The sequence below is a fragment of the Streptomyces sp. NPDC044044 genome (assembly GCF_056434405.1).
Genome location: NZ_JBWKFG010000005.1, coordinates 407838 through 638523, shown reverse-complemented (window position 1 = coordinate 638523; position 230686 = coordinate 407838). Strand labels below are relative to the sequence as shown.

Here is a 230686-nt window from a genome sequence, read left to right as displayed (position 1 = left end):
GGCACCAGGTCCTCCTCCAGGTCGAACTGCCCCTCGCGCTCCCCCTGATCATGACCGGGCTCCGGCTCGCGCTCATCCAGGTCGTCGCGACCGCCACCATCGCCGCGTACGTCTCCTTCGGCGGGCTCGGCAGGTACGTCTTCGACGGGCTCGCCCAGCGCGACCTCGTGCAGGTGCTCGGCGGTGCCGTGCTCGTGGCGCTCGTCGCCGTCGTACTCGATCTCGCGCTCTCCGGACTGCAGCGCGCCCTCTTCCGCCACCGCCCCGCCAAGTCGGCCTAGGAGCACACCAGATGGCCCCCATGAACCGCAGGAATCTCCTCGGCGGACTCTTCGCCGCCGCGTCCGTCCCCGCGCTCGCCGCCTGCAGCGGCGGCATCACCTCCCTCGACGGGGGAGGATCCGGCGGTGGCGGCGGTGGCTCCAGCAAGAACGGCGTCACCATCGGCACCGCCAACTTCACCGAGAACCAGGTGCTCGGATACCTCTACGCCGCCGCGCTCGAAGCGGAGGGCGTGAAGACCACGGTCCGCCCCAACCTCGGCACCCGCGAGATCCTCATCCCCGCCCTCAAGGGCGGCGACATCGACCTCCTGCCCGAGTACCAGGGCGCCCTCCTGCACTACCTCGACACCAAGGCGAAGGCCACGGAGGAGGGCGAGATGCAGAACGCACTCGCCATGGCCCTGCCGCGCGGCCTGCAGATCCTCCCCTACGGCAAGGCCGAGGACTCCGACGCCTTCGTCGTCACCCGCGAGACCGCCGAGAAGTACCGCCTCAAGTCCCTCGCGGACCTGGCCGAGCACAACGGCAAGCTCGTCATCGGCGCCGCGCCCGAGGTCAAGAAGCGCACGGTCGGCTCCGTGGGCCTCAAGGACGTCTACGGGGTCGAGTTCAAGGAGTTCAAGTCACTCGACTCCTCGGGCCCGCTGGTGAAGGGCGCCCTGAAGAAGGGCGACGTCGACGTCGCGAACCTCTTCACCACCGACACCGACATCATCGCCGAGAAGTGGGTCGTGCTCACCGACCCCAAGAACCTGATCCCCGGCCAGCACGTCGTCCCGCTCATCGCCGACCGCAAGGCCGACTCGACGGTCCGGGCAGCGCTCGGCCGCCTCGGCAACGCGCTGACCACCAAGGACCTCACCGAGCTCAACCGCCTGGTGGACAAGGACAAGAAGGACCCGGAGGACGTCGCGAACGACTGGGCGGCGCGACACGGGATCGCCAAGAAGTAGCGGGATCACCCAGAAGCAGCCGACCGCAACAAGTAACCGACACAAGGCAGTTCGTACAGCAGCAGGGAGTTCACCGGATCATGGCAGACACTCTCGTGGAGCGGCGCTCCATCGACGTCGTCCCCGACGACGAACGGCACGGCACGGCGTTCAGCCAGTTCACCCTCTGGCTCGGCGCCAACCTGCAGATCACCGCGGTCGTCACGGGCGCGCTCGCCGTCGTCTTCGGCGGCGACGTGGTGTGGTCGGTGATCGGCCTGCTGCTCGGCAACCTGCTCGGCGGCGCGGTCATGGCCCTGCACTCGGCGCAGGGCCCGAAGCTGGGCCTGCCCCAGATGATCCAGTCCCGCGCCCAGTTCGGGGTGCGCGGCGCGGTCGTGCCGCTCCTGCTCGTCATCCTCATGTACGTCGGCTTCTTCGCCAGCGGCAGCGTGCTCGCCGGACAGGCCACGGCCCAGCTCACGCACACGAACGACACCACCGGCATCATCATCTTCGCGGTGATCACCGCGGTGGTGGCGGCGGTCGGCTACCGCGTGATCCACGTCCTGGGCCGGGTGGCGAGCGTGATCTGCGCGCTCGCCTTCATCTACCTGGGCATCCGGCTCCTGGACCGCGTGGACATATCGGCGCTGCTCGGCGACGCGCACTTCGACCTGCCGATGTTCCTGCTCGCGGTCTCCCTCTCGGCGTCCTGGCAGCTCGCCTTCGGCCCGTACGTCGCGGACTACTCGCGCTATCTGCCGCGTACGACATCGGGGCGGGCCACGTTCTGGTGGACCCTGTCCGGCTCCGCGCTCGGCTCGCAGTGGTCGATGACGTTCGGCGTGCTCGTGGCGGCGAGCGCGGGCGACGCGTTCCTCACCAACCAGGTCGGATACGTGGTCGGCCTGGGCGGCGCGGGCCTGATCGCGTCGTTCCTCTACTTCGTGATCGCGCTGGGCAAGCTGACGATCAACGTGCTCAACACCTACGGCGGCTTCATGTCGATGGTGACCAGCATCAGCGGATTCCGCGGCCAGAAGACGCTCTCGCCGCGCGGCAGGGCGGCGTACATCGCACTGATCATGGTGGCGGGCACGGTGGTGGCGCTGCTCGGCAAGGACAGCTTCCTGACGTCCTTCAAGGACTTCCTGCTGTTCCTGCTGACGTTCTTCACGCCGTGGTCGGCGATCAACCTGGTCGACTACTACCTGATCTCCAAGGAGCGCTACGACATCCCGGCGCTCTCCGACCCCCACGGCCGCTACGGAGCCTGGCGCTGGGACGCGCTGACGGTCTACGGAGTGGGACTCCTCGCCCAGCTCCCCTTCCTGGTGACGCACTTCTACACCGGCCCGCTGGTGGATCCGCTGGGCGGCGCCGACATCTCGTGGATCGTGGGTCTGGTGGTCCCCGCGGCCCTGTACTGGCTCCTCGCCCGCCGCGACACGTCGCACATCCCGACGGACCGAGAAAGGGGGGATAGCCCCACTGTCACGCCCGCGTCGGCTGCGTAACGTAAAAGACTATGGAAGCCCGTGACGCCGAACTCAAAAAAGAACTCGACGCCACTCTGCACGCCCGCAGAGAGCTAGGCGAAGAGTATGAGTCCGCGCTGGTCGACTCTTTCCTCGGGAAGGTCGAGCAGCGCCTGGACGGCACCATCGACCGGCGGATGCGCCGGCACATGGCCGAGCAGCAGATGGTCGTCGCCCGCGGCTCCCGCGCACCGAACGGCGCCGTGGACTCCTGGGGCGAGCGCTTCGGCTTCGGCATCGTCTCGCTGATCCTCGCGATCCCGCTCTCGGCGATCGGCGTGGTCAACGCCGACCTGCCCGGCCTCTTCGTCACCTGGGGCGGCATCGTCGGCGTGAACGCGGTGCATTCGATGCGGGGCATGAACTTCGGGCGCGGCCGCAGGGACCGCGAGCGGAAGTCGGAGTGGGACGACTGAGGTTGCGCCCCCCGGGTTCCTGACGGCCGGGGTTCTGCTGTGAGCAGGACCGGTGGCGCGGCCCCCGCCCGCGGCGGACCGTGCCTTCATGACCACCTCCGTCGCACACCTCAGTGACCTGCACCTCACCACCGGCCCGCCGGCCGCCGAACCGGCGGCCGGACTGCGCCGCGCGCTCGCCCGTGTCCTCGCCCTGGAACCCCGGCCCACCTGCGTGGTGCTCACCGGCGACCTGACGGAGCACGGCCACCCCGACGAGTACGCGCAGCTGCGCGAACTCATCGCGGGCTTCCCGCTGCCCCTGCACTTGAACGTCCCCGGCGCCGGACACGGCCACCTGGGCGAGGCTCAACTCACGTGGCTGGACGAACAGTTGACGGCCCGCCCCGAGATCCCCGCCCTGGTCTGCGTGCATCACCCGCCGACGGCCGTCGGCATCCCGTTCCTGGACGGCATGCGCCTGACGGACGGCGAGGCCCTGGCGGAGGTGGTGGCCCGCCACCCCCACGTGGTCCGGGTCCTCGCGGGCCACGTCCACCGTCCGATCACCGGCGGCTACGCGTCCACGACCCTGTCGACCGCCCCGTCGACGTACCTCCAGAGCGCCCTCGCGCTGAGCACGGACGACGCCATGGGCTACGCACCCGAGCCGACGGCCTTCCAGCTCCACCTGCGGACGACCACGGGCGGCTGGGTCACGCACACGGTGGCGGTGAGCCATGCGGCGGCGAAGATCCAGGGGTACTGAAGCCCGCACCGAGCCCACACCGGAGCCCGCGCCGACGGTCATCCCCCGTGGTTATGGCGACAGGTATTGGACGCCGGTGGCGCGCTCCCCGGAACCTGAACGAAGGCCAGTCCAATACCGCTCAGAAGACGGGACCCCATGAAGATCGTCGTCATCGGTGCAAGCGGCACCATCGGATCCGCGCTCGCCGACACCCTTGAGGCAGGCGGCAGCCACGAAGTCGTCCGGGCCTCGCGGAGCGGTCCGGTCATGGTGGATCTGGCGCGGCCGGAGTCGATCGACGGGATGTTCGACGCGGTCGGAGCCGTCGACGCGGTGGTCGCGGTCGCCGGGAGCGGGCGGATCGCGCGGATCGACGCCTCGTCCGACGACGACTACTTCCGGGGCCTCGAAGGCAAGATGCTGGGCCAGATCCACCTCACCCGCCGCGCGGCGCACCGCATCGCCGACGGCGGCTCGCTCACCCTCACCAACGGCATCTCGACGTTCTCCGAGCCCGGCCTCTCGTTCGCCGCCCTGGTCAACGGAGGCCTCGGCCACTTCGTGCCGACCGCGGCGGCCGAGATGCCACGCGGGATCCGGCTGAACTCCGTCAGCCCGGGATGGGTCGCGGAGACCCTGGAGAAGATGGGGCGCGACGGGGCGCAGGGGACGCCGGTGGCCGAGGTGGTCCGCGCGTACGTCGAGCTGATCGAGGGGACGGGGCAGGGCCTGGTGGTGGAACCCGCGGTGGCCGCGCTGAATTGACGGGGCTGACGGGAGCTGACGGGGGCTGACGGGGCATCACGCCGCCGGACGTACGCGGATGCCCGGATGCCCGGCCCAAGTACCGGCGTACGTATACGAATTTCGTGCGCGGGGACCGCCGCACCCCCGGTTTCCCAGGGGGCGGGACGACGGCGGTCCCCGCGCGGGACGCGTGCCGGGTCAGGACCGGGCCTCACGTCCAGGCGTTCAGAGGTCCGGGAGCCGCTCCGGAGTTCCTGTACGCCGACAACAACCAATGTGCCGGAGCCATGTTAAGCGGGTGCTGCGCGGACGTGACGCGCTCGTACCACTTCCGCGAAGTTCGCCCCACGGCTCACGACACACGGCACCGGACACGGCACCGGCGACCCGGCGGCTACTGCCCCTGCTGCTCCGCGAGGAAGGCCAGCAGGTCCTGACGGCTCACCACACCGGTCGGCTTGCCCTCGACCAGGACGATCGCCGCGTCGGCCCCGCCGAGCACCGACATCAGGTCGGCGACCGGCTCACCGGAGCCGACCTGCGGCAGCGGGTCCGACATGTGCTTCTCCAGCGGGTCGGAGAGCGAGGCGCGCTGCGTGAACAGGGCGTCCAGGAGCTCGCGTTCGACGACGGAGCCGATGACCTCGGCCGCCATCACGTCCGGGTGGCCCGCGCCCGGCTTCACGATGGGCATCTGCGAGACGCCGTACTCACGCAGTACGTCGATGGCCTCGCCGACCGTCTCCTCCGGGTGCATGTGGACGAGTGAGGGCAGCTCGCCACCCTCCTTGCGGCGCAGTACGTCGCCGACGCGAGGCGCGTCGCCGGCCTGCTCGAGGAACCCGTAGTCGTTCATCCATTCATCGCTGAAGATCTTGCTCATGTAGCCGCGGCCGGAGTCGGGCAGGAGCACGACCACGACGTCGTCGGGACCGAGCCGCTCGGCGACCCGCAGCGCGGCGACGACGGCCATCCCGCAGGAGCCGCCGACGAGCAGCCCCTCCTCCTTGGCCAGGCGCCGCGTCATCTGGAAGGAGTCCTTGTCGGACACCGCGATGATCTCGTCGGTCACGTTCCTGTCGTACGCCGTCGGCCAGAAGTCCTCACCGACGCCCTCGACGAGGTAGGGCCGCCCGGAGCCGCCGGAGTACACGGACCCCTCGGGGTCGGCGCCGACCACGGTGACCGCGCCCTTCGAGATCTCCTTGAGGTACCCACCGGTCCCGGAGATGGTGCCGCCGGTCCCGATGCCGGTCACAAAGTGGGTGATCTTCCCCTCCGTCTGCTCCCACAGCTCAGGGCCGGTGGAGTGGTAGTGGGAGAGGGGGTTGTTCGGGTTGCTGTACTGGTCGGGCTTCCAGGCACCGGGGGTCTCGCGCACGAGGCGGTCGGAGACGTTGTAGTACGAGTCCGGGTGCTCGGGATCGACGGCGGTGGGGCAGACGACGACGTCGGCGCCGTAGGCCCGCAGCACGTTGATCTTGTCCAGGGAAACCTTGTCCGGGCAGACAAAAATGCACTTGTAGCCCTTCTGCTGGGCCACGATGGCGAGCCCGACCCCGGTGTTTCCGGACGTCGGCTCGACAATCGTGCCGCCGGGCTTGAGCTCCCCGCTCTGCTCGGCCGCCTCGATCATGCGCAGCGCGATGCGGTCCTTCACGGAACCACCGGGGTTGAAGTACTCGACCTTGGCCAGGACGGTTGCCTGAATGCCCGTGGTCACGTTGTTGAGCCTCACCAGCGGGGTGTTGCCGACGAGACTGATCATCGAGTCGTGGAATTGCACCGTTGTCTCCGGGCTGCGATGTAGTGCGACGAATGGGTGCCGTCAGCGTCTCAGATGAGCCGAGGTTTTCCCCGGTGAGGCCGGTTTTCGTCCCCGTCCCGGAAGAAATAGGAGGAAAAAAGATCTCGGTCCCGCCCCACCGGGCCGTGCGGCCGCCCCGGCGATCCCGGCGGTCCCGGCGCGCCCCGGCGGCCTCACGTCCGAATATCGGACGTATGTACCCAGTGGGCACGCACCCGGAAAAGTCACTCCCAGTCAGCCGTTCACCTCCACCCGCGATTGGCCGACCGTCCTTACGGGGCAATGAGTTGATGTAGGGCGGTATGGCTACGAGGAGGTGGCTGCAGGGCATGTCGAGGGCGAGGGTGGCGCGGCGGATTGCCGCGGGCGCGGCTTACGGCGGCGGAGGTATCGGGCTGGTCGGGGCGGCGACCGTGGGAGTGGTCCTCGCCGAGGTGCAGCTGGCGAAGCGGTCCGTCGGGAACAGCGGGGAGCATCCGGCTCCGCCGCGGGCGGACGGACGCTACGGCTGGGGGTTCGCGGACGGGCCGGAGGGCGCGGAGCCCTTGCGGTTCGCGATGCTCGGCGATTCGACCGCCGCGGGTCAGGGGGTGCACCGGGCCCGGCAGACTCCCGCCGCGCTGCTCGCGGCGGGGCTCGCCGCGGTGGCCGAGCGGCCGGTGGAGCTGCGGAACGTGGCGCTTCCCGGCGCCCAGTCGGACGACCTGGACCGCCAGGTCACGCTGATCCTCTCCGATCCCTCGTCCTGGGTTCCTGACGTCTGCGTCGTGATGATCGGCGCGAACGACGTGACGCACCGGATGCCCGCGACGCGCTCCGTGCGCCATCTGTCGGCGGCGGTACGCAGGCTGCGTACGGCCGGGGCCGAGGTGGTGGTCGGGACCTGTCCCGACCTGGGGACGGTCGAGAACGTCTATCAGCCGTTGCGGTGGATGGCGCGGCGGGTGTCGCGGCAGCTGGCCGCCGCGCAGACGATCGGCGTGGTCGAGCAGGGCGGGCGGACGGTGTCGCTCGGGGACCTGCTGGGCCCCGAGTTCCTGGCGAACCCGCGGGAGCTGTTCGGTCCCGACAACTACCACCCCTCCGCGGAGGGGTACGCGACCGCGGCGATGGCGGTGCTGCCGACGCTGTGCGCCGCGCTGGGGCTGTGGCCGGAGGAGGAGCGCCCCGATGTGTCGCGGCGCGAAGGATTCCTGCCGGTGGCCCGTGCGGCCGCGCAGGCCGCGTCGGAGGGCGGCACGGAGGTGGCCGCGGCCATGCCCACCGGGCCCCGCGGCCCCTGGGCCCTCCTCAAGCGCCGCCGCCGCCGACGCATCCACCACGCTCCGGACCCTTCACCTCTGCCGCAGTAGCCCTGCGGGGGGGGGCGGCGATGGTCCGGCGATGCTGCCGGGGCGGGCCTGCGGGGCGCGGCGATGCTGCCGGGGCGGCGGGCGTGCAGGGCGCGGCAGTGCTGCCGGGGCGGGCCTGCCGGGGCGGCGGGCGTGCGGGGCGCTCGCCGTGCCAGTGGGTGTCTGCGGGTCGCCACACACTGGCCCGCCGCTGGCGCGGCGGATGTCTCCCTCCCACCCACCCGATTGCCCCGGAGCGGGATCGTGAGCGCGTTCGCCCAGGGGGCGTGCGGGGCGCTCGGTCGGATGGGAAAGCCGCCGGGCAAACGGGTGGGTGGGTGGGGAGGATCCGCCGCGAAGCGGCGGGCTAGGAGCCCCCCCCCAGCGGACAGGGCAAAACCGTGGAAGCCACCGGGCGAACGGGTGGGTGGGTGGGGAAGATCCGCCGCGAAGCGGCGGGCTCGGAGCCCCCCCCCAGCCAGCGGACAGGGAAAAACCGTGGAAGCCGCCGGGCGAACGGGTGGGCGGGTGGGCGAGATCCGCCGCGCAGCGGCGGGACAGGAGCCCCAGCGCCGGGTGAACGGGTGGGTGGGAGGGGAGCGCAGCGGCGGGACAGGAGCCCCCGGGGCAGAAGCCCGGGGCCCACACACCTCACCCCGCGGCGCGAACCGCCCCCCCCAAGGCGCCCACGCCAGAACTGAGCAAGCGCTTAGAAAAATGCGTCCCGCATCACAGTCCCCGCCCGATGACTGATCGCGATACGTGCAGGTAACTTCCCAAGGAGTCCTGCCCCCTCGTCACAGGAGCCCGTGATGCCCGAAGCCGTGATCGTCTCCGCCGCCCGCACCCCGATCGGCCGCGCCTTCAAGGGCTCCCTGAAGGATCTGCGCCCCGACGACCTGACCGCCACGATCATCGAGGCCGCCCTCGCCAAGGTCCCGGAGCTCGACCCGAAGCTCATCGACGACCTGATGCTCGGCTGTGGTCTGCCGGGCGGCGAGCAGGGGCACAACCTCGGCCGCATCGTCGCCGTACAGATGGGCATGGACCACCTGCCGGGCTGCACCATCACCCGGTACTGCTCCTCCTCCCTGCAGACCTCCCGCATGGCCCTGCACGCCATCAAGGCCGGTGAGGGCGACGTCTTCATCTCCGCCGGTGTGGAGATGGTGTCCCGCAGCGTGAAGGGGTCCAGCGACGGGCTTCCCGACACCCACAACCCCCTCTTCGCCGACGCCGAGGCCCGCACCGAGGCCGTATCCAAGAGCGAGGGCTCGAACTGGCACGACCCGCGTGAGGACGGCCTGATCCCGGACGCGTACATCGCGATGGGGCAGACCGCCGAGAACCTGGCCCGCGCCAAGGGCGTCACCCGTCAGGACATGGACGAGTTCGGCGTCCGGTCGCAGAACCTCGCCGAGGAAGCCCTCAAGAACGGCTTCTGGGAGCGCGAGATCACCCCCGTCACCACCCCCGACGGCACGGTCGTCAGCAAGGACGACGGCCCCCGCGCCGGCGTCACCCTCGAAGGCGTCCAGGGCCTCAAGCCCGTCTTCCGCCCCGACGGCCTCGTCACGGCGGGCAACTGCTGCCCGCTCAACGACGGCGCCGCCGCCCTCGTGATCATGAGTGACACCAAGGCCCGCGAGCTCGGCCTGACCCCGCTGGCCCGCATCGTCTCCACCGGCGTCACCGGCCTCTCCCCCGAGATCATGGGCCTTGGCCCGGTCGAGGCGTCGAAGCAGGCCCTCTCCCGCGCCGGTCTCACCGTCGACGACATCGACCTGTTCGAGATCAACGAGGCCTTCGCCGCCCAGGTGATCCCCTCCTACCGCGACCTGAACATCCCGATCGACAAGCTGAACGTCAACGGCGGCGCCATCGCCGTCGGCCACCCCTTCGGCATGACGGGCGCCCGCATCACCGGCACGCTCATCAACTCCCTCCAGTTCCACGACAAGCAGTTCGGTCTGGAGACCATGTGCGTCGGCGGCGGACAGGGCATGGCGATGGTCATCGAGCGCCTCAGCTGACCCCCCGGCCCCCTGCGGAACCCCCGCCTCTCCATTGATTCGTGACTCAATCTCCCCCAGGATGTGACCTATCTCCTGGGGGAGATGCATATGCCCAGGTCAGAGCACATCTGTGGATAAACACCGGGCCGAAAGACCTGTCCAATTCGTGACGTAATGCACTGACAGGTGGATCGTGCAGGCTTCAAGCTGATGTAGGAAGTCGGGGGTCGACTTGAAACCGGGAGTACGTCAGTGAGCGCTTTGCCTCTTGCCTTGCTGCTCTCCACGGCCGCTGCCACGGCCGTGAGTGCCGCCGCCCTGCACGCCGTGCACGGGCTTCGGAAGCAGCTCGCAGAAATTACCGCCCTGCGGACCGAGCTGGCCCAGAGCCAGTCGGCGACCGCCCACGCCGCGGTGCCCGCCGCCCGCACCACTCCGGACACCGACGAGATACGCACGGCCGTCGCCGAGGCACTCGCCGAGGAACGGGAGCGCGAGCTGGCCGAGGCGCGGGCCTTCTGGGCCGCCCAGGAAGCCCGTGACGCCTCGGACGCGCCCTCGCTCCTGAGCGGCCTGCCGGGCCTCTCCGACATGGCCGACGAGCTGTTCCTGCCCCGCCAGGCGGACTTCTCGGGCCTGGAGCAGGACAGCCTGGAGCCGGTCATCGAGCCGTACGGCGATCCGTCCGACGAGTTCGCCGGCGACTCCCCGGAGCTGGCCGCGGCCCGCCGCCGCCACCCCTCGCACCCGGATTTCGTCCCGGTGCAGTCTCCCGTCAACGGCGACCACGAGCGCACTGTCGCCTGTCTTGAGGAACTGGCCGACGCCCGCACGGCGCTCGCCGACGTCCGCCCCGGCCCGCTGGGCACGCTGGACGTCTACGTCTTCGCCGACGGCACGACGCTCTGCATGACCCCGGGCCACCGCGAGACCGCGGAGCTCCTGTCCGACGCCCTGCGCGACGGCCGCACCCCGGTCCTGCTCGGCGGCTCCGGAGTCTCCGGCGCCTACGCCCTGACCTTCGAGTGCGGCACCGAGAACGTCTACATCCTGGCGGACCGCGTCATCGCCTCCGTCTGACCGAAGCGGCCCCGGCGCACGCCGGGGTCACACGTCACACCCCGGCGCGCTTCTGCGCCTTCTCCACGAGTGTCAGCGCCTCGGCCAACTGGCCGGAATCCTCGAGCACAAGGGCCAAATCCCGCCCCGCGACCGTGATTTGGTCGGCCGCCGCGAACATACCGGCGTCCGGCATCTCCCGCGGCTCCGCGTCAGGTACCTCTATCCGCTGCGTCCACGCCGCCAGTTCCCTGGCCAGAGCGAGCGCCTCGGTCGCCGCCCCCCGCTGCAGGCGGCTCTGCGGGGCGGCCCGCAATCGGTCGGCGAATTGGTCCACTGCGGCCGTCAAAGGCGTCGTATCAAGCACCCGGCGACCTTATGCGCCTGGGCGGGACTGTTGCCAACGTCCCAACGCTCAGGCACGGTGGCGTGAAGGACGGAACACATCGCGACGCGTCCGGAGGCGCCGATGTCCCAAGTCTTCTCCGAGGAGACCCACCGCAATCTGATCGCCCGCATCCCCCACTGCACCGGTCGTGAGATCTCCGACTGGCTTCGCGCCGTAGACGAAGGCCCTTCGCTCTTCCGCTTCGAAGAGAAGGTCAGCTGGCTCCGCGCGGAACACAATCTGGCGTACGGGCACGCCAAGGCAATCATTCACGAGTACGACTTGCGGCGGGCCGCGCGCAAGCTGCTCTGACTCCCCTGTCCCCCTCGTCCCTCACCCTCATCCCTCACTCACACCTACACACGGCGAAGGGCCCCGCGGAACGCATGTTCCGCGGGGCCCTCCGGTGCGTCAGGCGCGTCAGTCGTTGCCCTGCAGGATGGCGATCAGGCGCAGGAACTCGAGGTAGATCCAGACGAGCGTCATCGTCAGACCGAACGCCGCGAGCCAGGCCTCTTCCTTCGGCGCTCCGTACGCGATGCCGTCCTCGACCTGCTTGAAGTCAAGGGCCAGGAAGCACGCACCGAGCAGGATGCCGACGATGCCGAACACGATGCCGAGGCCACCGCTGCGGAAGCCGAGGCCGTCACCGCCGCCGAAGACCGCGAACAGCAGGTTCACGGCGGTCAGCAGCAGGAAGCCCATCGCCGCGGCCATCACGAAGCCGTAGAAGCGACGGTTGACGCGGATCCAGCCCGCCTTGTAGGCGACGAGGACACCGACGAAGACCGCCATCGTGCCGATCACCGCCTGCATGGCCGCGCCGTCCGCGATGCGGTTGTCGACGACGCTGGAGACGACGCCGAGGAAGACACCTTCCAGGGCGGCGTACGTCAGGATCAGCGCGGGCGATGCCTTGCGCTTGAACGCCTGCACCAGGCCGAGCACCATCGCGATGAGGCCTGCGCCGATCGCGATGCCGTACGACTTGCTGATGTTGGCGTCGTCCACCGGCAGCAGCGCCCAGGCGAGCGCGGCCGTGACCAGGAGCGTGCCGAGTGTGGTGGCCGTGCGCATGACGACGTCGTCCATCGTCATGCGGCCTGCGGTGGTTACGGGCGCCTGGGGGGCGCCGTGCTGCAGGTCCTGCTGGGCGTACGGGTTCGTCGCGTACGGATTGGCCGGGGCCTGCTGGCCCGCGGTCGCGTACGGGTTGCCCTGCTGGGTCTGTGTCCCGCCCGCGGGTCCCCCGGCCTGCGGCTGCGTGCCGAAGCCCGCGTAGCCGTTGTCGCGGCTGAACCCCCGTCGCGAGAAGACCGGGTTACTGCTCCTCATTTCACTCCTCCATGGCCACCGGGCGTGGCTTTGGCTCAAGAGTAATGCGTAGGCAAAAGGAAGACCCTAGTGCTTGGGGAGGATCTTTCCCTCCTTGTGACCAAGAACGACGGGCCCGGTGCTCTCTGTTCCCGGTGAGACGGTGGATACACCCTCGTCGGCCGGGGTTCGGCGGCTGCGCCGGACGAGTGGCACCAGCGAGATCGCGACGGCTCCGAGCACGGCGGCCACGGCGAACGTGGTGAATCCGAGTGACGCGTTTCCGCCGGAGACGACGGCGCCTCCCAGCCACGGCCCGACGACCGCGCCGGTGCGCCCGACGCCGGTGATCCAGCCGAGGCCCGTGGCACGTTGGGCCGGGGTGTAGACGGAAGGGGCGGAGGCGTAGACCATCACCTGCGCCGAGAAGAGCCAGATGCCGGTGACGAAGACGATCACGTACGCGACAGCGAGCGGCAGCTCGGCCTTGAGCAGGAAGGCGCCGCAGGCGGTGAGCAGGAACCAGATCGCGGAGATCCGCACGGCGCCGAACTTGTCGGCGGCCCGCCCGGCGACCAGCATGCCGACGATGCCGCCCGCGTTGATCACCATGAGGAAGGTGACGGAGGAGGAGAGCGAGTAGCCGGAGGCGCGCATCAGCTCGGGGAGCCAGGTGGAGACCCCGTAGACGAGCAGAAGACCGGCGAAGGACGCGAGCCACAGGAGCGGGGTCGCCAGGCGTTGGCCCGGCGTGAAGAGCGAGGCGACGGCGGCGAAGCGGCCCTTGGCGCCCGCCTCGGGGGCTTCGGCGAGCGTCGGGGACGGCAGCGCGAACCGGGCGGCGACGGCCTCGGCCTCGCTCGCGCGGCCCTTGGCGAGGAGCACGCCGGGCGATTCGGGCAGCCACTTCAGTACGAGGGGGATGGCGACGACGGCGGGGATCACGCCGGCCCAGAAGACGACACGCCAGCCGTGGTCGGGCCCGAGCCAGAGTCCCAGGCCCGTGGCCGCCATGCCGCCCGCGTGGTACGAGGTCATCATCAGGCCGGTGGCGAGCGCGGCCCTGCGGGGCGGCGCGAACTCGGCGACGATCGCGAGGCTGATCGGCATCAGGCCGCCGAGCCCGAGCCCGGCGATGAACCGTCCGCCGCCGAAGACGGCGGCGCTGGGCGCGAGCGCGCAGACCGCGGAGCCGAGGGAGAAGAGCGCGACGCTCCCCGTCACCATCGGTTTGCGGCCGACCCAGTCGGTGAGCGTGCCGCAGCCGAGGGCGCCGATGAGCATGCCGAAGGTGGTCCAGGAGCCGATGGTGCCCGCGGTCGACGCGGTGAAGCCGAAGCCCTTGTCGTCGATGAGGTGCGGCATCACGGCGCCGTAGATGTTGACGTCCATGCCGTCGAAGAAGACGACGAGCCAGCACAGGGCTATGACGGGGGCGACGGATCTGAAGGTCCGCTGGGGCGCGGCGCCTTGGGGAGCGGTCACGGAGCTCTCACTTCTTTGTGGAGTGGGGACTTTCCGGGGGACGGGGACGGGGACGGGGGCGCGGCGGGCTCAGTCGAGGGGGAAGCCCGTGTAGCTCTCGGCCAGGTCGGTCTCGGCCGAGCGTGCGGTGGTGATGCGGTCCAGCTGGGCGAGCTGGATGCGGTCGTCGAAGGGGGTGGCTTCGGGGGCGCGGTGCAGCATCGTGGTCATCGCGTACGAGAAGCGTTCGGCCTGCCAGACGCGGCGCAGGCAGGTCGCCGAGTACGCCTCCAGGCGGGCGTCGGAGCCGGTCTCGCGGTACTCGACGAGCGCGCGGGCGAAGGTGACGACGTCGCCGACGGCGAGGTTGAGGCCCTTGGCTCCGGTGGGCGGGACGATGTGGGCGGCGTCCCCGGCGAGGAAGACGCGTCCGTGCCGCATGGGTTCGTGGACGTGGCTGCGCATGGGGGAGACGGACTTGGAGGTGATGGGTCCGCGCTTCAGGGTCCAGGCGGGGTCGTGCGTCTCCAGGCGGCGGTCGAGTTCGTCCCAGATCTCCTCGTCGCCCCAGTCGGCGGCGTCCGTGCCCGCGGGGACCTGGAGGTAGGCGCGGGTGACGGTGGGCGAGCGCATGGACAGGAGCGCGAAGCCGCGGTCGTGGCGGGCGTAGACGAGCTCGTCGTGCGAGGGCGGCACGTCGGCGAGGATGCCGAGCCAGCCGAAGGGGTACGTCCGCTCGAAGACCCGTGAGACATCGGCGGGCACGGCCTTGCGGGCCACGCCCCAGAAGCCGTCGCAGCCCACCACGTAGTCGCATTCGAGGACGTCCTCGCGGCCCTGGTGGCGGAAGCGGACGCGCGGGTTCTGCGTCTGGGCCCCCTCGACGGCGAGCGCCTCGGCCTCGAAGAGCAGCGGGCCGCCCGCGGCGAGCTGGAGGGCTATGAGGTCCTTGCAGACCTCGGTCTGGGCGTAGACCATCACGGACCGGCCGCCGGTCAGGGCGGGGAAGTCGACGCGGTGCCTGCGGCGGTCGAAGCGAAGCTCGATGCCGTCGTGTCCGATGCCCTCGCGGTCCATGCGGGCGGCGGCGCCCGCCTCGCGCAGGACGTCGACGGTGCCCTGTTCCAGGATCCCGGCGCGCTGGCGCTGCTCGACGTAGGCGCGGTCCCTGGTCTCCAGGACGACGGAATCGATGCCGGCGTTGTGCAGCAGGCGGGCGAGGAGCAGGCCCGCCGGTCCGGCTCCGATGATTCCGACGGTGGTGCGCATCGGCCGACCCCTCCACTTGTTCGTCTGGTGAACTTTCGTTCATAATGTGCTGACGGGAGTCTCCGACCGGACCCAGCGGCTGTCAACGGTTGCGGGGCATCCACTTTCGGGGCGCCCGTTCTCCACCCGTGCGAGGAGCCGCGCCATGCCAGAAGAGTCCGTACGCCCCCTGGAGCGCGGCCTCGCGGTCCTTCGCGCCCTCGCGGTCGCCGACCAGGCCAGGGCGGGCGACCTCGTCCGCGCCACCGGCCTGGCCCGCTCGACGGTGGACCGGGTCGTGGCGACCCTGGCCCGCATCGGCTACGTACGCGAGCAGGGCCAGGAACTCCATCTCACGCCCCGCCTGATGGAGCTCGGCAACGCCTACCTCGCGGCGAGCGGGCTCAGCGGCGAGGTCGCGGCGCGCACCGCACGGCTCGCGGACGATCTCGACGAGTCGGTGTCCCTCGCGGTGCCCGACGGCGACGGCGTCCGTTTCGTGACGCAGGCCGCGCGGCGCCGCGCCATGTCGGTGGCCTTCCGCATCGGCGATCTGCTCCCCGCCGAACGGTGCGCGCCGGGCGCGCTGTTCGCCGCCGAGTGGGACGAGGCGGCGTGGGCGGCATGGCGGGCACGGGTGGCCGCCGACCCCGCGGGACGCGCCTTCCCCGCGCTGCCGCCGGGTCCCGCGTCCACGCCCCCGGACCTCGCGGACCGCGTGGAGCGCTCGCGCGTGACGGGCTGGGCCCTGGACGACCAGTTGATCGAGCCGGGCCTGATCGCGACGGCGGTCCCGGTGCGCGACGCGACGGGCCGCGCGCGGTACGCCCTGTCCGCGGTGAGCCACACCAGCAGGCACACGGCGCGGGGCCTGGCGGAGCTGGTGCTGCCGCGACTGCGCGCGGAGGCGGCGCTCCTGGAGTCCCTGCCGACCGCCCAAGCCACGCACGGCGAGAGCGAATTGACGAATGTTCAGGAAACTGGCACGGCGGACGCCAAGGCCGAACTGGGCCCCGGCTTCCTCCAGTCGCTCGCCCGCGGCCTCACCGTCCTGCGCGCCTTGGGCCGGGCCCGCGGCGACGGCCTCCCGCTCACCGCGATCGCCGCGGCCACGGGCCTGCCACGGGCCACCGCACGCCGCTGCCTGCACACCCTGGAGACCGAGGGGTACGCGGCGCACGACGGCCGCCTCTACCGCCCGCTCCCCCGCATCATGGAGCTCGGCTACGCCCGCCTCTCCCGCCTCGGCTTCGCCGACATCGCCGAGCCGCACCTGCGCCAACTGACGGGCCGCGTCCACCAGTCGGCCTCGGTGACGGTGCTCGACGGCACGGACATCCTGTACGTGGCGCGGGCCGCGACGGTCCGCGTCATGAGCGTCCACATCACGCTCGGCACGCGCTTCCCCGCCTACCCCACGGCCATGGGCCGCGTCCTGCTCGCCGGACTGCCGGAACAGGAGCGCGCACGCCTCCTGGAGGCGGCCCCGCCCAAGCCCCTGACCCGGCGCACCGTCACCGACCCGGCCGGCCTGCACCGCATCCTCGACCGGGCCGCCGCCGACGGCTACGCCACCGCGGACGAGGAGCTGGAGGAGGGCCTGCGCTCGGTCGCCGTACCGCTCAAGGACGCCGAGGGGCGCGTGGTCGCCGCCCTGAACGTGGCCCAGCACGCGGGCACCGCCCCGCTGGAGGAGACCATCGGGGCGCTGCTTCCCGCGCTGCGCGAGACGGCGGCGGCGATCGAGGCGGACCTGCACACGGCGGCCCGCTTCAACGGCGTACTGATGCCGTAGCGGCAGACCGCCGACGGCTTGGTGGAGGTGCCCGGAGCCGGACTTGAACCGGCACGCCCGCTAGGGGCAGCGAGGTTTAAGCTCGCCGTGTCTGCATTCCACCATCCGGGCAGGCCATGGGCTCCGCATCAAGTGATTCGACCCTATCGGGAGGCGTCCCCCGAACAGCGGAACAACAGCCCGATGTTGTCTTATTTTATTGACGTCTGAGGGTGCATCAGCCACCGGTACAGCCCATAGGTACATGCCGCAGGCCCTTCCACCGCTGTGCGGCCTCCGGGACGGAATGACGGAATTTAGCCGCTTCCGGAACGTTGGCGGGTCACCGGCAGGTGCTACCCGCGTCAGGGGCCGAGGTCATCCCCAGGTATGACACGAGCGCCTCGAGTCCGACTGGAGAGGGCCCTCGGAACCGGAACAGCGGCTGACTACACGGCGCCGATCGGCAAGCACGATGGAGTACGTCCCCACTCGTCGTCCCGACAGGAGCACCGCCCCGTGACCACCACCCCCTTCGCCGCCCGCACCACCGCAGTGGCCGCGCGCGCCACGGACCTCTCCAAGGTGTACGGCCAGGGCGAGACCCAGGTGGTCGCCCTGGACCATGTCTCCGTCGACTTCCGGCAGGGCGAGTTCACCGCGATCATGGGCCCGTCGGGCTCCGGCAAGTCGACCCTGATGCACTGCGTCGCGGGGCTCGACAGCTTCAGCGGCGGCTCCGTGCGGATCGGCGAGACCGAGCTGTCCACCCTCAAGGACAAGCAGCTCACCAAGCTCCGCCGGGACAAGATCGGCTTCATCTTCCAGGCCTTCAACCTCCTTCCGACGCTGACGGCCCTGGAGAACATCACGCTGCCGATGGACATCGCGGGCCGCAAGCCCGACAAGCAGTGGCTGGAGCAGGTCATCTCCATGGTCGGCCTGGCCGGGCGGCTCAGCCACCGGCCCACCGAGCTCTCCGGCGGCCAGCAGCAGCGCGTCGCCGTGGCCCGCGCGCTCGCCTCGCAGCCCGACATCATCTTCGGTGACGAGCCGACCGGAAACCTGGACTCGCGCTCGGGCGCCGAGGTCCTCGGCTTCCTGCGCAACTCCGTGCGCGAGCTGGGCCAGACCGTCGTGATGGTCACCCACGACCCGGTGGCCGCGGCGTACGCGGACCGCGTGATCTTCCTGGCCGACGGGCGGATCGTCGACGAGATGCACGGGCCGACGGCCGATGGGGTGCTTGACCGGATGAAGCACTTTGACGCGAAGGGCCGGACCAGCTGACGCCGTGCGACGTCCGTAGGCGCTGCCTGCGGGTACGTCGTGGCTGGTCGCGCTGTTCCCCGCGCCCCTTCGGGGCGCCCCCTTCGGGGCCCACCCTCTCTTTCACCAGGACTTGACTCCCATGTTCCGTACCGCCCTGCGCAACGTGCTCGCGCACAAGGCCAGGCTGTTGATGACCGTGCTCGCCGTCATGCTCGGCGTCGCCTTCGTCTCCGGCACCCTGGTCTTCACCGACACCTTCGGCAATGCCTACAAGAACAAGTCGGCGAAGAGCTTCGACCACGTCTCCGTCGCCATCCAGCAGTTCGGCGGCGCCAAGGACGAGACCAAGCAGAAGCCGCGCCTGACCGACTCCCTCCTGAAGAAGGCGGGCAGCCTGCCCGGCGCCGACTCCGCGATCGCCGGTGTCTCCGGCTTCACCGCGCTCGCCGACAAGGACGGCAAGCTGGTGGGCGGCGAGTGGGGCACCTCCGGCGCCAACTACTTCCCGGGCAAGGACGGCAAGGACCCGCGCTACGACTTCACCAAGGGCGCCGCCCCGAAGTCCGCCGGTGACATCGCCCTGGACTCCCGGACCGCCGAGCGCACCGGCTACAAGATCGGCGACACCGTCCGCTACTCCACCGATGGACCGGTGAAGAAGGCGAAGATCAGCGGCGTCTTCGACACCGAGGACGGCAGCGTCCTGGCGGGCGGCAGCCTGGTGGTGTTCGACAACGACACCGCGCGCACGGTCCTCGGCAAGACCGAGTACGACGAGATCGACGTGAAGGCCGCAGCAGGCACCTCCGAGACGGCGCTGAAGAGCTCGGTCGACAAGATCCTGCCGAAGGACACGGACGCCGTCACCGGCGCCGAGCTCAAGTCCGACCAGGACCGCATGATCGAGCAGCAGACCAGCTCGATGAGCCAGGTCCTGCTGATCTTCGCCGGCATCGCGCTCTTCGTCGGCATCTTCATCATCGCCAACACCTTCACCATGCTGGTCGCCCAGCGCACCAAGGAACTGGCCCTGATGCGCGCCGTCGGCGCGTCCCGCCGCCAGGTGACGCGCTCCGTGCTCATCGAGGCGTTCCTGGTGGGCCTGGTGGCCGCCGTGACCGGCTTCGCGCTCGGCATCGGCGTGGCCGTCGGCCTGGAGTCCCTGATGAACTCCGCGGGCGCCTCACTGCCCGACGGGCCGCTCGTCATCGCCCCGCTCACGATCGTCGTCGCCCTGATCATCGGCGTGGTCGTGACCATGCTGGCCGCCTGGCTGCCCGGCCGCCGCGCCGCGCGGATCCCGCCGGTCGCCGCGATGAACAGCGTCCACGCGACGCCGACCACGCGTGGCCTGGTCGTCCGCAACACCATCGGCTCGGTCATCGTCGCCATCGGCACGGTCATGATGTTCATGGACGACAACTACGTGATGGCCGGGGGCGCCGCGACCATCCTCGTCGGCGTCATCGTCCTCACGCCGCTCCTGTCGCGCCCCTTCATCGCCGCCTCGGCCCCGCTCCTGAAGCCGTTCGGCGTCCCGGGCAAGCTGTCCCGGCTCAACTCGGTGCGCAACCCGCGCCGCACGGCGTCCACCGCGGCGGCCCTGATGATCGGCCTGACCCTCATCACGGCGATGACGGTGGTCGCGACCTCCATGAGCAGCGCCATCAACAAGATGGCCGCGGACTCCCTGAAGGCCGACTACACCGTCTCCATGGCGAACTACGAGCCGCTGACCCCCGAGGTCCGCGAGAAGCTGGACAAGCTCCCCGACGTCGAGGCGAGCAGCCCGCTGCGCACGGCCTACGGCGAGCTCGACGGCTCGTACGGCCAGGTCACCGGCGTCGACGAGAAGGACTTCGGCAAGTTGGCGAGCCTGGACTTCACCAGCGGCTCGCTCGCGGGTCTGAAGGGCGACTCCACGCTGGTGGACAAGGAGACCGCGGACAAGAAGGGTCTCAAGACCGGCGACACCGTCCCGGTGACGTTCGACGACGACAAGACGGTCAAGCTGAGGATCGCGGGCATCTACGAGCAGAACGAGATGATCGACGGTCTGTTCACGCCGCTCTCCGTGGTCGACGCGCACATGTCCAAGATCACCGACCAGCAGGTCCTGGTGAAGATGGCGGGCGGCACCTCCGACAAGGCCGAGGACTCCATCGTCAAGGCGCTCGGCGACAACCCCGCCCTGAAGATCCAGGACAAGGACGCGATCAGCAACGAGATCGGTGGCGCGATCAACATGATGCTGAACATGCTCTACGGCCTCCTGGCGATGGCCATCCTGATCGCGGTGCTCGGCGTCATCAACACCTTGGCCATGTCGGTCTTCGAGCGGAAGCACGAGATCGGCATGTTGCGGGCCATCGGCCTCGACCGCGCGAAGGTCAAGCAGATGGTGCGCCTGGAGGCGGTCATCATCTCCCTGTTCGGCGCGGTGCTCGGCATCGGCCTCGGCCTCTTCATGGGCTGGGTCGCGGGCAACAGCATCTCCGGCACGGTGAAGACGTACTCCATGGAGATCCCGCTCGGCCGTATCGCGATCTTCCTCTGCATCGCGGGCCTCGTCGGTGTCCTCGCGGCGATGTGGCCGGCCCGCAGCGCGGCCAAGCTGAACCCGCTGATGGCGATCAAGGCCGAGTAGCACCGGCCGGTACGTGAACGAGTGGGGCCCCGGGCGATCGCCGCCCGGGGCCCCACGCACGTACCGCCTCGTACTGTCTCGTGCCGCCTCGTACCCGCCTAGTTCCAGTCGCGGGCCCGCAGCGGCATCCCCGAGGCGCCCACCTCGGACGTCTTCACCGCGAGGACCTGGTTGACGCCGATGTGGTTGTGCTCGAAGGCGAGCGCGGACGCCGCCATGTAGAGGCGCCAGATACGGGCGCGGCCCGGTGACGTGAGCCGCTGGCCCTCCTTCCAGTGGGCCTCCAGGTTGGCGACCCAGCGGCGCAGCGTGAGGGCGTAGTGCTCGCGGATCGCCTCGACGTCGCGCACCTCGAACCCGGCGCGCTCCAGGAGCCCGACGGTGGATCCCAGGGGGGCGAGCTCGCCGCCGGGGAAGACATAGGCGTCGATGAAGTCGTCCACCGTGTACGCCGACTCGTCGGCCTGCGGCCGGCGCGCGATCTGGTGGTTGAGCAGCCGACCGCCGGGTTCGAGAAGGGCGTGCAAGTCGTGTGCGTACTCCAAGTACCGCTCGGCGCCGACGTGTTCGGCCATACCGATGGAGGAGATCGCGTCGTACGGACCGTCGCGCACGTCGCGGTAGTCCTGGACGCGGATCTCGATCCGGTCGGTCAGGCCCTCCTCCGCGATGCGTTTCCTGCCGTACGCTGCCTGCTCCTGGGAGAGCGTGACGCCGACGACGGTGACGCCGTGCTCACGCGCCGCGTGGATGGCCATGGAGCCCCAGCCACAGCCGACGTCGAGCAGCCGCATGCCGGGCTTCAGGCCGAGCTTGCGGGAGATGAGCTCCAGCTTGTCGCGCTGGGCGATTTCGAGGGTGGAGGCTGTCTCTTCACCGGCCCCCCAGTAGGCGCACGAATAGACCATCGAGGGGCCGAGCACCAGCTCGTAGAAGTCGTTGCCCACGTCGTAGTGGTGGCTGATGGCCTGCCGGTCGCTGCCCTTGGTGTGCAGGTGGAGGGTGCGCCTCCTGCGCATCTCCTCCTGCGGCGGGGGCGGCGGCAGGAAGGGCGCGGCGAGGCCGATCAGGGAGCGGGCGGCGGCGCGGAACTCCGGGTCGCGCAGGGACTCCCTGAGGGTCCGTGCGTCCTCGTCGCGCTGCCAGATGAAACCGGCGAGCCGGTCGAGCGCGGCGTACAGATCGCCCTCGACGTCCAGGTCCCCGGCCACCCAGGCGCGGGCGAGCCCCAGCTCGCCGGGCTTCCACATGAGGCGGCGCAGGGCGCGGCGGTTGCGCACGACGAGGGTGGGGGCGCCCGGCGGGCCTGCTTCGGAACCATCCCAGGCACGAATGCGTACGGGGAGCGGGGCCCCCAGCAATTGTTCGGCAAGGCTCTTCAGCCGCAGTGCGGCGTCCGGCATGGTGCACACCTCCGTGATTCGGGATATCCCGGATAGGTTCAACACCACGTAAACACCAACCGGGCGCTCCCGCAGTCCCGTTGCCGCGTCACGGATCGGCAAAATACATGTAACTAACACGCATAAAGGGCCGGAAAACCCGAAGGGGCCGCCCGCACCACGGATGGCGGGCGGCCCCTTCGGGGCTGTTCAGCGACCGGAGGTCAGGAGGCCTTGGCCTTCTCCTCGGACCCGGCGGCGACCGGCTCGGCCTTGGCCACGGCGGGCTTCGGCGCGGGCTTGGCGGCCTCGTAGAACTCCTCGCGCGGCGTCTCCATGGCGCCCAGCGAGACGACCTCACGCTTGAGGAAGACCGCGAGCGTCCAGTCGGCGAAGACACGGATCTTGCGGTTGAACGTCGGCATCGCCATGCCGTGGTACGCGCGGTGCATGTACCAGGCCAGACGGCCCTTGAGCTTGATCTTCACCTTGCCCATGACGATCATCGCGACGCCCTTGTGCAGGCCCAGACCGGCGACCGCACCCTTGTTGGCGTGGCTGTACTCCTTCTGCGGGAAGCCCCGCATGCCGGAGATCACGTTGTCGCCGAGAACCTTGGCCTGACGCAGCGCGTGCTGGGCGTTCGGCGGGCACCAGGCGTTCTCGTTGCCCGCCTTGCGGCCGACCATGTCCGGCACCTGGGCGTTGTCGCCCGCGGCCCAGATGTAGTCGGTGCCCTGGACCTGGAGGGTCGTCTGGGTGTCCACGTGGCCACGCGGGCCGAGCGGCAGACCGAAGCGGGCGAGCGCCGGGTTCGGCTTCACACCGGCGGTCCACACGATGGTGCTGGAGTCGACCTCGAGGCCGTTGTTGAGCACCACGTGGCCGTCCACGCAGGAGTCCATGCCGGTCTTGAGGTAGACCTCGACACCGCGGCCCTCGAGGTGCTCCTTGCCGTACTGGCCGAGCTTCGGGCCGACCTCGGGGAGGATCTTGTCCGCGACGTCGACGAGCACGAAGCGCATGTCCTCGCGCTTCACGTTGTTGTAGTACTTGGCCGCGTCGCGTGCCATGTCCTCGACCTCACCGATGGTCTCCGCACCCGCGAAGCCACCGCCGACGAAGACGAAGGTCAGCGCCTTGCGGCGGACGTCTTCGTCCGTCGTGGAGTCAGCCTTGTCCAGCTGCTCCAGGACGTGGTTGCGCAGGCCGATGGCCTCCTCGATGCCCTTCATGCCGATGCCCTGCTCGGCGAGGCCGGGGATCGGGAAGGTGCGGGAGACCGCGCCCATCGCGATGACCAGGTAGTCGAAAGGCAGCTCGTACGCCTCGCCCACGAGGGGGGCGATCGTCGCGACCTTGCGGTCCTGATCGATGGTGGTGACCCGGCCGGTCAGAACTTCCGCCTTGGGCAGCACGCGTCGCAGCGGGACGACGACGTGCCGAGGCGAAATGCTGCCGGCTGCGGCTTCGGGGAGGAAGGGCTGGTAGGTCATGTACGACCGGGGGTCGACGACCGTGACGGTCGCCTCTCCGTAGCGCATCTTCTTGAGGATGCGCCGAGCTGCGTACAGGCCTACGTACCCACCGCCTACTACGAGGATCCTGGGACGCTCCGTGGTGCTCATGCCATCGAGTATCCACCTGCCCGACGGGGGTCGCTCGTGCGCCCCTTCACAAGCATGGGTAGGCCCTCTGCTACACTTCGCCGCCCACGTGACGCAGGCCATAGAGCCCCAGGGGAACCACGGGATACCCCGAGACGTTGTGCACCCCTTGTGAGCTGCCGCTCTGGCCCTCCGGACCCAGTGGACCACTCGCCCGGCCCACGCCCCGGACACACTCACGAACCTTCACCATCGTGGGTCGCGAGGCCCTCTGGGGTCACTTTTAGGGGTCCGGAAGCCCTGAACATCGTCCAACCGAGCCGATTTCCTTGTGAAGAACTTCACGAAGTTTCCCGACGACATGTCGCCGCCGGGCCCTTCCAGCCCCTCATCGGCCGCTCAGACGCTACAGGACGCGCTCAGGCGATCGACCAGCCGATGCCGTCGAGGATGTCGTGCTCGCTGACGACGACCTCCCGGGCCCCGGTCCGATCCATGATCGACAGGAGGACGAGGGCGCCCGAGACGATGACGTCCACGCGCCCCGGATGCATCACCGGGTTCGCTGCGCGCTCGTCGTGCGTGGCCCGGCTCAGGTGTCCCACGATCTCGCTGACCCGCTCGTACGGGACACGGGAGTGGTGGATCGCCGCGGAGTCGTACGCGTCGAGGCCGAGCGCGATGGCGGACACGGTGGTCACCGAGCCCGCGAGGCCCACCAGGGTCCGCGCCTCGCGGATCGGCACCGTCTCCTCCGCGAGGTCGAGCGCGGCCTCGATGTCGGCGCGTACGGCGGCCAGTTCGGCGGGCGCGGGCGGGTCGGTGCGGATGTGCCGCTCCGTGAGGCGCACGCAGCCGATGTCGACGGAGCGGGCGGCACGGACGTGGTCCTCGCCGACGACGAACTCCGTGGAGCCGCCGCCGATGTCCACGACGAGGTAGGGCTTGGCGAGGTGGTCGCTTCCCGCCAGCTCCTTCGTCGCGCCCGTGAAGGAGAACTCGGCCTCCTGGTCACCGCTGATGACCTCCGGCTCGACGCCGAGGATGTCCAGGACGCCGCGTACGAACTCGTCGCGGTTCTCGGCGTCGCGGGATGCGGAGGTCGCCACGAAGCGCAGGCGCTCCGCGCCGTGGGCCTTGATGACCTCGGCGTACTCGCGGCAGGCCGCGAAGGTGCGCTCCAGGGCCTCCGGAGCCAGACGGCCCGTCTTGTCGACGCCTTGCCCGAGCCGGACGATAGTCATCCTGCGGTCCAGGTCGATCAGTTCGCCGGTCTGCGGGTCCGCGTCCGCCACGAGCAGGCGGATCGAGTTCGTGCCGCAGTCGATGGCTGCCACGCGGGTCATGCGCGCTCCCCTGCCGCGGGCTCACCCTCCGGAAGGGACACGCAGGCCCCCTTGCGCCACCACTCCGGGAGCATCGCGATCGCCTCGTCGCCCAGGGGGTTCACGCCGGGGCCCGCGGCCAGCGAGTGGCCGACCAGGACGTGCAGGCACTTCACGCGGTCCGGCATGCCGCCCGCGCTCGGGAAGCCCTCAAGGACGTCGATCGCGTCGCGGCGCGCGATGTAGTCCTCGTGCGCGGCGCGGTAGGCCGCGGCCAGCTCGGGGTCCGTCTTCAGGCGCTCCGACATCTCCTTCATGACGCCGTTGGCCTCAAGGGTGCCGATCGCGGAAGCGGCCCGCGGGCACGTCAGGTAGTACGTCGTCGGGAACGGCGTCCCGTCCGGAAGGCGCGGCGCTGTCTCGACGACGTCCGGCTGCCCGCACGGGCAGCGGTGGGCGATGGCCCGCAGGCCGCGCGGCGGACGGCCGAGCTGCTGCTTGAAGGCCTCGACGTCGGCGTCGGTGGGCTCGGTGCGCGGGGTGGTCGGCGGGGGCGTTTCCATGCCTGTCTTTCGATCGGTTCCGTAGAAGTTCTGTGGGGCTCGGACTCGGACGTCAGAGATTTGGACGGCTCAGTCGTCGTCCGGTGAGTCGTCGTCCGGGCGGTCGGCCTTGTCGACGCCGTCCCAGACGTTCGAGTACCAGGGCCTGGCGGCCGCCCCCTGGTCGGTGTGCTGCTTCTTCGCCGCCTCGGGGTCGACCACCGTGAAGCCGGTCTCGCCCGGCATCACGTAGTGCAGCCGGTCCCGGACGCGCTGCTCCGCGTACTCGTCGTCCCGCCAGCGGGCCTTCTCGTCCCGCAGCTTCTCGACGTTCTCGCGGCGCTCGGCCTGCTCCTTGCGCTGATCGGCGATCTCCGCGCGCTGGGAGACGTACTGCCTTATCGGGTAGGCGAGCGCGACGACCAGCGAGCAGAGCACGAGCGCCAGGAGCGCGGCGCGTCCCGTGAGCCGGGAGCGGCGGGCCTGACGCTTGGTCTGGGAGCGGTAGACGCGCTCCGCGGTCTGTTCGCCGAGCAGCCGCAGCCTGGTCGCGGTGGAGAACCGGTCCCGGTCCTTCACGGCCATGTCCCCGCCTCCCGTTCACACGCGCGTACGTCCCCGCACACGGTACGGGACCGAGTACGGGGACGTACGTAACTACAGCGTGGCTACGGCTCAGCCCTTGAAGCGCGGGAAGGCGCTGCGACCGGCGTAGACGGCCGCGTCGTCGAGGATCTCCTCGATGCGGAGCAGCTGGTTGTACTTGGCGACACGCTCGGAGCGGGCCGGGGCGCCGGTCTTGATCTGGCCGCAGTTGGTGGCGACGGCGAGGTCGGCGATGGTGACGTCCTCGGTCTCACCGGAGCGGTGCGACATCATGCACTTGAAGCCGCTGCGCTGGGCCATCTCGACCGCGTCGAGCGTCTCGGTCAGCGAACCGATCTGGTTGACCTTCACCAGAAGGGCGTTGGCCGACTTCTCCTCGATGCCACGGGCCAGGCGCTCCGGGTTGGTGACGAACAGGTCGTCACCCACGAGCTGGACCTTCTCGCCGAGCTTCTCGGTGATGACGTTCCAGCCGGCCCAGTCGTCCTCGAACAGCGGGTCCTCGATGGAGACGAGCGGGTACGAGGCGACGAGCTCCTCGTAGTACTCGGTCATCTCGGCGGCCGAGCGGGACTTGCCCTCGAACTCGTACTTGCCGTCCTTGTAGAACTCGGACGCGGCGACGTCGAGCGCGAGCGCGACCTGCTCGCCGGGGACGTAACCGGCCTGCTTGATGGCCTCGAGGATGAGGTCGAGCGCGGCGCGGTTGGAGTCCAGGTTCGGGGCGAAGCCGCCCTCGTCGCCCAGGCCGGTGGAGAGGCCCTTGTCCTTCAGGACCTTCTTCAGCGTGTGGTAGACCTCGGTGCCCCAGCGCAGGGCCTCGGAGAACGACTCGGCGCCGATCGGCGCGATCATGAACTCCTGGATGTCGACGTTCGAGTCGGCGTGCGACCCGCCGTTCAGGATGTTCATCATCGGAACGGGCAGCAGGTGCGCGTTCGGGCCGCCGAGGTAGCGGAAGAGCGGGAGGTCGGAGGCCTCCGACGCGGCGTGCGCGACGGCGAGCGAGACGCCGAGGATGGCGTTGGCGCCGAGCGAGCCCTTGTTGTCGGTGGCGTCGAGGTCGAACATCGCCTGGTCGATCAGGCGCTGCTCGGTCGCGTCGTACCCGACGAGCTCCGGGCCGATCTGCTCGATGACGGCGAGGACGGCCTTCTCCACGCCCTTGCCCTGGTAACGGTTGGGGTCACCGTCACGGAGTTCGATGGCCTCGAAAGCACCGGTGGAAGCACCGGACGGAACGGCGGCACGACCCGTGCTGCCGTCGTCGAGGCCGACCTCGACCTCGACCGTGGGGTTGCCTCGGGAGTCCAGGATTTCCCGGGCTACGACGACGTCGATGGACGGCACGAGCATCTCCTTCTGGGATGTGACGCGGGTACGCGGGGCGTTGGCCTCGCGGACACGAGCCTAACCGGCTCCCGGGCAACAGCCAGCCGAGCGACCGTCCTGTGGACAAACCGAGAGCAAAAAGTTTCCGAACGGAACAAAGCGGTGCGGACAAAAAGAACCCCGCCCCGGTGCGTACGGGGGATACGCGCACCGGGACGGGGTGGACCCGTGCCCCGAAGGGGCGCGGGGAACTGCGCGAGCAACGACGACGCGCCTGCAGAGAAGCAAGCCCCGCGAGGCGCCCCGCCAGAACTAGCTGAGGTGCAGCTGCTGGCCCGGGTAGATCATGTCGGCGTTGTCGATGATGTCGCCGTTGAGCTTGTACACCTTGTGCCAGCCGCCCTTGACGTCCTTCGCCTCGGCGATCTTGGAGAGGGTGTCACCCTTCTTGACCTTGTACTCGCCGTCGCCCTTCTTGACCGTCTTGCCGGTCGGGGTCTCGACGGTCTTCTTGGACTCGGTCTTCGGGGCCGGGGCCTCGGCCTTCGGAGCGGCCTGCTGCGGCTGCTCGGTCTGGGTGCTGGGCTGGCTCTTCGGCTGCTCCTGGGTCTGCTGCGGGGCGCTCTCCTGCGCACCGCCACCCTCGTTGGACGCACCCGAGAGGCCGACGCCGCAGCTCGGCCAGGCACCCTTGCCCTGGCCCGCGAGGACCTTCTCGCCTATCTCGATCTGCTGGGCCTTGGAGGCCTTGTCGGCGGTGGGCGCGTACTTCGTGCCGCCGTACGCGGCCCAGGTGGAGGACGAGAACTGCAGTCCGCCCGTGTAGCCGTTGCCGGTGTTGATGGACCAGTTGCCGCCGGACTCGCACTGGGCGACGGCGTCCCACTCGGAGTTGGTCGCGGCGGAGGCCGAGCCGGCCGCCATCAGCGGGGCGGCGACCGCTACACCGGTGACGCCGGCGAGCGTGGCGACACGGGTGGCCTTGGACGGGCGGCGGTGCTTGCCCTTGCTGGAAAACAGCATGAGTGATCCCCTCACCGACGCCTGCGAGGTGAGCTGTCGGGTTCGGGCCGATGAAGTTGCCCGGCCGCGCTTCCTGAGCGCGGCTTAACCCCTAGCCGTTCCCGTCCGTCTCTCCGCATCGCTCTCGCGATGCTGAACGGCCGGGCCCGGCGGAAACCTTGGTTCCCCCGCTCCTGCCTACGGCGCTTGCGCGACGACTGTTCCCGAACGGCCGTTGGCAGGACTCGGCGTACCGACCGGCGGGGCCCGCTGTGGCGAGCGGTCACGACCGTAGACATGCGATCGGCCGAAACTCAAAGACGATCAGGGCTTCTGAGACCCATCTCTCACTTGCGCCAATTGGGACATCAAGCGCAAAGCGACTCGCCAACTACCCCTACTTTTCGCCCAAATCGAGGCTCTGACCGGGAAGGATGAGATCGGGGTCGGAGCCGACCGACTTCTCGTTCTCCTCGTACAGCTCGGCCCACCCGCCCTTCACGTCGAGGTCGTCCGCGATGCCCCAGAGGCTGTCTCCGGACCGGACCGTGTACGTCCCGTCGGAGCCGTCCTTCTGACGCTCGTCGCCACGGGACGCGTGCCGGCCCGAACCCTCGCGAGCGGTGCCGTCGGAGGCCTTGTCGTCCGCGCTGCCGCCGCGGTGACGGCCTTCGCCCCCACCGGCCGGGGACGTGGGGGCGGGCGAAGCCTCGTCGTTCTGCCCGGACTTGCCCGAGTCGCCGGACTCATCCGTCTCACCCGACTTGCCCGGCTCACCCGACTCGTCGTGATTCTTGTCTCGCGCCTCGTCGTCGGCGCCGGGCTTCTCGGAAGGCTTCTCCGAGGGCTTGTCCGAAGACTTGGCGCTGTCCGAGGAGTCGGCCGACTCGCTCGGCGACGCACTCGACTCGCCCGACTCGCCCGACTCACCGTCACCGGGCTCGGTCGACTCCGACGGCTCGTCCGACGGCACCGTGGTGATCGGGGCGCCGGGGTCGACGTCGGCGGCGGCGCCGTCCTGGGTGAGACCGGCGATCGGCGCGCAGCTGGGCCAGGCGCTGGTCCCCTGGTCGTCGAGGACCTTCTCGGCGACGGAGATCTGCTGCGAACGGCTGGCCTGATCGGCGCTCGGCGCGAAGTCGAGGCCGCCGTAGTCCTCCCAGACCTGCTGCGAGAACTGGAGCCCTCCGTAGTAGCCGTTGCCGGCGTCCGCGCTCCAGGAGCCGCCGCTCTCGCACTCCGCGAGCTTGTCCCACGTGGCGGTGTCCGCCGCGCTCGCACTGGTGGCGCCGAGCAGCGGGATGGCGATGGCCGATCCTGCGACTCCTGCCGCGACGATCAGGGCCGGGGCCTGGCGGGGGCGTCGGTGACGACCATTGCCGGAGAGCATGCGGTTGCCTTTCGCGTGACTGGAGCGACGACTGCGACACGGGATGCCGAGTCGTCGGTGAACGTAGCGGCAGTCGAACGCTTGTCACAAGTCGATGCAGCGGAGATCACGTGAAAGTCACAGTCTTGACGGTCCGTCAGCTAAACGTCGTTTCCGGGGTCGAATCTTTGCTCTGCTGTGCGGGTGTGAACTCCACGGGCAGCGTGCGGAGTCCGCGCATGATGAGCCCGCCGCGCCATCTCAAATCACCAGGTTCCGCCGCGAGTCGCAGGTCAGGGAGGCGCCGCAGAAGAGTCGCGAGGGCGGCCTGCCCTTCGAGCCGGGCGAGCGGTGCGCCGAGACAGTAATGAATGCCATGGCCGTAGCCGAGGTGTTGGTTGTCGCGGCGGGAGAGGTCGAGCGTGTCCGGCCGGTCGAAGCGTTCGGGGTCACGATCGGCGGCGGCGAGGACGACGAGGACGGGGTCGCCTGCGGCGATCTCCTCGCCTCCGATGGTCAGCGGCTCGGTGGCGAACCGCCACGTGGCGAGTTCGACGGGACCGTCGAAGCGGAGGAGTTCCTCAAGGCCGGTCTCCAGGAGGCCGGTGTCGCCGTCCCTGAGGGAGTTCTGGAGCCGCTCACGCTGCTCGGGGTGGGTGAGGAGGGCGTAGGTGCCGTTGCCGATGAGATTGACGGTGGTCTCGAACCCGGCGAAGAGAAGGATGAAGGCCATCGCGGCGGCCTCGTTCTCGGTGAGGTGCTCGCCGTGGTCCGAGGCGCGGATGAGTCCGGAGATGAGGTCGTCTCCGGGTTCGAGGCGCTTGCGGTGGATCAGCTCGGCGAGGTAACCGCGCATCTTCTTCACGGACCGGGCGACCCCGCCCCTGGGCCCTCCGCCGTGGCGGATCATCATCCCCGCCCAGTCACGGAAGTCGTCCTGGTCCTCGCGGGGCACGCCGAGCAGGTCGCAGATCGCGTAGATGGGGAGCGGGAAGGCGAAGTCGTGGATGAGGTCGGCTTCCCCCTTCTCCGCGAACTGGTCGATGAGCCGGTCGGTCAACTCCTGCACGCGGGGCGCGAATTCGGCGATACGGCGGGGCGTGAAGGCCTTGGAGACGAGGCGGCGCAGGCGGGTGTGGTCCGGCGGGTCGATGTTGAGCAGGTGCGTCATCAGGTTCGCGCTGCGTTCGCCCGGGATGCCGGTCTTGCTCTTCGCGTGCGCGGGCTCGCCGTGATGGGCGGGGTTCTTGCTGAGCCGCTGGTCGGCGAGCGCCTGCTTGGCGTCGACGTACCGGGTGACCAGCCAGGCCTCCACGCCACTGGGCAGCCGGGTCTTGCGCACGGGGGCGTGCTCGCGGAGCCAGGCGTAGGCGGGGTAGGGGTCGGTGGCGAACTCCCACGAGAAGAGTTCTGGCCCCTGGGCCTCGGGCGGGGTGGCCCCTGCGGGGTCTGGCCCCTGGGCCTCGGGCGGGGTTGCCCCCGCGGGGCAGGCTGTGGGGGGTCCCTCTGCGGGGGTGGGCGGCTGGTCTTGCATGGGTTGACCGTATCCGGGGTCGGCGGGCTTCTTCCCCCGGGCCCGGACGGCATCAGGCCGCTCCGAAGCCTTGCGTGCCCTCATCACCGGCTCCGCCGAGTTCGTCCTCAAACGCCGGACGGGCTGAAATACCTGAAGCCCCCGGCTAAGCCCCAGAGCCCTCCGCCGCCAGCACCGCATCCCGATAAGCCCGCGCCGCGCCCCGCAGCGCCGCCTCCGGGTCGGTCCCCTCTGTCTCCGCGCGCAGGGCCAGCGCGAGGAGTTCGTAGCCGATTCCCTCACCCGCGGGCAGGGGCACCTCAAGGCCCGCCGTCCGTACCCGGGAAGCCAGCTTTGCCGCCAGGGCCAGGCTCGGTTGGCCCAGGGGGATTCCCTCTGTCAGGGAGGAGCGCTGCTTCTCCTCCGCCTTGGTGCGCAGCCAGTGCGCCTTCACGTCCTCGGGAGTGTCCGCCGAGTCGTCGCCGAAGACGTGCGGGTGGCGGTGGATCAGCTTCTCGACGATCGTGCCCGCCACGTCGTCCACGGAGAAGGGGGACTCCTCGTCGTCCTCGGCGATCCGCGCGTGGAAGACCACCTGGAGCAGGACGTCGCCCAGCTCCTCACGGAGCTCCTCCCTGTCGCCCTCCTCGATCGCCTCGACCAGTTCGTACGCCTCCTCGATCGCGTACTTCGCCAGGCCCTTGTGCGTCTGCTGCGATGACCAGGGGCACTCGCCCCGGATCTGGTCCATGACCTGGACCAGGTCAAGGAGCCGCGCGCCCGGCAGGTCGTACGAAGCGGGGAGCAGTTCCAGGTCCGGCATCGACACGCGGCCCGAGCCCGCGAGCCTCGCCAGGCCGTCCGTCAGGGCGCGGTCGCCCTCGGCCGTGGCGATGACCAGGACCGTGCGGTCGCCCGCGCACGCCGCCACCAGTTCCTGGGCCGTGGGCGACGCCTGGTCCACGCGCACACCGGCCTCGCGCAGATACGGCAGCTGGGGGTGCGTGGCGTCGGCGCACAGGACTTCGTCGGCCCCGTGCAGGGCCTGCCACGCGGGCCAGGAGAGCAGGCCGGGGGCCACCCGGTGGCTGGTGGTGAGGAGGATGACGCGGCCGGGGGCGTCGGCCGGGGGCGTGGTTTCGTTCACCCGTCGAACGTAACCCACAGCGCTGACAGCCCTCTCCCTGCTCCTGTTCGGGCTCCCCTACGCCTGCTTGGGCTGCGCGGCGCCGTCCCCGGACACCTCACGCACCCACGGCGTCTTCGAGTCCGCGCGCTTGCTCTTGTCCACGTCCCACGTGCCGTACCGCGGGTTCAGGTCGACGTCCAGCTTCTTGGAGGCCTTGGAGAGTGCCTTCCAGAAGATGGCCTGGCCCTCCGGGGCGTTCATGTCCGCGCCGAGGACCTTCGCCAGCTTCTGGGCCTCGATCTCCGTACGGAGGCTGTCCTCCAGGCGGGAGGGGGCGACGCTGTACTGCTGCAGCCAGCCCTGTTCGAGGGCCTTCTTGCCGCCCGCCTGCTGTTCGAGGCCCGCTCTCATCGTCTGGATGTCGCGGCGCGACACCTCGACCCCCGCGTCCGTCGCGGCCTGGTGGAGGACCTTGTCCAGGACCATCGTGTGCAGCGTGCTGCGGGTGAGGCCGCCGGTCTTGGCGATGGCCTGCTCGTACTGCTGCTCGTCCGGGATCGCGGCGCGCTGCGCGTCCCGCACCTCGTTCACCCGGCCCTCGAGCTGCGAGACCGTGATCCGGTCGTTCCCCACGACGGCCGCGGCGCCCGGGTGGGCTTCGGCGCCGCAGGCGGTCAGGAGGGGGGCCGCGGCGATCGCGGCGGCGGAGAGGGTGAGCGCGGTGCGACGGCGGCGGTGCAAGTGAGCCTCCCGGTCGAGAGATTGTGCGGCGGTGCACAAAGTCTTGCGGTGATCGATGTTAGGCAGTGGCCGGTCTCTCGGCCACCCATTCGACCAACGATTCGGGTGGAGTTGGGGCACCCTTGGCCCTCACTAACCGCGCACTTGTCCTAGCCACTGCAACGTACGCCGGATCTCGGCCGGGAACGGGTGCCCCACGCCGTGCATCCGCTCGGCGTCCATGAGCAGCCGCGCCAGCGTGTCGTGCGCCGCCGCGCGGTCGCCGAGCGCGAGGAGCAAGTGGCCGATGCGGCGGCGGATTTCGAGGGGGCGTTCGCGGTCGTCGGAGGCGTAGCGGTTTTCGTAGTACGGCAGGAGTGCTCGGTACTCCGCGAGGGCCGCCGCCGGTTCGCCGAGCTGTTCCAGGCACTGCGCGGCCTCGTAGCGGAACTGGAGGGAGTGCGGGTCGGCCTGGCCGGACTCGGCCGCGCGCTCGTCGGCGAGGCGGCGCAGTTCGGGCAGGGCGCGGCGGTACTGGCCGTCGTCCATGAGCGTCGCCGCGTACTGCTTGCGCAGGGAGCGGACCACCGGGGAGTGCTCGCCGTGCTTGGCGGCGGCCGCGGGCAGGATCGAGCCGAGGATGTCCACGGCCTGGGTGATGCGGCCCTCGCCCAGGAGCCGCTTGACCTCGTCGACCGCGCGGACGACGTCCGTCTGGCTGCCGGGGCCGCCGGGCACCTGGCCCTTGTCGGGCCTGTCCGGCTGGATGGCGGGGGTCGGCGCCGGTGTCGCCGCGCGGTCGGGCCACGGCGCGTGCGGGCGCAGGAAGGGGCGGGTGGGGTCGAGCGGGCCGCCGGTGGGGATGCCGCGCGCGGGGAGGAGAGGGGCCAGTTCCTCGTAGACCTCCTGGGCGCTCGCGTGCCGGTGCTGGGGGTCCTTGGCGAGGAGCCTGAGCACCAGGGCTTCGAGGGCCTCGGGGACCTCGGCGCGCAGGCGGCGGACCGGGAGCGGCGGTTCGTAGAGGTGGCGGTGCAGGACGCCGAGCGCGGTGGAGCCGGAGAACGGCACGTCTCCGCTGAGGAGTTCGTGGAGGAGGACACCCAGGGCGTAGAGGTCGGTGTACGGGCCTACCGCGCCGCCCATCGCCTGCTCGGGCGCCATGTAGGCGGGGCTGCCGATGGGTGAACCGGTGTGCGTGAGGCGGGTGGTGTCGGTGTCCATGACCGAGGCGATGCCCAGGTCGAGGATGGAGACCGTGCCGTCCTGCTTGACCATCACGTTCCGCGGCTTGAGGTCGCGGTGCACGATCGGCACGGCGTGCACCGCGGAGAGCACGGCGCACAGCTGCGCGGCGATCGCGACGGCCCACTGCCAGGGGTAGGGGTCGTGCTCGGCGAGGTGGTCGCCGAGGTCCGCCCCGTCGACGTACTGCATGACGAGGTAGAGGTCCTCGCCCTCCGTGCCCGCGTCGTGGACGGTGACGAGGCCCGGGTGGTCGACCTGTGCGGTGACGCGGCACTCGCGCACGAAGCGGCGGCGCAGCTCCTCGGCCTCGGCGCCCGCGACCCGGTCGGGGCGCAGGAGCTTGACCGCGACGCGGCGGTCGAGGCGCTGATCGTACGCCGTCCAGACCTGGCCCATGCCGCCCTGGCCGATGAGCGTGGAGAGTTCGTAGCGCCCGGCGACCACACGGCCGCCCGTCCCCGGTGACACGGTCAGTTGCCGCCTTCCTGCTTGCGCAGGTAGTCACTGAGCTCGTCGAGCTCTGCCTGTACTTGGTGGATGCGGGCCGGTGCGGGGCGCGTGGGCGGGGGCGGCGTCTGCTGGACGGGCGGCTGGTGCAGCTGCGTGGGCTGGAGGTGGACGGGGGCGGGTCCCTGCTGCTGGGGATAGCCGTAGGTGGGCTGCGGACCTGCGTAGCCCGTGTACTGCGGCTGCCGGAAGCGGCTGAAGTGCCGTATGTCCGCGAACAGGTAGTAGGCGATGGCCGCCACCAGCGTGCTCAGGAGGACCACCATGCCCGCGTTGCCGGGCCCCTGGAACTCGTCCTCGCCCGGGTCGATGCCGACGAGCACGAGCGCCGTCACGTCGAGCGCGGTCACGAGCCCGAACAGGACCCAGTCGTACGACTTGCGCGTCACGATCGCGAGCCGCAGCATCGGCGCCCAGGCGAGCAGGCCGCACGTCACGACGGCGAGCACCACGAACATCACGCGCAGCGTCACATGCGTGCCGCCGGAGGTCGGCGGCGGTTGCTGCGGCGCGTAGCCGTGGCCGTGCATGGCTGCTCCTGGTGCCTGATGCGGCCGCGCGTTCGCCTGGGGGGAACGCGCGGCCGAGGGTCGACATACGAACGAGTGCGGATTCGAGCGTATAGGCCGACAAGGAGAAGCGGTCCCGGGTTGTACCGAACCGTTGCCGTACTGGTCACGTCCTGATCGCGGCCCCCGGTGGAACCCGGTCGTGTCACTCCGGCGGAAGCGTGCCGTCCGTCAGTCCGTCGTGCAGTCCGCGCACCAACTGCTCGCCCAGCCTGCCCGCGAGACGCAGCGTGTCCTCGAAGGCGGCGAGCGCGCGGAACCGCTCTCCGTAGCCGCGCTGTCCCTCCAGGGGCAGCCGCGGCAGACGGATGCGGCGGACGTCGAGCCGGGCGGCGGTGGACGCGTAGCTGCTCGCCTGGCGGTTGTTGGCGGTGCCGCGCAGGAACCCGGCGAGGAACCACGGGTCCAGGGCGGCCGGATCGGGGCGCAGGAGGGTGAGTCCCCGGCCGAGCGCGGCGCCCGCCGTGGCCTCGTCGATGACGCGGGCGGCACTTCCGCCGCCGGAGAGCGGGACGACGACGTCGCCGGGCCGGGTCACCACTGAGTCCGCCGTTTCGCCGACGGCACTCTCCTGGGGCGCGGCCGACTCCTGCAGCGGGTCGACCGAGCCGGAGGGCGCCGTTCCGGCCAGCACGTCGTGCTCGGTGAGGAGTCGTGTGACGCCGGGCGCCGCGGCGCCGGACACCGGAGCCGTCCGCAGCGACAGCGCACCCGCGCGGGCGAGTTCACCCACCGTGGTCACCGGCCAGTGGGCCGCGTCGCCCTCCTTGATGAGCGGCGGCACGAGGTCGGCCGTCCGGCGCACGGCGTCCCCGAGCCGTTCACGCACGGCCGCGAGCTCCGCCGCCCCGCCGCCCGTGGCCGGTGGCGGAAGGCGTCTGGCCGGGGCCAGGTCGACCTCGTCGTCGAGGAGTTCGAGCACCGGCACGCAGCGCGCGAGCCCCGGCTGTCCGTCGGCCGTGCCGTGCCGGTCGAAGCGCCGCCAGACATCCACCACGGCGTCCTGCACGGGGCGCCACGCCTGCCGGTCCCTGCCGTCGGCCGCGGCGAGCCCCGCCGTCTCGACCAGGAGCAGCTCGGGCGAGGCCTGCGCGCCGGGCACCGGCCTCTTCAGGACCCATACGTGCAGCGGGATGTTGTACGGGGGCGCGGCGCCCGCGGGCAGCGCGATCACGGCACGCAGGGCGCCGCGGCGCAGCAGATCGGCACGGACCCGGCGCCCCGAGCGGCGGGACGCGGCGGCCGGCGGCATCAGCAGAACGGCGGTGCCGCCGTCCCTGAGCCGGGCCAGCGCGTGCTGGACCCAGGCGAGTTCGGACTCCGTACGGGCCGGGAAGCCGTACTCCCAGCGGGGGTCGTAGGCGAGTTCGTCGTGCCCCCAGTTGCGTTCATTGAACGGCGGGTGGCAGAGCACGGCGTCGGCCCGCGTCTCCCCGAAGGCATCCGCGCGCAGGGTGTCGGCGGCGGCGGCGCGCACGGTGGCGTCGGAGTGCAGGGCCAGGCGAAGGGCCGTGAGGGCGGCGAGTTCGGGGGCGCTGTCCTGGCCGTGGAGGCGCTGGTCGGGGCGCGGGGTGACGGCGCGCAGCAGGGCGCCGGTGCCGCAGGCCGGGTCGAGCACGGTCGGCGCGGGCCCGGCGAGCGCGGCCATCAGGTCGGCGGGTCCTGCCGGAGTGAGCGTGTACTGCCGGGGGTTGGCGTCGATGTGCCGACCGATCAGGAACTCGTACGTCTGCCGGGCGCCCAGCTCGGACGCGAGCTCGGCCACGCCGCGCAGGAGGGGGACGGAGGGCAGGAGCTGCCCGGCGTCCGGGACGGGCACGGCCTGCCGCGCTCCACCCGCTCCCCCGCCGAACCGCGGGGCGACCACGTCGTCGAGGGCCGCCGGGAGCAGCTCGGCCATCCGCTCGTCCGACACCGCGCTGATCGTGAGCCAGTCCGGGTGCCGGTCGCGTACGAGGAGCAGGGCGCAGCCCGCGTGCAGGAGGGCGGTGACCGGGCCCGCGGGGTGGCCGGCGAGGTGCTGCCAGACGCGCTCCTTGAGCGGTACTTCGCCCAGCTTTCCCAGCTTGCCCTGGGCGCGCAGCCACTCCTCGACCTCCGCGAGCGCGAAGGAGGGGCTGGTCTCGGTGCCGCCGACGGGCTTGGGGAAGTCGGGGTGGCGGCGGCGCCAGTTGCTGACGGCCGCCCGGCCGACGCCGGCGAGCCGGGCGATCCCGGCGGCGGTCACCTCTGTCGCGTTGTCCCGCACCGACTGGCTCCCCTCGGTCCCGCTGCCCCCACCGCGAACGTGCCCACCGCGGCGCTGTGGCGCCGATCATACCCATCCACGCACAACCACCCCCTTCACGGGTGTTAACCCTACGGCCAACACGGCTCGTGTTGACTCGGTTCACAGCCTCTGCTGAGATATCGGCAGCACTTCCAAGTTCCCGTGGGGGGATCTTCATGCGACGTACCACTCTTGCCGCTGTCTGCCTGGCCGCTTCGGCGGCCGTCGGCCTGAGCGCCTGCGGCACCGAATCCGCCGGCTCCGGCGGGTCGGGCACCGCCAAGGAGAAGACAGCGAACAAGGCACCGAAGAAAGAGGCGGGACCGTTCCCCGGCCTGTCCGGGCCCGACATCGTCGACAAGGCCGTGAAGGCGACGACCGACGCCTCGTCCCTCAAGGTGAAGGGCCGCGTCCCGGACGAGGCAGGCACCATCGAGCTGGACATGGCCTTCGACACCAAGGGCCGGTGCGCGGGCACGATGGGGATGGGCGGGGAGGGTTCGCTCGACCTCATCACGACCGCGAGCACGGTCTACATGAAGTACGACGAGGAGTTCCTGCGCGCCCAGGGCAAGGGCGAGCCCGCGGCCGACACCCAGGCCGCCGTGGACATGCTCGCGGGCAAGTGGGTCAAGACGGCCGCGACCGGGGCCGACGCGAAGGACATCGCCTCGTTCTGCGACCTGGACGTCCTGCTCGGCGAGTTCAAGGACGTCAACTCCGCCGCCCGCAGGGGGAAGCCGGCCACCGTCGACGGCACACCGGCCCTTACGCTCACCGAGAGCGACGGCGCCGACCGGTACACCCTCTACGTCGCCACGGAGGGCGAGCCGTATCTGCTGAAGGTCGTGAACGAGACCGCGAAGACCCCGGAGACCCTGGCGTTCAGCGACTTCGACAAGCCGGTCGACGCGACGCCGCCCACCGGCGACGTCGTGGACATCGACAAGCTCGCGGGCTGAACCGCCGGACCGCACGCGGCGTGCGGCACGGGCTCACAGCACGTGCCGCACCCACACGTTCGGCTCCACGTACACCGCGTAGCCCCGCTCCGGCTCGCAGTGCACCGGCACCAGCGCCCCCGGCACCTCGACGGGACCCGCCGTGTCGAACGGGAGGCCCGTCCACGCCCGCCACTGCGCGGTGGATCCGGACACCGTCATCGATGCGTGCGCCACCTTCGCGATGGTGCCGCCCGCACGCACGTGCACCCGCAGCCACGGGTCGGCGGGAAGACCGTCGTCCCGCTTGCGCTGTGCGTACGTGTCGATCAGCGCGGCCGGTTCGAGGTGCTTGGCGTTCGGGCGCACCGGAGCGACGACTTCCGCGAAGCCACGCGCGCGTGCGTTCTCGCGCATCGCGGCGAGCATCCGCCCGGACACTCCCTGCCCGAGGAAGGACTTCTCCACGGTGATCTCGATCGCGCTCACCGTGTCGGGCTTCCTGCCGTGCCGCAGGTCCGAGAACGCCCACAGCATGACCTGGTCCCAGCCGCCGTCCGGCAGCTCACCGCGCCCGTCGGCGTGCAGCGCGAACGGCACGCTGAACGCCTTGGCGACGACCGTGCCCCGCTCGTCCGTGGCGACCAGGACGTAATCGGCGAACTCCTTGACGATCCGCCCGATCAGCGACCACGCGATGGGGTCGTTGCCGATGAACTCCGGCCAGGTGTCGTCCATCGCCCAGAGCGGCCCGGCGAGTTCGGGCCGCTCGGCCAGCGTCGTGATCTTCAGGTCCATGTCCGGGACGCTAGCGGGCCGGGCCCCGCCTGTTAAGCCATTTTTCGCACGCACGAGCGCATAGGCGTACGACCACGTGCGTACGAGCGCGTGGCGGGCGCACGAACGTGGACGGCCGGTCAGCGCGCGTGGAACCGTCCGGGCGCCGCCGTCGGGCCGCCCCCGGTCGGCAGCTTCTCCTGCGGGCAGCCCGTCAGGACCCGCTTCATGGCGTCCCGCTCGGCGCCCGTCACCCACACCCCGTACTTCTTCTTCACCGCCACCTGCCGGGCCACGTAAGCGCACCGGTAGCCCTTGTCCGGCGGCAGCCAGGTGGCCGTGTCGCCGTCGCCCTTGCCGCGGTTGGGGCCCGCGTCGACCGCGAGCAGATTGAGCGGGTCGTTGGCGAAGGCGATGCGCTTGCTCGGCTCCCACTTGCCTGCGCCCTTCTGCCAGGCGTCCGAGAGAGCCACGAGGTGGTCGATGTCGACCTGGCTGCGGCCGCGCACGAACGAGACGTCCTTGCCGGTGTAGGGGTCGGGCGAGAGCGACCCGGAGGCCACTTCGCAGTCCCCGTCGCGGTACTTCACGTCCTCCAGGTCGCGCTTGAGGATGTCGTCGCGGGTGCCGCAGCCGTTCGAGTCCGTGTCGGCCCAGGGGCTGCCGAACCGGTCGCGGTCGTAACCCGTCTTGGGCGCGCGGCCCTTGACGGTGAGCGCGTCGACGGCGGCCAGCGCGGGTCCCGCCTTGGCGTCGGGCCCGGAGGAACCGCTGTCCTCCTCCTGCGGCGTGCAGCCGGTGACGGATCCTGTGACGAGGAGCGCGAGCAGCAGCGCGGCCCGGACTCCGCCGGTACGACGGTTCACTGGACGGCCACCTCTGCCCCGAGTGCGAGCGCGCCGGGCGTCACGACGTCCGCGTACACGCCGATGCACCTGCCGCGCGACGCGGTGAGCGTCTTCAGGATGCGGCTGTCCGCCGGAAGGCCGCGCTGGGCCTGGTTGGTCATGACGCAGCGACCGATGCGCTCGGTGACGCGAAGGCGCACGCCGCCGTCGAAGGCGATCTCCCGTCCGACCCAGTCCTCCTCGATCCACGGCTCGTCGGTCCCGATCACGATGTTCTTGCGCAGTCGGCGTACGTCGACGGGGTCGCGGTCGCCGAGCAGCTCGCCGAGCGCGCGCAGCGACGCGGTGCCGACGAGGGAGACGGCGCCCACGTCCTGATGGCTCGCCTCACCCTCGCGCACCAACTCCGCATCCCCGCCGAAGAGTTCACCGATGCGGGGATCGCCGGGCCGCAGCGTCTCGCCCTCCGGCGTGGTGACGACCGGCCCCTCGGCGTCGTACACGGCGGTGTACTCCAGCATCCCCGGCGTCCGCCGGAACCGGCGGTGGTTCTTGCCGCTCCCCAGCTTCCCGTCCTCGTACCGCAGGGCCCACAGCCGGTCACCGGCCACGCCGCGCTCGTCGACGACGAGCCGCTCGTGCTCCTGGCCCAGCATCGACTTCACCGGAAAACAGACGAGCCCCACAACGGCCCCATGCCCCACGGCACTTCCCCTCCCCTGGCTCACACGCTTCCGAGTCTCCTCGTCACCGTACCGAGCGACTGGTTTAGACCATAACGTCCCCCGCATTACCTCCGGCGTAATCGACCCGCCCTCGACCCTGCGGCAACATCGACGACACCCGCAGGAACACCGACCGAGGAGCCCCGATGACCACCGAAGACGCCACCCGCGCCGCCGTCCAGGCCTTCCTGAACCACCGGCTGACGGGCGACACCGAGGCCCTCACCGCCCTCTTCGCCGACGAGGTCGACTGGCTGCTCGCCGAGAACCCGGGCGTGCCGTGGATCCGGCCGCGGTCAACCGCCGCCGAGTGCGCGGCCCAGGCGGACGAACTGGCCGCGCACACCGTCCCGGAGAAGGCCGGCGCCACCGTCGACACGATCCTCGTCGACGGCACGGACGCGGTGATCCTCGGCCGCCTCTGGGGCACCGTGCGCGACACCGGCAAGTCCTTCGACGGGCCCTTCGCGCTGCGCCTGACGGTCGAGGACGGCCGGGTCACGCGCCACCACCTCTACGAGAACAGCCGCTCCATCGCCGACGCCTGCGCCTCCTGAGGCAGCCGCCCGCTACGACCCCAGGATCGTCGTGAGGAACTCCCCTACCCAGCCGAGCAGTTCCCGCCCGATCAACGGCTTTCCGCCGACCTTCGCCGTCTTCGGGCGCGGGACGAGGATCTGGTGGGCGTTCTCCTTGATGACCGTGCCGGGGTAGAGCCGCTTGAGCCTGAGCTCCTGCGACTCCCGCAGCTCCACCGGCGCGAACCGGATGTTGTTGCCCTGCAGCACGATCTCGCCGACCTCGCACGCGCGGGCCAGCATGCGCAGGCCCGCCACCAGGAGGAGGTTCTCCACGGGCTCGGGCAACTTGCCGTAGCGGTCGGTGAGTTCCTCACGCACCGCCTTGACGTCCTGCTCGCTGCTCGCGGAGGCGATCGAGCGGTAGGCCGCGAGGCGAAGGCGCTCGCCGGGGGCGTAGTCGTGCGGGACGTGCGCGTCGACCGGCAGCTCGACCTTGACCTCCAGCGGCGGCTCCTCCTCCACGCCGCCCTCCAGGGACGCGCGGTAGTCGGCCACCGCCTCGCCCACCATGCGTACGTAGAGGTCGAAACCGACGCCCGCGATGTGGCCGGACTGCTCGCCGCCCAGGAGGTTGCCCGCGCCGCGGATCTCCAGGTCCTTCATGGCCACGTACATGCCCGCGCCCATCTCCGTGTGCTGCGCGATGGTCGCCAGACGCTCGTGGGCGGTCTCCGTCAGGGGCTTCTCCGGCGGGTAGAGGAAGTACGAGTAGCCGCGCTCGCGGCCTCGGCCCACGCGGCCGCGCAGCTGGTGGAGCTGCGAGAGGCCGAAGTTGTCGCCGCGCTCGACGATCAGCGTGTTGGCGTTGGAGATGTCGATGCCCGACTCGACGATCGTCGTGGAGACGAGCACGTCGAACTTCTTCTCCCAGAAGTCCACCACCACTTGTTCCAGGGCCTGTTCGGACATCTGGCCGTGCGCGGTGGCGATGCGGGCCTCGGGCACGATGTCGCGCAGGCGGGCCGCCGCCCGGTCGATGGACTCGACGCGGTTGTGGATGTAGAAGACCTGGCCCTCGCGCAGCAGTTCGCGGCGGATGGCCGCGCCGATCTGCTTCTCCTCGTAGGGCCCGACGAAGGTCAGGACCGGGTGGCGCTCCTCGGGGGGCGTGGTGATCGTCGACATCTCGCGGATGCCGGTCACGGCCATTTCGAGCGTACGGGGAATGGGGGTGGCCGACATGGTCAGGACATCGACGTTGGCCCGCAGCTTCTTCAGCTGCTCCTTGTGCTCGACGCCGAAGCGCTGCTCCTCGTCGACGATGACCAGGCCCAGGTCCTTGAACTTCGTCTCGGAGGAGAAGAGGCGGTGCGTGCCGATCACGATGTCGACCGAGCCGTCGCGCAGGCCCTCCAGGGTCGCCTTGGACTCCGTCTCCGTCTGGAAGCGGCTCAACGCCCTTACCTTGACGGGGAATTGGGAGTAGCGCTCGGAGAACGTGCCGAAGTGCTGCTGCACCAGGAGCGTGGTCGGGACGAGGACGGCGACCTGCTTGCCGTCCTGGACCGCCTTGAAGGCGGCACGGACCGCGATCTCCGTCTTGCCGTAGCCGACGTCGCCACAGATCAGGCGGTCCATCGGGACCGTCTTCTCCATGTCGTCCTTCACCTCGGCGATGGTGGTCAGCTGGTCGGGCGTCTCCACGTACGGGAAGGCGTCCTCCAGCTCACGCTGCCAGGGGGTGTCGGGGGCGAAGGCGTGGCCGGGGGCCGCCATGCGGGCGCTGTAGAGCTTGATGAGGTCGGCGGCGATCTCCTTGACCGCCTTCTTCGCGCGCGCCTTCGTCTTGGTCCAGTCGGCGCCGCCCAGGCGGTGCAGGGTGGGGGCCTCGCCGCCGACGTACTTGGTGATCTGCTCCAGCTGGTCGGTGGGGATGTAGAGGCGGTCGCCGGGCTGGCCGCGCTTGGCGGGGGCGTACTCCACGACCAGGTACTCACGGGTGGCGCCCTGGACGGTGCGCTGCACCATCTCGATGTAGCGGCCGACGCCGTGCTGCTCGTGGACGATGTAGTCGCCGGTCTCCAGGGTCAGCGGGTCGATCGTCTTCCTGCGGCGCGCGGGCATCCGCTGGCCGTCCTTGCCGGCCGCCTTCTGGCCGGAGAGGTCGGTCTCGGTGAGGACCGCGAGCTTGAGGGCCGGGTCCAGGAAGCCGAAGTCGATCGAGCCGCAGGAGACGTGCACGACGGAGGGCGTGAGCTCGCTGAGGTCGGCGTCGAGGCGGGCCGCGATGCCCTCGCCGCCCAGGACCTCGACGGTGCGGGCGGCGGGGCCGTGGCCCTCCGTCACGTACACGGTGCGCCAGCCGTCGGCGAGCCAGCCCTTGGTGTCGGCGAGCGCCTTCGCGGTGTCACCCCGGTAGGTCTCGGTGGCGTGCATGCCGAGCTTGAGGGTGTCCTCGTCCAGGTCCTCGTCGGCGGCGAAGGGCGACACCGACCACCACATCATGCCCAGGTCACGGGCGTGGTCACGGACGTCCGCGATGCCCCAGAGCGAGGCCGCGCCCACATCGATGGGAGCCTCGCCGCCACCGGCCGTCGCTGCCCAGGACGCCTGCAGGAACTCCTGCGAGGTCGCCACCAGGTCGGCCGCGCGGGTGCGCACGCGCTCGGGGTCGCAGACCACGGCCATGCTCTGCGCGGGCAGGACGTCGAGCAGCAGCTCCATGTCGTCGACCAGGACCGGCGCGAGGGACTCCATGCCCTCGACGGCGATGCCCTCGGCGATCTTGCCGAGCAGTTCGCCCAGCTCGGGGTGGGCCTCGGCCAGGGCGGCGGCCCTTTCGCGCACGTCGTCCGTGAGGAGCAGCTCGCGGCAGGGCGGCGCCCACAGGCCGTGCGCGGCGACCTCCAGGGAGCGCTGGTCGGCGACCTTGAAGTAGCGGATCTCCTCGACGTCGTCGCCCCAGAACTCGACGCGCAGGGGGTGTTCCTCGGTCGGCGGGAAGACGTCCAGGATGCCGCCGCGCACGGCGAACTCGCCGCGCTTCTCGACCAGCTCCACACGGGAGTACGCGGCTGCCGCGAGGGCCTCCACCGTCTCGTTCAGGTCCGTGGACCCGCCCGTGCGCAGCGCCACGGGCTCCAGGTCTCCCAGGCCCTTGACCTGCGGCTGGAGGACCGAGCGCACGGGGGCGACGATGACGGACACGCGGCCCGTCTCGGGGTCGTCGGGGCGCGGGTGCGCCAGGCGGCGCAGGACCGCGAGGCGGCGGCCGACGGTGTCGGAGCGGGGCGAGAGGCGCTCGTGCGGGAGCGTCTCCCAGGAGGGGTACTCGACGACTCCGTCCGGCGGCAGGATCGTGCGCAGGGCCGCCGCCAGGTCCTCGGCCTCGCGGCCGGTGGCCGTCACGGCCAGGACGGTGCGGTTCGTCTCGCGGGCGAGGGCCGCGATGGCGAAGGGGCGCGCGGCGGGCGGGCCGACCAGGTCCACGTGGGTGCGGTTGCCGTCGGTGGCGGCTTTGACCGCTTCGGCGAGTGCGGAGTCCTTGACGACAGCGTCGAGCAGACCGTGCAGGCTCATGTGGGCTTTCGCTTTCCGTCCAGGTGCCAGGGCCCGCGGGGGGCAACGCGAACCGCCCGGCACGTCGTACGGGCCGGGGGTCTCCAGCGTACGACTCCGGAGTGACAGGCGCTGGCCGTCCGAGGCCGGGTGGCAAGATCCGGCCCGTGCGGCCCCGGGGACAGCAGCCTGTCCCGGGGACAGCAGCCGGCCCCGGCGGGCGCTCGTCGCACCCGCCGGGGCCGTCTCCCACACCCCCGTGGCGGGAGCTATTCGGTGGCGATGGCGTTGAGGACGTTCATCCGGCCCGCCCTGAAAGCGGGCACGAGCGCCGCGAACAGGCCCACGAACGCCGAGCCGATGAAGACGGTGATGATCGTCGGCCAGGGGATCTCAAGGACCTTCAGGCCCTCCAGGGCGAGCAGCTTCTGGGCCGTCGCTCCCCAGCCCATGCCGAGCCCGAGGCCCAGCAGCGCTCCGAAGAGGGCGATGACCACCGACTCCAGGCGGATCATGCGGCGCAGCTGGCGGCGCGAGAGGCCGATCGCCCGCATCAGGCCGATCTCGCGGGTCCGCTCGACCACCGAGAGGGCGAGGGTGTTCACGACACCCAGGATCGCGACGATGATCGCGAGACCGAGCAGGCCGTAGACCATGTTCAGCATCTGGCCGACCTGGTCCTTCAGCGTCTGCTTGAAGTCGGTCTGGTCCATGACCTTGTACTGCGGGTAGTCGGCCATGGCCGCCTTCAGCGACTTGTACGCCGCGTCCTGCTGGCCCTTGTCCGCCTTGGCGAACATGATCTCGTTCGGTGGCATCCGGTCGGCGGGCACGTACTTCGCCGCGGTCGAGATGTTCACGTACATCGCGCCGGAGTCGATCGAGGTCCCGCTCGCCGTGATGGCGCGGACCGTCATCTCGCCGGTCCTGCCGTACTCGAAGTCGACCTTCACCTTGTCTCCCACGGAGATGCCGTGGTCCTTGGCGAAGTCCTCGCCGACCGACATCGAGTCCGGCTTGTAGGCGTCGGCGAGCCTGCCCGCGACGGTCTCGCTGCGCAGGTCCTCGGCGTACGTCGCGTCGGCGGCGCTCAGGCCGACCTTCTTCGCGGTCTTGCCGTCCGGGGCGGTCAGGTCCGCCTTGATGTCCTTGTACTGGGTGATGTGGGCGACGTGGTCGGCCTTCTCCAGGGACTTCGCGGCCTTCGGGGTGATGGCCTGATTGTTGTTGGACTGGATGATGAAGTCCGCGCCGACCGACTTGTCGAGCTCGTCCGTGGCCGACGCGACCATCGAGGAGCCGACCACGGAGAGGCACGCGACCAGGGCGAGGCCGATCATCAGGGCCGCGCCGGTGGCGCCGGTGCGGCGCGGGTTGCGCAGGGCGTTGCGCTCGGCCATCCGCCCGACGGGGCCGAACATCCTCAGGAGTACGGCGCTGATGACGCGGACCACGCCGTTGGCGAGGACCGGGCCGATGACGACGAAGCCGATGAGCGTGAGGACCACACCGCCGCCGAGGAAGAGCGAGCCCTCGCTCGCCTTGTCCGCCTGGGAGGCGGTGTAGAGGCCGAAGCCGCCTGCGCCGGTGAGGACCAGGCCGATGACGGCGCGCAGGACGCTCGCCCTCCCGTCGGCCGGTGTTCCCGCGTCGCGCAGCGCGGCCATCGGGGAGACCTTGGCGGCGCGCCGCGCGGGGAGGTAGGCGGCAAGGACGGTGACGACGATGCCGAGGACCATGCCCACCATGGGGGTCGTCCACTTCACCGTGAGGTCCTGCGTGGACAGTTCCATGCCCATGCCGGACATGAGCTGCATCAGGCCGACGGCGAGTCCGACGCCCGCGCCGACACCGAGGACCGAGCCGATGACGCCGAGCAGCAGCGCCTCGACGAGCACGGAGCGGTTGACCTGCTTGCGGCTCGACCCGATGGCGCGCATCAGGCCGATCTCGCGGGTGCGCTGGGCGACCAGCATCGAGAAGGTGTTGATGATGAGGAAGATGCCGACGAGGAAGGCGATTCCGGCGAAGCCGAGCATCGCGTACTTCATGACGTCCAGGAAGCCGCTGACGCTCTTGCGGCCGTCGTCCGAGGTCTCCTTCTGCGTCTTGACCTTGTACGCGGAGGCGTCCGCGCCCATCGTCTCGGTGACGTTCCGCTTGAGCACCGTGTCGCTGACACCGGCGGCGGCGCTCACGTTGACGTGCGTGAACCTGCCGGTGGTGCCGAGGAGTTCGCGCTGTGCGGTGGCGGTGTCGAAGTAGACGATCGCGGCGCCGGGGTTGGTCACCTTGAAGGTGGCGATGCCGGAGATCTTCGCGGTGTGGTCACCGGCGACGGCGATCGTGCGCAGCTCGTCACCGATCTTGAGGTGGTGCTTGTCCGCGGTGTCGGAGTCGATCATCACGTCGGTGGGTCCGCGCGGGGCGTGCCCGGAGGTGATATCCATCGAACGCAGGTCGTTGTGCGTCCAGTTGCCGGCGATGGTCGGGCCGCCGCCGGTGGGACCGACGTTCTCCTTCTCGGAGTTGACGACGGTGACGGCGGTGCTGCTGACCGCGCCCTCCGCGGACTTCACGCCGTCGGCCTTCTTCGCCTGGCCGACGACCGATGCGGGTATCGACTCGGGCCTGCCGCTCTCGGGGGTCTCCCCCGAGTCCTTCGCCGCCTTGTTCGTGACGGTGACATCGGCGGACGTCGCGGCGAAGAGCTTGTCGAACGTCGTGTTCATCGTGTCGGAGAAGACGAGCGTGCCGCAGACGAACGCCACCGACAGGACCACGGCCACGGCGGAGAGCGCCATGCGGCCCTTGTGCGCGAAGAAGTTGCGCATCGAGGTCTTGAGGACGGTCATGACGTACGCCCCCGCGCGTCGAAGTCCTTCATGCGGTCGAGGACGGTCTCGGCGGTCGGCGCGTACATCTCGTCGACGATCCGGCCGTCCGCGAGGTACAGCACCCGGTCCGCGTACGAGGCCGCCACCGGGTCGTGCGTGACCATCACGATGGTCTGGCCCAGCTCGGTCACCGACTTGCGCAGGAAGCCCAACACCTCGGCGCCCGCACGGGAGTCGAGGTTTCCGGTCGGCTCGTCACCGAAGATGATCTCGGGGCGCGCGGCCAGGGCGCGGGCCACGGCGACGCGCTGCTGCTGGCCGCCGGAGAGCTCGGTCGGGCGGTGCTTGAGGCGGCCCGCGAGACCGACGGTCTCCACGACCTGGTCGAGCCAGCCGCGGTCGGGCTTGCGGCCCGCGATGTCCATCGGGAGCGTGATGTTCTCGATGGCGTTCAGCGTCGGCAGGAGGTTGAACGCCTGGAAGATGAAGCCGATCCGGTCCCGGCGCAGCTGCGTGAGCTTCTTGTCCTTCAGGCCGGTGATCTCGGTCTCGTCGAGGTAGATCTGCCCGGAGGACACGGTGTCGAGGCCCGCGAGGCAGTGCATCAGGGTCGACTTGCCGGAGCCGGAGGGACCCATGATCGCGGTGAACTGCCCGCGGGCGATGTCCACATCGATCTCGTCGAGCGCCACGACCCGGGTCTCCCCGGTCCCGTACGCCTTCACGACCTGGCGCGCCCGTGCCGCCACGGCCGTACGCCCTCCAGTGCCCCCGTGCCTGGGAATGGTTACAGCCGATGTCACGGTAAGTCTCCTAAGTCGGTTACGCGGCGGGTCAGGTGTGTTCGCTACGCATAAAGAGTCTGGTCGTCCGAGGGCCCTGGCGCGCTGGTGCCCAGCGCAGTCTTTTGCGGGGGAAAACCCCACCCCCGAAGGTGTGGCTGGTCGGCCCCGGGGCTTCCTTGTTCGGATCCAAGGCCTGCCCCCCGGTCCGATCCGGGGCCTTCCCCGGTCCGTTCCGGGGCCTCCCCCGCTCCGACCCCCGTCGGCATAAAGCCAATCTAAGAAGCGGCCTGGGCCTTCTCATCCTCCAGCAGTACGAACGGCCCCCGGTCCGTAGTACGGAGGAACCCCTAGGGGATCTCCACCCGCCGGTGGAGCCCTTCTCGGGGTCGCTCCACCCTCCTGCCGAGCGGACACCGACCCACCTGGCCCGATGGTCTCCACCCCTGCCCCGGAGGCGCACCGGGTGAGAAGGTGGCCCGGAGCAAGTAGATGCAGGGGGAAGGAATCTCGGTGGGCACAGCCGGAGCGAGCGGCACGGCAGGTTCGGGCACGGACGGCATACGTTCGGGCACGGACGACAGACGCCGGCGCGGACCCGTCGTCGCCGCGCTCATGCTCGCCATGGCACTCGCTGCCCTGGACTCCACGATCGTCTCGACCGCCATCCCCCAGATCGTCGGCGACCTCGGTGGCTTCTCCGTCTTCTCCTGGCTCTTCTCCGGCTATCTGCTCGCCGTCACCGTCACCCTGCCCATCTACGGCAAGCTCTCCGACACCTTCGGCCGCAAGCCCGTCCTCATCGCGGGCAGCATCCTCTTCCTGATCGGCTCGGCCCTGTGCGCCGTGGCCTGGAACATGGGTGCCCTCATCGCCTTCCGCGTCGTCCAGGGCCTGGGCGGCGGCGCGCTCCAGGGAACGGTCCAGACACTCGCCGCCGACCTCTACCCCCTCAAGGAACGCCCCAAGATCCAGGCGAAGTTGTCCACCGTGTGGGCCGCCTCCTCCATCGCGGGACCCGCGCTCGGCGGCCTGATCGCCGCGTACGCGGACTGGCGCTGGATCTTCCTGATCAATCTGCCGATCGGGGCGGTGGCCCTCTGGCTGATCGTGCGCCACCTGCACGAGCCGGAGCGCGAGGCGACCGCGCGAGGGCGCACCGACTGGGCGGGCGCGCTCGCCGTCTTCGCCTGCGGCGGCGTCCTGCTCACCGCGCTCGTGCAGGGCGGCGTCGCCTGGGGCTGGCTCTCCGCGCCCTCGCTCGCGCTGTTCGCGGGCGGGCTGCTGCTCGCGGCGGCCGTGGTGGTCATCGAGCGGCGCGCGGCGGAGCCGATCATCCCCGGCTGGGTCTGGCGCAGGCGCACCATCGCGGCGGTCAACCTCGCCCTCGGCGCGCTCGGCCTCCTGATGGTCGCGCCCACCATCTTCCTGCCGACGTACGCCCAGTCCGTGCTCGGCCTCGCGCCGATCGCCGCCGGGTTCGTGCTCTCCGTGATGACGCTCAGCTGGCCGGTCTCCGCCGCCCTGAGCCAGCACGTCTACCGCAGGCTGGGCTTCCGCGACACGGCACTCATCGGCATCGGCGGGGCCGCGCTCTTCCTCTTCGCGTTCCCCTTCCTGCCCTACCCGGGGCAGGCCTGGCAGCCGGCCCTGATCATGCTGCTGCTCGGCGCGGCGCTGGGCCTGTTCCAACTGCCGCTGATCGTCGGCGTGCAGTCCACCGTCGGCTGGTCCGAACGCGGCACGGCCACGGCGTCCATCCTCTTCTGCCGCCAGATAGGCCAGACCCTGGGCGCCGCACTCTTCGGCGCGATCGCCAACGGAGTCCTCACGTCGCGGCTCGGCGGCGCGGGCTCCCTGGACTCGGTGGCCCACGCCCTGGAGGACCCGGGCTCGATCGCCGACCCCGAACGACTGCGCAGGGCCGTCGACTCGGCGGTCGACACGGTGTACGTCGGGGCGGGGTGCGCGGCGCTGCTCGCACTCCTCGTTCTGGTGTTCGTCGCCCCGCGGCGCTTTCCGGTAATCGGGGCCAAGGCCCCGGAAAACGGCGAGGTGGGAGCCCTGGAGAGCTCGGACGACACCGAATCGATCGCGCGCGAGAGCCACCTGAACAGGCCCGCCGAATAGACCGACCAACCAGTATGTGCAAAACCCTTCGCGGCTCTACTACTTACAAGTAACGTGCTCGATTCTCACCTCTCGCTCCCTGCGGTCCCGCACCGGACCGACGCCGCGCAAGGAGAACCGGGATGTCCTACCCTCACCAGCCCCACCACCCTCACAACCCACATCACCCGCAACACCCGCAACACCCGCAAGGTCCGTATCACCCGCAAGGCCCGCAACACCCGCAACACCCGCAAGGTCCGTATCACCCGCAAGGCCCGCAACACCCCCAACACCCCGAAGCCGCCTACCAACCCCACCTCCCCCCACACGACTCCTCCCCCTCCTACCCCACCTATCCCTGGCAGCCCGTCGCACCACCGCCTCCCCCACCACCCCCAAGGCTCCCCCGCCACCCCGCACTCGGCCGCCACAGCGACCTGCGCCACCTGCGCAGCGCCTACCGCTGGCAGCGCCGTGTCGCCACCCTCACGGCGCTGGGCTACTTCACGCTCTTCCTGATCCTCTCCGCCGTCGCCCCGTCCCTGATGACGGACACGGTCTCCGGCGGGCTCTCCACCGGGCTGCTGCTCGGCCTGTGCCAGGTGCCCGTCACCCTGATCGCCATAGCGCTGTACGAGTCCACGGCCCGCCGCAGGGTCGACCCGCTGGCCGAACGGCTGCGCAAACTGGCGGAGTTGGAGGCCAACCGATGAACTCCGACACCGGCATCATTCCGACTGCCGACATCACCCTGGCCACCGACATCACGCTGGCCACCGACTCGGCCCAGGCCATGTCCCTGGTGGCGTTCACCGCCGTCGTCACCCTCACGCTGCTCCTGTGCGTGATGACGGGACCCGACCGCGACAACCTCGGCGAGTTCTACGCGGGTTACGGCACCCTCTCGCCGATGCGCAACGGCCTGGCCATCGCGGGCGACTACATCTCGGCCGCGACCGTGCTCGGCACGGGCGGAGTGATCGCGCTCCTCGGGTACGACGGGGTCGTCCTCGCCCTGAGCACGGCCCTTTCCCTGATGCTGCTGATGTTCCTGCTCGCCGAACCCCTGCGCAACGCGGGCCAGTTCACCATGGGCGACGTACTGGCCCGCCGGATGCCGGGCCGCGCCGTACGCATCACCGCGTGCGCGGCGACCCTGGCCGCGCTGATCCCCCTCATGCTGGTGCAGCTGGCGGGCGCGGGCGACCTGCTCTCCTTCATCCTCGGGTTCTCCGGCGAGGGCGTGAAGACCGGATGCGTCGTCGCACTCGGCGCACTCATGATCAGCTACGCGGCGATCGGCGGCATGAAGGGCACCGCCCTCATCCAGATCCTGAAGATCGTGATGCTGCTCGGCTCCGGAGTGGTCATCGCCGCCCTGATCCTGCGCCGCTTCGACTGGGACCCGGGCGCGCTGCTCGCCGCCGCCGAGAAGGGCAGCGGGGTCGGCCCGGCGTTCCTCCAGTCCGGCTTGCAGTTCCAGGGTGGCCCCAACCCCCGTCTAGACATGATCAGTTCGGAACTTACGGTGGTACTCGGCGGTGCCTGTCTGCCGCACGTCACGATGCGCATGTACACGGCGCGCAGTGCGCGTGAGGTGCGCCGCTCGATGTCCTGGGCGGTGTCGTCGGTGGCGCTCTTCGTCCTCATCATCGCGGTCGTCGGCTTCGGCGCGACGGCGATGATCGGCCGGGCGGCGATCGCGAAGGCGGATCCGCAGGGCAACACGGCCTACCTCCTGGGCTCCAAGGCGGTGTTCGGCGCGAACGCGTCGACAGTGGAGACCCTCATCTTCACGACGGTCACCACAGCGATCTTCCTGACGCTGCTCGCCTCGGTCGCCGGAATGATCCTGGCCTGCGCCAACTCCCTGGCGCACGACGTCTTCGCGCATCTGCGCACGCAGCTCACCCCGCGCAGGGAGATGACGCTGGCCCGCGTCTCCGCGCTCGCCATAGGGGGCGTGGCGATCGTCCTCGCGGTGATGGTCCAGCACCACAATCTGCAGCCGCTGGTGACGCTGTCGTTCTGCCTGGGCGCGTCCGCGCTCGCCCCGGCGCTCGTCTACAGCCTCTTCTGGCGCCGCTACACCCGCAGGGGCCTGCTCTGGACCCTGATCGGCGGCACCCTCGGCTCCATCATCCTCATGACGGGCACCAACCTGGTCTCGGGCGCCCCCACTTCGGCGTTCCCGAACCACGACTTCAACTGGTTCCCCTTCACGACGACAGGCCTGGCGTCCATCCCCCTCGGCTTCTTCCTGGGCTGGCTGGGCACGGTGTCATCGGGCCGAAGGGAGTCGGAGGAGCAGCGGGGCCGGTACGAGGCGGTGGAGGGCTGGATCCTGGCAGGGGTGACGAGGAGGTAGGCCATCGGAGAGGGAACACGACGCGGGACAACCGACGCCCCCACCCCGCCCGAGGGCACACGAAGCGGGACAATCGACGCCCCACTCCACCCGAGGGAACTCGACGCGGGGCATTCGGCTGGGTGGGCGGGAAAGATCCGCCGCGAAGCGGCGGCCTGGAACCAGCCCGCCCAGAGCTAGGGCGCACCCTCAGCAGCAGCCCGCCCGGTAAGCGCAGCGAGACTGCTCCGCACATGCTCCATGTGCGCCCGCACCTCGTCCCACTCCTCACCGTGCTCCCGCAGCAGCCGCTCGGTCTCCCGGGCGACCCCTTCCTCCCGCACCCCCGCGGCTGCGACAAGTTCCGCACCCCGCGCCTCGGCGTCCTCCTGACCGTGGCGCGCGGACTCCTCCGCCTCGGCGAAGGCCCGCTTCGCCTCGGACAGGCGGGCCTCGGCGGCGGCCACGAGCGAAGCCTCGTGCGCCTCCGCCTCGGCCTCCCGCAGGGCGATCTCCCGCTCGGCGGCCTCCCAGCGCTCGGCCTGCTCCTTCTCCTGCTCCTCCAGGAGCGCGGCACTGCGCTCCCGCATCTCCCGCAGCGCGGCGAGGGCCTCGCCGCGCCACTCCTTCACGTCACGGCGGGCCGAGATCCGCGATTCGTCCGCGGTGGCGCGGCAGGCGAGCAGCCGCTGCCGGGCCCGTTCGTCGGCCTCGCCGAGGATCTCGTCGGCGTACGCACGGGCGGCCCCACGGACCCCGCGCGCCTCCTCTTCGGCCGACTCCGTCACGCGCTGCACGTCGGCATCGGCCGCCGTCCGCACGGCCGCGGCCTCCGCCTCGCTCAGGGCGAGGATGTTCCGCGCGCGCTCGCCCAGCGTCTCGTACGTCTGAGGAGCGAGGTGTGCCACCACGTCCCGCAGCCGTTCCGCCTCCGCCTCCATCTCCTTGGCGAGGACGGTGAGCCGGGCGGCACGTTCCCACGCGCCGTCGCGGTCCTGGGACAGATCGAGGGCGTACGCGTCCACCTGCTCGGGACGGTAGCCACGTCCGCGCACGGCGACGAAGCCGTGCTCCGAGGCCGTTGCACCGCTGCTCATCCTTGAATCCCTCCTCCGACGCACCACGCGCGTATTACGCGATTGGCGCACATCTTGATGGATCAAGCGGAAGTGCTCATAACGCGACACTCCGCTCATCTCATCCGCTCAAGGATGCGCTATTCCTGCCGGAAGTCGGAATCAGGAGGGCTCGGCTCCTCCACGGCGCGGGGGCGCGGCCCTGCTCACCGCCCCCAAGCCCGCCGCTTCGCGACGGATGTCTCCCGCCCACCCACCCCGGGGTGCTCGGGTGGGTGGGCGGGAAAGATCCGCCGCGAAGCGGCGGCACAAACAGCCGCCGCACAAACGGCGGCGGTACAAACAACGGCGGCACAGAAGAACGCACGAGGCGCCCGACCCCGCCCAGGGGGTCAAGCGCCTCGCACACCTACGTTGCCCCGCCCAGGGGCGAGATCAGAGCAAACCGTCCCACATCTGCTCAAGAAGCACCGACCACCAGCTCTCCGGCGAAGCCAACGCCGCCGGATCAAGGGCGGCAAGCTGCCCCTGGAAGTCGACGGTCCAGCGCCCCGCCTGCTCCTGGTTCAACCCGTACCGCAGCCGCCACATGCGCCCGAGCAGAGCCAGGCACCGCGCGAACTCGGGAAGCCCCGTGTTCACGAACTGCGGCGGCACGGGAGCTCCGCCGGGACCGGCCTCCACCGGCACGGCGACGATGTTCGCCGTGCCGTACTGGACACAGATCGCGCGGCCGAAGTCGCTGCCCATCACGAGGTACGAACCGGCGTCCGACGCCGGCTGCACCCCGCGCTCCTGCGCCGTCTCGGCGAGCGTGGGCACCGGCCGTCCCGGCTGGGCCTGCGCCCAGAAGAACGGGCCGAAGTCGACGGGCAGCCCCGCCACGACGAGCGTGTGCGCCACGAGGTCCGGCACGCCCTGCCGGGAGACCGCCCGCTGGTCGAAGCGGAAGATGCCGGGCCCGAAAGCGCCCATCAGCTCCTGCGCCACGCCCTCCGGCGGGATCGGCGGCGCGGGCTGCACCTGCGGCAGCGGCGCGCGCACCGGCGCGGGGCGCGCCGGACCGTCCGCGACCTGGTGCAACTCGGCCTGGTGCGCGATGAGCTGCTGCATGCCGCCCTGCCGGGACGCGTGGTCCCTGCCGTACGGGGCGATGCTCGTGATCCGCGCCTGCGGCCAGGTCTCACGGATCATCCGGGCGCAGTACGCACCGGGCAGCTCGCAGGACTCAAGCTCGGTGTGGAGTTCGAGCACCTGCTGCGGCGGCACGTTCATGCCGCGCAGCTCATGCAGGATCTGCCACTCCGGGTGCGGAGTGCCGGGCGCCGAGCGGCGGATGAGCTGCTGCTCGGAGCCGTCCTGCGCGCGGTAGCGGAGTACGGCCTGGTAGCCGGGGCCGACGGTCGGCTGACCGGTGGGCGGCTGCGGGTAGCCGTAGGGCTGACCGGGAGCGGGCTGGTGCTGGCCCGGCGCGGGAGGCGGCATGCCAGGGACACCCGGAGCACCGGGAGCACCGGGAGCACCCGGCGGCAGAGGCGCACCGGGGCCACCGACAGCGGGCCCGGCCAGCATGGTCGCGGCGTGGTGGACGCCACCACCGGGAGCACCGGGAGCGCCGGGACCACCAGGGGCGCCGGGAGCACCAGGAGGCTGCGGCGCACCAGGAACACCGGGCGGACCGGGAGGCTGCGGGGCACCAGGAGCACCGGGAGCGCCCGGAGCACCCGGCGGCTTGATCCCACCGGGTCCACCCAGGCTCGGGTCGGCAAGCATCGTCGCCGCATGGTGCACGCCACCGGGAGGCGTACCCGGAGCACCGGGCGGACCAGGAGGCTGCGGCGCACCAGGAGCACCCGGAGCACCCGGCGGCTTGATCCCACCAGGGCCACCCATGCTCGGGTCGGCCAGCATCGTCGCCGCGTGGTGGACACCCCCACCGGGGGGCGGGGTGCTGCCAGGAGCGTTCGGTGCCGCGGGGGGCTGCGGCGCGTCCGGAGCCGCAGGCGGCTGAGGTCCGTCGGGGCCGAGCGCGGAGACGAGCTGCGTCGGGACGTAACCGCCCGCAGGCGTGCCCGGAGCACCGGGACCGGACGGCGGCGGCGTACTCCCAGGAGCCACACCGGGAGCCGCACCGGGAGTCCCCGGGGCGCTGGGCGGAGGCGGCGTGCTCGCACCGCTCCCACGGGCACCGCGCGGCGGCTGCGCCTTGCTGGTCGCGGCGTCGGCGATGTCCCCGGCGCCGGGCGGCACGGAGTGCTGAGCCGCGGCGGGCGCGGGCCCTTGCGGGTAGCCGTACGCGGACGGGTCGGGAACACCGGCACCCGGAGGCGGCGGCATGTTCACCGCGGCACCGGCGGGCGGCGGAGGCAGGTTCGGGCCCGGAGCCGCCGTGCCCGGGGCAGGCGGCGCCTGCGCACCGGGGCCCTGCGGATAGCCGTACGCGGACGCGTCCGGAACACCGGCACCAGCACCGGAACCAGCACCCGGAGGCGGCGGCAGATTCGGGCCGTCGAGCGCGGGCGCGACCGTCGTCGACGGAAGGCTGCTTCCGCCGTGCATCAGCGCGGTCTTGGCCTCCGGCGGCACACCGGGCGGCGGAGTGTCGTCATCGTCACCGCCGACCAGCGGCGGCGCGAACACCGTCGCGGGCGCGGGCACCGAACGGTCGTCGTCGCCGGAATCCGCGTTCGTGTCCGTCCCGGCCCACGGGGTGGCCCCCGCGGGCGGACCCGATCCCCCGGCAGCGGGCCACGGCGTACCGCCACCGGGCGCTTCGGGAGCCGCCGATGCGGCGGGTGCCGCGGGTGCCACAGGTGCGGAAGGCCCGGACGGTGCGGACGGGGAAGGCGAGGCGGACGAACCGGATGAGCCGGACGAGGCGGACGCACTCGCCGACTCCGCCCTGCGATCCGGAATGCCCAGCTTGTCCGCCGCCTCCTGGAGCCACTCCGGAGGGCTCAACAGGAACGACGTCTGATTCAGGTCAACTCGCTCCGGCGGGGCCGGAGTCGCGTCTTCCGGTGCCGCGTCCGGGACGCCGTACTCCTCTTCGTACCGGCGGATCACCTCACCGACCGGCAGACCCGGCCAGAGCGAGGCATCGCCGCTGTCGCGCGCGATGACGAGCCGCTGACTGCCGCCGTCGGACACCGGACCGTTCTCACGGTCCTCCGCCCACACGACGAAGCCGAGCTCGAACTCCCGCACCCGCACCTCGCGATGCTGGTATCCGGGCACATCGCCGTTGATCCACTCCTCGGCGCGCTCCTGCGCCTGCGCGAAGGTCACCATCGACAAGTCACTCCCCCACCGGGACGGCGCGCGCGAAGCCGCCGTCCACCATCAGGTTCGCCACGGTCTCCAGCTCCGGCGGATTCCCCGCCAGCCGGGACAAGAACGCGTCGAAGTCGTCACCGCACGGCAGCAACAGCCGCTGCACCCGCTCGGCGGGCTGCCAGCCGTCCGTCTCCGAGACGTCCCGTGCGTCGTCGTACGCGCAGAACCACACCGAACCGATCCGGTCACCCTTGACCTTCACGGCGAGAATGCCGCCCTGCACGAAACCAACTCCCAAATAGTCCTTGGTGAGATGGTCGCGCAGGCACTTGTTCACGTACACCAGGTCGTTGACCGCGGCCTCGTCCCGCACCGTGAAGAACGGCTGGTCGATCAGGAGACCGAGCTCCGCGTCGAGCGCCGTGCCGACCGGCGCGCAGCCGCCCGCCGCCTTCAGGAAGGAACGGTAGGCGCCGGGCAGCCGGTAGCCCAGCTCCTCCTCGACGCCGAGGATCTCCTGCTCGGTCACCGCGACCGACGACTTCGGCAGCGCGAGATGCGCGGGACGGGTCTCCTGGAGCGGGCGCGTGCCCCGCTTGTTCTGGTCCACCGGCGTCGTGGCGAGCCCGCCGTGGTGCCGCAGGAGCGCCTTCACCTCCACCGGGACCAACTCAAGGCGCCGGCCGCCCGGCACGTGGTGCCAGGTCCAGCCGTGCGGGGTCGCCACCGGCGGAATCGTGTCCCACAGGTCGTGGTCCGCCGCGGCCATCGCCGCGTTCGCGGAGACGTAGTCCGTCAGACGCAGCTCGTCGACGCCGAAACCCTCCGGGGGCTCGGCGATCTCGGCGGCCGCGCGCGCGTAGGCCGAGAAGTCCGGATAGCCGTGCTCGTCCACGCGCACACCCCTGGGATGGCGCGTGGCCCGGACCGGATCCGGGAAGTGCACGACCTGCCCGGCGTAGGCCGCGTTCGGCGGCGCGGCTTGCTGCCCCAGCCGACCTGTCGTCATGGCGGTTGCCCCCTGCGGCACTGTTAATGGCTCTGCGGATCACTGTGCGTGGATTCGCTGTGCATGGATTCGCTGTGCGTGGATTGTGCGTACTTCGTCCTGCGTTCCGCAGACTGCGGATGTCGACAGCCTATGCGTTAGGACGACACCGGTCACCGGGCCTCCGGTTCCATGACCAGCAGCCACCGAACCGTCACCGTGCGACGAAAGCCGGGCGTGTCGCGGTGCCCCAGCTTCCGCACCACCCGCCCCATTTGGCAGGCTGTCCCCGCAACGCGGGGGCGTGGCACACGCGGTCACACCGCGAGTTGCGGGGAGGGAAGCACCACCATGCACACGGCACAGACCGGTACGGCCGGCCACACAGCGGCCACGACAGCGCCTTCGGCGAGCGCCGGGAACCCCGCCGACGCGGGGGACCCACGCGTCGGCTGGAGCAGCACATCCGCGCACGCGCCCACGCTGCGCCAGCGCCGCGACGGCATACTTCCCACCGTCGCCGCCGCACTCTCCGTCCGCGGCGCGACCCTCACCTGCACCGCGGGCCGCGGCGAGGAACCTCCCGCTCTGCACCCACTCGTACAGGACTTCCTCGACACCCTCACAAGCGGCCAGCGCGAACGCTTCACCGGGCGGTGCGCCGAAGCCATCCTCATCTCGCGCCACCTCACGGCCGCCGACAAGAGCCGCTCCAAACGGGCCGCACGAAAACCCATGACCAACGGCGAGGCCCGCAAGGCCCTCAAGCACGCCAAGCTCACCACCCGCCGCATCCGCGAGGACGGCGACCCCCTGCACGGCGGCTTCGCCCGCCCCTGCCGCTCCTGCACCGCCCTCACCTCGCACTTCGGCGTACGGATCGTGGACCCGACGACACAGGAATCCTGACCCCACCACCGAGCCGCGAACCGCAACGAGGGCCACCCATGCACACGGAACAGCACACCGAGAACCCCGCACCCCAGTCCGCCGCGTCGCCCCGCTTCCCCGTCCCCGTCGACGCCGCCCTGCGCGCCGCGGGCTGGACCCCCGGACGCTGGGACATAAAGCAGGCCGAGATCTGGGCCGACGTCCTGCGCCGCCACACCTCACCGGCAGGACACCAGCACGCCGTCTTCCCCGCCGCCGTCGAGGCCTGGGCCGAATTCGGCGGACTGCACATCACCCCGCAGGGCCCCGGCCGCCACCTGGCGCCCGCCGCCGTGCACCTCGATCCCCTGTACGGACTCCACCTGGCCCGCACCCTCGGCGACCTGGGCCGCGCCCTCGACACCGAGGTCTGCCCCATAGGAGAGGAGACGGAGACCCAGGCCCTCCTCGCCATCGACGCGGAAGGCCGCGTCTACAGCCTCGACCACAGCGGCGACTGGTACCTGGGCTCCCACATCGACGAGGCCCTCGCCACCCTGGCATCGGGCACCCGGCCGGAACGCCTCAAGGCGGGCTGAGACAAACCCGCGGCGCACACCGACGGCAGGGCGGCCTAGGCGGCCGCCGGCAGCACCGCGGACACCCGGAAACCACCCGCGTCCGTCGGACCCGACACGAAGACACCGCCCAACGCGGTCACCCGCTCCTTCATGCCCACCAGGCCATTGCCGCCGCTGGGCAGCCGGGCGTCCCCGGGGCCCGCCTCGGGCGGCGGCTCGTTCTCCACCTGCATCGCGATCTCCGCACCGCGGTGCGCGAGCCGGACGTACGTCTTGGCGCCCGCCGCGTGCTTGTGGACGTTCGTCAACGCCTCCTGGACCACCCGGTACGCGGTCTGCTCCACGTCCGCCGCATAGGCGCGCGACTCACCCTCCACGGAGAGATCCACCGCCATCCCGGCCGCCCGGGACTGCCCCACCAGCTCCTCGATCTCCTCCAGGCACGGCCCGTCCTCGTCCACCGCACGCGAGGCGGCGGCCGCGGCGGCGAACCCCACGGCGGCCAACGGCACCACATCGGACTCCGACCCGTGCCGACCCCCCACCGCGGGCCTGCTCTCCCCGGTCCGCAGCACACCGAGCATCTCGCGCAGCTCCGTCAGCGCCTGCCGCCCCATGTCACCGACCAGAGCGGCGTTCTTGACGGCCTTCTCCGGATCCTTCCGGGCCACGGCCTGCAACGCGGCAGCATGCACCACCATCAGACTCACCCGGTGCGCGACGACGTCATGCATCTCCCGCGCGATCCGGGTCCGCTCCTCGTTACGCGCCCACTCGGCCCGCTCCTCGGCCCGCTCGGCCAGGAGCTGCAACTCCCGCTCCAGGCTGTCGGCACGCTCCCGCAGACTCTCCATGAGCCGCCGCCGCGCACCGACGTACAACCCCAGCAGGATCGGCGGAGCGGTCACCCCGATCGAGGTGGTGATCGCGATGAACGGTATGAACCCCTCCGCGAAGCCCAGCTCCCCGCTCTCCATGTCCTGCCGCGTCCGGACCAGCGTCACGATGAGCGTCCCGACCAACGACATCCCGGCCAGCGACCCGATGATCCGCCGGGGCAACTCGGACGCCGCGAGCGTGTAGAGCCCGACGATCGTCAGGACGACCCCCATCTGCGCGGGCGTGATCGCGATGGAAATGAGCACCACCGCGATCGGCCACCGCCGCCGCAACACGAGCGAGGCCCCCGCAAGCACCCCGAACGCGACCCCCACCCCCGTGGGCACTCCCGTGTCCCCCGCGAACGTGATCCCCTCGGCCCCGCACTCCGCGGCCGAGGCCAACGCAAGCCCCACATCCAGCACGGCGCTGCGCCGCCGCTCCCACCACCACGGCCCGTTCACGGCCGCGCTGTGGCTATCCCCCGTCGTGGTCATGCCTTCCAGCCTACGGGCGACAAGCCCTCCTTTTCCGGCGAGTTTCCGGCTCAGTGATCGAACGCACGCACTGTTCGACACGAAGCGAAACCAGCCGTTTTCCCTCGAACTGGCGAACCGCTCCCCGTTCCCTGCCGGACGTCCGCATTCCGGACGACGCTCACCCCATGACGGAAATCACGAGCCACCAGAGCAAGCGGACCAAGCATCCAAGGGCGAAGGACGACCTACGGGAACGAGCGCGCGAGCTGCGCCGCCAGGGTCGGACATACAGCGAGATCCAGGCCGAGCTGAGCTGCTCGAAGAGTTCGGTCTCCCTGTGGGTACGGGATCTGCCGCACCCGGAACCCAAGTGCACGCCCGAGGAGCAGCGAGCACGCATGAACGCCGGGCTCGCACGGCTGCGAGCCGACCAGGACCGCGAACGTCGGGCGACGAAGCAGGCGGCAGCGGCAGCGATCGGCAAGCTGTCGGACCGCGAGCTGCTCATCGCCGGCGTCACCCTCTACTGGGCCGAAGGAGCCAAGGACAAGCCGTATCGCCGCACCGAGGTGCTCCAGTTCATCAACAGCGACCCGAATGTCATCCGGCTGTACATGCGCTGGCTGGCACTGCTCGGCGTCGGCGTCGACCGCTTGACCCTGCGGGTCAGCATTCACGAGTCCGCGGACGCCGCGGACGCGGAGAGGCACTGGGCGGACGTCGTCGGCGTCGACGTGGGCGCGTTCAGCAAGCCGACCCTGAAGAAGCACAACCCCCGCACCGTGCGCAAGAACACGGGAGACGGGTACCACGGGTGCCTCATGATCTACGTAAGGCAAAGCGCTGATCTCTACCGTCGCATGGAAGGGGCTTGGTACGGCATAGTGTTGGGTGCCGAAACGGCGACCTAAGCAAATGTCCGGTTTAGGTTGCTTTAATCCCCCGTGGTGTAATTGGCAGCACTGTGGCTTTTGGTGCCATCTGTCCGGGTTCAAGTCCTGGCGGGGGAGCTTCTTTCGTTCGGGTCCTGACCGCAAGGTCGGGACCCGCCCTCATTTCCGCCCCACAACGCCCCGGTATCCTGCGGATGTCCACTCCCCGCACATCCGAAGCCGAAGGGCACCCCCGTGAGCGCCAACAGCCCGGCAGCCGTCGTCGTCCTCGCAGCGGGTGAGGGCACCCGTATGAAGTCGGCCACCCCCAAGGTCCTGCATGAGATCTGTGGGCGTTCCCTCATCGGGCATGTGCTCGAAGCCGCGTACGCGCTGAGCCCGGAGCGGCTCGTCACCGTTGTCGGGTTCGCCCGCGAGCAGGTCGTCGCGCACCTGGGGACCATCGCCCCGGACGTGCGCACGGCGTACCAGAGCGAGCAGAAGGGCACCGGACACGCCGTCCGCATCGGCCTCGACGAGCTCGGCGGTTCCGTGGACGGGACCGTCATCGTCGTCTGCGGCGACACCCCGCTCCTGACGGGCGCGACCCTGCAGAAGCTGGCCGCGACGCACACCGGCGACGGCAACGCCGTGACCGTGCTGACCGCCGAGGTCCCTGACGCGACCGGTTACGGCCGCATCGTGCGGGACGGCGAGAGCGGCGCGGTGACCGGCATCGTCGAGCACAAGGACGCCACCGAGGTGCAGCGTCTGATCCGTGAGATCAACTCCGGGGTGTTCGCGTTCGACGGGCAGCTGCTCGCGAAGGCGCTGGGCAAGGTGCGCACGGACAACAGCCAGGGCGAGGAGTATCTGACGGACGTCCTGGGGATCCTTCGGGAAGCGGGACATCGGGTGGGGGCCGCCGTCGCCGGTGATCACGAGGAGATCGCGGGCATCAACAACCGCGTGCAACTGGCCGAGGCCCGCCGCACCTTGAACGACCGCCTCCTGACCCAGGCCATGCTGGCCGGTGTGACGGTCGTGGACCCGGCGTCGACGTGGATCGACGCGACGGTGACGTACGAGCAGGACGCGCTGGTGCACCCCGGTACGCAGCTTCAGGGCGTCACGCATCTCGGTGAGGGTGCCGAGGTGGGACCCAACTCCCGCCTGACGAACGTGCGGGTGGGTGCGGGTGCACGGGTGGACAACACGGTCGCGTACGACTCCGAGGTCGGGGAGCAGGCGAGCGTCGGTCCTTTCGCGTATCTGCGGCCGGGTACCCGGCTCGGCGTGAAGGCCAAGGCGGGTACGTACGTGGAGATGAAGAACGCGACGATCGGTGAGGGCACGAAGGTCCCGCACCTTTCGTACGTGGGTGACGCGACGATCGGTGATTTCACCAACATCGGTGCTGCGAGTGTCTTTGTGAATTACGACGGTGAGGCGAAGCACCACACGACGGTGGGGTCTCACTGCAAGACGGGTTCGGACAACATGTTTGTGGCTCCTGTCACGGTCGGGGACGGCGCCTACACGGCGGCGGGTTCGGTGATCACGAAGGATGTTCCGGCCGGTTCGCTGGCCGTGGCCCGTGGCCAGCAGCGGAATATCGAGGGTTGGGTGGCGCGCAAGCGTCCGGGGAGCGCGGCTGCGAGGGCGGCGGAAGCGGCGTCCGGGGAGTCCAGGAATCCGGCAAGCGGAAGCTGACCGGAAACAGGTGCGTCGGACACGGCGTACCGTGATAGATGCACACCATTTCGGCCGACTCAGCGCACGGGACGCGCAGTTTCGGCAGCGGGAAGAACTCGTCTGAGGAGACAAGTGCTGTGACCGGGATCAAGACGACCGGCGAGAAGAAGTTGATGCTCTTCTCCGGCCGCGCCCACCCCGAGTTGGCCGAGGAGGTCGCACACAAGCTGGGTGTCGGCATCGTGCCGACGAAGGCTTTCGATTTCGCCAACGGCGAGATCTACGTGCGCTACCAGGAGTCGGCTCGTGGCGCGGACTGCTTCTTGATCCAGAGCCACACGGCTCCGATCAACAAGTGGATCATGGAGCAGTTGATCATGATCGACGCGCTGAAGCGCGCGTCGGCCCGCTCCATCACCGTGATCGTGCCGTTCTACGGCTACGCGCGCCAGGACAAGAAGCACCGCGGCCGTGAGCCGATCTCGGCCCGCATGGTGGCGGACCTGATGAAGACCGCGGGTGCGGACCGCATCCTCACGGTCGACCTGCACACGGACCAGATCCAGGGCTTCTTCGACGGCCCGGTCGACCACCTCTTCGCGCTGCCGATCCTCGCGGACTACGTGGGCGCGAAGGTCGACCGCGACAAGCTGACCGTGGTCTCCCCCGACGCCGGCCGCGTGCGCGTCGCCGACCGCTGGTGCGACCGCCTCGGCGCTCCGCTGGCCATCGTGCACAAGCGCCGTGACAAGGACGTCGCCAACCAGGTCACCGTCCACGAGGTCGTGGGTGAGGTGAAGGGCCGCGTCTGCGTCCTGGTCGACGACATGATCGACACGGGTGGCACGATCTGCGCCGCCGCCGACGCGCTGTTCGCGCACGGTGCGGAGGACGTCATCGTGACGGCGACGCACGGTGTGCTGTCCGGCCCGGCCGCGGACCGCCTGAAGAACTCCAAGGTGAGCGAGTTCGTGTTCACGGACACGCTGCCCGACCCGGGCGACCTGGAGCTCGACAAGATCACGGTGCTCTCGATCGCGCCGACCATCGCGAACGCGGTGCGTGAGGTCTTCGAGGACGGTTCGGTCACGAGCCTCTTCGACGAGCAGGCGTAAAGATCCACTTTGGGCCGCGGCCTCCCCGCCGGGTAGACTCACTGAGTTGCTCGGCGAGGGAGGCCGTACTCATTGCAGTACGGTCGTCCGTTATCGACGCGCTCTTCGTAGCAGGCCAGTAAGTCGCATGGCCGGGTAACCGACCCCATCCGACGTTTCTGATCCGACATACGAGGAGTGCACATGTCTGAGGTCAAGCTCGCCGCCGAGACCCGCACCGAGTTCGGCAAGGGCGCTGCCCGCCGCATCCGCCGCGAGGCCAAGGTTCCGGCCGTTGTCTACGGTCACGGTGCCGACCCCGTCCACATCACGCTTCCGGGCCACGAGCTGCACCTCGCGCTCCGTACGTCCAACGTCCTTCTCGCCCTCGACATCGACGGCAAGAAGCACCTGGCGATCCCGAAGGCCGTCCAGCGTGACGCCATCAAGGGCTTCCTCGAGCACGTCGACCTGCTGCTCGTCCGTCAGGGCGAGAAGGTCAACGTCGACATCTACGTCCACACCGAGGGCGAGCTCGCCCCGGGCGGCAACCTGCTCGAGCACGTGCTGAACGCGCTGCCCGTCGAGGCCGAGGCCACGCACATCCCGGAGTCGGTCACCGTCTCCATCGCCGGTCTCGAGGCCGGTGCGACCATCCTCGCCAAGGACATCCCGCTGCCCTCCGGCACCACCCTGAACGTCGAGGACGACGTCGTCGTCCTGCAGGTGCTCGCCGCGCAGGCCGAGGAGGCCGCTGAGGCCACCGAGGGCGAGGCCGACGCCGCCGCCGAGGCCTGAGCCTCGACCGCTGTCGCGATCGACTGAGTTCGATCCGTTTCAGCCGGGCTCGATCCAGCTTCGGCTGAGCTCGACTCTGCCAACCGCCGCTCCGCGCTCCGTGCGCGGGGCGGCGGTTGGGCTATGAAGGAGACATGCAGATGACGACGGACCCCAGCGCGCCCTGGCTGATCGTGGGTCTGGGCAATCCAGGCCCCGGGTACGCCATGAACCGGCACAACGTGGGCTTCATGGTGGCCGATCTCCTCGCGGAGCGGATCGGCGGCTCGTTCAAGCGGAGCGGGCGTACGCAGGCTCAGGTGCTGGAGGGCCGGATCGGCCCCGCGGGCCCGGCGAACCGCCGGGTCGTCCTGGCGAAGCCGATGTCGTACATGAACGTGTCGGGTGGCCCGGTGACGGCGCTGCGCGATTTCTACAAGGTCCCGACGGCGAACATCGTGGCGGTCCACGACGAGCTGGACATCGACCACGGCACGCTGCGGCTGAAGCTGGGCGGCGGCGACAACGGCCACAACGGTCTGAAGTCGATGACGAAGGCGATGGGCCCGGACTACCACCGGGTGCGGTTCGGGATCGGGCGTCCGCCGGGGCGCATGCAGGTCGCGGACTTCGTCCTGAAGGACTTCTCGTCGGCGGAGCGCAAGGAGCTGGGCTACTTCGTGGACCGGGCGGCGGATGCGGCCGAGGCGCTGGTGATCGAGGGTCTTGAGCGGGCGCAGAGCTCGTACAACTCCTGAGCTCCTGAGCGGTTGGCCGAGGGCTGTTGACTCAGCGCAGCGCCATGGCCAAGGATCGCCGCCATGAATCTGCTGCTGCTGGGGCGCCGGACGGCCATGGGCGGGCTCGCGGCGCTGCTGCTCGTCGCGGGTGTCTGGGCGTCCTGGGGCACGGCTCAGCACGTGATGCTGGTCGATGAGCGCGAGCGGGGCACGATGCGGGTCGCGCGGTGCTCTTCCGACACCTGCTTCGGCCCGTACGTCCCGTCGTCCGCCGGCTTCGAGCCCCGCGAGCGTGTCGTGATCGACCGCTCGATCGCGGAGAAGAAGGGGGTGCGGATTCCGGTGGCGGTGAAGCCCGGTACCTCCGAGGTCGTCCGCACGGGTGGCCCCGGGTTCCTCCACGCGTGGCTGCCGCTGGGCGGCGCGCTGCTCCTGTCCGCGGTGGTGGTCGCCGGCGGCCTGCGCCTCCCCCGCACGGCGTGGGCCCTGGCCTTGGCGGGCGGCGCATTGCTGACGGCGTCTTTCGCGACGCTGGCGTTCTGACCTGCGGGCGGGCGCTCCGGAACCCGAAGCGCCCGCCCGGCAGACACATCAGCCCGTGTTGCGCAGCCCCGCAGCCACACCGTTCACGGTGAGGAGCAGTGCGCGGCCCAGCAGGGGGTCCGCTTCCTCGCCTGCCGCCGCCGCGTCGCGCTGGCGCTTCAGGAGGGCGACCTGGAGGTACGAGATCGGGTCGAGGTAGGCGTCGCGGATGCCGAACGTCTGCTGGAGCTCCGGGTGGGAGTCGAGCAGTTCCTCGCCGCCGGTGACGCGCAGGACCTCCTGCACCGTCAGCGCGTGCTCCGCCTCGATCACGTCGAAGACGTGCTTCAGCTCGTCGGGGACGAGCGTGTCCACGTAGTGGCGGGCGATCCGCAGGTCCGTCTTGGCCAGGGTCATCTCCACGTTCGAGATGAAGTTCCGGAAGAAGTGCCAGTGCTCCTGCATCTCGCCGAGCACGGTGTCCAGACCGGCCTCACGCAGCGCCTTCAGGCCCGAGCCGACCCCGAACCAGCCGGGCACGATCTGCCGCGACTGCGTCCAGCCGAAGACCCACGGGATGGCGCGCAGGCCGTCGAGCGAGACGCCCGAGCCGGGACGGCGCGACGGCCGGGAGCCGAGGTGCAGGTCGGCGAGCTGGTCGACCGGCGTCGACGCGAGGAAGTACGTCGGCAGGTCCGGGTCCTCGACCAGCCTGCGGTACGCGGAGTGCGCGGCGTCCGACACGACGTCCATCGCCGCGTCCCAGCGGGCCAGTGCCTCGTCCGACTGGCGAGGAGCCGTGTGCAGGGCCGAGGCCTGCAGCGTCGCCGCGACCGTCAGCTCAAGGTTCTCCCGGGCCAGCGAAGGCACGAGGTACTTGTCGGAGATGACCTCGCCCTGCTCGGTCACCTTGATCTCGCCCTCGAGCGTGCCCCAGGGCTGCGCGAGGATCGCGTCGTGCGAGGGGCCGCCGCCACGGCCGACCGTGCCGCCACGGCCGTGGAAGAGGCGCAGCCGCACGCCGTAGCGGTGCGCGACGTCGCGCAGGCGGCGCTGGGCGCGGTGGATCTCCCACTGCGAGGTGGTGATGCCGCCGAACTTGGACGAGTCCGAGTAGCCGAGCATGACCTCCTGGACGTCGCCCCGAAGCGCCACCAGCCTGCGGTAGGACGGGTCGGCGAGCATCTCGTCGAGGATGACGTCGGCGGCGCGCAGCTCGTCCGTCGTCTCCAGGAGCGGCACGATGCCGATCTTCGCCCAGCCCGCGTGCAGGTCGATGAGCCCGGCCTCACGCGCCAGGACGGACGCCGCGAAGACGTCGTCCGCGCCCTGGCACATGGAGATGATGTACGACTCGATGACCTCGGGCCCGAAGACCTGCAGGGCCTTCTTGATGGTGAGGAAGACCCCGAGGGTCTTCTCCCCCGCGGCGTCCAGCGGGGCCGGCGAGGGACCGAGCGGCCTGCGCGAACGCAGCTCCTTGGCGAGCAGCTTCTGGCGGTACTCGCGCGGCATGTCCACGTACCGCCAGGACTCCTCGCCCAGGCGGTCGAAGAGCTGGCCGAGCGCGTGGTGGTGGGCGTCGGCGTGCTCACGTACGTCCATGGTGGCCAGCTGCAGACCGAACGCGGCGAGCGTACGGATCGTGCGGTTCATCCGGCCGTCGGCGAACAGGGCGCCCTTGTGCTCGCGCAGCGACGTCTGGACGAGGGTGAGGTCGTGCAGGAGCTCACCGGTGCCGAGGTAGTCGCGCCCGTCCTCGTGGGCGGTGCCGCGGGCCAGGCGCTCCTTGGTGTTCTCCAGCTTCTGCCGGATGCAGGTGGCCTTGAGGCGGTAGGGCTCCTCGGAGTTCAGCCGCTTGTAGCGCGGGCTGATCTCTGGCAGCCGCTCCAGGTCGAGCTGGAGGGAGGCCTTCAGCTCCTCGGTGGCTCCGGTGTAGCGGATGGAGTTGGAGAGGAAGCCGCGCAGCTCGTCGACGAGGGCGAGCGCGTCGTTGATGCCGTGCTCGTGCTGGAGGATCAGGACGTCCCAGGTGACCTCGGGCGTCACGTTCGGGTTGCCGTCGCGGTCGCCGCCGATCCAGGTGCCGAAGGTGAGCGGCCGGGTGCCTTCGGGCAGCTGGACGCCGACGCGCTCCAGCTCCGCGGTGAGGTCCTCCAGTACGTCCCCGACGGCGCCGGCGTGCAGCTCGTCCAGGTAGTAGATGGCGTTGCGTGCCTCGTCCGCGGGCTCGGGACGGACGACGCGCAGCTCGTCGGTCTGCCACACCAGGTCGATGTTCTCGGCGAGGCGGGTGTCGTGACGGCGTCGGTCGGCCTCGATGACCGGGGTCTCCAGGAGCTCGGCGACGCGGCGCAGCTTGTTGAGGACGGAGCGGCGTGCCGCCTCGGTGGGGTGCGCGGTGAAGACGGGGCGCACGTTCAGGTGCTCCACGGTCTGGCGCAGGTGCTCGGGGTCGGCGTCCTTGAGCCGGTCCGCCGTACGGGCCAGGAGCCCGCCCTCGGCGGCGCGCCGGGCGCGCAGCTCGCGACCGCGGTGGACCTGCTCGGTCACGTTCGCCAGGTGGAAGTACGTGGAGAAGGCGCGGACCAGCTTGGCCGCGGTCTCCAGTTCGGTGCCACCGAGCAGGCGGGCCGCGGCCTCGCCGTCCTCACGGGTCAGGCGGCGGACCTTCTCGACCAGTTCGAGGAGCTCTGAGCCCTCCTGCCGTACGAGGGTCTCGCCCAGCAGGTCGCCGAGGCGGCGGATGTCGGCGCGCAGCTCGGTGCTGGCTGTGGTGGTCTGGTCGTCGGCACTGCTCACAGGTGCGGCTCCTTGCAGTGTTGAAGCACGTCAGGTCTGGGAGGGGTCCCCGGCCGGATAGGAATCCGTATTCCGGGGAGACAGGGAGATAGAGAGCGGACCGCGCTGTCCGACCGTTTCCGTTTCCAAGGATAGGTGTCACATCGCGGCACGGACTCGCAGCCTCTTGCCGCGAGGTTCCGCGCTGCCATACTTACGACGCCGTAGGTTACGGGACCGTAGATAACGCGGGACCCCGTGACCGTGCGCCCGCCGCACTCGCGCCGTGACCCTCAACCCTCGACCCCACAGGGGACGTGCCCATGACCACATCTTCCGATGCGTATTCCGACACCGATGTGATCGAAGACGCTTCGCGATCGACGACCGACACCCCCTCCCCGCCTTCCGTCCCTTCCGCGACGCTGGGCGGTGAGCAGAAACGGTCACTCGAGCAGATCTCGCTGCTTCTGTTCATCACCGTCCCGTTCCTGGCCCTGGTCGCGGCGGTGCCGCTGGCCTGGGGGTGGGGGGTGAGCTGGCTGGACCTCGGCCTGCTGGTGTTCATGTACTACCTGGGCTGCCACGGCATCACGATCGGTTTCCACCGCTACTTCACGCATGGCTCCTTCAAGGCGAAGCGTCCGCTGCGGATCGCGCTGGCCGTGGCGGGGTCGATGGCGGTCGAGGGGCCGCTGGTCCGCTGGGTGGCGGACCACCGCAAGCACCACAAGTTCTCGGACGCGGAGGGCGACCCGCACTCCCCGTGGCGCTTCGGCGAGACGGTCCCGGCCCTGATGAAGGGCCTGTGGTGGGCGCACATCGGCTGGATGTTCGACGAGGAGCAGACGTCGCAGGAGAAGTACGCACCGGATCTGATCAAGGATCCGGCGATCCGTGCCGTCTCCCGCCAGTTCCTGTTCTGGACGATCGTGTCGCTGGCGATTCCGCCGCTGGTCGGCGGGCTGGTGACGATGTCGTGGTGGGGCGCCTTCACGGCGTTCTTCTGGGGCTCGCTGGTCCGGGTCGCCCTGCTGCACCACGTCACGTGGTCGATCAACTCGATCTGCCACGCGGTGGGCAAGCGCCCCTTCAAGTCGCGCGACCGCTCGGGCAACGTGTGGTGGCTCGCGGTCCTGTCCTGCGGTGAGTCCTGGCACAACCTCCACCACGCCGACCCGACGTCGGCGCGGCACGGTGTCCTCAAGGGCCAGGTCGACTCGTCGGCGCGGATCATCCGCTGGTGCGAGCAGCTGGGCTGGGCGACGGACGTGCGCTGGCCGTCGGAGTCCCGTATCGACTCCCGCCGGAAGCCGAAGACCGTCGGCCCGGCATGATTGACGACGTGCCGACCGACTCCAGCAATACCAGCCCCTCCAGCAAAGAGAAGCAGCCCCGGCGTACGCGCCGGACCCGGATGACGGGTGCCGAGCGCCGGGAGCAGTTGCTGGACATCGGCCGCACCCTCTTCGCCGCCAAGGGTTTCGAGGGCACGTCGGTGGAGGAGATCGCGGCGAAGGCCGGCGTCTCCAAGCCCGTCGTGTACGAGCACTTCGGCGGCAAGGAGGGTCTGTACGCGGTGGTGGTGGACCGCGAGATGCGGGCGCTGCTCGACGGTGTGACGGGGGCGCTGACGGCGGGGCATCCGCGCGAGCTCCTGGAGCAGGCGGCGTTCGCCCTCCTGGACTACATCGAGACGTACACGGACGGCTTCCGCATCCTGGTCCGTGACTCGCCGGTGGCGCAGTCGACGGGCACGTTCGCCTCGCTCATCTCGGACATCGCGACGCAGGTGGAGGACATCCTGGGCCAAGAGTTCAAGACGCGGGGCTTCGACCAGAAACTGGCGCCGCTGTACGCCCAGGCGCTGGTCGGCATGGTCGCGCTGACGGGCCAGTGGTGGCTGGACGTGCGCAAGCCGAAGAAGGCGGAGGTGGCGGCGCATCTGGTGAACCTGGCCTGGCACGGCCTGGACGGCCTCGAACCGAAGCCGCGCCTGATAGGGCACCGCAAGAGCTAGCGCCCCAGGGCGGACACCTGCACACCGCGGACCCCGCGGACCGGGGGTGATGGAGGCACCGCGGGGTGTCTCCACTGACCTCCAGGCCCGCCGCAGGTGGGTGGGGCGCCGCGGGGTGCACCCACCGCCCCGGCCCGCCGCTTCGCGGCGGATGTCTCCCACCCGCCCGCCCGATGCCCCGCAGTGGGTCCCGCTGCGGGGCCGAGGCTGCGAACACCCCGAAGCCACCGGACGAACGACAGGCCACTGCCCGCCGCTTCGCGGCGGATGTCTCCCGCCCACCCACCCGATTGCCCCGGGGTGATCGGGTGGGCGGGAGGGAAAGATCTGCCGCGAAGCGGCGGGCAGTGGCGGGGCGATCGGGTGGGTGGGCGGGAAGCATCCGTCGCGAAGCGGCGGCTCAGGTCGCGGCAAGGCATACCCCAGGACCAGCAACCCAGCCGCCCAACACCACACGCACCCCTCCCCCACTGCGGGGTAAACGGGTGGGTGGGCGGGAGGCATCCGCCGCGAAGCGGCGGCCCAGGGCAGGGCGGGGTCGCTGCGGGGTAAACGGGTGGGTGGGCGGGAAGCATCCGCCGCGAAGCGGCGGCCCAGGGCAGGGCAGGGTCACTGCGGGGTAAGCGGGTGGGAGGCGCCCGCCGAGCAGCGTCGGCTCAAGGCGGGGCGGGCTGCGGCTTTGGTTCCAGGAATTCCAGGCGGTTGCCCACCGGGTCATCCGCGTAGAACCGCCGGTGGCCCGGCAGGGCGTGGTCCCAGGTGACGGGCACGCCCCGCGAGGCCAGCCGCTCCGCGTACGCGGAGATGTCCCGCACCCGCAGCCCGGGATGCGCCTTCCTCGCCGGGCGGAAGTCGGCCTCTATGCCGAGGTGCAGCTGGACGGCCCCGGCCCCGGCCCCCGCCAGGAACCAGCACCCGCCCCGCCCGGCAAGCTCCCCCGGCTTGGGGATCTCCCTCATCCCCAGCGCCCCGCAGTAGAACGCCCGCAGCTCCGGCTCGCTCCCCGGCGGAGCCGCCAGCTGGACGTGGTCGATGCCGGTCAGCATCAGCTTCACTCCCCCCTGCGGGCCACCGCGAAGACCCGGCGGAAGGGGAAGACCGTGCCCCCGGCACCCACCGGGTACGCCTTCCGCAGCAGCTCCCCGTACTCGGCGAGGAACTCCTCCCGCGCCTCCCCGTCCCCCGCGTCCCCCGCGTCCCCCGCGAGCGCCGTGAGCACCGGCCGCAGGCCCGTCCCCTTCACCCAGTCGAGGACCGGGTCCTCCCCCTCAAGGAGGTGCAGATACGTCGTCTCCCAGGCGTCCACCTCGCATCCCAGCCCGACAAGACGCTCCAGGTAGGCCGTCGGCGAAAGCACCGCGTCCGCGTGGCGCAGCCGCCCGCCGAGCCGGTCGCGCCACCGCTCCGACTCGCTCAGCTCGCGCATGAGGACGTGGCTGGGGGCGTCGAAGTTGCCGGGGACCTGGAAGGCGAACGTGCCGCCGGGGGTCAGCGCCGCGATCCAGGCGGGGAAGGAGTCCGGGTGTCCCGGCACCCACTGGAGTGTCGCGTTGGACAGGATCAGGTCGTACGTCCCCTCGGGCGGCGCCCAGTCCGCCGCGTCCGCCTCCGCGAAGTCCAGGCGCCCGCCCTCCGCCGTGGGCCCCGCGAGCTCCTCGGCCCGGTCCAGCATCTGCGGGGAGTTGTCGAAGCCCGTGATGTACGCCGTGGGCCAGCGCTCGGCGAGGAGGCGGGTGACGTTGCCGGGGCCGCAGCCCAGGTCCGCGATGCGCGGCGCGCGGCCGTCGGCGGTGGCGGGGAGCTCGGGGATGCGGGCCAGCAGGTCGACGAAGGGGCGGGCGCGGTGCCCGGAGTGGCGCAGATACTGGCCCGGGTCCCACGTGGGGGTGCGGTTGCTGTTGCTGGGGGCGGCGGACATGGATGGGCCTCCTCTGGGCAAGGACCTCGGACCTCGGGCGTCGTGGGCACTTCGGCCGGACTTCGTACCGGCGTCACATCAGCGTCGTACCGGCGCCACGGACGCGTCGTACAGCCATCCTCGACCCGAAGTATCTTGACGTCAAGAGACTTCATGTCGACAGACCCCCTACACTGATCGTCATGGAGGACGAGGTCGACCGTCTGGTCGCAGCGTGGCGCCGGGAGCGCCCTGACCTCGACGTGGAACCACTCGAGGTACTCAGCCGCGTCAGCAGGCTCGCGCGGCATCTCGACAGGGCACGTCGGCTCGCGTTCTCCGAGCACAATCTGGAGCCGTGGGAGTTCGACGTACTGACGTCGCTGCGGCGCGCGGGCGCCCCCTATCAGCTCTCCCCCGGACAGCTCCTCACCCAGACCCTGGTGACGTCCGGCACGATGACCAACCGCATCGACCGCCTCGCGAAAAAGGGCCTCGTCGAGCGGCTGCCGGATCCGAGCGACCGACGCGGCGTGCTCGTGCGGCTGACCGAGGAGGGGCAGGACCGCGCCGACCAGGCGCTCGCCGGCCTCCTCAAGCAGGAGCGGGCGATCCTCGCCGAGCTCTCGCGCGGACAGCGGGGCGAACTGGCCGGGCTGCTACGCCAGTTGACCGCCCCGTTCGACAACATCCCCGGCTAGGTCGACCGGCCCCACCCCGGCCCTGCGCGCCAGCGCGACGGCCGCGAGCGTGGAGTGGACGCCCAGCTTCCCCAGGACGTTCTGCATGTGCGTACGCACCGTGTGCGGGGAGAGGAAGAGGCGCTCGGCCACGGCCTTCCTGCCCAGGCCCGCCACCATGCAGCGAAGGACCTCGCGCTCGCGCGGCGTCAGGGACTCCACCAGGCGCTCGGATTCCGTGCGGTGCTTGCGCGCCGCGGTCAGCTCACGCAGAACGCCGGTGAGCAGCGCGGGCGGCAGATGCGTCTCCTCCCGCAGCACGCCCCGTATGACCGTCAGGAGCCGGGACAGGGAGCAGTCCTTGGCGACCCAGCCCGAGGCGCCCGCCTGCAGCGCGAGGGCGGCCCGGCGGGGGTCGTCCTTCTCGGCGAGCACGACCGTGCGGACCATCGGCTGGCCCGAACGGACCCCGGCCACCAGGGAGATGCCGTCCACCAGAGCGTCCGCGTTGCCCTCGTGGACCGAAGGCGCGGGGCGGACACCCTGCATGGCGCTCGCGGACGCGCCGAGATCGGCGTCGACGAGCAGCACGTCGTATCTGCGCCCCTCGGCTATCGCCCGCTCCAGGCAGCGCAGCGCGGCCGGGCCGCTGCCCGCCGCGGACACGTCGACGTCGGGCTCCGCCGCCAGTGCCGCTGCGAGCGACTCGGCGAAGATGCGATGGTCGTCGACGACCAGGACTCGGATCCGGACCACTGAAACCCCCTTCCCCAAGCTCTCCTCGAAGAGCAGGGGATACCCCATCGTCGGAGGACATACGGTGCGGGTACGACACCCGGAACGGGGATCGCCGCAGTCGCGCGGCCGCCGCCGAGCTGTGACTGCTACCCCCACGCCGGGCGTCGTACCCGACTGTCTCGCCCCCTGATCAGTGCCGGCCCCCACCGGCACTGCCACTCAGAGTAGGGCCGCACGGCAGGAGCGGAAGGTAATTTACAGAACTGACTGGCCAGCGCGTTTATGGTGAGCCGTATGTTTCGTATTGAGACAGGAGTCGACAAGGAGCGGTCAGCTCTGCTTCTCGCCCGCCTCCAGGACGCGAACAACGCCGCTTCCCCCGTGCTCCGCGCACTGCGCGACACCCCGCAGGATCGTGAAGTACCGCTGGCCGTCTGGCTGATGGAGCGCACGGAGGGCCTCGTCGGCGGCCTGGCCGGACACACGTGGGGGCGCTGGCTCCACGTGAACCACCTCTGGGTCAGCGAGCACCACCAGGGCGCGGGCCTGGGCGCGCAGCTCCTGGCCGAGGCGGAACGCATCGCGCGGGAGGAGCGGGACTGTCTCAACTCCCGTGTGGAGACATGGGACTTCCAGGCTCCGGGCTTCTACCGGGGCCAGGGCTACGAGGTGGTCTCGGTGATCCCGGACTACCCGCAGGGCGCGAAGGAGTTCACCCTCACGAAGCGGCTGGGGTCTTCGGTGTGACCCGGCCCGCGTGTTCAGAGCTCGCAGTCGCCGCCCACGCAGAACGCTCGGCCGGGAAACCCCGGCCGAGCGCCTGCATGAACTGTGCTTGACCGCGTTCTACTCCTGGGCGGTGCGGCGTCGGCGCATCCACCACACCAGGCCGCCGCCGAGGGCGACGATCGCCGCGGCGATGCCGGAGATCAGGCCGATGGGGGTGTCGGAGCCGGTGTCGGCGAGGTCGCCGTCCGGGTCCGGCTTGTCCGTCGGGGTCGGCGTCGGGGTGGGAGTCTCACCGCCCGGGTCCTCACCGCTTCCTGCGGCCGTCCTGCCGCCGCCCATGAAGAGGGTGCCGGTGTCCCGGTAGGAAGTGTCATCCGAGGTACGGGAGTTGGTGGTGGTGTTGTCCAGGTCCCGGTTCTCCAGGTCGAAGCGCGCCTTGGAGATGTTGCGCTTGGGCTGCTTGGAGAAGTCGACGCCGCCGATGCCCTGCTTGTAGAGCTTGCCGCCGTACTTGAGCTCGAACCACTCGATGCCCTCGCGGATCGACTTCATGTACGTGTCCCAGACCTTTTCGCGGGTCCAGTCCTGGTGAGAGGCGCGGATCGGCCACGCGGACACATCATTGGAGTTGATGATCTCGTGGAAGTCCGTCGGGGACTTGGCGTCCTGCTGGCGGATGTACTCGGCGGCCACACGGGCGTTGTAGACGGACCGCAGCTCGGCGTACTTGGGGTCCTTGTTCACCCGCTTCTGGATGATCGGGACGATGTTGGCGGTGACCGACCGCTCGATCTGCTTCTTCTCGGCCTTGGAGAGGTCGGTGCACTCGGTGGAGCCGGGGACGGTGTAGTCGACGTCCAGCCACTGGGCGGAGACCTTCATGGGCGAGTCGAGGATGTAGATGCCGCCGTCCTGCTCACGGACCTTGGCCGCTTCGGGCTCGATCCAGAAGCGGGTACCGGGGAAGCACGGCATACCGTTGCGGCGCGGTGCAGTGTCCCAGTAGCGCTTACCCCCGGCGTGCTTGTCGGGGTTGGCAGCCTCGCTGAAGTCGTGCTTCATCTCCAGGTCCGCGTCGAGGAGGACGCGGCCGGCGTCGGTCCTGCCGAACTTGGCGTCCATCACCTTGTCAGCCCGGGAACACCCCACGGGTCGGCGGCCCCCAGGGCCAGGCCGGCGAACACTCCCCATTCGGTCCAGAAGCTTTGATCAGTCATGCGGGCCACCGTAGCGGCCGGAAAACGGGTCGGTGATCGACGTTACGAGAGAGAGCCGCTGCGGGGCGAAGAGCTCCGGGCAACGGCTCCGATCCCCACCCTGCGGCGGTACCGCCGCAGGGTGCTGACGTTCCATCAGGCCATGCGCCGCGCCCCCGCCGAAGGCACCGCCGGGAACACCCGCGGCGTCGTGAAGCCCGCCGAGGCGAACGCCTCCAGGATCGACTTCGTGACCGGCGCCGCGTCCACCTCCTCCACGAGGACGATCGCCGAGCCGCCGAAGCCGCCGCCCGTCATGCGCGCGCCGATCGCGCCCGCCGCGTTCGCGGAGGAGACCACCAGGTCCAACTCCTCGCAGGAGATGCGCAGATCGTCCCGCAGCGAGGCGTGCCCCTCGGTCAGGACGGGGCCGATCGCCCGCACCTCGCCCGCGTCCAGCAGGCCGATGACCTGCTCCACCCGGTGGTCGTCCGAGACGATGTGGCGGACGTAGCGGCGGATCTTCTCGTCCGTCAGTTTCGCCAGCGCGTCCGGGAGTTGCGCGTACGCGACGTCCCGCAGATGGGAGACGCCCAGGATGCGCGCGCCCTCCTCGCACCCGGCCCGCCGCTCGGCGTACGCCCCGTCGCCCAGCTCGTGCTTGACCCGGGTGTCGACCACCAGGAGCTGGAGGCCCTGCGCCGATAGGTCGAAGGGGACCTGACGTATCGACAGGTCGCGGCAGTCCAGGTGCAGGGCGTGGCCATCGGTGGCGCACGCGGAGGCCATCTGGTCCATCACGCCGCACGGCACGCCGACGAAGGCGTTCTCGGCGCGCTGGGCGAGGACCGCCAACCGGGGTGCGTCCAGGCCCAGTTCGTACAGGTCGTTCAGGGCGAGTGCCGTGACGACCTCCAGGGCGGCCGACGAGGAAAGGCCCGCCCCGGTCGGCACGGTCGACGCGAGGTGGATGTCGGCGCCGCCGCAGACCGCGTGACCCGCCTCCCGCAGCGCCCACACCACGCCCGCCGGGTAGGCGGCCCAGCCGCCCTGCCCGTATTTCGACAAGGGGGTCAGCTCGTCGACGCGCAGCTCGGCGACCGGAGCGTCGATGTCCGCCGAGTGGAGCCGCAGGACGCCGTCGGTGCGGCGCGCCACCGCGGCCACCGCGGTGTGCGGCAGCGCGAGCGGCATCACGAAGCCCTCGTTGAAGTCCGTGTACTCGCCGATGAGGTTGACCCGGCCCGGGGCCGACCAGACGCCCTCCGCCTCGTACCCGTACAGCTCGGCGAACTGCCCTGCTACGTCCATCAGTTACCCCTTAACCCCTGTTAACGCTGGGCGAACGCCCACGCGTCGGCGACGATGCCCGCGAGGTTCGCGCGGGACGGATTCCAGCCGAGGCGCTCGCGCGCGGTGGCCGCGGACGCGACGAGGACCGCCGGGTCGCCGCCGCGGCGCGGGGCCATGACCTCGGGGATCGGGTGTCCGGTGACCTGGCGGACGGTTTCGATGACCTCGCGCACGGAGAAGCCGTTGCCGTTGCCGAGGTTGCAGATCAGGTGCTCGCCGGAGGTGGCCGCCTCGACCGCGAGGAGGTGGGCCTGTGCCAGGTCCGCGACGTGGATGTAGTCGCGGACGCAGGTGCCGTCCGGGGTCGGGTAGTCGTCGCCGAAGACGTTGATCGACTCGCGGCGGCCCTGCGCGACCTGGAGGACGAGCGGGATGAGGTGCGACTCGGGGTCGTGCCGCTCGCCGTACCGGCCGTAGGCGCCCGCCACGTTGAAGTAGCGCAGGGACACCGCGGCCAGGCCGTGGGCGGTGGCCTCACCGGTGATCATGTGGTCGACGGCGAGCTTCGACGCGCCGTACGGAGAGGTCGGGGCGGTCGGGTCCGTCTCGGTGATGGGGGTGCTGACCGGCTCGCCGTACGTCGCCGCCGTGGAGGAGAAGACGAGCTTCCTGACCTCGGCGTCGCGCATCGCGGCGAGCAGCGCCATCGTGCCGCCGACGTTGTTGTCCCAGTACTTCTCGGGCTTCACGACGGACTCGCCGACCTGCGAGAAGGCGGCGAAATGCAACACGGCGTCGAAGGAGGAGTCCAGCCACTTGGCGGCATCGCGGATGTCGCCCTCGACGAACGTCGCGCCGGACGGGACGCCCTCGCGGAACCCGGTGGAGAGGTTGTCGAGGACGGTCACCTCGTGCCCGGCCTCGATCAGATGCTGGGCCACCACGCTTCCCACATAGCCCGCCCCGCCGGTGACCAGGTACTTACCGCTCATGAACTCGCTACCTCTCGCAGTCGCTGGGCCGCGGCTTCCGGCGGCACGTCGTTGATGAACACGCTCATGCCGGATTCGGAACCCGCGAGGAACTTCAGCTTGCCCGAAGTGCGGCGAATGGTGAAAAGCTCGAGGTGGAGCGCGAAGTCGTCCCGATTGACCCCTTCGTGCTCCTCGAGGGCGCCGAAGGGCGCCTGGTGCCACGCCGCGATGTACGGAGTGAGCGCCTCGGCCCCGGTGCCGCCTTCACCCTCGCCGAAGATCCGGTCGAAGCGCCTCAACAGTTCCAGATAGACCTGGGGAAACTCTGTGCGTGCCGCCTCGTCGAGCCCGAGCAGGTCCGGCACCCGGCGCTTGGGGTAGAGGTGCACCTCGTAGGGCCAGTGCGCGGCGTGGGGGACGAACGCCACCCACTGCTCGGTCTCCAGGACCACGCGCTCGGCGGCCGACTCCTCGGCGACGACGTCGTCGAAGAGATTGCGCCCCGTCGCCTCCTTGTGCGCGGCCAGCGACCGCAGCATCAGCGACGTGCGCGGGGTGACGAAGGGATACGCGTAGATCTGCCCGTGCGGGTGGCCCAGGGTCACGCCGATCTCGGCACCGCGGTTCTCGAAGCAGAACACCTGCTGCACGGAGGGCAGGTGCGAGAGCTCGGCGGTCCTGTCCGTCCACGCGTCGAGGACCAGGCCCGCCTGCTCCTCGGTGAGGTCGGCGAAGGACGAGTCGTGGTCGGAGGTGAAGCAGACGACCTCGCACCGCCCGGCGTCCCCGGCCAGCGAGGGGAAGCGGTTCTCGAAGACCACCACGTCGTACGAGGAGTCGGGGACCTCGCTCAGCCGCTCCCCCTCGGAGGGGCACAGGGGGCACTCGTCGGCCGGCGGGTGGTAGGTGCGGCCCTGGCGGTGCGATGCGATGGCGACCGCGTCACCCAGGAGCGGGTCCCTGCGGATCTCCGAGGTGGTGGCGATGGGGTCCAGGGGCCTCCGGTCGATGGCGTCGCGCACCGCGTCGTCGCGCGAGTCGTAGTAGATGAGCTCACGACCGTCTGCGAGACGGGTCGAGGTCTTCTTCACGTCCGGGGCTCCTCACCAACACCCACCCAACATAACCGAACATAACAAATCACAAGGCAACAGCATCGTCAATGCGGTCGGAGCCATGCGTCCGATCACAATCCAACAAAGAACACCAACAGAAGTCTTCAGTTATTGAAGCGAGAAGCGTAGGTTCCGGTCTGATCAGTTCGCGCAACGAAGCGAGTTCACGCATGCAGTCCCCCACACAGACCCTGGCCGAGGGGCTTCGGCTGCCCACCAACGGCCTCGACTACGCGATCCTCGCGATCTACTTCATCGTGGTCCTCGGCATCGGCTTCGCCGCCCGGCGCTCCGTGAGGACCAGCCTCGACTTCTTCCTCTCGGGCCGTTCCCTGCCCGCCTGGGTCACCGGTCTCGCGTTCGTCGCCGCGAATCTCGGCGCCACCGAGATCCTGGGCATGGCCGCGACCGGCGCCCAGTACGGCGTCGCGGTCGTCCACTGGTACTGGATCGGCGCCATCCCAGCGATGGTCTTCCTCGGCCTCGTGATGATGCCGTTCTACTACCGCAGCAAGGTCCGCTCGGTCCCCGAGTACCTGCTCCAGCGCTTCGACAAGTCAGCCCACCTGCTGAGCTCCGTGCTCTTCGCCTTCGCGGCGATACTCATCGCGGGCGTGAACCTCTACGCCCTGTCGATCGTCGTCGAGGCGCTCCTCGGCTGGCCGCAGTGGGTGGCGATCGTGGTCGCCGGATTCTTCGTCCTCGCGTACATCACGATCGGCGGGCTCTCCTCGGCGATCTACAACGAAGTACTCCAGTTCTTCGTGATCCTGGCCGCGCTCATCCCCATCTGCGTCATCGGCCTGAAGAAGGTCGGCGGCTGGGACGGTCTGTCCGGCTCGATCGAGAAGTCGCACGGAGCGGACTTCATGAGCGCGTGGGGCGGCACCGGCATCGGTGACGCCAACCCGCTGGGCGCGAACTGGCTGACGATCATCCTCGGCCTCGGCTTCGTGCTCTCGTTCGGCTACTGGACGACCAACTTCGCCGAGGTGCAGCGCGCCCTGTCCGCGAAGAACCTCTCCGCCGCCCAGCGCACACCGCTGATCGCCGCCTTCCCGAAGATCTTCATCGTCTTCCTGGTGATGATCCCGGGCCTGGTCGCGGCCGTACTCGTCCCGAAGATCGGCACCGCCGGTTCGGATCTGACGTACAACGACGCGATCCCGTACCTGATGCAGGAGCTGCTGCCCAACGGCGTGCTCGGCATCGCGGTGACCGGTCTGCTCGCGGCGTTCATGGCGGGCATGGCGGCGAACGTGTCGTCCTTCAACACCGTCTTCACGTACGACATCTGGGCCAAGTACGTGAAGACGGACAAGCCCGACGGCTACTACCTGAAGTTCGGCCGCGTGATCACCGCGATCGGCGTCATCGCCTCGGTCGGAACGGCCTTCATCGCCTCGTCGTTCTCGAACATCATGGGGTACCTGCAGACGCTGTTCTCCTTCTTCAACGTCCCGATGTTCGTGGTCTTCATCATCGGCATGTTCTGGAAGCGCGCCTCGATGAAGTCCGGCGTGTGGGGCCTGCTCGCGGGCACGACCGCCGCGATGGTCAACTACTTCTGGATCTACAAGCAGGGCGTCATCGACATCCCGACCGACCAGGGCGCCAACTTCGTCTCGGCGATCGTCGGCTTCGTCGCGGGCGCCGTGGTGATGGTCGTGGTCACGCTCTTCACCGCGCCCAAGCCGGAGGCCGAACTGGCCGGCCTGGTCTACGGGACGAGCTCGCCGGATCTGGAGGAGCCGCCCGCGGAGGGCGACGACGCCTGGTACCGCAAGCCCGCGCTGCTCGGCTGGGGAGCGATCGTGCTCGCCGCGCTCTGCTACCTGCCGTACTCGCTCTAACCCCGATCGGAGGTCTGGAAGAACATGTCTGAACTGCGACGCGAAGTCTCCGAGCTGGAGAGCAAGTCCGCCACGGCGGCCCGCCTCTTCGACATCCGGCGGATCATCGGTGGTCTGTTCGTCGTCTACGGAATCATCGTGACGATCGCCGGCATCTCACCGTCCGACGCCGACATGAAGAAGGCGGAGGACATCAACATCAACCTGTGGACGGGCCTGGCCATGCTGGCGCTCGGGCTCTTCTTCCTGGGCTGGCTCTGGCTGCGCCCCACGCCGCCCACCGAGGCACCGGAAGACGACTAGCACTCGACACCCCTGGACGGGGCCCGAGTTCACTGCGCCGGTGACTCGGGCCCCGTCGGCGTCTCCGCGTCGTTCGCGTAGCCCGCGGCGGGCCGCTCCGCGCGGTCGAGCAGGCCGGTGCGGGCGGCGAGCGCCGCGGCCTCAAGGCGGGATCCGACGCCCAGTTTCATCAGGACGCGCTGCACGTGCGTGCGCGCCGTGCTGGGCGCGATGCCCATCCCGGCGGCGATCAGCCGGGTGTCCTCGCCGTCCGCGACCCGCACCAGGACCTCGACCTCGCGCGGCGTCAGCATCTGGAGGAGCCGCTGCCCCTCGTCGTCGGGCTGGGCGGCAGGATTGAGCAGCTCGCTGAAGGCGCCCTGGAGCAGCTGCGGTGCGACGGCGGCCTCGCCGGCTCTCGCCTTCATGATGGCGCGCTCGACGCCCTCGATGCGCTCGTCATGGCGTACGTACCCCGAGGCCCCCGCGGCGAAGGCCGCGGCGATGCCGCGCGGGCTCGGCACCGGGCCGAGCACCACCACGGCGACCTGCGGGCGCTCCCGCTTGATCTTCACGACCGGATCGAACATTCCGGCCTCGGCGGGCGTCGCCGTACCGAGCAGGCAGACCTCGGGAGCGCGGCTGATCACCAGCTCCGCCGCCCCGGCCGCGGGTGCGGCCGCGGCGAGCACCCGGTGCCCGCGCAGCTTTAACGCCGAGGCGAGTGCCTCGGCGAGCAGTCGGTGGTCGTCGACCACCATGAGTCGCACACCCATCGAGCAACCCCCCACTTTCCCCCACGGATCCCCCACGGATCGAGGGCCCCCCGGCCCTGCACCCACTCATCCCCCGGAAGCTACACGCTTGTTCGACGTCGCGCGCCCCCTACCGGCGATAAGCGGCCCGGAATGCCTAAATCCCGGCCATGGAGGAGTGAGAGGGAGTACATGCGTACGGAAGTCCCGCGGGGATGGCGGAACAGCGCGGAACGGCCCCGCTCCTCTTGAGGAACGGGGCCGTCCGGTGCGTACACGGAGGTCACGACGCCTACTGGGCGACGAATCCCAGGGCCGTGTACTCCTTCTCGTCCTTCGAGTACGGCTTGCTGATCAGCTCCTTGCCGAGATACAGCTTGCCGTCGCCGTAAAGGAGTTCGTTCGATTTCGGGACCATGCTGCTGATCGCGCTGCCGACGGACTCGGCGGCGGGGGTCTCCAGGAGCTTGGTCTCCTTCATCGTCTTGCCGTTGAGGGAGATGACCTGGGCGCCCTTGTCGTAGCCCGCGTCCTTGTACGCCAGGATGTTGCCGCCGTCCATGCGGATCGGGAACATCTCGCCGTTCTCGCCCGCGTCGGCGCGGTCGCCGGTGGTCTTACCGGTGGCCAGCGAGAACGAGATGATCTCGTTCGTCTGGCTGTAGCCGTCACCGCCGCCGTCGTGCTGACGGGTGGGGACGTAGAGCTTGTCGTTGCCGACCGCCAGCGAGGAGCAGGCGTAGACGACGTTGACCTCGCAGTCGTGGTCGTACTTGCCGTCGGGCAGCGAGATCTTGGCGCGGAGCTCGCCCTTGTCGTCGATCGAGAAGACGTCCGTGACGCCGCTCGCGGTGATCTCCTGGGTGTCCTGGCCGAAGACGACGGGACGGGTCGAGATGATCTTGGCGTTGTCGACGCCCGGCGTCACCGGGTAGGTCCACTTCTCGTCGCCGGTCTTGGAGTCGATGAGCTGGACCTTGAGCTTCTCGTCGCCGTAGTCACCGCACTTCTGGACGGCGACGAGCTGCTCGCCGCCGGCGTAGCCCTCGTCCTGGCACTCGTCGCCGGGGGTGGGCTCCCACAGGTGCTTGCCCTCGGTGATCTCGAAGGCGGCGCCGCCCGCGCTGGATCCGACCGCGACGGTGCTGCCGCTGATGGTGAGCTCTTCGACCCGGGCGGCCGCGCTGCCCTCGTCGATGGTCTCCGTCCAGAGCCGCTTGCCGTTCTTCAGGTCGATCGCGGAGATCTGCGAGCAGGTCTCGTGGTCGCCCTTCTTGCTCCGCTTGCCCTCTTCGTACGCGACCGCGGCGATGCCGTCCTTGGTGACCTCGCGCGATCCCGCGCAGGTCTGGCCCGCGAGCGGCAGGGTCCACAGTTCCTTGCCGTCGGTCGGGTTGTAGCCGACGATCTTGTTGACGCCCGCCTTGGCGTAGACGTCATCGGTGAGCCAGGAGCCCTTGATGCTCCAGACGTCGTCCTTGGGGACCTCCGGCTGCGGGAGCTGCATGGAGACCGTGGCGCTGGTGTTGGACGGAACCTTCTCCGTGCCGGGGCCGCTCGGCCCCTGCTCGTTGCCGCCCTTCCCCTCGCCGCCCTTGCCGTCCTTGCCGCCGGTGGAGCCCTCGGAGCTCGCCTCGGTGTCGTCCTTGCCCGACGTCGTGGCATAGAAGACACCGCCGCCGATGATCAGGGCGATCGCGACGACCGCACCGATGATGATCTTCATCTGGCTGCTGAGCTTCGAACCGCCCCCGGCCGGGGCGCCCGGCTGCGGCGACATCGGCATCGTCGGGGGCTGCTGCTGGTAGGCACCGTAGGGCGGCTGCTGCCCGTACGGGGACGGGGCCTGCTGGCCGTACGGCTGGGTCGGCTGACCGGGGTAGCCGTAGCCCTGGGGCTGGCCGGGAGGCGGCGTGCCGGGGGCCTGCGGTGCCTGGGGGTAGCCGTAGGTGGGCTGGCCCTGCGGCGGCGGGGGCGGCGTCTGCGGCGGCGGCCCGGCCGGGGGCTGGCCCGCGGGCTGCGTCGGCGGCTGGGCCGGCGGCGGGGTCTGCGGGTAGCCGTACGACGGGTTCTGGTCCGGCTCGGGGGCCTTGCCGAAGCCCACCGGCGGGGGGTCCTGGGGAGCGCCGAAACCACCGGGCGGGGGGTCCTGGGGGGCGCCGAACCCGCCCTGCGGGGGCTCGTTGGGCGGCTGGGGCGGCTGGGTCATGACGTCGATTCCTTGGGGACGAGAGATGAACTGAGCGACGAAGAGGGCGACGTGCCCGCGGAGAAGATCACTTGCCGTAGGCCAGCATCAGCTTCTCCTGGCCCTTTGCGCTGCCCGAGAGCCGCGTGGTCGAGATGTAGAAGCGACCGTCCACGTAGTCGACCGCCTTCGAGTAGAAGCCGCTCTCGATCTCCGAGGTCCCCTCGGGGTTCTTCAGGAGCGTCTTCGGCTTGTGCGAACCCGAGAGCGGGATCGAGACGACCTGGCCGCCGGAGTCGTACGAGGGGCTGACGTAGGCGATGAGCGATCCGCCGTCGACCTTCATCGGCAGCATCGATTCCTCAATCGGGGACTTCGTGCGCCAGGCCTCCTTGCCGGTGGCGAGGCTGATCGCCACGACCTCGTTGGCGCCGGACGTCGCCTTGGTCGGCAGGTAGAGGTTCTCGTCGTCGGTCGTCGCGCCCAGGCAGCCCTGCAGACTGCCGCCGAGGAACGTCGAGCCGTCGCACTCGGGCGCGAAGTCCTCGTCGACTCCGACCTCGGAGCGGGTATCACTGCTGTTGGGCTTCAGCGTGGTGATGTTCCACTTCTTCTTGTCCTCGTTGGTGAGGTAGACGATCGTCGGGCTCTCGGAGTAGATCCGGCCGATCTTCCAGCCCTTGGGGAACTTCTTCGTCCACACGGCGTCGCCGGTCTTCGGGTCGATCTGCTGCAGCTCGTCGTGCTCGGTGGGCGAGCTCGCCCCGCACGAGTAGGCGACGAGCAGCTTCTTGCCGCCCGCGAAGCCGCTGGGGAAGCAGGTCCCCGGGTCCTTCTTGTCGGCGACGAAGAGCTGCTTGCCGTCGCTCATCCGCAGCGCCGTGCCCGACTGGGAGCGGCCGACCATCAGGGTGTCGCCGGTGAGGGTGAGGTCGACGTTGGTGGCGAAGTCGAAGAGACCTTCCTCCTTGACCGGCTTCGCCCAGCCCTTGCCGCCCGTCTTCAGGTCGACGACCTGGATCCGGCTGCACTTGGCGTCGTCCTTCTGGCCGTCCTTGTACGCGACGACGATCTTGTTGTCCTTGGTGATCTGCGGGGTCGTGCCACAGATCTTCTGCGGGAACTTGATCGTCGGCCAGGCGGTGTCGCCCGTCTTGACGTTGTAGGCGGTGAGCTCCTTGTACGCGGCCTTGACGGCGATGTCGCCCTTGACCCACATGCCCTTGGCGTCGGCGCCGGAACCGGGCACCTTGGGCGCCTCCTTGTACCAGAGCACCTTCGACTCGCCGGGCTGGCGGCCCGCGTTGAGGTCTTCCTGCCCCTCGCCCCCGTCGCCTTTGCCGTCGCCCGGGTTGACCGGTGCGGAGCCGCTGGCCTTGGGGTCCTCGCTCTTGCCCGCGGTCGGCTTCTTCTTGCCGCCGCCGTCGTCACCGCCGACGACCGCCCAGGCGACGCCGCCGATGACGAGCGCGCCGGCCGCGACGGCGGCCACGATCAGGCCGGGCTTGCCCTTGAAGGGGTTCTTGCTCCCGCCGCCGGGCGGGGTTCCGGGCATGCCGGGGCCGCCGGGGAACTGCGCCTGCTGCTGCGGGTAGCCGTACTGGGGCTGGGCGTAGGGGCCCGGCTGCGTGGGCTGGCCGTAGGGGCCGGGCTGTCCGGGCTGCGTGGGCTGGCCGTAGGGACCCGGCTGACCCGGCTGCGTGGGCTGGCCGTAAGGTCCGGGCTGGTTGTACGGTCCGGGCTGGCCGGGCTGCTGCGGGTAGCCGTAACCGGGCTGGGCAGGCGGCGGGGTCTGCGGGTAGCCGTAGCCGGGCTGGGGCGCGGGCGGAGTCTGCGGGGCCCCCGGCGGCGGAGTCTGCGGGGCCTGCGGTGGCTGGCCCGGTGGCTGCGGCGTGGATCCCTGCTGCGGATCCTGCGGAGCTCCGAAACCGCCGGACGGCGGTTGGTTGGGCGGCTGAGTCATCAGCGCTTCCCCCTTCACTGATTTTTCGGCACGCCAAGTGGTGCTCAGGCCGACCTTTCTATCACCCTGACCGCCTAGCACAACTGACCGGTCCGTCCCCTGTTCCCAAGGGAGGACCGGCCCGTGATGCGTCCGTTACGAGACCTCTACGCGCTCTCCGCGAGCTCCAGCCAGCGCATCTCCAACTCGTCGCGCTCGCTGACGAGTTCACGCAACTCCGCGTCCAATTTGGCCACCTTTCCGAAGTCGGTGGCGTTATCGGCGATTTGGGCGTGCAGCCATGTCTCCTTCGTCGACATCTTGTCCAGCTGCCGCTCGATCTTCTGGAGTTCCTTCTTCGCGGCGCGGGCGTCGGCGGAGGAGACCGTCTTCTGCGGGGCGGCCGGCGCGGCGGACCCCGAGGACCCGTCGGACGCCGAGGACGCGGCGAGAGGGGCCGCGGGGGTGCCCGCGTCCGCCATCCGCTTGCGCCGCTCCAGGTACTCGTCGATGCCGCGCGGCAGCATCCGCATCGTGGCGTCGCCGAGCAGCGCGAAGACCTTGTCGGTGGTGCGCTCCAGGAAGAACCGGTCGTGGGAGATCACGACCATGGACCCCGGCCATCCGTCGAGGACGTCTTCGAGCTGGGTCAGGGTCTCGATGTCGAGGTCGTTCGTCGGCTCGTCGAGGAAGAGGACGTTCGGCTCGTCCATGAGGAGCCGAAGGAGCTGGAGCCGCCGCCGCTCACCACCGGACAGATCGCCGACGGGCGTCCACTGCTTCTCCTTGTTGAAGCCGAACGTCTCGCAGAGCTGCCCCGCGGTCATCTCCCGGCCCTTGCCGAGGTCGACCCGCTCGCGCACCTGCTGCACGGCCTGCAACACCCGCAGCGTCGGGGAGAGTTCGGCCACTTCCTGCGAGAGATAGGCGAGCTTCACGGTCTTGCCGACGACCACACGCCCCGCCTCGGGCTGTACGTCGCCGTCGGAGCGCTGGGCCTCGGCCATCGCCCGCAGGAGCGAGGTCTTGCCCGCGCCGTTGACACCCACGAGGCCGATGCGGTCACCGGGGCCGAGCTGCCAGGTCAGATGCTTCAGGAGAAGCTTCGGCCCGGCCTGGACGGTCACGTCCTCCAGGTCGAAGACGGTCTTGCCGAGCCGCGTCGTCGCGAACTTCATCAGCTCGCTGCTGTCACGCGGCGGCGGCACGTCGGCGATGAGTTCGTTGGCGGCCTCGATGCGGTATCGCGGCTTGCTCGTACGGGCGGGGGCGCCGCGCCGCAGCCAGGCGAGCTCCTTGCGCATCAGGTTCTTGCGCTTGGTCTCCTCGGTGGCCGCGATGCGCTCGCGCTCGGCACGCGCGAAGACGTAGTCGGAGTACCCGCCCTCGTACTCGAAGACGTCCCCGCTCTGTACGTCCCACATGCGCGTGCACACCTGGTCCAGGAACCAGCGGTCGTGGGTGACGCAGACGAGCGCCGAGCGCCGCGTCCGCAGGTGCTCGGCGAGCCAGGCGATGCCCTCGACGTCGAGGTGGTTGGTCGGCTCGTCGAGCACGATCAGGTCGGGCTCGCCGATGAGCAGCTTCGCGAGCGCGATACGCCGCCGCTCGCCACCGGAGAGCGGCCCGATGACGGTGTCGAGGCCCTGCGGGAAGCCCGGCATGTCCAGGCCGCCGAAGAGCCCGGTGAGGACGTCACGGATCTTGGCGCTGCCGGCCCACTCGTGGTCGGCGAGGTCGCCGATGACCTCGTGGCGGACGGTGGCCCCGGGGTCGAGCGAGTCGTGCTGGGTCAGCACGCCGAGCTGCAGACCGCCGTTGTGCGTGACGCGACCGGAGTCCGTCTCCTCCAGCTTGGCGAGCATCCGGATGAGGGTCGTCTTGCCGTCGCCGTTGCGCCCCACGACGCCGATCCGGTCCCCCTCGGACACGCCGAGGGAGACACCGTCGAGCAGGGCACGCGTGCCGTACACCTTGCTGACTGCCTCGACATTGACCAGGTTGACGGCCATTAACGCTCCAGGGAAGGGGATCGATCGGCCTCCAGCGTAGTCGGAGGCGGCGGCCACGGGCCCGGCGGCCGCTGCGGAGACGATCAGCCGGTCCCGCGGGCGGAGCCGTGGAGCGACGGACGCCCGGCCCGCTCCACGAGGAGCCACCCCGCCAAGGCCATCCCCACCGCCACGGGCGCCGTCATCCGCACGGCCACCACCATCGCCGTACGCCCTTCGAGCAGCCCTCCGAAGCCGACCATGGAGAGCCCGAGCACCCCGAAGAGGCAGAGCACGACCCCCACCGCGGCGGCGGGCCCCGAGGCCACGCCCGGTGTGCCTTCCGGCTCCCGCACGGCGCCCGGCCTCTCGAAGCGGCGGAACGCCGCGACCAGCAGCCCGGTGAGCACCGCCGCGGCCGCCATGCGCAGCGGCACCTGCGTCCACCACTGGGCGGTGGCGGGCTCGGGCAGCCGCACGTCCGCCGCGATCAGCACCCCGTACACCCCCAGCATCGCCGTCAGGTGCCACAGGAACGCCGTCATCGAGACCCCGTTCGCCGCCACCACACCCCGCCACACCCGCGGCCGCGCGAGCCACCGCACCGCGGGCCCCCGCAGCAGCTCCACCGCGCCCACCAGCCACATCCCGTGGCAGAGCAGCGCGAAGGTCGGCGGGGCCATGTTCGAGACGCGCTCGCCGGGCATCCCGACCATCGACAGCGGATAGGGCCCGAAGGCCACCAGCGCCGCCGCGCCCACGAGCCCCGCCCCGGCCAGGACGGCGGGCATCCGCAGCCTGCCGTCCGCCCGCAGGAAGCCGAGCTGATGCACGGCGAGCCACACGAAGGCGAAGTTCAGGAACTCCACGTACGGCACCCCGAACGCGAAGCGCGCCGCGTCCACCGCGCCCGCGGCGAGCACGAGGCCGCCGAACGCGCCCCACCCGTAGCGCTCGTGCAGACCGAGCAGCAGCGGTGTGAAGGCGACCATCGCCAGATAGATGCCGATGAACCACAGCGGCTGGGCGACGAGCCGAAGCGTCACGTCGAGCAACGCACCGTCCTGCCCGAGGAGTTGGACCGCCAGGGCGGCAAGTCCCCACACCCCGATGAAGACCATCGTCGGCCGCAGCAGCCGCTGGAGGCGGGCCCGCAGGAACACCGAGTAGACGGACGTGCCCGCCTCGGCCTTCCGGCTCAGGGAGCGGTACGACAGCGCGTGCGAGAAGCCGCCGACGAAGAAGAACACCGGCATGATCTGCAGGACCCAGGTGAGGACCTGCAGACCGGGCACGACGGCGAGGAGGTTGCCGACCTCGGTGCGGCCGTCGTCCCCGACGGTCACCGCCGCCATCAGCCAGTGCCCGACGACGACCGTGCCGAGCGAGGCGACCCGCAGCAGGTCGATGTACCGGTCGCGCCCGGTGGGCGTCTTCTCGGCCAGTTCACGAACGCTTGATCCCATGTACGTACGGTCGCGCGCACCGCGGCCCCCGCGTCAGCGCGTACGTACTCAGATCCGCGCCTGAGTACCTGCGCCCCTAGAGCAGCGTCGCGCCCGGCGCCGGTGACTTAGCGACGCGGGCCGTGCGGCAGGTGCCGGAGGCCGAGAGCGCCGCGGCGATCCGTCGCGCGGACGCGGCGTCCGCGGCGAGGAACGCGGTCGTGGGCCCGGATCCGGAGACCAGCGCGGCCAGGGCGCCTGCGTCGGTGCCGGCGGCGAGGGTGTCGGCGAGTGAGGGGAAGAGCGAAAGGGCCGCGGGCTGCAGGTCATTGGCGACGGCACCGGCGAGAGCCTCGGCATCCCCCTTGCGCAGGGCGTCGAGCAGGGCAGCCGACGCCTCCGGGGCGGGGGCGTCCGGGGTCAGCCGGTCGAACTCGCGGTAGACCGCGGGCGTGGAGAGCCCGCCGTCGGCCACGGCGAACACCCAGTGAAAGGCCCCGCCGACCTCGAGCAGCTCCAACTGCTCGCCACGCCCTGTGCCCAGCGCGGCCCCGCCCACCAGGCTGAACGGCACATCGCTGCCCAACTCGGCGCAGATGTCGAGCAGTTCGTCCCGCGAAGCGCCGGTCCCCCACAGTGCGTCGCATGCCACGAGCGCGCCCGCGCCGTCCGCACTGCCGCCGGCCATGCCGCCCGCGACGGGGATGTCCTTGGCGATGTGGATGTGCACATCGGCGCTGCGTCCATGACGCGCGGCGAGCAGCTCGGCGGCCCTGGCCGCCAGGTTCGTACGGTCCAGGGGCACTTGGGCGGCATCGGGCCCGGAGCAGGTCACGCGCAGCTGCTCGGCGGGGGTCACGGTGACCTCGTCGTACAGCCCGACGGCCAGAAAGACATTGGCGAGGTCATGGAACCCGTCGGCGCGCGCGGCACCCACCGCGAGCTGGACATTGACCTTCGCGGGAACCCTGACCGTCACGCTCACGCGCCCGCTCCCTTGTGCTCGGCGATCCGCGCGAACTCCTCCACAGTCAAAGCCTCGCCGCGCGCCTGCGGGGAGACTCCGGCGGCGACGAGCGCCGCCTCCGCCGCGGCGGCCGAACCCGCCCATCCGGAGAGCGCGGCCCGCAGGGTCTTGCGGCGCTGGGCGAAGGCGGCATCGACGACGGCGAAGACTTCACGCTTCGACGCGGTGGTCTCGACGGGCGCGGCACGCCGCACCAGCGAGACGAGCCCCGAGTCGACGTTGGGGGCGGGCCAGAAGACGTTCCGCCCGATGGACCCGGCGCGCTTCACGTCGGCGTACCAGTTCGCCTTCACCGAGGGCACGCCGTACACCTTCGAGCCCGGGTCGGCGGCGAGGCGGTCGGCGACCTCGGCCTGCACCATCACGAGCGTGCGCTCGATGCTGGGGAAGGTGTCGAGCATGTGCAGCAGCACGGGCACGGCCACGTTGTACGGAAGGTTGGCGACCAGCGCGGTCGGGGCGGGGCCCGGCAGCTCGCGCACGAGCATGGCGTCGCTGTGCACGAGCGAGAAGGAACCGGCCTTCGCCGGGAGTCGGGCCTCGACGGTCGCCGGAAGGGCCCCGGCGAGCACGTCGTCGATCTCGACCGCGACGACGCTGTCCGCGGTGTCGAGCAGCGCGAGGGTCAGCGAGCCGAGCCCCGGCCCGACCTCGACGACCACGTCCTTCGGGCCGACGTCCGCGGTGCGGACGATGCGGCGGACGGTGTTGGCGTCGATGACGAAATTCTGGCCGCGCTGCTTGGTCGGGCGTACGCCCAGGGCAGCGGCCAGCTCGCGGATGTCGGCGGCGCCGAAAAGGGCCCCGGGCTCACTGTTACTCACCACCCCAGGTTACGGTCCCTGACCCCTGGGCCCCGACCAGCCACCCACCCGCCCGATTCCCCCGCGGCACCAAGGATGGGCAGAGGAAGGTGGGATGCCCAGAGGCAGGCAGGGAGCTCGCCCCTCACACACCCGCAGCCGGGAGCGCACGGGAGGGGACGTGCCGGTATGTCCGCCCGGAGCACGGCTCGCGGCACTCCGGCACCGAAGCAGCAACACGGCCACCGGACGATAGCGAGGACGGACATACCGGCGCGCCCCCGCACCCAAAGACGGACCACCCCCGCATCCAGCCCCACGCACCCGCAGCCCGCAGCCCTCAGACCCTCCCCCTACAACCGCCCCCCACAGTGCGGCCAAGGACTGGCCCCCCGCTGCACATACAGCTTCTTCGCGCGGAACGTCTGTTCCTCCGCCGGAGCATCCTGCGGACGCCCCGACCCGCCCAGCCCCTGCCACGTCCGCGTATCGAACTGGTACAGGCCCCCGTACGTCCCCGACGCGTCCACCGCGTTCGGACGGCCCCCCGACTCGCAGTGCGCCAGCGAGCCCCAGTTCAGACCGTCCGCCCCCGACACCGAATTCGGCAGCTGCTTCGTCCCCACCTTCACGATCTGCGTCTGCGGCTCCCGCACCACCTCCGACCGCACCCGCCGCGGCTTCTGCTTGACGCCGTTGACCGTCCGCATCGCGTACGTGACCCGCCGGGTCCCCTGGTGCCCCTGCCGCTCCACGACCTCCGTACCGGCGAACAGCGACGGATCGTCCGTCCGCCGCACGTCGAACGGGATCGGCTCCTCCCGCACCTCCTTGCGCCCGGAGATCCGCATGACGGTGACCGTCTGCCCGTCGCGCGGGAAGCTTCCGGGTGCCACGGACGTCGTGTCCTGGCCGTTCAGGGTGATCCCGGACTCCTCGATCGCCTCCCGCACCGTCGCCGCGTTCGTACGGATGGTCCACTCACGCCCGTCCGCCATGATCGTCACGGTGCGCTCGGTCCGTACGTCGAGATCAAGGCCGTCCCGCGCGATCCGCTTGCTCCGCGAGGCCGACAGATAGGCGCCCTCGGCCCGCACCCCGAGCTGCCGCAGCGCGCCGTCCACCGTGCGCGCCGTCGTCCACACCTCGCGCCGCTGCCCGTCGAGGGTGAGCTTGACGGGCCGGCCGTAGCGGACGGCGATCTCGTCGCCGCTGGCCAGGGCCGTGGTCGCGGTCGGCGCCACGATGTCGTGCGTGCCGAAGTCCACGCCTTCGTCCTCGAGCAGCTCCCCCACGTCGTCCGCGAAGGTGTGCAGGGTCCGCGACTTGCCGTCGACAGTCAGCTGCACGGCCTTGTCGTTGGCGACGAAGGCGGAGGTGCCGCCCGCGAGGAAGGCGACGACCAGCGCCTGCGGCAGCAGCCGCCGCAAGGAATCGGGCCGCTCCGATGACCCCTTCGACGCCTTCGACCGCCCGCCCGCCCGCGAGCTCGACGACCGCGGCTTCGCCTTCTTCCGCCGAGCGGCCCGCCGCGCCTCGGCCCGCCCTCCGTCAGGGACGGCCCCGGTGGCCTGCCGGGGGAAGTAGTCCCCGGCATCGAACTCGGGCTCGAGCTCAACCTCAAGCTCAACCTCCGGCTCCGGCTCATAGGTCGTGCCGCCCCCATAAGACGTCTCGTACTGCGGCGCATGACTCACGACGGCGCTCCAGCGTTCTCGTTCTGGTCCGGATCGGGCGAGGCGGACCAGAACCTAGCGGAGCAATCGTCACTCTCCAAAGCAGCACGACTACGCAGTGTCGCGGCATTGCCCTGAACCAGGGGGCCGCGGGCGTTATCGGTCAGTAATCAAATGCACGCGCCGTATTGACCGAGATCGCCTCGGCCATGGCGTCCTCGCCGATGCCGCGCACCTCGGCCATGGCCCGCAATGTGACCGGAATGAGATACGGCGCGTTAGGCCGTCCGCGGTAGGGAGCGGGCGTGAGGAAGGGCGCGTCCGTCTCCACGAGCACGAGATCCAGCGGGGCGACGGCCAGCGCGTCCCGCAGACCCTGCGCGTTCTTGAACGTCATGTTGCCCGCGAAGGACATGAAGTACCCGTTCTCCGCGCACACTTGGGCCATCGCCGCGTCGCCCGAGTAGCAGTGGAAGACGGTGCGCTCCGGAGCCCCCTCCTCCTTCAGGACCCGCAGCACATCCTCGTGCGCCTCGCGATCGTGGATGACCAGGGCCTTGCCGTGCCGCTTGGCGATCTCGATGTGGGCGCGGAAGGACCGCTCCTGGGCGGCCTTGCCCTCGGGGCCCGTGCGGAAGTAGTCGAGCCCGGTCTCGCCCACGCCCTTGACCTGAGGCAGCGCGGCGAGCCCGTCGATCTCGGCGAGCGCGGCGTCGAGGGCGCCCTCGCCGCCCGCCTCGCGCGCCCCCTGCCGGGACCACCCGTCGGGGTCGCCGAGCACGATGCGCGGCGCCTCGTTGGGATGCAGGGCGACGGTGGCGTGCACGCTCTCGTACGCGGCGGCCGTCCGGGCGGCCCAGCGCGAGCCCTGCACGTCACAGCCCACCTGGACGACCGTCGTTACGCCCACCGCCGCGGCCTTGGCCAGGCCCTCGTCCACCGTCCCCGACTGCATGTCGAGGTGGGTGTGGGAGTCGGCGACCGGAACCCGCAGGGGTTCGGGCAGCGGCGGTGCGGCGTTCTTGGCGTCGGAAGGCATGCCCCCGATCCTACGAAGGGGACGTCAGCCCGCCCAAAGAGCCGTCATCCCGCCTTGCGGTGGTGGAAGGGATGCAGCAGCGCCGACAGATGCCAGTGGTGATGCTTGGACTCGTGGGTCTTTGCCGCATCGGCCCCGGGATCGGCCCCGGCCCCGGACTCCGCCGTGTCCCCCGCCGCCGCGCGCGGCGCGTGATGCCGCTGCCGCTGCATCAGATCGAGCACCGACGACACCTGCCCGGCCCTCATGATCCGCACGACATGGCCGCCGCAGTTCAGGCACGTCGGCCGGGTCAGGGGCGACGGCACACGCCGGCCGTTCGCCACGTACACCACGAATTCCTTGCCCCTGCCGTCCACGTGATGCTCGATCTCGTACGACTGTTCCCAGCCGTGCCCGCACCGCATACAGGCGAAGGCATACGACTCGTGAACGGTGTTTGTCCTGGATATCGCGTCGGACGCCGTGGTGTCGTGACCGGTGTCGGCGATCTCACTCATGCCAGCTCCTCTTGTCCGCTGGACAAGCGCTGCCGGGCGGGATTTCCTCCCGGCCGGAAGCGTGGGGACGGGTGCGTCCCCTTTGACCAGTGGACGCCTTTCCCGGAGCGAGCGCATCAGACCTGTCGACAGTTGAAGGCGATTTGGCCTTTCCATAGCCTTCAGGCCCGGTGCGCGGCCCGCACTTTGCTTTTTACGATAGTCCTTTGCCGTCCGATGGGGCGGCCTGAGCCGCATTCTTTGCCGCCACGACCGCATCGAACACGTCGCGCTTGGGTACCCCCGCGTCGGCCGCGACGGCGGCGATCGCCTCCTTGCGTCGCTCCCCCGCCTCCTCGCGCACCCGCACCCTGCGCACCAGCTCCTCCGGACCCAGGTCACCAGGGCTTTTCTCGGGTGCGCCCTCGACGACGACGGTGATCTCACCGCGTACGCCGTCGGCCGCCCACTCCGCGAGGTCCTTCAGCGAACCGCGCTTGACCTCTTCGTACGTCTTGGTCAGCTCGCGGCAGACCGCGGCCCTGCGCTCGTCGCCGAACGCCTCGGCCATCGCGACGAGGGTGTCGTCGATCCGGTGCGGTGCCTCGAAGTAGACGAGAGTGCGACGGTCCTCGGCCACCTCGCGCAGCCGCGAGAGCCGCTCGCCCGCCTTGCGCGGCAGGAAGCCCTCGAAGCAGAAGCGGTCCACCGGAAGGCCCGAGAGCGCCAGCGCGGTGAGCACGGCGGACGGTCCTGGCACGGCGGTGACCCGGATGTCCTTCTCCACGGCCGCGGCGACGAGCCGGTACCCGGGGTCGGAGACCGACGGCATCCCCGCGTCGGTCACGAGCAGCACCCGCGCACCGCCGACCAGCGCCTCGACGAGCTCGGGCGTGCGCGCGGTCTCGTTGCCCTCGAAGTACGAGACGACCCGCCCGCCCACCTGCACGCCGAGCGCCTGGGTGAGCCTGCGCAGCCGCCGGGTGTCCTCGGCGGCCACGACGTCGGCCGACTCCAGCTCGGCGGCGAGCCGCGGCGGTGCGTCCGCGACGTCGCCGATGGGCGTGCCCGCGAGGACGAGGGTTCCGGGGGACGGGTTTCCGGGGGAATCAGCGCTTCCTGTCACGGTTCCATCCTCGCAGGGGCCAGGGGACGGGACTCACACAGTCGGGTTCCCTACGATGGCGCGGTGACCAGTACCGCGTCTTCCCCGGACACCCGCCAAAGCCAGGCAGCCGAGGAGCAGCAGCCGTCGTGGCAGCACAGGCTGCGCCGCTTCGGTTACGTGGCGCGCACCACCGGGCCCGCCCCCGATGTCCGGGCCCGGCTCGTGCCCGCGTACACCGAACCGAGCCCCCGGCTGTGGGCGTCGATCGGCATGCCCAGGAGTTACGCCGATCAACTGGTCCGGTGGTCCGGCTGGATCGGCCCGTTGCTGATCACACTCGTCGCGGGGATCACCCGGTTCTGGAATCTCGGCAACCCGAAGGCCGTGATATTCGACGAGACGTATTACGCGAAGGACGCCTGGGCGCTGATCCACCGGGGCTTCGAGGTCAACTGGCCCGAGAAGGTCAACGACACCGTCCTGGAGCAGGGTTCGAACGTCACGATCCCCACGGACGCCGCGTACGTGGTGCATCCGCCGGTCGGCAAGTACGTCATCGGCATCGGTGAGTGGATCTTCGGCTTCGACCCCTTCGGCTGGCGCTTCATGACGGCGGTGCTCGGCACCCTGTCGGTCCTGATGCTGTGCAGGATCGGGCGGCGGCTCTTCCGCTCGACGTTCCTCGGCTGTCTGGCGGGCGGGCTGCTCGCGGTGGACGGTCTGCACTTCGTGATGAGCCGCACCGCGCTGCTCGACCAGGTCCTGATGTTCTTCGTGCTCGCCGCGTTCGGCTGCTTCCTCATCGACCGGGACAAGGCGCGGGAGAAGCTCGCGGCCGGGCTGCCGACGGACGGCGACGGGATCGTACGCCCCGACGCGTACGTCGCCGAGACGCTGCGCCTCGGCTGGCGGCCCTGGCGCTGGGCGGCGGGGCTCTGCCTCGGCCTGGCCTTCGGCACCAAGTGGAACGGCCTGTACATCATGGTCTTCTTCTGCTTGATGACCGTCCTGTGGGACGTGGGCGGCAGGCGCGTCGCGGGCGCCGTGCACCCCTACCGCGCGGTCCTGAAGCGGGACGTCCTCCCGGCGTTCGTCTCGACGGTGCCGGTCGCGATCGGCACGTACGTCCTGTCCTGGCTCGGCTGGATCCTCTCCCCGACCGACGGCTCGGGCGGCTACTACCGCAACTGGGCCGCCACGGACGGCAAGGGCGGCGACTGGACGTGGCTGCCGGACTGGCTGCGCAGCCTGTGGCACTACGAGAACGCGGTGTACGACTTCCACGTGGGGCTCTCATCGCCGCACACCTACCAGTCGAACCCGTGGAGCTGGATCGTCGACGGCCGCCCCGTCTCGTACTTCTACGAGTCGCCGCTGCCCGGCAAGGACGGCTGCCCCGCCGGCACCGCCGAGAAGTGCGCCCGCGAGGTCCTCGCGCTCGGCACTCCGATGCTGTGGTGGGCGGGGGCGTTCGCGCTGCTCTACGTGCTGTGGCGGTGGGTGTTCCGCCGTGACTGGCGCGCGGGGGCGATCGTGTGCGGGATCGCGGCGGGTTATCTGCCGTGGTTCATGTACCAGGAGCGGACGATCTTCTTCTTCTACGCCGTCGTCTTCGTGCCGTTCCTCTGCCTCGCGGTGGCGATGATGATCGGCGCGATTCTGGGCCCGCCCGGCTCCGGCGAACGGCGGCGGGTGGTGGGCGCCGCGGCATCGGGCGTCCTGGTGCTTCTGATCCTCTGGAACTTCATCTGGTTCTGGCCCATTTACACCGGCCAGGCCATTCCCATCGATTCCTGGCGGGCCCGCATGCTCCTGGACACCTGGGTCTAGTGGACAGGGGACTCCGGAACGTCCATGTAGTGAGCACCTAGGACACCTTCGGATAACAGCCACCTCGTGCGTCACCCCCTCCGCTTAGGGTTCGGGGCGAACCACCCTCCCGGACACATTCGGGAGGGCTCCTGGGGAGGGGGCGCGAGATGCGCAAAGGGGTAAAGGTCACTCTGGTCGGCGGGGTGTTCGCCGTCATGGTGGGGGGCGCCGGGTACGGCGCGTACAACCTGGTGAACGGCGTGACCGGGGGCGGCGGTTCGCCGGCCGCGGGTCCGGCTGCCGTGAGGACGGGGCCGCCGACGAGCGGCGAGATCGGCGCGGCGACGGAGAAGTTCTTCGCCGCGTGGGCCAAGGGCGACGCCGAGGAAGCCGCTTCGTACACGAACAACGCCGAAGTGGCCTCGAAGATCCTGACCGGCTACCGCGAGGACGCCCACCTGACGAAGGTGAAGCTCACACCGGGCAGGGCGACCGGCACGATCGTGCCGTTCTCCGTCCGGGCCACGGTGTCGTACAAGGGGAAGACCAAGCCGCTCGCCTACGACTCCGAACTGACCGTCGTCCGCGGCGAGACCACCGGCCGCGCGCTCGTCGACTGGGACCCCTCGGTCGTCCACCCGGACCTGAAGAGGGACGACACCCTGCAGACCGGCGAGGCCGCGGCGCCCCCCATCCAGGCCGTCGACCGGAACGGCCAGGTCCTGGACAAGAAGGACTACCCGTCGCTCGGCCCGGTCCTGGACCAACTGCGCGCGAAGTACGGCGACAAGGCGGGCGGCACGCCCGGCATCGAGCTCTACGTCCAGCACGCGGACGAGGACGCGGGGGCCGAGACGCTCCTCACACTCGCCAAGGGCAAAGCGGGCCAGTTGAGGACGACGCTGAGCGCGCCCGCGCAGCGAGCCGCCGAGAAGGCGGTGGCGCAGCACGCGAACTCCTCGGTGGTCGCCGTGCAGCCCAGCTCCGGCGAGGTCCTGGCGGTGGCCAACCACCGCCAGGACGGGTTCAACGCGGCCTTCGAGGGCAAGCTGGCCCCCGGCTCGACGATGAAGATCGTCTCGGCGGCGACGCTCATCGACAAGGGCGTGGCGAAGGCGAGCGGCCCCGCGCCCTGCCCGGACAGCGCGACCTGGCAGAGCCGCACCGTCAGCAACCTGCCGGGCCTGGCCCCGGACGAGAACGCGACCCTGGCGGAGAGCTTCGCCCGCTCCTGCAACACCGCGTTCGTGAAGCTGGTCGACGAGGACGGCATGACGGACGGGACCCTCACCGAGGAGGCGCAGAACCGCTTCGGCCTGGGCCTCGACTGGAAGGTGGGCATCCGGACGGTGGACGGCTCGGTCCCCGCGTCCGGCGGCGGCGACCGCGCGATGAACATGATCGGCCAGGGCGAGGTGCAGATGAACCCGCTCAACATGGCGTCGGTCACGGCGACCGCGATGACGGGAGCCTTCCGGCAGCCGGTCATCGTCGCCCAGGGCCTGGACAACCGTGAACTGGCCCAGGCGGACGGCCTGCCCGCGTCCACCGTCCAGCAGCTGCGCCAGATGATGAACCGCACGGCGGTCAGCGGCACCGGCGCCCGCGCCATGTCCGGGCTCAGCGGCAGCATCGGCGCGAAGACGGGATCGGCGGAGGTCGACGGCCAGGCGACGCCCAACAGCTGGTTCACGGGCTACCGAGGGGACGTGGCGGCCGCCTCCGTGGCCCAGGAGGGCGGCCACGGAGGCGACACGGCGGGCCCTATCGTGGCGGCGGTGCTTGCCGCAGGCAGTTGAGGTGATTGGTCGGGGGCTTCATGAAAGCCCCCTAGTGTGGGGCCTTCCGGTGCAGAGCTTGGGGGCTCTGGGATCTGCGGAGGGTCAGTGGGCAAGCGAGGGCGCGCCAGCGAGCGCAAGGGCATCAAGAACATCACGGGCAGACCGGGTACTCCCGGTACGCCGGGCACACCGGGCGCGAGGAGCGCCAAGGTGCACCCCGGCGTGCTCGGCGGAGCCGCCGCCGTGGTCGTGTGCGGCGTGGGCATCGCCGCGTACAGCCTGATCGGTGGCTCGTCCGGCGACGACGGAGGCCCGACGGTCGACGAGAAGCCGGTGGCCGCGGGCCCGCCGACGGCCTCCGAGGTCCGTGCCACCACCAAGGGCTTCCTCGCCGCGTGGGAGAAGGGCGACGTGGCCAAGGCCGCGGCGTTCACGGACGACCTGACGGCGGCGAAGACCGCGCTCACCGCGTACGCCAAGGACTCCCACCTGACGCGGGTGAAGATGGAGCCGGGCAAGCGGGCGGGCGCCAAGGTGCCGTTCTCGGTCTCGTCGACGGTCTCGTACGAGGGAAAGAGCAAGCCCTTCGCCTACGAGTCCGAGCTCACCGTGGTGCGCAGGAAGCACGACGGCAAGACGCTGATCGGCTGGCAGCCCTCCGTCGTCCACCCGGACCTGAAGGACGGCGACCGCCTGGTCACCGGCGAGGCCGGGGACCCGCCGATCAAGGCGGTCGACCGGGACGGCGGCGAGCTGACCAAGGCGAAGTACCCCTCCCTCGGCACGGTGCTCGACAGCATGCGTGAGAAGTTCGGCGAGAAGGCCGGCGGCACCGCGGGCGTCGAGCTGCGTGTCGTGCGCAAGGACAGCGCGAAGGACGCCGAGAAGTCGGCGACGACCAAGGACGACGCCAAGGCGACGCCCGACAAGACGCTCCTCACGCTCTCCCCCGGAACCCCCGGCACCCTGAAGACGACCTTCGACGCCTCGCTCCAGGCGGCGGCGGAGAAGGAGACGGCCAAGCGCAAGCAGGCTTCGGTCGTCCTGGTGAAGCCGAGCACGGGCGAGATCCTGGCGGCCGCCAACTCCAATCCCAGCGGCTTCAACACGGCGTTCCAGGGCTCGCTCGCCCCCGGTTCGACGATGAAGGTCATCACGTCGTCCCTGCTCCTGGAGAAGAAGCTCGCGGGCGTCGACAAGAAGCACCCGTGCCCGAAGTACGTGACGTACGGCGGCTGGAAGTTCCAGAACGACGACAAGTTCCAGATCAAGGACGGCACGTTCCGCGCGAGCTTCGCCCGGTCCTGCAACACGGCTTTCATCAGCCAGGCCGAGAAGCTCGAGAACGACTCCCTGACCAAGCAGGCGCAGGAGGTCTTCGGTCTCGGCCGCGACAACTGGTCGATCGGTGCCCCGTCCTTCGACGGTGCGATCCCCGTGCAGAGCGACGCGCAGATGGGGGCGTCGCTGATCGGTCAGGGCGGGGTCCGCATGAACCCGCTGAACATGGCGTCGGTGGCGGCCACGGTGAAGTCGGGCACGTTCAAGCAGCCGTACCTGGTCTCCCCGGACGTCGACAAGCGCACGCTCGCGACGGCGCCCCGGAAGATGTCGGGCGCGACGGCTTCGGCGCTGCGCGACCTGATGCACTACACGGCTGTCGCGGGGACCGCGGTGAAGCCCATGTCCGGGCTCGGCTCCGACATGGGCGCGAAGACGGGTTCCGCCGAGGTCGACGGCCAGAAGAAGCCCAACGGCTGGTTCACGGCGTACCGCGGTGATCTGGCGGCGGGAGCGGTGGTGCAGGAGGGCGGACACGGCGGCGACTCGGCGGGGCCGCTGGTGCGGGCGATGTTCCAGGCGGGGCGTTAGCCGACCCCGGTGGCGGGACCTTGGCGGGTCTCGCTCACCGGGACCCGCTGTCCGGCATGCGGATACGTGGTCGCGTGCCCTGTACACAGACCGCTAGCGTGCCGGGCATGAGCGCTACGGATTCACCCGCACACCCCCGCTTCGCCGCGGCCCTGAGCGAGCTCGGCCTCGCTGAACTCGTCAGCGAGGTCCGCCGCTTCCCCGAGGCGACGCGCACCGCCCAGGAGGCCGCGACGGCCATCGGCTGCGAGCTGAGCCAGATCTGCAAGTCGCTGATCTTCGCCGCTGACGGTGTGCCGGTCCTGGTCCTGATGGACGGGGCATCGCGGGTCGATCCGGAGCGCGTGCGGTGGGAGCTGTGCGCGGCGAAGGTGACGCGCGCGAAGGCGGACGTCGTCCGGGAGACCACCGGTTATGCGATCGGCGGCGTACCGCCCTTCGGGCACGTGACGAAGACGCGGGTCCTTGCGGACCGCTCCCTGCTCGACCACGACGTGGTGTGGGCGGCGGCGGGCACTCCCTACGCCGTCTTCCCCATGGCGCCCAAGGACCTGATCCACCACGCGAACGGCACCCTGGTGGACGTGCGCGAGCTCGCCAAGTGACGCCCCTGGTCACGGCGGCGGTCCTGCTGGCCGCCGTCACGCACGCGAGCTGGAACGCGATCGCGCACCACATCACCGACAAGCTGGTCGGCTTCACCCTCATCTCCGGCGGCGGCCTCCTGATCGGCCTGCTCATCGCCCCCTTCGCGGCAGTGCCGGCGGCCGGGGCATGGCCGTACCTGGTGGTGTCGGCACTCATACACGTCGGCTACTACGCCCTGCTCATGAAGTCGTTCAAGCTGGGCGACTTCGGCCAGGCGTACCCGATCGCGCGCGGCACGGCGCCCCTGGTGGTCACCGTCCTCGCCGCGGTCTTCGCGGGCGAGGTGCCGGACGGCTGGCAGGCGGCGGGAGTCGCGGTCTCCTGCGCGGGCCTGACGGGACTCGCCCTGTGGGGCATACGCGGGACGGGCCGCCGCCCCGACTGGGCGGCGATCGGCGCGGCGCTGGCCACGGGTGTCTCGATCGCGGCGTACACGGTGGTGGACGGGCTCGGCGTCCGGGCCTCCGGTTCGTCCATGGGCTACATCGCGTGGCTGATGATCCTGGAGGGCCTCGCCATCCCGGTGTACGCGGCGTACCGCTGGCGCGGCGAACTGGTGGGGAAGTTGCGCCCGTTCGCGAAGGTGGGCCTGCTGGGAGCGGCGCTCTCCGTGGCGGCGTACGGCCTGGTCCTGTGGGCCCAGACAAAGGCGGACCTGGCGCCGATCTCGGCGCTCAGGGAGTCCTCGATCATCGTCGGGGCGGCGATAGGCGCGATCTTCTTCAAGGAGAAGTTCGGGGCGCCGCGGCTTGTGGCGGCGGGACTGATGGTGGCGGGAATCGGCCTGATGCTGCACGCGGGCTGAGGCCGCGGTGGCGTCAGCCCTGCGCCGCGTACGAGAGGAACCTGCGCCGCGTACGAGAGGAAGCTTCGCCACGCATCCGCGGCGAGGACCAGGACGCCCAGCCCGATTCCCCAAGCACCTGTCACCGAGCTCGACTCGCCCGGCGTCTCGCCCTGCACCGGCTGAACGGACCGTTCTCGACCGCCTGCCCATCGGCAGGACGGTCCGCGCCGAGATGGATCTGCGTGCTTGTGCGACCTTCACCGAATCACGGACAGAAACTCTCTGACCGCACCGATACTCGTTTTCCACTCAGAGATCTTGTTTCCGTCCTCGTCGACCGTGCTGCGCGGCTCCACGAACCGCCAAGGCTCCGCAGGATCGAAATCTCCGGCCAGCTCATCCAGGAAGATGATGGAATTCTGGACGTAGACATCGTCCCCTTCCCTGTAGACCGGCCAACAGAAAACGAAATTACTGTTCGCCGGGTCCGTGATCGAGGAAATGAGGCACGACGTGGAGTCGCTTTGCCCGTCGATGACTGCCAGGGCACTGCCCCAGCTCTCCTGGTACTCCACCACGCTCCAGTAGGAGAGATCCATCGGGAAGTTCTCCCCAAATTCACCCACCGAAACCCTGCCGACAGCAGCACTTCCTGATGCAGCTTCTTCCGGCGAGGGAAAGGAAACAACCTGGATCGAGAAGGCGTCATTCCTTGAGGTAGTTGAGGTCTGCGTCATAGGTGCCAATCCTCTGGCCCTTCCTGTTGAACATCTTCCAACCGTCGGTGACATTGTGGCCGTCGACGTCAGGCGAGATGTACTTCTTCCCGTTGGAGAACACCTCTTGCCCATGCGAATCGAAAGGCGCCTTCTGAGTCGGAATCCCCGGGGGTCGGATCCTTGTCCAGGTCCAGGACATGCCAATCCGCCGGACGATTCCCCGCCATACCGCAACCCCCGCCACTTCCGCCCCACAAGTACCCGTACGCACATGCGAAGTTACTAGCCGGAGCAGCCTCGTCACCAGTCGGTCTGTGCAGCGCTACGGCTGGGAGGCCTGTCGGTCCGCTGCGACCGACTTCGGATCGAAGCCGAACGGCAGCTCGAGCCGGTGCGCACCCATCAGGTCCTCGTCGCCGAGCAGCTCTCCCGTCGGCCCGTCCGCCGCGATCACGCCCTCGCTCAGGATCAGGGCCCGGGGGCACAGTTCGAGCGCGTACGGCAGGTCGTGCGTGACCATCAGGACCGTCACGTCCAGCGAGCGCAGGATGTCGGCGAGTTCGCGGCGCGATGCCGGGTCCAGGTTCGACGAGGGTTCGTCGAGGACCAGGATCTCCGGCTCCATCGCGAGGACCGTCGCCACCGCGACCCGCCTGCGCTGCCCGAAGGAGAGGTGGTGCGGCGGGCGGTCGGCGAACTCCGCCATGCCCACCTGCGAAAGGGCCTTGTGGACCCTGGCCTCCAGTTCGGGGCCGCGCATCCCTGCCGCCGCCGGGCCGAACGCCACGTCTTCTCGCACCGTCGGCATGAACAGCTGGTCGTCCGGGTCCTGGAAGACGATGCCGACCCGGCGCCTGATCTCCGCCATGTGCTTCTTGCCGACGGGCAGGCCCGCGACGGTGACCGTGCCCGCGCCGCCCGTCAGGATGCCGTTCAGGTGCAGGACGAGCGTCGTCTTGCCCGCGCCGTTCGGGCCGAGCAGCGCGACCCGCTCGCCGCGGCCGATCGACATGTCGACGCCGAAGAGCGCCTGATGCCCGTCGGGGTAGGCGAAGGCGAGGCCGGAGACGTCGAGAGAAGCAGTGGCGGTCACAGGGTCCATCCCAACACGCAGACGACAAGAGCGGCGGACGGGAGTGCCAGCGCGTACGTCCACTGCGCACGCGACGCCGTCACCTCGTCGATCACCGGCATCGAACCGGCGTACCCCCGGCTGACCATGGCCAGGTGCACCCGCTCGCCCCTCTCGTACGAGCGGATGAAGAGCGCGCCCGCGGACTTCGCGAGGACGCCCCACTGCTGTACGCCCCGCGCCTCGAAGCCGCGCGACTCGCGCGCGATCTTCATACGGCGCATCTCGTCCGTGATCACGTCGCCGTACCGGATCATGAACGAGGCGATCTGGACGAGCAGCGGCGGCAGCTTCAGCCGCTGGAGGCCGAGCAGCAGCGAGCGCAGTTCGGTGGTGGAGGCGAGCAGCACGGACGCCGCGACGCCCAGTGTTCCCTTGGCCAGGACGTTCCAGGCGCCCCAGAGGCCGTTCACGCTCAGGGACATGCCCAGTACGTCGACGCGCTCGCCCTCCGCCACGAACGGCATGAGCACCGCGAACGCCACGAACGGGACCTCGATGAGCAGCCGCTTCAGGAGGAAGGGGAGCGGGACGCGGGACGCGTACGCCACCGCGCCGAGCAGCACCGCGTAGAGACCGAACGCCCACATCGCCTCGCGCGGGGTGGAGACCACCACGACCACGAAGCAGAAGACCGCCGCCAGCTTGGTGTGCGGGGGCAGCGCGTGCACCGGGGAGTGGCCGTGCCGGTAGAGCCGGTGGGCGTGGCCCGCTCCCATGTCAGGCGTTCTCGGAGACCGACGTCGTCGACGCCGGGTCCGTGTCCGTCGTACGGCGGCGGCGCAGCGCCCAGAAGACCGCCGAGCCCGCGACGACGGTGACGCCGACGCCGATGACGCCCGCGAGGCCGCCGGACAGGCGGGTGTCGGTGATGTCCTTGACGCCGTAGTCGGCGAGCGGGGAGTCCGAGGTGGCGTGTTCCTCGGCCTTCTTGTCGATGCCCTTGTCGTGGGCGACCTTCTCCAGGCCGTCGGGGTTGGCGGAGGCGTAGAAGCTGACGAAGCCCGCGAGGACGAGGGAGGTGACCAGCCCGGCGATCCACACCTTGCGGTGCGAGCGGGCGGCGACGGGGGCGGGCTCTTCGGCCGCCGGGGCGTCGACCAGTTCGCCGTCGACGCGGAGCTTGAGCTTCTGGGTCAGGCCGCGGGCGCCGTACACGAGGTCGGGGCGGACCGCGATGACGGCGCCGACGGTGAGGGCGGTGATGGCCGCCTCGCCGATGCCGATGAGGACGTGCACGCCGATCATGGCCGTGGCGACCTTGCCGATGGAGACGTCGGTGGTGCCGCCGAGCGCGTAGAGGAACGTGAAGGCGACCGCGGCGGCGGGCACGGAGATCAGCGCGGCGACGAAGGAGGAGGCGGTGATGGAGCGGCGGGTGCGCGGGAGCACCTTCACCAGGCCGCGGAAGATGAGATAGGCCACGACGGTCGTGACGATCGCCATGTCCGTGATGTTCACGCCGAGCGCGGTCAGGCCGCCGTCCGCGAAGAGGACGCCCTGCATGAGGAGTACGACGGACACGCACAGGACGCCTGTGTAGGGGCCGACGAGTATCGCGGCGAGCGCCCCGCCGAGCAGGTGTCCGCTGGTGCCCGCGGCGACCGGGAAGTTCAGCATCTGCACCGCGAAGATGAACGCGGCCACGAGGCCGGCCAGCGGCGCCGTCCGCTCGTCCAGTTCGCGCCGTGCGCCACGGAGGCTGACGGCTATCGCTCCGGCGGCGATGACCCCGGTGGCGGCGGAGACGGGTGCGTTGATGAATCCGTCGGGGACATGCATGCGCGCGCTCCTGGGCAGGACAGGAAGAGGAAGGCAGAGCGGATCGCTCGTGAACCGTTCAATGATAGTGCCTTGTTGCGAACAGCTTGCAAGAGCGGCGAATACCCAGTTATCCCGGTCACACTTGGAGCAAGAATCGGAATATATGGGACATTAGAGGGCAGAAGGCACGTGATGGTGAGGAGTTCGCGATGTCCGCAGTAGAGCAGTTCGCACGTGCCCACGTCGTCACGGACTCCCCTGACGACCAGCTCACCGTCCCCGCCGTCCTCCGGTACGACCCGGAGGCCGACCCGCAAGCGGTGCGGATCGGCCTCCCTGGTTCCCACGAGGGTTCCCACGAATGGACCTTCGCCCGGCAGCTGCTCGAACAGGGCCTGCGGGCCCCGACCACCAGCGGCGACGTGCACATCTGGCCCTGCGGGCGGGTCCAGACGGTCATGGAGTTCCACTCGGCGCAGGGGGTGGCGGTCGTGCAGTTCGACGCTTCGGCGCTGATCCGCTTTCTGCGCCGCACGTACGCGACCGCCCCCGTTCCCCACTGACGCCCAGGTCGGACGCGCTGACACGCAGGTCAGACGCGCGTGAGCTCCCGGTCCTCGTCCGAAGGACCCTGCGCGGCGGCCTCGTCGGCGTCACGCAGTCCCTCACCCTCGACGTCGACGTTCGGCAGCGTGCGGTCCAGCCACCTCGGCAGCCACCACGCCTTCTTGCCGAGCAGCGCGAGCACGGCCGGGACCAGCGCCATGCGCACGATGAACGCGTCGAAGAAGACGGCGATCGCGAGACCGAAGCCGATCATCTTCACCATCTGCTCGCTGGACCCGATGAACCCCGCGAAGACGGCCATCATGATCACGGCGGCCGCCGAGACCACGCGTGCCCCGTGCCGGAAGCCGGTCACGATCGCCTGGCCGGGCCGCTCCCCGTGGACGTACGCCTCTCGCATGCGCGTCACGAGGAACACCTCGTAGTCCATCGCGAGGCCGAAGACGACGCCCACCATGAAGATCGGCATCATGCTCATGATCGGGCCGGTCTGCTCGACGCCGAAGAGCGAGCCGAGCCAGCCCCACTGGAAGACCGCGACGACCGCGCCCAGGGCCGCGAGGACCGAGAGCAGGAAGCCGAGCGCCGCCTTGAGCGGGACCAGGATCGAGCGGAAGACGACGATCAGGAGGAGGAAGGCGAGGCCGACGACCAGTGCCAGATAGGGCAGCAGGGCGTCGTTCAGCTTCTGCGAGACGTCGATGTTCATGGCCGTCGTGCCGGTGACCATGACGCTCGCGCCGGTGTCGGACTTGATGTCGGCTCCGGCGTCGCGGATCGAGTGCACGAGGTTCTCGGTCTCGATGCCGCTGGGCTTGGAGGACGGGACGACGCTGATGATCGCCGTGTCGCCCGCCTTGTTGATCATCGGCGGAGCGACCGAGAGGACGTCGTCGAGTCCGGAGATCGTCTTGGTGATCTCACCGGCCGCGGCCTTCGGGTCGTCGGAACCCTTGAGGTCGGCGACCGTCATCAGCGGGCCGTTGAAGCCGGGCCCGAATCCGTCGGAGACCAGGTCGTACGCCTTGCGCTGGGTCGTGGACGTCGGCTGTGCGCCGTCGTCCGGGAGGCCCAGTTCGAGGGAGGAGACGGGCAGCGCCGCGGCGCCCAGGCCGATGACGCCGATGAGCAGGACGGTGAGCGGACGGCGGACGACGAAGCGCGCCCAGCGGGTGCCGAGGTTGTCCTTCGGCTTGGCGCCCTCGACCGCTGCTGCCGCGGCCTTCTTCCTGCCACCGCCGAGCGCCTTGCTCTTCTCGCCCGTGGGCTTGACCTTCTTGCCCGCGTAGCCGAGCAGCGCCGGGATCAGGGTGAGTGCGATGAGTACGGCGATGACCACCGTGCCTGCGGCCGCGAAGCCCATCTTGGTGAGCATCGGGATGTTCACCACGGCGAGGCCGACCAGCGCGATGACGACGGTGAGCCCGGCGAAGACCACGGCCGAACCGGCCGTACCCACCGCACGCCCGGCCGCGTCCTCGCGGTCCCGGCCGTCGGCGAGTTCGCCGCGGTAGCGGGAGACGATGAAGAGCGCGTAGTCGATGCCGACCGCGAGGCCGATCATCATGGCGAGCGTGGAGGTGGTCGTCCCCAGGTCGAGCGCGCTGGCGAGCGCGGTGATCGAGGAGACACCGATGCCGACGCCGATCAGCGCGGTGAGGAGGGGAAGACCCGCAGCGATCAGCGAGCCGAAGGTGATGACGAGGACGACGGCCGCGACCGCGATGCCGATGATCTCGGTGGCCCCGGTCTCGGGCATGGCCTGCAGCGCGTCGCCGCCGACCTCGACCGTGAGCCCGGATTCCCGCGCCTGGTCGGTCGTCTTCTCCAGCGCGTCACGGCTCTCGTCGGTCAGCTCCATCGAGGTGACCTTGTACGAGACCGATGCGTACGCGGTGGAGCCGTCCTTGCTGACCGTCTTGGTCCGGAAGGGGCTGTCCGCCCTGGCCACCTCGTCCGAACCGGACTTGAGGGCGGCGACGGTCTTCTGGATCTCGGCCTTGTTGGCCGGGTCCGTGACCTTCTCGCCGTCCGGCGCCTTGAAGACGACACGGGCGCTCGCGCCGTCGGCCTTGGCCTCGGGCACACGCTCGTCGAGCAGGTCGAAGGCCTTCTGGGCCTCCGTCCCCGGAATGGAGAAGGAGCTGGAGGCAGCGGTGGGCGCGGACGCGGCACCGACTCCGGCGAGCGTCAGGAGCGCCACCCAGATCAGGGCGACGAAGTGCCGTCGCCTGAAGGCGAGTCGGCCCAGTTTGTAAAGGAAAGTGGCCACGAGGGCGTACTCCCGGTCAGGTCGTGGTGTCTACAGGGCAGGGGGGATCAGCCCGACGACGTGAGCGGTCGCGTCAGGTGGAGAGGGCGGGGAAGGTGGAGAGGGTGAGGAGGGTGGCCCTGTGAGGGGCCGGTTCAGACGCCGAGAGCGGGGAGGATCACGGCGTCGATGTAGGAACGGAGGAACTCACGGTCGACCGTGCGGTCCTCGATCAGGTCACGGGCGACGAAGGCGCCGACCATCATGTGGATGACGTAGTTCAACGCCGGGTTGTCCGGGTCCACTTCGCCGCGGTCCACGGCCCTGCGCAGCAGTTCGTTCAGGCCGGTGATCTCCGGCTCGATGAGCAACTGCCTGAGCGCCTGGTGGAGTTCGGGGTTCGCGTGAATGGCATGGAACAGGCTCCGCATCAGCGCGGCGTCCCGCTCCATCTGGCAGTCGTCCGAACGGTTCGCGGACTCCAGCAGGTCACCGCGGAGGGACCCGGTGTCGATGTCCTCGATGGACACCGGCTTGTTGTGCCGCAGCGCCCTGACGATCAGCTCCGGCTTGCTCCCCCACTGGCGGTAGAGGGTGGCCTTGCTGGATTTCGTGCGGGCCGCGATGGCGTCCATCGTCAGCGCTTCATAGCCGACCTCGCGGAGCAGATCGAGCACGGCCGCGTACAGCTCGGCCTCGCGCTCGGGCGTGATCCGGCTGCGCCGCGCCGTTGCCGCCTCAGCCATGATCCCTCCGCTCCTCGCCAGAACTGTTCCGACGCCATGACTGTACCCGCGGCCTTAACGAAACGAAACCGTTTCGTACGTGTGCTGCGTCACGCGCTCCGCGCCTCCGCACTCCCTTCCGCCCCCGTGTACGAGTTGCCGGGCCCTGCGCACCGGAAAAGCATGGTGAAGTGACCGACGCGCGCGATGAAGCCCATGCTGACCACGCCTACCTGCGATTTCCGCACCTCAGCGGCGACCGTCTCTGTTTCGCGGCCGAGGACGATCTCTGGGTGGCCCCGCTGAGCCCCGGCGGCGCGCCCGCGGGCCGGGCCTGGCGGGTGACCGTCGACCGGACCAAGGTGAGCCACCCGCGCTTCTCGCCGGACGGCCGCCACATCGCGTACACGACATGGCGCAGTCTCGACCCGGAGATCCATCTCGCCCCGGTGGACGGCGGCCCGTCCCGGCGGCTCACCTACTGGGGGAGCACGGACACCCGGGTCTGCGGCTGGTCCCCCGACGGCGACATCCTCGCCGTCTCCTCGCACAACCAGCCCTTCTCCTACTTCTGCTGGGCCTACAGCGTGCCGACCGACGGCTCGCCCGGCGGAACGCTGCCCTGGGGGCCGGTGTACGACATCGCGGTCAACGACATCGACGGTGAGCGCAAGACACTCCTCCTCACCGGGAAGCCGCCGCACGAGCCCGCCGCCTGGAAGCGCTACCGGGGCGGGGCGACGGGCCGCCTGTGGCTGCACGGGGAGCAGCTCCTGCCCGACCTGGACGGTCATCTGGACGCCCCGATGTTCGTGGACGGCAGGATCGCCTTCCTCTCCGACCACGAGGGCGTCGGCAACCTCTACTCCTGTCTGCCGGACGGCTCCGACCTGCGGCGGCACACCGATCACGACGCGTTCTACGCCCGGCACGCGTCCAGCGACGGCACGCGCGTCGTCTACCAGTGCGCGGGCGACGTCTGGCTGGTGGACGACCTGTCCGCCGGCTCCGTGCCGCGCCGCCTCGACGTACGCCTGGGCGGGCCGCGCGCCGGACGCCGGATCTATCAGGTGCCGGCCGCGCAGCACGTCGACTCGCTCTCCGTGGACACGACGGGCCGGGCGAGCGCCGTCGTCGTACGCGGCAGCCTGTACTGGCTCACGCACCGGGACGGGCCCGCCCGCACCATCACGGACACCCCGGGCGTGCGCGTGCGGCTCCCGGAGATGCTCGGCAAGGGCGGGCAGGTCGCCTACGTCACCGACGCGGAGGGCGAGGACGCCGTCGAGATCGCCTATCTGCCGCGCGCCAGCGGCGAGCGCGAGCCGCGCAGGCTGGCGCAGGGCGAGCTCGGCCGGGTCCTGGAGCTGCTCTCCGACCCGGACGGCGAACGGCTCGCGATCGCGTCGAACGACGGCAGGCTCCTCCTGGTCGACGCGACCGAGGAGTCGGACGGCGAGGTGACGGAGCTGATCCGCTCCCTCAACGGCCCGGTGCGGGATCTGGCGTTCTCGCCGGACGGGGCCTGGCTGACCTGGTCGCACCCGGGCATCGGCCGCTCGCTCCGGCAGATCAAGATGGCCCGCATCCACGGCCCCGGCGCCCGGACGATCGTCGACGTGACCAACGGCCGCTTCGAGGACGAGAACCCGGTCTTCACCCGCGACGGCCGCTATCTGGCGTTCCTCTCCTGGCGCGGCTTCGACCCGGTCTACGACGTGCACACCGGCGACCTGTCCTTCCCGCTCGGCTGCCGCCCCTACCTGGTCCCCCTCTCGTCGGCGACCCCTTCCCCCTTCGCGCTCTCCCCCGACGGCCGCCCCGCGGCGGGCGGGCTCGACCCGGCCGACGGCGGTTCGGAGGACGGCGCGGTGATCGTGGAGGTGGAGGGCCTGGAGAGCAGGGTGACGCCGTTCCCGGTCTCGGCCTCGAAGTACTCGGCGCTCCACCCCGTCAGCGGCGGCGGCCTCGTCTGGCTGCGCTGGCCGATCTCTGGCGCGCTCGGCGAGACCTTCGCCAACCCCTCGGACACCTCGGGCCGCCCCACCCTGGAGTACTTCAACATCACCAAGGGGAAGAAGTCCGCGCTGGTCGACCACCTCGACTGGTTCGCGCTCAGCGGCGACGGCTCGCGGCTCGTGGTCGTCGACGAGGGCGACCTGCGCGCGGTGCCCTCCACGGAGGCCGGTGACGTCGACACGACCGTCTGGATCGACCTGCGCCGCATCCTGCACGAGGTCGACCCGGCGGCCGAGTGGCGCCAGGCCTACGACGAGGCGGGCCGCCTGATCCGCGCCTACTTCTGGGAGCCGCACATGTGCGGCATCGACTGGCCCGCGATCCTGGACCAGTACCGGCCGCTGGTGGAGCGGGTCGCGTCCCCCGACGAGTTCGCGGACCTGCTCCGCGAGGTCCTGGGCGAACTGGGCACGTCCCATGCGTACGTGACCGCGGCTCGCCGCAACGAAGGGCCACCGCACTACCAGCGGGCCATGGGCCTGCTCGGCGCCAACCTGGTCTGCAGGGAAGGCAGTTGGATGATCAAGCGGATCCTGCCGGGCGACTCCTCCGACTCCAAGGCGCGCTCGCCGCTCGCGGGCGCGGGCATCCGCGAGGGCGCGGTCCTCACGCACATCGACGGCCGTCCGGTGGACCCGGTGGCGGGCCCCTACCCCCTGCTGGCAGCCGCGGGCGGCACGACGGTGGAGCTGACGTTCCAGCCCGCGGAGAGGGAGGGCGGGGCGAGGCGGGTGGCGATCGTCCCCCTCATCAACGAACGCCCCCTGCGCTACCAGGACTGGGTGGCCAAACGCCGTGAGGTCGTACGGGAGTTGAGCGCGGGCAGGTGCGGCTACCTGCACATCCCCGACATGGGCGGCTCCGGCTGGGCGCAGTTCAACCGGGACCTGCGCCTGGAGGTCTCGCGTCCGGCCCTGATCGTGGACGTGCGCGGCAACGCGGGGGGCCACATCAGCGAGCTGGTGGTCGAGAAGCTGACGCGGAAGATCCTGGGCTGGGACCTGACACGGAACGCCCAGCCGGTGTCGTACGCGTCGAATGCGCCGCGAGGCCCTGTGGTGGCCCTGGCCGACGAGGCGACGTCCTCGGACGGCGACATGATCACGGCGGCTTTCAAGCTGCTCGGCCTCGGCCCCGTGGTGGGTCAGCGCACGTGGGGCGGTGTGGTGGGGATGACCGGGCGGCACGTGCTCGGTGACGGGACGATCATCACGGTGCCGATGAACGCGGGGTGGTTCGACGAGTACGGCTGGTCCGTGGAGAACCACGGCGTGACGCCGGACCTGGAGGTCCTGCGCACGCCCCTGGACTGGGCGGAGGGCAGGCACGCCCAGCTCGACGACGCGGTGGGGGTGGCGCTCGACCTCCTGGAACGGCAGCCCGCGGCGACTCCGCCGGGCCTGGACGACGTGCCGGACAGACGGCGGCCGAAGCTTCCGCCGCGGGGGTAGCGGGGCGTCTCGGGCAGGGCTTCTCGTGGTTCGTCACTGCCGGTCATTGATCGAAATGCGAGGAATGTACCTGCATGTCAGTCTGGTCGAGGCCCTTCCAACCTCACCCTCTAGGAGTGAACCGCATGGGCATCAAGGACCAGTTCCAGGACAAGGCCAACGACCTCTCCGCCAAGGCGAAGGGCGCCATGGGCGGCGAGAAGGACGAGGCGAGCGAGCGCGCCTCGCAGGCCCGCGACGACGCGCAGGAGCGCGGCTCGCAGGCCCAGGAGGAAGCGCGCGAGCGTTCCGCGAACGCCCCGGACCAGGCCCGGGACGCCGCGCAGGAGCAGCAGGACAAGTTCAACCAGAACTACGACGCCTGACGCTGCGCCGAGCTTTGACCAGTGGGGCCCACCCGGGACGCCGGGCGGGCCCCACCGCCGCGTGGGGCGGAAATCAACTACCGCCCCGCACGCCCCTGCTCATCGGCGGAGCCCCCCGCCCCCACCAGCCCCGTGGAGACCGAACCAAGCCGGGGTTCGAACCTGCGCATCTCGCGCTGGCCCACCGAGCCGATGATCCCCGGCAGGTATCCCCGGATGCCCTGCATCCCCCGCAGCCACCACTGCGCGTACACATGACTGGACCGGCGCTCGATCCCGGCGACGATCCGGTCCACCGCCGGACCCAGCGGGTACGTCTTGCTGGCCGGCCACGGCAGGCGCTGCCGCAACTCCCGCATCACGTCGTCCTGGTCCGCGCCCCGCACCATGTCCGTGTCCGTCCAGGACAGGTAACCGACGCCCACCTTCACGCCCTTGTAGCCGACCTCGGCCCGCAGACAGTGCGCGTACGCCTCGACGCCCGACTTCGAAGCGCAGTACGCCGTCATCATCGGCGCCGGCGTGATCGCCGCCAGCGAGGCGATCTGCAGCAGATAGCCCCGGCTCTCCATCAGCACCGGCAGGAACGCCCTGCCCGTCACCGCGCTGCCGATGAGGTTGACCTCGATCACCCGGCGCCACGCGTCGGGGTCGGACTCGACGAAAGGACCGCCGTTGGCGACGCCCGCGTTGGCGACGACGATGTCGACCTTCCCGAACCGCTCCTTGACCTCCTGGGCGACCCGGGCCATCGCGGCATGGTCCGTCACGTCCGCATGCCAGGCCTCGGCCTCCGTGTGCAGCCGCCCCGCCACCTGCTTCAGCTCGTCCGGCTCCAGGCCGACGAGCGCGATCTTCGCGCCCCGCGCCGACAGCTTGCGCGCGAGCAACTCCCCCACGCCACGCGCCGCCCCGGTGACGACCGCGACCTGACCCTCCAGGCTGACCTTGCTCATGCGCTGCTCCCCTCAAGTCCCTGGACCTGCGACGCGTCCACTCGTACGTACGACTCCACGAGATCCCTGATCCCCGCCGATATCGCTTCCGGCGCCTCCACCGGCGTCATGTGACCCAGCCCCGGCAGCTCGGTGAGGCCGAGGGAGTCCGGCAGCATCGCGGCGATGCGCCGCGCGTGCGTGACCGGCGTCATCCGGTCGGCCGTGCCCGCGACGACCGCGGTCGGCACCGTCAACTCCAGGACGCCCGCGTCGAGTTCGAGCTCGTCGAGCACGTGCGACCAGCGGTAGCGCACCACCCTCGGGCACCCGTGCACGATCCGCGCGCACACGTCGACCCGCTCCGGGGGCGAACCGGCGCCCATCGTCGCGTACTTGAGGATCTTGCGGGCCAGCGGCGTCACGGGCCCCAGCGGCGCCTTCGCGCCGAGCACCGACCGCGTGATCCGCGTCCGCAGCCGGCCGGCCCGCATCGGCACCACGAGCGACTCGGCGACGAGCCGCGAACTCCCCGTGCTGCACAGCAGGGCCGCCGCCGTGTGCTCCCGGAACCCGGGCCGCGTGCTCGCGGCCATGATCGTCATGCCGCCCATGGAGTGCCCGGCGAGCACGGCCCGCTCCCCCGGCTCCAGCGTCGCCGCCAGCACCGCCTCCAGGTCGTCGGCGAGCGCGGTGGTGCTGTAGCCGTCGACGCCGTCCGGCGCGGCACTGCGTCCGTGCCCCCGCTGGTCGTACGCGATCACCCGGTGGTCGACGGCCAGGTCGCGTATCTGCGCCGCCCAGAAGGCGGTCGAGCAGGTCCAGCCGTGCGCGAGCACCACCGCGGGCGCGCCATCGGGGCCGTGCACCTCGGCGTGCAGCCGCGCACCGTCCGCCGACACGACGGTCAGTTCCCGCGCGGCGGGGGGCGGGGCGAAGGGCCCGCTCGTCACATGTGTCAGCCTGCTCATGCCCCCGCCTCGACCTTCTTCGCCGTACGCGATGTCTTCTTCCCCGTACGGGACTTCGCCACCGCGTCCGCGTCCGCGTCCGCGTCCACCTTCGGGGGCCGCACCACCTCGTACTCGGCGAGATCCACCCGCCGCGTGGCGCCCCTGAACTCGGTCGTCGTACCCGGCCAGATCGTCGTGTTCACGCCGTTCTCGTCGAGGTACCAGCTGTTGCAGCCGCCGGTGTTCCACACGGTGCGCTTCATCCGCTCCTGCACCTTGTCGTTCCACGCCTGCACGGCGCTCGTCCGCACGGCGAGCGCGGCCCGGTCGCCGCCCCCGGGGGGAGCGAGCAGGTTCAACTGCCGCATGTAGTCGGCGAGATAGTTCAGCTGGGACTCGATCATCAGGATCATCGAGGAGTTGCCGAGACCGGTGTTCGGGCCGATGACCGTCATGAAGTTGGGGAAGCCCGCGGCGGTCGCCCCGCGCAGGGACTTCATCCCGTCCTTCCAGGACTCCATCAGCGTCCCGCCGTCGGCGCCCACCACGCGGTCGGCGATCGGCATGTCCGTCACATGGAATCCCGTACCGAAGATGATCACGTCGACCTCGGTCTCGGTGCCGTCCGCGGCGACGACGGTGTTCCCGCGCACCTCGCTGAGCCCGCTGGCGACGACGTCCACATTGGGCTGCGCGAGCGCCGGGTAGTAGGTGTTGGAGAGCAGGATCCGCTTGCAGCCGATGCGGTACGAGGGGGTCAGCTTGGCCCGCAGCGCCGGGTCCTTGATGGCGCGTGCGATGTTCCGCTTGGCGAGCTGCTCGACCGCGCCGAGCTCGTTCGGCCGCTTGGTGAACGCCTGGACCTGCAGCTCCCGTATGCCCCACAGGATGCCGCGCCGCGCGTGCGTGGTGAACGGCAGCTGGCGGTGCACCCAGCGCTCGGCCTTGCTGATGGCGCGGTCCATGCGCGGCATCACCCAGGGCGGAGTGCGCTGGAAGAGCGTGAGCCTGCCGACCTCGCGCTGGATCGCGGGCACGATCTGGATGGCGGACGCGCCGGTGCCGATCATCGCGACGCGCTTGCCGCGCAGGTCGTAGTCGTGGTCCCAGCGCGCGGAGTGGAAGACCTTGCCCTCGAAGGTGTCCAGGCCGGGGATGTCGGGGAGCTTGGGGTCGGAGAGCGGCCCGGTGGCGGAGACGACGACGTCGGCGGTGAGGGTGCCGTTGCTGGTCTCGACCTCCCACCACAGCTTGTCCGCGTCCCAACGCAGCTGTGTCACCTCGGTGTTGAGGCGGATGTGCGAGCGCAGACGGAAGGTGTCGGCGACCTGCTCCAGGTACTCCTGGATCTTCTCCTGGCCCGAGAAGGTGCGCGGCCAGTCGGGGTTGGGCGCGAAGGAGAACGAGTACAGATGCGAGGGCACGTCGCACGCGCAACCCGGGTAGCTGTTGTCCCGCCAGGTGCCGCCCACCGCGCCGGCCCGCTCCAGGACGACGAAGTCGGTGACACCCTCCCGGCGCAGCCGGACCGCGGCACCGATCCCGCCGAAGCCGGACCCGATCACCGCCACCCGCACATGCTCGCGTTCGCCTCCTCGCCCGGACCCCTGCCCGCGCTCCTGCTGGCGCTCGTCCTCGGCCATGCCGCCGCCTCCCGAACTGCTTCACGACTCTGCCAGTGACCACTGGCGCAATTGGGAGAGTAGAACAGCTGCGTACTGATGGGTAGGGGTCTGGCGTCGTGAGTTACCGCCGGTAGAACACACGCACGATCCGGCAGCACATAGGCTGCTGCCGTGGCAGAGACACGCGAGTACCGCATGGAGGAGCTGGCCAAGGCGGCCGGCATCACGGTGCGCACCGTGCGCTTCTACCGTGAGCGCGGCCTGATCCCGCCGCCCCGCCGCGAGGGCCGTATCGCCTGGTACGACGACCACCACCTGGCCAGACTCCGGACGATCGCCGCACTCCTCGACCGCGGCCACACCCTGAGCGGCATCGCGGAACTGGCGGAGGCCTTCGAGAACGGCCGCGACGTCGGCGAGCTCCTCGGCATCGGCGAACCCACCGAGGAGACCCCGGTCCGCCTCACCCCCGAGGAACTGGCCGACCACTTCGCGGGCGAGGTCACCCCCGAGAACCTCGCCGCGGCCCTCGACCTCGGCTACCTCGGCACGGACGGCGAGGAGATCGTCCACGTCAGCCGCCGCCTCCTGGACGTCTCGTCGGCCCTGGTCCGCGAGGGCATACCGCTGGCGGCGGTCCTGGAGGCGGGCCAGCGCGTGCGCGAACACGCGGACGCGCTCGCGGAGTTGTTCATCACGATCATCCGCGCCCACACGCCGGCCGAGGCGGGCGACGTCAGCATCGACCGCCTGCGCCCGCTGGCGAAGAGCGTGGTGGAGGCGGAGCTTTCGATGGCCCTGGACCGCCGCCTCGCCTCGGAGAAGCCGGACGAGACGTAGCCCGGCCGCGGCCCGGACACCCCTACCTCGGCAAGAACCACCGCGCCTTGTAGATCCCGCCGCCGATCAGCTTGTACTCACTCTGCGGCTGGTGCACGCTCACCTTCGTCGTCCACCAGGTCTCCTCGAGACCGCTCTCCGGCACGGTGGTGATGACCTGCCCGGTCCGCGGATCGTCGCCGACGCCCTTCACCGACTTCCGGGCGATCTCCGCGGCCCCCGCGAAGTCCTGCACGAAGACCCCGCCCCCGATGTCGTACTGGAAGACGGACGCGTTCGTCGTGACCCAGAGCCGGTCCGGGCGCCCCGCCACGGGGAAGAGGTCGTGGCCGCCAGGGGTCTTGCCCGGTGTCCCGATCGGGAGTCCGACCGAGGAGCGCAGGGTCAGTTCGGGCCTGGCCCTCGTGCCGCCCACGTCATACGTGACCAGCTCGTCGTCGCCGATGGCCCACAGCACCTCGCGCTCGCCGTCCCAGTGCAGGCCGTGCGCGCCCTTGAGTTCCGCCTCGGCGTACCGCGACGCGCGCGGCCCCTGCGACGCCGCGTACAGCCTGACCAGCGCACCCGTGCTGCACGCCACCGCGACATTGCCGTCCGGCAGGATCTCCGCGCTGTGCGGATTGAAGAGGTCGTCGCCGGGCCCGATCGCCGTACCCCAGTAGCGCCGGCCCGAGGGGTAGTCGACGACGGCCACGAAGCCGAAGGACGCGGTCGTCAGGACGTACGTACGCCCCTTGAGTCTGCGCACCTTCGACTCGCTCGGATACACCCAACTGTCCTCGGGCCGCAGGTCTTTGTACCCCGGCTGCCCGAGCGGCGAGAACGCCCACCGCACGACGGACGGGTCGGCGTGCGTGTCCCAGACCCTGCGCCGCGGATCGAGCACGAGGATCTGCTGGGTCGCCTGCTCGGTGAGGAGCACGGGCGGGGTGCCCCGGGGTACACCACCCGAAGCGGCGGCCGACGAAGCAACGGCCGACGACGCGGCGGTCAGCGGCAGCCCCGCCCCGATACCGGCACCCAGAGCCCCGAGCAGCACACCCCGACGGGACGGCCATGACATACCGGACATGAAGTCTCCCCCACACGGCTGACAGTTGAGTCATTGTCAGGTACGTGCCCGCAACATGCCATGGCGCCGCGCGGCCTCACATGTCGTAGACCACCGTGACGGGCGCGTGGTCCGACCACCGCTCCGCATGACTGGCCGCCCGCTCCACGAACCCCTTGACCGCGCGCTCCGCGAGCCCCGGCGTCGCCACGTGGTAGTCGATGCGCCAGCCCGTGTCGTTGTCGAAGGCGCGCCCCCGGTAGGACCACCAGGAGTAGGGCCCCTCGACGTCGGGATGCAGTTCCCGCACCACGTCGACGTACCCGGCCTCCCCCTCGAAGACCTCGCCGAGCCAGGCACGCTCCTCGGGCAGGAAGCCCGAGTTCTTCTTGTTGCCCTTCCAGTTCTTGAGGTCGGCCTCCTGGTGGGCGATGTTCCAGTCGCCGCAGACCACGACCTGGCGCCCCTCGGCGGCGGCCCGCTGCTTGAGCCCCCTCAGATACGTGAGGAACTCCCCCATGAAGCGGACCTTCTCGTCCTGCCGCTCCGTGCCGACCTCACCCGAGGGCAGATAGAGGCTCGCGACCGTGACGCCGGGCAGATCGGCCTCGACGTAGCGCCCACTGCCGTCGAACTCCTCCGACCCGAACCCGATCTGCACGCGATCCGGCTCACGGCGCGTATAGAGGGAGACACCCGCGCGCCCCTTGGCGGCGGCCGGCGCGTGCACGACGTGCCAGCCCTCGGGCTCCCGCACGCCCTCCGGCAGCTGCTGCGGCTCGGCCCGCACCTCCTGGAGGCAGAGCACGTCGGCCGAGGTCCCGGCCAGCCACTCGACGAAGCCCTTCTTGGCGGCGGCGCGCAGGCCGTTCACATTCACACTGGTCACTGTGAGCATCCCGGAACGATACCGGCACACTTGATGGACACCCGCATCCCACTCCGCATAGAAGTACGATGGTTCGCATGAGTATCCAGTCATCGCTGCAGCGCTCCGCCGTCGAGCTGCGCCCCACCCCCTTCGACCACCCCGACGCGGTCGAGCTCAACGACCGCGTCCAGCTCGAGTACGCGGAGCGGTACGGAGACGAGGGCGACGTCACACCCCTCGACCCGGCCATGTTCACGGCCCCGCGCGGCCTGTATCTCATCGCGTACGACGAGAACGGCACCCCGCTGGCCACCGGCGGCTGGCGCGGCCACGAGGAGAACGACGAGGGGTACGCGCGCGGCGACGCCGAGATCAAGCGCATGTACGTCACCCCGGAAGCCCGCGGCCTCGGCCTGGCCCGCCGCATCCTGGCGGCCCTGGAGGACGACGCGAGGGCGGCGGGCCGTAAGCGCATGGTCCTGGAGACGGGCACGAAGCAGCCGGAGGCGATAGCCCTCTACGCCTCGACCGGCTACACCCCGGCCCCCAACAAGTTCGGCCACTACCGCTTCGAGGACCTGAGCCGCTGCTTCGCGAAGCCGCTGTAGCTCTCCGGAGCTTCATGCGTGCCTCACACCGCTGTGCCTCACAGAGGTGTGAGGCACAGCAAAGATCCCGCCCAGTTCGATGAACTGGACGGGATCTCATGTGCAGTGGACCTGTGGGGATTTGAACCCCAGACCCCCTCGATGCGAACGAGGTGCGCTACCAGACTGCGCCACAGGCCCTTGCAACGAGTGAAACTCTAGCATCCCGATCCGGGTGCTTGGAAATCCGTTCCCGGCCGGTGACCTGGCCGGTGACCTGGCTGGTCACCCGACCGGCCACCCGGCCGGTCAGGCCTCACTCGTTGGCGGCCCGGGGACGCTGCCCGTCGTCGTACTGGTCGAAGAGCGGCGTACGTCCGCGCTCGCGGGCCCGGCGTGCGGACGCGGCCCGCCGTGCGTCACTGCGACCGCCGGCCCCGTCCACGCCGTCGGCGCCTTCCGTGTCGTCGGCGTACTCGGTGTACTCGCCGTACTCCGCGTACTCGCCCTCGTCCGCCTCATCGGCTGCGGGCTCCACGGAGCTCGACCGCGCCGAGCTCCAGGCATCGGGCGCGCCCAGGTCGACGTCGCCGGTGGCCCGCGGGGCGACCGGCGCGGTCACGTACGTCGGCAGGGGCACCGGCACCGGGTCCCAGCTGTCGCCGTGCCCCGGGCGGCGCTGCCGCTCGCGCTGCTGGTCGACCCACTCGGCGTGGTCGGTCTGCTCGACCAGGGCCCGGCGGTCGGCGGCGAGCGAGGAGGAGAGGCCGGTCTCCGTCTCGGGGGCCGGTCCTTCCTCCACGTCGTCGACGACCGCTTCCGCGCCGCTCGAAGCGCGCCTGCGCGGCTGACGCTCCCGCAGCCGCTGCGCCGCGACCTCGGCCCTGCGCCGGTCCATGGTGTAGGTGAAGCGGCGCCGTTCCTGGCCTCGCAGGTACACGATGTACGCGCTCAGGAGCGCGGCCGGTGCGGCGGGCGCCCAGAGGAACGCGAGCCCGCCGACCGCGGCGACGATCGCGCCGATCGTGAAGGCGACGAACAGCATCACCGTCGTGCGCCGACGGCGGGCGAGCACCTTCACGCGCCGGGCGCGCGCGGCGGCTTCCGCCGATGCCGCACGCCGGGCGGGCGACTGCTGGGGCCGCGCGGCGTTCTTCGCCGGGGCCTGCGCCGATGCCTGCGCGTGTGCGTGCGCCTGTGCCTGTGCCTGTGCCTGTGCGTGCGACTTTGCCTGGGCGTGCGACTGCGACTGCGCCTGTGCCGGGGCGTTCGTCTGGGCCTTCACGGAGGGCCTTGCCGGAGACTGTGCCGCCGGCTGGGGCTTGGACCGTGCGGGAGGCTGCTGCGCCTGGGGTTTGACCGGCGCCTTGGCCTGCGGCTCGGGCCGCTCTTCCTGGTCGCCCTGCCGATGCGGGGGCGCGACGAAGGCCCGGACGTCCACCGAGCCGGTGGCGTTGTCCGGGTCGCGCGACTCCTCCTCTTCAGGCGAGCGCGCTTGCAGGTCCTTGGCGTACCGGCGCTCCATCCCCGCCCGTCCGGACAAGAGCCGGATGGCGGTGCTGAAGCGTTCCGTCGGACGGGCTTCATTGAGCTCGTCCTGCCTACGGAGCCACATCGGCACCAAGTAGGCGGCCCAGGCCCCGACGATGACTGCGTAGATGAGGCCGCTGCTGCTCACGCCTCACACGGTAGAGGGGTTTGGTTGAGGCCATCTGCCAATTGAGCCGGTGTGTCGCACGATCTGGCTGATATCTCGAACTTTTTTTGTGACTGGTGCGATCAACAGGTCACCGAGACCGTGAAATTAATGCCGTAGAGGGATCAAGTGGGGCCCCAGACGGTCGATCACCGATCAATTTCAAACACTTATTCTATTTACGCGGTCTTCCGAGGTCGTGCCTGGTGCCAGCGCCGGAGCAACCCTTCCGGTACCTCTTCCGCGGTGAGCGCGAAGACAAGATGGTCACGCCAGGCACCATCGATGTGGAGATAGCGTGGACGAAGCCCCTCCTCGCGGAATCCGAGTTTCTCCACGACCCTGCGGCTCGGCCCGTTCTCGGGCCGAATACAGACCTCGATACGGTGCAGCCCGACCAAGCGGAAGCAATGGTCGACCGCGAGAGCGACGGCGGTCGGCATCACACCGCGGCCCGCGACCGACTGGTCGACCCAGTAGCCGACATGGCCCGAGCACATCGATCCCCAGGTGATCCCGGCGACCGTCAACTGCCCGACGAGACGCCCCTGGTACTCGATCACGAAGGGCAGCATGCGCCCGGCGTGCGCCTCGGCGCGCAGGTGCCGGACCATCTGACGGTACGTCGGGCGGTGCACGATCGGGCCGCTGGGCGTGGGCGGCGGGATCGTCGCCTCCCAGGGGCGCAGCCAGTCCCGGTTGCGCCGGTTGACCTCACGCCAGGGCCGCTGGTCGCGCATCTTTATCGGACGGAGGGCGACATCGCCGTCCGTCAGCTCGACGGGCCAGGAAGGGCTGTTCAGCTCGCACCACCTGAGGGTCTGGGATGGTCGCCGCCCCTGAGCTGCTCGACGGCGTGCGTCAGCAGGGGCTCCAGGACCGCGAGGCCGTCCCGTACCCCACCGGTGGAGCCCGGCAGGTTCACGATGAGCGTGCGCCCCGCGACTCCGGCGAGGCCTCGGGAGAGCGCGGCCGTGGGCACCTTCTCCCTGCCGTACGCGCGAATCGCCTCCGGGATGCCCGGCACTTCGTGGTCGATGACGGCGCGGGTGGCCTCGGGGGTGCGGTCGGTGGGCGAGATGCCGGTGCCGCCTGTGGTGAGGATCACGTCGTATCCGGCGTCGGCTCCGGCGCGCAGGGCCTGCTCGACGGGGTCGCCGTCGGGGACGACCTGGGGGCCTTCGACGTCGAAGCCGAGCGCAGCGAGTGCCTCGGCGATGACCGGGCCGCCCCGGTCCGCGTAGACACCGGCGGCGGCGCGGTTGGAGGCGGTGACGACGAGCGCGCGGTAGGCGGTCATGCCCCGGCTCCTTCGCGGCTCCAGTCCCCGGATTTCCCGCCGGTCTTCTCCTCGACGCGTACGTCCGTGATGACCGCGCCCTTGTCGACGGCCTTGACCATGTCGATCACCGTGAGGGCGGCGACGGTCACCGCGGTGAGGGCCTCCATCTCGACGCCCGTGCGGTCCGTCGTCTTCACCGTGGCGAGGATCTCTACGGCGTCGTCCGCCACGGAGAGGTCGAGTTTCACTCCGGAGACGGCCAGGGGGTGACAGAGGGGGATCAGGTCGGGCGTGCGTTTGGCGCCCATGATGCCCGCGATCCGCGCGGTGGCGAGGGCGTCGCCCTTGGGGACGCCTTCCCCGCGCAGCAGCTCGATCACGCGGGGCGATACCAGGACGCGGCCACTGGCGCGGGCGGTGCGCGCGGTCACGTCCTTCGCGGATACGTCGACCATGCGGGCCGCGCCCGCTTCGTCGATGTGCGTCAGTCGCTGCTGGCTACTCATGTGCTGTGGCGCTCCCGGTCCGGGCCCTCTCGCGGTGCGGCGCAAGGGGGCCTATGTGCGCGACACCGTACCGCGCGGGAGTGCCTTTCAGCCGAGCAGGACCACTTCGACGTCGGCGCCCGGCTCCACCGATGCGGTGTCCTCGGGGACGACGATCAGCGCGTTCGCATGCGCGAGAGCCGCGACGAGGTGGGAGCCCGCGCCGCCCACGGGCCGCACGCTGCCCGCCTCCGCGTCGTACTGCCCGCGCAGGAACTGTCGCTTCCCCGCGGGCGAGGTCAGTGCCTTGTCGGCGGTGAGCACCGCGCGCGCCGTGGGCCGGTGCACGTCCGGGAGGCCCATCAGGGCGCGCACCGCGGGACGGACGAAGATCTCGAAGGAGACGTACGACGACACCGGGTTGCCCGGCAGGGCGAGCAGCGGGGTGTGGTCGGGGCCGATGGAGCCGAAGCCCTGCGGCTTGCCCGGCTGCATGGCGAGCTTGCGGAACTCGATGCCGCTGCCCGCCTCGTCCTCGTCCCCCACGGAGGAGAGTGCTTCCTTCACGACGTCGTACGCGCCGACGCTGACGCCGCCCGTGGTGACGATGAGGTCGGCGCGGATCAGCTGGTCCTCGATGGTGGAGCGCAGCGTCTCGGCGTCGTCGGCGACCGCGCCCACGCGGTAGGCGATCGCTCCGGCTTCCCGGGCGGCGGCGGTCAGGGAGAAGCTGTTGGAGTCGTAGATCTGGCCCTTGGCCAACTCCTCGCCGGGCTGGATCAGTTCGCTGCCGGTGGACATGACGACCACGCGGGGGCGCGGGCGCACCTTGACCGTGCCGCGGCCGATCGCGGCGAGCAGGCCGATCTGCGGGGCGCCGAGGACCGTGCCCGCGGCCAGTGCGCGGTCGCCTGCCTGGACGTCGCTGCCACGGGCCCGCACGTGCGCGCGTGCCTCGGCGGGGCGGTGCACGCGGACCTCTCCGAAGGCTCCGTCGGGGGCGGTGCTGTGCGCGCGCATTCCGGAGACGGGGCCTTCGCCGAGGCCTCCGTCGGTCCACTCCACGGGGACGACGGCCTCCGCGCCGGGCGGCAGCGGGGCGCCTGTCATGATGCGGGCCGCCTCGCCCGCGCCGACGGTGGGCTGTTCGCCCTGGCCCGCGGCGACGTCGCCGATGACCGTCAGGACGGCGGGGAACTCCTCGGTCGCGCCCGCGATGTCGGCGACCCGGACGGCATATCCGTCCATGGAGCTGTTGTCGAAGGGCGGCAGCGAGACGGGCACCGTGACGTCCTCGACGAGGACGCAGCCCTGTGCGTCGAGGAGTTGGAGCTCGATGGGCTCCAGGGGGCGGACGGATCCGAGGATGTCGTCCAGGTGCTCGCTCACCGACCAGACGTGTTCCTGGCCGGTGACTTCGGTCGTCGCGCTGCTGCTCAAAGTGCTACATCTCCTCGGACACGTAACTGCGAAGCCAGGCCTGGAAGTCCGGGCCCAGGTCTTCACGTTCGCACGCGAGTCTGACAATGGCACGCAGATAGTCGCCGCGGTCGCCGGTGTCATAGCGGCGGCCCTTGAAGACGACGCCGTGCACGGGGCCGCCGACCTTCTCGTCGACGGCGAGCTGCTGGAGGGCGTCGGTGAGCTGGATCTCGCCGCCGCGGCCCGGCTCGGTCTTGCGCAGTATGTCGAAGACGTGAGGATCCAGGACATAGCGGCCGATGATGGCGTAGTTGCTGGGGGCGTCCGCCGCGTCGGGCTTCTCGACCAGGCCCGTCACCTTGACGACGTCGCCCTCGTCCGTGGTGTCGACCGCCGCGCAGCCGTAGAGGTGGATCTGCTCCGGGGACACCTCCATGAGGGCGATGACGCTGCCGCCGTGCCGCTCCTGGACCTCGACCATGCGGGCGAGGAGCGGGTCGCGCGGGTCGATCAGGTCGTCGCCGAGGAGCACGGCGAACGGTTCGTCGCCGACGTGCGGCGCGGCGCACAGGACGGCGTGACCGAGCCCCTTGGGGTCGCCCTGGCGTACGTAGTGCATGGTCGCGAGGTCGCTGGACTCCTGGACCTTCGCCAGTCTCGCCTCGTCGCCCTTCTTCAGAAGGGCCGACTCCAGCTCGTAGTTGCGGTCGAAGTGGTCCTCCAGGGGGCGCTTGTTGCGGCCCGTGATCATGAGGACGTCGTCGAGGCCGGCGGAGGCGGCCTCTTCGACCACGTACTGAATCGCCGGCTTGTCGACGACCGGCAGCATCTCCTTGGGAGTGGCCTTGGTCGCCGGCAGGAACCGGGTGCCCAGACCTGCTGCCGGAATGACAGCCTTGCTGATCCTGTGGGGGTGAGACTCAGTCATGTCCGTAACCATAACCGGTGAGTATGTGCGGAATCTGTGGCTCCGGACATTTTGTTCTCATATGAGCGCACCTGGAAGGGTTTGTGAGCGCACCATGGAAGAAACCGGCCCGGCCGAGCCAACCAAGCGCACATTGCGCGGAGAATTCCTCGCGGTGAGAGGCCGGTTGACTAGGGATGACGCGCAGAAGGCCGCCGCGGTTCTCGCCGACCGCGCATTGGAGCTGCCGGAGCTCGCCGGGGCGCGCACGGTCGCGGCGTACGTCTCCGTGGGGAGCGAGCCGGGGACGCGAGCGCTCCTCGACGCCCTCCACGCGCGCGGGACGCGGGTCCTGCTCCCGGTGCTGCTCCCGGACAACGACCTGGACTGGGCGGCCTACGAGGGCGAGGGTTCGCTGGCCCGCGTGCAACACCCGGGAAAGATCGCGCTCTTGGAGCCCTCAGGGGCGCGGCTCGGGCCCGACGCCGTCGTGGCGGCGGACGCCGTGCTGCTTCCGGGCCTGGCCGTGGACGAGCGCGGAATGCGGCTCGGGCGCGGCGGCGGGTCCTACGACAGGGTGCTCGCCCGGCTCGGGCGGGCCGGGGCCGATCCCGCCCTGGTGGTGCTCCTGTACGACACGGAGGTCGTCGCACGCGTCCCCCAGGAGGCGCACGACAAGCCGGTGCACGCCGTCGTCACGCCGTCGGGAGTGCGGCGCTTCCGCTGACCCTCCACCGCACGTGAAAGGGCCCTCCACGCGCGCGTGGAGGGCCCTTTCACTGCTGCGCACCGGTCAGGTGCGGCGGCTCAGGGCCGCAGCACCAGCGTGTCGTTCGTGCTGTTCTTGACGGCGTTCTTCGAGAAGGACCACGGCAGCAGCTCGCCCTTGACCCACTTGCTGGTCTGGTCGGTGTAGTGCGCGCTGTAGGCGTGCCCCGAAGCTCCGGTGAGGTTGATCCACTTGGACTTGTCGAAGTCGTCGAGGTTCACCACCATGCGCATCGACGGCACCCACTGCACTCCGTAGCCGCCCGCCGCGTTCCAGCCGGTGGCGTTGACCGCCGCCTCGCCGCCGCCCAGCTTGAACGGGCCGCGGTTGAGCATGAACTGGAGCCAGCCGGGGCCTTCGACGCCCAGGGTCTGGTTCTTCAGGGTCAGCCGGTGCAGGCGGCCCCAGCTCCAGGTGTCGACGTCCTTGCCGAGCTTGGCCGTCAGGTCCCAGCGCGCGTCCTCCATGGCCCGGCCGAACAGCTGGTCGCGGGTCTTGGTCTCGGCGTCCGTGCGGGTCTTGGGCGACTTCCACCAGTCGTTGTCCTCGTCGTCGAGGATCGACCGGATCACTTCGTAGTAGCGGTCGCCGCCGTCGGGCTGCGCGGATTCGGCGTCCCGCTGCCCGCACTCGCGCACCGGCTCGGCCTCGTCGGCGGGACCGGTGTTCCCGGCCGGCTCGACGTTCAGGCACTGGCCCTTGACCCGCAGCTCCTTGGGCAGCTTGTTGCCGATGGAGAGCTTGAGGATGTTGCGCCAGACCGAGTTGAAGTACGCGGCCGCCGCCGAGTCGGGGTCCTGCGTGTAGTCCCAGCCCTCGAGGAGCTTCTGCGCCTCACGGACGTAGCTGTCCTTGACGTCGATCTTGAGCAGCTTGGGCACGAGGACCTTGGCGATCTCGCTGCTGTTGTCCATCTGCATCGTGCGCATGTCTTCGGTGGAGACCTTCCCACCGTTCTTGATCTTCGACTGGATCAGGTCGGTGATGCGCTGGCTGCGCGCGCCGTAGCCCCAGTCCGACGTGAGCTTGTACGGGTAGTCCTTGCCGATGACGGCCTGGTTGGCGGTCACGATGTACCCGCGCTTGGGGTCGTACTCGTAGGGCAGCGCGGACTGCGGGATGTAGCCGGTCCAGCGGTAGTCGGAGTCCCAGCCGGGCGCGGGGAGCGCGCCGTCGCCCTTGCCGCGGACCGGGATCTTGCCCGGTGCCTGGTAGCCGATGTGGCCCTTGGTGTCCGCGTAGATCAGGTTCTGCGAGGGCACTTCAAAAGAAGCGGCCGCCTTGCGGAACTCCGAGAAGTCCTTCGCCTTGTTCAGCTCGAAGACGGCGTCCATCGACCTGCCCGGCTGGAGCGCGGTCCAGCGCAGCGAGACTCCGTAGCCGTCGCCCCGGTCGGGGGCGGCGCTGTCGACCGTGGCCTTCTTGCCGACCTTCACCAGCTCGTCGTCGCGGTCGGACAGCAGGGGGCCGTTGTCGGTCTCCCTGACGGTGATCTTCTTGGACTTGCCGCCCGCGACCTTGATGGTCTCCACGCGGGACTTGAAGGGCAGCACCTTGTCGTCGTACTCGTAGCCGTCGCCCTCGAACTTCTCGAGGTAGAGGTCGGTGACGTCGGCGCCGAGGTTCGTCATGCCCCAGGCGATGTCCTGGTTGTGGCCGATGACCACGCCGGGCATGCCCGCGAAGGTGTAGCCGGAGACGTCGTACTGGCAGTCCTTGGAGACCGCCTTGCAGTGCAGGCCCATCTGGTACCAGGTGGAGGGCAGCTGCGGTGACAGGTGCGGGTCATTGGCGAGCAGCGGCTTCCCGCTGATCGTGTGGTCGCCCGAGACCACCCAGGAATTGGAGCCGATGCCGTTGCCGTTCGGGCCGAGGCCCGCGTCGGGGACGCTGTCCAGGATGTCGGAGAGGCCCGACAGCTGGGACTGGAGCCCGTCGGGCGCCTGGGTGTTGCCCGCGAGGCCCGTGCCCGCCGCGCCGCCGGTCTGCGACTGCGACTGGCTGCCCGCGCTGCCCTTGCCCTCGTACTCCTTGGTGACGCTGTTGTAGGAGCCCTCCTGGACGATGGGCTTGTTCCGGGAGTACGGGTACTCCGGGTACAGGTCGTCGATCTGGGACGGGCCCAGGCGGCTGGTCATCAAGGAGCGGTCGATCTCGTCCTGCATGTTGCCGCGCAGGTCCCAGGCCATGGCCTTGAGCCACGCCACGGAGTCGACGGGGGTCCACTCCTGGGGCGCGTAGTCGTTGGTGAAGCCAAGGGCGGCGTACTCCAGGGAGATGTCCTTGCCGCTCTTGTCCTTCAGGTAGGCGTTGACTCCCTTGGAGTACGCCTGGAGGTACTTCTTCGTCTGCGGCGAGAGCTTGGTGTCGTATTCCTTCTGCGCCACACGGTGCCAACCGAGCGTCCGCAGGAACTCATCGGTCTTTACTTGGCCCTTGCCGAACATCTCGGAGAGGCGACCGGAGGTCGTATGGCGGCGGACATCCATTTCCCAGAAGCGGTCCTGCGCCTGGACAAAGCCCTGGGCCATGAACAGGTCGGCGTCGGACTCGGCGTAGATCTGCGGGATGCCGTTGCCGTCACGCTTCACGTCGACGGGGCCGGAGAGGCCGTCGAGCTTGATCGTCCCCTTGGTCTGCGGGAAGGAGGCACGCACCGTACTGACGCTCCAGTACGCGCCGTAACCGATGCCCGCCACGATGGCCAGGACCAGGACGATCACGATGAGGCGGGCTCGGCGCCCCTTCTTCTTGCCGGACTTATGACCGGAAGAGGCGGTGGTATTCGAGGGCATCGCTGTCCTTGCTGTCCTTACGCGAGCGGCAGGGCTGGCTGGGCGGTGGTGGGAGCGCTGGAGCAACCATAGGCGCAGGGCACTGCGGCCCCGGACGCGGAGTCAGGAACCTACATCGCGACGCATCGGATGAGTGTTCGAAGGCGTCAAGGAAGCGTTAACAATTAGGTAAGGTAACGAAGTACTTGGCTCGCGCGGAGGAAGGAACGGCCCCTGACTGTCCACGACCTCAACCAGCTTCTGCTCATCTGCTCGCTCGTCCTGCTCGTCGCGGTGGCGGCGGTTCGCATCTCGTCGCGCAGTGGGCTGCCGAGCCTGCTCCTCTACCTCGGCATCGGCATTGCCATGGGCCAGGACGGCATTGGCAACGTCACGTTCAACAATGCCGAGTTGACGCAGGTCATCGGCTATGCGGCGCTCGTCGTGATCCTGGCCGAGGGCGGCCTCGGCACGAAGTGGAAGGAGATCAAACCCGCGCTGCCCGCGGCCGCCGCCCTGTCGCTCGTCGGCATCGCGGTGAGTGTCGGCGTGACGGCAGCCGCTGCCCATTACCTGGTCGGCATCGACTGGCGGCAGGCGCTCATCATCGGCGCGGTGGTCTCCTCGACGGACGCCGCCGCGGTCTTCTCCGTGCTGCGCAAGGTGCCGCTGCCCTCCCGCGTGACGGGCATCCTGGAAGCGGAGTCGGGGTTCAACGACGCCCCTGTGGTGATCCTGGTCGTGGCCTTCTCCACCGCGGGCCCCGTGGAGCACTGGTACGTCCTGATCGGCGAGATCGCCCTGGAGCTCGCGATCGGTGCCGCGATCGGCATCGCGGTGGGCTGGCTCGGCGCCTACGGCCTGCGGCACGTGGCGCTGCCCGCCTCCGGCCTCTACCCCATCGCCGTGATGGCCATCGCGGTCGCCGCCTACGCGGCCGGCGCCATGGCGCACGGCAGTGGATTCCTCGCCGTCTACCTCGCCTCGATGGTCCTCGGCAACGCCAAGCTGCCGCACTGGCCCGCCACCCGCGGCTTCGCCGAGGGACTCGGCTGGATCGCGCAGATCGGCATGTTCGTCCTGCTCGGCCTCCTGGTCACCCCGCACGACCTGCTCGACGACACCTGGCCCGCGATCATCATCGGCTTGATCCTGACCATGGTGGCCAGACCCCTGGGGGTCATCGCCAGCCTGCTGCCGTTCCGCATGCCCTGGCAGGAGAAGGCCCTGATGTCCTGGGCCGGGCTGCGCGGAGCCGTGCCCATCATTCTGGCCACGATCCCGATGGTGAACGGCGTCGACGACAGCCAGCGGATCTTCAACATCGTCTTCGTCCTGGTCGTCGTCTACACCCTCATCCAGGGTCCTACGCTGCCGTGGCTGGCCAGGAAGCTGCGCCTGGGCGACTCTTCGGGCGCCGCCGACCTGGGCATCGAATCGGCGCCCCTGGAGCGCCTTCGCGGGCACCTGCTCTCGGTGGCGATCCCCAAGGGATCGCGGATGCACGGCGTCGAGGTGGGCGAGCTGCGGATGCCCGCGGGGGCGGCGGTCACGCTCATCGTTCGCAACGGCGAATCATTCGTGCCGCAGCCCACGACCGTGCTGCAGCGCGGGGACGAGCTCCTGGTGGTCGCGACCGACCCGGTGCGGGACGCGGCGGAGAAGCGGCTGCGGGCCGTAGGACAGGGCGGAAAGCTGGCCGGATGGCTGGGAACCGCTGGTCAGGAGCCGGAAGAGCGGGGCAATCGCAGGTGACGGGCGCCTCATTCTCCGTATTCACAGGTCCAGTGGTCCCATTCCCTGTACGATGAAGGCACACTTCTTCTGTACCAACTGATCGAACCAACTCTGTCTGAAGCAGAGCTGGCGCCGACCGTATGGCGGCCGCGTGTCCTCGCAGTGGGCACCCGGCATCTACCGCAGTCCCGCGCAAGAGGACAGCTCTCGGCACCGTCGCCCTGATAAGGGCGCCGCGCTACCAGGCGGCAGAAAGGCACGGGCCGTGGCATCCACGGTCACCTCCCGCCCGGGATACGGACAGCTGCTGCGCACCCGCGGCGCCTGGACGTTTCTCCTGCCCGGCTTCGCGGCACGACAGCCCTTCGCGATGCTGACCATCTCCATCGTGCTGCTCGTGCAGCACACCACCGGCTCGTACGGCGTCGCCGGCGCCGTATCGGCCGTCACCGGCGTCTCCATGGCGGTGTTCGCCCCCTTCGGCGGCAAGCTCGCCGACCGGTTCGGCCAGCGGGCCGTCCTGGTGCCGGGTGTCCTGATCCACACGGTGTCGGTGCTCTCCCTGACGGTGCTCGCGCTCTCCGACGCCCCCTTGTGGGCGCTCTTCGTCGCGGCGGTGCCCACCGGCGCCTCGCAGCCGCAGATCAGCCCCATGGTGCGGGCCCGCTGGGGCGTCAAGCTCCAGGACTCCCCGCTGGCGGGCACGGCGGCCGCCTTCGAGTCGGTCACGGACGAGCTGACGTTCGTCGTCGGCCCGCTCTTCGCGACCGCGCTGTGCACGACCATCGACCCGGCGGCCGGACTCTTCACGGAGGCCGGACTCACGCTGGTGGGCGGCCTGCTGTTCGCCGCGCAGAAGAGCACCCAGCCCAAGCCCGCCTCCCGCGAGGAGCACGCGCGCGTGGAGCACGTTTCCGCGCTGCGGATCCCCGGTGTGCGGGTGCTGATCGTGACCTTCCTGGGCATCGGCGCCGTCTTCGGCGGCATGCAGGTCTCACTGGCCGCCTTCACCGAGTCCATCGGCGAGCCCGGCCTGAACGGCGTCCTGTACGGCACGTTCGCGGCGGGCAACATGCTCTCCGGACTCGTCTGCGGAGCCATCGCCTGGAAGATCGCCCCGCAGCGGCGGCTCCTCGTCGGGTACGCGGCGCTGACCCTGATGGCCTCCGGCCTGTGGGCCGCGCACTCCGTGGTGCTGCTCGCCGGGCTCGGTCTCCTGGTCGGCGTCTGCATCGCGCCCGCGCTGATCACCGGCTACACGCTGGTCGACCGGCTCGTGGACCCGTCCGGCCGGACCGAGGCGTTCACCTGGCTCACCGGAGCCGTCGCACTCGGCCAGGCGGCCGCCGTGACGGTCGCGGGCCAGCTGGAGGACCGCTTCTGGGACGGCGCCGGTTTCCTGGTGCCGCTGGGCGGTACGGCGCTCGCGCTCGCGGTGCTCGTGACCCTGCGTTCGCGGCTCGTTCCGCGGTCCGTCGGGCGCACCGTCGCACGTGGCGTCGGTCACCGCGAGCCGGTCACGGTGGACTGATCCCGCGGAATACGTCACTATGGACCGTCGTTAGCACTCATCGAGTGAGAGTGCCAGGAGGAAGCAAGTGCCGACGTACCAGTACCAGTGCACCGAATGCGGCGAGGGCCTCGAGGCGGTGCAGAAGTTCACCGATGACGCCCTGACCGTGTGCCCCAGCTGCGACGGACGCCTCAAGAAGGTGTTCTCGGCGGTCGGCATCGTCTTCAAGGGCTCCGGTTTCTACCGCAACGACAGCCGCGGCTCGTCGTCGAGCAGCACGCCGTCGACAGCGAACGCGTCGAAGTCCTCGGACTCCAAGCCGTCGGACTCCAAGTCCTCCGCGGGCGCTTCCTCCTCCTCGGGCTCTTCGGGCTCGGACTCGAAGTCGTCCGGCTCGTCCTCGGGTTCGTCGGCCGGCTCGTCCAGCTCTTCGAGCTCCTCCAGCTCGTCGGCTGCCTAGGTTCTTTCCCCAGGTCCCCGCTGTCGTCCGACAGCGGGGATTTCGGCGTTCCCGGCCCCGGCTACTGTGCTCGGCATGGTGAATACGGCGAACGCGACGCGGGCCGAGATCGGTGTCATCGGCGGCTCCGGTCTCTACTCCTTCCTCGACAACGTGACCGAGATCCAGGTCGACACCCCCTACGGAGCACCGAGCGACTCCCTCTTCCTCGGTGACATCGCCGGACGGCGGGTCGCGTTCCTTCCCCGGCACGGCCGGGGACACCATCTGCCGCCGCATCGCATCAACTACCGCGCCAATCTGTGGGCGCTGCGCTCCGTGGGCGTACGGCAGGTGCTCGGCCCGTGTGCGGTGGGCGGGCTTCGGCCCGATTTCGGGCCCGGGACGCTGCTGGTGCCCGATCAGCTCGTGGACCGCACGAAGACGCGTACGCAGACGTATTTCGACGGGGTGCCGCTGCCGGACGGGAGCATTCCGAACGTCGTGCACGTGTCGCCGGCCGACCCGTACTGCCCCGCCGGGCGCAGCGCCGCCCTGAAGGCGGCCCGCGGCCGGGAGTGGGAGCCGGTGGACGGCGGGACGCTCGTGGTGATCGAGGGGCCGCGGTTCTCGACCCGGGCCGAGTCGCTCTGGCACGCGGCGCAGGGCTGGTCGGTGGTCGGCATGACCGGGCATCCCGAGGCCGTGCTCGCCCGTGAACTGGAGCTCTGCTACACGTCGTTGACGCTGGTCACGGACCTGGACGCGGGCGCGGAGAGCGGCGAGGGCGTCTCTCACGAAGAGGTGCTCCAGGTGTTCGCGGCGAATGTGGACCGGCTGCGGACGGTGCTGTTCGACGCGGTGGCGGGTCTTCCGGCGGAGGGCGAGCGGGACTGTCTGTGTGCGGGGGCGCTGGGCGGGATGGAGACAGGGATCCGGCTGCCGTGAGGTGATCGGCGGGGGTGGCCGGGACGGTCGGGGCGGCCGGGGCGGTCAGGCGGTCGGGGCCGGAACTTCCCCTTCGGGTGAGGGAGTTGTCCACAACCCGCGAGTAGTCCACGGGGCTCGGCGGGATTCGGCGTGGGCCTGCATCGTGAGAGCGGAAGGCAAGATCCTCAGCTCTCCCGACCCAGCTCTCCCGACTCTCCGCAGGCGGTGGCCCTCGTGGCACACGTTCCCTCAGACATTCCGTCCTCCTCCTCTCCTCCTCCCGCGCCCTGCCCGGTGCCGCACTTCTCCCCCGTGCATGTACGGGGCGGTCGGCACCGGCTGCGCAGGCTGCTGCGGCACAGACGCCGCGCCATGGCCGCGGGGCTCGCGGTGACCGCGGCGGCTCTCGTGGCCGCCGGGCCGCGGGATGCCGAACGGGCGCGGCCACCGGGGCATCCGACGGCTGCCTCATCCTCGCCGCAGCCGGAGCGGGAGCGGGCCACCCCTTGGGTGACGGCGCCCGTGCGGATCGCGGACGCGGAGACGGTGCGGCTGCTGCACCGGGGCGACCGGGTCGATGTCGTCGCCGCCGATGGCTCCGCGTCACGGGTGGTGGCTGCCGGGGCCAGGGTGGCCGAGGTGCCCGAGCCCGGCGATGGCACGGCCGAAAGTGCCACCGAGGCAGGGGCGTTGGTGGTGCTCTCCGTGCCACGGGCGACGGCGGCACGGCTCGCCGGAGCCGGTGCGAGCATGCGTCTGGCGGTGACGTTGTGCTGACCCACGCGCTGACCCACACCATGTGCAACTGCACTGACATCCTGTCAAGTCGCTCATTCGTGTTACCCAATTGGACAGTGCTGCCAGGCCCTGCCGTAGGTTTCGAAGCTGTTTGTTTCACGACCTGCAGTTGCAACGAAAGGCCTCGTGGTGAGCGAGAAGAACGAACCGAGTCTCTGGGAGGGCTTCAAAGCCTTCCTGATGCGCGGCAATGTCATCGACCTGGCGGTCGCGGTGGTCATCGGCGCCGCGTTCACGAACATCGTGAACTCCGTGGTGAAGGGTGTCATCAACCCGCTGGTCGGTGCCTTCGGTACGAAGGACCTCGACCACTACAGCTCGTGCCTGAAGGCCCCGTGCGTCATGAAGGCCGACGGCACGGTCGAGAGCGGCATCCCGATCATGTGGGGCTCCGTACTCAGCGCGACGCTCAGCTTTGTGATCACCGCGGCCGTCGTCTACTTCCTGATGGTGCTGCCCATGGCCAAGTACCTGGCGAAGCAGGCCGCGCGGAAGGCCGCCAAGGAGGGGACGCAGGAGGTCCTCGAGCTCTCGGAGCTGGAGGTCCTCAAGGAGATCCGCGACGCCCTTGTGGCCCAGCGCGGCTCGGGGCACGACGAGCGCTAGCGCGGGCTCAGAGGTGGTGGGGCGGCTTCTCGTCGAGGAAGCGCGCCAGGTCGGCGGCGCTGTCGCCGCCGACCGGAGGCCGCTCGCCCCACCCACGGTCCGTGTCGTCCGAAGACTGCTGCGACAGGGGGTCGTCGAAGACCAGGGCGCTCTTCGGCTTCTTCGGCGCCGCGGAGCCCTTCGGGGTCTCCGATTCCTTCGGATCGCGCGGTTCGGAGGCAGGGGCGGTGCTCATGTCTCCAGGGTACGTCCGGGGGGCGCCGCAGCGGGCACCCCAGCGGGTGTCAGACGGCCGTGAGCCCCTGAGCTGCGAAGATCTCCTTGGCGGTGGCCACCTGCGCCGGAGTCGGCGAGGCGGTGTCGCGCAGGGTGAAGTCCTTGCCGAGGGCGTCCCACTTCGCCTCGCCCAGCTTGTGGAAGGGCAGCACGTCGACGCGCGAGACGTTGCCGAGCGAGGCGGCGAAGCGGGCGACGCCCTCGATGTTCTCCGGGTCGTCGGTCAATCCGGGCACGAGGACGAAGCGCACCCAGACGTCCTTGCCGAGGCCGGCGAGGCGGTCGGCGAAGTCGAGGGTGGGCCGCAGCGGGCGTCCGGTGACCTTCTTGTACGTCTCGCGGTCCCAGGACTTGATGTCCAGGAGCACGAGGTCGACATCACGGAGCAGGGCGTCGGTGGCGCGCACGCCGAGGAAGCCGGAGGTGTCGAGGGCGGTGTGCAGGCCCAGCTCGTGCTTGAGGCGGTGCAGCAGTTCGCCGGTGAAGACGGGCTGCAGGAGGGGTTCGCCGCCGCTGACGGTGGCGCCACCACCCGCCGCCGAGATGAACTTGGTGTACTTGGCGGCTTCCTTGATCACGTCGTCGGCGGTGGTCCGCTTGCCGTCGCGCATCCGCCAGGTGTCGGGGTTGTGGCAGTACAGGCAGGTCAGCGGGCAGCCCGAGAGGAACGTGACGAAGCGGCTGCCGGGGCCATCGACGCCGGTGGACAGGTCCCAGGAGTGGATGGATCCGGTGACGGGGCGCCGGGTGGCCGCGGCCGCCGGGGTCGCCGTGTCGAGCAGGGCCGTGTCGAGCAGGACAGCCATGGCAGAACTCCCGAACTACTGGCAGGACGTGATGTTCGCGGCGCCCGGAGCCGGAGTGAGGGTCCGGCTCCGGGGCCGCGGATCAGGGGTGGCTCGCGGGGAGCCGGTGGCTCAGAGGGAGCCGTGGAAGGTGCGGTTGATGACGTCGAGCTGCTGGTCGCGGGTCAGGCGGATGAAGTTGACCGCGTAGCCGGAGACCCTGATGGTCAGCTGCGGGTAGTTCTCCGGGTGCTCCATGGCGTCCTGCAGCGTCGCCTTGTCGAGGACGTTGACGTTCATGTGGAAGCCGTCACTGGCCATGAAGCCGTCGAGGACCCCGGAGAGGTTCTGGATCCGCTCGCCGGGGGTGCGGCCCAGGGCATCGGGCGTGATGGTGTTGGTGAGCGAGATGCCGTCCTCGGCGTCGTCGTAGTTGAGCTTGGCGACCGACAGCGCGGAGGCGATGTAGCCGTGTTCGTCGCGGCCGTTCATCGGATTGGCTCCGGGGGCGAACGGCTCGCCCGCGCGGCGGCCGTCGGGGGTGTTGCCGGTCTTCTTGCCGTAGACGACGTTCGAGGTGATCGTCAGGACGGACTGGGTGTGCACCGCGTTCCGGTAGGTCGGGTGACGGCGGATCTTGCCCATGAAGTCCGAGACGATCCGCTGGGCGATGGCGTCGGCCCGCTCGTCGTTGTTGCCGTAGGCGGGGTAGTCGCCCTCGATCTCGTAGTCGACGGCGAGGCCCGTCTCGTCGCGGATGACCTTGACCTTGGCGTGCTTGATGGCGGAGAGCGAGTCGGCGGCGACCGAGAGGCCCGCGATGCCGCACGCCATCGTGCGCAGGATCTCCTGGTCGTGCAGCGCCATCTCGATGCGCTCGTAGGCGTACTTGTCGTGCATGTAGTGGATGACGTTCAGCGCGTGGACGTACGTCTTGCCCAGCCAGCCGAGCATCGCGTCGTAGCGCTCGGCGACGGTGTCGTAGTCCAGGTAGTCGCCCTCGATGGGCTCGAAGCCCTCGACGACGCGCTTGCCGGTCTTCTCGTCACGGCCGCCGTTGATCGCGTAGAGCAGGGCCTTGGCGACGTTGACGCGGGCCCCGAAGAACTGCATCTGCTTGCCGACGGCCATCGCCGAGACGCAGCAGGCGATCGCGGTGTCGTCGCCGTACTTGGGGCGCATCAGGTCGTCGGACTCGAACTGGATGGCCGAGGTGTCGATGGCGACCTTGGCGGCGAAGTCCTTGAAGCCCTTGGGCAGTTCCCTCGCCCAGAACACCGTCAGGTTCGGCTCGGGGGCCGGGCCCAGGTTGTAGAGGGTCTGCAGGGCACGGAACGTGGTGCGGGAGACCAGCGGGCGGCCGTCCTGGCCGATGCCGGCCATCGACCAGGTGACCCAGGTCGGGTCGCCGGAGAAGCCCTCGTTGTACTCGGGGGTGCGCAGGAAGCGGACGATGCGGAGCTTGATGACGAAGTCGTCGATGAACTCCTGGGCCTCGGTCTCGGTGATGCGGCCGGACTCGATGTCGCGCTGGAGGTAGATGTCGAGGAAGTTGTCGATGCGGCCGATCGACATGGCCGCGCCGTTCTGCTCCTTCACGGCGGCCAGGTAGGCGAAGTACAACCACTGGACGGCCTCGCGGCCGTTGGTGGCGGGGGCGGAGATGTCGTAGCCGTACGACATCGCCATGGCCTTCAGTTCGCCCAGGGCCTTGATCTGCTCGGAGGTCTCCTCACGGGCCCGGATGACGTCCTCGGTGGCCCACTCCTCGCCGAGGAGCGCCTTGTCGGCCTCCTTCGCGGCGATGAGGCGGTCGACTCCGTAGAGCGCGACGCGGCGGTAGTCGCCGATGATGCGGCCCCTGCCGTAGGCGTCGGGCAGGCCGGTGATGATGCCGGAGGAGCGGCAGGCGCGGATCTCGGGCGTGTAGGCGTCGAAGACACCTTCGTTGTGGGTCTTGCGGAGGTGGGTGTAGACCTCCCTGACCTCGGGGTCGGCCTCGTAGCCGTAGGCGTTGAGTGCGCTTTCGACCATGCGCCAGCCGCCGTTGGGCATGATGGCGCGGCGCAGCGGGGCGTCGGTCTGCAGGCCGACGATGAGGTCCCGGTCGCCGTCGATGTAGCCGGGCCTGAAGGCGTCGATGCGGGAGGGGGTCTTCACGTCGACGTCGTGGATGCCGCGCTCGATCTCCGCCGGGAACATCGCCAGGAGCTTCTGCCAGACCTGGGTGGTGCGTTCGGTCGCGCCGGCCAGGAAGGAGTCGTCGCCCTCGTACGGGGTGTAGTTCTGCTGCACGAAGTCGCGGACGTCGATGGCGTCCCGCCACAGGCCGCCCTTGAAGCCGTCCCATGCCTCGCCGTGCACTGTCGTTTCCGCGGGAGTGGCAGTCATCGCCGGCACCTTCCGAGTCGCCTTTTCGCTATGCCTCCATTGCACTCCGATTTGATCGATCAGCGGCTCCGCAATGGTCCCCACTTCAGGGCCCGAGGTCCCCTCTCTCCGCTCCCCCGGCCGGATGCACCCACCCTGACCTGGGAATTCCTTCGGGACTTTGGACCTAAGTTCGCTTGTGAATGCATTCACAAGAATTTCCCGCACATCTCGTGGTACGGGGCCAGGAAGGTCACGAGGGCCTGGACATGCGAAGGGGCCGGGTGCTCCCACACCCGGCCCATCCCGCCAACGCCGCTCAGGACGTCAGCTCGGGGACTCCGCGCCCTTGCGGGCGTAGAACCACCAGCAGACCGCGATACAGCTGACGTAGAAGGCCACGAAGCCCCACATCGCGCTGGTCACCGCGAAGTTGGCGAACATCGCCGGGATGAAGAAGAAGCCGTACGCCGCGATGGCGGAGGTGAAGCCGGTGACGGCGCCCGCCTCCATCTCGGACTGCTTCAGCGCCTTCGCGTACTCGGGGGTGCCCTCCGTCAGGCCCTTCAGGTGCTGGTCGCGGAAGATCACCGGGATCTGGCGGAACGTCGAGCCGTTGCCGATGCCCGAGAAGAAGAACGCGGCCAGGAAGCAGGCGAAGAAGCCGTAGAAGTTGCCGTTGTCGCCGCCGGAGGGCAGGAAGTTGATGACGCCGATGATCGAGAGCGCCATGCCGACGAACGAGATGATGGTGACCCTCGCGCCGCCGATCTTGTCGGCGATCCAGCCGCCGGCCCAGCGTGCGAGCGCGCCCACGGCCGGGCCCATCCAGGCGTACGTCGCCGCGGAGTAGGCCGCGTCGATCGGCGTGAACGTCGTCTTGATGAGCATCGGCAGAGCTGCCGCGAACCCGATGAAGGAACCGAACGTGCCGACGTAGAGCCAGGTCATCAGCCAGTTGTGCTTGCGCTTGAAGATGATCTTCTGCTGGCTGAAGGGGGTCGAAGCGACCTTCAGGTCGTTCTGGCCGAACCACGCGACGACGGCCAGGATCACCAGGACCGGCACCCACAGGAACGCGGCGTTCTGCAGGAACACGGGCGTGCCGTCGGCCTTGTGCTGGGCCGAACCGACCGCGAGGACCGAGCTCGTGATGACGATCGGGGTGACCAGCTGGACGACGGAGACGCCGAGGTTGCCGAGGCCGCCGTTGATGCCGGTGGCGTTGCCCTTGTCGCGCTTGGGGAAGAAGAAGCCGATGTTGGCGAGGGACGAGGCGAAGTTCGCGCCGCCGACACCGCACAGGGCCGCGATGGCGATCATCACGCCGTACGAGGTGTTCGGGTCCTGGACCGCTATGCCCAGCCAGATCAGCGGGATGACCAGGACGATCGTGGAGAGCGCGGTGAAGCGGCGCTGGCCGATCATCGGGCCGAGGAAGGTGTAGAAGATGCGGGCCGTGCCGCCGGTGATGCCGGGGACGGCCGTCAGCCAGAACAGCTGCGAGGTGGAGAAGCCGAAGCCGACGTCCTTGAGGTTGGTCGCGGTGACGGACCACACCTGCCAGACGACGAACGCCACCAGGAGCGCGGGGACGGCGATCCACAGGTTGCGGGATGCGACCTTCTTGCCGATGGACTTCCAGAAGAGCTCGTTCTCCGGCTCCCAGTCGGTGATGGTCTTGCCGGGTCGGTACTGCGTCGTGTCGTACGTCGCGTCCACTGGTGCGGTCTGCGCTTCTTGGGTGGCAGGCGATCTCATGTGGGTTCCCAGTTCGCTACCGGTCCCGACCTTGCTCCGGGGCCTGACGTTTCCACGGTGCCGTGCGCGACTCCTGTGGAGCAGAGTCGTAGGGCACGCGCCGACCAGCCCAAAGACACCAAGATCAGAGGGTCTTCGGACCTCGTGGGCCGCGGTGTACGAGCGGGTCCCTGCCACCCGCCGTGCGGCGCCCGGGGGCCACGGCCGACCCGCTGGGCGACGCAGCCCGATTCGGCGCGGGCCTTCTGCTGTGCTGAGGCTCATGACGTCCACCGTCAGTGCGCCGACGACGCTCGCGAGCACGTTCGCGGGCAGCTGGGCCGTCCTGGTCGCGGGGCTCGTGGCGACGGCCACCGTCGCGACCGGAATGACGCTTACAAGCCGGATGGCCCGCGGGGAGAGGGCCGCGTAACTCCGGCGCGTGATACGCAAGTCGGCATGGCTTCCACCGACCCTCTCAACTCCCCCGGCTCTCCCAGCTCCCCTGGTTCCCCTGACTCCCTCAGCTCCCCCGGCTCTCCTGACTCCCTCAGCCCCCTCGACCCCCTCAACTCCCTCACCGACGTCCCCGGCCTGCGCGTGGGCCATGCCACCCGCACCGCCCCCGCCCACCAGGGCCACCTCACCGGCACCACCGTCGTGCTCGCCCCGGTGGGCGGCGCCGTCGCGGCCGTGGATGTGCGCGGCGGCGGCCCCGGCACCCGTGAGACGGACGCCCTGGACCCCCGCAATCTGGTGCAGCGCGTCGAGGCCGTCGTGCTCACCGGCGGCAGCGCGTACGGCCTGGACTCGGCGACCGGCGTGATGGCGTGGCTCGAGGAGCAGGGCCGCGGCGTGCGGGTGGGCCCCGATCCCTCCCACGTCGTCCCGGTGGTCCCGGCCGCCTGCGTCTTCGACCTCGGCCGCGGCGGCGACTTCACCGCGCGCCCCGACGCCACGACGGGCCGCGCCGCCGTGGAGGCCGCCGCGGCCACCGAGCCGTTCACGCCCGTCGAGGAGGGGAACGTGGGCGCGGGCGCCGGCGCCGTGGTCGGCAAGGTCAAGGGCGGCATCGGCAGCGCGAGCGTCCGGCTGGAATCGGGCGTCACGGTCGCCGCCCTGGTCGTGGCGAACGCCGCGGGCTCGGGGGTCGATCCGGGGACGGGGGCGTTGTACGGGCGGTACTTCGAGGGGCAGACCGTGGTCTACCCCGCTCCCGAGGTCCATGAGGAGGCCACGCGTCGCCTCACCGAAGCCGCGGCGGCGGCCGCCGCAGACGCCGCCGATGACGCCGATGACGCCGATGACGCCGACGCCGAAGCCGCCGCCACCGCCACCGCCGCCGCCGCCGCCGCCAAGAGCGGGCCTGCCCCGCTGAACACCACCCTCGCCGTGGTCGCCACGGACGCCGAACTCACCAAGGCCCAGGCGCAGAAGCTGGCCGGTACGTCGCACGACGGCATGGCGCGCGCCGTGCGGCCCGTCCATCTCCTCAACGACGGGGACACCGTCTTCGCCCTCGCGACCGGCGAGCGCCCCTTGCCGGACGCCGCGCGGAACCCGCTCGCCCTGAACGAGATCCTCGCGGCGGGCGCGGACATGGTGACGGCGGCGATCGTCCGGGCGCTGCTCGCCGCGGAGTCGGTGGAGACACCGGGCGGCGCCTTCCCCTCGTACCGCGACCTCTACAACACATAGTCCGCAGAGGAACCCTTAAGGGAATCCCAAGAAAGAAACGCTACAAATAGCAACAGAACAGCGCCCGTTGGGCCGCCGGCGGGCCATGTCGCTGTGCCCCCGCTCACACCAAGCGGACGGAACCTTTCCGCCTGCAGGCCGCTCTTAACTCGTACTGGATCAGAACGCGCACTTCGCACAAAGATGGAGCAGCCCGTGACAACGTCGCACATAGCCAAGCCCCGGCGACGCACCCTTTTGGCAGCCACCGCGCTCGCCGCCGTGGCTGCGCTCTCCCTCACGGCCTGCGGCGGCGACGCGGACGCCAACGGAGACGACAAGGACGGCAAGCCCAAGACCCAGGGCGCCGACATCACCATCTCGGCGAAGGACGGCTCGACCGGCGCCTCGATCAACGCCACGGGCGTCAAGGTCAAGGGCGGCAAGCTGACCGAGGTGAAGATGACCCTGGTCTCCACCGGGGCGGCGGTCGACGGCACGCTCTCCTCCGACGGCACCAGCTGGAAGCCCAAGGCCCAGCTGGAGCGCGGCATGAAGTACAAGATCACGGCCGACGCGAAGGACACCAAGGGCAAGGAAGCGACCGAGAACTCGATCTTCACCACGGTCTCGAAGGACAACAGCTTCATCGGGAGTTACACCCCCGACGGCGGCACGAAGGTCGGCGTCGGCATGCCGGTCTCCTTCAACTTCGACAAGGCGATCACCGAGAAGCAGTCCGTCCAGTCGCACATCAAGGTCACCTCCGACAGCGGCCAGAAGGTCGTGGGCCACTGGTTCGGGAACCAGCGCCTGGACTTCAGGCCCGAGCAGTACTGGAAGGCCGGCTCCAAGGTCACGATGAAGATCGACCTGGAGGGCGTGAAGGGCGCGGACGGCGCCACCGGCGTACAGAACAAGACCGTCACCTTCACCATCGGCCGCGCGCAGGTCTCCACGGTCGACGTGAAGGCCAAGACGATGACGGTCGAGCGGGACGGCAAGGTCGTCAAGACCATCCCGATCTCCGCGGGCAGCCCGTCGAACCCCACGTACAACGGGAAAATGGTGATCTCCGAGAAGTTCACCCAGACCCGGATGAACGGCGACACGGTCGGCTTCGGCGGTGAGTACGACATCAAGGACGTCCCGCACGCGATGCGCCTGTCGTCCTCCGGCACCTTCATCCACGGCAACTACTGGGGCTCGCCCTCGATCTTCGGCAGCGCCAACACCAGCCACGGCTGCGTCGGCCTCCAGGACGCGCAGGGCGCGGGCGACTCCAGCACGCCGGGCGCGTGGTTCTACGACAACTCGCTCATCGGGGACATCGTGACGGTCAAGGGCTCCCCGGACGAGACGATCGCTCCGGACAACGGCCTCAACGGCTGGAACATGTCCTGGAGCCAGTGGACGGCGGGCAGCGCGGGCTGATTCCAGCCGCCGGGCCGGCCCTCTCACCAGGACCAACACCGCGAGCCGCACGGGAACTTGCCGTGCGGCTCGTACGTTTTCCCGTTCCCGGGCATGATGTCCGACGCAGGGGCTACGGTATGCACTCACAAGGTGACATGCAGCAACGCCGGGAGAAACCTTGAGCGTTCCGTACGAGTACGAGACGGCGTACGAGCCACAGTCGGCCGAGCAGAAGTCTCCGCACTCTCCGCAGGAGCATCTCGAGCGGCTTCTTCGCCGCGCCCTGAACTCCTTCGACCTGCCGGACGACACGATAGGACGCCTGGAGTCGGCTCTCGCGTACGACAGTTCGCTGCACTCGGCGCACCACAGCGCGGGCATGCACCGCGAGACGTACCGTCACACATGGCTGCTCGCCGACGCCGGCGCGCTCACCCTCTGGGAGCTCGTGCACAACACGGGCCCCGACAGCCACCCCCAGTACGAGCTGTACGCGGACGAGGAGGAGGCCGGTGTCGCCACCTCGCGCCTGCCGCTCCCGCCCGACACCCCGGCCGCCGTCTGCGAGCAGCCCGTCGTGCTCCAGCTCTCGGTCACCGACGAGCCCCGGCATACGTACGTCCCGGACGACTCCGCGGATCACGCGCGCCGGCTGCTGCGCCGCGCGGAGAACCCGGTGAGCGAGGGACGGCCCGCCGAGGACATCGAGCGGTTACTGCGCTCGGCGTTCGCGCATCAGATCACCCAGGCCTTCGGCCGCCCCTGCCTGGCGGGCGAGGCACGCCTCTGCTTCTCGCTCTACGAACACGCGTTCCTGCTCTTCGACGGCAGCGAGCTCAGCCTCTGGGAGGTCGAGCACACGGTCACGCCGGACAAGCGGCACAGGTGCGAGGTGTACGTCACCGAGGAAGCCGCACGCGCGGCGATGGAGCTGCGCGCGAGGAGCCTTCCTCAGCAGCGCACGAAGTAGGGCCCACAGAATCCGCAGCAGCGCCGAAGTAGGGCCCACGGAACGGGATCGGCGTACGGAGTCGGGCGGGATCGGCGTAACTGGACGGGCTCAGGGCCTGCTGTCGCCGAACTGCCGCACGAGACCCGCGAAGGCGGCCCGCTCGTCCGCCGTCAGATCGACCGTCTCCGCGCGCGGCGGGCCGCTCTGCGCGGGCAGCGCGCGCAGCGCCTGTGACTGGCGCCAGACGTCCACGTCGACCTGGTCGCGTCGCATCACCCGCACCAGGCCCACGGCCCAGACGACGGTCGCCGCGGCCAGTACGGCCACGCCTGCCTGCTGGAGGATCGAGACATTCTGGAACATGCCGCACAGTAGACAACACGATCCGGGCCTTACGACAGGGGGGTTGTGGGACTTACGTCCTGAAGTGACGCATGTCGCACAACCCCCCTCATAGGGAAGATTCATAGGGACGATTGAGGCCGGACCTCATGGGGCCCGGCGGCCGGGGCTCAGACCGCCGCCGGCAGCGGCTTCTCCGTCACGGCCTCATCGGCCGTGGCACCGCTCTCGGCAGGCGCCGTCTTCCGGCCGCCCTTGAGCAGGATGACCACCACGGTCGAGACGCCGACACCGGCGGCGATCGCCACCAGGTACAGCAGCGGCTGTCCGATCAGCGGCACCACGAAGATGCCGCCGTGCGGGGCGCGCAGCGTGCAGCCGAAGGCCATCGACAGGGCGCCGGTGACCGCGCCGCCCGCCATCGACGCGGGGATCACCCGCAGCGGGTCGGCCGCGGCGAACGGGATCGCGCCCTCCGTGATGAAGGAGGCGCCGAGGAACCAGGCCGCCTTGCCGTTCTCGCGCTCGGTCTTGGTGAAGAGCCGCCCGCGGACGGTGGTGGCCAGGGCCATGGCGAGCGGCGGGACCATGCCGGCGGCCATCACCGCGGCCATGACCTTGAAGCTGCCCTCGGTCGGGTTGGCGAGGCCGCCGACGGCGAAGGCGTACGCGACCTTGTTCAGCGGTCCGCCGAGGTCGAAGCACATCATCAGGCCGAGGATGACGCCGAGGATGATCGCGTTGGCGCCGGAGAGACCCTCCAGCCAGTCGGTGAGCGCGCTCTGCAGCGAGGCGATGGGCTTTCCGATGACGAGGAACATCAGGAAGCCGACGATCGCGGACGAGATCAACGGGATCACGACCACGGGCATGATGCCCCTGAGCACCGCGGGGATCCTCACCCGCTGGATGCCCATCACGACCCCACCGGCGATCAGGCCCGCCGCGAGGCCGCCCAGGAAGCCCGCGTTGATGGTGACGGCGACGGAGCCGCCGACGAATCCGGGGACGAGTCCTGGCCGGTCGGCCATTCCGTACGCGATGTAGCCCGCGAGGACCGGCACCAGGAAGGCGAAGGCGAGCCCGCCGATCTGGAAGAGGAGCGCGGCCCAGCTGGTGGTGTCCGTCCACACGAAGTGCTCGGAGACGGACGGCGCCTTGTCGATCTTCCAGCCGCCGATGGCGAAGCCGAGTGCGATGAGGAGGCCGCCGGCCGCGACGAACGGGACCATGTAACTGACTCCGGACATCAGCCACTTGCGCAGCTTGGTGCCGTAGCCGTCGCCGCTGTCCCCGGCGTTGTCGACGGGGCTCGGGCCGATGTCCGCGGTGGTCTCGCCGCGGGCCGCCTTCGCCCGGACCTCGGCGATGAGTTCGGCCGGCCTGCTGATGCCGGCCTTCACCCCCACGTCGACGGTGGGCTTACCCGCGAAACGGTCCTTGTCCCGTACGGGGACGTCGTGCGCGAAGACGACGCCGTCGGCGGCGGCGACGACCGCCGGGTCGAGGCGGGTGAAGCCTGCTGACCCCTGGGTCTCGACCGTCAGCTCTACGCCTGCCTCGCGGGCCGCGGCTTCCAGGGACTCGGCGGCCATGTAGGTGTGGGCGATGCCCGTGGGGCAGGAGGTGACCGCCACGATGCGGAACGGCTCCGCCGGGGTGGGGTCGTTCTCCGGCTGCGGGTCGGCGGGTTCTTCTGTGGGCTCACCACCCGGCTGCTCGTTGTCCCCAGTGATCAATGAAACCGCCGTCTCCGCGTCCGCCGCGGTCCGCAGCGCGCTCGTGAACTCCTCGTCCATCAACTGCCGGGCAAGGGACGACAGGATGGTCAGGTGCGCGTCATCGGCACCGGCAGGAGCGGCGATCAGGAAGATCAGGTCGGCGGGCCCGTCCGGCGCCCCGAAGTCGATGCCGTCGGCCGAGCGGCCGAAGGCGAGGGTCGGCTCGGTGACGTGGGTGCTGCGGCAGTGCGGGATGCCGATGCCGCCGTCGAGGCCGGTCGGCATCTGCGCCTCGCGGGCCGCCACATCGGCGAGGAACCCCTCCAGATCGGTCACCCGGCCCAGGGCCACCATGCGCTCGGCGAGGGCACGGGCCGCCGCTTCCTTGGTTCCGGCGGACCGGTCGATTTCGAGGTCGACCAGTTCCGCGGTGATCATCTCGCTCATCGCGGGCTCCTTCGCACGCGTATCGCCCGGAGGGCGGGGGTGGGGACGGGGGGTGAGGTGGTGAAGCTGAGGCCCTTGCGGGCGGTGTGGGGAGTCACGACACGGGCTCCGTCAGTACGCGGTCCATCGGGACCTCCGAGGTGACGGTGACCGCGTCGGGCGCGAGGTCCGAGGGGGTCGGCATCGCGCTGCCGGGGAGCTGGACCGCTGCGGCGCCGTGCGCCACCGCCGATGCGAGGGCCGTGGCGCCGGTGCCGCCCGCGATGAGGAAACCGGCCAGGGAGGAGTCACCGGCGCCGACGTTGCTGCGTACGGCGTCGACCGGTGCGCTGCCGAAGTGGGCGCCGGAGTCGTCCACGAGCAGCTGACCGTCCGCGCCGAGACTGGCGAGGACGGCGCGCGCGCCCAACTCCCGCAGCTCCTCGGCGGCCTTGACCGCGTCGCCGACCGTCGCCAGGGGGCGGCCCACGGCTTCGGCGAGTTCCTCCGCGTTCGGCTTGACGACGTCGGGGCGCTCGGCGAGCGCGGCGAGCAGTGCCGGGCCGGAGGTGTCCAGGGCGATGCGGGCGCCTGCGGCGTGTGCGCGGGCCACGAGATCGGCGTACCAGGAGGGGGCGAGCCCGCGCGGCAGGCTGCCGCAGCAGGCGATCCAGTCGGCGCCGGTGGACCGCTCCCGCACGGCGGAGAGCAACAACTCGGCTTCGGTGGAGGTCAGTTCGGGCCCCGTCGCATTGATCTTGGTGAGGGTCCCGTCCGGCTCGGCGACCGCGATGTTCGAGCGGGTCTGGCCCGCGACCGGGACCGGGGCGACCTCGATGCCCTGCTCGTCGAGGAGCTGGGCGACGAGCGCGCCGGGCGCGCCGCCGAGGGGCAGGACGGCGAGCGTCTCCGCGCCCGCCGCGGCGACCGCCCTCGATACGTTGACGCCCTTGCCGCCCGGGTCCATCCGGTCGCCGGTGGCCCGGATCACCTCGCCGCGGTCCAGCGAGGGGACCTCGTAGGTGCGGTCGAGGGAGGGGTTGGGGGTGACGGTGAGGATCATGCGCGTACGTACCGTTTCCTTGCTGACCTGCGTGCTGTTGCTGCTGCCGTCCACGTTCGAGTGCGTGCCCGCGCCGCTCATGCCCGGATCACCTCCGTGCCGCCGGCCTCGATCGCCGCGGCGTCCTCGGGGCTGAGTCCGGTGTCGGTGATCAGCAGGTCCACGTCGGTCAGGTCGCCGAAGCGCGCGAAGTGCTCCTGGCCGTGCTTGGTGGAGTCCGCGAGGAGCACCACGCGGCGGGCCGCGCCGATCGCCGCGCGCTTCACGGCGGCTTCGGCGAGGTCGGGGGTGGTGAGTCCGGCTTCCGCGGAGAAGCCGTTCGCGGCGACGAAGAGGACGTCGGCGCGGATCTCTCCGTACGCGCGCAGGGCCCACGCGTCTACGGCGGCGCGCGTACGGCTGCGGACGCGGCCCCCGATGAGGTGGAGCTGGATGCCGGGGTGGTCGGCGAGGCGGGCCGCGGTGGGGAGGCCGTGGGTGACGACGGTGAAGGTCGCTTCCAGCGGGAGTGAGGCGGCGAGGCGGGCCACGGTCGAGCCGGCGTCGAGGATGACGCTGCCTTCGGTGGGGAGTTCGGCGAGGGCGGCGTGGGCGATGCGGTCCTTCTCGTCGGCGGCCGTTCCCTCTCGCTCCGCGAGGTCGGGCTCGAAGTCGAGGCGTCCTGCCGGGATGGCGCCGCCGTGTACGCGGCGTACGAGGCCGGCGCGGTCCAGGGCCTTCAGGTCGCGCCGGATGGTCTCGGCGGTGACCTTGAATTCCTCGGCCAGCGACAGCACGTCGACCCTTCCGGCGTCGCGTGCGAGCCGCAGGATCTCCTGCTGCCGCTCCGGTGCGTACATGTCCGTTTGCCTCCGCCTGATGCCCGAGCGTGTTGTTTCCTTTGCAGGCTACGGCTGGATTTCCCCAAAGTAAACAAGCCCGGACCTACAGCAGACACAAACGGACTTCCGTCCCTGCACCACTGCCCCCAAAGTCCACCCCCGCAAGGACCTCCCCCACCCACCCGCCCGATTCCCCCGCGGTGACAGGGGGTGGGGGCGGGCGGGAGATCTACAGGGGGGAACGCATAGGGCAGCAGGGGCGGGTGGGGTGAGCACGGCGGGTGGGTGGGGAACGCACACAGCAACAGGGTGGGTGGCGAGCGTGTACAGCAGCTGGGCCGGGTGGGGAAACGTACGGCCGGACGCCGGGCTAGGCCGGTGAACGTACAACTGGGTGGGCCGGAGTGGCCGCAGGGACGCGACTCGCCCCACCCAAAGGAGACCAGCCCGCACGCCCCCGCAGCCGGCAGCGCACGCGAGGGGACGGGCCGGTATGTCCGCCCGGAGCACGGTTCCCAGCGCTCCCCCACCGCAGCAGCCCCGCGGCCACCGGACGATAGCGAGGACGGACATACCGGCACGGCCCCGCACCCCAGACGCACCCGCACCGCACCGGGCACCGCCCCACCCCACCCCTACGGCCAGCGGAAGCCCTCCAAGGTTTCGATGCAGTGTTCCGTCAGAGCCGCCGGGCCGCCCTCGCCCCCGGCCGCCTCGTCGCCCGCCGCCCACGTCTCCACCGCCACCCGCACCGCCGCGCTGGCCACCCCCGCCACAAGCCGCAGCTCCAGCGAAGGCGCCGCCGCCCCGCACCCCTCCCGCTCCGTCAGGACGGAGAGCAGCGTCTCCTCCGAGGCGTGGCAGGCGTTCGACCACACCGCCCTGAGCGCCGCACTCTCCCCCGCCATCCGCAGCAGCGCCCGCACCCACTCCAGCGCCTCCGCGTCCCCGATCGCGAGCCCCGGCGCGGCATCGCTGTCGGGGACCAGCGCCCTCGCCGCCGCGTGCCGCAGCGCTTCCCGTACCGGCAGCCCCGCAGGCGCACCCCGCACCGCCTCCGCCCACTGCTGCGCCCCGGCGGCGAAGAGCGGAGCCACAGCCTCCTCCTTCGTCGCGAAGTAGCGGTAGAAGGTGCGCGGCGCGACACCCGCCGCGCGCGCGATGTCCTCCGCGCGCGTGGCCCTCAGCCCGTTCTCGACGAAGAGCGCGGCCGCGGTACGGGCGATGTCCAGCCTTGTCTCCGCCTTGCGGCGTTCGGTGAGCGAATCGGGCGCATTGAGCGAACTTGCGGGCATGCCAGGCAGGTTATGCCAGCCGGCACAGCGACGGGCCTCCGCAGGCACATTCTGCCTGTGTGACAGAATCTGCCACCGTTGAGATCAAGTGCATACGCCCAAGAAGTTCGAGAAGGTGGCTACACCGGTGCGTCGTCGACAGTTCCTTACCAACTCCGCAGGCCTCACCGGCATCTCCGCCCTCGGCGCCTGCTCGTCCGGCAGCGACACCACCACCCTCGAACTCCTCGTCGCCAGCTACGACAAGAGCGTCGGCTCCTCCATCGGCGACCAGTGGGGCGGCCTCGTCGCCGCCTTCGAGAAGGCGCACCCCACCGTCAAGATCGCCCTGGAGCGCGTCCCCTTCGACAAGCTCGACCGGACGCTCGCCCGCCGGGTGAAGGACGGCAACGCCCCCGACATCGCGCAGTCGAACGTCTTCGCCCCCTACGCCGAGGACGAACAGCTCTACAGCGCCTCCGACCTCTTCGACATCCGCACCGAGGCCGACTTCACCCGCTCGTACGCCGAGGCGGGATCGGTCAAGCACATCCAGTACGGCATCCCGTTCCTCGCAAGCACCCCACGCCTCTTCTACAACAAGGCCCTCTTCAAGCAGGCCGGCATCACCGGCGCCCCCACCTCCTGGGACGAGCTCCGCTCGGCGGCGCAGGCGCTGAAGGGGATCGGCGTGAAGACGCCGTACGGGCTGCAGTTGGGCCCCGAGGCCGCCGAGGACGAGGCCCTGTCCTGGATGCTCGCGGACGAAGGCGGCTACTCGGGCCTGGCCGGCTACGACTTCCACACCACGAGCAACGTCCGGACGCTGACCTGGCTGCGCGACGAGCTGGTGGCGAAGGGCCTCGCGGGCGCGAACCCTGCGGGGCTCAACAGGACGGCCGCGTACGAGCAGTTCATGCGCGGCGGCATCGGGATGCTGATCGCGCACCCCGTGCTCATGGGCGCCGCCGACAAGGTCAAGTTCCCGTACGCGCACGCCGCGTTCCCCACGCGCAGGGGCGGGGCCACGGCGCCCGTGGGCCTGAGCGACTGGCTGATGGCGTTCAAGCAGAACGGCCACGGCGACGCGTGCGGAACGTTCCTCAGCTACCTCTACGGCCGCAAGTCGGCGAAGGCGTACGGCGGCGGCCAGGCCGCGCTCCCCGTCACCAGCTCCGCCTCGTCGGCGCTGCGCGCGGACGAGGCACAGCGCCCGCTGTGGAAGTTCATCGACCAGATGCCGCAGGCGCAGTTCCAGCCGGTCAGCCTCCGCTCGTGGCCGACCGTGCGGGCGGCCATCCGCGAGGAGATCGGGGCCGCCGTCACGAAGGGCGGCAACCCCGGCGCCGTACTCGAATCCCTGGACACGGCGGCGGCCCAGGCGGAGCTCTAGAGGCTCCACCCGGGCCGCGCCCGCCGGTCGGACACCGCTCAGGAGGTCAACGCGGCCTCCCGCGAGGGAAGTTCACCGGCCGCATCCGCATCCGCGACCGCGTCCTCATCCGCGACCGCATCCTCGTCGCCGCCGCCCTCGACGTGCTGCCGCGGCTTGCCCGGCAGGGCGAACATCAGCAGGAAGATGACGACGAGCACGCCGACGACCCACCACAGCGAGTTCTGGAACGCGCCCACGATCTCCGCGGGCACCTGGCTCGGCGCCGCCTTCTCGTCGATCATGCCGAAGAACACCACGGAGACCAGGCCGAGCCCCAGCGCCGTACCCATCTGCTGCACGGTGTTGAGCAGCCCGGACGCGGACCCCGAGTGCTCACGCGGCACGTCCGACAGGATGGCGTCGGTCAGCGGCGCGACGATGAGTCCCATGCCTGCGCCCATCACGAACAGGGGCAGAGCCATCTGCCAGGACGTGATGCCCGCGCCGTACCGGTCCGCCTCCCAGATGTAGAGCAGCACCCCGGCCGCCATGACGAGCGCACCGGCCTGCAGCACCTTGCGTCCGAACCGCGGCACGAGCTTCTGCACGGACATGCCGGCCGCCACCGAGACGGCGATCGAGAACGGCACCCCTGTGGTGCCCGCCCGCAGCGCGGTCCAGCCGAGGCCCGTCTGCATGTAGACCGTCCAGACCAGGAAGAAGATGCCCATCGCGATGCCGAACACGGTCTGCACCGCGATGCCCGCCGCGAAGCTCTTCACCTTGAACAGGGACAGCTCCACGAGCGGCGAACCGTCCTTCGCCGCCTTCGCCTTCTCGTACGCGATGAGCGCGCCGAAGACGACGAGTCCGCCCGCCATCATGGCGTAGCCCCACAGCGGCCAGTCCAGCTCGCGCCCACGGGTGAGCGGGTAGAGCACCATCAGCAGGCCGAGCGTGACCAGGACGACGCCGACGAGGTCGAGCTTGAGGGCCTTCGGGGCCTTGGACTCGGTGATGAACTTGGCGCCCAGGATCAGTCCCGCGATCCCGACGGGCAGGTTGATGAGGAAGATCGGCCGCCATTCGAGCCCGAACAGGTTCCACTGGGTCAGGAGCGCGCCGAGCAGCGGCCCCGAGACGGCGCCGAGCCCCACGATCATCCCGAAGAGCCCGAAGACCTTGCCCCGCTCGTGCGCGGGGAAGGTGGCGTGCACGATCGACAGGACCTGCGGCACCATCATCGCGGCCATGGCGCCCTGCAGGATCCGCGATGCGACCAGCATCTCCGGGTTGGCGGCGAAGCCGCAGAGCGCGGAGGCGAGCGTGAAGCCCGCGATTCCTATGAGGAACATCCGCTTGCGCCCGTGGATGTCGCCGAGCCGCCCGCCGGTGATCAGTCCGGCCGCGAAGGCGAGCGCGTAGCCCGCGGTGATCCACTGGATCTGGCTGTACGAGGCGCCCGCTTCCTCCTGGATGGACGGGATCGCGATGTTGACGATGGTGACGTCGACGAGGTCCATGAAGGCCGCGGTCATCACGATGGCGAGGGCGAGCCATCGGCGCCGGTCGGCGGCGGCCGTTCCGGGCGGTGTCGTGGCGGGGCTGCTGAAAGTCATGAGAGGAGACTAGAAGTCATATAGGCCAGAGCGTGTCCTAGATGCGCGGCATCCTGTGTGACATGACTTCGAATTCCGGCACTACCTCGGAAAGGTCCGGCGGTACGGACACGCCGGCTCGGCTGCTTCAGCTCCTCTCCCTCCTCCAGACCCCGCGCGAGTGGCCGGGCGGGGAACTGTCGGACCGGCTCGGCGTCAGCCGCCGTACGGTGCGGCGCGACATCGACCGGCTGCGGGACCTCGGCTATCCGGTGCAGGCGAGCCAGGGGGCGACCGGTGGATACCGCCTGGTCGCGGGCAAGGCGATGCCGCCGCTCGTCCTGGACGACGAGGAGGCGGTGGCGATCGCGGTGGGGCTGCGGGCGGGGGCGGGCCACGCGGTGGAGGGGGTGGAGGAGGCGTCGGTCCGGGCCCTGGCGAAGCTGGAGCAGGTCCTGCCCTCCCGGCTGCGCCACCGGGTGCAGACCCTCCAGATCGCGACGACCCCTCTGACCAGCGGGGACGGGGCCAGCATCGCGCCCGAGACGCTCACGGTCATGGCATCCGCGGCGGCGGGCCAGGAACGTCTGCGCTTCGCGTACCGCTCGGGCGACGGCACGGAGACCCGGCGCCTGACGGAGCCGCACCGGCTGGTGTCGACGGGGCGGCGGTGGTACCTGGTCGCGTACGACATCGACCGCGACGACTGGCGCACGTTCCGCGTGGACCGGGTGTCGTCGCCGTTCGCGACCGGGGCGCGCTTCGTCCCGCGGGAGCTTCCTACGGGGGACGCCGCGGAGTACATCCGGCGGTCGATGTGGCGGGGTCAGCCTTCGTACGCGATCGACGTGACGTTCGCGGCGTCTGCGGAGACCGTCGCGACGAGGCTCCCGGCGCTGGGGGCGCCGGAGCCGCTGACGGCCACGAGTTGCCGCGTGCGGGCCACGGTGACGGATGCGGTGGACTGGCTGGCGGTGCGGCTTGCCATGACGGGCTGCGACTTCGTGGCCCACGGCCCACCGGAGCTGGTGGCTTCGCTCCGGGACCTGGGCTCCCGCCTGACCCTGGCGTCGGGGACGTGAACCGGGGCTGCGGGACCCCTACGGCCGGGCATGGGCCCCGCTCCCCCCTGCGGCCGGGCATGGGTCCCGCCGCCCTGCGGCCTGCGGCCTGTGGCTCGGCATCGCCGACAACCCGGGGCGGGTCTTCCCTGGGCCCGGCATAGCGCCTCGGAACGCTCCTCCCTGCGGGCCGTAGGGGCTGAACCTGTCCCGCGCTGCGCGCGGATTCTTTCCCGCCCACCCACCCGATTGCCCCGGGGTGATCAGGTGGGTGGGCGGGGGGGGAGATGCCCGCGGGGCGGGATCTTGGGCCGGTGCGCGGGAGACACCCCGGGGTAATGGGCGGGTGGGCGGGAGACATCCGCGCGCAGCGCGGGCCCTTGGGCGGTACGCGGGAGATGCCCCGGGGTGATCGGGCGGGTGGGTGGGGGGCGTCCGCGCGGAGCGCGGGCCCTTGGGCGCCGGTGCGCGGGAGACACCCCCGGGGCGTCCGCGCGGCGCGGGAGAGGGGAGCAGGGAAGAGCCCCGGTGCCGGGGGGGGATGGCACCGGGGCTCAGCTAGTGGATGGCTTCGCGGGCCGCCAAGGCCTAGGCCGCCGCGTCGAAGCCCGTGTCCCGAGCCAACTTCTTCAGCTCGAGAAGCGCATGCTTCTCGATCTGACGGATCCGCTCCCGCGTCAGCCCGTGCTGCTTGCCGACCTCCGTCAGCGTCCGCTCGCGGCCGTCCTCGATGCCGTACCGCATCTTGATGATGGAGGCCGTGCGCTGGTCGAGGCGGCCGATCAGGTCGTCCAGTTCCTCGCTGCGCAGCAGCGTCAGGACGGACTGCTCGGGCGAGACCGCGGAGGTGTCCTCCAGCAGGTCACCGAATTGCGTGTCTCCGCTGTCGTCCACGCCCATGTTCAGCGAGACCGGGTCGCGCGCCCAGTCCAGGACGTCCGTCACACGCGCCGGCGTGGAGTCCAGCTCGGCGGCGACCTCTTCCGGCTCCGGGTCGCGCCCGTGCTTGCGGTTGAACTCGCGCATGACCCGGCGGATCCGCCCCAGCTCCTCCACCAGGTGGACGGGCAGCCGGATGGTGCGGGACTGGTCGGCTATGGAGCGCGTGATGGCCTGGCGGATCCACCACGTGGCGTACGTGGAGAACTTGAAGCCCTTGGCGTAGTCGAACTTCTCGACCGCGCGGACCAGGCCCGCGTTCCCCTCCTGGATCAGGTCGAGCAGCGGCAGACCACTGCGCGGATAGCGGCGCGCCACGGCCACGACGAGCCGGAGGTTCGACCGGATGAAGACGTCCTTGGCCCGCTCGCCGTCGGCGACCAGCGCCTCCAGCTCCTCGCGGGACGCCTTCGCGCCCGCTCCGGAGCTCTCGACCTCGCCGTCGATTATCTTCCGGGCGTACACACCGGCCTCGATGATCTGGGACAGCTCGACTTCCTTGGCGGCGTCGAGCAGCGGCGTACGCGCGATCTCGTCGAGGTACATGCCGACCAGGTCGCGGTCGGCGATCTCCCCGCCTACGGCGCGAACACTGCGTGCCGCGTCGGTCTCGCCGGAGGTGGCGGACTTACGACGGGCGACGGCACGGGTTGCCATGCGTGCTCCCTTGCGTGTGGAGGTCCTGGTCGGCCCTTTTCACGGGCCTCTGTGGTGGAAACCACACCCTTCCGGGTGCCCTGCTTCCGATGGAAACAACGACTGGAATCCGGACAGAATTCCCAAGCCGTGCATCTATTTTCCTGACGTTGCAGTACCCTGTGCCGCCACAAGGGGAGGCCGGATGCCGTCGGAACGTACAGAGGTGCAGGTCAGGCCGGGCGCGGAGGCTGATCTCGCGGCCCTGACCGGCATCTACAACCACTACGTACGTGAGACGGCGATCACATTCGACACGGCCGTCTTCCTGCCGGAAGAGCGCCGCCCTTGGCTGCTCTCCCATCCTGAAGACGGCCCCCACCGCCTATTGGTTGCCCAGGAGCGGGATTCCGGCCTGATCCTCGGATACGCCACCAGTAGTCCTTTCCGAACGAAGCCCGCGTACGCCACCTCCGTGGAGGTCAGCGTCTACTGCGCCGCCGATGCCGCGGGCCGTGGCATCGGCACCCTGCTCTACAAGGCGCTCTTCGAGGCCCTTGAGGGCGAGGACCTGCACCGCGCCTACGCCGGGATCGCCCAGCCGAACGACGCGTCGGAACGCCTCCACGAACGTTTCGGCTTCCGGCATGTCGGCACGTACCGCGAGGTGGGCCGCAAGTTCGGCCGCTACTGGGACGTCGCCTGGTACGAGCGTCCCCTGCGCACCCGGCCCTGACCCGGGTCTTAGGTCCTGACCAGGTCCGCCCTAAGCCCTGACCTAGGGCGCGGCCTAGGCCGCAGGACCGTTACGCCCCGCGCGCAGCCGTCCTAGCGTGCCCGCATGGACGCCACAGCCGACACCTCAGGCACCCTCGACGAAGCCCTCCAGCGCCTGCACGCATCGGGCCCCGAACGGCTCGGACGGCTCACCAACCACGCGCCGATGGCCGTCGAGGCGCTCGCCGCGCACGGCCGCTCCGGTGCGGTCCACCGCTGGCTCGAGCTGTACGCGCCGAAGTTGGAGGAGTACCCGAGCGCGGTCGAGACAATCACCGGCGACACGTGGCGCGAGGCCCTCGGCGATCCGCGCCGCGCCGCGGACTGGATCGCGTACTTCGGCCGGGAGATCGGCGAACGCCCGTGGCGCGACGTCCTCGCCGCGTGGTGGCCGCTCCTGCTTCCGGGCATGTACGGCGGCTCCACCCACCCGGTGATCCGCGTGGGCCACGCGGTGCGCACGCTCCTGAGAGGGGACGAGACCGGACCCCGCCTCGCCGAACTGGCCCATGGCCTCGGCTACTGGGCCGCCCGCCACCACCCCGTCACCGGCGTCGAGCTCCTGCCGCACGAACGGGGAGGCACCGCGGCCGCCGCCCTGGACGCCGTCGAGCCGATCCCGGACAGGGCCGATGGCAGCTTCCCCGCCAGGCTCGGCCGGGTCGTGGGCCTGCCCGCGTGGGCGGCCGGCGTGAGCGACCCGGACGAGGCGCACCGCGGGCTCACCGAGCTGGTGCGCGCGGCCACCCACCGGTACGCCACGCACGGCCACGGCGAGGAGACGATGCTGGTGCACGCGTCGACCGCGCCCAACGCCGTGCTGCGCGCCCTGCCCGCACTGCCCCGCACCCTGTGGGCGCCGAGCCTGCACGCGGCGTGGACGGCGTCGGCCGCCGTGACCTCGATGTACGCCCCGGACGCCCCGGTCGCGTACACGGCACCCGGCACCTTCGCCCCCGAAGAGGTCTTCGAGCGGGCCCTGGCGCACGGCGACGAGCACGTCATCAAGTTCACCGACACGGCACTGGACGTGGGCGACGAGCGGGCCCTGGCATCCGCCCTGCGCGCGATCGAGATCAGCGAGCCGCTGGCCTGAGCCCGAGCACGGCCCGGCCCAACCCGACCCGCCGCGCCGCGACCCGCCTCGCCCCGCCCCGCCTCAGCCGAACTGCACCGACCTCTTGGCCAGCCCCATCCAGAACCCGTCGATCACACTCCGCTGCCCGCCGAGGTCCCCGGAGGCCTCGGCGGCCCCCAGCGTCACGAACAGGGGCGCGAAGTGCTCCGTGCGCGGATGTGCGAGCTCGCCCGCCGGGGACTTGTGCCGGAAGTCGAGGAGACCGTCCACGTCGCCCGCGTCGAGCGCCTCGTGCCCCCACGCGTCGAACTCCACCGACCACGACGGCGTACCGCCCTGGCGCAGCGCCGCCAGATTGTGCGTGAAGAAGCCGCTGCCGACGATCAGCACGCCCTCGTCCCGCAGCGGCGCCAGCTTGCGGCCGATGTCCATCAGGCGCCCTGGGTCGAGGGTCGGCAGGGAGATCTGGAGAACGGGGACGTCCGCGTCGGGATACATCTCGACGAGCGGGACGTACGCTCCGTGGTCGAGCCCGCGATCCGGGATGTCCTGCACCGGCGTACCTGCCCCGCGCAGCAGTTTGCGTACGGAGTCGGCCAGTTGGGGGGCGCCCGGAGCGGCGTACGTGACCTGGTAGTAGTGCTCGGGGAAGCCCCAGAAGTCGTAGACCAGCGGCATCGTCTCCGTCGCGCCGAGCGCGAGCGGGGCCTCCTCCCAGTGGGCGGAGACCATGAGGATGGCCTTGGGCCGCGGCAGCTCCGCCGACCAGGCGCGGAGCTGGTCCGGCCAGAGCGCGTCGTCGGCCAGCGGCGGCGCGCCGTGGCTGAGGTACAGGGCGGGCATGCGCTCCTGGGTTGCGGTCATGGCGGCGCCTCCGAGAACGTACAAGGAACGAGTTGCTTTAACTCTCAAGCTTTCGCTGCGAGGATGACCCTACTCCCGCATTGTTTAAGATTCAAGGAAGGGCTGCGTACAGTGGAGTACATGGACACGGCACCCACTTCTCCCCCCGACGGGGAACCGCGCTGGCTCGACGACGACGAACAGCGCACCTGGCTCGCGTACCTGCAAGCCACCACACTCCTGGAAGACCACCTCGACCGCCAGTTGCAGCGCGACGCCGGTATGCCGCACATCTACTACGGCCTCCTCGTCCAGCTCTCCGTCGCCCCGCGGCGGCGCCTGCGCATGACCGAGCTGGCCAGGAACACCAAGATCACGCGGTCCCGTCTCTCGCACGCGATCGCGCGCCTGGAGAAGAACGGCTGGGTGCGCCGCGAGGACTGCCCCTCCGACAAGCGCGGCCAGTTCGCGATCCTCACCGACGACGGGTACGAGGTCCTGCGCCGCACCGCGCCCGGCCATGTCACCGCCGTGCGCCAGGCCCTCTTCGACCGGCTCAGCCCGGAACAGCAGAAGTCCCTCGGCGAGATCATGGTGATCGTCGCCGAGGGACTTCAGCCGAAGGAGGCGGGGGCGGACCTGCCCTGGCTCCGCTAGGCCTCCCTGTCGACCGACGGGGTCAGTGCGCGACCACCGGGATCCGGATCTCGTCCTCGACACCCTCGGCGTCGCCCGGGCCCGAGGCGGCCGGAGTGCCGCTCTGGGCGCCGGTGTTGATGAGCGCGAAGGCGATCGCGGCGGCGGCCGCCAGGATGCCGACGGCCCACCAGATGGCGCTGGTGTAGCCCTCGACCATGGCCTCGGCCTGCATCAGCTTCTGCGCGGCCGGGGTCGTCGCGCCCGCGGCGTGCGAGGCGACGTACGCGGTCGTGGCGGAGGCGGCGATGGTGTTCAGGAGAGCGGTGCCGATGGCGCCGCCGACCTGCTGCGAGGTGTTGACCATCGCGGAGGCGACACCGGAGTCACGCGGCTCGACGCCGTGCGTGGCCAGCGACATGGCGGGCATGAACGCCGTACCCATGCCGAGGCCCAGCATCAGCTGCGCGGGCATGATCAGACCGGCGTACGAGGAACCGACCTCCAACTGCGTCAGGAGCAGCATGCCGAGGGCCGCGAGCACGAAGCCCGGACCCATGAGCAGCCGCGGCGGGACGCGGGTCATCAGGCGGGCGCCGATCTGCGTGGAGCCCGTGATCATGCCGACGATCATCGGCAGGAACGCGAAGCCGGTCTTCACCGGCGAGTAGCCCTGGACGATCTGCAGGTAGTACGTGAGGAACAGGAACAGGCCGAACATCGCGATGATCGCGAGGCCGAGCGACAGGTAGACGCCACCGCGGTTGCGCTCGGTCAGGACGCGCAGCGGGAGCAGCGGCGACTTGACCTTGGCCTCGGTGAAGACGAACGCGGCGAGCAGGACGGCGGAGCCGACGAACATGCCGATCGTCAGGGAGTCCGACCAGCCGGCCGACTCGGCGCGCGTGAAGCCGTAGACGAGCGCGACGAGACCGAGGGTGGACAGGACCACGCCGGGGATGTCGAGCGGCGAGCGGTTGCGGGAGCCGGCCGGCTCACGGATGACGAAGTAGGCGCCGAGCGCGGCGATGACGGCGAAGGGGATGTTCACGAAGAACGTCCAGCGCCAGTTCAGGTACTCGGTGAGGAAGCCGCCGAGGATCAGGCCCACGGCGCCACCGCCACCGGCGATCGCACCGTAGATGCCGAACGCCTTGGCGCGCTCCTTGGCATCGGTGAACATCACGGCGAGCAGCGAGAGGGCGGCGGGCGCGAGCAGCGCGCCGAACACACCCTGCAGGGCGCGGGCGCCCAGCATCATGGCCTCGCCGGTCGCGGCGCCGCCGAGCGCGGAGGCCGCGGCGAAGCCGATCAGGCCGGTCACGAAGGTGCGCTTGCGGCCCCAGAGGTCGGCTATGCGGCCGCCGAAGAGCAGCAGACCACCGAAGGCCAGGGCGTAGGCCGTGATGACCCACTGGCGGTTGCCGTCCGAGATGCCCAGGTCCTGCTGGGCGGAGGGCAGCGCGATGTTCACGATGGTCGCGTCGAGCACGACCATCAGCTGCGCGAGCGCGATGAAGATCAGCGCTTTCCAGCGCCTGGGATCTGTTTCTGACATGGGAGTAGCCACCTAGCGATACGTGTGGTGAAAAAAGCGACGTAGAAAGACGTGAAGAGGCGCGGGGCTCAGGACTGGCGGAGATCCTCCAAGGTCGCCGACGCACCCGGCAGCTCGGAGCGGGCAGGCGCCATCAGGCCGTCGAGGAACAGCTGCAGATGACGGTGGACGAAACGGTCCATGTTCAGGCACGCGGTGCCGGGCAGCGGCCTGGTGAGCTGGGAGAGGGCGACCATCAGGTCTCCGACGGCGATGTCGGTGCGCAGCTGCCCGGCCGCGCGCGCCCGTTGCATGAGCCCGTCGACGACGGCTTCGAGCCGCTCGCGGGCGTCGACCAGATCCGGGTGATCGGGGTCGAAGGCCGCCTGGAGCATCGGGCACAGGGCACCGATCCGCTCGTCGGCGGAGGCGTGCACGAACCGGCGCAGGGCGTCGAACGCGACACTCGGGTCCGCGTCGGCCGCCGTGATCGCTTCCTCGGCGTGTGCCGAGACGCGGTCGGTGACCAGCAGGACGACCTGGTGGACCAGTTCGGAACGGTCGGCGAAGTGCCGGTAGACCGTGGCGTTGCCGACGCCGGCCCGGCGCGCGACCTCGTCGAGCGGCACATCGGGGCCGAACTCGACGAACATCTCGCGTGCGGCGGCGACGATCCGCTCCCGATTGCGCAGGGCGTCGGCCCGCGGGCGGGGCGTGCGGCGCTGTGCAGCGGTGGCGGTTTCCACGGCGGCTCTCCTCAAGGTGGTGATCAAGCTGACGATCAAGGTGGTGATCAAGCTGGTGACCGAGTCTCGGGACGGTGCCTGAGCCTCGGATGCGCGATGCGGGGAATCACTCCCCGTTTCGCTCGGACACAGGTCTAAACGGGGAGAGAGTCCCCGGATATTTCCCGCCACCCGACTTTCTTCGTGTGACCCGCGTCACGCCTCCGTGCGCGAGAAACCCACGATCGGTCGCACCCAGCGAGCGCCCGCGCACCCTCCGGCACAGGGTGATCGAAAGGGTGCAGCCAGTACCGGCGGCTGCCGCAAGGGGAAGGCCCACGCATGCAGCAGCCGACCTGGAGGCAGATACGCGCAGCCCGACGTGGCGCGGCACTCGCCACGTGCGCCGTCCTTGCCCTCACGGTCACCACATCGGCGAGCACCGGCCGCCTGATGGAGGAGTCCCCCACGGCGGCGGGCCCCGTGTCCCTGGCCCGCGCGACGACACTCAGCCCGTGCATGATCAATGGCACGATGGGCGTCCAGATGTCGGAGGGCGTCCCCACACCCTCCGGATACTCCCGCTCCACCGGCACCGTCCGGGCCCTGAACCTCATGGTCGACTTCTCCGACGCACCCGGCGAGGGCACCGCACTCGACCGCCTCTCGGAGTTCTTCCCGCAGACGTCGGACTGGTTCCGCACCAGCTCCTACGGGCGCCTCGACTACCGCCCCGAATCGCCGATCCCCGACTGGCTGCGGATGCCCAAGAGCTTCAAGCAGTACGGGATAGAGCGCGGCGCCCCCTTCGACCCGGGCTACCGCGATCTGGTCCAGGACATCGTGGCGGCGGCCGATCCGGACGTGGACTTCCGGGAGTACGACCTGGTGAACATCCTCATCACGCCGAACGCGGGCCCTTCCGCGCTCGACACGGTTCTCTCGGTGACCTTCGCGGGCAACACCGAGGCGCCCGTGGCGGACGGCGTCCCGGTCTCCAACGCGTCCTTCGTCTACAGCCGCCAGGACGACGGCTCGGGCAGCTACCGCGAGACCGGCTACCGCGTGCTCCCGCACGAGAACGGCCACGTCTTCGGCCTGCCCGACCTCTACACGCAGGAGGGCGGCGGCGCGGTCGGCCACTGGGACATCATGAGCGAGGACTGGGGCGCCAACAACGACCTGCTGGCCTGGCACAAGTGGAAGCTGGGCTGGCTCGACGACGACCAGATCAGCTGCGCGTCGAACGCGGGCACCACCGAGCACACACTGAGCCCGCTGCCGACGAGCGGCGGTACCAAGCTCGCCTTCGTGCCGCTGAGCACGACCAAGGGGTACGCCGTCGAGGTGCGCACCCAGGGCGGCAACGACGAGGCGGTCTGCAAGCCCGGTGTCCTGATCTACCGGGTGGACGCGGAGGTCGACACGGGCCAGGGCCCGGTCTCCGTCTCCGACTCCACGAAGGACAGCGGCGGCTGCACGCGCCAGCCGAACGTCCACGCGGAACTCTCGGACGCGGCCTACGAACCCGGCGAGACCTTCACGGACAAGAGGACGGGCGTGCGCATCACGGTGACGGACATCGACGCGGAGGGCCGCTACCGGGTGCACGTCACGCGCCCCTGAGGCCGCGGCTCAACCGCCGTTGACCTTGGAGGAGCCCGCGCCGGGCACGGTCTGCTGCACCTGGCGCAGGAAGGCGGCGTTGTCCGGGGTCTTGCGCAGGCGCTCGATGATCGCCTCCAGGTTGCTCTGCGCGTCCCTGCCGTGCAGGGCGCGCCGCAGCCCGCGTACGGCGGTCAACTCGTCGGCGGGGACGAGCAGTTCGTCACGGCGCGTGCTGGACGGGGTGACGTCGACGGCGGGGAAGACCCGCCGCTCGGCCATGCCGCGGTCGAGGCGCAGCTCCATGTTGCCGGTGCCCTTGAGCTCCTCGAAGTAGTAGTCGTCGGCGCGCGATCCGGTCTCCACGAGCACGGTGGCGAGCATGGTCAGGGACCCGCCCTCCTCCGCGAGCCGCGCGGCACCGAAGAGGCGCTTGGGGCCCTGGATGGCGGCGGCGTCGACACCTCCGGAGAGGGTGCGGCCGCCGCTGGATGCCGCGTTGTTGTACGCGCGGCAGAGCCGGGTGAGGGAGTCGAAGAGCATGACGACGTCCTTGCCCTCCTCGGTGAGCCGCTTGGCGCGCTCGACGGCGAGTTCGGCCAGGGCGATGTGCTGCTTGGCGGGCCGGTCGAAGGTCGAGGCGAGCACTTCGCCGCGTACGGAACGCTTCATGTCCGTGACCTCTTCGGGCCGTTCGTCGAGCAGGACCACCATGAGGTGCGCCTCGGGGTGGTTCGCGCTGACGGCGGCGGCGATCTGCTGGAGCAGAACGGTCTTGCCGGTGCGGGGCGGCGCGACGATGAGGCCGCGCTGGCCCTTGCCCACGGGGGCGACCAGGTCGATGAGCCGGGTCGCGACACTGGCGCCGCCGTCGCCCGGCGTCTCCAGACGAAGCCGCTCGCGGGGGTGCAGCGGGGTGAGGTCACCGAACCGTGCGCGCCTGTGCAGGGCTTCGGCGGAGTGTCCGTTGACCCGCTCGACGGAGGTGAGGGTGCGGGCCTTGCCGCAGGTGCCCTGGATCATGTCGCCCGCTCGCAGGCCGAGTCGGCGGATGAGCGTGGAGGGAACCTGTACGTCGTTCGGGTTGGGGAGGCAATCTCCGGTGCGGAGATGGCCGTTGGCGTTGTGACTCACATCGAGGATGCCGGAGGCGGCGACGGCGGGAGCCGTGGTGGTCGCGGTGGTCGTGGTGGTTGTGGTGGTCTTGTTCCGGGTGATGGTCGCGGTACTCATGATGGGGTCCTTTCGCGGACATGCGAATGAGGGGCCCGGCAGGACGGTGTGTTCACGTCCCGTGCGTCGGGCGGAGAAAAGAACTGCAGCAAAGGGCTTCGGAGAAACAGGAATGTCTCGGAGCTTCGGAGCTGCGGGAGCCTCGGTGAGGCGGAAGAGAAGAAGATCGGCACCGGCGCCGCAGAAGACGGCGTACACACGTGCTGTTGGCAAGGTAGCACAGCTTGCGGGCCGCCGAGCGTGACGTGGGTCACCGGAGAACTGCCCGGACCGCACCTGGACCACACCCGGACCGCCCCTGCGACGGCCGCACCCACCCACATGGCGCGCTCCCCGGTTATGTGGGCCGCACACATGGGAACCCCGCACGGCGCACCCTTACGTTTCCGGCCATGACGAGCCCCACTCCCCGCGGTGCCGACCCCGCAGGAACCCCCGTCGGAACCCCCGCAGGAACCGACCTCACCGGACGCACCGCCCTGGTCACCGGCGGCGCCAGCGGCATCGGCCGGGCGTGTGCCGTGGCCCTGGCGCGGGCCGGCGCCTTCGTCCACGTCGTGGATCTGCACGCCGACGCGGCCAAGGACGTCGCCGACGCGATCGACGGCGAGGCCCACGCGGTGGACCTCGCCGATCCCGCGGCGGTGGACACCCTGCCCGCCCGCGCCGACATCCTCGTCAACAGCGCGGGGCTCCAACACGTCGCCGCCATCGAGGAGTTCCCCCCGGAGCGGTTCGACCTGATCCAGCGGGTCATGGTCACCGCGCCGTTCCTCCTGCTGCGCCGGACCCTGCCCCACATGTACGCCCACGGCTGGGGCCGCGTCGTGAACATCTCCAGCGTGCACGGCCTGCGCGCAAGCCCCTTCAAGTCCGCCTACGTCGCCGCCAAGCACGCCCTGGAGGGCCTGAGCAAGGTCACCGCCCTGGAGGGCGCGTCGCACGGCGTCACCAGCAACTGCCTCTGCCCCGGCTACACCCGCACGCCCCTGGTCGAGGACCAGATCAGCGCCCAGGCCGCCGCCCACGGCATCGCCCCCGAGCAGGTCCTCACCGACGTACTGCTGCGGCGCTCGGCCACCAAGCGGCTGATCGAGCCCGAGGAGATCGCCGCCGCCGCGCTCTGGCTCTGCGGCCCGCACAGCGGCTTCGTCACCGGTGCCTCGCTGCCCCTGGACGGCGGCTGGACCGCCAGCTGAACAACCCCCGCTCCCCCAGCCCCACTTCACGTCCCGTCGAGCAACGCCCCCATCGAGCAACGTCCCCATCGAGAAACGGATCACGCCATGGCAGCCGCAACGCCGCGTGCCCAGGGCAAGACCCCGGGCACGCCAGGTATCGCCCGCATCATCAGCGCCAGCCTCATCGGCACCACCATCGAGTGGTACGACTTCTTCCTCTACGGCTCCGCCGCCGCCCTGGTCTTCAACACCCTCTTCTTCCCCGACAGCGACCCCCTGGTCGGCACGCTCCTGTCCTTCCTCACCTACGCCGTCGGCTTCGCCGCACGGCCCCTGGGCGGCGTCGTCTTCGGCCACTACGGCGACAAGATCGGCCGCAAGAAGCTCCTGGTGCTCAGCCTGATGATGATGGGCGGCGCCACCTTCGCGATGGGCCTGCTGCCCACCCACGCCACCCTCGGCGTCGGCGCCCCGATCCTGCTCACGGTGTTGCGCCTGATCCAGGGCTTCGCGCTCGGCGGCGAGTGGGGCGGTGCCGTCCTGATCGTCTCCGAGCACGGCGACGACAAGAACCGCGGCTTCTGGGCCTCCTGGCCGCAGGCCGGTGCCCCCGGCGGCAACCTCCTGGCCACCGGCGTCCTGGCGCTCCTCGCCGCCGTCCAGTCCGACGAGGCGTTCCTGGCCTGGGGCTGGCGCATCCCGTTCCTGCTCTCCGGCGTGCTCGTGATCATCGGCCTGTGGATACGGGTCTCTGTCTCGGAGTCCCCGCTGTTCCTTGAGGCACAGGCCCGCGCGGAGGCCGAGGCCGCCAAGGCCGGTCCTGCCGCCGCCAAGCAGGACGCGCCGGTCGTCGAGGTCTTCCGGCACAACTGGCGCGGCGTCCTGACCGCCATCGGAACGCGGCTCGGCGAGAACGTCTCGTACTACATCCTCACGGCCTTCGTCCTGGTCTACGTCACCGTGCACCTGGAACTGCCCAAGAGCACCGCCCTGAACGCCGTGCTCATCGGCTCCGCCGTGCACTTCGTGACGATCCCGCTGTGGGGCGCGCTCTCGGACCGCATCGGGCGCAGGCCCGTCACCCTGATCGGGTCGATCGGCATGGCGGCGTGGGCGTTCGCGTTCTTCGCGCTCGTCGACAGCAAGTCCTTCGCCGTGATCACCCTGGCGGTCACGGTCGGGCTGCTCCTGCACGGCGCGATGTACGGGCCGCAGGCCGCCTTCATCTCCGAGATGTTCGACACGAAGGTCCGCTACTCCGGGGCCTCGATGGGCTCGCAGCTCGCGTCCATCATCGGCGGCGCGCTCGCGCCGATCATCGCGGTCGAGCTGCTCAAGGACTTCGACTCCGCGACACCGGTGGCGCTGTACGTCTGCGTGACCGTGGTGATCACGACGCTCACCGTGCTCGTGGCGAAGGAGACCCGGGGCCGCTCGCTCGCCGAGCGGAGTGCGGCTCCCGGGGATTCCTCCGCCACCGCACCCTCGGCGACAATCTCGACCTGACCCGCACCATCCCGCTCCCGGAGGCGACCCGTCGTATGCCAAGGTCCTCAGACGCCGCCCACCGGGAGCAGGCGTGCGTCGCCCTGCGCGAGCTGCTCGACCTGCTCGCGCGGGACGCACCGGCCGAGCAGTTCGCCAAGCCGGCCGCCGCGGCCCGCGCGGCCGGGGCGAGCGGCGCCGAGCTCACCGTCGTCGACGAGGCCACGCAGACCGCGCTGCGCGTGCGCCGCACCCTGAACCAGCACCAGCGCAGGGAGGCCGAGCTCACCGCCCTCTTCGACACCGCGGGCGACCTCGCGGCCCTCCGTGATCTGGACGCGGTGCTGCGCGCCATCGTGCACCGGGCCAAGCTGCTCCTCCGCACGGACGTCGCGTACCTCTCCCTCAACGACCCGGTGGCGGGCGACACCTACATGCGCGTGACGGACGGCTCGGTCTCCGCCGCGTTCCAGAACGTGCGCCTGGGCATGGGCGAGGGGCTCGGCGGTCTCGTCGCCCAGACCGCCCGCCCGTACGCCACCGTCGACTACGAGATCGACACCCGCTTCCAGCACACCCTGACCATCGACAGCGCCGTACTGGAGGAAGGCCTGCACGCCATCCTCGGCGTGCCGCTGCGGCAGGGCACGCACGTCATCGGTGTCCTGTACGCCGCCGACCGCACCGCCCGCGCCTTCACGCCGGACGAGGGCGCGCTGCTCTCCTCGCTCGCCGACCACGCGGCGATCGCCATCGACAGCGCGCGCCGCATGGAGGAGACCAGGGCCGCGCTCGTCGACCTGAACGAGGCGTCGCAGACCATCCGCGCGCACAGCGAGGCCATGCTCCGGGCCGAGGACGCGCACGACCGCCTGACCGATCTCGTGCTGCGCGGCGGGGACTTCGCGGAGGTCGCCACCGCCATCGGCGCGCTCCTGCGCGGCGGCACCCTCATCCACGACGCGGACGGCACGGAACTCGCCCGCGTCGACGCCGACCCCCGTACGCCCCCGGCCAAGGCCGTCGCCGCATCGCGCGCCAGCGGCAGGGCCGTCCCCCTCGACGGCACCTGGGTGTGCGCGGTCCTCGCCGGCCCGGAGCTCCTGGGCAGCATCGCCCTCACCGGCCGTGCCGACCTCGGCGAGGCCGACCGCCGTCTCTTCGAGCGCGCCGGGGTCGTCACCGCGCTGCTCCTGCTCCTGCGCCGCTCGGCCGCCGAGGCCGAGGACCGCGTACGCGGCGAACTCCTCGGCGACCTGCTCTCCCTGTCCGGCACCCCCGGCCGCCTCGCCGCGCGCGCCCGCCGCCTGGACGTCGATCTGGCCCTGCCCCACTCGGTGTTCGTCGCCCACAGCGATGCGGCGTCCCGCAGGCTCCTGCTCTCGTCGGCCGCCCGCGCCGCCCGCACCCGCCACGGCCTTTCGGGCCTGCACCACGAGCACGTGGTCCTGGTGCTCCCGGCCGACGACACCGGCTCCCGCGCCCGCGCGCTCGCCGCCGAACTCACCCAGGCCGCCGGGGCCCCGGTCACGGTCGGCGCCGCGGGCCCGGCCACCGGCCCCGAAGCCCTCGCCCAGGCCCACGCCGAAGCGCTGCGCTGTCTGTCCGCCCTGCGCGCGCTCGGCCACACCGGCCAGGGCGCGGACCTGCCCGACCTCGGCTTCCTCGGCGTACTGCTCGGCGACGACACGAACCTCGTCGCGTACGTGCGCCGCACGCTGGGCCCGGTCCTGGACTACGACACCAGGCGCGGCACTGAGCTCGTCCACACCCTGCGGGCCTACTTCGCCTGCGGGATGAGCCAGTCCAAGGCGAAGGACTCGCTCCACGTCCATGTGAACACCGTGGTCCAACGCCTCGACCGGATCGGCCACTTGCTCGGCGCCGACTGGCAGTCCCCGGAACGCTCCCTGGAGATCCAGCTCGCCCTGCGCCTGCACGCCTACACCTGGGCGACCGCCTCGCCCTGATCCTCGGTGGCTTCCTCGCCGGTCGCGGTGGCGGCCGGTACGAGGAAGGTGGCGACGAGCCCGAGGACGACGAAGCCCGCGGCGACATAGCCGCCGAGCGCGACCCCGTCGGTCATCGCCGAGCGTGCCGCGTCGGCGAACGACGCGGTCTCCGGGCGGTCCGCGAGGGGCCCGATGGCGGCGCCCGCGCTGTCGGTGACGGCACCGGTGAGCTGGTCGGCCTTCCCGGACGGCAGCCCGGCATCGCTCAGCCTGTCGCGCAGATTCGCGCTGAGGGTGGTGAAGAAGATGGTGGTCAGGGCAGCGATCCCGAGTGCGGAACCGAGCTGGCGGAAGGCGCTCTGGATGCCGGAGCCCTGCCCCGCGCTCTCGTGCGGCACCTCGGCGAGGACCACATTGGTGACCTGCGCGGTGGCGAACCCGACGCCGATTCCGTACAGGAAGAGCATCAGGGCGACCGCCCACCACGAACTGTCCGGCGCGGCGATGAACCCGACCCCCGCGAGCCCGACGACCTCCAGCGCGAGACCGATGCGCACCTGCCCGAGCGCCGGGACCTTGGCGGCCAGCGGGAAACTGGCGCCGGTCGCGACGAAGCTGCCGATGGCGATGGGCACCAGGGCGAGCCCGGCCTCCAGGGCGCTGTAGCCGAGGGTGAACTGCAGCCACAGCGGGAGCACCGCGACGATGCCGAACTCTCCGAGGCCGATGATCAGGGTCGCGATGTTGCCGTTGCGGAACGAGGCGATCGAGAACAGCCGTACGTCCATCAGGACCCGTGCGGAGTCACCGGCCCGGCTGAGCGCGATCTGGCGCCGGACGAACGCGAACAGCGTTCCGGCCGAGAGCACGAGGGCGACCAGCACGGGCGAGGGACCGCTCCCCCAGCTGACCCCGAGAACGTCCAGCGGCTCGATGCTGACGATCCAGCCGTACGTACGCCCTTCGACGAGCCCGAAGGCGAGCAGTCCGAGCCCCAGTGCGGAGAGCACCGCACCGGCCACGTCCAGCCGCCCCTTGGTCCGCGGCGAGGGAGCCATGTAGAGCAGTACGCCCGCGGCGACGAGGACGGACAGCGGCACGTTGATGCCGAACGCCCAGCGCCACGAGACATGTTCGGCCAGCCAGCCGCCGAGCAGCGGGCCGAGCGCGGCGGCAGCCCCGATGGTCGAGCCCCAGATGGCGAAGGCCTGGCCGCGCGCCTTGCCGGTGAAGGTCGCGTTCAGCAGGGAGAGCGAGGTCGGCAGGATCATCGCGGCGCCCGCGCCCTGCAGGAAGCGGGCCAGGATCAGCGGCCCGCTGCCGGGCGCGAGACCGGCGAGCACGCTGGTCGCGCCGAAGACGACGACACCGGCGACGAAGATCCGGCGGGCGCCGAAGATGTCCGCGAGGCGCCCGGTCAGCAGGAGCAGCGCCGCGAAGACGATCGCGTACGACTCCTGGATCCACTGCGCCTGGCCGGAGCTCGCGTCCAGGTCCTCGATGACCGAGGGGACGATCACGTTGACGATCGTGGTGTCGACCACGATCAGGGCGACGCCGAGCGCGATGGCGATGAGGCCGAGCCATCGGCGGGCGGGAGCAGCGGTGGTGGACGGGTCACGCATCGTTGATACCTCCATGGTGAAGTAATTCCACGGTGAAGGTAAATTGAGGCCGGTAAGTTGTCAAAGCACGAGCCCGCCGAGCACGGCGAGCACGACAGCCGGCAGAAGAGAGGGCGGCGCGGTGGCGACGGAGGAACCGACACCCGGCGAGGTGACGGCGCAGCGCGAGCGCCTGATGGACGGGCTCAGGGGCTACGGCGAGCGGTACAACGAGCTCAGCCGCCGCTTCGCCGTCTGGCTCGGCCTGCACTCCACGGACGCGGACGCCCTCCTGGAGATCGTCACCGCCGAGGACAACGGCACCCCGCTCTCCCCGGCCCGTCTGAGCGAACGCATCCTGCTCTCGTCGGGGGCCACCACCGCGCTCCTGAACCGCCTCGAAGCCGCGGGCCACATCGACCGCACCCGCGAGCACACCGACCGCCGCGTCGTCACGCTGCACAGTCGGCCGGGCATCCGGGAACGCGCCGACGAGTTCTTCACGCCGCTCGCGGGGCGCATGGACGCGACGATGGCCCAGTACCCGCCCGAACTCCTCGCCCGCTTCGAGACGTTGCTCGCTCAGCTGCGGACGGCGATCGACGCGGACCTCGCGGAGCGGGACCGCCCCCGTTCCTGAGGGCAGGACCGACGGCAGGACCGACGGCAGGATGGCCGGCAGGACTGCCGGTCAGGAGCGTGCCTTCGGGTCCGGCCGCCGTGGCGCGGGGCCGCCGGTCCGCGTGGTGCGCATGGCCCCTTCGAGTGCCAGTCTGCGCACCGAGGACTGCAGCGCGTCGCCCAGCAGTGCGACCACCACCGCCCGTTCCGCCCGCTCCCGCGGGTCATGGCCGTCGGCGACGTACCGGGCTTCCACGCGCGCTGCTCGCTCGCTCGCCTCCGCGTAGGCGTCCAGGGCCTCCACCGCCAGTTCCGCGTGGCCCAGGCTCCCCGAGGCGAGGGCCGTGGCGATCAGCTTCCGGACCTCGGGGTCGGCCGGAGAGATCAGCCATCCCCGGCGGGTGAGGGTCTCCAGGACCACCGTCCGAGCCTGCTCGTGCTCGGGGCCGTGCTCAGGCTCCGGCTCCGGATCCGGCTCGTGCTCACGAAGCGCGCGGAGCACACCGAGGGTCGTCACGTCCGGCGCCGTCATCGCCACCAGGACGGCGCGCACCCGGGCGAGCGGGACCCCGCCCAACTCGCTCAGCGCGCGGACGAGCCGCAGCCGGTGTTCGTGGTGGGGGCCGTAGGTGGCCTGGTTGGGGCTGGTGAGGCTGCCCGGGGAGAGCAGGCCCTGGCGGAGGTAGTACTTGATCGTCGGTATCGGCACGCCGACCCGACGGCTGAATTCGCCGATGCGCAATTGCCCCACCTCCGCCCGATCCAGCACTCCGACCTCGCATGACAGATCCCGCACGACGGCGGCCGGATACATCCGCACGCCGGTGTATCCGCGACGCCACGGCACGGATCTCTCAGTGCAGTGCCGGAACGGATGACGGGGGATGGGTGGCGTGGCGACACAGATCGCAGTCGGGGTGGACCTGGTCGAAGTGGACCGGATCCGCAGGCTCCTTGCGGACAACCCCGCCGCGGAGGAGGACATCTTCACCGGCCGCGAGCGGGCCTACTGCGCCGCCAAACGCAATCGTCTCGCCCATCTGGCGGCGCGGTTCGCCGCCAAGGAAGCCGTCCTGAAGGCGCTCGGCACCGGGCTCGGTCCCGGCACCCGCTGGACCGACGTGGAGGTGGTCAACACCCCGCTCGGACGCCCCCGGGTGCGCCTGTCCGGCGGGGCCGGGGACCGGGCGGCGAAGGCCGGGGCCTCCTCGGTCGAGCTCTCGCTCTCGCACAGCGGGGAGTACGCCATCGCCCACGCCGTGATGTTCCTAGACGAAGGATGACGATGCGTTTCCATCTGATCGACCGAATCGACGCCTGGGATGCGGGGCGCACCATCAGCGCCCGCAAACTCACCTCCTGGCTCGAGGACTTCTGGCGCCACGAGGGAAACGGCCCCCAGATGCCCGAGCCGTTGATCCTGGAAGCCCTCTGCCAGGCCGGGACGTGGCTGATCATCGCCACCACCGGGGTACGACAGCGCGCCGCGCTCCTCTCCGTGGACGGGGTCTCCTTCCATGAGCCGGTGCGCCCCGGCGACACCCTGGTCCTCGAGGGGACGGTCGAGTCCATGGGCGAGGAGACCGCGGTCCTCTCCGGCACGGCGTCGGTGAACGGCAGGACCGTGATGAAGGCCGAGGCCGTGATGTGCGCCCTGCTGCCCGCCGAGGATCTCGAGGACCCCGAGGACACCCGTCGGATGCTGGAACGCCTCACCCGGGTACCGGCCGGCGGTGGTCGCCGATGAACGGCACGCAGCCGATGCGGCGGGTCGCCATCACGGGGGTCGGCGCCGTCACCCCGCTCGGCAACAGCGCCGCCGAGACCTGGCAGGGCCTGGCCGAAGGCCGCAGCGGCGTGAGCGCCCTGGAGACCTTCGACGCCGCCGCCTTCCCGGTACGGATCGCCGGCCAGGTCAAGGGCTTCGACCCCAGGAGCGTGGCACCCGCCAAGCAGCGACGCCACCTCTCGCGTGCCGCGCTGTTCGCGCTCGCCGCGGCCCAGGAAGCGCTGGCGGACGCGGGCGAGGGCTGGGACACCGCCGACCCGTACGACCGCGGGGTGGCAGTGGCCGGCACGGTCGGCAGGCCGGAGCTCCAGGAACTGGTCGACATGTCGCATCAGTTGAGCACCAGCGACTACCACGATCTGTATCGCCAGGCCCCCGGTGACGTACTGCTGCGCAACCAGAACGTGGGGGTCGCCGCCGTCGCCGGGGCCGGAAACTGCCGCGGACCCATGGTCGGCATCTCCACCGCCTGTGCGGGTGCCGCGCACGCCATCGGCGAGGCCTACCGACGCATCCAGGAGGGTGAGTGCACCCAGATGCTCGCCGGCGGCTTCGACGCGCTGACGACCTGGATGGACGTACTCGGCTTCTCGCTGCTCGGCGCGATCACCGACCGCTGGAACGACGAACCGGAGCGGGCATCGCGCCCCTTCGACTCCGACCGCTCCGGCTTCGTCCTCGGTGAGGGCGCGGTCATCGCGGTCCTGGAGGACTGGGAGAGCGCGGTGGCTCGCGGTGCCCGCATCCATGGCGAACTCGTCGGCTACGGCTCGACGTTGAACGCCTACCGCATCACCGACTCACCGCCGGACGGCGGCGGCGCGATCTCCGCGATGCGGGACGCGATGGCGGAGTCGGGCATCGGCCCGGACGGCGTCGACTACATCGCCGCGCACGGGACGTCCACGCCCGGCAATGACGCCAGCGAGACCCTCGCCATCAAGAAGCTCTTCGGGAAGCACGCCCACGAGCTGTGCGTGAGCTCCCCCAAGTCCATGACGGGCCACCTCACTTCGGCGGCAGCGGGCGTCAATCTGATCGCGGCGCTCGGCGCCATCCGAGAGGGCCTGGTGCCACCGACCATCAACCTCGACCGTCCCGATCCCAAGCTCGATCTCGACTACGTGCCGAACAAGGCCGTGCACCGCCCGGTGCGCGCCGCTCTGGTCAACGCCTTCGCGTTCGGCGGCACCAACGCCTGCTTCGTGGTCAAGGCCGCGACGGGCGAGGGACCGAGCGAAGTACCGAGTACGGGACCAAGTGCGGGACCGAGCGAAGGAAAGGCAGCATGACAGCGTTCGACGAGGTCCTCGACGTGGTACCGGGCGACCGGGCGGTCGCCGTCCGCAACGTCCCCGGCACCCTGCACGTCTTCGCCACTCACTTCCCCCGGTTTCCCGTCCTGCCCGGCGTGCTCATCCTGGACGACATCGTCCGGGCCGCCCGGCTCGCCGCCCCCCGGCTGCCGCGAGGCTCCCGCTGGGTGCTCGCCGAGGCGCGGCGGGTTCGCTACCGCCATTTCGCCGAGCCCGGTGACCGGCTGGAGATCAGCGTCAAGGTGACCGAGGCGACCGAGTCGTCCGTCACCTTCAAGGCGGCGGTCGGCGTGGGCGGGCGGGACATCACCACGATCCGCCAACTCCGCCTGGAAAAGGGCGAGGTGACGGCATGAGGCGGGTCGCGGTCACCGGCATCGGAGTACTCACGGCCCTGGGTGACGGCCGGGTCGAGACCTGGAAGGCGCTGCTCGACGGGCGCAGTGGCATCGGGCCGATCCAGGGGTACGACCCCGCGTCGCTCTCCACCCGGATCGCCGCCGAGCTGCCGGACTTCAAGGCGACCAGGTACGCCCCTCGCAAGTCCCTGCGGATGACCACGCGCAATGACCAACTCGCCATCGCTGGAGCCGCGTTGGCCGTCGAGGACGCCGGGCTCGAACTCGGGGCGGCGGGGTACGACCCGGAGCGGGCCGGGGTGTTCGTCGGCGGCAACAAGGAGATCTCCAACCCGGAGCATCTGCTGACCGGCAGTCTGGCGGGCCGCCGCGAGGACGGCAGGGCGGATCTGCGGCAGCTCGGCGAGCGCGCCTCGTCCGCGTTCTATCCGCTGTACTTCGTGGAGGGCCTGCAGTCCGCATCGCTCTTCCATCTCTCGCACGCGCACGGCTTCAAGGGCGCCAACTCCTACTACCACGGCACCGCCGACGCCGGAGTGACGGCGCTGGCCCGGGGCTTCCGCTCGATCCGCCACGGCGAGTCCGACGTGGTGATCGCCGGTGGCTTCGACGATGCCGCGTCCTGGTGGGTGATGTCCAAGATGGACGGCCTCGGCGTGCTCACCACCCACAACGAAGCGGGCGCGGGCGCCTTCCGTCCGTACGACCGGGAGCGCAGCGGCTCGGTGCTCGGCGAGGGCTCGGTCTTCCTGGTCCTCGAGGAGTGGGAGTCCGCGCGCCGCCGCGGCGCCCATGTGCACGCGGAGATCGGCGGCTTCGGCGCGACCCAGGACCCCGACCTGGTCACCCCGCACCCGGACGGCGAGCCGCTGGCCGCCGCAGTGCTGCGGGCCCTGCGCGAGGCCGAGGTGGACGCCGCCGACATCGACTACGTGGCCGCCCACGGATGTGCGACGCGGCTCGGCGACCGGACCGAGGCGCGGGCGCTGACCCGGGTCTTCGGCCACGACTCCGCCACGGCCGCGGGCAGCGTCAAACCGGCGACCGGGCACCTCGTCGCGGGCGCGGGGGCGCTCAACGCGGCGGTCTGCGCGATGGCGATCGACGGCTCGGCCCTGCCGCCGACGCTGGGCCTCGAGCGGCTCGACCCGGAGTGCGCGGGGATGGACTGGGTGGCCGGCCAGGCCCGCGAGGGACAGGTGCGGCACACCGTGGCGATCGGCCGCGGTCTTGAAGGGCAGCAGACGGCGCTCGTGCTGAGCGCCCCCACCGAGCAGGCTCACAGGGGGAATTGACGATGGAACCACAGCACAGGAGCAGTGGTGTGACCGTGGTGGGCGCGGGGGCGATCTCGGCGCTCGGCTCCACGGCCGGGCACCTGTGGGACGGCGCGCGGCAGGGGCAGGTCGGCATCCGTCCCGTACAGGCCCTGGAGATGGACGGGCTCGACACCAAGCTCGGCGGCGAGGTGACGGATCCGGTGGAGCCCTCGCGCGGCTACCGACATCCGGAGGGATTCCGCGAACGGGCGATCGAACTCGCCCTGGTGGCCGCGGAGGAGGCCATGGCAGCGCTGCCCGCGGGCCTGGTGGAGCCCGAGCGGTTCGGCGTGGTGCTCGGCACCTGCAATGCCGGACTCCTCTCGGGCCGGGAGTGGCTGCGGGCCGTACAGGACGGTGAAGTCCCGGACCCCGAGCTGCCGTTGCTGGTCACCCCGCAGGCGCTCGCCGAGTCGGTGGGTGCGGCGTTCCGGCTGCGTGGCCCGGTGCTCGCGGTGAACACCGCGTGCGCCTCGGGTGCCAACGCGATCGGACTCGCCGCCGATCTGCTGCGCGCGGGCCGGGCCGACGCGGTGCTCACCGGCGGCAGCGACGCCTTCTCGGACGTCTGCTTCGCCGGGTTCAACGCGCTCCAGTCACTGTCGCCCGAGCCCGCCGCGCCGTACGACGCGGGGCGGCGGGGTCTCTCGCTCGGCGAGGGCAGCGGCATGCTCGTGCTGGTCCGTGCCGAGTTCGCCCGCCGGCACGGACTCACCGGCATCGCCGACATCGCCGGTTACGGCCTCTCCGCCGACGGCTTCCACTCCACCGCCCCGCAGCCGGAGGGCAAGGGTGCGGCCAAGGCCATCGAGTCGGCACTGCGGCTGTCCGGGATCACGCCCGAGCAGATCGGCTACGTCAACGGGCACGGCACCGGCACGCCGAAGAACGACCCGGCCGAGTCCAATGCCATCCGGCTCGCCCTGGGCGAAGAGGAAGCGGCCCGCACACCGGTCTCCAGCACCAAGTCCATGATCGGCCACATGCTCGGCGCCGCCGGCGCGGCCGAGGCCATCGTGACGGCGAAGGCGCTGGCCGACCAGCTGGCGCCGCCCACCGCCGGGTACACCACGCCCGATCCCGCATGCCCGCTCGACTACATCCCGGGATCCGCCAGGGACCTGGACACCGGAGCCGCGCTCTCCAACAACTTCGCCTTCGGCGGCGCCAACGCCTCCCTGGTGCTCAGCAGGACGGCGGACGGCCACCGCCCGCCGCAGCCGGAGAACGACCGCGTGGTGATCACCGGTGTCGGGCTGCTCAGTCCGGCCGGCTCCACGGCTGCCGAGGTCTGGTCGGCGTACACCCGCGGCCAGTGCCCGGTCGAGTGGGGCGGCGGACTGCGCCACAGCCGGGTCGACTTCGACCCCGGTCCGTATCTGACCAAGCGCGAGCGCCGCCGGATGGACCGGCTCGCCCAGTTCTCCGTCGCCGCGACCGCCGAGGCCCTCGCCGACGCGGGGTTCGAGCCCGGCAGCGCGGCGGCCGAGGCGCTCGGCCTTGTCTTCGGCACCGGCACGGGACCGATGGAGGCGATGGAGAAGTTCACCACTCCGCTGCTCGCCGAAGGTCCCGCCGCCGCCGACCCGTCCGTCTTCCCGAACACCGTCTACAACCAGGCGGCCGGGCAGGTCGCCATCCAGCTCGGGCTGCGCGGACCGACCTCCACGCTCTCGGTGGGCCACGCCACCGGCGCCGCCGCGCTCGCCTACTCCGCCGATCTCCTGGCGGCCGGGCACGCCGACGCCCTGGTGTGCACGGTGACCGACACCCTGACCATGCAGGTGAGCCGGGCGTACGCGGCGGTCGGCGCGGCATCGACGCGGGAGCCCGGCGCGGCGGCGGACGGCCGGTTCACGCTCGCCGAGGGCAGCGTCGCCGTCGTCCTTGAGCGGCGCTCCACGGCGATCGCGCGCGGCGCCACGGTCCTCGGCGAGGTGCTCGGCCACGGCATGGCGTCCGACGCCAGCCGGGCCCGGCTCTGGGACGCGCGCGGCCGGGGCCTGGAGCGCGCGATGCGCACGGCCCTGGACGACGCCGGTCTTGCGCCGACCGGGGTGGACGCGGTGTGGCTCGCCTCGGCCGGCCTGCACGCCGCCGACACCGCCGAGAGCAAGGCCGTGCAGCGGCTCTTCCACCCGTACGGGGTCCCGCCGCTGCACGCCCCGAAGACCGTCCTCGGCGAGCCGATGGGCGTCGGCGGTGCGCTGACGCTCGCGCTCGCCCTGCACCAGGGCCGGTTCGGTGGCCGCCCTGTGCTGTTGAACAGCTCCTCGCTCGGCGGCAGCCATGTCTCGCTCGCCGTGCGCTGCGGCGCCGAGGAGTCCCGTACCACCACTACGTCTGGAGAGACCCGATGAAGCTCCAAGGACAGGTCGCCCTGGTCACCGGCGGTTCCCGGGGCATCGGTGCCGCCGTCTGCCGCCGGCTGGCCGCCGACGGCGCCGCTGTCGCCATCAACTACCGAAGCTCCGAGGGCCCGGCGAAGGAACTGGCCCGCGAGATCGAGGCGGCCGGAGGGCGCGCGATCACCGTGCACGGCGACGTCGCGGACTCCGCCGCCGCCCAGGAGTTGGTCCGCCGGACCGTCGACGACCTCGGCGGCCTGGACATCCTGGTCAACAACGCCGGGGTGGCCCAGGACGCGCTCATCTTCAACATGGAGATGGACGACTGGCTGGACGTCATGAAGGTCAACTTCGGCGGCGTGTTCCACTGCACCAAGGCCGTGCTGCCGCACTTCATGAGCAAGGGCACGGGCGTGATCGTCAACGTCTCCTCCGTCATGGGTGAGCGAGGCTGGATCGGCGAGTCCAACTACGCCGCGTCCAAGGGCGCGGTCAACGCCTTCACCCGCTGCTGCGCCATGGAGTCGGCGCGCTTCGGCATCCGCGTCAACGCGGTCCTTCCCGGCTTCGCCCCCACCGACCTGGTGGCGGGCCTGACGGAGGGCGCAACCGGCCGCTCCATCAAGAAGCAGATCCCGCTGCGGAAGTTCGGCGAGGTCGAACAGATCGCGGACGTGGTCCGCTTCCTGAGCGGCCCCGAGTCCTCGTACATGACCGGATCGCTGGTCAATGTGGACGGCGGCGCCATGACGGCGCTGGGTCTGGGGCACCCATGAGCAGCCCCGGAGAGACGGTGCTGCGCGCCGCCGACCAGGGTGAGCTGCCGCGCGAGACGATGGAGCAGCGGGCCGACGAACTGCGGGTCGTCAAGGAGGAGTTGCACGCGGGGGACGCGGCGGCGACCGAACGGCAGCACGCCAAGGGCAAGCTGACCGTCCGCGAGCGGATCGAACTCCTCCTGGACAAGGGTTCGTTCACGGAGATCGAGCCGTTGCGCCGGCACCGCGCCACCGACTTCGGCATGGACCGCAGGCGCCCGCACGGCGACGGAGTGGTCGCCGGATGGGGCCGGGTGGACGGCCGTGACGTCCTGGTGTACGCACATGACTTCAGGGTCTTCGGGGGCGCGCTCGGCGAGGCGCACGCCCAGAAGATCCACAAGGTGATGGACCTGGCAGAGGCGAGCGGCGTGCCGCTGATCTCGCTCTGCGACGGCGCCGGGGCCCGTATCCAGGAGGGAGTGACCGCGCTCGCCGGGTACGGCGGGATCTTCAGCCGCAATGTCCGGGCCTCCGGTCTCATCCCGCAGATCAGTGTGGTGCTCGGCCCCTGCGCGGGCGGCGCCGCCTACTCCCCCGCGCTGACCGACTTCGTCTTCATGGTGCGCGGCACCTCGCAGATGTTCCTGACCGGGCCCGACGTGGTCCAGGCCGTCACCGGCGAGAAGCTCACCCAGGACGAACTGGGCGGCGCGGACATGCACTCCCAGGTCTCGGGTCTGGCGGCGTTCGCCCACGACGACGAGGAGTCGTGCTTCGAGGACGTCCGCCACCTGCTGTCCCTGCTGCCGTCCAACAACCGGGAGATGCCCCCTGCCCTGGTCCCGGAGGATCCCGCGGACCGCTCGGGCGACGCGCTCTTCGACATCGTCCCGGTCGATCCGCAGGCCGCGTACGACATGCGGAAGGTGATCGAGGAGATCGTCGACGACGGCGACTTCTTCGAGGTGCACGAGGGCTGGGGCACCAGCCTGATCTGCGCCCTCGCGCGGCTCGACGGGCAGACGGTGGGTGTCATCGCCAACCAGCCGATGCAGTTGGCCGGCGTCCTGGACATCCACTCCTCGGAAAAGGGCGCCAGGTTCGTCCAGACCTGCGACGCGTTCAACATCCCGCTGGTCACGCTGGTGGATGTGCCGGGGTTCCTGCCCGGCGCCGACCAGGAGCGCGGCGGGATCATCCGGCACGGCGCCAAGCTGCTGTACGCGTACTGCAATGCCACCGTTCCCCGCATCCAGGTCATCGTGCGCAAGGCGTACGGCGGTGCGTACATCGTGATGGACTCCCGCTCCATCGGCACCGATCTGTCCTTCGCCTGGCCCACCAACGAGATCGCGGTGATGGGCGCGGAGGGCGCCGCCAATGTCGTCTTCCGCAAGCGGATCGCCGCCGCCGACGACCCGGAGGAGGAGCGCGCCGAGGTCATCGACGAGTACAAGCGCACCCTGATGCATCCGTACTACGCGGCGGAGCGCGGGCTCGTCGACGATGTCATCGACCCGCGCGACACCCGTTCGGTGCTGATCCGCTCGCTGGCCCTGCTGCGCGCCAAGTACGTACCGCTGGTGCGGCGCAAGCACGGGAACCAGCCGCAGTGAGCGCCGCCGTGGAACTGACCGTGGTCAGCGGCAGCCCCACCCCCGAGGAGCTCTGCGCGGTCCTTGTGGCGCTGCGACTGGCCACGGCGCCCGCCGGCGCCCCCGCGAGCCCCGAGCCCGCGCGCCGCACGGCCCCCTGGCCGGCGCCGCGCGACGCCGCGTCGGCCTCGCCCGTTTCCTGGGCCTGCTGATCACGGTGTATCCGCAGGCCGTACCGGCGGATCTGACAGTACGAGAACACCAAGCCACCGCTCCCATCCCAGTCCCGGAGGACCATCCATGGACCGCAACACCATCGTCGAAGCCGTGACCGAAGCCGTCATCGACGCCCTGGGCGCCGAGACCGACGAGGTCGTACCCGAGGCCACCCTGCTGGACGACCTGGGCGCGGAGTCGATCGATCTGCTCGACATCCTGTTCCGCCTGGAGCGCTCGCTCGGCATCAAGATCCAGGCGGCGGAGCTCGCCGCCTACGTCCAGGGCGGCATACCGGACGAGGAGTTCGGCGACGAGAACGAGATCGTCTCGGCCGCGGGCCTGGCACAGCTGAAGAAGGTCATGCCCCAGATCGACACCGCCGAACTCACCGGCAAGCTCGAGGCCACCCAGGTCATGGGCTTGTTCACGGTGAACAACCTGGTCGGCCTCGTCGAGCACCGCGCCGCGCTCGCCACGGTCTGAGGAGGCTGTACCAGATGACCGCAGTTCAGATCATCGGCACCGGCGGCTATCAGCCCGGTGACCCGATCTCCACCGAGGAGATCGCGCGCCTCGTCGGGCCCCTGCCCGACGAGGTGCGCGAAGGCCTCTCCATCGAGCGTCGGTTCTGGATGATCGACCCGGCCACCGGCGAACACCGCGAGAACAACTCGGACATGGCCTACAAGGCCGCCGTACGAGCCCTGGAGTCGGCCGGTCTGGAGGCCGGTGACATCGACCTGATCATCCTTGCCACCGGCACCCCCGACTACCCGCTGCCGCCGCTGGTCAACATGGTCCAGGAGCGTCTGGGCCTGGTCCGCTGCGCCACCCTGGAGATCCGTTCAGGCGGCGCGGGCGTCGTCCAGGGCCTGGATGTCGCCCGGATGTACCTGGAGTCGGGGGTCTACAAGACCGCGCTGGTCATCGGGAGCGAGGCCATCTCCCCCGTCCTCGCGCCGATCTTCCTCGGCAAGGACCCGTACAAGATCCGCATGCGGGACCGGATGCCGGTCTACATGTTCGGCGACGGCGCGGGAGCGATCGTGCTGCGCGCCGAGGAGAACGCGGAGTCCGGTGGTCTGCTGGGCGCCGCGATGGAAGCCATCGGCGGTGACCGCAAGGCCGGCATCCACTCCGTGGGCGGCGGCACGCACGCGCCGATCCATGAGCAGCTGAAGGCAAAGCGTCTGGTCGACCTCAAGGTCGACGTGGTCGGCGCCGGGGACTTCACCCCGGTGATGGTCACCGAGGCGATCAGCAACACCCTGCGGCACAGCAACGTGGACGTCAGCTCCGTCGATCTGTGCCTGATCCCCGAGGGCAACGTCGGCTGGATGCTGGACGCGCTCCAGGAGCTGGGCCTCGACACCGCCGAGTGGAAGGCGCTCGACGGGAAGGTGTTCGACAGCCTCTCCACCATGGGGGCCGTCGGCTGTGCGGCGGTGCCGCTCTTCCTCGACGACGCCTGGCGCACGGGCCGGGTCAAGCCGGGCGACCGGCTGATGCTGGTCGGCGTCGAGTCCACCAAGTGGATCTACGCAGGCGCCGTCGTGGACTGGACCGCGACCGCTCCGGCGAGCTGAGAAGGGATGCGGCGTGACGTCCCGTACCAGCCCACAGCCGCCCGCGACGGATACGGCACCCGGCGACGACGTCGTCGCCGGGCAGTTCCGCCAGGCCATGGGGAGGTTCCTCACCGGCGTGGCAGTGGTCACCTCGTCCGGCCCCGAAGGGCCGCACGGGACCACGGTCTCCTCACTGGCCTCGGTCTCCCTCGAACCGCCGATGCTGCTCGTCTGCCTGGGTCACACCTCGCGCGGCGCCCGGACGATCGGCTCCACCGGCACCTTCACCGTGAACGTGCTGGGGCAGGACCAGTCAGAACTCGCGGGCTGGTTCGCCTCGTCGAGACGGCCGCTCGGCAGCGCGGGCTTCGCGGGCGTGCCGCACCGCATCGGCAGCTCGGGCGCCCCGGTGCTCGACGGAGCCGTCGTCCATCTGGACTGCCGGGTGGCCCAGGAGGTCTCCGCGGGTGACCACAGCATCTTCATCGCGGACGTCACCGGCATCGGATTCACCGAACGGGCCGACCCACTCGCTTACCACCAGGGCCAGTTCCTGTCCCTGCGATGACACGCTCGGCCGCGGGGTCGACGGGGGCCGGCGCGGACCACGCGCCGGCCCTCTGTCGCACCACGCGGCGGACACCCACGGAGGTACTCATGAACGACTTCGCCTTCCTCTTCCCCGGGCAGGGGTCCCAACGGCCGGGCATGGGAAGCGACCTGGTCGCACGGCACCCGGAACTGCTCGAGCGCTACTACCGCCCCGCGGACGACCTGCTGGGCTTCGGTCTTTCGCGGCTGTGCCTGGAGGGCTCCGCCGAGGATCTGGTGCCCACCGAGATCACCCAGCCCGCCGTCTTCCTCACCAGCATCGCCGTTCTGGACGTGCTGCGCGGCCATGGCATCACGCCGTCCGTGACAGCAGGGCACAGCCTGGGCGAGTACACGGCGCTGGTCTGCTCCGGGGTGCTGGAATGGACCGACGCGCTGCGGCTGGTGCGCAGGCGCGGGGAGTTGATGGCCGGCGTCAACGAACGCACGCCCGGAGCGATGGCGGCCGTGATCGGCCCATCGGCCCACCAGGTCGAGGAGATCTGCGCGGGGATCCGCGAGAGGGACGGTGCGATCGTCGAGATCGCCAACTACAACGACCCCACGCAGCATGTCGTGTCCGGTGAAGACGAGGCGGTTCGCGCGGTGATGGCGGCCGCGAAGGCCGCCGGCGCCGAGCGCACGGTCCTGCTGAATGTCGGCGCCCCCTTCCACTGCAGCCTCATGAAGGAGCTGGAGGAGGAGTTCACGGACGAGTTGGATCAGGTCAACTTCTCCGACCCGGCGCTGCCCGTGCTGGCGAACGTGACGTCGGCCTGGATCAGCAGCGGAGCCGATGCCAAGCATCTGCTCCGCCGTCAACTGGCCGGGGCCGTACGCTGGTCGGACACCCTGCAGGCGATTGCGGACAGCGGCGTCCAGACATTTGTCGAGGCGGGTCCGGGGCGTGTGCTGAGCGGTTTCTGCCGGCGCGCGCTGCCGGAAGCCGCATGCCACCCCGCCGGGGAGATCCGGCGTATCGACCGACTACTCCGCAGCCTTGAGCAGGGAGTTTCACTGACCGCCTGACAGTACTTCGCCCTTTGACACCCACAACTGTGTCCGGAAAGGGCGAGTCCCGCGAACGGGATACCCATCGGTATTGTGGTTCGCGGGACTCTCCTTTACTCTGCATCTAGTTAAGGAACGAACTAAATGGTGGAGGTGACCGGGGTGCACGACGCCGACAGAGACGCCGACAGCACGGCGTTGAGCAAGCTCTCAGAAGCCCTCGGGGGACCTTCGCAGGAGGCACTCGAGAAGGCCAAGGCCCTGTTTCCCTTTGTGGCGTTCGAAGCCTCGATGGACAGTGAGGAGTCGCTCACCGCACCGGAGGGGCGGTCCACCGATTCGGCCGACCGTCCTTCCGAGTCGGCAGGACGGCCCACCGACTCGGCCGACCGCCCCTCCGGCTCAGCCGGCCGACACCCGGCTGCGCCGGGACGCTGACCCCAGCGCGGAGCCGCTTTCCTCGGCGAAGGCCCGCAGGCCCGTCTTCTTGATGGAGTCGAAGAGCTCCGCGGCGCGTCCGGAGCGATCCGCCTCAAGCGCCAGGGCACGCTCCAGATGCTTCAGGCAGCGCCCGCGAATGGGCCCGATGGAGCCGCGGGCCAACCCGAGCGTGGCACTGACCTCGTCGTACGACATCGGTGGCTCGGCCACCAACAGGCCCAGCAGCGCCTGGCATTTCGGCGACAGCGAGCAGTAGGCGAGGAGCACCTCGTCACGGGTCTCGCGGTCAAGTGCCGTCTCCTCCGGCTGATTCGCCGACGGGTGTGGCCGGTCGAACACCTCGGGATCCTCGGTGGGCGTGCTGCGGCCCGACTTCTGGATGTGCTTGAGGCTCTCCCTGCGGGCCGAGACGGAGATCCAGTGGGCCAGCTTCTCCGGGTCCCGCAGCTTCCCCAGATGCTGGATGACCCGCATCCAGGTGGTCTGGCTGACATCCTCACAGTCGGCCGCGGAGAGCCGGTGACCGCGGGCAATGGCCCAAATCAGCGGTGTATAGCGGTCGACGATCCGGTTCCAGCTCTCCTGGTTGCCTTCCAGACAATCGTCCACGAGTTCGTGCAGAGCAAGACCTTCCATAATCTCCCCCGTCGCTCTCACTTAGAGATAGGAGGCTCAGAACCACTCCCCCTATCACTACAAGCGTTAACTATACGGCGCCCTCAAGGCGCAGTGTCAACGCTTACTTAGGCGCAGCCCACTGCGGAACAGTTCCCTCCATTTGATGGGAGGTGCAGTTGGAACCCTTTCCGCAAGGTGCGCCCAGAGGCGACGCCGGTGAAGCACTGCGTCCTATCACATCGTTCGCAGCTCGGCATCGCATCCTCAATCTTACCGGATTGACGTGCGATTATGGCCAGTTCAGGACCATCGGTGGCGTACCACACAGTCGAATGGTCCAGACCCGGATCAGGCCAGAATTCTGTTTTCTGGCCTCTTGATCATTCCGTCGCCCCGTTGAGTAAAAACAACAGCGAAATGTCTCGCGCCGGGCTGCCCTTGGGCTGCCCGGCGCGAGACATCAGCGACTTCTGCTATTCGTGCCCTGCCGCCTCCGCCGGACGGTAGGGACACCGCGGAGCCTCCTCGACCGGCGCCGCGGGCACAGCGGCCTCGGCGGCGGCGGGAAAACCCTCCGGGCCGGCCCCGGGGCTCCGGTCCGTCACCGGACGGAGCGTCATACGGATGCCGTGCTTGGCGCGCAGTGAGATGTCCGGCTGCATCACCACGGGGTGCCCCGGCACCATGTCGAGGTGGAATCGCTGCAACAGGGAGGCCACCACAATGGTCAGCTCCATGTTGGCGAAGGCCATGCCGACACAGTTGCGGGGACCTCCGACGTACGGAACGTAGGCATACCGCGGACGTCCCGCCGACCGCTCACGGGTGAACCGCTCGGGGTCGAAGCCCTCGGGGTTGTCCCAGAACTCCGGGTTGCGGTGCGTGATGTACGTGCTCAGCAGCAGGAAGGAGCCCGCGGGGATGTGATAGCCGCTCAGCACATCGTCCTTGAGCGGCATCCGCGCCACTTGCCACAGCGGCGGATAGAGCCGCAGCGCCTCCTGGATGAACAGTTTCAGGTACTTCAGCTGCGGCAGGTCCTCCATCGTCGGTGGCCGGTCCCCCAGCACCTGGAGGACCTCGGCCCGGGCCCGGTCGGTCTCCGCGGGGCGAGTGGAGAGCAGGTGGCAGATCCACGAAAGAGTCGCGGCCACCGTCTCGTGCCCGGCGATGAACAGCGTCATCACCTGGTCGCGCAGCTGCTCGTCCGTCATCAGCCGGCCCGTCTCCGGGTCGGGTGTGTGCATCAGCATCGACAGCAGGTCCTGGGCCTCGCCGTCGGCAGGCCTGGCACGGCGCTCGGCGATCAGCCGGTACACCGTGTCGTCGAGGAGCTTGCGTGCCGCCCTGAAGCGACGGTTCCGCGGGGTCGGCACCTTCTCCGGGATGTCCGCGACCGCGATCAACTTGGCGTTGATGTGCTCCAGTTGGGCCGCGACCGCCGAGCCGAGCGCCAGAGCGTCACGCGACCAGTCCGCCTGGAAGAGACAGCGCGCCAGGATCTCGAGGGTCAGGCTCTGCATCTCCGTCCTGGCGTCCATCGCCTCGCCGCTCCGGGCAATCCCGTCCCACCGGCCCAGCATCCGCTCCGTGCTGTCCACCATCACATCGGCGAACCGCTCGAGCGGCTCCCTGCGGAACGTCGGTGCCACCGTGCGCCGTTGAGCACGCCACACCTCGCCCTCGGTGGTGACGAGGCCCTGGCCGACCGACACCCCGACCTTGCGGTTGAAGTCGTCGGGGTGCGGATAGTTCTCGAAGTTGTCGGCGAGGATGCGCTTGAGGTCGTCGGGGTGCGTGACGAGCACCACCGGCACCGGCCCCCGGAACTGCACCAGGTCGCCGTGGTCGCGCCAGGCGCTGACGAAGGTCTCCAGGGGATTGCGGCGGAAGTCGAGCGCGGAGCCGAGCAGCGGCAGGCCCGGCGGACCCGGCGGACGCCTCCCCGCACCCGGACCGCTCTGCCCCGGCATCACGCGGCTCCCTCCCCGGCGGCCTTGACGTGCTGCAGCCGCATCGGCATGCCGCCGCGCGGATACAGGAACACATTGGACGTCGGCTCGCAGACGTGCCCGCCGGCCAGCGTCAGCCGGTAGTCCTGCAGGATCCGGGCGATGACCAGCGGCGCCTCGAGGACGGCCACCGAAGAACCCGGGCACAGCCGAGGGCCGCGCGAGAACGGGATGTACGCGTAGAGCGGTGCGCCGCCGGTCGCGCTCTTCTCGAACCGCTCGGGCCTGAATCCCTCCGGGTTCTCCCAGAACTTGGGGTGACGATGCATCAGGTAGGGGCTGATGAACACCTGGGATCCGGCGGGTATGTGATAGCCGCCGATCTCGTCGTCCTCGATCGGGCTGCGCGACATGGTCCACACCGACGGGTAGAGCCGCAGTACCTCCTGGTAAAAGGCCCGCAGATAGCGGAGCTTGGGGAGATCGGACGCGGCCGGCGGCCGGTCCCCGCAGACCTCGGCGACCTCGGCGCGCGCCTTGCGCTCCGACTCCGGGTGCCGCGACATCAGAGAGAACGCCCACACCAGGGACAGCGCGGTCGTCTCGTACCCGCCGAGGAACATCGTGACGACCTCGTCGCGCAGCTGCTTGTCCGACATCCGGTCGCCGGTCTGCTCGTCCTGCGCGTTCAGGAAGCGGGTCAGCAGGTCGTCCGGGGGTGCCGGGTCCCTGCGCCGGTCGGCGATGAGCCCGTAGACGAACGAGTCCAGCGTCGCGCGTGCCTTCAGGAACCGCGTGCGTGCCTTGCTCGGCAGCGCCTGCGGAAGCTCGACGAAGCGCTGCAGCCGCACATTCGTGTACGCGTTGCAGATGCGCACCGCGCGGGCCAACTCCCCTGCCCTGCTGCTCACATCGGTGCTGAACAGTGTCGTCATGACGATCGTCAGGGCCAGCCGGAACATCTCCGGTGTGATGTCGAAGGTCTCCTCGCGGGAGGCACGCCCCCGCCACTCCTGCACCAGATCACTGGTGGCATCGACCATCGCGGGACCGAAGCCGGAGATCCGCGAGCCCTTGAAGGCGGGCTGGGCGAGGCGGCGCTGGCGGAAGTGGAAGTCGCCGTTGCTGGTGAACATGCCCTGGCCCACCCAGGGTTCGAACTTGCCGACCGACAGCGGGTCCTTGGGATAGTTGGGCTGCCGGTCGTCGAGGACGTGCTTGATGTGGTCCGGGTGCGCGATCAGGAAGAGGTTGCGCTTGCCGGGCAGCCGGAAGCGGACGATGTCGCCGTACTCCCGCCAGGACCGGGTGAAGGTGCCGACCAGGTCACGGACCAGGTCGGGGCCGCAGCCGACCACGGGATACCCCTGTGGGCCCGGGGCCTGGCGGAGGCTGCCGATCGAAGTCAGACTCATGGTGCCTCGCTCTGCTGGTGACCGGGGGTCAGCGGTTGCGGATCTTGTGCTTGGCAACGTGCAGGATGTTGCCGACGGTCAGCTTGAGGATCGTGCCGAGGCCGCTGCCCGGCTCGGGGGCCATGCCGCACTGCTCGACCATCGACGCGGTGCTCTCCTCGTGCCACAGCTCGGCGAACTTGCCGTCACGGACGAGGTGGAAGTCCAGGCCAGTCATCGTCATCCGGTTGCCGGTGCCCGGGAAGCCGTACAGCTCACCGTGGAAGGTGCCGGTCGCGGTCCAGCGGTCGATGACCTTGTCGCCCATGATCGTCACGTCGTCGAGCGAGAAGCGCAGGTCCGGGAAGGCATCGTGCATCAACTGAACGGCCGCGCGGTGTCCGGCAGGACCCTGCGGGCAGCCCGGCAGCGGCATGTGGTCCTTCCAGTCGGCCGAGAGGAGCTCGCGCTCGGTCTCGGCGTTGTTCTTGTCCCAGACCTCTTCGATGTAGCGGCGGGCCATTTCGTAGTACGTCTTGTCGAGCGAGCCGTCGAAGTTGGCGGCGGTCTGGGTGTCGATGAACGTGGGACGGGACATCAGAAATCCTCCAGGACGGTAAGTCGATGCGGTGCGGGACGGGGGTGCCGTACGGCTCACAGCTCCGGGCCGACGTCGGTGACGCCGTCGGCGCGCAGGATCTGCTGGGCGGTATGGCTGCCGGAGACGATCACCCGGAGCGCACTGGCCGCCTGCGCCCAGTGGCCGGAGAGATAGAGCCCCTCGATCGGCGTGTGGTACGTGAGCCGCTTGCTGCCCGCCTGCGCCGGGGTGTTCTCCCAGCCGTACGCCGCGCCACGGTGATTGCCCGTGAAGCGCTCCAGGGTCAGCGGGGTCGAGCTGTTGACGAAGGTGAGTCCGTCCTTGAAGCCCGGATAGAGACGCTCGATCAGGTTGAGGTACTTCTCCTCCAGCTTCGGCTTCAGCTCCGACCAGGGCTCGGGGCCTTCGTACGGAGCCAGCGCCGTCGAGGTGACCAGGTGCTCCCCGGGCGGGCCGAGACTCGGGTCGAGGAGCGTGGGCACGACCACCACGGTGGCCGGGGCCTCGCCCTCGGAGAAGCCGGCGAAGCTGGCGTCGTGGTCGTCGGTCTCGTAGATGAAGGTCTCGTGTGCGCCGCCCGCCGCGGCTATGTCCAGGGTCGTGGCGGCATACACCACGAACATCGACATGGAGCCCTTGAGCGAGCGCAGCCTGCGTTGGTACGCCTTCGGCAGATGCTCGATGCCCACCAGGTCGTGGAAGGTGTGCGTGGCGTCCGCGTTCGAGATGACGACCGGTGCGCGCACCTCCTGCCCGCCGGCGAGCACCACACCTTCGGTACGGCCGTCCGCGACCAGGATCTTCTCGACGCCGGAGTTGGTGACGATCTTGCCGCCGTCGCGCTCGATCGCCGTGGTGAAGGCCTTGACCAGGTGCTGGAATCCGCCCTTGCAGTGGTAGAGCCCGTGCATCTGGGTGTAGAGGAAGCGGGCGAACAGCTCGAAGGAGAGCTGCGACGGCGGCAGTCCCATGTAGGGCCAGCCCGCGCTGCAGAACGCCTTGCAGCGCGGGTCCTTGATGAACTGGTCCAGCACGTCGCCGAGCGTGGACATCCGGTTCCCGAAGAGGGTGGGGAACTTCTCGACGGCCTCGCCCAGTTCCTGCGGGGAGAGCTGGAGGGGCACCTGGTGGGCCTCCTCGAGGAACTTCTGGCAGAGGCCGAAGAAGCCCCTGATCCCCTCCTCCTCCTGCGGGAAGAGCTCGACGTGCGAGGCGATGAACGCCTCGGAGCCGAACGGCGCGTCCAGCACGTCGTCGTCGATGACCACGCGGTACAGCGCGTCGGACTCGACGAACTCGCACATCTCACGGACGTCGAGATACCGCAGCAGGACGTCGATGGTGCCGCCCTCGGCCGCGCCGGGCACCACGTGGATGGCGGGGTCGTAATAGCGGTCACCGGCCCGGAAGGCATGCGCGTATCCGCCGATGCCCTGCGCCTTCTCGGCCACCAGGACGCGCCGTCCGAACTTGGCGAGGAAGGCGGCGGCGGCCAGGCCTCCCAGACCGCTGCCGACGACGATGACGTCGTAGTCGGCGGCGGTAGGTGGTTCCTTCGTCGGCATGACTCTCCCAAGGGATCGTGGTTTCACGTCGGGTTCACTGATGGAGATCCGCGCGGGGCGCCCGCGGATACGCCTGCGGCCGGGTCAACGCCCGGTGGTGCGGCGCGCCTTACGCTTCAGCCAGGCGAACCGGGCGGCGCTGGTGAAGGTGTGGGAGAGCTGACCGAGGGGGCCCGCGTCACGCGGCGGCACGACACCGAGCGTGCCGAGCATTCCGAGGTAGTCGGCCTCCTGGTGGAACTCGACAAGGCGGCCCTCGTCGTCCCAGCGCTCGACGAGGATCTCCTCCAGCTGGATCCAGCGGCCGGTGGGCGGGATGCCCATCAGTTCACCGAGCTGGGTGCCGGTGAACCTGACCCGGGAGGCCACGTACGGGCCCTCGGAGATCATGTCGAGCAGTTCCAGGCGGAGGTCGGGCTTGGCCTGCCACAGGTGCAGCATCAGCTCCTTGAAGCCGTCGTTCCCCAGCGGGGGGCGGCCCGGCAGGTAGTACTTCGCATCGGGCCTCGCGAGCTCCTCGATGACGGTCAGGTCGCGCTTGTCGAAGGTGCGCGACGCGAGCTCGCGGGCCCTGGCCTTGAGGTCGGAGCGTGCGCCGTCGCCCGCCGTCCGGCCTGCGGTCTCCTCGGACGTGGTCATGCTGCGTTCCTCCCCTGGGGGCCCTGCTGACGGGTGTCAGGACGGCGGGTGGCCTGCTGTGCCTTGGCGGCCTTCGCGGCCCTGCCCGCCTTCGCCTGGAGCACCGCGAAGCGGGCCATGAGCTTGAAGGTGTGCGCGATCTGCCCCAGCGGTCCCGCGCCTTCCGGCGGGGTGAGTCCGAGCTGGTCGAAGGTGCCGATCTCGTCGGCCAGGTGCCACACTTCGGCGATGCGGTCGCCCTCGAAGCGCAGCAGGGTGGTCTCTGTCCTGCGGACCGGCAGCCCCGTGGGCGGGATGCCCATCAGTTCGCCGCGCTGGGTGCCGCTGATCTCGGCCCTCAGCACCACACGGTCGTCCTCCTCGATGAGGGTGATCGTCCGGTGGGTGAGGTCGGGCAGGGCGCTGCGCAGTTCGGCGGCCATCCGCTTGTAGGCGGCGGCTCCGCGCAGATCGGGCACACCGGGGTAGTGGCCGACGAAGTCCGGGCTCAGATATGTGTCGGCGGCGCTCAGATCTCCCTGGTTCCACACCAGGTCGCTGAGGTCGGCGACGCGCTTCTTGAGGTCGCTCTTTTCGGTGTCTGCTGTGTGTGCCATCAAGAACCTCTCGGGCCGGAGCGGGCGGCTGCCCCTCTGCCCTGACTGATCCCGGCGGCACGCGGGTGGATACACGGCACGGACCGCGCGTGTCACCGGCCGGGATCAGCGAGGCGGCATCAGCGGAACTCGGCGATGGGCTCGGAGGATTCGGTGAACATCCGGCCAAGGAGCGCGTCGGGCACCGCGGAGACCATCGGGTTGCGCACGGCGGGCGTCAGCTGCTGCAGCTGACGCAGTCTGCGGGCTCTCTTGTACGTCCCGGTGACCCGCTGGAAGCGGTCCGCCTCGTACCGGCGCAGCGCGGCGACGGGGTCGTCCCCCGAGGTCAGCCTGTTGGCGAGGACTCCGGCGTCCTCCACGGCCAGGCAGGCACCCTGGCCGACCGTCGGCAGGATGGGGTGGGCGGCGTCCCCGAGCAGGGTGACCCGGCCACGGCCCCAGTTCCGGTCGGGCGCCCGGTCGCGGGCCGAGTCGCGCCACAGCAGGTCCTGCGGGGTCGCGCGCACCAACTCCCGTACGGTCTGCGACCATCCGTCGCCGTTGGGCGGGGCGTCGGCGGGCGCCTGCATGAACCAGTAGGTGCGCTCGCCGGGCAGGCCGAGGATCCCGCAGACCCCGGTCGGCCCGAACACCACCTCGAACCCGGGGTACTTGGGCCCGCCGTTGGGTGCGACGCCCTGCCAGCCGGCCATCGCCGGGCCGCGGGTCTCGGTGCGGCCGGGCGGCAGCAGAGACTTGCGTACGGCGGAGCCCACCCCGTCGGCCCCCACCACCACGTCGGCGTCGAGGACCTCCCCGTCGGCCAGGGTGACCCGCCCCTCCTGGGTCACGGACACCACATCGGCGCCGAACCGCACGGGGACACCGGAGACTTCGCCGAGCGCGCGCACCAGGTCGGAGTGGGTGACGCCAAGACCGGCCACGCCGTACCGGCTGAGCCAGCGGCCGAGGTCGACCGTGGTGACGACGTGCCCGGCGACCGTCTCCATCCGGGCCCGGTCGAAGGGCTGGGCCACGGTGCGCACGGCGTCGAACATGTCCTCGCCGAAGGCACGCAGCGCCATCGCCGCGTTGGGCCAGAAGGTCAGTCCGAGTCCGGTGCGCAGTTCCTCGGCCCGTTCCAGGACGGTGACTTGCGCATCGCGGCGGCGGAGCATGCCTGCGAGCGCGAGCCCTCCGATCCCTCCACCCACGACGATCACACGCAGTCGAGACATCACATCTCCAGTGTTGGGGCGACGAGCGGTGCTCGTCGCCGTCCGGTGACAGGTGACTACAGGGGCGCGGCCTGCTTGCCCGCGCTCTCCCCCTCCTGGGCCGCGCCCGGGGAGCCCGAAGAGCCCGGGGAGTGCGTCTCCGCAGCCGCGCCGGCCGCGCGCGCCTTTCGGCCGGGCAGCACGACGAGGGCGACGAGCACCCCGGCCGCGGTGACGGCGGCGCCGGTGAGCAGCGCGTCCCCGAGACCGCCGACGAACGCCTCGCGGGCGGTGTCGAGCAGGGCCTGCCCCTGGCCGTCGCCCATGGACGCCGCGACTCCCGTGGCCGCGCCGATCGAGTCGCCGACCGCTTCGGCCGCCGGTCCGGGCAGGCCGTCGAGTCCGGGCAACGCCTCGCGGTAGGACGTGGTGAGCACACTGCCGACCACGGCGATCCCGAGGGCGCCGCCGACCTGCATCGCCGCGTCGGTCACCGCGGAGCCCGCCCCGGCCTGGCCGGACGGCGCGGCCGACAGCATGGCGTCGGCCGCGGCGGGCATGCCGAGGCCCATGCCGAAGCCGAAGAGCGCGAGGCTCGCCAGGACCCGGCCCTCCGATGCGATCCCGGCTCCCGCGGTCAGCGCGAGCGAACCGGTGATCAGTACGAGTCCGGCCACCACGACCCACTTCAGGCCGACGCGCTCCACCAGCTTCGGCGCGAGCGGAGCGGCGACGATCATCGTGGCGATCGGCAGCAGCCGCAGGCCCGCCCCCAGCGGTTCGTACGAGAGCACGAACTGGAGGTACTGGGTGAGGACGAACAGCGCGCCGTACATCCCGAAGGAGATGGCGGTGATGGCGGCGGCGGCCCCGCCGAAGCGGGAGTCGCGGAACAGCTCCGGCATCAGCATCGGATGCGGCGTGTGCCGCTCCCACAGGACGAACGCGACCAGCAGCAGTACGCCGCCGCCGAGCGAGCCCAGGGTCACCGGGTCGCTCCAGCCGTTCCTGGACGCCTCCACCAGGCCGTACACGAGCGCGACCAGGCCCAGCACCGAAAGCAGGGCGCCGAGCAGGTCGAGCCCGGGGTGCTTCTCGTTGCGCGACTCGGGGATCAGCTTGAGTCCCACGACGAAGGCCACGATCACGACCGGGGCGTTGATGAGGAAGACGGATCCCCACCAGAAGTGCTCGAGCAGCAGACCGCCGACGACCGGGCCGAGCGGCACACCGAGCGCGGCCGTGCCGGCCCAGATCCCGATGGCCTTGGCCTGCTCCTCAGGCGGGAACACGTCCTTGATGATGGAGAGCGTGGCGGGCATGATCATCGCCGCTCCGATGCCCATCGCGGCGCGCAGCACGATCAGCGCCGTGGAGCCGTCGGCGAAGGCGGCCGCCACCGAGAACCCCATGAAGAGCAGGAGCCCGATCAGGAGCAGCCTCTTGCGCCCGAAGCGGTCGGCGAGGGTGCCGCAGAGCAGCAGCAGTCCGCCGAAGGCCAGGGTGTAGGAGTCGACGATCCACTGCAGTTCGGTGCCGGTCGAGCCGAGACTCGTCTGGATCTTCGGCAGGGCCAGATTGAGGATCAGGTTGTCGAGACCGATCAGGACCAGGCTGAGGCACAGCACGGCGAGGATCTGCCAGCGGCGACGATGGACGGTCGATCGTTCCACGGTCAGCTCTCTTTCAGGTGGCGTGGGTACCGCGCCCGGGAGAGGAGTGACGACTCCTTGTCGTCCCCCCCGCTTGTCCTCCCTGAAGATCCGCGCGGTGGTGGGCTGGATACAGCGGGACGTTCCGGCTCAGGCCGCGCGCTCGGCACGGCGGCCGACCGCCGCGAGCCAGTCGCGCCGGATCAGCCCGCTGAAGGGCTCGATGAGGGTCCAGTACGGCTTGAAGCGGCGGGCCGCGCTCTGGCTGGTGACGAACACGCGGGTCTCCGTACGGAGACGGCTTCCGGCGCCGTCCGGCTCGACCCACATGGCGTACACGCCCTTGAGGTATCCGGGCCGGTCGAACGCCAGGAACTCCTCGGGGGTGAGGCCGCGGAGGATCGCTTTGGACAGCACGGGTTTCCAGGGCTGGCCGACGAAGCCGAGGATGACGGCGCCGTCGGCCGGGTCACTGCTCGGCCGGTCGCCGCCGCCAGGCTCGGTGCTGTCCGCCGGACTGTCCGGCCCGTGGCTCTCCGCCGGGCTGTCCGGCCCGTCGCTCTCCGACCCGCCGTCCAGCCTGATGAAGCCCGCCCGCGTCATGTCGTGCACCGAGTCCGCGGGGCCCGCGGGGTGCCCCCCGCCCTTGCCGGCCAGCAGCGAAGGCAGGGTGCGCAGCGCGACGAGCGGTCGCACCAGCCGCATCTCGCCCGGTGTCACCTCGCGCAGGGCACGGGCGGCGACCGCCGGGAGCGCCGCCACGTACCGGTCGTGCCGGGTGGTCCAGTGGCTGACCGGCAGCCAGACATCCAGCCGGTCGTCTTGCTGTGACCTGTCCAGCGACCTGTCCTGTGACCTGTCCATGGGGGTCCTCCTCGACGTCTCAGCTTTACGGTACCGGAGTTTCAGAACTCCGGTCTCGTATACTCGTGTCATGCCGAACCCCGCGCCCCGCCTGGGCCGCCCCAGGGACAGCCAGATCGACCGGGCCGTGCTGGTCGCAGCGCGCGAGCTGCTCACCGAGTCCGGCTACACCCGCGTGACGATGGATGCGACCGCCGCCCGCGCGGGGGTGGGCAAGGCCGCGATCTACCGCAGGTTCGCCTCCAAGGCGGAGCTGCTCTTCGCCGCAGCCGTGCACGGCATGGACATCGAGCCCCCGCCCGACTCGGGCTCGCTGCGCGGCGACCTCTGCGCGATGGCCCGGCTCATCCACGAGCGCCTCTCCAGCCCCGCCGCGCGCGAGGTGATCCCCGCGCTGCTGGCCGAGATGTCCCGCGACGAGGGCCTCGCCGACCGGCTCCAGAGCACGTTCATCGCCCGGGAGCGCAGAGACCTCGCGTTGATCGTCGAGCGCGCCCGGCAGCGAGGCGAACTGCGCCGGGCACCGCAATCGGCACTGGTGCACCTGCTCCTCGGTGGCCCGCTCTTCCTCGCCCCGCTCGTCCTCACCCACCCGATGGACAGCGCCCAGCTGGACGCCATCGCATCGGTGGTGGCCGCGGGGCTCATCGCGCACACCGACGAACCCTCACCGGAGACTGCTACGGAGGAGACCTCTACAGCGAAATCCTCTACGGACTGAAGAAACCTACGAGCCTCAGCGCTTCCGCCGAGCCACAAGGAACGCCGCGAGGGACAGCACGGCACCCAGCAGCACCAGCTTGCGCTTCCGGCCTCCGGTGGCCGCCTGCTCGTCCTGGCCGGGGAATTCAGTGGTCGTCATGTGGCTCTCCTCGAAAGGGCGTTGATGGTGTACGCCCTCTCAGATCCGCGCCACACCGAACGGGATACACCACGCACAGCCCGCGCCCGAGGCGGCACTCACCGGACCGTGTCACCATGCTCAGCGATCCGCACCCCCGCCCGCCCTGGAGAGGAAGATCTCCCCGTCCGCGACCCGCACGCCATAGGTGTCGACCGGGTCCATCGCCGGAAAGTCCAGCGCCTCCCCGGTGCGCAGACAGAACCGGCTGAAGTGCCAGGGGCACTCCACCGTGGCGCCCTCCAGCTCCCCCTCGGAGAGCTTCGCCGCCTCGTGCGAGCACTCGTCGCGTACCGCGTGGACCTCGCCGTCGACATGGGCGAGCAGCACCTGGACCCCGCCGAAGTCCACGCTCAGCAGCTCCCCCGGTGGCAGGTCCGCCAGCTTCGCCACACGGAGTTCTTCCTTGATGTCCACAGCGCGGTTTCCTCTCGGTCCACAGGGCTACGGCCTCAGCCACAGCCGCCTCTCCCCCTCCGATCCGCGAAGACGCCTCATGGATACGCCCCTGGAGTCCGAACCACCGATCAGCACGGCGGCGAGGAGGCACCGGCGCACGATTCCGCTCCCCGCTCCAGGCCCACGGCCTGCACGGAGCGGGACCGGGCGGCCGGGCCGGGCTGACCCGGCGAGTCCTCGCGGATCCGGCAACCAATCCGCCCGGTGGCGGCGACTGCCCTGCGCAACGCAGACGCACCCCCACCATCACCAGGGCGGATGAGGCAATGAGCGCGATCAAGGACGGGCAGCATGAGCAGTACGAGCCGCGCGAGCGGCACGGGCACAAGGCCGCGCGGCACCGCAGGCGCCGGCTGAGCCTGACGGTCGGCATCCCGGTGGCCATGGCGGCCGCGGCAGGGCTTACGTACGGCACGGCCTTCGGGGTCTTCGGCGAGGACGCGCAGCCGAGGGCGTCGGCGGCCACCACGGCGAGTGCCGCGACGGCGGCCGATGACGTGGCCGACGGCTTCGCCTCGGTCAACGCCCTTGGCCAGAACGGGACTTATGGCGGACGCGACGGAAAGACGGTCACCGTCAAGACCCTCGCGGACCTGGAGAAGTACGCGACCGCCGCCGATCCGTACGTCATCGTCGTCGCCGCGACGATCACGATGGACCCCAAGGGCAAGGAGATCAAGGTCGCGTCGGACAAGACGATCGTGGGCTCCGGCACCTCGGGCCAGATCGTCGGCGGCGGCTTCTTCCTGGGCCAGGGCGTGCACAACGTGATCCTCCGGAACCTGACGATCCGGGACGCGTACGCGGGCACGTGGAACGACAAGGAGCACGACTTCGACGCCGTGCAGATGGACGGCGCGCACCACGTCTGGATCGACCACAACGACCTGCGGCACATGGCCGACGGCCTGATCGACAGCCGCAAGGACACGACCTACCTGACGGTGTCCTGGAACAAGCTGAGCGACAACAACAAGACGTTCGGCATCGGCTGGACCGAGAACACGACGGCCGACATCACGATCCACCACAACTGGTTCCGCGAGACGGAGCAGCGCAACCCGTCCACCGACAACGTGGCCCACGCGCACCTCTACAACAACTACCTCCAGGACGTCGCGGGCACGGACATCACGTCGTCGTACGGGAACTACTCGCGCGGCAACACGAAGATGGTCCTGGAGAACAGCTACTTCGAGGGTCTCAAGAACCCTGTGACGAAGGACAGTTCGGCGTCGGTCGTGCAGCGGGGCAACGTCTTCGCCGGGACGAGCGGGCGCAACGAGAGCGGCGGCACGGCGTTCGACCCGAAGAGCTTCTACGCCTACACGCTCGACAAGGCTGCGGACGTCCCGGCGAAGGTGAAGGCGGGGACAGGACCGCGCGCCGCGACCGGCGTCACCGCCGAGGCCGCTTCCACCCTCACCGTGGCGAAGGACGGCAGCGGCCGGTACAGGACGGTGCAGGCCGCGGTCGACGCCGTACCGGCGAACAACCCGGCACGGGTCACCGTCTCCATCGCGCCGGGCACGTACCGCGAGACGGTGAAGATCCCGGCGAACAAGCCGCACGTCACCCTCCAGGGCACGGGCGGCAGCCGCAAGGACACGGTCATCGTGTACGACAACGCCGCCGGTACGCCCAGGCCGGACGGCTCCGGCACCTACGGCACATCGGGCAGCGCGACCGTGGCCGCGGAGGCCGACGACTTCCAGGCCCGCAATCTGACCTTCTCCAACGACTTCGACGAGAAGGCCAACCAGAACCTCGCGGGCCACCAGGCGGTCGCCCTGCGCACCGCCGCCGACAAGGCGTTCCTCGACGGCGTGATCGTCGAGGGCGACCAGGACACCCTGCTCCTGGACACGGCGGCCAAGGACAAGCTGGGCCGGGCCTACATCCGCAACTCCTACGTGGTGGGCAACACGGACTTCATCTTCGGCCGGGCCACCGCCGTGGTGGACCGCTCGGTGATCACCCTCAAGAAGCGCTGGGACGGCACCTCACAGGGCTACGTCACCGCGCCGAGCACCCCCGCCGACCGCAAGGGCTTCCTGATCACCAACAGCACCGTCAACGGCGACGTGTCCGCGCGCAGCTTCTACCTGGGCCGCAACTGGCACGCGGGCGGCGACGCCGCACTCGACCCGCAGACCACGGTCCGCGACTCCGCCCTGAGCGGCGCCATCAGGACCACTCCGTGGTCGGACATGGGCGGCTTCCCCTGGAAGGACGACCGCTTCGCGGAGTACAGGAACACGGGTGCCGGATCGGGCACGGCCGGCGGGGACCGCCCGCAGTTGACGGACGCGCAGGCCGCCGACCAGGAAATCGGTGACTGGCTCGGCAATTGGGACCCGACCGCCCTCAACCCCGCCTGAGAACCGCTCGCTTCACGGATCGGGCGCGTCGTACGGCCCGGCGCACACGCCCATGGCGCGGGATGAAGGCGAACCGTGCGGGGGTGGCGCCGGGAAGTCCGAGACGGGTGAGCCGGGGCCGGTCGAAGTAGCGCCGCGTACGGCCGTTCAAGTGCCCTGAGAGATAGCGCTCGGCCGACGGGCGCAGGCCGGGGTAGATGCCCGGCTGCATCGTGAAGCCGACGGCCGCGACCAGGTCCCCCAGGCCACCGAGCCCACCGGGCTTTTCGTGGACGTTGGGGGGCGACGGCGATGTGGTGGCCGCCCCGTCCTCCAGGTCGGGCAGGAGCGCGTCCACGATCGTCACGGGCACTCGGTTGCTGTTCTGGTAGGGGCTCAGCCGGTCGAGCAGGACGTCGGTGCCGCACCGGGCGACCGGAAGTCCGTACAGAGAGGAGGCGGTGAGCAGGGCGGTGGAGAAGCATCCGGCGACCAGGGACGGCTTCAGCCGCTGGTAGAGCACTTCCGCGAGGACCGGGTCCTCCGACACCCGGAACTCGATGCCGAGCCGATCCGCCTCCTCCTGCAGCACTCGGGACCCGCTGAGCGGGGCCGAGGGATGGGGCTTGAACACGACCTGCCGGTGGCCGAGTTGAGCCACTCCTCTGAGCATCCGCAGGTGGAGCCGCTCCTCCTCGTCCGCGGTCAGGACGTCGATCGCGGAGAGGTACTGCCCGAGCAGCAGCGCGGGTCCCTTCTGCGCCTGCTGCGGATCGCGCCCGAAGTCCGTGGCGGAATCGGCCAGTTCGGCTAGTTCGGACAGCTCGGACAGGACACCGGCGAACGTGGCGGTCGGCACGATCTCCGGCTCAAGGCCGAACTCGGTCAGCAGGAGCGGCCGGAGTTCCGGCACGAGATCCACGTACAGCAGTCGCTCGATGCGCGTGCCGAGCTGTGGGTCGATCGCGGTTCGCGTCGGCCCGTAGCTCATCAGGCCATCGGCGTACACGTGGACGGGACTGTCCGCGAAGATCTTCATCGCGGCCTTGGACGGGTTGCCCTGGATGGACTCGCAGGCGATCTCGACGGGACCGCTGCCGAGGTTCCATGTGCGCCTCAGTGCCCGTTCCCACAGAAGCGTGTCCTGTTCCCGTGGGGACCAGTCCGCCGGGTGGAAGGGGCGGATGAATGCGTTCCAGGAGTGCACCGCGTCGAAATCCGGTCGCAGGGCGGCGAATCCAGGCATGCGGTCGAAAGGAACACCGATCTCGGGCGTGGTGGACCGGTCGGTGACGACGAGGACGCGCCGGTGTTCGGACCGCGGTCCGAAGAGCCCCGCCCGGATTGCCGCACTCACCGTGGCGGCCGCGTACTGCGAGCAGGCGAAGAAGAGTTGAGTGGTGCCCATCAGGACAAGACTAGGTGTCCGTTCCCTCGTTCGTCCGGGCACTTGCCGGATCTTCGGGGGTGCGTTCCTCGACGACTCCGACGAGGGCCGATGCGACGAGGGCGACGGCACGGTCGTCGTCCTGGGCCAGTTCGCGCAGGACCTCCTGCGCGGTGGTTCCCGCGAGCTCGACCAGCGCCTGGGTGAGGCGGATCCGCGTCGCGGAGTCCGCGGTGGGCACGGCGAGTTCGCCGGCCAGGGCGGTCGTGATCCGGTCCGCGCACACGGGGTCCTGGGACAGCGTTCCCAGTACCTCCGCCGCGTCGACGTCGTTCACGCCGTCGACCACCATGCCGACGAGGGTGGGCACGGCCGCGGTCGCGCCGTGCCTGCCCAGAGCGAGCGCGGCGTGCCTGCGCACCGTCGCGTCCGGGTCCCCGAGGGCGTCCGCGAGCACCGCGGTGGCCCCCGGAGCCTCGGTCATCTCGGCGATCGCAAGGACCGCGCGCCGCCGGATGTTCACGTCCGCCGAGTGCGCGCCGGCGTCCAGTGCCGCCACGCCGTCGCCGCCCGACCGGGCGAGCGCCCAGCGCAGGGCGCCCGCGACATGGGGGTCGGATTCGGTCAGGACCGCCCCGGCGAGCAGCTCGGCGGGGACCGACACGCCCTCCGGGCGGGCCAGGACGGCCTGCTGCCTGCGCGCGGGGCTGGTCGAGTTGAGTTCCCGCATGAGCTCGACGATGCGCAGGACGCTCTCCCAGCCGGTGGGCGCCGACGCGTCGATCGCACGGAGCCGCTCAAGCAGCTCCTGCTCCCGCGCCAGGCGGTCCTCCGTCCACTGGATGAGGTCGCTCACCAGGGCGGACGGCGTGAACGCCGGGTCCTCCAGGGCGCGCCCGATCTGCTTGAGCGAGAGGCCGAGGGACCGCAGGCTCTCCACGTGGAAGATCCTGCGGATGTCCTCGGCGGAGTACTCGCGGTAGCCGCCGACGGTGCGGCCCGTCGGCCGCACCAGGCCCAGGGCGTCGTAGTGCCGGAGCATGCGGGTGCTCACCCCGGACTGGCGGGCCACATCACCGATCAGCAAACCGCGGTCTCCTTAAGCCTCTGCGACCTTGGCGGCCTCGGCGGCCTCCGTCGGCCCGGTCGTCTCCGAGGTCTCGGGTGTCTCCGAGGTCCCGGCAGTCTCGGTGGCCTCCGAGGTCTCCGAGGTCTCGGTGCCTGCCGCCGCGAGCGCGGCGGCAGCGGCAGCGGTTCGCTCCGGGCCGAGCCGGACCACGCGCTTGGCCTCTTCGATGGCCGTGTCGAAACCGGTCTCCGGGTCCTTCCGGAGCATCTCCGTGGCACGGGCGTGCGCGGCCACGTCCGGGTCGGGATTCCCCGAAGCCTTCTCCAAGGCGTCCTTGATCACGTCGCCGAGGTCGACGAAGGCCCGGCTCAGGCTCAGCTGCATGTTGCGGTCACCGCGCCCGAGCTGCAGGGCCAGCTCGTCGGCCAGGGCCCTCTCCTCGTCCTCGGGCACCAGGACGACCGCGACGCGCCACGCGGTACGCGCGACCTCGTCGTCGGCGTCACGCAGCATGTCCCAGGTGATCCAGGCCCAGGTGCTCTTGTCGCCGATCTTGGAGAGCGTGTGCAGCGCCTGGCTGCGGGCCTGGTGGACCTCGGAGTCGAGCTCCGGGCGGATCCGGGGCAGGACGATCTCCGGCGAGAGGCGGGTCAGCGCCCAGGACAGCATGTCCCGTACGTAGAAGTCCGGCTCGACCGCGCACCGCTCGACGAGCATCTCCAGGAATGCGGGGTCGGGGTTCGAGCCGACCGCCAGGGCGGCCTTGAGCCGGACCGAGGAGTCCTCGGCGCCCAGGGCATTGGCCACTCGGGTGTTCAGCGGGGTCGTGTTCGTCGTGTTGATCGGGACCACCTCCTGCACCCAAGTGGAAACCTTATCACTGTGTCAAGGTCAAGCCCGTGACCCGCGAATGGAGAAAACTGCAGGTCACGGGCCTTTTCTAGGCACGTCGACAAGGGAGGCGGCCGTGGCCGCGCGGGTCAGGACGTCCGGCGCGCGAGCACCCGGTAGGTGTTGGACAGGCCGCGTCCCCCACCGATCGACGCGGAGACCCGGTCCACCAGGTAGGCGAGGGCGAGCACCGGGACGCTCGCGTTGAAGGCGACCTTGCGCAGCAGCGCCTTGGCGCGCGTCGGCGGGGCGGGCCGCCACGCCAGGTCCTCGCCACCGATGAGACCCGCGTTGATCGCGAGGACCGCGGCGCTGACGACGTCCTGTCCGTTGTGCGGTTCGGCCCGCTGTTCGGAGACGACGGTCAGGCCCAGGGTGCTCAGCTCGGCGCGCAGGTTCGCGATCGGGATCATGTGCAGGTGCTGGGGCTGCAGCCAGGAGATCCACCACTTGCCGAGGAGCCGGGCCCAGGTGCTCTCCGGGTCGGGCAGTTCGATGGCCAGGTACCCGCCCTCGGGCAGGGCCGCCGCCGCGGCGGCCATCTCCGCCCTGGGGTCCGCGGTGTGCTCCAGGTAGTGGTACATGCTGATCACGTCGTACTGACCGGCGAACTCGGGGGCGAGATCGATGAAGCTGCCCTGGTAGGCCTTGCGGACCCGCCCCTTCTCCTGGGCGATCAGCACTCCGTCGGTCCGGTCGAGTCCGTCGAACTCGGTGTCGGGCAGCACCCTCTTCGCGTCGGCCAGGAAGTGACCGTGCCCCGTGCCGACGTCGAGCCACTGCTTGGGCGTGCCCTGCGCGGCGACCATGTTGGTCCGGCCGTCGTGCCCGGCACGCTTGGTCCCGAAGATTTTGTTCATGTTCTCTTCACCGAGACCGTCGTAGAAGTCCCGGTAGTAGAACTCGAGTCCGTCGTCGTTCAGTTGGGGGTTCTGGAAGACGTGCCCGCAGTCCCTGCAGGATTCCAGGACGAATACACCGGGCTTGTGCTGCATGACGTCCGTCGTCCGCAGCAGGAGGCCGAGCTTCTTGGAATCGCACCACGGGCAGGAATCCCTGCGCTCGTCGAAGAACCGGTCGGTTCCGTCGGCAAGGTCTGACAGATAGGCCGGTCGGCGTTCGGCAACCGCATCGCTTCTCGTGGTCATGCGCGCGATATTAACCGCTCGCGGCGCAACGCAGTCTGATCTTGACCGAATTCAAACTGCAATCGACCGGCGGGAGTTCACCGATGCCAACCGGGCTGCTGGTACGGTGCGTTGACGGTGATCACGGCCGCCGTGGGCAGGACCGACCCACTGTGCCGCCTCGACGAATAGCGGAACGTCGACCGTACGACGCGCGACCGCTTGTCCTGAACAGCACTGCCCGTGACGAGAGTTGTTCCTGACCGGCGACGGATCGCCGGTCCTTTACGTGGGGGAAAAAGGGATGCCCGCAGCACACGTCCCGCAAGACGGCCTTCACCGGCCCGAACCCGTCGTGGCCGTCGTCGGCGCACGCGGATTCCTCGGCAGGAGCGTCATACGCGCCTTGTCCAGGGCCGGAGTCGAGGCCCACGGATTCACCAGCACCGAACCAGCCGTGTACGGCACGTGGACCGATCCCGTGCTGCTCCGCTGCGATGTGGTCTTCTATCTGGCGAGCCGGATCAGTCCGGCGATCGCCGAACGCGAACCGGAGCGCGCCGCCGAGGAGATCGCCTCCTTCCGGGCGTTTCTCGACGCGCTGCGGGAGAACCCGCGGCGGCCGGTCGTGACGCTCGCGGCGTCGGGCGGCACCGTGTACGACCCGAGGCGCGAACCGCCGTACGGCGAGCAGTCACCCGTGTCGCCGAGCAACGTCTACGGCAAGGCCAAACTAGAGCAGGAGGAAGCCCTTGCGGACGCGGCCGGCTGGCTCGCCCCCGTGACGCTGCGGCTGTCCAACGTGTACGGCCCGGGGCAGCGCACCACAGCGGGCTACGGCGTGATCGGGCACTGGATGCAGGCGCTCCTGGCGGGCGAGCAGCTCCGCATACTCGGCGACGGCGGGTCGAGCAGGGACTACCTCCACGTCGACGACGTGGCGAGCGCCATGCTCGCGGTGCTGGGAAAGGCTCCCGCGCTGCGCGCGGCGGACCGGCCGACCGTGCTCAACATCGGTGCGGGGGCGCCGACTTCGCTCGACGACCTGCACCGGCATCTGGAGGCCACGGTGGGGCGGCCGGTTCCGGTGGAACGCGAACCGGCTCGCTCGTTCGACCGCAGGGACGTGTGGCTGGACATCCGGCGCGCGGCGGACGTACTCGGCTGGCGGCCGGAGATCGGCCTCGCCGAAGGGCTCGCCGACACCTGGAGGTACCAGCTGAGCACCGTACGGAAGCCCGCGGGTTCCGCGAACCGGCCCGACGGCCACCAGCCAGTGGGCCAGTAGCCGCCGGGCCTCAGCCGCCGGACCTCGGTCGCCGGACCTCAGCCCTCCGAGGGGCGGCGCAGCACGGCGAGGATCACGCCGACCGCCGGGTCGTCCTCGATCAGCCAGTGCAGCCGCTTCTCGCCGGGGCCCGCCCGCAGGATCTTCTTGATCTCCGGCGGGACTTCGTTGTGCTTGGCATACTCGTAGACCGCCCCGTAGAACCGGTGGGCGGTGTACTTGGTGTTCTGGCTGATGTCGGTGACCTCGACGACCTCGAGGCCGGCGGCGGAGGCGAACGACGCGTAGTCCGCCGCGCGGACCAGCGGAGCCGTGTGCCACGACTCGATGACCTTGGCGAGCGCCGCCTTCTGCACCTTGTCGACCACGGCGCCCTGAAGCCTCTTCAGGAACGAGGGCTTGGCCAAGTCGGCCGAGGCGGGGGTCCGTTCGACGAAGTCGGTGAGCGCCAGCGAACCTCCGGGGCGCAGCACCCGCGCGATCTGCTTGAGCACCTGGACACGGTCCGGCATGTGCACGATGGACTCGAGCGCGAGGACGTGGTCGAAGGAGTTGTCCTCGAAGGGCATCTCCAGCGCGTTGGCGTGCTCGAAGCGCGCCCGGTCGGCGCAACCCTCGCTCTGCGCACGCGCGTTGGCAAGCTCCACGTCGCGCGCGCTGATCGAGATCCCGACCAGTTCCGCGCCGGTCCTTGTGGCCAGTCGCACACCTGGCGTGCCGACACCGCACCCGACATCGAGCACCCGGTCGTCCGGGCCGGGGCCGAGCTTGTCGATCAGGAGGTCGGAGAGGCGGTCCGAGGCCTCCTCGAAGGTGCTGTCGTCATCGGGGCCGTTCCAGTAGCCGTAATGCATGCTGCCGCCCTGGAATTGGGCGATCAGATCGTTGGCCGCATCGTAGAACGCACCGACTTCCTCGGGCTTGGGAAGCGATATACCAGTGCTCATCCGAACTCCTCAGCAGACACGGCTCTACCAGTAGAAACTTCTCGAACGCTACCAGCGGGCCTGCCAGTTGGGCAGAAGAATCAAGGTCATGAACACCCCCGATCCGGGGTGACGGGAACTGTCGTGATCTTTCCATGTCCGGAGTCATCACGCGTAGTCTGTGGCCAACGAGTCTGGGGGGACGTTCTCGTAGCACCACCGGGGTGCCGGAGCCTGAGCGCGCCGGACTCGGGTCCCGCCAGGCCGCGTAGCCATTGCTTCCGCCGAACCGACCCGAGGAAGTCTCCTTATGCGCGTGCTTTTCACTGTCAACCCTGAGAAGAACATTTTCATGTACCTCGTGCCGATGGCGTGGGCGTTGCGCACGGCCGGCCACGAAGTGCTCATTGCAAGCCAACCTCGTTTCGCTCCGACCATCACCCAGGCGGGGCTCACCGCCGTGCCCGTCGGAAACGACTTCGACAAGTGGCAGTTCGGCCGCGAGTACCCGGAAATAATGGAGTCGATCCGCTCCGGCCTCACGCCCCCGTGGGACGTGGCCGAGGACCCGGAGGGCACCACGTGGGAGTACACGTCGCAGAGCCACAAGGCCGCGGTGGAGGGCGCCCACGGCGGTGAGGCCGCCGCGGTGATCGATGACCTGGTGGCGTTCGCCCGCCACTGGAAGCCGGATCTGGTGGTGTGGGACTCCTTCAGCTACATCGGCTCGATCACCGCGAAGGCGTGCGGTGCGGCGCACGCGCGCGTGGTCTTCGGTGCCGACGTGTTCGGCTCGACCCGCGAGACGTACCTGCGGCTGATGGCGCAGCAGCCCGCCGCGGAGCGGTTCGACCCGCTGGCGGACTGGCTCGGCGGCCAAGCGAACGCGTTCGGCGGGGAGTTCAGCGAGGACATGACGACGGGTCATGTGACGATCGATCAATTCCCGCCGAGCCTGCAGCTCGACAGCGGTCTCGATGTCCTGCAGACGCAGTTCATCGGCTACGGCGGCCCGGCCGTCGTGCCCGACTGGCTGAAGACGGCTCCGGAGCGTCCGCGGGTCGGCATGACACTGGGTCTGACCGCGACCGAGGTCTTCAACGGCTACAACATCCCCGTGTCCGAGATCCTCGACTCGCTGTCCGAGCTGGACATCGAGCTGGTCGCGACCATCGCCGAGAGCGAGCAGCAGAAGCTGGGGACGGTCCCGGACAACGTCCGCCTGGTCCCCTTCGTGCCGTGGCACGCCATCGTCCCCACGTGCTCCGCGGTCATCCACCACGCGGGTGCGGCGACCCTCGCGACCACCGCGCGCCACCCGGTGCCGCAGCTGTCCCTGCACTTCCACTTCGACCAGCCGATCCTGGCCCGCAAGCTGGCCGAGCAGGGTGCGGGCCTGGAGATCCACACCTCGCAGGCCACCGGGCAGAACATCAAGGAGAGCGTCAACCGCCTCCTGACCGAGCCCCGGTTCACCGAGCGCGCGACCGCCCTGCGCGACGAGATCCTGGCCGCTCCCTCGCTCAACGACCTGGTTCCGCAGCTGGAGGAGGTCGTCGCCAAGCACCGCGCCGGCTGATCGGCATGGTGCCGCCGGGGCCACGCCACAGCGCGGCCCCGGCGGCACCGTGACGGGCTACTGGACGCTGACGCGCACCGGCAGGGTCTTCAGCGCCCGAAGGACCGTGCCGGGCTTCCAGCGCACGTCCGCGTCGTCGACGTCCAGGCGGATGTCGGCGAACCGGTCGAGCAGGCGGCCGAACGCGATCTCGGCCTCCAACCGGGCCAGCGGGGCGCCGACGCAGTAGTGGATGCCGTGCCCGAACGCCAGGTGGCCGCCCGTCTCCCGGGTGATGTCCAGCTTGTCGCCGTCGGGGAACTGGGCCTCGTCGCGGTTGGCCGACGCGATGGCGACCACCACGAGCTGGTTCTCCGGGATGACGACCCCGCCCAGCTCGACCGGTTCGGTCGTGAACCGCAGCGACGCGGTGTTGACCGGACCCTCGTAGCGCAGGAACTCCTCGATGGCGCCGGGCAGCAGCGAACGGTCCTCGCGCAGCGCGGCGAGCTGGTCCGGGTGGCGCAGCAGGGCGAGCACGCCGTTGCCGATGAGGTTCACCGTCGTCTCGTGGCCCGCCACGAGCAGCAGGAACGCCATCGAGACCAGTTCCTGGGCGCTGAGCTTGTCGTCCCCGTCGCTGGCGTGCACCAGGTCCGTGAGCAGGTCGTCGGAGGGGTTGGCGCGCTTGCTCTCGACCAGCTCGTCGAGGTAGCCGAGCAGGGCGGGAGCGGCTTCGGCGAGCCGCTCCGGGTCGCCGGACAGCTGCGCGTCGACCCAGCCGCGGAACTTGCCCTGGTCGATCAGCGGGACACCGAGCAGCTCACAGATCACCGCGATCGGCAGCGGGGCGGCGAAGGCGCTCATCAGGTCCACGCTGCCCGCGCGCTCCATCGCGTCGAGCAGCTCCGTCGTGACCTCCTCGATCCGCGGACGGAGGCGTTCCACGGCCCGCGGGGTGAACACCTTGTTGACCAGCTTGCGCAGGCGGGTGTGGACCGGCGGGTCGGAGTTGAGCATGTGCGCCGAGAGTTCGGTGGCGAACATCAGCCGCAGCTCTTCGCTGTCGGTGTTCTCCTCGATCACCTTCTGCCCGAGCTCCACGTTCTTGGAGAGCTTGACGCTGCTCAGTGCGGGACGGGCGTCCTCGTGGCGGGTCACCATCCATACGCCGAGACCGCCGGGCGCGGTGACCTTGCTGACGGGGGCCTCCGCGCGCAGGGCGCTGTACAGCAGGTGCGGGTTCTGCTCGAACGCCTGTTGTTCGGCCTCGCTCGGCATCGGGCTGCCATCGCTCATCTGTACAACTCCTCAATCATCCTTGGTCGACATCGGAAATCCATGCGGAACAGGTGGTGCGGGGTTCACGGCGTCGCCATGAACGCCCGGAAGTCGTTCATCGACTTCACGTCGTTGCCGAACCGGTTGACGGTGCTCACCTGGGAGCACCCGTCGCCGGGCCTGGCGATGTACTTCACGAAGGTGGCGAGCGTGGCGCTGGGTCCGAGGTCGACGAACGTCGCGCCGCCCTCGGCGGACACCTTCTCGACGGCGCGGGAGAACTCCACGGGCCGGCGCACGGCCGCCCAGATGCCGTCGGCGGACACCGCGTCGACCCGGTCCGCCGTGGCGGACGAGACGATCGGGATCTGCGGCGGTGCCAGGCTCAGGGAGTCCATGAGGCGGCGGGCCCGCGCCTCGACGGGATCGATCAGCTCGGTGTGCACGCCGTAGTCGACGGGCAGCCGCTGGCACAGGACGGACCGCGACTCCAGTGCGCGCTGCAGTACGTCGATGTCGGCGACGCGCCCGCTCACGACGAAGTTCCCCTCGAAGTTCCGCCCCGTCACCCAGCAGTCGGCGAACAGGGACGCGTGCGTCCGCAGGAGTTCCGACGAGCCGACGACCGCCAGCATGCCGGAGCGCGGGGTCTCCTGCTCCAGCAGCCGCGCGAACTCCACCGCGAAGCCGATGCCGTCCTCCAGGGGCAGCGCCTCCGCGACCACGGCCGCGGTGATCTCCCCCAGGCTGTAGCCGAGGAGGAGGTCGCACTCGTGGCCGAGTTCCTGGACGACGCGCGTCAGGCTGTACTCGACGCACAACAGCGCCGCGCTGGAGTCCGGCAGGGAGTCGAACGGGTCGCTCTTGTCCCGACGCGGATCGAAGACGGTGTCCAGGAGCGACTTCCCGATGAGGGGCGAGGCGATCTCGTCGCAGTAGTCGAGCCAGAGCCGGTAGCGCGCGTTGTGCTCGTACAGCTCGCGCGTCATGTGGAAGTACTGGGACCCCTGTCCCGAGTACATGAAGACAACGGGTCCGGTCATCGCCACTTCCGCAGGCAGATGGCCGAGCTGAGGCCGCCGAACCCCATGCTGAGGCTGACGGCGGTCTCGAACGCGAACGGCACCGACTCCTGCCGCACCCACCCGAACGAGGCGTCCACCGGGTCCTCCAGGTTGCGGGTGGGGTGCAGCCGCTGCTCCCGCATCTGCAGCAGCGTCGCCACGACCTCCACCGCGCCCGCGGCGCTCAGACCGTGTCCGGTGATCGACTTGGTGGCGTTGATCCGTGCGTCGCCCAGACCGCACTTGGCCAGGGCACCGAGTTCCGTTTCGTCACCGATCACCGAGCCGGTCCCGTGCGGATTGACGTAGTCGATGTCGGCCGCCTTCAGGCCCGCCTGCGCCAGCGCTCCCTCGATGACCCTGATCTCCCCCGCGAGGGAGGGGTCGGGGTTCCGGTTGCCGTCCACCGCGGTGGCCGTGCCGAGGACCCGGGCGTACGGCTCGGGGTGCCGGCGTGCGCCCTCCCGCTCCACGACGACCACACCGCAGGCCTCGCCGAAGACGAACCCGTCATGCTGCCGGTCGAACGGCCTGCACGCCGCGCCCGGTTCGTCGGCGAAGCGGTGCGACCCCATGGCGCCCATGGCCCGGAACGCAAGGAGCTCCCAGTACGAGAGGTCCATCAGCGCCCCGACGGCGATGCACACGTCGACCTGGCCCGACCGGACGGCCCACACGGCCTGCAGGACGGCGAGCAGGCCACTGGCCGACGCGCCGCCCAGCGTGTGGGCGAAGCCGCGGATGGGGAACTGCTCGGTGCACAGCCCGCACAGATCGGTGTCCATGAAGGCCAGGCCGTACGTGGGGCGCAGGAACTCGGGATGGTCGGCGTGCCGGGCGTGCGCTTGCGTCAACTCCCGCTGCTGCACGTTGGATCCGCCGACGACCAGACCGATGCGGGCCGGGTCGGCGTCGTCGAGCCCCGCCTCGTGCCACGCCTCGTCGAGCGTCACCAGGGCGGCACGGGCCGACAGGGACGCCGTGCGCAGCGCCCTGGCGGGGAACGCGTCGGGTACGGCGAGCTCCCCGATCTCGGCGCCGATGAAGGCCGCCCCGGACCCGTCGGCGGGTACCGACCGGCCGGGTCTGCGCAACGGGGCGAAGGCGTGGCGGCCCGCGAGGAGCGCGGCGGTGAAGTCGCCCTTGCCCTGGCCCACCGCGGAGGTGACGCCAAGGCCGGTGATCACGACATCGGGCTGGTCAGGAAGTCGACTTGTCATGGATGAGCTTCGCCAGTTCACCTATGTTGTTCGCGCCCGCCAGTTCGACCAGCGGGAGGGCCGTCGACAACGACTCGAGCGTCATCATGATGATCTCCGCGCGGTCCATGGAGTTGGCCCCCAGTTCCCGCAGCGAGTCGGTGGCCACGAAGGTGTGGCCGTCGAGTTCGGGCATGACCTCGCACGTGTGCTTCACGACCAGGTCGAACACTTCTTGCATCGGCATGTGTCGTCAACCGCCTAGGTACCGGGATTGGATGAGGTCGCGGACCTCGGGCTGGTGGAAGGTCTTGTCGTGCATCGCCACCTCGCGCTCGATGTACGAGGGGAGTTCGGCCCGCAGGTCCGACACGAGGTGGTCCTTGAGGGTGATCAGGGAGACCCGCGGCTTCTCCGCGAGGTTCTCCGCGAGCTCCACCGCGTAGGGCAGGACCTCGGCGCGCCGCAGGACGGGGAACGGGACCCCCCGGTCCTTCAGGTCGCGCCCGTAGTAGGTCTTCGCGGAGAGCAGCATCTCCTGCCCCAGGCTGAAGCCGAGCTTCTTGGGCAGGACCAGCGTCGCCCCCATGCCGGGGGTGAACCCGTACTGCATGAAGTTCGTCGTGTAGACGCTCTCCTGGCTGAGGACGACGAAGTCGGAGAACAGCCCCATGGCGAACCCGCCGCCGATGCCGTGGCCCTGCATCGCGGAGATGACCGGCACGGGGCAGTCCAGGGCGAGACCGTAGATGTTGGAGTCGGTGAAGCTGATCTTGCGGTCCTGGATCTGCAGCAGGGCGTCCTTGGTGCCGCCGCTGGCGAAGTAGCTGTCGTAGCCGGTGAGGACGACGGCCTTGCACCGCTCGTCCGCCCCCACCCGCTCGAACGCCTCGCTCAGGCCGTTGATGAGCCGCCCGGAGAACGTGTTCTTGTGTTCTCTGTCCTGCATGGTGATCTGGACCACGCCGTCCCTGATGGTGGCGTAGCCCACCGGGTCGTCCTGCATGCGCTACTCCTCCTCCCAGGGGAACTGCCCCGTCCGTACGTACCGCGAGATCTTGGCCAGGTTCTCCTGGTCGGAGAACACCTCGCGGTTCGCCTCGATCGCCTTGTCGCGGGACGCGGCCAGGGTGCCGTCGAGCGCTCCGAGGTACTTCTTGTAGCGCGCGATGCCGGTCTTCGGCAGGTAGCGCAGCCGCAAGAGGTGCTTGCGGAGCAGGTTGGCGCTGTTGTCCTCGACGGCGTCCACCAGGTGCCAGTCCAGCGCCTGCCTGGCGGTGACCGGCTGGGTCATCAGGGTCAGGTAGTTGGCCTTCGCGACGCCGGTCTTCCTGATGAGGAAGGGCATCACGCACGCGGGCATCAGGCCGAACAGCAGCTCGGAGAGGCTGAATACCGTCTTCTCCTCGCACAGGACGACGTCGCACGCGGCGACGAAGCCCACGCCCCCGGCGTTGACCCTGCCGCGCACATGCGCGACGGAGACGAACGAGCCCAGGGCGATCGAGAGCCACAGGTCGTACAGCGCCTCGGCCGGCGACTCCTGAGGTCCTTCGCCCTCCGCCGCGGAGCTGATCTCCTGGAAGTCGGCGCCCGTGCAGAAGACCTCGGGCAGGCCTTCGAGCACGAGCACCTTCGCGTGCTCCTCGCAGAGCTCGACCACCCGCGCGCACTCCTCGACGAGGCGGCTGCTGATCCGGTTCTCGGCGTCGGGACGGTTGATCCGCAGGAAGCAGATCTCTTGGTCGAATCGGACCTCGACGGTCTCGTAGGCGACGCCGGTCAGGAGATCCACTCGTACTCCCGGTGGAACTCGTCTATTCGCTTCAGGAACAGCCGTTCACCGCCGAGCGCGGCCCTGGACTCGGGGACGGTGGGCCCGCCGAGTTCGAGGTTGCGCGTGCCGAACCTGACCGCGTCGTTGGACTTGAGCAGCAGGTCGTACTGCGCCATGTCCAGCTCGTACCGGCCGTCCAGCGATGCCGCGATGCCCATCCGGCGCAGGTGCGCCTGGCTCTGCGGCTGCACGACCCCGCTGAAGAACTCGGAGCAGCACCCGGAGCCGTACGAGAAGCACCCCACGCGCTGTGCTCCGCCGGACAGGTCCGCGTTGTCGATGGTGCTGGCGAGCGCCAGCATGGTGGTGGCCCCCATGACGTTGCCGACCCGCTTGCAGTACGTCAGGCCTGGCCCCATGCGGCGCTCGAAGTCCTCCTCGATGGCCGCAGGGCGCGCCTTCGCCATCTTGCGCATCAAGTTGCGGTGCGCGCCCTTGACCATGCCGCCGAAGGGCGTGTGGAAGGCCAGATAGCCGAAGGTGTCGATGAAGTCCACGTCGCCCACGCGCCGTTGGTACTCCAGAAAGGCGTTCTCACAGCAGTCGAGGTAGGACAGCAGCGACAGCTCGGCGTTGCCCGCCTCGCTGTCGGGCAGCGGCCTGCACGTGTCCATCACCTCGTGGCCGTAGTAGCCGCTCGCGCCGACGTCGATCTGGAAGACCTTCGGGTCGTCGCCGACGAGCATGGCGACCGCGCCCGCCCCGCCGCTCGGCTCGGCGAAGGACCAGTCCTCGGACAGCGCGTCACCGCCTTCGGCCACCATGAACCGCGTGATGTCCGTGGCGATCACCAGCGCCTTGGCGCCCGGCGACGTCTGCGACAGCACGAAGTTCACGGCGGTCTGCAGGGCGGCCACGCCCGAGTAGCACGCGACCTTGATCTCGAAGAGGCGGCAGTTGCGCCCCAGTCCGAGCAGGCTGTGGAAGTACGTGCTCATCGACTTGCCGAAGTCGAAGGCCGACTCCGTCGCGGTGATCACCATCTCGATGCGGTCGCGCTCCTCGTCGCTGAGCGCGTCGATGATCGGCTTCGCGGCGTTGACGCCGAACGTCACCGGATCCTCGTCGGGCAGCGCGACGGTCTTCTCCTTCATCAGGAGGTTCTCGAACCGTGCGGTGTCGAGTCCGCGGTGCGCCGCCAACTTGCTCACGTCCACGTAGCTCGTGCCTGCGAAGACGTTCATGGCCTCAATGCCCACGGGCATCATTGAGATTCCTCCCCCTTGTTGCCGTCGGCGCAGACGCCGTCCGTCAACCCCCCGGTACGTGACACTAGTTGACCGACTCGATCTCAGTAAGGTCAAAATAGCCGCGATAACCGATCATGTACACCGCTGCCCTGTGGCCGAAAAGCACCGTTGCCGGTGTGGCCGTCTCCAGGTCCCGGTATTCGCCGATCGTCGACCGGACGCGGGTGCCGACCGGGTGGCGTTCGTTCCACTGGCGCACCAACTCCTGTGCGGACAAAGGCTGCTGCTCCGCCGTGGACTCCTGACGCGGCGGTTGCGGCGACTCCCGGCAGATCTTGTTGATGAGCTTGGTCAGGACATTGCCGTGCCCCAACTCCTGGAACTCCATGTCGCCCAGGCCGCGCAGGTGGTTCACGCTCTCCGACCAGCGCACGGCGCTGGTGAGTTGCTCGGCAAGGAGCTCCTTGGCCCGGTGGTCCTCATAAGGCCGGGCGGTCACGTTCGAGATGACCGGGACCTTCTGCGGGGAGAACCTCACGGTCTCCAGGAAACGGCTGAACTCCCGTCGCGACGGCTCCATGTAGCGGGAGTGGAAGGCGCCGCTGGTGTTCAGCGGGGCGAACAGGTGCTTGCCGGTCTGGAAGAGCGGACGGGCGGCCTTGATGTCCTCGGGCGGACCCGAAAGCACGATCTGTGACGCCGAGTTGAAGTTGGCCAGATCGATCGAGGTCAGGCCGTTGTCGTCGAGGATGGCGCGTATCTCCCGCTCGGACGCGTTGAGCACGGCCGCCATCGCGCCCTCCGGCGCCTGGGCCATCAACTCGCCCCGCTTGCGCACCAGTCGAAGGCCCGCCTCGAAGCTGAAGCACTCGGCGGCGAGCAGGGCGTTGAACTCACCGAGGCTGTGCCCGGCGAGGAAGTCCGGCGCCCGCTCCGACTCCTGCAGCTTCTTGTAGTAGGACAGCGCGTTGACGACGTAGAGGGCGGGCTGGGTGAACTCGGTGCGGTTCAGCCGGTTGTCCGGATCCTCCAGGCACAGTTCCTTGACGGAGTAGCCCAGGATCGAGTCGGCCTCCCGGGTGAGCGAGGGGAACTCGTCGAAGAGGCTGCCTCCCATCGTCTTCTTCTGGGATCCCTGACCGGGGAAAACGTACGTCTTCACGACGAGCCCTTTCTGTTCTTGCCACCATCACGGTGCGTGTGCGTGTTCACCGGGGCCGGATTCGGCCGCTTGGCACGGCGGCGGCCCACCCACTTTTTGGCGTTCGTTATCCGGTTCTTCTCCCGACCGCTGGAGTAGAAGACCTTGCAGAAGGCGCGGATGGCTGAAAGCGAGGACTCGTCGCTGAGCATCACGAAGTGGTTCGACGAGTCGACGTCGGTCCGGTGGAAGTCGGGAATTCGCTTTTCCCATTCCGCCCAGTAGACGACGTGGTCCAGCGCCTTGCCGTCGTCCTGGGTCGACAGCACCGGCTCCAGATCACCGTAGAAGAGACCGCTGCTGTTGCGGAAGTAGAAACAGGTCACCGCCTCCGGGCGTGGCAGCGGCTGCACCTCGTACTCCAGCACCTGGTACGCCTCCAGGACGCGCAGGTGCTGCTCGATGCGTGCGCGCACCGCCTCCTCCGGCCCGACGAGACCCCGCTGCCGGGCGAGCGGCATCAGCTCGTCGAGGAGGTCGTCGGCATCGCGGCTCAGGTCCACCTCGTAGCCCGCGATGAAGGGCGCGGGCGCGTCCGGGTCCGGGTCCGCGGGCCTGGACCCGGCGGCCGCCGTCAGCAGTGCGTTCACCTGCTGCAGGACCATGTCCTTGCGCGACATGGTCCTGGCCTTGACCTCGTCGCCGTACATCGTGTCCAGCATGGTGATCGTCTCGACGGCGCAGTCCGCTTCCTGCAGCTGCCGCGCGACCTCGTAGGCCAGCATCCCGCCGAGCGAGTACCCGCCCAGGTCGTACGGGCCCGCCGGCTGGACGGCCCGGATGACGGCGGCGTAGTGGGCCGCCATGGCGCGGATGCCCGTCACCGGTTCGCTGTCGGTCATCCAGCCTCTGGCCTGGATGCCGTAGAAGGGCCGCTCGACACTGTCGGCGACGGCTCCGTAGGCCTCGACGCCGCCGAGCCCGCCGTGGAACCAGAAGACCGGCCTGCCACGGCTGCTCCCGTTGAGGTGCACGATCTCCGGCATCCCGGCCGGTTGTGCGGAATCCGACGGGGGCGCGGCACCGAACCGGCGCACCAGGTCCCGCGTCGTACGGCACTCGGACAGCTCCCGCAGGCTCGCCGCGGGAGCGAACCGCTGGATCCCCGGCAGGAGTTGGGTCGCCAGGATGGAGCTGAAGCCGAGGTCCTCCAGCGGTGTGTCCAGCTCCAGGTCCGCGACGGGCAGGCCGAGCAGACCGGCGACGAGGGCCGGGATCCCGTCCGGCGCGGGGCGCGGCGCCGGTTCCTGTTCCCGTTCCCGCCCCTGTTCCCGTTCCTGTTCCACCAGTCCCGGTTCCGGTGCTTCCGCGCGCGGCGCCTCGGCCGCTGTGCCGTCCGGCCGGCCGGGGGTGACCCAGTGCCGCTGCCGGTCGAAGGGGTAGGTGGGCAGCGCGGGCACCAGCCTGCGCGCCCCGCCCGTGCCCTGGACGCGGTCCCAGGCCACGTTTCCGCCCCGCGCCCAGAACAGGGCGACGTCCTCCGGCCGGTTCTCGGCGAGGAGTTGCCGCAGGAGCGCGTCACCGGCCGTGCCGGTCAGGAGCGCGCCGATGTCCGCGCCGTCGCGCCTCGTGTCGCCGGTGAAGAGCGGGACCGGGGTCTCCCGTGCCGCGTCGTCGCCCAGATAGTGCTCCAGCCCCTCCACGACCTGCTTCACGTGGTCGGCGACCAGGGCCAGCCGGTGGTCCATGGCCTCGCGTCCGCTCTGGAGCGTGTACGCGAGATCGGCGAGGGACACCCCGTCGTGCGTCCTCACGAACTCCAGGACCCGGCGGGCATGGACCCGCAGCCGGTCCGCCGTACGGGCCGAGAGGACCACGATCCGCGGAGACGGTACGTCCTCGGCGGGCACCGCAAGCCCGTCGGGTTCGGGGATGTGCTCCTCGACGACCAGGTGCGCGTTGGACCCGCCCGCCCCGAAGGCGCTGATGGTCGCGCGCCTCGGATACTGCCGCCGCACGCCCTCGATCTCGACCTCGGGCCGGTCCCATCGCGTGGCCTGCTCCGGCAGGTAGAACGCGGTCCCGTCGCATTCGAGGCCGGGGTTGAGCCTGCCGCTCCGCAGCGGCGGGGTGATCCTGCCGTGGCGCATCTGCAGGGCGACCTTGCTGAGCTGGGCGACGCCCGACGCCGCTTCGAGGTTGCCGAGCGTGGACTTGACCGTCCCCAGGGCGCAGAACCCCTCGTCCGGCGTGTGCCTGCCGAAGACGTTCTTGAGCGCCGCGAACTCGATGGCGTCGCCCAGCGCGGAGCCGTTGGCCGACGCCTCCGCGTAGCTGACGGTGCGCGGGTGCACGCCCGCCCTGCGCAGGTTCTCCTCCACCAGCTCTTCCTGCTGTTCGACGCTGGGCACCATGGGGCCGTTCGTACGGCCCTTGTGGTTCACCGCGCTCGACCTGATCACCGCCAGGATCTCGTCCCCGTCGCCGACGGCACGGGACAGCGGCTTGAGCAGGACGGCGCCGACGCCTTCCGCGGGCACGAACCCGTCGCCGTCGAGGAACGCCCTGCTGTCCGGGCTGCTGCCCATCAGACCCGTCATGCGCAGCCCCAGGTACTTCTTGGGGTGCAGCGAGAGGTTGACCCCGCCCACGACCATCAACTCGCTGCCGCCGCGCCGCAGTTCCTCGCACGCCATGTGGATGGCCACCAGCGACGACGAGCACGTCGTGTCGACCGCCATGCTCGGCCCGCGAAGGTCGAAGAAGTGCGAGACGCGGTTCGCGACGGCGCTGGGCGACACCACCGACGTGATGGACTCGTGGACGACGTCGGACGACAGGAGTTGGTACTGCTGGTACATGGTGCCGACGTAGACGCCGACCCGGCCGCCGTGCCGGGTGCGCAGGCTCTCGCGGGTGTACCCGGAGCTCTCCAGGAGGGTCCACACGCATTCCAGGAACAGCCGGGTCTGCGGGTCCATGATCGCCGCCTCGCTGGGCGCGACGTTGAACAGCAGTGCGTCGAAGTCGGCGACGGAGTCCAGGAAGCCGCCCCACCGGGGGACTTCGCCCGGCTCGCCGCCGACCCGCTCGTGGTCCCAGCGGTCCGCGGGCACCTCCGTGACGCAGTCACGGGCGGCGACCAGGTTCTCCCACAGCTCTTCCAGGTCCGCGGCCCCGGGGTAGCGGCCCGCGAGACCGATGACCGCGATCGCTTCGTCGTCGCGGGGTTCGGCCGGTCGTACGAAGCGCTCGGGCCGCTCGGTGGTTTCGGGGAGTCCGGGGAGCTCGGTGAATGCGGGGAGTCCGGGCGCGGTGTACGCCTGTGCGGGCGGCGCGGCGGCGGCCTGTTCCGGTGCGCGTTCGGCACCGATGCCCAGGACCGGCTCCAGCGCGTCGGCGCGTGCGGCGATGAAGTACCGGCCGAGGTCGTCGATGCACTGGTGCTCGAACAGGAGCGTCTTGGGCAGCGAGCCGAAGTCGGCTTCCAGCCGGTCGGTGATGGTCAGCGCGAGGACCGAGTCGATGCCGTACCGCTCGAAGGGCGTGGCCGCGTCGAGGCGGTGCGCGGGGACCTGGATGGCCTCCGAGATGACGGTGCGCAGGTACGCGACGACCTTGGGGTGAGCGGATCCGTGGCCGGTGGCTCCATGGTCGACGGCTGCGTGCGGGCGGTTCGCCGCCGCCGGGACGGCGGGTGTGCGCTCCGGCCGCTGGTCCTCGCGAAGGACCGTCTGCCTGATTCTCACGGCGTCGCCCGCGATGACCAGGACCTGTGTGTGGGCGGCGTTGAGAGCCGCGTGGAGTGCCTGGATGCCCATCGCGCCCGGCATGGGCGTCATGCCGAGCCGCTCGCGCATGACCGACGCGGTGTGCTCGTCGACGCGCATCCCGCCGTCGGCCCACAGCGGCCAGTCGACGGACACGGAGGCACCCGACCGCAGGCCCTGCTCCACGAGGGCGCGCCTGCGGTGCGCGTAGGCGTCCAGGAAGGCGTTGGCCGCGGCGTAGTCGGCCTGTCCGGTGTTGCCGAACACCCCGGCCGCGGCCGCGAACGTGACGAAGAAGTCCAGCGGCAGATCCTTGCTGGCCTCGTCCAGGTTCACCACGCCCGCCACCTTCGGCGCGAGGACCTCGCGGCACTCCTGCGGCGTCTTGCGCCCCACGAAGTTGTCCTTCACGACCCCTGCACCGTGGATGACACCGTGCAGGGTGCCGTGGTCCCGGACGATCTCCTCGACCAGCGTCTCGACCGCCGCGGCGTCGCCGACGTCGACACGGGAGTGGCGCACGTCCGCCCCCTGGCCGCGCCACCGCGCGAGGAGCGCTTCCTGGTCGGGGCTCAGCGGTGACCGGCCCGCCAGGACGACGGTGACGTTCCCGACCTCGGCGACCATGTCCGCCACGACGAGCGAGCCGACGCCGCCGAGCCCGCCCGTGACCAGGTAGACACCGCCGTTCTTCCACGGGATCCGCCGCTCCGGCGGCGCCTTGTGCTCGGCCCAGGTCAGCGCCTCGGCCTCGGCGCCGCGGAAGCGGACGCAGTCGCCTTCGGCGCGCGGGCCGCCCGCGGCCACCTGGGAGACCAGGCGGTCCGCGCCGTCGCCCGCGTCGACGAGAACGGCCTGGACGACCAGGCCGGGGTCCTCCGCCCGCGCCGACTTCAGCAGTCCGAGCAGGCCGAGCGCGAGTGCCGGGTCACCGTCCTGCGGGACGACGAGCTGCACCAGGACGGGCTGCCCCGCCGATCCGGGCAGGACGCGGCGGACGTGGTCGAGCGCCTGGACGACGTACTCGGTGAACCGCTCCGCCGTCCCCGCCGCCGCGGAGGTCAGGCGCAGCACCTCGACGGACGGGCACCGGGCCTCGAACGCGTCGGCGAGCTCGGGCATGTCGCACAGCAGCACGACGTGCCGCGAGGGCTCCGTCGCCGCGGCGGCCCGCGCCGCCCTCTCCCATACGGGCAGGAAGGTGACGCACGTGTCGCCGGGTTCCGCGTCGAGGACGCGGTAGGAGATGCCCTTCACGCGGGTACGCACCGAGCCCTGCTCGTCGCAGAGGTCGATGTCGAGCTTGAAGACCTTGCCGTCCTTCGCCGTACCCGGGCTGTAGCGGATCCACGCCCACATCTCCTCCGTGCACGGGCCGAGGATCTCCAGCTCGTCCAGGGCGAACGGCAGCGACGGCTTCATCCCCGCGACGTCAAGGGCGGACTCCGGCGCGGACGCCGCCCCCATGCCGAGGGAACCCTGCAGCATCGAGTCGAGCAGGCTGGGGTGCAGCACGTACGCGTGCAGGGTGTCCCGCACCGAGCCGGGCAGCGACAGCCGCACCAGGACCTCGTCCCTGCCGATGTGCAGGCGCTCGACACCGCGGTGCGCGGGGCCGTACCCGAAGCCGATGCGCTCGTACAGCGGGTACAGCTGCGCGGCGTCGAGTTCGGCGCGGTCGCACGCGGCGCGGACGCGCCCGACGTCGAGCGTGGCCGGGGTGCCGGGCTTCCGGATCACCTGTCCCTGGCTGTGCACGACGGCGTCCGCTCCGGTGATCGCGAAGTCGATCTCGTCCCGGTCGCCGGGGGTGAGCGTCGTCGTGAGAGCCACCGGGTCCCCGCCGGCCACCACAGGGCGTGCCCACACCACGTGGCGCAGCGTGATCCCCGAGGGGTCGCGCTCCGGCTCGGCCAGTTCGGCGGCCGCCCGTGCCATCTCCAGGCAGGCGACGCCCGGCAGGACCTTCTGTCCGTTGACCACGTGGTCGGTCAGGACGGACTCGCGGCCGGTGAACGTGGACTCGTAACGCTGCGAGCGGAGGGTCGACGCGTTGACGTGCAGCAGCGGATGCGGTGCCGAAGGCGCCGGTCCGAGCGCAGCAGACCGCTGTGCGGTGGGCACCCAGTAGCGGTCACGCGCGAACGGGTACGTCGGCAGCGGCACGCGCCGTGGCCGCTGCCGCTGCCCGGCGAACAGCCCCGCGTAGTCGAGGTCGTAGCCCTGGGCGTAGAGGTCCGCGACCGTCGAGAGGAGCTCGGTACGGGGTCCGGCTTCGGTGGCCGACACCGAGCGGTGGATACAGTCGGTGCCGTAGCTCTTCAGCGAGGCCCGCTCGCCCTGCCCGCGCTCGGCCGGCCCGCCGACGTGCACGTGCGGGCTCGCTCCGGTGGACAGCCACTGCCGCAGTACGTGGACGACCTCGTCCTGGCCCCGCGCCACACAGGCCAGGCGGTGCGGAAGGTGCTTGCGGCCCGACAGCAGGGTGAAGCTCACGTCGCCCAGGCCGAGCCCGGGGTGCGCGGCGCAGTGCGCGGCCAACCGCACGGCCTGCTCGCGCAGTTGCTCCGCCGTGTCCGCGGACAGCGTGACGAGGTGCGCCGGGTACGCGTCCTCGCGTGGGGCCTGGTGCGGCGCCTCCTCGATCACCATATGGGCGTTGGTCCCGCTGACGCCGAACGAGCTGACGGCGGCGCGGCGCCTGCCGTCCGCGCCCGCCTCCCAGAGGCGGTCCTCCGTGTTGACGTAGAAGGGGCTGTCGGTGAAGTCGATGTGGGAGTTGCCCACTTCGTAGTTGATCGACGGCGGGATGCGCCGGTTGCGCAGCGAGAGCAGGATCTTGATGACCCCGGCGACACCGGCGGCGGTGGTGGTGTGCCCGATGTTGGACTTGATGGAGCCCAGCGCGCAGAACTCGCGCCGGTCGGTGTAGCGGCCGAAGGCCCGCTTCAGCGCGTGGTACTCGATGGGGTCGCCGAGCTTGGTGCCCGTGCCGTGCGCCTCGACCAGCTGGATGCCATCGGGGTCGATCCCGAAGGCGTCGTAGACCGAAGTCTCCAGGCGTTCCTGGGACTTGGCGCTCGGGGCGGTGATGCCGTTGGACGCGCCGTCCTGGTTGATCCCGGAGCCGCTGATGACGCCGTGGATGTGGTCCCCGTCCGCGAGGGCGTCGCCGAGCCTCTTGAGGACGACCACCCCGACGCCCTCGCCCGGCACGAACCCGTCGGCGCGGTCGTCGAAGGTGTGGCAGCGGCCGCTCGGGGAGAGCATGCCCGCCTGGCCCGCGAGCCGGTAGAACTGCGGCGTGCACTGGATGGAGACCCCACCCGCGAGCGCCATCTCGGTCTCGCCGCCCCAAAGCCCCTGGCAGGCAAGGTGGATGGCGACCAGCGAGCTGGAGCACGCGGTGTCCACGGCGACCGCGGGGCCCTGCAGGTCGAGGTGGTAGGAGATGCGCGCGGGCAGGGCCGAGAGCGCGTTGCCCCACATGGCGGGCGCCGGGACATCGTCGCCGAAGAGCGCGGTGTACCCGCTCTCCTGGCAGCCGACGTACACCCCGCAGCGCCTGCCCCGGGTGGCGGACCCGGCGTGGCCCGCGTCCTCCAGCGCCTTCCACGCCTCTTCGAGGAACACCCGCTGCTGGGGGTCCATGTAAGTGGCCTCGACCCCGGAGAGGTTGAAGAACGCGGGGTCGAACCGGTCGTGGTCGTCGATGAAGCTGCCGTGCCGGCAGACCGGCGCGCCCGCGGGCGGGTCGGGCAGCTTCCAGCGGGTGACCTCCTCGACGAGGTTGTCCCCCCGCACCAGGTGCTCCCACAGCTCCTCGACGCCGGGCGAGCCGCCGAACCTGCCGCTCATGCCGACGATCGCGATCGGCTCCCGCTCCCCGGATACCGTCCGTACGACGGTGTCCACCGGGACGGCTTCCACGGCCTCCACCGGAACGCCGGCAACCGGTGCGGGCTCCAGCGGGAGCGTCCCGGCGCCGTCGGCCGTGGGCGCCTGCGGCAGCGAGGCCGCGGCCTGCGTCCTGTGCTCGTCGAGGATGTGGGCGGCGAGCTGCCGGACCGAGGGGTGGTCGAACAGGTCGGTGGTGGCCAGGTCGACGCCGAGCCGCTCGTTGATCTCGTGGATCAGCCGGACGCCGATGATGGAGTCCACGCCGTAGTCCATGAAGGTGTCGTCGGCGTCGATCCGGGTCCTGTCGACCTTGAGGGCCTGGGCGAGCTGGTCGAGTACGACGTCCCTGACATGCTGCTCAAGCGCGTCGTCGGACACCGACGTCCCGCGCGCGGCGCTCTCCCGCCGCGGCGCGGGCCGCGCCGCTTCGGCGGCCCGGGGGTTCCTGTCGTCCGGCCGGGCGTCGGACTCGTGCTCGGCCTCCTGCCGGATCACACCGTCGCTCTGCGCGGCGATGATCTGGTATCCCAGGTCGTGCAGGCCCTCCGCCGGGAACGACACGGCGTCGAAGCCCTCGTCCTCCAGCGCATCGGACCAGGACCGCGGGGACAGCCCCGGGCAGCCGGGGAGGCGCAGCTCGGCGTCCTCGTACAGCCACCACCCCGTCAGCAGGCCGAACGTCAGGTGGGTGAAGAGCGAGTTCGCCGATATCTCGTTGGCGAGCAGGACGCCGTTCTCCTTGAGCAGCGCCTTGGCGTTGCGCAGCGTCCTGCGGATGTCCCTCGTGGCGTGCAGGACGTTCGTGGCAAGGACGAGGTCGAAGCTGCCGAGTTCGACGCCCTGGGAACTGGGCGCCTTCTCGATGTCGAGCAGGCGGTAGTCCAGGTACGGGCGGCCCGGACCGTACTCCTGCTCGGCGTGCATGAGGAACGAGCGCGACAGGTCGGTGTAGCAGTAGGTCTCCACGTGGGAGGCCAGCGGCTCGAGGCGCTGGAAGACCTTCAGGCTGCCGCCGCCCGTGCCCGCGCCGATCTCGAGGATCCTGATCCGGGCCCGCGGGTCGCCGTGCACGACGGCGCGTACGACGGCGGCCGCGGTGTCGGCGAGGACGCCGTTGAAGACGTCGGTGACGGGGTTGCCCTTGTAGATGCCCTCGACCAGTTCCAGCGAGGAGTTGGGGAACAGGACATCGGTGGCGGGCACGGCGCCGGTGAGGATCCGCGGCAGCGCCCGCAGCGTGGTGTCGAGGAGCACGGCCTGGGCGCGCAGGTCCGCGTCGCGGGCCCAACGCGCGCTCCGTGCCTCCCACTCCGCCCACAGGTCACGGCTGTTCTCCGCACTGCTCGGGCTCGGGCGGGCCGGGTCGCCGTGGAGGTGACCGCGGGTCAGGAGCTGTCGGACCGATTCGCCGGCCCAGCGGCGCAGCTCCTCACCGACGGGGAGCCCGGCGATCGCCTCGCCGACGTCGGCCGTGCGACCGCCGACGTCCGCGAACAGCCCGGCGACCCGCAGCTGGTCGAGCAGGAGCCTGCTGAGCAGGTCCTCGTCGATGAGCGCGTCCGTGTCCTCGGGGGCCGCGGGTGCCGCGGCGAGGGGGACGTCCGCACCGGCCGCGATGTCCCGGCACAACCGTGCCAGTGGCAGCGGGACGCCGGTCCTGGCCGTGGTGATGGTCTCTTTGCGGGTTATGCCCCACATTTACGCGATACCCCCGTTGTCCTTGACCAAGCCGAGTTGGTCGAATGCTCCGTCGAGAAGAACGTCGAGAGCGGCCATGCCGTCGGCGGGCGAGATCGAACCCGCGCCCGCCCTGCTCATGCGCTCTTGATGCTCGGGGGTGGCGACGACGCCGACACTGCCCCAGTAGCCCCAGTTGATGATCTTGGCCGGGATCGCGGTCCCCGCCAGGCTGTGGGCGAAGGCGTCCTCGAACACCGAACCCGCCACGTAGTTGCACTGCCCCGGTGCCTTCATGAACGAGTTCATCGAGGAGAAGAACAGCATGAAGTCCAGCGGCTCGCCCCCGAACACCTGCGCCATCCGCACGCTGACGTCGACCTTGGCCGTGACGGCGGCGCGGAAGCGCTCCTCGTCCATCCGCTCGACACTCCGGTCCAGGAGGACGATCGCGGAGTGGACCACACCGTGGACCGGCCCATGGGTCCGCTTGATGTGCTCGTAGGCGCGCCGCAGCGACTGCAGGTCGGCCGCGTCGGCTCGTACGTAGCTGGGCGCGGGGCCCAACTCCCCCAGCCTGCGCAGCCGTTCGCGGATCGAGGCGTCCTCTTCCCGCCTGCCGATCCAGACGACGTGGGCGCCGTAGTCGCGGATCAGGTGTTCCGTCCACGCCTCGCCGATGCCACCGGCACCGCCGACCACGACGTAGGTGCCTCCCTTGCGGTAGGCCGAACTCCCGGTCGGCTCAGGGGACTTGCTCTGGACCGGGACGAGCGTCTGCAGGTACCAGCGCTTGCGGCGGTGCGCCCAGACACTGCCGCGCTCGGCCCGGGACAGCGCCAGGATCTCCGCGAGCGGCAGCTCGCTCCCGTCCTCCAGGTCGACCAGGCGGACGTTCCAGCCGGGGTACTCCTTGGCCACGGAACCCAGCAGGCCGTGCACACCGGCGTGCGTCGGGTCCACCTGGTCGCTCCGCCGGACCCGCTGACTCCGTTCCGTCAGGACGGTCACTTCAAGCGGGCGCTTGCCGTACCCCGAGCTCAGCAACGCCTTCAGCGTACGGAAGCAGGCGTACAGGCCGTCTTCCTGTGCCTCGACCAGTGCGTCGTCGACTCCGGCCGCCGCAGCCGGAGTTGGCGCCCAGATGATGTGGTCGATCGGGCCGTCCTGCGCGAGGAGCCGCTCCGCGAGCGTCTCCACCGTGTCGGCGCCGCCGACCGGGAACCGTTCGGCACCGGGGAGACCGGACCGGATCCGCTCCCACTGCTCGTGACCGCCGATCACGACGACCCGGCCGGTCCGGCGGGCCGTGTCCACCGGTTCGGGCCGGGGCGCCGCGTCCCAGACGGGCTTCAGCAGGACGTTCGTGCCTGAGGAGGTGTCCTCGGCAGCGGCGACGGTCTCGGCCACGAGCGGCTGCACCACCGTCTCGGCCACGAGCGGCTGCGCCACAGGAGCAGCAGCAGGGGCCTCGGCGGGCAGGCCGAGCCAGTAGCGCTCACGCGCGAAGGGATAGGCGGGCAGCGGTACGCGGCGGGGTGCGCCCTGGGGATAGAGGAGGGGCCAGTCGACCGAAGTCCCCCGGACCCAGCGGTCCGCGAGTTCCTCGCCCTGCGCGGCGGTCAGGACACCGCCCGCGGGGACGACCGGCGCCTTGCCCGCGGCGGACGCGTCCTTGCCCCTGCGGTTCCTGACCCGCCCGGTGAACAGGCCTTCCGCAGGGCCGCCGTTGAGGTACCGCGTCACCTTCTCCACGAACTCCCCGCGCGTCGCGGCGGCGAAGGCCAGCCGCCACGTCATCGGTTCGCGCCCCGTCTGGAGCGAGTACGCCAGGCTCCGCAGGTGCACGGACGGATGCGCCTCGACGTGGTCCCTGATCCGCTCGGCGACGGTCGCGAGCTGTTCCTCGGCCTTCGCCGACAGGACGAAGACCGACGTCCCCGTGCTCGCCGCCGGCTCGGTCTCCTCGTCGTCGCCGCCGTCGTACTCCTCTAGCACGAGGTGGGCGTTCGTGCCGCTGAAGCCGAAGGAACTCACGGCCGCGCGACGGCTCTCGCCGGGGCCCACCTTCCACGGTGCGAGCTCGGTGTTGACGTAGAAGGGCGAGTTCTCGAAGTCGAAGTGCTCGTTGGGGGTGTTGAAGTGCAGCGTCGGCACCAACTGCTTGTTCTTCATGCAGAGCAGCGTCTTCTGGATGGCGGCCACGCCCGCGGCCGCCGACGTGTGCCCGACGTTGCTCTTGACCGAACCGATGGCGCAGTAGCCGACCTTGTCGGTCCGCTCGCGGTACACCGAGGCCAGGGCCTCCAGTTCGATCGGGTCGCCGAGCTTGGTGCCCGTGCCGTGCATCTCCACGTAACTGATGCCGCCGGGGTCCACGTCGTACCGCTCGTACACGTCGTGCTGGAGTTCCCGCTGGCTGGCGGCGTTCGGCGCGGTGATGCCGTTCGTCCGCCCGTCCTGGTTGATGCCGGAGCCCTTGATGATGCCGTGGACGGTGTCCCCGTCGCGCTCGGCGTCCGCGAGCCGCTTGAGCACGAGCGCGCCCACGCCCTCGCCGGGCACGAACCCGTCGGCGGCGTCGTCGAAGGTCTTGCACCTGCCGTCCGGCGCCAGCATTCCCGCACCGCACATGCTGATGTAGGACTCGGCGGTCAGATAGAGGGTGACTCCGCCCACCAGCGCCATGTCGATCTCACCGGCGCGCAGGGCCTGGGTCGCGAGGTGGGTGCCGACGAGCGAGGACGAGCAGGCCGTGTCGAGGGCGATCGCCGGGCCCTTGAGGTTGAGGATGTAGGCGATGCGCGCGGCCGTGATGGCGTTGCTGTTGCTGGTCGCCGAACTCGCGTCGCCGCCCTGCTCCCGCATGAGCGCGCCGTACTCGTTGCTCATGATCCCCAGGTAGACACCGCACTTCTGCCCGCTCAGCTCCTGGACGTCGTACCCCGCGTCCTCGAACGCGTGGTAGGCCTCCTGCAGGAAGAGCCGCTGCTGCGGGTCCATCGCCTCGGCCTCCGCGGGCGGGATGCCGAAGAACAGCGGATCGAAGACGTCGACGTCGTCGAGCAGCCCCATCCACTTGCAGTAGACCTTGCCGGGCTGGTTCGGCCGCGGGTCGTAGTACTGGTCGACGTCCCACCGGGACGCCGGGATCTCCCGGACGCAGTCGCGCCCGCTCGCCAGGTTGTCCCAGTAGTCGTCGAGGTTGTCGGCGAGCGGGTACTTGCCCGCCATGCCGACGACGGCGATCGCGTCGCCGGGGACGGCGGGCCGGGTCCGCGCGGGGGCGGGGGCCACCACGAGTGTGGGCTTCACGACGGGTTCCGGATTCACGACGGGTTCCGGCTTCACCACGGGTGCGGGCTTCACCACGGGTTCTGGTTTCACCACGGGTGCGGGCTGCACCTCCAACTCACGTACGGGAGCTGGCTCTTGTGCGGGCGCCGGAGCCTGCGCTGGGGCCGGTGCCTTTCCGGCCTCCTCGACGACGCGGGCTGCGAGTTCCTGGACGGTGGGGTGGTCGTAGAGCTTGGTGGCCTGCAGGGCGATGCCGTACCGCTTGTTGACCGCCTTGATCCACTCCACGCCGACGATCGAGTCGAGCCCGAACTCGGTGAAGTTGCGGTCCAGGTCCAGCTCGTCCACCGACAGGTACAGGGCGTCGGCGAGGCTGCTCAGGAGTTCGGCCTGCACCTGCTCCTCGTCGAGGGCGGGTGCTCCTGCGTCTACGGCCTCGACCGGCTCCTCTACGGGGACGACCGCGACCGGCGGCTCGACGGGGGCCTGCGGACGCTCCTGAGCGGTGGGCAGCACGGTCATGAGGTGGGCGGCAAGGCCGACGACGGTGGGTGTGTCGTAGAGCCTGGTGGCCGCGAGTTCAAGGCCGTACTGCTTGTTGATGGCCTTGATCCACTCCACGCCGACGATGGAGTCCAGGCCGAGGTCGGTGAAGTTCGCCTCCGGGTCGACCTCGTCCTCGGCCAGGTACAGGGCCTGGCCCAGGAGCGT

At 70.4% G+C, this 230686-nt stretch carries 191 protein-coding genes, 3 tRNA genes and 1 riboswitch (2 of these 195 only partly in view); of the genes, 81 read left to right on the top strand and 113 right to left on the bottom strand.

Annotated features, from left to right (window positions below):
• The 6 genes from AC07AG_RS22150 to AC07AG_RS22125 all read left to right on the top strand — a co-directional run.
• Positions 1-281, top strand: the end of a protein-coding gene (locus AC07AG_RS22150; protein WP_478756925.1) for an ABC transporter permease. The gene continues 391 nt to the left of window position 1, outside the view; only the last 281 of its 672 coding nucleotides appear in the window; its start codon lies off the left edge, out of view; it ends in the stop codon at positions 279-281.
• 20 nt (positions 282-301) lie between these two features.
• Entirely contained in the window at positions 302-1237 is a 936-nt protein-coding gene (locus AC07AG_RS22145) for an ABC transporter substrate-binding protein (protein WP_478757076.1), read from the top strand.
• An 80-nt stretch (positions 1238-1317) separates the two neighbouring features.
• Positions 1318-2736: a purine-cytosine permease family protein gene (locus tag AC07AG_RS22140; protein WP_478756923.1), complete on the top strand. Its 1419-nt coding sequence runs from the start codon at positions 1318-1320 to the stop codon at positions 2734-2736.
• Between the two features lie 11 nt (positions 2737-2747).
• Positions 2748-3173 (top strand): hypothetical protein, encoded by a 426-nt coding sequence (locus tag AC07AG_RS22135; RefSeq protein ID WP_478756921.1) that lies wholly within the window; start codon positions 2748-2750, stop codon positions 3171-3173.
• Between the two features lie 88 nt (positions 3174-3261).
• Entirely contained in the window at positions 3262-3921 is a 660-nt protein-coding gene (locus AC07AG_RS22130; protein ID WP_478756919.1) for a metallophosphoesterase family protein, read from the top strand.
• A gap of 138 nt (positions 3922-4059) precedes the next feature.
• Positions 4060-4668 carry a short chain dehydrogenase gene (locus tag AC07AG_RS22125; protein ID WP_478756918.1) on the top strand — a complete coding sequence of 203 codons (609 nt, stop codon included), beginning with the start codon at positions 4060-4062 and terminating at the stop codon, positions 4666-4668.
• A 376-nt stretch (positions 4669-5044) separates the two neighbouring features.
• Here AC07AG_RS22125 and AC07AG_RS22120 read toward each other — a convergent pair whose 3' ends face one another.
• Complete coding sequence (locus AC07AG_RS22120; protein ID WP_249589491.1) at positions 5045-6436, bottom strand: cystathionine beta-synthase; 1392 nt, start codon at positions 6434-6436, stop codon at positions 5045-5047.
• A 350-nt stretch (positions 6437-6786) separates the two neighbouring features.
• Between AC07AG_RS22120 and AC07AG_RS22115 the strand changes: the two genes are divergently transcribed.
• From AC07AG_RS22115 to AC07AG_RS22105, 3 genes are all read left to right on the top strand, one after another.
• Positions 6787-7809 carry an SGNH/GDSL hydrolase family protein gene (locus AC07AG_RS22115; protein ID WP_478756917.1) on the top strand — a complete coding sequence of 341 codons (1023 nt, stop codon included), beginning with the start codon at positions 6787-6789 and terminating at the stop codon, positions 7807-7809.
• Positions 7810-8600: 791 nt separating this feature from the next.
• Positions 8601-9821 (top strand): acetyl-CoA C-acetyltransferase, encoded by a 1221-nt coding sequence (locus AC07AG_RS22110; RefSeq protein ID WP_478756916.1) that lies wholly within the window; start codon positions 8601-8603, stop codon positions 9819-9821.
• Positions 9822-10055: 234 nt separating this feature from the next.
• Positions 10056-10883, top strand: a complete 828-nt coding sequence (locus tag AC07AG_RS22105) for a hypothetical protein (RefSeq protein WP_478756914.1) — start codon at positions 10056-10058, stop codon at positions 10881-10883.
• A 34-nt stretch (positions 10884-10917) separates the two neighbouring features.
• Here the strand turns inward: AC07AG_RS22105 and AC07AG_RS22100 are convergent, their stop codons facing one another.
• On the bottom strand, positions 10918-11229 hold the full coding sequence (locus AC07AG_RS22100) for a hypothetical protein (RefSeq protein ID WP_478756913.1): 312 nt from the start codon (positions 11227-11229) through the stop codon (positions 10918-10920).
• A 102-nt stretch (positions 11230-11331) separates the two neighbouring features.
• Between AC07AG_RS22100 and AC07AG_RS22095 the strand changes: the two genes are divergently transcribed.
• Entirely contained in the window at positions 11332-11562 is a 231-nt protein-coding gene (locus tag AC07AG_RS22095) for a DUF4287 domain-containing protein (protein WP_160505450.1), read from the top strand.
• Positions 11563-11670: 108 nt separating this feature from the next.
• Here AC07AG_RS22095 and AC07AG_RS22090 read toward each other — a convergent pair whose 3' ends face one another.
• From AC07AG_RS22090 to AC07AG_RS22080, 3 genes are all read right to left on the bottom strand, one after another.
• Complete coding sequence (locus tag AC07AG_RS22090; protein WP_478756911.1) at positions 11671-12585, bottom strand: Bax inhibitor-1/YccA family protein; 915 nt, start codon at positions 12583-12585, stop codon at positions 11671-11673.
• Positions 12586-12651: 66 nt separating this feature from the next.
• Complete coding sequence (locus AC07AG_RS22085) at positions 12652-14049, bottom strand: MFS transporter (RefSeq protein WP_478756909.1); 1398 nt, start codon at positions 14047-14049, stop codon at positions 12652-12654.
• A 69-nt stretch (positions 14050-14118) separates the two neighbouring features.
• The gene (locus AC07AG_RS22080; RefSeq protein ID WP_478756907.1) at positions 14119-15297 is read right to left on the bottom strand and encodes a 4-hydroxybenzoate 3-monooxygenase; all 1179 of its coding nucleotides are present in this window, start codon (positions 15295-15297) and stop codon (positions 14119-14121) included.
• A gap of 145 nt (positions 15298-15442) precedes the next feature.
• Between AC07AG_RS22080 and AC07AG_RS22075 the strand changes: the two genes are divergently transcribed.
• A complete protein-coding gene (locus tag AC07AG_RS22075; RefSeq protein ID WP_478756906.1) occupies positions 15443-17071 on the top strand; it encodes an IclR family transcriptional regulator domain-containing protein in 1629 nt (542 codons plus the stop codon).
• A 28-nt stretch (positions 17072-17099) separates the two neighbouring features.
• Here the strand turns inward: AC07AG_RS22075 and AC07AG_RS22070 are convergent.
• Positions 17100-17182 (bottom strand) — tRNA-Leu (locus AC07AG_RS22070).
• 387 nt (positions 17183-17569) lie between these two features.
• Here AC07AG_RS22070 and AC07AG_RS22065 point away from each other — a divergent pair.
• Together AC07AG_RS22065 and AC07AG_RS22060 are read left to right on the top strand one after the other, a co-directional pair.
• Complete coding sequence (locus tag AC07AG_RS22065; RefSeq protein WP_383333640.1) at positions 17570-18340, top strand: ABC transporter ATP-binding protein; 771 nt, start codon at positions 17570-17572, stop codon at positions 18338-18340.
• Positions 18341-18461: 121 nt separating this feature from the next.
• Positions 18462-20969, top strand: coding sequence for an ABC transporter permease (locus AC07AG_RS22060; protein ID WP_478756903.1), 2508 nt, complete (start codon positions 18462-18464; stop codon positions 20967-20969).
• Between the two features lie 98 nt (positions 20970-21067).
• Here the strand turns inward: AC07AG_RS22060 and AC07AG_RS22055 are convergent, their stop codons facing one another.
• The 14 genes from AC07AG_RS22055 to AC07AG_RS21990 form a co-directional block, all read right to left on the bottom strand.
• Positions 21068-22372, bottom strand: coding sequence for a class I SAM-dependent methyltransferase (locus tag AC07AG_RS22055; RefSeq protein ID WP_478756901.1), 1305 nt, complete (start codon positions 22370-22372; stop codon positions 21068-21070).
• 203 nt (positions 22373-22575) lie between these two features.
• Positions 22576-23979: an NAD(P)/FAD-dependent oxidoreductase gene (locus AC07AG_RS22050; protein WP_361832607.1), complete on the bottom strand. Its 1404-nt coding sequence runs from the start codon at positions 23977-23979 to the stop codon at positions 22576-22578.
• 398 nt (positions 23980-24377) lie between these two features.
• Positions 24378-25304, bottom strand: a complete 927-nt coding sequence (locus tag AC07AG_RS22045) for a Ppx/GppA phosphatase family protein (protein ID WP_478756899.1) — start codon at positions 25302-25304, stop codon at positions 24378-24380.
• Positions 25301-25846, bottom strand: a complete 546-nt coding sequence (locus AC07AG_RS22040) for a DUF501 domain-containing protein (protein WP_478756898.1) — start codon at positions 25844-25846, stop codon at positions 25301-25303. The genes AC07AG_RS22045 and AC07AG_RS22040 overlap by 4 nt, the downstream gene beginning before the upstream one ends.
• A 69-nt stretch (positions 25847-25915) precedes the next feature.
• Positions 25916-26410 (bottom strand): FtsB family cell division protein, encoded by a 495-nt coding sequence (locus AC07AG_RS22035; protein WP_478756897.1) that lies wholly within the window; start codon positions 26408-26410, stop codon positions 25916-25918.
• A gap of 90 nt (positions 26411-26500) precedes the next feature.
• Positions 26501-27787 carry a phosphopyruvate hydratase gene (gene eno, locus AC07AG_RS22030; protein WP_361049477.1) on the bottom strand — a complete coding sequence of 429 codons (1287 nt, stop codon included), beginning with the start codon at positions 27785-27787 and terminating at the stop codon, positions 26501-26503.
• A gap of 288 nt (positions 27788-28075) precedes the next feature.
• Positions 28076-28786, bottom strand: a complete 711-nt coding sequence (locus AC07AG_RS22025; RefSeq protein WP_478756896.1) for a transglycosylase family protein — start codon at positions 28784-28786, stop codon at positions 28076-28078.
• A 3-nt stretch (positions 28787-28789) separates the two neighbouring features.
• Positions 28790-28981, bottom strand: a riboswitch (cyclic di-AMP (ydaO/yuaA leader).
• A gap of 181 nt (positions 28982-29162) precedes the next feature.
• A complete protein-coding gene (locus AC07AG_RS22020) occupies positions 29163-30155 on the bottom strand; it encodes a transglycosylase family protein (protein WP_478756895.1) in 993 nt (330 codons plus the stop codon).
• Positions 30156-30291: 136 nt separating this feature from the next.
• Positions 30292-31668: a cytochrome P450 family protein gene (locus AC07AG_RS22015; RefSeq protein ID WP_478756894.1), complete on the bottom strand. Its 1377-nt coding sequence runs from the start codon at positions 31666-31668 to the stop codon at positions 30292-30294.
• Positions 31669-31813: 145 nt separating this feature from the next.
• Entirely contained in the window at positions 31814-32794 is a 981-nt protein-coding gene (locus AC07AG_RS22010; RefSeq protein ID WP_478756893.1) for a nucleoside triphosphate pyrophosphohydrolase, read from the bottom strand.
• 57 nt (positions 32795-32851) lie between these two features.
• Positions 32852-33517, bottom strand: coding sequence for a SurA N-terminal domain-containing protein (locus AC07AG_RS22005; protein ID WP_478756891.1), 666 nt, complete (start codon positions 33515-33517; stop codon positions 32852-32854).
• Positions 33518-33649: 132 nt separating this feature from the next.
• Positions 33650-35185, bottom strand: coding sequence for a protein kinase domain-containing protein (locus AC07AG_RS22000; RefSeq protein ID WP_478757075.1), 1536 nt, complete (start codon positions 35183-35185; stop codon positions 33650-33652).
• 26 nt (positions 35186-35211) lie between these two features.
• Complete coding sequence (locus tag AC07AG_RS21995) at positions 35212-35778, bottom strand: hypothetical protein (RefSeq protein WP_478756890.1); 567 nt, start codon at positions 35776-35778, stop codon at positions 35212-35214.
• A gap of 184 nt (positions 35779-35962) precedes the next feature.
• A complete protein-coding gene (locus AC07AG_RS21990) occupies positions 35963-38065 on the bottom strand; it encodes an N-6 DNA methylase (protein WP_478756888.1) in 2103 nt (700 codons plus the stop codon).
• 197 nt (positions 38066-38262) lie between these two features.
• Between AC07AG_RS21990 and AC07AG_RS21985 the strand changes: the two genes are divergently transcribed.
• The gene (locus AC07AG_RS21985; protein ID WP_478756886.1) at positions 38263-39048 is read left to right on the top strand and encodes a hypothetical protein; all 786 of its coding nucleotides are present in this window, start codon (positions 38263-38265) and stop codon (positions 39046-39048) included.
• 33 nt (positions 39049-39081) lie between these two features.
• Here the strand turns inward: AC07AG_RS21985 and AC07AG_RS21980 are convergent, their stop codons facing one another.
• The 3 genes from AC07AG_RS21980 to AC07AG_RS21970 form a co-directional block, all read right to left on the bottom strand.
• Positions 39082-39825: an N-acetyltransferase gene (locus AC07AG_RS21980; protein ID WP_478756884.1), complete on the bottom strand. Its 744-nt coding sequence runs from the start codon at positions 39823-39825 to the stop codon at positions 39082-39084.
• A 119-nt stretch (positions 39826-39944) separates the two neighbouring features.
• A complete protein-coding gene (locus AC07AG_RS21975; RefSeq protein ID WP_478756883.1) occupies positions 39945-40670 on the bottom strand; it encodes an HNH endonuclease family protein in 726 nt (241 codons plus the stop codon).
• Positions 40667-41443: an MOSC domain-containing protein gene (locus AC07AG_RS21970; RefSeq protein WP_478756881.1), complete on the bottom strand. Its 777-nt coding sequence runs from the start codon at positions 41441-41443 to the stop codon at positions 40667-40669. Before AC07AG_RS21970 ends, AC07AG_RS21975 begins: the two co-directional genes overlap by 4 nt.
• A gap of 80 nt (positions 41444-41523) precedes the next feature.
• On the opposite strand from AC07AG_RS21970, the gene AC07AG_RS21965 reads away from it, so the two are divergent.
• Complete coding sequence (locus AC07AG_RS21965; protein ID WP_478756879.1) at positions 41524-41934, top strand: nuclear transport factor 2 family protein; 411 nt, start codon at positions 41524-41526, stop codon at positions 41932-41934.
• A gap of 12 nt (positions 41935-41946) precedes the next feature.
• Here AC07AG_RS21965 and mfd read toward each other — a convergent pair whose 3' ends face one another.
• From mfd to AC07AG_RS21950, 3 genes are all read right to left on the bottom strand, one after another.
• Positions 41947-45477 (bottom strand): transcription-repair coupling factor, encoded by a 3531-nt coding sequence (gene mfd, locus AC07AG_RS21960; protein WP_478756877.1) that lies wholly within the window; start codon positions 45475-45477, stop codon positions 41947-41949.
• Between the two features lie 248 nt (positions 45478-45725).
• Entirely contained in the window at positions 45726-48311 is a 2586-nt protein-coding gene (locus AC07AG_RS21955) for an ABC transporter permease (protein WP_478756875.1), read from the bottom strand.
• On the bottom strand, positions 48308-49096 hold the full coding sequence (locus tag AC07AG_RS21950; protein WP_249589460.1) for an ABC transporter ATP-binding protein: 789 nt from the start codon (positions 49094-49096) through the stop codon (positions 48308-48310). Before AC07AG_RS21950 ends, AC07AG_RS21955 begins: the two co-directional genes overlap by 4 nt.
• Before the next feature lie 471 nt (positions 49097-49567).
• On the opposite strand from AC07AG_RS21950, the gene AC07AG_RS21945 reads away from it, so the two are divergent.
• The 3 genes from AC07AG_RS21945 (at position 49568) to AC07AG_RS21935 (ending at position 53555) form a co-directional block, all read left to right on the top strand.
• Positions 49568-51205: an MFS transporter gene (locus AC07AG_RS21945; RefSeq protein WP_478756873.1), complete on the top strand. Its 1638-nt coding sequence runs from the start codon at positions 49568-49570 to the stop codon at positions 51203-51205.
• A 122-nt stretch (positions 51206-51327) separates the two neighbouring features.
• Positions 51328-51900 (top strand): DUF485 domain-containing protein, encoded by a 573-nt coding sequence (locus tag AC07AG_RS21940; RefSeq protein WP_478756871.1) that lies wholly within the window; start codon positions 51328-51330, stop codon positions 51898-51900.
• 80 nt (positions 51901-51980) lie between these two features.
• On the top strand, positions 51981-53555 hold the full coding sequence (locus AC07AG_RS21935) for a sodium/solute symporter (protein WP_478757073.1): 1575 nt from the start codon (positions 51981-51983) through the stop codon (positions 53553-53555).
• Between the two features lie 176 nt (positions 53556-53731).
• On the opposite strand, the gene AC07AG_RS21930 is transcribed toward AC07AG_RS21935, so the two are convergent.
• The 3 genes from AC07AG_RS21930 to AC07AG_RS21920 all read right to left on the bottom strand — a co-directional run bounded on the left by AC07AG_RS21930 (position 53732) and on the right by AC07AG_RS21920 (position 58895).
• A complete protein-coding gene (locus AC07AG_RS21930; protein ID WP_478756869.1) occupies positions 53732-54631 on the bottom strand; it encodes a cellulose-binding protein in 900 nt (299 codons plus the stop codon).
• 414 nt (positions 54632-55045) lie between these two features.
• Positions 55046-57901, bottom strand: coding sequence for an SUKH-4 family immunity protein (locus tag AC07AG_RS21925; protein ID WP_478756867.1), 2856 nt, complete (start codon positions 57899-57901; stop codon positions 55046-55048).
• 7 nt (positions 57902-57908) lie between these two features.
• Entirely contained in the window at positions 57909-58895 is a 987-nt protein-coding gene (locus AC07AG_RS21920) for an SMI1/KNR4 family protein (protein WP_478756866.1), read from the bottom strand.
• A 330-nt stretch (positions 58896-59225) separates the two neighbouring features.
• Here AC07AG_RS21920 and AC07AG_RS21915 point away from each other — a divergent pair, with 330 nt between their 5' ends.
• Both AC07AG_RS21915 and AC07AG_RS21910 read left to right on the top strand, forming a co-directional pair.
• Positions 59226-59783: a YwqJ-related putative deaminase gene (locus tag AC07AG_RS21915; RefSeq protein ID WP_478756864.1), complete on the top strand. Its 558-nt coding sequence runs from the start codon at positions 59226-59228 to the stop codon at positions 59781-59783.
• Between the two features lie 38 nt (positions 59784-59821).
• On the top strand, positions 59822-60343 hold the full coding sequence (locus AC07AG_RS21910; RefSeq protein ID WP_478756862.1) for an SUKH-3 domain-containing protein: 522 nt from the start codon (positions 59822-59824) through the stop codon (positions 60341-60343).
• 35 nt (positions 60344-60378) lie between these two features.
• Here the strand turns inward: AC07AG_RS21910 and AC07AG_RS21905 are convergent, their stop codons facing one another.
• Complete coding sequence (locus AC07AG_RS21905; RefSeq protein WP_478756860.1) at positions 60379-61701, bottom strand: sensor histidine kinase; 1323 nt, start codon at positions 61699-61701, stop codon at positions 60379-60381.
• 167 nt (positions 61702-61868) lie between these two features.
• Here AC07AG_RS21905 and AC07AG_RS21900 point away from each other — a divergent pair, with 167 nt between their 5' ends.
• From AC07AG_RS21900 to AC07AG_RS21870, 7 genes are all read left to right on the top strand, one after another.
• Positions 61869-62594, top strand: coding sequence for a hypothetical protein (locus AC07AG_RS21900; protein ID WP_478756858.1), 726 nt, complete (start codon positions 61869-61871; stop codon positions 62592-62594).
• 27 nt (positions 62595-62621) lie between these two features.
• A tRNA-Gln gene (locus tag AC07AG_RS21895) sits at positions 62622-62693 on the top strand.
• Positions 62694-62810: 117 nt separating this feature from the next.
• The gene (gene glmU / locus AC07AG_RS21890) at positions 62811-64268 is read left to right on the top strand and encodes a bifunctional UDP-N-acetylglucosamine diphosphorylase/glucosamine-1-phosphate N-acetyltransferase GlmU (protein ID WP_478756856.1); all 1458 of its coding nucleotides are present in this window, start codon (positions 62811-62813) and stop codon (positions 64266-64268) included.
• 119 nt (positions 64269-64387) lie between these two features.
• Positions 64388-65365 carry a ribose-phosphate diphosphokinase gene (locus tag AC07AG_RS21885; RefSeq protein ID WP_351162981.1) on the top strand — a complete coding sequence of 326 codons (978 nt, stop codon included), beginning with the start codon at positions 64388-64390 and terminating at the stop codon, positions 65363-65365.
• A gap of 183 nt (positions 65366-65548) precedes the next feature.
• Positions 65549-66142 (top strand): 50S ribosomal protein L25/general stress protein Ctc, encoded by a 594-nt coding sequence (locus tag AC07AG_RS21880; RefSeq protein WP_478756854.1) that lies wholly within the window; start codon positions 65549-65551, stop codon positions 66140-66142.
• A gap of 134 nt (positions 66143-66276) precedes the next feature.
• Positions 66277-66879, top strand: coding sequence for an aminoacyl-tRNA hydrolase (pth, locus tag AC07AG_RS21875; protein ID WP_478756852.1), 603 nt, complete (start codon positions 66277-66279; stop codon positions 66877-66879).
• Between the two features lie 63 nt (positions 66880-66942).
• On the top strand, positions 66943-67404 hold the full coding sequence (locus AC07AG_RS21870; protein WP_478756851.1) for a hypothetical protein: 462 nt from the start codon (positions 66943-66945) through the stop codon (positions 67402-67404).
• Between the two features lie 48 nt (positions 67405-67452).
• Here the strand turns inward: AC07AG_RS21870 and ppc are convergent, their stop codons facing one another.
• Positions 67453-70185, bottom strand: a complete 2733-nt coding sequence (gene ppc / locus AC07AG_RS21865) for a phosphoenolpyruvate carboxylase (protein WP_478756850.1) — start codon at positions 70183-70185, stop codon at positions 67453-67455.
• Between the two features lie 302 nt (positions 70186-70487).
• Between ppc and AC07AG_RS21860 the strand changes: the two genes are divergently transcribed.
• Together AC07AG_RS21860 and AC07AG_RS21855 are read left to right on the top strand one after the other, a co-directional pair.
• Positions 70488-71501 carry an acyl-CoA desaturase gene (locus tag AC07AG_RS21860; RefSeq protein ID WP_478756848.1) on the top strand — a complete coding sequence of 338 codons (1014 nt, stop codon included), beginning with the start codon at positions 70488-70490 and terminating at the stop codon, positions 71499-71501.
• Positions 71498-72184: a TetR/AcrR family transcriptional regulator gene (locus AC07AG_RS21855; protein WP_478756846.1), complete on the top strand. Its 687-nt coding sequence runs from the start codon at positions 71498-71500 to the stop codon at positions 72182-72184. Before AC07AG_RS21860 ends, AC07AG_RS21855 begins: the two co-directional genes overlap by 4 nt.
• Positions 72185-72840: 656 nt before the next feature.
• On the opposite strand, the gene AC07AG_RS21850 is transcribed toward AC07AG_RS21855, so the two are convergent.
• Together AC07AG_RS21850 and AC07AG_RS21845 are read right to left on the bottom strand one after the other, a co-directional pair.
• Complete coding sequence (locus AC07AG_RS21850; protein WP_478756844.1) at positions 72841-73230, bottom strand: VOC family protein; 390 nt, start codon at positions 73228-73230, stop codon at positions 72841-72843.
• A gap of 5 nt (positions 73231-73235) precedes the next feature.
• Positions 73236-74102: a trans-aconitate 2-methyltransferase gene (locus AC07AG_RS21845; protein WP_478756842.1), complete on the bottom strand. Its 867-nt coding sequence runs from the start codon at positions 74100-74102 to the stop codon at positions 73236-73238.
• A gap of 182 nt (positions 74103-74284) precedes the next feature.
• Here AC07AG_RS21845 and AC07AG_RS21840 point away from each other — a divergent pair, with 182 nt between their 5' ends.
• A complete protein-coding gene (locus AC07AG_RS21840) occupies positions 74285-74782 on the top strand; it encodes a MarR family winged helix-turn-helix transcriptional regulator (protein ID WP_160505514.1) in 498 nt (165 codons plus the stop codon).
• On the opposite strand, the gene AC07AG_RS21835 is transcribed toward AC07AG_RS21840, so the two are convergent.
• Positions 74741-75517 carry a LuxR C-terminal-related transcriptional regulator gene (locus AC07AG_RS21835; RefSeq protein ID WP_478756840.1) on the bottom strand — a complete coding sequence of 259 codons (777 nt, stop codon included), beginning with the start codon at positions 75515-75517 and terminating at the stop codon, positions 74741-74743. The two genes, AC07AG_RS21840 and AC07AG_RS21835, sit on opposite strands and share 42 nt — an antisense overlap.
• A gap of 264 nt (positions 75518-75781) precedes the next feature.
• Between AC07AG_RS21835 and AC07AG_RS21830 the strand changes: the two genes are divergently transcribed.
• Positions 75782-76246 carry a GNAT family N-acetyltransferase gene (locus tag AC07AG_RS21830; protein ID WP_478756838.1) on the top strand — a complete coding sequence of 155 codons (465 nt, stop codon included), beginning with the start codon at positions 75782-75784 and terminating at the stop codon, positions 76244-76246.
• A gap of 99 nt (positions 76247-76345) precedes the next feature.
• On the opposite strand, the gene AC07AG_RS21825 is transcribed toward AC07AG_RS21830, so the two are convergent.
• The 4 genes from AC07AG_RS21825 to galT all read right to left on the bottom strand — a co-directional run bounded on the left by AC07AG_RS21825 (position 76346) and on the right by galT (position 80782).
• Complete coding sequence (locus tag AC07AG_RS21825) at positions 76346-77350, bottom strand: LAETG motif-containing sortase-dependent surface protein (protein ID WP_478756836.1); 1005 nt, start codon at positions 77348-77350, stop codon at positions 76346-76348.
• Between the two features lie 230 nt (positions 77351-77580).
• The gene (gene galK, locus AC07AG_RS21820) at positions 77581-78735 is read right to left on the bottom strand and encodes a galactokinase (protein ID WP_478756834.1); all 1155 of its coding nucleotides are present in this window, start codon (positions 78733-78735) and stop codon (positions 77581-77583) included.
• Between the two features lie 20 nt (positions 78736-78755).
• Positions 78756-79709 carry a UDP-glucose 4-epimerase GalE gene (gene galE / locus AC07AG_RS21815; protein WP_478756832.1) on the bottom strand — a complete coding sequence of 318 codons (954 nt, stop codon included), beginning with the start codon at positions 79707-79709 and terminating at the stop codon, positions 78756-78758.
• Positions 79706-80782 carry a galactose-1-phosphate uridylyltransferase gene (gene galT, locus AC07AG_RS21810; protein ID WP_478756830.1) on the bottom strand — a complete coding sequence of 359 codons (1077 nt, stop codon included), beginning with the start codon at positions 80780-80782 and terminating at the stop codon, positions 79706-79708. Before galT ends, galE begins: the two co-directional genes overlap by 4 nt.
• Before the next feature lie 194 nt (positions 80783-80976).
• Here galT and AC07AG_RS21805 point away from each other — a divergent pair, with 194 nt between their 5' ends.
• Together AC07AG_RS21805 and AC07AG_RS21800 are read left to right on the top strand one after the other, a co-directional pair.
• Positions 80977-82659, top strand: a complete 1683-nt coding sequence (locus AC07AG_RS21805) for a sodium:solute symporter family protein (RefSeq protein WP_478756828.1) — start codon at positions 80977-80979, stop codon at positions 82657-82659.
• Between the two features lie 24 nt (positions 82660-82683).
• Positions 82684-82962: a hypothetical protein gene (locus tag AC07AG_RS21800; protein ID WP_478756826.1), complete on the top strand. Its 279-nt coding sequence runs from the start codon at positions 82684-82686 to the stop codon at positions 82960-82962.
• A gap of 29 nt (positions 82963-82991) precedes the next feature.
• Here the strand turns inward: AC07AG_RS21800 and AC07AG_RS21795 are convergent, their stop codons facing one another.
• The 11 genes from AC07AG_RS21795 to rsmI form a co-directional block, all read right to left on the bottom strand.
• Positions 82992-83717 carry a helix-turn-helix transcriptional regulator gene (locus AC07AG_RS21795; protein ID WP_478756825.1) on the bottom strand — a complete coding sequence of 242 codons (726 nt, stop codon included), beginning with the start codon at positions 83715-83717 and terminating at the stop codon, positions 82992-82994.
• Positions 83718-83988: 271 nt separating this feature from the next.
• Positions 83989-85905 carry an outer membrane protein assembly factor BamB family protein gene (locus tag AC07AG_RS21790; RefSeq protein ID WP_478756823.1) on the bottom strand — a complete coding sequence of 639 codons (1917 nt, stop codon included), beginning with the start codon at positions 85903-85905 and terminating at the stop codon, positions 83989-83991.
• Positions 85906-85972: 67 nt separating this feature from the next.
• Positions 85973-87847, bottom strand: a complete 1875-nt coding sequence (locus AC07AG_RS21785) for an outer membrane protein assembly factor BamB family protein (protein ID WP_478756821.1) — start codon at positions 87845-87847, stop codon at positions 85973-85975.
• A gap of 146 nt (positions 87848-87993) precedes the next feature.
• Positions 87994-89838 carry an ABC-F family ATP-binding cassette domain-containing protein gene (locus AC07AG_RS21780; protein WP_478756819.1) on the bottom strand — a complete coding sequence of 615 codons (1845 nt, stop codon included), beginning with the start codon at positions 89836-89838 and terminating at the stop codon, positions 87994-87996.
• A gap of 83 nt (positions 89839-89921) precedes the next feature.
• A complete protein-coding gene (locus AC07AG_RS21775; protein ID WP_478756817.1) occupies positions 89922-91283 on the bottom strand; it encodes an acyltransferase family protein in 1362 nt (453 codons plus the stop codon).
• A 76-nt stretch (positions 91284-91359) separates the two neighbouring features.
• Positions 91360-92247 carry a 4-(cytidine 5'-diphospho)-2-C-methyl-D-erythritol kinase gene (locus tag AC07AG_RS21770; RefSeq protein WP_478756815.1) on the bottom strand — a complete coding sequence of 296 codons (888 nt, stop codon included), beginning with the start codon at positions 92245-92247 and terminating at the stop codon, positions 91360-91362.
• A complete protein-coding gene (rsmA, locus tag AC07AG_RS21765) occupies positions 92244-93113 on the bottom strand; it encodes a 16S rRNA (adenine(1518)-N(6)/adenine(1519)-N(6))-dimethyltransferase RsmA (protein ID WP_478756813.1) in 870 nt (289 codons plus the stop codon). The genes AC07AG_RS21770 and rsmA overlap by 4 nt, the downstream gene beginning before the upstream one ends.
• 332 nt (positions 93114-93445) lie before the next feature.
• Positions 93446-94789 carry a ubiquitin-like domain-containing protein gene (locus AC07AG_RS21760; RefSeq protein ID WP_478756811.1) on the bottom strand — a complete coding sequence of 448 codons (1344 nt, stop codon included), beginning with the start codon at positions 94787-94789 and terminating at the stop codon, positions 93446-93448.
• 142 nt (positions 94790-94931) lie between these two features.
• Positions 94932-95807, bottom strand: coding sequence for a TatD family hydrolase (locus tag AC07AG_RS21755; protein ID WP_478756809.1), 876 nt, complete (start codon positions 95805-95807; stop codon positions 94932-94934).
• 44 nt (positions 95808-95851) lie between these two features.
• A complete protein-coding gene (locus tag AC07AG_RS21750) occupies positions 95852-96307 on the bottom strand; it encodes a hypothetical protein (protein ID WP_478756807.1) in 456 nt (151 codons plus the stop codon).
• Positions 96308-96500: 193 nt separating this feature from the next.
• Positions 96501-97412 (bottom strand): 16S rRNA (cytidine(1402)-2'-O)-methyltransferase, encoded by a 912-nt coding sequence (gene rsmI, locus AC07AG_RS21745; protein ID WP_478756805.1) that lies wholly within the window; start codon positions 97410-97412, stop codon positions 96501-96503.
• A gap of 63 nt (positions 97413-97475) precedes the next feature.
• Here rsmI and AC07AG_RS21740 point away from each other — a divergent pair, with 63 nt between their 5' ends.
• The 5 genes from AC07AG_RS21740 (at position 97476) to AC07AG_RS21720 (ending at position 104312) form a co-directional block, all read left to right on the top strand.
• Positions 97476-99224, top strand: a complete 1749-nt coding sequence (locus AC07AG_RS21740; protein WP_478756803.1) for a dolichyl-phosphate-mannose--protein mannosyltransferase — start codon at positions 97476-97478, stop codon at positions 99222-99224.
• Positions 99225-99373: 149 nt separating this feature from the next.
• Positions 99374-101005, top strand: coding sequence for a penicillin-binding transpeptidase domain-containing protein (locus tag AC07AG_RS21735; RefSeq protein ID WP_478756802.1), 1632 nt, complete (start codon positions 99374-99376; stop codon positions 101003-101005).
• Positions 101006-101092: 87 nt separating this feature from the next.
• Positions 101093-102859 (top strand): penicillin-binding transpeptidase domain-containing protein, encoded by a 1767-nt coding sequence (locus AC07AG_RS21730; RefSeq protein ID WP_478756801.1) that lies wholly within the window; start codon positions 101093-101095, stop codon positions 102857-102859.
• A 107-nt stretch (positions 102860-102966) separates the two neighbouring features.
• A complete protein-coding gene (locus AC07AG_RS21725; RefSeq protein WP_478756799.1) occupies positions 102967-103464 on the top strand; it encodes a YbaK/EbsC family protein in 498 nt (165 codons plus the stop codon).
• Positions 103461-104312, top strand: coding sequence for an EamA family transporter (locus AC07AG_RS21720; RefSeq protein ID WP_478756797.1), 852 nt, complete (start codon positions 103461-103463; stop codon positions 104310-104312). Before AC07AG_RS21725 ends, AC07AG_RS21720 begins: the two co-directional genes overlap by 4 nt.
• 239 nt (positions 104313-104551) lie before the next feature.
• Here the strand turns inward: AC07AG_RS21720 and AC07AG_RS21715 are convergent, their stop codons facing one another.
• The 5 genes from AC07AG_RS21715 to AC07AG_RS21695 form a co-directional block, all read right to left on the bottom strand.
• Positions 104552-105031, bottom strand: coding sequence for a hypothetical protein (locus AC07AG_RS21715; RefSeq protein ID WP_478756796.1), 480 nt, complete (start codon positions 105029-105031; stop codon positions 104552-104554).
• A complete protein-coding gene (locus AC07AG_RS21710) occupies positions 105000-105212 on the bottom strand; it encodes a toxin C-terminal domain-containing protein (RefSeq protein ID WP_478756794.1) in 213 nt (70 codons plus the stop codon). The genes AC07AG_RS21715 and AC07AG_RS21710 overlap by 32 nt, the downstream gene beginning before the upstream one ends.
• A 123-nt stretch (positions 105213-105335) precedes the next feature.
• Positions 105336-106115, bottom strand: a complete 780-nt coding sequence (locus AC07AG_RS21705; RefSeq protein ID WP_478756792.1) for an energy-coupling factor ABC transporter ATP-binding protein — start codon at positions 106113-106115, stop codon at positions 105336-105338.
• Positions 106103-106864 (bottom strand): cobalt ECF transporter T component CbiQ, encoded by a 762-nt coding sequence (cbiQ, locus tag AC07AG_RS21700; RefSeq protein ID WP_478756790.1) that lies wholly within the window; start codon positions 106862-106864, stop codon positions 106103-106105. The genes AC07AG_RS21705 and cbiQ overlap by 13 nt, the downstream gene beginning before the upstream one ends.
• Before the next feature lies 1 nt (position 106865).
• Complete coding sequence (locus AC07AG_RS21695; RefSeq protein ID WP_478756788.1) at positions 106866-107927, bottom strand: energy-coupling factor ABC transporter permease; 1062 nt, start codon at positions 107925-107927, stop codon at positions 106866-106868.
• Between the two features lie 191 nt (positions 107928-108118).
• Here AC07AG_RS21695 and AC07AG_RS21690 point away from each other — a divergent pair, with 191 nt between their 5' ends.
• Positions 108119-108472 (top strand): SsgA family sporulation/cell division regulator, encoded by a 354-nt coding sequence (locus tag AC07AG_RS21690; RefSeq protein WP_478756786.1) that lies wholly within the window; start codon positions 108119-108121, stop codon positions 108470-108472.
• A gap of 29 nt (positions 108473-108501) precedes the next feature.
• On the opposite strand, the gene AC07AG_RS21685 is transcribed toward AC07AG_RS21690, so the two are convergent.
• Both AC07AG_RS21685 and AC07AG_RS21680 read right to left on the bottom strand, forming a co-directional pair.
• Positions 108502-110748 carry an MMPL family transporter gene (locus AC07AG_RS21685; RefSeq protein ID WP_478756784.1) on the bottom strand — a complete coding sequence of 749 codons (2247 nt, stop codon included), beginning with the start codon at positions 110746-110748 and terminating at the stop codon, positions 108502-108504.
• Positions 110749-110882: 134 nt separating this feature from the next.
• A complete protein-coding gene (locus tag AC07AG_RS21680; RefSeq protein ID WP_478756782.1) occupies positions 110883-111473 on the bottom strand; it encodes a TetR/AcrR family transcriptional regulator in 591 nt (196 codons plus the stop codon).
• A gap of 170 nt (positions 111474-111643) precedes the next feature.
• On the opposite strand from AC07AG_RS21680, the gene AC07AG_RS21675 reads away from it, so the two are divergent.
• Positions 111644-114922 carry a S41 family peptidase gene (locus tag AC07AG_RS21675; protein ID WP_478756780.1) on the top strand — a complete coding sequence of 1093 codons (3279 nt, stop codon included), beginning with the start codon at positions 111644-111646 and terminating at the stop codon, positions 114920-114922.
• Between the two features lie 125 nt (positions 114923-115047).
• Complete coding sequence (locus tag AC07AG_RS21670; protein WP_478756778.1) at positions 115048-115287, top strand: hypothetical protein; 240 nt, start codon at positions 115048-115050, stop codon at positions 115285-115287.
• 77 nt (positions 115288-115364) lie between these two features.
• Here the strand turns inward: AC07AG_RS21670 and AC07AG_RS21665 are convergent, their stop codons facing one another.
• Genes AC07AG_RS21665 through AC07AG_RS21655 form a run of 3 tightly spaced genes read right to left on the bottom strand, consistent with a single transcriptional unit; the run spans position 115365 to position 118818 of the window.
• Entirely contained in the window at positions 115365-116243 is an 879-nt protein-coding gene (locus AC07AG_RS21665) for an SDR family oxidoreductase (protein ID WP_478756776.1), read from the bottom strand.
• Positions 116240-117193: an alpha/beta fold hydrolase gene (locus AC07AG_RS21660; RefSeq protein WP_478756775.1), complete on the bottom strand. Its 954-nt coding sequence runs from the start codon at positions 117191-117193 to the stop codon at positions 116240-116242. Before AC07AG_RS21660 ends, AC07AG_RS21665 begins: the two co-directional genes overlap by 4 nt.
• Positions 117190-118818, bottom strand: a complete 1629-nt coding sequence (locus tag AC07AG_RS21655) for a flavin-containing monooxygenase (RefSeq protein WP_478756773.1) — start codon at positions 118816-118818, stop codon at positions 117190-117192. Before AC07AG_RS21655 ends, AC07AG_RS21660 begins: the two co-directional genes overlap by 4 nt.
• A 177-nt stretch (positions 118819-118995) precedes the next feature.
• Between AC07AG_RS21655 and AC07AG_RS21650 the strand changes: the two genes are divergently transcribed.
• Positions 118996-119640, top strand: a complete 645-nt coding sequence (locus tag AC07AG_RS21650) for a MerR family transcriptional regulator (protein WP_478757071.1) — start codon at positions 118996-118998, stop codon at positions 119638-119640.
• 22 nt (positions 119641-119662) lie between these two features.
• Here AC07AG_RS21650 and AC07AG_RS21645 read toward each other — a convergent pair whose 3' ends face one another.
• Together AC07AG_RS21645 and AC07AG_RS21640 are read right to left on the bottom strand one after the other, a co-directional pair.
• The gene (locus tag AC07AG_RS21645) at positions 119663-120712 is read right to left on the bottom strand and encodes a DUF6528 family protein (RefSeq protein ID WP_478756771.1); all 1050 of its coding nucleotides are present in this window, start codon (positions 120710-120712) and stop codon (positions 119663-119665) included.
• 76 nt (positions 120713-120788) lie between these two features.
• On the bottom strand, positions 120789-121589 hold the full coding sequence (locus tag AC07AG_RS21640) for an exodeoxyribonuclease III (RefSeq protein ID WP_478756769.1): 801 nt from the start codon (positions 121587-121589) through the stop codon (positions 120789-120791).
• 68 nt (positions 121590-121657) lie between these two features.
• On the opposite strand from AC07AG_RS21640, the gene AC07AG_RS21635 reads away from it, so the two are divergent.
• Positions 121658-122170, top strand: a complete 513-nt coding sequence (locus tag AC07AG_RS21635) for a GNAT family N-acetyltransferase (protein ID WP_478756768.1) — start codon at positions 121658-121660, stop codon at positions 122168-122170.
• Positions 122171-122276: 106 nt separating this feature from the next.
• On the opposite strand, the gene AC07AG_RS21630 is transcribed toward AC07AG_RS21635, so the two are convergent.
• The 7 genes from AC07AG_RS21630 to galU form a co-directional block, all read right to left on the bottom strand.
• A tRNA-Ala gene (locus tag AC07AG_RS21630) sits at positions 122277-122350 on the bottom strand.
• A gap of 115 nt (positions 122351-122465) precedes the next feature.
• Positions 122466-123827, bottom strand: a complete 1362-nt coding sequence (gene sepX, locus AC07AG_RS21625; RefSeq protein ID WP_478756766.1) for a divisome protein SepX/GlpR — start codon at positions 123825-123827, stop codon at positions 122466-122468.
• A 197-nt stretch (positions 123828-124024) separates the two neighbouring features.
• Positions 124025-124648, bottom strand: a complete 624-nt coding sequence (locus AC07AG_RS21620) for a GNAT family N-acetyltransferase (RefSeq protein WP_478757070.1) — start codon at positions 124646-124648, stop codon at positions 124025-124027.
• Positions 124645-125145, bottom strand: a complete 501-nt coding sequence (locus AC07AG_RS21615) for a MogA/MoaB family molybdenum cofactor biosynthesis protein (protein ID WP_478756764.1) — start codon at positions 125143-125145, stop codon at positions 124645-124647. Before AC07AG_RS21615 ends, AC07AG_RS21620 begins: the two co-directional genes overlap by 4 nt.
• Positions 125142-125633, bottom strand: a complete 492-nt coding sequence (gene moaC / locus AC07AG_RS21610; RefSeq protein WP_160505558.1) for a cyclic pyranopterin monophosphate synthase MoaC — start codon at positions 125631-125633, stop codon at positions 125142-125144. Before moaC ends, AC07AG_RS21615 begins: the two co-directional genes overlap by 4 nt.
• Before the next feature lie 87 nt (positions 125634-125720).
• Entirely contained in the window at positions 125721-127052 is a 1332-nt protein-coding gene (gene glp, locus AC07AG_RS21605; RefSeq protein WP_478756762.1) for a molybdotransferase-like divisome protein Glp, read from the bottom strand.
• Between the two features lie 4 nt (positions 127053-127056).
• Complete coding sequence (galU, locus tag AC07AG_RS21600; RefSeq protein WP_478756761.1) at positions 127057-127962, bottom strand: UTP--glucose-1-phosphate uridylyltransferase GalU; 906 nt, start codon at positions 127960-127962, stop codon at positions 127057-127059.
• Positions 127963-128056: 94 nt separating this feature from the next.
• Between galU and AC07AG_RS21595 the strand changes: the two genes are divergently transcribed.
• Positions 128057-128668, top strand: a complete 612-nt coding sequence (locus AC07AG_RS21595) for a 5-formyltetrahydrofolate cyclo-ligase (protein WP_478756760.1) — start codon at positions 128057-128059, stop codon at positions 128666-128668.
• An 80-nt stretch (positions 128669-128748) separates the two neighbouring features.
• Here AC07AG_RS21595 and AC07AG_RS21590 read toward each other — a convergent pair whose 3' ends face one another.
• The gene (locus AC07AG_RS21590; protein WP_478756758.1) at positions 128749-131505 is read right to left on the bottom strand and encodes a penicillin acylase family protein; all 2757 of its coding nucleotides are present in this window, start codon (positions 131503-131505) and stop codon (positions 128749-128751) included.
• A 213-nt stretch (positions 131506-131718) separates the two neighbouring features.
• On the opposite strand from AC07AG_RS21590, the gene AC07AG_RS21585 reads away from it, so the two are divergent.
• The 6 genes from AC07AG_RS21585 to mscL all read left to right on the top strand — a co-directional run bounded on the left by AC07AG_RS21585 (position 131719) and on the right by mscL (position 137507).
• Complete coding sequence (locus AC07AG_RS21585) at positions 131719-133239, top strand: potassium/proton antiporter (RefSeq protein ID WP_478757069.1); 1521 nt, start codon at positions 131719-131721, stop codon at positions 133237-133239.
• A 247-nt stretch (positions 133240-133486) separates the two neighbouring features.
• On the top strand, positions 133487-134752 hold the full coding sequence (locus tag AC07AG_RS21580; RefSeq protein ID WP_478756756.1) for an MFS transporter: 1266 nt from the start codon (positions 133487-133489) through the stop codon (positions 134750-134752).
• A gap of 67 nt (positions 134753-134819) precedes the next feature.
• Positions 134820-135194 (top strand): FmdB family zinc ribbon protein, encoded by a 375-nt coding sequence (locus AC07AG_RS21575; RefSeq protein WP_478756754.1) that lies wholly within the window; start codon positions 134820-134822, stop codon positions 135192-135194.
• 75 nt (positions 135195-135269) lie between these two features.
• Positions 135270-136121, top strand: a complete 852-nt coding sequence (locus AC07AG_RS21570; protein ID WP_478756752.1) for an S-methyl-5'-thioadenosine phosphorylase — start codon at positions 135270-135272, stop codon at positions 136119-136121.
• Positions 136122-136337: 216 nt separating this feature from the next.
• On the top strand, positions 136338-136880 hold the full coding sequence (locus AC07AG_RS21565; protein ID WP_478756750.1) for a hypothetical protein: 543 nt from the start codon (positions 136338-136340) through the stop codon (positions 136878-136880).
• 147 nt (positions 136881-137027) lie between these two features.
• Positions 137028-137507, top strand: a complete 480-nt coding sequence (gene mscL, locus AC07AG_RS21560) for a large conductance mechanosensitive channel protein MscL (protein ID WP_425575187.1) — start codon at positions 137028-137030, stop codon at positions 137505-137507.
• 7 nt (positions 137508-137514) lie between these two features.
• Here the strand turns inward: mscL and AC07AG_RS21555 are convergent, their stop codons facing one another.
• From AC07AG_RS21555 to AC07AG_RS21540, 4 genes are all read right to left on the bottom strand, one after another.
• Positions 137515-137742, bottom strand: coding sequence for a hypothetical protein (locus AC07AG_RS21555; RefSeq protein WP_249589387.1), 228 nt, complete (start codon positions 137740-137742; stop codon positions 137515-137517).
• 49 nt (positions 137743-137791) lie between these two features.
• Positions 137792-138589, bottom strand: coding sequence for a pyruvate formate-lyase-activating protein (gene pflA / locus AC07AG_RS21550; protein ID WP_478756747.1), 798 nt, complete (start codon positions 138587-138589; stop codon positions 137792-137794).
• A 111-nt stretch (positions 138590-138700) separates the two neighbouring features.
• Positions 138701-140959, bottom strand: a complete 2259-nt coding sequence (gene pflB / locus AC07AG_RS21545; protein ID WP_478756745.1) for a formate C-acetyltransferase — start codon at positions 140957-140959, stop codon at positions 138701-138703.
• Positions 140960-141265: 306 nt separating this feature from the next.
• Complete coding sequence (locus tag AC07AG_RS21540; RefSeq protein ID WP_478756743.1) at positions 141266-142699, bottom strand: NarK family nitrate/nitrite MFS transporter; 1434 nt, start codon at positions 142697-142699, stop codon at positions 141266-141268.
• A 262-nt stretch (positions 142700-142961) separates the two neighbouring features.
• Here AC07AG_RS21540 and AC07AG_RS21535 point away from each other — a divergent pair, with 262 nt between their 5' ends.
• The 4 genes from AC07AG_RS21535 (at position 142962) to AC07AG_RS21520 (ending at position 146741) form a co-directional block, all read left to right on the top strand.
• A complete protein-coding gene (locus AC07AG_RS21535) occupies positions 142962-143111 on the top strand; it encodes a hypothetical protein (protein ID WP_478756741.1) in 150 nt (49 codons plus the stop codon).
• A 26-nt stretch (positions 143112-143137) separates the two neighbouring features.
• Positions 143138-144376: a P1 family peptidase gene (locus AC07AG_RS21530; RefSeq protein ID WP_478756739.1), complete on the top strand. Its 1239-nt coding sequence runs from the start codon at positions 143138-143140 to the stop codon at positions 144374-144376.
• 183 nt (positions 144377-144559) lie between these two features.
• Positions 144560-145789, top strand: coding sequence for a L,D-transpeptidase (locus AC07AG_RS21525; protein WP_478756737.1), 1230 nt, complete (start codon positions 144560-144562; stop codon positions 145787-145789).
• A 160-nt stretch (positions 145790-145949) separates the two neighbouring features.
• Entirely contained in the window at positions 145950-146741 is a 792-nt protein-coding gene (locus AC07AG_RS21520) for a DUF6227 family protein (RefSeq protein ID WP_478756735.1), read from the top strand.
• A gap of 90 nt (positions 146742-146831) precedes the next feature.
• Here the strand turns inward: AC07AG_RS21520 and AC07AG_RS21515 are convergent, their stop codons facing one another.
• The 5 genes from AC07AG_RS21515 to AC07AG_RS21495 all read right to left on the bottom strand — a co-directional run bounded on the left by AC07AG_RS21515 (position 146832) and on the right by AC07AG_RS21495 (position 152391).
• Positions 146832-147086 carry a hypothetical protein gene (locus AC07AG_RS21515; RefSeq protein WP_478756733.1) on the bottom strand — a complete coding sequence of 85 codons (255 nt, stop codon included), beginning with the start codon at positions 147084-147086 and terminating at the stop codon, positions 146832-146834.
• 149 nt (positions 147087-147235) lie between these two features.
• Complete coding sequence (locus AC07AG_RS21510; protein ID WP_478756732.1) at positions 147236-149233, bottom strand: PTS fructose transporter subunit IIABC; 1998 nt, start codon at positions 149231-149233, stop codon at positions 147236-147238.
• 94 nt (positions 149234-149327) lie between these two features.
• On the bottom strand, positions 149328-150275 hold the full coding sequence (gene pfkB / locus AC07AG_RS21505; protein ID WP_478757067.1) for a 1-phosphofructokinase: 948 nt from the start codon (positions 150273-150275) through the stop codon (positions 149328-149330).
• A gap of 77 nt (positions 150276-150352) precedes the next feature.
• On the bottom strand, positions 150353-151114 hold the full coding sequence (locus AC07AG_RS21500; protein WP_478756730.1) for a DeoR/GlpR family DNA-binding transcription regulator: 762 nt from the start codon (positions 151112-151114) through the stop codon (positions 150353-150355).
• Positions 151115-151731: 617 nt separating this feature from the next.
• The gene (locus AC07AG_RS21495; RefSeq protein ID WP_478756728.1) at positions 151732-152391 is read right to left on the bottom strand and encodes a TetR/AcrR family transcriptional regulator; all 660 of its coding nucleotides are present in this window, start codon (positions 152389-152391) and stop codon (positions 151732-151734) included.
• A gap of 127 nt (positions 152392-152518) precedes the next feature.
• On the opposite strand from AC07AG_RS21495, the gene AC07AG_RS21490 reads away from it, so the two are divergent.
• Positions 152519-153763 (top strand): extracellular solute-binding protein, encoded by a 1245-nt coding sequence (locus AC07AG_RS21490; RefSeq protein ID WP_478756726.1) that lies wholly within the window; start codon positions 152519-152521, stop codon positions 153761-153763.
• A 38-nt stretch (positions 153764-153801) separates the two neighbouring features.
• Here the strand turns inward: AC07AG_RS21490 and AC07AG_RS21485 are convergent, their stop codons facing one another.
• Positions 153802-155364, bottom strand: a complete 1563-nt coding sequence (locus AC07AG_RS21485) for an MFS transporter (protein ID WP_478756725.1) — start codon at positions 155362-155364, stop codon at positions 153802-153804.
• A 62-nt stretch (positions 155365-155426) separates the two neighbouring features.
• Between AC07AG_RS21485 and AC07AG_RS21480 the strand changes: the two genes are divergently transcribed.
• The gene (locus AC07AG_RS21480; RefSeq protein ID WP_478756723.1) at positions 155427-156425 is read left to right on the top strand and encodes a helix-turn-helix transcriptional regulator; all 999 of its coding nucleotides are present in this window, start codon (positions 155427-155429) and stop codon (positions 156423-156425) included.
• 567 nt (positions 156426-156992) lie between these two features.
• On the opposite strand, the gene AC07AG_RS21475 is transcribed toward AC07AG_RS21480, so the two are convergent.
• Complete coding sequence (locus AC07AG_RS21475) at positions 156993-158000, bottom strand: sigma-70 family RNA polymerase sigma factor (RefSeq protein WP_478756721.1); 1008 nt, start codon at positions 157998-158000, stop codon at positions 156993-156995.
• A gap of 184 nt (positions 158001-158184) precedes the next feature.
• On the opposite strand from AC07AG_RS21475, the gene AC07AG_RS21470 reads away from it, so the two are divergent.
• On the top strand, positions 158185-158715 hold the full coding sequence (locus AC07AG_RS21470; protein ID WP_478756719.1) for an N-acetyltransferase family protein: 531 nt from the start codon (positions 158185-158187) through the stop codon (positions 158713-158715).
• 105 nt (positions 158716-158820) lie between these two features.
• Positions 158821-159852 (top strand): questin oxidase family protein, encoded by a 1032-nt coding sequence (locus AC07AG_RS21465; RefSeq protein WP_478756718.1) that lies wholly within the window; start codon positions 158821-158823, stop codon positions 159850-159852.
• A gap of 63 nt (positions 159853-159915) precedes the next feature.
• On the opposite strand, the gene AC07AG_RS21460 is transcribed toward AC07AG_RS21465, so the two are convergent.
• Complete coding sequence (locus AC07AG_RS21460) at positions 159916-160698, bottom strand: dioxygenase family protein (protein ID WP_478756716.1); 783 nt, start codon at positions 160696-160698, stop codon at positions 159916-159918.
• 120 nt (positions 160699-160818) lie between these two features.
• Here AC07AG_RS21460 and AC07AG_RS21455 point away from each other — a divergent pair, with 120 nt between their 5' ends.
• Positions 160819-161334 carry a MarR family winged helix-turn-helix transcriptional regulator gene (locus tag AC07AG_RS21455; RefSeq protein WP_361049289.1) on the top strand — a complete coding sequence of 172 codons (516 nt, stop codon included), beginning with the start codon at positions 160819-160821 and terminating at the stop codon, positions 161332-161334.
• 22 nt (positions 161335-161356) lie between these two features.
• Here the strand turns inward: AC07AG_RS21455 and AC07AG_RS21450 are convergent, their stop codons facing one another.
• Together AC07AG_RS21450 and AC07AG_RS21445 are read right to left on the bottom strand one after the other, a co-directional pair.
• Positions 161357-162871 (bottom strand): MFS transporter, encoded by a 1515-nt coding sequence (locus AC07AG_RS21450; protein ID WP_478756714.1) that lies wholly within the window; start codon positions 162869-162871, stop codon positions 161357-161359.
• A 68-nt stretch (positions 162872-162939) separates the two neighbouring features.
• Positions 162940-163596, bottom strand: a complete 657-nt coding sequence (locus tag AC07AG_RS21445) for a TetR/AcrR family transcriptional regulator (RefSeq protein ID WP_249589366.1) — start codon at positions 163594-163596, stop codon at positions 162940-162942.
• Positions 163597-163917: 321 nt separating this feature from the next.
• Here AC07AG_RS21445 and AC07AG_RS21440 point away from each other — a divergent pair, with 321 nt between their 5' ends.
• Positions 163918-165201 carry a M6 family metalloprotease domain-containing protein gene (locus AC07AG_RS21440; RefSeq protein WP_478756711.1) on the top strand — a complete coding sequence of 428 codons (1284 nt, stop codon included), beginning with the start codon at positions 163918-163920 and terminating at the stop codon, positions 165199-165201.
• 9 nt (positions 165202-165210) lie between these two features.
• On the opposite strand, the gene rho is transcribed toward AC07AG_RS21440, so the two are convergent.
• A complete protein-coding gene (rho, locus tag AC07AG_RS21435) occupies positions 165211-166413 on the bottom strand; it encodes a transcription termination factor Rho (RefSeq protein ID WP_478756710.1) in 1203 nt (400 codons plus the stop codon).
• A 392-nt stretch (positions 166414-166805) separates the two neighbouring features.
• Between rho and AC07AG_RS21430 the strand changes: the two genes are divergently transcribed.
• The 3 genes from AC07AG_RS21430 to AC07AG_RS21420 all read left to right on the top strand — a co-directional run bounded on the left by AC07AG_RS21430 (position 166806) and on the right by AC07AG_RS21420 (position 171049).
• On the top strand, positions 166806-167612 hold the full coding sequence (locus AC07AG_RS21430) for a 3-hydroxybutyrate dehydrogenase (RefSeq protein ID WP_478756708.1): 807 nt from the start codon (positions 166806-166808) through the stop codon (positions 167610-167612).
• An 87-nt stretch (positions 167613-167699) separates the two neighbouring features.
• Complete coding sequence (locus AC07AG_RS21425) at positions 167700-169100, top strand: MFS transporter (protein WP_478756706.1); 1401 nt, start codon at positions 167700-167702, stop codon at positions 169098-169100.
• Positions 169101-169135: 35 nt separating this feature from the next.
• On the top strand, positions 169136-171049 hold the full coding sequence (locus tag AC07AG_RS21420) for a helix-turn-helix domain-containing protein (protein ID WP_478756704.1): 1914 nt from the start codon (positions 169136-169138) through the stop codon (positions 171047-171049).
• On the opposite strand, the gene AC07AG_RS21415 is transcribed toward AC07AG_RS21420, so the two are convergent.
• A complete protein-coding gene (locus AC07AG_RS21415) occupies positions 171022-172656 on the bottom strand; it encodes a DHA2 family efflux MFS transporter permease subunit (protein ID WP_478756703.1) in 1635 nt (544 codons plus the stop codon). The two genes, AC07AG_RS21420 and AC07AG_RS21415, sit on opposite strands and share 28 nt — an antisense overlap.
• A 175-nt stretch (positions 172657-172831) precedes the next feature.
• On the opposite strand from AC07AG_RS21415, the gene AC07AG_RS21410 reads away from it, so the two are divergent.
• Positions 172832-173275: a MarR family winged helix-turn-helix transcriptional regulator gene (locus AC07AG_RS21410; RefSeq protein WP_478757065.1), complete on the top strand. Its 444-nt coding sequence runs from the start codon at positions 172832-172834 to the stop codon at positions 173273-173275.
• 51 nt (positions 173276-173326) lie between these two features.
• On the opposite strand, the gene AC07AG_RS21405 is transcribed toward AC07AG_RS21410, so the two are convergent.
• Positions 173327-173998 carry a MerR family transcriptional regulator gene (locus AC07AG_RS21405; protein WP_478756701.1) on the bottom strand — a complete coding sequence of 224 codons (672 nt, stop codon included), beginning with the start codon at positions 173996-173998 and terminating at the stop codon, positions 173327-173329.
• A gap of 151 nt (positions 173999-174149) precedes the next feature.
• Between AC07AG_RS21405 and acpS the strand changes: the two genes are divergently transcribed.
• The 13 genes from acpS (at position 174150) to fabD (AC07AG_RS21340) (ending at position 186150) form a co-directional block, all read left to right on the top strand.
• Positions 174150-174539, top strand: a complete 390-nt coding sequence (acpS, locus tag AC07AG_RS21400; protein ID WP_361049269.1) for a holo-ACP synthase — start codon at positions 174150-174152, stop codon at positions 174537-174539.
• 2 nt (positions 174540-174541) lie between these two features.
• Positions 174542-175003 carry a hotdog domain-containing protein gene (locus AC07AG_RS21395; RefSeq protein WP_478756699.1) on the top strand — a complete coding sequence of 154 codons (462 nt, stop codon included), beginning with the start codon at positions 174542-174544 and terminating at the stop codon, positions 175001-175003.
• The gene (locus AC07AG_RS21390) at positions 175000-176337 is read left to right on the top strand and encodes a beta-ketoacyl-[acyl-carrier-protein] synthase family protein (RefSeq protein ID WP_478756698.1); all 1338 of its coding nucleotides are present in this window, start codon (positions 175000-175002) and stop codon (positions 176335-176337) included. Before AC07AG_RS21395 ends, AC07AG_RS21390 begins: the two co-directional genes overlap by 4 nt.
• Positions 176334-176717, top strand: a complete 384-nt coding sequence (locus tag AC07AG_RS21385; protein WP_361049263.1) for a 3-hydroxyacyl-ACP dehydratase FabZ family protein — start codon at positions 176334-176336, stop codon at positions 176715-176717. The genes AC07AG_RS21390 and AC07AG_RS21385 overlap by 4 nt, the downstream gene beginning before the upstream one ends.
• The gene (locus AC07AG_RS21380) at positions 176714-178015 is read left to right on the top strand and encodes a beta-ketoacyl-[acyl-carrier-protein] synthase family protein (protein WP_478756696.1); all 1302 of its coding nucleotides are present in this window, start codon (positions 176714-176716) and stop codon (positions 178013-178015) included. Before AC07AG_RS21385 ends, AC07AG_RS21380 begins: the two co-directional genes overlap by 4 nt.
• Before the next feature lie 2 nt (positions 178016-178017).
• Positions 178018-180399, top strand: a complete 2382-nt coding sequence (locus tag AC07AG_RS21375) for a beta-ketoacyl-[acyl-carrier-protein] synthase family protein (protein ID WP_478756694.1) — start codon at positions 178018-178020, stop codon at positions 180397-180399.
• The gene (locus tag AC07AG_RS21370) at positions 180396-181163 is read left to right on the top strand and encodes a 3-oxoacyl-ACP reductase family protein (protein WP_478756693.1); all 768 of its coding nucleotides are present in this window, start codon (positions 180396-180398) and stop codon (positions 181161-181163) included. The genes AC07AG_RS21375 and AC07AG_RS21370 overlap by 4 nt, the downstream gene beginning before the upstream one ends.
• A gap of 59 nt (positions 181164-181222) precedes the next feature.
• Positions 181223-182764, top strand: coding sequence for an acyl-CoA carboxylase subunit beta (locus AC07AG_RS21365; protein WP_478757063.1), 1542 nt, complete (start codon positions 181223-181225; stop codon positions 182762-182764).
• Positions 182761-182955, top strand: coding sequence for an acyl-CoA carboxylase epsilon subunit (locus AC07AG_RS21360; RefSeq protein ID WP_478756692.1), 195 nt, complete (start codon positions 182761-182763; stop codon positions 182953-182955). The genes AC07AG_RS21365 and AC07AG_RS21360 overlap by 4 nt, the downstream gene beginning before the upstream one ends.
• 88 nt (positions 182956-183043) lie before the next feature.
• Positions 183044-183445: an acyl carrier protein gene (locus tag AC07AG_RS21355; protein WP_361049254.1), complete on the top strand. Its 402-nt coding sequence runs from the start codon at positions 183044-183046 to the stop codon at positions 183443-183445.
• Positions 183446-183459: 14 nt separating this feature from the next.
• A complete protein-coding gene (locus AC07AG_RS21350; RefSeq protein WP_478756691.1) occupies positions 183460-184548 on the top strand; it encodes a 3-oxoacyl-ACP synthase III family protein in 1089 nt (362 codons plus the stop codon).
• 13 nt (positions 184549-184561) lie between these two features.
• Complete coding sequence (locus AC07AG_RS21345; protein WP_478756689.1) at positions 184562-185098, top strand: flavin reductase family protein; 537 nt, start codon at positions 184562-184564, stop codon at positions 185096-185098.
• An 89-nt stretch (positions 185099-185187) separates the two neighbouring features.
• Positions 185188-186150, top strand: coding sequence for an ACP S-malonyltransferase (gene fabD / locus AC07AG_RS21340; protein ID WP_478756688.1), 963 nt, complete (start codon positions 185188-185190; stop codon positions 186148-186150).
• Between the two features lie 384 nt (positions 186151-186534).
• On the opposite strand, the gene AC07AG_RS21335 is transcribed toward fabD (AC07AG_RS21340), so the two are convergent.
• The 10 genes from AC07AG_RS21335 to AC07AG_RS21290 form a co-directional block, all read right to left on the bottom strand.
• On the bottom strand, positions 186535-187209 hold the full coding sequence (locus AC07AG_RS21335) for an RNA polymerase sigma factor (protein WP_478756687.1): 675 nt from the start codon (positions 187207-187209) through the stop codon (positions 186535-186537).
• A gap of 455 nt (positions 187210-187664) precedes the next feature.
• On the bottom strand, positions 187665-189164 hold the full coding sequence (locus AC07AG_RS21330; RefSeq protein WP_478756685.1) for a cytochrome P450: 1500 nt from the start codon (positions 189162-189164) through the stop codon (positions 187665-187667).
• Positions 189164-190558, bottom strand: coding sequence for a cytochrome P450 (locus tag AC07AG_RS21325; RefSeq protein WP_478756684.1), 1395 nt, complete (start codon positions 190556-190558; stop codon positions 189164-189166). The genes AC07AG_RS21330 and AC07AG_RS21325 overlap by 1 nt, the downstream gene beginning before the upstream one ends.
• Before the next feature lie 28 nt (positions 190559-190586).
• Complete coding sequence (locus AC07AG_RS21320) at positions 190587-191135, bottom strand: ester cyclase (protein ID WP_478756682.1); 549 nt, start codon at positions 191133-191135, stop codon at positions 190587-190589.
• Between the two features lie 56 nt (positions 191136-191191).
• Positions 191192-192703 (bottom strand): phytoene desaturase family protein, encoded by a 1512-nt coding sequence (locus AC07AG_RS21315; protein WP_478756681.1) that lies wholly within the window; start codon positions 192701-192703, stop codon positions 191192-191194.
• Between the two features lie 84 nt (positions 192704-192787).
• Positions 192788-193342: an ester cyclase gene (locus AC07AG_RS21310; protein ID WP_478756680.1), complete on the bottom strand. Its 555-nt coding sequence runs from the start codon at positions 193340-193342 to the stop codon at positions 192788-192790.
• Positions 193339-193938 carry an ester cyclase gene (locus AC07AG_RS21305; protein WP_478756678.1) on the bottom strand — a complete coding sequence of 200 codons (600 nt, stop codon included), beginning with the start codon at positions 193936-193938 and terminating at the stop codon, positions 193339-193341. Before AC07AG_RS21305 ends, AC07AG_RS21310 begins: the two co-directional genes overlap by 4 nt.
• Before the next feature lie 119 nt (positions 193939-194057).
• On the bottom strand, positions 194058-195158 hold the full coding sequence (locus AC07AG_RS21300) for an FAD-dependent monooxygenase (RefSeq protein WP_478756676.1): 1101 nt from the start codon (positions 195156-195158) through the stop codon (positions 194058-194060).
• A gap of 56 nt (positions 195159-195214) precedes the next feature.
• Entirely contained in the window at positions 195215-196810 is a 1596-nt protein-coding gene (locus AC07AG_RS21295) for a DHA2 family efflux MFS transporter permease subunit (RefSeq protein WP_478756674.1), read from the bottom strand.
• 129 nt (positions 196811-196939) lie between these two features.
• Positions 196940-197653 (bottom strand): hypothetical protein, encoded by a 714-nt coding sequence (locus tag AC07AG_RS21290; RefSeq protein WP_478756672.1) that lies wholly within the window; start codon positions 197651-197653, stop codon positions 196940-196942.
• A 70-nt stretch (positions 197654-197723) separates the two neighbouring features.
• On the opposite strand from AC07AG_RS21290, the gene AC07AG_RS21285 reads away from it, so the two are divergent.
• Positions 197724-198374 (top strand): TetR/AcrR family transcriptional regulator, encoded by a 651-nt coding sequence (locus AC07AG_RS21285; protein ID WP_478756671.1) that lies wholly within the window; start codon positions 197724-197726, stop codon positions 198372-198374.
• Positions 198375-198389: 15 nt separating this feature from the next.
• Here the strand turns inward: AC07AG_RS21285 and AC07AG_RS21280 are convergent, their stop codons facing one another.
• Both AC07AG_RS21280 and AC07AG_RS21275 read right to left on the bottom strand, forming a co-directional pair.
• Positions 198390-198515 (bottom strand): hypothetical protein, encoded by a 126-nt coding sequence (locus tag AC07AG_RS21280; RefSeq protein ID WP_478756669.1) that lies wholly within the window; start codon positions 198513-198515, stop codon positions 198390-198392.
• A gap of 120 nt (positions 198516-198635) precedes the next feature.
• Complete coding sequence (locus tag AC07AG_RS21275) at positions 198636-198971, bottom strand: non-heme iron oxygenase ferredoxin subunit (RefSeq protein ID WP_478756667.1); 336 nt, start codon at positions 198969-198971, stop codon at positions 198636-198638.
• Positions 198972-199396: 425 nt separating this feature from the next.
• On the opposite strand from AC07AG_RS21275, the gene AC07AG_RS21270 reads away from it, so the two are divergent.
• Positions 199397-201394 (top strand): pectinesterase family protein, encoded by a 1998-nt coding sequence (locus tag AC07AG_RS21270; protein WP_478757061.1) that lies wholly within the window; start codon positions 199397-199399, stop codon positions 201392-201394.
• Here the strand turns inward: AC07AG_RS21270 and AC07AG_RS21265 are convergent.
• The 4 genes from AC07AG_RS21265 to AC07AG_RS21250 form a co-directional block, all read right to left on the bottom strand.
• Entirely contained in the window at positions 201381-202781 is a 1401-nt protein-coding gene (locus AC07AG_RS21265; protein ID WP_478756666.1) for a polysialyltransferase family glycosyltransferase, read from the bottom strand. The genes AC07AG_RS21270 and AC07AG_RS21265 overlap by 14 nt on opposite strands.
• A 10-nt stretch (positions 202782-202791) precedes the next feature.
• Positions 202792-203847: a MerR family transcriptional regulator gene (locus tag AC07AG_RS21260; protein ID WP_478756664.1), complete on the bottom strand. Its 1056-nt coding sequence runs from the start codon at positions 203845-203847 to the stop codon at positions 202792-202794.
• A 12-nt stretch (positions 203848-203859) separates the two neighbouring features.
• Positions 203860-204690, bottom strand: a complete 831-nt coding sequence (locus AC07AG_RS21255; protein ID WP_478756663.1) for a HEAT repeat domain-containing protein — start codon at positions 204688-204690, stop codon at positions 203860-203862.
• 119 nt (positions 204691-204809) lie between these two features.
• Entirely contained in the window at positions 204810-205868 is a 1059-nt protein-coding gene (locus tag AC07AG_RS21250) for a class I SAM-dependent methyltransferase (protein WP_478756662.1), read from the bottom strand.
• 283 nt (positions 205869-206151) lie between these two features.
• Here AC07AG_RS21250 and AC07AG_RS21245 point away from each other — a divergent pair, with 283 nt between their 5' ends.
• The gene (locus tag AC07AG_RS21245) at positions 206152-207135 is read left to right on the top strand and encodes an NAD-dependent epimerase/dehydratase family protein (protein WP_478756660.1); all 984 of its coding nucleotides are present in this window, start codon (positions 206152-206154) and stop codon (positions 207133-207135) included.
• A 38-nt stretch (positions 207136-207173) separates the two neighbouring features.
• Here the strand turns inward: AC07AG_RS21245 and AC07AG_RS21240 are convergent, their stop codons facing one another.
• Positions 207174-208082, bottom strand: a complete 909-nt coding sequence (locus tag AC07AG_RS21240) for an SAM-dependent methyltransferase (protein WP_478756659.1) — start codon at positions 208080-208082, stop codon at positions 207174-207176.
• 295 nt (positions 208083-208377) lie between these two features.
• On the opposite strand from AC07AG_RS21240, the gene AC07AG_RS21235 reads away from it, so the two are divergent.
• Positions 208378-209640 carry an activator-dependent family glycosyltransferase gene (locus AC07AG_RS21235; protein WP_478756658.1) on the top strand — a complete coding sequence of 421 codons (1263 nt, stop codon included), beginning with the start codon at positions 208378-208380 and terminating at the stop codon, positions 209638-209640.
• 57 nt (positions 209641-209697) lie between these two features.
• Here the strand turns inward: AC07AG_RS21235 and AC07AG_RS21230 are convergent, their stop codons facing one another.
• The 10 genes from AC07AG_RS21230 to AC07AG_RS21185 all read right to left on the bottom strand — a co-directional run.
• A complete protein-coding gene (locus AC07AG_RS21230; RefSeq protein WP_478756656.1) occupies positions 209698-210918 on the bottom strand; it encodes a cytochrome P450 family protein in 1221 nt (406 codons plus the stop codon).
• Between the two features lie 65 nt (positions 210919-210983).
• On the bottom strand, positions 210984-211943 hold the full coding sequence (locus tag AC07AG_RS21225; RefSeq protein ID WP_478756654.1) for an acyltransferase domain-containing protein: 960 nt from the start codon (positions 211941-211943) through the stop codon (positions 210984-210986).
• The gene (locus AC07AG_RS21220) at positions 211940-213184 is read right to left on the bottom strand and encodes a beta-ketoacyl synthase N-terminal-like domain-containing protein (protein WP_478756652.1); all 1245 of its coding nucleotides are present in this window, start codon (positions 213182-213184) and stop codon (positions 211940-211942) included. The genes AC07AG_RS21225 and AC07AG_RS21220 overlap by 4 nt, the downstream gene beginning before the upstream one ends.
• Positions 213165-213410 (bottom strand): acyl carrier protein, encoded by a 246-nt coding sequence (locus AC07AG_RS21215; protein ID WP_478756650.1) that lies wholly within the window; start codon positions 213408-213410, stop codon positions 213165-213167. Before AC07AG_RS21215 ends, AC07AG_RS21220 begins: the two co-directional genes overlap by 20 nt.
• 6 nt (positions 213411-213416) lie before the next feature.
• A complete protein-coding gene (locus AC07AG_RS21210) occupies positions 213417-214169 on the bottom strand; it encodes a polyketide synthase (protein WP_478756648.1) in 753 nt (250 codons plus the stop codon).
• Between the two features lie 3 nt (positions 214170-214172).
• On the bottom strand, positions 214173-214958 hold the full coding sequence (locus AC07AG_RS21205; protein ID WP_478756646.1) for an enoyl-CoA hydratase/isomerase: 786 nt from the start codon (positions 214956-214958) through the stop codon (positions 214173-214175).
• Positions 214946-216205: a hydroxymethylglutaryl-CoA synthase family protein gene (locus tag AC07AG_RS21200; protein WP_478757060.1), complete on the bottom strand. Its 1260-nt coding sequence runs from the start codon at positions 216203-216205 to the stop codon at positions 214946-214948. Before AC07AG_RS21200 ends, AC07AG_RS21205 begins: the two co-directional genes overlap by 13 nt.
• A gap of 67 nt (positions 216206-216272) precedes the next feature.
• A complete protein-coding gene (gene fabD, locus AC07AG_RS21195) occupies positions 216273-217352 on the bottom strand; it encodes an ACP S-malonyltransferase (protein WP_478756645.1) in 1080 nt (359 codons plus the stop codon).
• Complete coding sequence (locus tag AC07AG_RS21190) at positions 217349-226699, bottom strand: SDR family NAD(P)-dependent oxidoreductase (protein WP_478756643.1); 9351 nt, start codon at positions 226697-226699, stop codon at positions 217349-217351. The genes fabD (AC07AG_RS21195) and AC07AG_RS21190 overlap by 4 nt, the downstream gene beginning before the upstream one ends.
• Positions 226700-230686 carry the 3' portion of an SDR family NAD(P)-dependent oxidoreductase gene (locus AC07AG_RS21185; protein ID WP_478756641.1) on the bottom strand. 13668 nt of this gene lie beyond the right edge of the window, so only the last 3987 of its 17655 coding nucleotides appear in the window; the start codon falls outside the window, past its right edge — the gene reads right to left on this strand; the stop codon is at positions 226700-226702.

Bases quoted from the DNA above. Each gene is read 5' to 3' on its own strand.
- AC07AG_RS21335 (WP_478756687.1), bottom strand. From the start codon at position 187,209: ATGGAAGGTCTTGCTCTGCACGAACTCGTGGACGATTGTCTGGAAGGC.
- AC07AG_RS21840 (WP_160505514.1), top strand. From the start codon at position 74,285: ATGGAGGACGAGGTCGACCGTCTGGTCGCAGCGTGGCGCCGGGAGCGC.
- AC07AG_RS21470 (WP_478756719.1), top strand. From the start codon at position 158,185: ATGCCGTCGGAACGTACAGAGGTGCAGGTCAGGCCGGGCGCGGAGGCT.
- AC07AG_RS21350 (WP_478756691.1), top strand. From the start codon at position 183,460: ATGACCGCAGTTCAGATCATCGGCACCGGCGGCTATCAGCCCGGTGAC.
- AC07AG_RS21955 (WP_478756875.1), bottom strand. From the start codon at position 48,311: ATGACCGTCCTCAAGACCTCGATGCGCAACTTCTTCGCGCACAAGGGC.
- AC07AG_RS21410 (WP_478757065.1), top strand. From the start codon at position 172,832: ATGGACGGGCTCAGGGGCTACGGCGAGCGGTACAACGAGCTCAGCCGC.
- AC07AG_RS22015 (WP_478756894.1), bottom strand. From the start codon at position 31,668: ATGCAAGACCAGCCGCCCACCCCCGCAGAGGGACCCCCCACAGCCTGC.
- AC07AG_RS21900 (WP_478756858.1), top strand. From the start codon at position 61,869: ATGACGGAAATCACGAGCCACCAGAGCAAGCGGACCAAGCATCCAAGG.
- AC07AG_RS21495 (WP_478756728.1), bottom strand. From the start codon at position 152,391: ATGCCCGCAAGTTCGCTCAATGCGCCCGATTCGCTCACCGAACGCCGC.
- AC07AG_RS21265 (WP_478756666.1), bottom strand. From the start codon at position 202,781: ATGGGCACCACTCAACTCTTCTTCGCCTGCTCGCAGTACGCGGCCGCC.
- AC07AG_RS21825 (WP_478756836.1), bottom strand. From the start codon at position 77,350: ATGGACGCCAAGTTCGGCAGGACCGACGCCGGCCGCGTCCTCCTCGAC.
- AC07AG_RS21925 (WP_478756867.1), bottom strand. From the start codon at position 57,901: ATGGTGACCTTCGCGCAGGCGCAGGAGCGCGCCGAGGAGTGGATCAAC.
- AC07AG_RS21660 (WP_478756775.1), bottom strand. From the start codon at position 117,193: ATGAGCAGGCTGACACATGTGACGAGCGGGCCCTTCGCCCCGCCCCCC.
- AC07AG_RS21355 (WP_361049254.1), top strand. From the start codon at position 183,044: ATGGACCGCAACACCATCGTCGAAGCCGTGACCGAAGCCGTCATCGAC.
- AC07AG_RS21940 (WP_478756871.1), top strand. From the start codon at position 51,328: ATGTCCTACCCTCACCAGCCCCACCACCCTCACAACCCACATCACCCG.
- AC07AG_RS21245 (WP_478756660.1), top strand. From the start codon at position 206,152: ATGCCCGCAGCACACGTCCCGCAAGACGGCCTTCACCGGCCCGAACCC.
- AC07AG_RS22040 (WP_478756898.1), bottom strand. From the start codon at position 25,846: ATGGAAACGCCCCCGCCGACCACCCCGCGCACCGAGCCCACCGACGCC.
- AC07AG_RS21850 (WP_478756844.1), bottom strand. From the start codon at position 73,230: ATGCTGACCGGCATCGACCACGTCCAGCTGGCGGCTCCGCCGGGGAGC.
- AC07AG_RS21285 (WP_478756671.1), top strand. From the start codon at position 197,724: ATGCCGAACCCCGCGCCCCGCCTGGGCCGCCCCAGGGACAGCCAGATC.
- AC07AG_RS21365 (WP_478757063.1), top strand. From the start codon at position 181,223: ATGGAGCAGCGGGCCGACGAACTGCGGGTCGTCAAGGAGGAGTTGCAC.
- AC07AG_RS21425 (WP_478756706.1), top strand. From the start codon at position 167,700: ATGGCAGCCGCAACGCCGCGTGCCCAGGGCAAGACCCCGGGCACGCCA.
- AC07AG_RS21735 (WP_478756802.1), top strand. From the start codon at position 99,374: ATGCGCAAAGGGGTAAAGGTCACTCTGGTCGGCGGGGTGTTCGCCGTC.
- pfkB (WP_478757067.1), bottom strand. From the start codon at position 150,275: ATGATCCTCACCGTCACCCCCAACCCCTCCCTCGACCGCACCTACGAG.
- AC07AG_RS22025 (WP_478756896.1), bottom strand. From the start codon at position 28,786: ATGCTGTTTTCCAGCAAGGGCAAGCACCGCCGCCCGTCCAAGGCCACC.
- AC07AG_RS22090 (WP_478756911.1), bottom strand. From the start codon at position 12,585: ATGAGGAGCAGTAACCCGGTCTTCTCGCGACGGGGGTTCAGCCGCGAC.
- AC07AG_RS22130 (WP_478756919.1), top strand. From the start codon at position 3,262: ATGACCACCTCCGTCGCACACCTCAGTGACCTGCACCTCACCACCGGC.
- AC07AG_RS21220 (WP_478756652.1), bottom strand. From the start codon at position 213,184: ATGACAAGTCGACTTCCTGACCAGCCCGATGTCGTGATCACCGGCCTT.
- AC07AG_RS21945 (WP_478756873.1), top strand. From the start codon at position 49,568: ATGCAGGGGGAAGGAATCTCGGTGGGCACAGCCGGAGCGAGCGGCACG.
- AC07AG_RS22060 (WP_478756903.1), top strand. From the start codon at position 18,462: ATGTTCCGTACCGCCCTGCGCAACGTGCTCGCGCACAAGGCCAGGCTG.
- AC07AG_RS21880 (WP_478756854.1), top strand. From the start codon at position 65,549: ATGTCTGAGGTCAAGCTCGCCGCCGAGACCCGCACCGAGTTCGGCAAG.
- AC07AG_RS21530 (WP_478756739.1), top strand. From the start codon at position 143,138: ATGGCTTCCACCGACCCTCTCAACTCCCCCGGCTCTCCCAGCTCCCCT.
- AC07AG_RS21200 (WP_478757060.1), bottom strand. From the start codon at position 216,205: ATGCCCGTGGGCATTGAGGCCATGAACGTCTTCGCAGGCACGAGCTAC.
- AC07AG_RS21930 (WP_478756869.1), bottom strand. From the start codon at position 54,631: ATGAGCAGCGGTGCAACGGCCTCGGAGCACGGCTTCGTCGCCGTGCGC.
- rho (WP_478756710.1), bottom strand. From the start codon at position 166,413: ATGAGTACCGCGACCATCACCCGGAACAAGACCACCACAACCACCACG.
- AC07AG_RS21695 (WP_478756788.1), bottom strand. From the start codon at position 107,927: ATGCATGTCCCCGACGGATTCATCAACGCACCCGTCTCCGCCGCCACC.
- AC07AG_RS21970 (WP_478756881.1), bottom strand. From the start codon at position 41,443: ATGCGGGGGACGTTATGGTCTAAACCAGTCGCTCGGTACGGTGACGAG.
- AC07AG_RS21555 (WP_249589387.1), bottom strand. From the start codon at position 137,742: ATGAGCACCGCCCCTGCCTCCGAACCGCGCGATCCGAAGGAATCGGAG.
- AC07AG_RS21510 (WP_478756732.1), bottom strand. From the start codon at position 149,233: ATGAGCGAGATGATCACCGCGGAACTGGTCGACCTCGAAATCGACCGG.
- AC07AG_RS21480 (WP_478756723.1), top strand. From the start codon at position 155,427: ATGACTTCGAATTCCGGCACTACCTCGGAAAGGTCCGGCGGTACGGAC.
- AC07AG_RS21240 (WP_478756659.1), bottom strand. From the start codon at position 208,082: ATGAGCACTGGTATATCGCTTCCCAAGCCCGAGGAAGTCGGTGCGTTC.
- AC07AG_RS21440 (WP_478756711.1), top strand. From the start codon at position 163,918: ATGCAGCAGCCGACCTGGAGGCAGATACGCGCAGCCCGACGTGGCGCG.
- AC07AG_RS21290 (WP_478756672.1), bottom strand. From the start codon at position 197,653: ATGGACAGGTCACAGGACAGGTCGCTGGACAGGTCACAGCAAGACGAC.
- AC07AG_RS21910 (WP_478756862.1), top strand. From the start codon at position 59,822: ATGCACACGGAACAGCACACCGAGAACCCCGCACCCCAGTCCGCCGCG.
- AC07AG_RS21375 (WP_478756694.1), top strand. From the start codon at position 178,018: ATGGAACCACAGCACAGGAGCAGTGGTGTGACCGTGGTGGGCGCGGGG.
- AC07AG_RS21385 (WP_361049263.1), top strand. From the start codon at position 176,334: ATGACAGCGTTCGACGAGGTCCTCGACGTGGTACCGGGCGACCGGGCG.
- AC07AG_RS21905 (WP_478756860.1), bottom strand. From the start codon at position 61,701: ATGACCACGACGGGGGATAGCCACAGCGCGGCCGTGAACGGGCCGTGG.
- AC07AG_RS22080 (WP_478756907.1), bottom strand. From the start codon at position 15,297: ATGCGCACCACCGTCGGAATCATCGGAGCCGGACCGGCGGGCCTGCTC.
- AC07AG_RS21870 (WP_478756851.1), top strand. From the start codon at position 66,943: ATGAATCTGCTGCTGCTGGGGCGCCGGACGGCCATGGGCGGGCTCGCG.
- fabD (WP_478756688.1), top strand. From the start codon at position 185,188: ATGAACGACTTCGCCTTCCTCTTCCCCGGGCAGGGGTCCCAACGGCCG.
- AC07AG_RS21725 (WP_478756799.1), top strand. From the start codon at position 102,967: ATGAGCGCTACGGATTCACCCGCACACCCCCGCTTCGCCGCGGCCCTG.
- AC07AG_RS21855 (WP_478756846.1), top strand. From the start codon at position 71,498: ATGATTGACGACGTGCCGACCGACTCCAGCAATACCAGCCCCTCCAGC.
- AC07AG_RS21780 (WP_478756819.1), bottom strand. From the start codon at position 89,838: ATGGCCGTCAACCTGGTCAATGTCGAGGCAGTCAGCAAGGTGTACGGC.
- AC07AG_RS21755 (WP_478756809.1), bottom strand. From the start codon at position 95,807: ATGCCTTCCGACGCCAAGAACGCCGCACCGCCGCTGCCCGAACCCCTG.
- AC07AG_RS21325 (WP_478756684.1), bottom strand. From the start codon at position 190,558: ATGAGTCTGACTTCGATCGGCAGCCTCCGCCAGGCCCCGGGCCCACAG.
- AC07AG_RS21305 (WP_478756678.1), bottom strand. From the start codon at position 193,938: ATGGCACACACAGCAGACACCGAAAAGAGCGACCTCAAGAAGCGCGTC.
- AC07AG_RS22110 (WP_478756916.1), top strand. From the start codon at position 8,601: ATGCCCGAAGCCGTGATCGTCTCCGCCGCCCGCACCCCGATCGGCCGC.
- AC07AG_RS21430 (WP_478756708.1), top strand. From the start codon at position 166,806: ATGACGAGCCCCACTCCCCGCGGTGCCGACCCCGCAGGAACCCCCGTC.
- AC07AG_RS21980 (WP_478756884.1), bottom strand. From the start codon at position 39,825: ATGGACCTGAAGATCACGACGCTGGCCGAGCGGCCCGAACTCGCCGGG.
- AC07AG_RS22045 (WP_478756899.1), bottom strand. From the start codon at position 25,304: ATGACCCGCGTGGCAGCCATCGACTGCGGCACGAACTCGATCCGCCTG.
- AC07AG_RS21310 (WP_478756680.1), bottom strand. From the start codon at position 193,342: ATGACCACGTCCGAGGAGACCGCAGGCCGGACGGCGGGCGACGGCGCA.
- AC07AG_RS21395 (WP_478756699.1), top strand. From the start codon at position 174,542: ATGCGTTTCCATCTGATCGACCGAATCGACGCCTGGGATGCGGGGCGC.
- AC07AG_RS21300 (WP_478756676.1), bottom strand. From the start codon at position 195,158: ATGTCTCGACTGCGTGTGATCGTCGTGGGTGGAGGGATCGGAGGGCTC.
- AC07AG_RS21785 (WP_478756821.1), bottom strand. From the start codon at position 87,847: ATGACTCAGCCGCCCAACCAACCGCCGTCCGGCGGTTTCGGAGCTCCG.
- pflA (WP_478756747.1), bottom strand. From the start codon at position 138,589: ATGGCTGTCCTGCTCGACACGGCCCTGCTCGACACGGCGACCCCGGCG.
- AC07AG_RS21805 (WP_478756828.1), top strand. From the start codon at position 80,977: ATGCAGTCCCCCACACAGACCCTGGCCGAGGGGCTTCGGCTGCCCACC.
- AC07AG_RS21670 (WP_478756778.1), top strand. From the start codon at position 115,048: ATGGGCATCAAGGACCAGTTCCAGGACAAGGCCAACGACCTCTCCGCC.
- AC07AG_RS22075 (WP_478756906.1), top strand. From the start codon at position 15,443: ATGCCAGAAGAGTCCGTACGCCCCCTGGAGCGCGGCCTCGCGGTCCTT.
- mfd (WP_478756877.1), bottom strand. From the start codon at position 45,477: ATGAGCCTGCACGGTCTGCTCGACGCTGTCGTCAAGGACTCCGCACTC.
- galK (WP_478756834.1), bottom strand. From the start codon at position 78,735: ATGGACGTAGCAGGGCAGTTCGCCGAGCTGTACGGGTACGAGGCGGAG.
- AC07AG_RS21420 (WP_478756704.1), top strand. From the start codon at position 169,136: ATGCCAAGGTCCTCAGACGCCGCCCACCGGGAGCAGGCGTGCGTCGCC.
- AC07AG_RS21790 (WP_478756823.1), bottom strand. From the start codon at position 85,905: ATGACCCAGCCGCCCCAGCCGCCCAACGAGCCCCCGCAGGGCGGGTTC.
- AC07AG_RS22055 (WP_478756901.1), bottom strand. From the start codon at position 22,372: ATGCCGGACGCCGCACTGCGGCTGAAGAGCCTTGCCGAACAATTGCTG.
- AC07AG_RS21830 (WP_478756838.1), top strand. From the start codon at position 75,782: ATGGTGAGCCGTATGTTTCGTATTGAGACAGGAGTCGACAAGGAGCGG.
- AC07AG_RS21860 (WP_478756848.1), top strand. From the start codon at position 70,488: ATGACCACATCTTCCGATGCGTATTCCGACACCGATGTGATCGAAGAC.
- AC07AG_RS21330 (WP_478756685.1), bottom strand. From the start codon at position 189,164: ATGCCGGGGCAGAGCGGTCCGGGTGCGGGGAGGCGTCCGCCGGGTCCG.
- AC07AG_RS21450 (WP_478756714.1), bottom strand. From the start codon at position 162,871: ATGTCAGAAACAGATCCCAGGCGCTGGAAAGCGCTGATCTTCATCGCG.
- AC07AG_RS21995 (WP_478756890.1), bottom strand. From the start codon at position 35,778: ATGCACGGCCACGGCTACGCGCCGCAGCAACCGCCGCCGACCTCCGGC.
- AC07AG_RS21540 (WP_478756743.1), bottom strand. From the start codon at position 142,699: ATGAGATCGCCTGCCACCCAAGAAGCGCAGACCGCACCAGTGGACGCG.
- AC07AG_RS21460 (WP_478756716.1), bottom strand. From the start codon at position 160,698: ATGACCGCAACCCAGGAGCGCATGCCCGCCCTGTACCTCAGCCACGGC.
- galE (WP_478756832.1), bottom strand. From the start codon at position 79,709: ATGAGCGGTAAGTACCTGGTCACCGGCGGGGCGGGCTATGTGGGAAGC.
- AC07AG_RS21750 (WP_478756807.1), bottom strand. From the start codon at position 96,307: ATGAGTGAGATCGCCGACACCGGTCACGACACCACGGCGTCCGACGCG.
- AC07AG_RS21710 (WP_478756794.1), bottom strand. From the start codon at position 105,212: ATGTCCTGGACCTGGACAAGGATCCGACCCCCGGGGATTCCGACTCAG.
- AC07AG_RS21615 (WP_478756764.1), bottom strand. From the start codon at position 125,145: ATGACCGCCTACCGCGCGCTCGTCGTCACCGCCTCCAACCGCGCCGCC.
- AC07AG_RS21715 (WP_478756796.1), bottom strand. From the start codon at position 105,031: ATGACGCAGACCTCAACTACCTCAAGGAATGACGCCTTCTCGATCCAG.
- AC07AG_RS21640 (WP_478756769.1), bottom strand. From the start codon at position 121,589: ATGCTCACAGTGACCAGTGTGAATGTGAACGGCCTGCGCGCCGCCGCC.
- AC07AG_RS21650 (WP_478757071.1), top strand. From the start codon at position 118,996: ATGGAGGAGCTGGCCAAGGCGGCCGGCATCACGGTGCGCACCGTGCGC.
- AC07AG_RS21210 (WP_478756648.1), bottom strand. From the start codon at position 214,169: ATGCAGGACGACCCGGTGGGCTACGCCACCATCAGGGACGGCGTGGTC.
- AC07AG_RS21535 (WP_478756741.1), top strand. From the start codon at position 142,962: ATGACGTCCACCGTCAGTGCGCCGACGACGCTCGCGAGCACGTTCGCG.
- AC07AG_RS21485 (WP_478756725.1), bottom strand. From the start codon at position 155,364: ATGACTTTCAGCAGCCCCGCCACGACACCGCCCGGAACGGCCGCCGCC.
- AC07AG_RS21230 (WP_478756656.1), bottom strand. From the start codon at position 210,918: ATGAGCGATGGCAGCCCGATGCCGAGCGAGGCCGAACAACAGGCGTTC.
- AC07AG_RS21570 (WP_478756752.1), top strand. From the start codon at position 135,270: ATGGTGAATACGGCGAACGCGACGCGGGCCGAGATCGGTGTCATCGGC.
- AC07AG_RS21795 (WP_478756825.1), bottom strand. From the start codon at position 83,717: ATGGGTGTGCGACTCATGGTGGTCGACGACCACCGACTGCTCGCCGAG.
- AC07AG_RS21985 (WP_478756886.1), top strand. From the start codon at position 38,263: ATGCGACGTACCACTCTTGCCGCTGTCTGCCTGGCCGCTTCGGCGGCC.
- AC07AG_RS22135 (WP_478756921.1), top strand. From the start codon at position 2,748: ATGGAAGCCCGTGACGCCGAACTCAAAAAAGAACTCGACGCCACTCTG.
- AC07AG_RS21225 (WP_478756654.1), bottom strand. From the start codon at position 211,943: ATGACCGGACCCGTTGTCTTCATGTACTCGGGACAGGGGTCCCAGTAC.
- cbiQ (WP_478756790.1), bottom strand. From the start codon at position 106,864: ATGGGAGCGGGCCACGCCCACCGGCTCTACCGGCACGGCCACTCCCCG.
- moaC (WP_160505558.1), bottom strand. From the start codon at position 125,633: ATGAGTAGCCAGCAGCGACTGACGCACATCGACGAAGCGGGCGCGGCC.
- AC07AG_RS21845 (WP_478756842.1), bottom strand. From the start codon at position 74,102: ATGTCCGCCGCCCCCAGCAACAGCAACCGCACCCCCACGTGGGACCCG.
- AC07AG_RS21215 (WP_478756650.1), bottom strand. From the start codon at position 213,410: ATGCCGATGCAAGAAGTGTTCGACCTGGTCGTGAAGCACACGTGCGAG.
- AC07AG_RS21270 (WP_478757061.1), top strand. From the start codon at position 199,397: ATGGCGGCCGCGGCAGGGCTTACGTACGGCACGGCCTTCGGGGTCTTC.
- AC07AG_RS21280 (WP_478756669.1), bottom strand. From the start codon at position 198,515: ATGACGACCACTGAATTCCCCGGCCAGGACGAGCAGGCGGCCACCGGA.
- AC07AG_RS21800 (WP_478756826.1), top strand. From the start codon at position 82,684: ATGTCTGAACTGCGACGCGAAGTCTCCGAGCTGGAGAGCAAGTCCGCC.
- AC07AG_RS21965 (WP_478756879.1), top strand. From the start codon at position 41,524: ATGACCACCGAAGACGCCACCCGCGCCGCCGTCCAGGCCTTCCTGAAC.
- AC07AG_RS21690 (WP_478756786.1), top strand. From the start codon at position 108,119: ATGTCCGCAGTAGAGCAGTTCGCACGTGCCCACGTCGTCACGGACTCC.
- AC07AG_RS21635 (WP_478756768.1), top strand. From the start codon at position 121,658: ATGAGTATCCAGTCATCGCTGCAGCGCTCCGCCGTCGAGCTGCGCCCC.
- AC07AG_RS21475 (WP_478756721.1), bottom strand. From the start codon at position 158,000: ATGGCAACCCGTGCCGTCGCCCGTCGTAAGTCCGCCACCTCCGGCGAG.
- AC07AG_RS21415 (WP_478756703.1), bottom strand. From the start codon at position 172,656: ATGCGTGACCCGTCCACCACCGCTGCTCCCGCCCGCCGATGGCTCGGC.
- AC07AG_RS21655 (WP_478756773.1), bottom strand. From the start codon at position 118,818: ATGGCCGAGGACGAGCGCCAGCAGGAGCGCGGGCAGGGGTCCGGGCGA.
- AC07AG_RS22035 (WP_478756897.1), bottom strand. From the start codon at position 26,410: ATGGCCGTGAAGGACCGGGACCGGTTCTCCACCGCGACCAGGCTGCGG.
- AC07AG_RS21775 (WP_478756817.1), bottom strand. From the start codon at position 91,283: ATGGGATCAAGCGTTCGTGAACTGGCCGAGAAGACGCCCACCGGGCGC.
- AC07AG_RS22095 (WP_160505450.1), top strand. From the start codon at position 11,332: ATGTCCCAAGTCTTCTCCGAGGAGACCCACCGCAATCTGATCGCCCGC.
- AC07AG_RS22050 (WP_361832607.1), bottom strand. From the start codon at position 23,979: ATGAGCACCACGGAGCGTCCCAGGATCCTCGTAGTAGGCGGTGGGTAC.
- AC07AG_RS21380 (WP_478756696.1), top strand. From the start codon at position 176,714: ATGAGGCGGGTCGCGGTCACCGGCATCGGAGTACTCACGGCCCTGGGT.
- AC07AG_RS21515 (WP_478756733.1), bottom strand. From the start codon at position 147,086: ATGTTCCAGAATGTCTCGATCCTCCAGCAGGCAGGCGTGGCCGTACTG.
- AC07AG_RS21590 (WP_478756758.1), bottom strand. From the start codon at position 131,505: ATGCCCTCGAATACCACCGCCTCTTCCGGTCATAAGTCCGGCAAGAAG.
- AC07AG_RS21320 (WP_478756682.1), bottom strand. From the start codon at position 191,135: ATGTCCCGTCCCACGTTCATCGACACCCAGACCGCCGCCAACTTCGAC.
- AC07AG_RS22125 (WP_478756918.1), top strand. From the start codon at position 4,060: ATGAAGATCGTCGTCATCGGTGCAAGCGGCACCATCGGATCCGCGCTC.
- eno (WP_361049477.1), bottom strand. From the start codon at position 27,787: ATGCTCGTGCCGTCCATCGACGTCGTCGTAGCCCGGGAAATCCTGGAC.
- AC07AG_RS21595 (WP_478756760.1), top strand. From the start codon at position 128,057: ATGGAAGAAACCGGCCCGGCCGAGCCAACCAAGCGCACATTGCGCGGA.
- AC07AG_RS21665 (WP_478756776.1), bottom strand. From the start codon at position 116,243: ATGAGCAAGGTCAGCCTGGAGGGTCAGGTCGCGGTCGTCACCGGGGCG.
- AC07AG_RS21525 (WP_478756737.1), top strand. From the start codon at position 144,560: ATGGAGCAGCCCGTGACAACGTCGCACATAGCCAAGCCCCGGCGACGC.
- AC07AG_RS21705 (WP_478756792.1), bottom strand. From the start codon at position 106,115: ATGGACCCTGTGACCGCCACTGCTTCTCTCGACGTCTCCGGCCTCGCC.
- pth (WP_478756852.1), top strand. From the start codon at position 66,277: ATGCAGATGACGACGGACCCCAGCGCGCCCTGGCTGATCGTGGGTCTG.
- AC07AG_RS21935 (WP_478757073.1), top strand. From the start codon at position 51,981: ATGTCCCTGGTGGCGTTCACCGCCGTCGTCACCCTCACGCTGCTCCTG.
- AC07AG_RS21315 (WP_478756681.1), bottom strand. From the start codon at position 192,703: ATGCCGACGAAGGAACCACCTACCGCCGCCGACTACGACGTCATCGTC.
- AC07AG_RS21370 (WP_478756693.1), top strand. From the start codon at position 180,396: ATGAAGCTCCAAGGACAGGTCGCCCTGGTCACCGGCGGTTCCCGGGGC.
- AC07AG_RS21680 (WP_478756782.1), bottom strand. From the start codon at position 111,473: ATGGCTGAGGCGGCAACGGCGCGGCGCAGCCGGATCACGCCCGAGCGC.
- AC07AG_RS21390 (WP_478756698.1), top strand. From the start codon at position 175,000: ATGAACGGCACGCAGCCGATGCGGCGGGTCGCCATCACGGGGGTCGGC.
- AC07AG_RS22140 (WP_478756923.1), top strand. From the start codon at position 1,318: ATGGCAGACACTCTCGTGGAGCGGCGCTCCATCGACGTCGTCCCCGAC.
- AC07AG_RS21500 (WP_478756730.1), bottom strand. From the start codon at position 151,114: ATGTACGCACCGGAGCGGCAGCAGGAGATCCTGCGGCTCGCACGCGAC.
- AC07AG_RS21920 (WP_478756866.1), bottom strand. From the start codon at position 58,895: ATGACGACAGGTCGGCTGGGGCAGCAAGCCGCGCCGCCGAACGCGGCC.
- AC07AG_RS21455 (WP_361049289.1), top strand. From the start codon at position 160,819: ATGGACACGGCACCCACTTCTCCCCCCGACGGGGAACCGCGCTGGCTC.
- pflB (WP_478756745.1), bottom strand. From the start codon at position 140,959: ATGACTGCCACTCCCGCGGAAACGACAGTGCACGGCGAGGCATGGGAC.
- AC07AG_RS21915 (WP_478756864.1), top strand. From the start codon at position 59,226: ATGCACACGGCACAGACCGGTACGGCCGGCCACACAGCGGCCACGACA.
- AC07AG_RS22020 (WP_478756895.1), bottom strand. From the start codon at position 30,155: ATGCTCTCCGGCAATGGTCGTCACCGACGCCCCCGCCAGGCCCCGGCC.
- AC07AG_RS21190 (WP_478756643.1), bottom strand. From the start codon at position 226,699: ATGTGGGGCATAACCCGCAAAGAGACCATCACCACGGCCAGGACCGGC.
- AC07AG_RS21465 (WP_478756718.1), top strand. From the start codon at position 158,821: ATGGACGCCACAGCCGACACCTCAGGCACCCTCGACGAAGCCCTCCAG.
- AC07AG_RS21250 (WP_478756662.1), bottom strand. From the start codon at position 205,868: ATGACCACGAGAAGCGATGCGGTTGCCGAACGCCGACCGGCCTATCTG.
- galU (WP_478756761.1), bottom strand. From the start codon at position 127,962: ATGACTGAGTCTCACCCCCACAGGATCAGCAAGGCTGTCATTCCGGCA.
- AC07AG_RS22145 (WP_478757076.1), top strand. From the start codon at position 302: ATGAACCGCAGGAATCTCCTCGGCGGACTCTTCGCCGCCGCGTCCGTC.
- AC07AG_RS22115 (WP_478756917.1), top strand. From the start codon at position 6,787: ATGTCGAGGGCGAGGGTGGCGCGGCGGATTGCCGCGGGCGCGGCTTAC.
- AC07AG_RS21645 (WP_478756771.1), bottom strand. From the start codon at position 120,712: ATGTCCGGTATGTCATGGCCGTCCCGTCGGGGTGTGCTGCTCGGGGCT.